This window comes from Arcobacter lacus (genome assembly GCF_003063295.1).
Taxonomy (GTDB): domain Bacteria; phylum Campylobacterota; class Campylobacteria; order Campylobacterales; family Arcobacteraceae; genus Aliarcobacter; species Aliarcobacter lacus.
Genome location: NZ_MUXF01000019.1, coordinates 181,919 through 412,604, shown reverse-complemented (window position 1 = coordinate 412,604; position 230,686 = coordinate 181,919). Strand labels below are relative to the sequence as shown.

Annotated in this window: 223 protein-coding genes, 4 tRNA genes, 1 other RNA gene and 2 pseudogenes (1 of these 230 only partly in view); 153 read left to right on the top strand and 77 right to left on the bottom strand. The window is 26.5% G+C overall.

The window, feature by feature from the left end:
* The 3 genes in view from B0175_RS10770 to B0175_RS10760 are tightly spaced (at most 7 nt apart) and all read left to right on the top strand, a layout consistent with a single transcriptional unit that may run on beyond the window.
* Nucleotides 1-33, top strand: the 3' end of a protein-coding gene (locus B0175_RS10770) for an imelysin family protein (protein ID WP_108528551.1). It extends 912 nt beyond the left edge of the window; only the last 33 of its 945 coding nucleotides appear in the window; its start codon lies beyond the left edge, outside the window; its stop codon occupies nucleotides 31-33.
* 7 nt (nucleotides 34-40) lie between these two features.
* A complete protein-coding gene (locus tag B0175_RS10765; protein ID WP_108528550.1) occupies nucleotides 41-976 on the top strand; it encodes a sterol desaturase family protein in 936 nt (311 codons plus the stop codon).
* Nucleotides 945-2,081, top strand: a complete 1,137-nt coding sequence (locus tag B0175_RS10760) for a cytochrome-c peroxidase (RefSeq protein ID WP_108528549.1) — start codon at nucleotides 945-947, stop codon at nucleotides 2,079-2,081. Before B0175_RS10765 ends, B0175_RS10760 begins: the two co-directional genes overlap by 32 nt.
* An 11-nt stretch (nucleotides 2,082-2,092) precedes the next feature.
* On the opposite strand, the gene nhaA is transcribed toward B0175_RS10760, so the two are convergent.
* Nucleotides 2,093-3,277: a Na+/H+ antiporter NhaA gene (nhaA, locus tag B0175_RS10755; RefSeq protein ID WP_108528548.1), complete on the bottom strand. Its 1,185-nt coding sequence runs from the start codon at nucleotides 3,275-3,277 to the stop codon at nucleotides 2,093-2,095.
* Nucleotides 3,267-3,641, bottom strand: coding sequence for a Fur family transcriptional regulator (locus B0175_RS10750; protein WP_108528547.1), 375 nt, complete (start codon nucleotides 3,639-3,641; stop codon nucleotides 3,267-3,269). The genes nhaA and B0175_RS10750 overlap by 11 nt, the downstream gene beginning before the upstream one ends.
* Before the next feature lie 122 nt (nucleotides 3,642-3,763).
* Here B0175_RS10750 and B0175_RS10745 point away from each other — a divergent pair, with 122 nt between their 5' ends.
* Together B0175_RS10745 and B0175_RS10740 are read left to right on the top strand one after the other, a co-directional pair.
* Nucleotides 3,764-4,681, top strand: coding sequence for a metal ABC transporter solute-binding protein, Zn/Mn family (locus tag B0175_RS10745; RefSeq protein WP_108528546.1), 918 nt, complete (start codon nucleotides 3,764-3,766; stop codon nucleotides 4,679-4,681).
* A 20-nt stretch (nucleotides 4,682-4,701) separates the two neighbouring features.
* Complete coding sequence (locus B0175_RS10740) at nucleotides 4,702-6,120, top strand: HoxN/HupN/NixA family nickel/cobalt transporter (protein WP_210004355.1); 1,419 nt, start codon at nucleotides 4,702-4,704, stop codon at nucleotides 6,118-6,120.
* On the opposite strand, the gene B0175_RS10735 is transcribed toward B0175_RS10740, so the two are convergent.
* On the bottom strand, nucleotides 6,117-6,671 hold the full coding sequence (locus B0175_RS10735; RefSeq protein ID WP_151951110.1) for a GNAT family N-acetyltransferase: 555 nt from the start codon (nucleotides 6,669-6,671) through the stop codon (nucleotides 6,117-6,119). The two genes, B0175_RS10740 and B0175_RS10735, sit on opposite strands and share 4 nt — an antisense overlap.
* Before the next feature lie 109 nt (nucleotides 6,672-6,780).
* On the opposite strand from B0175_RS10735, the gene B0175_RS10730 reads away from it, so the two are divergent.
* The 5 genes from B0175_RS10730 to B0175_RS10710 all read left to right on the top strand — a co-directional run bounded on the left by B0175_RS10730 (nucleotide 6,781) and on the right by B0175_RS10710 (nucleotide 11,571).
* Nucleotides 6,781-7,446 (top strand): winged helix-turn-helix domain-containing protein, encoded by a 666-nt coding sequence (locus B0175_RS10730; protein ID WP_012147707.1) that lies wholly within the window; start codon nucleotides 6,781-6,783, stop codon nucleotides 7,444-7,446.
* 87 nt (nucleotides 7,447-7,533) lie between these two features.
* Nucleotides 7,534-8,928 carry a c-type cytochrome gene (locus tag B0175_RS10725; protein WP_108528543.1) on the top strand — a complete coding sequence of 465 codons (1,395 nt, stop codon included), beginning with the start codon at nucleotides 7,534-7,536 and terminating at the stop codon, nucleotides 8,926-8,928.
* Nucleotides 8,925-10,250, top strand: coding sequence for a c-type cytochrome (locus B0175_RS10720; protein WP_108528542.1), 1,326 nt, complete (start codon nucleotides 8,925-8,927; stop codon nucleotides 10,248-10,250). Before B0175_RS10725 ends, B0175_RS10720 begins: the two co-directional genes overlap by 4 nt.
* A complete protein-coding gene (locus B0175_RS10715; protein ID WP_108528541.1) occupies nucleotides 10,250-10,723 on the top strand; it encodes a TlpA family protein disulfide reductase in 474 nt (157 codons plus the stop codon). The genes B0175_RS10720 and B0175_RS10715 overlap by 1 nt, the downstream gene beginning before the upstream one ends.
* On the top strand, nucleotides 10,702-11,571 hold the full coding sequence (locus B0175_RS10710; RefSeq protein ID WP_108528540.1) for a 4Fe-4S binding protein: 870 nt from the start codon (nucleotides 10,702-10,704) through the stop codon (nucleotides 11,569-11,571). The genes B0175_RS10715 and B0175_RS10710 overlap by 22 nt, the downstream gene beginning before the upstream one ends.
* A 156-nt stretch (nucleotides 11,572-11,727) precedes the next feature.
* On the opposite strand, the gene B0175_RS10705 is transcribed toward B0175_RS10710, so the two are convergent.
* The 4 genes from B0175_RS10705 to B0175_RS10690 form a co-directional block, all read right to left on the bottom strand.
* Nucleotides 11,728-14,577, bottom strand: coding sequence for an ABC transporter substrate-binding protein (locus B0175_RS10705; protein ID WP_108528539.1), 2,850 nt, complete (start codon nucleotides 14,575-14,577; stop codon nucleotides 11,728-11,730).
* 19 nt (nucleotides 14,578-14,596) lie between these two features.
* Nucleotides 14,597-16,261, bottom strand: a complete 1,665-nt coding sequence (locus tag B0175_RS10700) for a sensor domain-containing protein (protein WP_108528538.1) — start codon at nucleotides 16,259-16,261, stop codon at nucleotides 14,597-14,599.
* Between the two features lies 1 nt (nucleotide 16,262).
* Nucleotides 16,263-18,125, bottom strand: a complete 1,863-nt coding sequence (locus B0175_RS10695; protein WP_108528537.1) for a methyl-accepting chemotaxis protein — start codon at nucleotides 18,123-18,125, stop codon at nucleotides 16,263-16,265.
* A gap of 140 nt (nucleotides 18,126-18,265) precedes the next feature.
* Nucleotides 18,266-20,251, bottom strand: coding sequence for a HAMP domain-containing methyl-accepting chemotaxis protein (locus B0175_RS10690; protein WP_108528536.1), 1,986 nt, complete (start codon nucleotides 20,249-20,251; stop codon nucleotides 18,266-18,268).
* 86 nt (nucleotides 20,252-20,337) lie between these two features.
* Here B0175_RS10690 and B0175_RS10685 point away from each other — a divergent pair, with 86 nt between their 5' ends.
* Entirely contained in the window at nucleotides 20,338-21,003 is a 666-nt protein-coding gene (locus B0175_RS10685; RefSeq protein WP_108528535.1) for a response regulator transcription factor, read from the top strand.
* Nucleotides 21,004-21,015: 12 nt separating this feature from the next.
* Here B0175_RS10685 and B0175_RS10680 read toward each other — a convergent pair whose 3' ends face one another.
* Both B0175_RS10680 and B0175_RS10675 read right to left on the bottom strand, forming a co-directional pair.
* Complete coding sequence (locus B0175_RS10680) at nucleotides 21,016-22,512, bottom strand: PLP-dependent transferase (protein WP_108528534.1); 1,497 nt, start codon at nucleotides 22,510-22,512, stop codon at nucleotides 21,016-21,018.
* A 1-nt stretch (nucleotide 22,513) separates the two neighbouring features.
* On the bottom strand, nucleotides 22,514-23,665 hold the full coding sequence (locus B0175_RS10675) for a trans-sulfuration enzyme family protein (protein ID WP_108528533.1): 1,152 nt from the start codon (nucleotides 23,663-23,665) through the stop codon (nucleotides 22,514-22,516).
* A gap of 129 nt (nucleotides 23,666-23,794) precedes the next feature.
* On the opposite strand from B0175_RS10675, the gene B0175_RS11290 reads away from it, so the two are divergent.
* Genes B0175_RS11290 through B0175_RS11280 form a run of 3 tightly spaced genes read left to right on the top strand, consistent with a single transcriptional unit; the run spans nucleotide 23,795 to nucleotide 24,692 of the window.
* Entirely contained in the window at nucleotides 23,795-23,959 is a 165-nt protein-coding gene (locus B0175_RS11290; RefSeq protein WP_210004366.1) for a hypothetical protein, read from the top strand.
* Nucleotides 23,956-24,417 (top strand): hypothetical protein, encoded by a 462-nt coding sequence (locus tag B0175_RS11285; protein WP_210004352.1) that lies wholly within the window; start codon nucleotides 23,956-23,958, stop codon nucleotides 24,415-24,417. Before B0175_RS11290 ends, B0175_RS11285 begins: the two co-directional genes overlap by 4 nt.
* Nucleotides 24,414-24,692: a L,D-transpeptidase family protein gene (locus tag B0175_RS11280; RefSeq protein ID WP_323581841.1), complete on the top strand. Its 279-nt coding sequence runs from the start codon at nucleotides 24,414-24,416 to the stop codon at nucleotides 24,690-24,692. Before B0175_RS11285 ends, B0175_RS11280 begins: the two co-directional genes overlap by 4 nt.
* On the opposite strand, the gene B0175_RS10665 is transcribed toward B0175_RS11280, so the two are convergent.
* On the bottom strand, nucleotides 24,684-26,957 hold the full coding sequence (locus tag B0175_RS10665; RefSeq protein WP_108528532.1) for an EAL domain-containing protein: 2,274 nt from the start codon (nucleotides 26,955-26,957) through the stop codon (nucleotides 24,684-24,686). The two genes, B0175_RS11280 and B0175_RS10665, sit on opposite strands and share 9 nt — an antisense overlap.
* A 106-nt stretch (nucleotides 26,958-27,063) precedes the next feature.
* Between B0175_RS10665 and B0175_RS10660 the strand changes: the two genes are divergently transcribed.
* Genes B0175_RS10660 through B0175_RS10635 form a run of 6 tightly spaced genes read left to right on the top strand, consistent with a single transcriptional unit; the run spans nucleotide 27,064 to nucleotide 33,221 of the window.
* Nucleotides 27,064-27,429 (top strand): hypothetical protein, encoded by a 366-nt coding sequence (locus tag B0175_RS10660; RefSeq protein WP_108528531.1) that lies wholly within the window; start codon nucleotides 27,064-27,066, stop codon nucleotides 27,427-27,429.
* A gap of 36 nt (nucleotides 27,430-27,465) precedes the next feature.
* Nucleotides 27,466-27,963 (top strand): hypothetical protein, encoded by a 498-nt coding sequence (locus B0175_RS10655; protein ID WP_108528530.1) that lies wholly within the window; start codon nucleotides 27,466-27,468, stop codon nucleotides 27,961-27,963.
* A 15-nt stretch (nucleotides 27,964-27,978) separates the two neighbouring features.
* A complete protein-coding gene (locus B0175_RS10650) occupies nucleotides 27,979-28,515 on the top strand; it encodes a hypothetical protein (protein WP_108528529.1) in 537 nt (178 codons plus the stop codon).
* A 40-nt stretch (nucleotides 28,516-28,555) separates the two neighbouring features.
* Entirely contained in the window at nucleotides 28,556-29,395 is an 840-nt protein-coding gene (locus tag B0175_RS10645; protein ID WP_108528528.1) for a glycosyltransferase family 2 protein, read from the top strand.
* The gene (locus B0175_RS10640; protein WP_210004347.1) at nucleotides 29,388-30,242 is read left to right on the top strand and encodes a radical SAM protein; all 855 of its coding nucleotides are present in this window, start codon (nucleotides 29,388-29,390) and stop codon (nucleotides 30,240-30,242) included. The genes B0175_RS10645 and B0175_RS10640 overlap by 8 nt, the downstream gene beginning before the upstream one ends.
* A 3-nt stretch (nucleotides 30,243-30,245) precedes the next feature.
* Nucleotides 30,246-33,221, top strand: a complete 2,976-nt coding sequence (locus B0175_RS10635) for a glycosyltransferase family 2 protein (RefSeq protein ID WP_108528526.1) — start codon at nucleotides 30,246-30,248, stop codon at nucleotides 33,219-33,221.
* A gap of 426 nt (nucleotides 33,222-33,647) precedes the next feature.
* Here the strand turns inward: B0175_RS10635 and B0175_RS10630 are convergent, their stop codons facing one another.
* The 3 genes from B0175_RS10630 to B0175_RS10620 are packed head-to-tail and all read right to left on the bottom strand — an operon-like array spanning nucleotide 33,648 to nucleotide 35,307.
* Nucleotides 33,648-34,352, bottom strand: coding sequence for a carboxymuconolactone decarboxylase family protein (locus B0175_RS10630; protein ID WP_108528525.1), 705 nt, complete (start codon nucleotides 34,350-34,352; stop codon nucleotides 33,648-33,650).
* 10 nt (nucleotides 34,353-34,362) lie between these two features.
* A complete protein-coding gene (locus B0175_RS10625; RefSeq protein WP_108528524.1) occupies nucleotides 34,363-34,857 on the bottom strand; it encodes a (R)-mandelonitrile lyase in 495 nt (164 codons plus the stop codon).
* Nucleotides 34,858-34,869: 12 nt separating this feature from the next.
* Nucleotides 34,870-35,307: a cupin domain-containing protein gene (locus tag B0175_RS10620; RefSeq protein WP_108528523.1), complete on the bottom strand. Its 438-nt coding sequence runs from the start codon at nucleotides 35,305-35,307 to the stop codon at nucleotides 34,870-34,872.
* Nucleotides 35,308-35,532: 225 nt separating this feature from the next.
* Between B0175_RS10620 and B0175_RS10615 the strand changes: the two genes are divergently transcribed.
* Complete coding sequence (locus B0175_RS10615; protein ID WP_108528522.1) at nucleotides 35,533-36,450, top strand: AraC family transcriptional regulator; 918 nt, start codon at nucleotides 35,533-35,535, stop codon at nucleotides 36,448-36,450.
* On the opposite strand, the gene B0175_RS10610 is transcribed toward B0175_RS10615, so the two are convergent.
* The 3 genes from B0175_RS10610 to B0175_RS10600 all read right to left on the bottom strand — a co-directional run bounded on the left by B0175_RS10610 (nucleotide 36,451) and on the right by B0175_RS10600 (nucleotide 39,085).
* Nucleotides 36,451-37,614, bottom strand: coding sequence for a MalY/PatB family protein (locus B0175_RS10610; protein ID WP_108528521.1), 1,164 nt, complete (start codon nucleotides 37,612-37,614; stop codon nucleotides 36,451-36,453).
* Between the two features lie 9 nt (nucleotides 37,615-37,623).
* On the bottom strand, nucleotides 37,624-38,484 hold the full coding sequence (locus B0175_RS10605; protein WP_210004345.1) for a DUF3737 family protein: 861 nt from the start codon (nucleotides 38,482-38,484) through the stop codon (nucleotides 37,624-37,626).
* Between the two features lie 163 nt (nucleotides 38,485-38,647).
* The gene (locus tag B0175_RS10600; protein WP_108528520.1) at nucleotides 38,648-39,085 is read right to left on the bottom strand and encodes a MarR family winged helix-turn-helix transcriptional regulator; all 438 of its coding nucleotides are present in this window, start codon (nucleotides 39,083-39,085) and stop codon (nucleotides 38,648-38,650) included.
* 103 nt (nucleotides 39,086-39,188) lie between these two features.
* On the opposite strand from B0175_RS10600, the gene B0175_RS10595 reads away from it, so the two are divergent.
* From B0175_RS10595 to B0175_RS10580, 4 genes are all read left to right on the top strand, one after another.
* A complete protein-coding gene (locus B0175_RS10595) occupies nucleotides 39,189-39,788 on the top strand; it encodes an FAD-dependent oxidoreductase (protein ID WP_108528519.1) in 600 nt (199 codons plus the stop codon).
* A 15-nt stretch (nucleotides 39,789-39,803) separates the two neighbouring features.
* The gene (locus B0175_RS10590) at nucleotides 39,804-40,547 is read left to right on the top strand and encodes an SDR family NAD(P)-dependent oxidoreductase (protein ID WP_108528518.1); all 744 of its coding nucleotides are present in this window, start codon (nucleotides 39,804-39,806) and stop codon (nucleotides 40,545-40,547) included.
* A 149-nt stretch (nucleotides 40,548-40,696) separates the two neighbouring features.
* Nucleotides 40,697-41,782 (top strand): Gfo/Idh/MocA family protein, encoded by a 1,086-nt coding sequence (locus B0175_RS10585; RefSeq protein WP_108528517.1) that lies wholly within the window; start codon nucleotides 40,697-40,699, stop codon nucleotides 41,780-41,782.
* A 50-nt stretch (nucleotides 41,783-41,832) separates the two neighbouring features.
* Nucleotides 41,833-42,699, top strand: coding sequence for an AraC family transcriptional regulator (locus B0175_RS10580; protein WP_108528516.1), 867 nt, complete (start codon nucleotides 41,833-41,835; stop codon nucleotides 42,697-42,699).
* 22 nt (nucleotides 42,700-42,721) lie between these two features.
* Here B0175_RS10580 and B0175_RS10575 read toward each other — a convergent pair whose 3' ends face one another.
* Entirely contained in the window at nucleotides 42,722-43,861 is a 1,140-nt protein-coding gene (locus tag B0175_RS10575; protein ID WP_108528515.1) for an iron-containing alcohol dehydrogenase, read from the bottom strand.
* 206 nt (nucleotides 43,862-44,067) lie between these two features.
* Here B0175_RS10575 and B0175_RS10570 point away from each other — a divergent pair, with 206 nt between their 5' ends.
* From B0175_RS10570 to B0175_RS10525, 10 genes are all read left to right on the top strand, one after another.
* Complete coding sequence (locus B0175_RS10570) at nucleotides 44,068-45,258, top strand: MFS transporter (RefSeq protein ID WP_108528514.1); 1,191 nt, start codon at nucleotides 44,068-44,070, stop codon at nucleotides 45,256-45,258.
* 93 nt (nucleotides 45,259-45,351) lie between these two features.
* A complete protein-coding gene (locus tag B0175_RS10565; protein ID WP_210004343.1) occupies nucleotides 45,352-45,777 on the top strand; it encodes a cyclophilin-like fold protein in 426 nt (141 codons plus the stop codon).
* A gap of 3 nt (nucleotides 45,778-45,780) precedes the next feature.
* Nucleotides 45,781-46,941, top strand: a complete 1,161-nt coding sequence (locus B0175_RS10560; RefSeq protein ID WP_108528513.1) for an NAD(P)-dependent alcohol dehydrogenase — start codon at nucleotides 45,781-45,783, stop codon at nucleotides 46,939-46,941.
* Between the two features lie 2 nt (nucleotides 46,942-46,943).
* The gene (locus B0175_RS10555) at nucleotides 46,944-47,657 is read left to right on the top strand and encodes an SDR family NAD(P)-dependent oxidoreductase (protein ID WP_108528512.1); all 714 of its coding nucleotides are present in this window, start codon (nucleotides 46,944-46,946) and stop codon (nucleotides 47,655-47,657) included.
* Between the two features lie 35 nt (nucleotides 47,658-47,692).
* Nucleotides 47,693-48,883: an MFS transporter gene (locus B0175_RS10550; RefSeq protein ID WP_146175193.1), complete on the top strand. Its 1,191-nt coding sequence runs from the start codon at nucleotides 47,693-47,695 to the stop codon at nucleotides 48,881-48,883.
* 95 nt (nucleotides 48,884-48,978) lie between these two features.
* Nucleotides 48,979-49,980: an MBL fold metallo-hydrolase gene (locus tag B0175_RS10545; RefSeq protein WP_108528511.1), complete on the top strand. Its 1,002-nt coding sequence runs from the start codon at nucleotides 48,979-48,981 to the stop codon at nucleotides 49,978-49,980.
* Nucleotides 49,981-50,022: 42 nt separating this feature from the next.
* Nucleotides 50,023-50,547, top strand: a complete 525-nt coding sequence (locus B0175_RS10540; protein WP_108528510.1) for a YkgJ family cysteine cluster protein — start codon at nucleotides 50,023-50,025, stop codon at nucleotides 50,545-50,547.
* Nucleotides 50,548-51,201: 654 nt separating this feature from the next.
* Nucleotides 51,202-51,414 (top strand): helix-turn-helix domain-containing protein, encoded by a 213-nt coding sequence (locus tag B0175_RS10535; protein WP_050071656.1) that lies wholly within the window; start codon nucleotides 51,202-51,204, stop codon nucleotides 51,412-51,414.
* Entirely contained in the window at nucleotides 51,414-51,740 is a 327-nt protein-coding gene (locus tag B0175_RS10530; protein WP_108528508.1) for a HipA N-terminal domain-containing protein, read from the top strand. The genes B0175_RS10535 and B0175_RS10530 overlap by 1 nt, the downstream gene beginning before the upstream one ends.
* A 2-nt stretch (nucleotides 51,741-51,742) precedes the next feature.
* On the top strand, nucleotides 51,743-52,756 hold the full coding sequence (locus B0175_RS10525) for a type II toxin-antitoxin system HipA family toxin (protein ID WP_108528507.1): 1,014 nt from the start codon (nucleotides 51,743-51,745) through the stop codon (nucleotides 52,754-52,756).
* A gap of 74 nt (nucleotides 52,757-52,830) precedes the next feature.
* Here B0175_RS10525 and ssrA read toward each other — a convergent pair.
* Nucleotides 52,831-53,228: a transfer-messenger RNA gene (gene ssrA / locus B0175_RS10520) on the bottom strand.
* Nucleotides 53,229-53,380: 152 nt separating this feature from the next.
* Between ssrA and B0175_RS10515 the strand changes: the two genes are divergently transcribed.
* The 7 genes from B0175_RS10515 (at nucleotide 53,381) to def (ending at nucleotide 60,430) form a co-directional block, all read left to right on the top strand.
* On the top strand, nucleotides 53,381-54,583 hold the full coding sequence (locus B0175_RS10515; RefSeq protein ID WP_012147679.1) for a saccharopine dehydrogenase family protein: 1,203 nt from the start codon (nucleotides 53,381-53,383) through the stop codon (nucleotides 54,581-54,583).
* Between the two features lie 3 nt (nucleotides 54,584-54,586).
* Nucleotides 54,587-55,735 carry a carboxynorspermidine decarboxylase gene (nspC, locus tag B0175_RS10510; protein ID WP_108528506.1) on the top strand — a complete coding sequence of 383 codons (1,149 nt, stop codon included), beginning with the start codon at nucleotides 54,587-54,589 and terminating at the stop codon, nucleotides 55,733-55,735.
* A 129-nt stretch (nucleotides 55,736-55,864) separates the two neighbouring features.
* A complete protein-coding gene (gene ppk2 / locus B0175_RS10505) occupies nucleotides 55,865-56,716 on the top strand; it encodes a polyphosphate kinase 2 (RefSeq protein WP_210004363.1) in 852 nt (283 codons plus the stop codon).
* Nucleotides 56,717-57,853: a polyphosphate kinase 2 gene (gene ppk2 / locus B0175_RS10500; RefSeq protein WP_108528504.1), complete on the top strand. Its 1,137-nt coding sequence runs from the start codon at nucleotides 56,717-56,719 to the stop codon at nucleotides 57,851-57,853.
* Between the two features lie 152 nt (nucleotides 57,854-58,005).
* Nucleotides 58,006-59,307 (top strand): trigger factor, encoded by a 1,302-nt coding sequence (gene tig, locus B0175_RS10495; protein WP_108528503.1) that lies wholly within the window; start codon nucleotides 58,006-58,008, stop codon nucleotides 59,305-59,307.
* 14 nt (nucleotides 59,308-59,321) lie between these two features.
* Entirely contained in the window at nucleotides 59,322-59,906 is a 585-nt protein-coding gene (gene clpP, locus B0175_RS10490; protein WP_108528502.1) for an ATP-dependent Clp endopeptidase proteolytic subunit ClpP, read from the top strand.
* An 8-nt stretch (nucleotides 59,907-59,914) separates the two neighbouring features.
* Entirely contained in the window at nucleotides 59,915-60,430 is a 516-nt protein-coding gene (def, locus tag B0175_RS10485; RefSeq protein ID WP_108528501.1) for a peptide deformylase, read from the top strand.
* A gap of 4 nt (nucleotides 60,431-60,434) precedes the next feature.
* Here the strand turns inward: def and B0175_RS10480 are convergent, their stop codons facing one another.
* The 3 genes from B0175_RS10480 to B0175_RS10470 all read right to left on the bottom strand — a co-directional run bounded on the left by B0175_RS10480 (nucleotide 60,435) and on the right by B0175_RS10470 (nucleotide 63,086).
* Nucleotides 60,435-60,809, bottom strand: a complete 375-nt coding sequence (locus tag B0175_RS10480; RefSeq protein ID WP_108528500.1) for a hypothetical protein — start codon at nucleotides 60,807-60,809, stop codon at nucleotides 60,435-60,437.
* A gap of 71 nt (nucleotides 60,810-60,880) precedes the next feature.
* A complete protein-coding gene (locus B0175_RS10475) occupies nucleotides 60,881-61,282 on the bottom strand; it encodes a PAS domain-containing protein (protein ID WP_108528499.1) in 402 nt (133 codons plus the stop codon).
* Between the two features lie 16 nt (nucleotides 61,283-61,298).
* Nucleotides 61,299-63,086 (bottom strand): methyl-accepting chemotaxis protein, encoded by a 1,788-nt coding sequence (locus B0175_RS10470; protein ID WP_108528498.1) that lies wholly within the window; start codon nucleotides 63,084-63,086, stop codon nucleotides 61,299-61,301.
* Between the two features lie 117 nt (nucleotides 63,087-63,203).
* On the opposite strand from B0175_RS10470, the gene B0175_RS10465 reads away from it, so the two are divergent.
* The 8 genes from B0175_RS10465 (at nucleotide 63,204) to folE (ending at nucleotide 71,379) form a co-directional block, all read left to right on the top strand.
* The gene (locus tag B0175_RS10465) at nucleotides 63,204-64,709 is read left to right on the top strand and encodes a YifB family Mg chelatase-like AAA ATPase (protein WP_108528497.1); all 1,506 of its coding nucleotides are present in this window, start codon (nucleotides 63,204-63,206) and stop codon (nucleotides 64,707-64,709) included.
* Nucleotides 64,710-64,764: 55 nt separating this feature from the next.
* The gene (gene era / locus B0175_RS10460) at nucleotides 64,765-65,649 is read left to right on the top strand and encodes a GTPase Era (RefSeq protein ID WP_108528496.1); all 885 of its coding nucleotides are present in this window, start codon (nucleotides 64,765-64,767) and stop codon (nucleotides 65,647-65,649) included.
* 72 nt (nucleotides 65,650-65,721) lie between these two features.
* Entirely contained in the window at nucleotides 65,722-66,600 is an 879-nt protein-coding gene (locus tag B0175_RS10455) for a hypothetical protein (RefSeq protein WP_108528495.1), read from the top strand.
* Entirely contained in the window at nucleotides 66,581-67,291 is a 711-nt protein-coding gene (locus B0175_RS10450) for a hypothetical protein (protein WP_108528494.1), read from the top strand. The genes B0175_RS10455 and B0175_RS10450 overlap by 20 nt, the downstream gene beginning before the upstream one ends.
* Nucleotides 67,263-68,624, top strand: a complete 1,362-nt coding sequence (locus B0175_RS10445) for a GspE/PulE family protein (protein ID WP_108528493.1) — start codon at nucleotides 67,263-67,265, stop codon at nucleotides 68,622-68,624. The genes B0175_RS10450 and B0175_RS10445 overlap by 29 nt, the downstream gene beginning before the upstream one ends.
* Nucleotide 68,625: 1 nt before the next feature.
* On the top strand, nucleotides 68,626-69,813 hold the full coding sequence (locus B0175_RS10440) for a type II secretion system F family protein (protein ID WP_108528492.1): 1,188 nt from the start codon (nucleotides 68,626-68,628) through the stop codon (nucleotides 69,811-69,813).
* A gap of 15 nt (nucleotides 69,814-69,828) precedes the next feature.
* Complete coding sequence (gene corA / locus B0175_RS10435; protein WP_108528491.1) at nucleotides 69,829-70,782, top strand: magnesium/cobalt transporter CorA; 954 nt, start codon at nucleotides 69,829-69,831, stop codon at nucleotides 70,780-70,782.
* Nucleotides 70,783-70,806: 24 nt separating this feature from the next.
* Nucleotides 70,807-71,379 carry a GTP cyclohydrolase I FolE gene (gene folE / locus B0175_RS10430; RefSeq protein ID WP_108528490.1) on the top strand — a complete coding sequence of 191 codons (573 nt, stop codon included), beginning with the start codon at nucleotides 70,807-70,809 and terminating at the stop codon, nucleotides 71,377-71,379.
* A 40-nt stretch (nucleotides 71,380-71,419) separates the two neighbouring features.
* Here the strand turns inward: folE and B0175_RS10425 are convergent, their stop codons facing one another.
* The gene (locus tag B0175_RS10425) at nucleotides 71,420-72,610 is read right to left on the bottom strand and encodes a peptidoglycan DD-metalloendopeptidase family protein (RefSeq protein ID WP_108528489.1); all 1,191 of its coding nucleotides are present in this window, start codon (nucleotides 72,608-72,610) and stop codon (nucleotides 71,420-71,422) included.
* An 82-nt stretch (nucleotides 72,611-72,692) separates the two neighbouring features.
* On the opposite strand from B0175_RS10425, the gene B0175_RS10420 reads away from it, so the two are divergent.
* Both B0175_RS10420 and purL read left to right on the top strand, forming a co-directional pair.
* Nucleotides 72,693-73,652, top strand: coding sequence for a L,D-transpeptidase family protein (locus B0175_RS10420; RefSeq protein ID WP_228156101.1), 960 nt, complete (start codon nucleotides 72,693-72,695; stop codon nucleotides 73,650-73,652).
* A 64-nt stretch (nucleotides 73,653-73,716) separates the two neighbouring features.
* Entirely contained in the window at nucleotides 73,717-75,930 is a 2,214-nt protein-coding gene (gene purL, locus B0175_RS10415; RefSeq protein ID WP_108528487.1) for a phosphoribosylformylglycinamidine synthase subunit PurL, read from the top strand.
* 22 nt (nucleotides 75,931-75,952) lie between these two features.
* On the opposite strand, the gene amt is transcribed toward purL, so the two are convergent.
* Entirely contained in the window at nucleotides 75,953-77,770 is a 1,818-nt protein-coding gene (gene amt, locus B0175_RS10410; RefSeq protein WP_108528486.1) for an ammonium transporter, read from the bottom strand.
* Between the two features lie 147 nt (nucleotides 77,771-77,917).
* Here amt and purH point away from each other — a divergent pair, with 147 nt between their 5' ends.
* The 4 genes from purH to B0175_RS10390 all read left to right on the top strand — a co-directional run bounded on the left by purH (nucleotide 77,918) and on the right by B0175_RS10390 (nucleotide 84,133).
* Entirely contained in the window at nucleotides 77,918-79,450 is a 1,533-nt protein-coding gene (gene purH, locus B0175_RS10405; protein ID WP_108528585.1) for a bifunctional phosphoribosylaminoimidazolecarboxamide formyltransferase/IMP cyclohydrolase, read from the top strand.
* A 115-nt stretch (nucleotides 79,451-79,565) separates the two neighbouring features.
* Entirely contained in the window at nucleotides 79,566-82,163 is a 2,598-nt protein-coding gene (locus B0175_RS10400; protein ID WP_108528485.1) for an ABC transporter substrate-binding protein, read from the top strand.
* Nucleotides 82,164-82,207: 44 nt separating this feature from the next.
* Complete coding sequence (gene bioA / locus B0175_RS10395; RefSeq protein ID WP_108528484.1) at nucleotides 82,208-83,476, top strand: adenosylmethionine--8-amino-7-oxononanoate transaminase; 1,269 nt, start codon at nucleotides 82,208-82,210, stop codon at nucleotides 83,474-83,476.
* A complete protein-coding gene (locus tag B0175_RS10390) occupies nucleotides 83,477-84,133 on the top strand; it encodes an NUDIX hydrolase (protein WP_108528483.1) in 657 nt (218 codons plus the stop codon).
* A 22-nt stretch (nucleotides 84,134-84,155) separates the two neighbouring features.
* On the opposite strand, the gene B0175_RS10385 is transcribed toward B0175_RS10390, so the two are convergent.
* Together B0175_RS10385 and B0175_RS11395 are read right to left on the bottom strand one after the other, a co-directional pair.
* Nucleotides 84,156-84,464 carry a DUF3817 domain-containing protein gene (locus tag B0175_RS10385; protein WP_108528482.1) on the bottom strand — a complete coding sequence of 103 codons (309 nt, stop codon included), beginning with the start codon at nucleotides 84,462-84,464 and terminating at the stop codon, nucleotides 84,156-84,158.
* 8 nt (nucleotides 84,465-84,472) lie between these two features.
* Nucleotides 84,473-84,892 carry a CopD family protein gene (locus B0175_RS11395; protein WP_108528481.1) on the bottom strand — a complete coding sequence of 140 codons (420 nt, stop codon included), beginning with the start codon at nucleotides 84,890-84,892 and terminating at the stop codon, nucleotides 84,473-84,475.
* An 84-nt stretch (nucleotides 84,893-84,976) separates the two neighbouring features.
* Here B0175_RS11395 and B0175_RS10375 point away from each other — a divergent pair, with 84 nt between their 5' ends.
* Nucleotides 84,977-86,035, top strand: coding sequence for an AraC family transcriptional regulator (locus tag B0175_RS10375; RefSeq protein WP_108528480.1), 1,059 nt, complete (start codon nucleotides 84,977-84,979; stop codon nucleotides 86,033-86,035).
* On the opposite strand, the gene B0175_RS10370 is transcribed toward B0175_RS10375, so the two are convergent.
* The gene (locus tag B0175_RS10370) at nucleotides 86,032-86,373 is read right to left on the bottom strand and encodes a DsrE family protein (protein WP_108528479.1); all 342 of its coding nucleotides are present in this window, start codon (nucleotides 86,371-86,373) and stop codon (nucleotides 86,032-86,034) included. The genes B0175_RS10375 and B0175_RS10370 overlap by 4 nt on opposite strands.
* Before the next feature lie 62 nt (nucleotides 86,374-86,435).
* Between B0175_RS10370 and B0175_RS10365 the strand changes: the two genes are divergently transcribed.
* The 3 genes from B0175_RS10365 to B0175_RS10350 all read left to right on the top strand — a co-directional run bounded on the left by B0175_RS10365 (nucleotide 86,436) and on the right by B0175_RS10350 (nucleotide 89,619).
* Nucleotides 86,436-87,050: a fumarylacetoacetate hydrolase family protein gene (locus B0175_RS10365; protein ID WP_108528478.1), complete on the top strand. Its 615-nt coding sequence runs from the start codon at nucleotides 86,436-86,438 to the stop codon at nucleotides 87,048-87,050.
* Between the two features lie 11 nt (nucleotides 87,051-87,061).
* The gene (locus B0175_RS10360) at nucleotides 87,062-87,421 is read left to right on the top strand and encodes a methionine-R-sulfoxide reductase (RefSeq protein WP_108528477.1); all 360 of its coding nucleotides are present in this window, start codon (nucleotides 87,062-87,064) and stop codon (nucleotides 87,419-87,421) included.
* Between the two features lie 443 nt (nucleotides 87,422-87,864).
* Nucleotides 87,865-89,619, top strand: a complete 1,755-nt coding sequence (locus B0175_RS10350) for a site-specific integrase (protein ID WP_108528476.1) — start codon at nucleotides 87,865-87,867, stop codon at nucleotides 89,617-89,619.
* An 85-nt stretch (nucleotides 89,620-89,704) separates the two neighbouring features.
* Here the strand turns inward: B0175_RS10350 and B0175_RS10345 are convergent, their stop codons facing one another.
* Nucleotides 89,705-89,959 carry a helix-turn-helix domain-containing protein gene (locus B0175_RS10345; protein ID WP_066386543.1) on the bottom strand — a complete coding sequence of 85 codons (255 nt, stop codon included), beginning with the start codon at nucleotides 89,957-89,959 and terminating at the stop codon, nucleotides 89,705-89,707.
* 97 nt (nucleotides 89,960-90,056) lie between these two features.
* On the opposite strand from B0175_RS10345, the gene B0175_RS10340 reads away from it, so the two are divergent.
* From B0175_RS10340 to B0175_RS10315, 6 genes are all read left to right on the top strand, one after another.
* Entirely contained in the window at nucleotides 90,057-90,251 is a 195-nt protein-coding gene (locus tag B0175_RS10340) for a hypothetical protein (RefSeq protein ID WP_108528475.1), read from the top strand.
* Between the two features lie 15 nt (nucleotides 90,252-90,266).
* Complete coding sequence (locus B0175_RS10335; protein ID WP_108528474.1) at nucleotides 90,267-90,632, top strand: hypothetical protein; 366 nt, start codon at nucleotides 90,267-90,269, stop codon at nucleotides 90,630-90,632.
* Nucleotides 90,633-90,662: 30 nt separating this feature from the next.
* Nucleotides 90,663-91,256, top strand: a complete 594-nt coding sequence (locus B0175_RS10330; protein WP_108528473.1) for a hypothetical protein — start codon at nucleotides 90,663-90,665, stop codon at nucleotides 91,254-91,256.
* A 17-nt stretch (nucleotides 91,257-91,273) separates the two neighbouring features.
* Nucleotides 91,274-91,495 carry a hypothetical protein gene (locus B0175_RS10325; RefSeq protein WP_108528472.1) on the top strand — a complete coding sequence of 74 codons (222 nt, stop codon included), beginning with the start codon at nucleotides 91,274-91,276 and terminating at the stop codon, nucleotides 91,493-91,495.
* 641 nt (nucleotides 91,496-92,136) lie between these two features.
* Nucleotides 92,137-92,502 (top strand): hypothetical protein, encoded by a 366-nt coding sequence (locus tag B0175_RS10320; protein WP_108528471.1) that lies wholly within the window; start codon nucleotides 92,137-92,139, stop codon nucleotides 92,500-92,502.
* Between the two features lie 11 nt (nucleotides 92,503-92,513).
* Nucleotides 92,514-93,377 carry a hypothetical protein gene (locus B0175_RS10315; RefSeq protein WP_108528470.1) on the top strand — a complete coding sequence of 288 codons (864 nt, stop codon included), beginning with the start codon at nucleotides 92,514-92,516 and terminating at the stop codon, nucleotides 93,375-93,377.
* A gap of 21 nt (nucleotides 93,378-93,398) precedes the next feature.
* On the opposite strand, the gene B0175_RS10310 is transcribed toward B0175_RS10315, so the two are convergent.
* Complete coding sequence (locus B0175_RS10310) at nucleotides 93,399-93,863, bottom strand: hypothetical protein (protein WP_108528469.1); 465 nt, start codon at nucleotides 93,861-93,863, stop codon at nucleotides 93,399-93,401.
* A 749-nt stretch (nucleotides 93,864-94,612) separates the two neighbouring features.
* Here B0175_RS10310 and B0175_RS10305 point away from each other — a divergent pair.
* On the top strand, nucleotides 94,613-95,752 hold the full coding sequence (locus B0175_RS10305) for a replication initiation protein (protein ID WP_108528468.1): 1,140 nt from the start codon (nucleotides 94,613-94,615) through the stop codon (nucleotides 95,750-95,752).
* A gap of 163 nt (nucleotides 95,753-95,915) precedes the next feature.
* Here the strand turns inward: B0175_RS10305 and B0175_RS10300 are convergent, their stop codons facing one another.
* Entirely contained in the window at nucleotides 95,916-96,320 is a 405-nt protein-coding gene (locus tag B0175_RS10300) for a PBECR3 domain-containing polyvalent protein (protein WP_108528467.1), read from the bottom strand.
* Nucleotides 96,321-96,525: 205 nt separating this feature from the next.
* Between B0175_RS10300 and msrA the strand changes: the two genes are divergently transcribed.
* Nucleotides 96,526-97,011 (top strand): peptide-methionine (S)-S-oxide reductase MsrA, encoded by a 486-nt coding sequence (msrA, locus tag B0175_RS10295; RefSeq protein WP_108528466.1) that lies wholly within the window; start codon nucleotides 96,526-96,528, stop codon nucleotides 97,009-97,011.
* On the opposite strand, the gene B0175_RS10290 is transcribed toward msrA, so the two are convergent.
* Complete coding sequence (locus B0175_RS10290) at nucleotides 97,008-97,349, bottom strand: hypothetical protein (protein WP_108528465.1); 342 nt, start codon at nucleotides 97,347-97,349, stop codon at nucleotides 97,008-97,010. The genes msrA and B0175_RS10290 overlap by 4 nt on opposite strands.
* A gap of 119 nt (nucleotides 97,350-97,468) precedes the next feature.
* Between B0175_RS10290 and ppk2 (B0175_RS10285) the strand changes: the two genes are divergently transcribed.
* Entirely contained in the window at nucleotides 97,469-98,362 is an 894-nt protein-coding gene (gene ppk2, locus B0175_RS10285; RefSeq protein ID WP_034226666.1) for a polyphosphate kinase 2, read from the top strand.
* A gap of 9 nt (nucleotides 98,363-98,371) precedes the next feature.
* Entirely contained in the window at nucleotides 98,372-98,686 is a 315-nt protein-coding gene (locus B0175_RS10280) for an MTH1187 family thiamine-binding protein (RefSeq protein WP_004509860.1), read from the top strand.
* A gap of 1 nt (nucleotide 98,687) precedes the next feature.
* Here the strand turns inward: B0175_RS10280 and B0175_RS10275 are convergent, their stop codons facing one another.
* Nucleotides 98,688-99,266: a ribonuclease HII gene (locus B0175_RS10275; protein ID WP_046997765.1), complete on the bottom strand. Its 579-nt coding sequence runs from the start codon at nucleotides 99,264-99,266 to the stop codon at nucleotides 98,688-98,690.
* 118 nt (nucleotides 99,267-99,384) lie between these two features.
* Here B0175_RS10275 and B0175_RS10270 point away from each other — a divergent pair, with 118 nt between their 5' ends.
* The 8 genes from B0175_RS10270 (at nucleotide 99,385) to B0175_RS10235 (ending at nucleotide 107,074) form a co-directional block, all read left to right on the top strand.
* Nucleotides 99,385-101,964 carry an ATP-dependent Clp protease ATP-binding subunit gene (locus tag B0175_RS10270; protein ID WP_108528464.1) on the top strand — a complete coding sequence of 860 codons (2,580 nt, stop codon included), beginning with the start codon at nucleotides 99,385-99,387 and terminating at the stop codon, nucleotides 101,962-101,964.
* A 74-nt stretch (nucleotides 101,965-102,038) separates the two neighbouring features.
* Entirely contained in the window at nucleotides 102,039-102,173 is a 135-nt protein-coding gene (rpmH, locus tag B0175_RS10265; protein ID WP_004509857.1) for a 50S ribosomal protein L34, read from the top strand.
* Nucleotides 102,161-102,496 (top strand): ribonuclease P protein component, encoded by a 336-nt coding sequence (gene rnpA / locus B0175_RS10260; RefSeq protein WP_146175192.1) that lies wholly within the window; start codon nucleotides 102,161-102,163, stop codon nucleotides 102,494-102,496. Before rpmH ends, rnpA begins: the two co-directional genes overlap by 13 nt.
* Nucleotides 102,493-102,825, top strand: coding sequence for a membrane protein insertion efficiency factor YidD (gene yidD, locus B0175_RS10255; RefSeq protein ID WP_004509855.1), 333 nt, complete (start codon nucleotides 102,493-102,495; stop codon nucleotides 102,823-102,825). The genes rnpA and yidD overlap by 4 nt, the downstream gene beginning before the upstream one ends.
* The gene (gene yidC, locus B0175_RS10250) at nucleotides 102,818-104,419 is read left to right on the top strand and encodes a membrane protein insertase YidC (protein ID WP_108528462.1); all 1,602 of its coding nucleotides are present in this window, start codon (nucleotides 102,818-102,820) and stop codon (nucleotides 104,417-104,419) included. The genes yidD and yidC overlap by 8 nt, the downstream gene beginning before the upstream one ends.
* Before the next feature lie 21 nt (nucleotides 104,420-104,440).
* Complete coding sequence (locus tag B0175_RS10245; RefSeq protein ID WP_108528461.1) at nucleotides 104,441-105,316, top strand: Jag N-terminal domain-containing protein; 876 nt, start codon at nucleotides 104,441-104,443, stop codon at nucleotides 105,314-105,316.
* A 2-nt stretch (nucleotides 105,317-105,318) separates the two neighbouring features.
* Entirely contained in the window at nucleotides 105,319-106,659 is a 1,341-nt protein-coding gene (gene mnmE, locus B0175_RS10240) for a tRNA uridine-5-carboxymethylaminomethyl(34) synthesis GTPase MnmE (protein WP_108528460.1), read from the top strand.
* 1 nt (nucleotide 106,660) lies between these two features.
* Nucleotides 106,661-107,074, top strand: a complete 414-nt coding sequence (locus tag B0175_RS10235; protein ID WP_108528459.1) for a hypothetical protein — start codon at nucleotides 106,661-106,663, stop codon at nucleotides 107,072-107,074.
* Between the two features lie 15 nt (nucleotides 107,075-107,089).
* Here the strand turns inward: B0175_RS10235 and B0175_RS10230 are convergent, their stop codons facing one another.
* A complete protein-coding gene (locus B0175_RS10230) occupies nucleotides 107,090-107,569 on the bottom strand; it encodes a SixA phosphatase family protein (protein WP_004509849.1) in 480 nt (159 codons plus the stop codon).
* Nucleotides 107,570-107,665: 96 nt separating this feature from the next.
* On the opposite strand from B0175_RS10230, the gene B0175_RS10225 reads away from it, so the two are divergent.
* On the top strand, nucleotides 107,666-108,352 hold the full coding sequence (locus B0175_RS10225) for a TIGR02117 family protein (RefSeq protein WP_108528458.1): 687 nt from the start codon (nucleotides 107,666-107,668) through the stop codon (nucleotides 108,350-108,352).
* Between the two features lie 53 nt (nucleotides 108,353-108,405).
* The gene (htpX, locus tag B0175_RS10220) at nucleotides 108,406-109,257 is read left to right on the top strand and encodes a zinc metalloprotease HtpX (protein ID WP_108528457.1); all 852 of its coding nucleotides are present in this window, start codon (nucleotides 108,406-108,408) and stop codon (nucleotides 109,255-109,257) included.
* 74 nt (nucleotides 109,258-109,331) lie between these two features.
* Here htpX and B0175_RS10215 read toward each other — a convergent pair whose 3' ends face one another.
* From B0175_RS10215 to B0175_RS10200, 4 genes are read right to left on the bottom strand one after another with little or no spacing between them, the layout of a single operon-like run.
* The gene (locus B0175_RS10215; protein WP_108528456.1) at nucleotides 109,332-110,084 is read right to left on the bottom strand and encodes a M15 family metallopeptidase; all 753 of its coding nucleotides are present in this window, start codon (nucleotides 110,082-110,084) and stop codon (nucleotides 109,332-109,334) included.
* Entirely contained in the window at nucleotides 110,074-111,150 is a 1,077-nt protein-coding gene (aroC, locus tag B0175_RS10210) for a chorismate synthase (protein ID WP_108528455.1), read from the bottom strand. The genes B0175_RS10215 and aroC overlap by 11 nt, the downstream gene beginning before the upstream one ends.
* 3 nt (nucleotides 111,151-111,153) lie before the next feature.
* The gene (gene rnc, locus B0175_RS10205; protein ID WP_108528454.1) at nucleotides 111,154-111,828 is read right to left on the bottom strand and encodes a ribonuclease III; all 675 of its coding nucleotides are present in this window, start codon (nucleotides 111,826-111,828) and stop codon (nucleotides 111,154-111,156) included.
* A gap of 47 nt (nucleotides 111,829-111,875) precedes the next feature.
* Nucleotides 111,876-112,925 (bottom strand): tetratricopeptide repeat protein, encoded by a 1,050-nt coding sequence (locus B0175_RS10200; protein WP_108528453.1) that lies wholly within the window; start codon nucleotides 112,923-112,925, stop codon nucleotides 111,876-111,878.
* Between the two features lie 81 nt (nucleotides 112,926-113,006).
* Here B0175_RS10200 and dnaG point away from each other — a divergent pair, with 81 nt between their 5' ends.
* From dnaG to fmt, 6 genes are all read left to right on the top strand, one after another.
* Nucleotides 113,007-114,641, top strand: coding sequence for a DNA primase (dnaG, locus tag B0175_RS10195; protein WP_108528452.1), 1,635 nt, complete (start codon nucleotides 113,007-113,009; stop codon nucleotides 114,639-114,641).
* A 133-nt stretch (nucleotides 114,642-114,774) separates the two neighbouring features.
* On the top strand, nucleotides 114,775-115,092 hold the full coding sequence (rplU, locus tag B0175_RS10190) for a 50S ribosomal protein L21 (protein ID WP_004509841.1): 318 nt from the start codon (nucleotides 114,775-114,777) through the stop codon (nucleotides 115,090-115,092).
* A gap of 24 nt (nucleotides 115,093-115,116) precedes the next feature.
* Nucleotides 115,117-115,374 carry a 50S ribosomal protein L27 gene (rpmA, locus tag B0175_RS10185; protein ID WP_004509840.1) on the top strand — a complete coding sequence of 86 codons (258 nt, stop codon included), beginning with the start codon at nucleotides 115,117-115,119 and terminating at the stop codon, nucleotides 115,372-115,374.
* Nucleotides 115,375-115,503: 129 nt separating this feature from the next.
* The gene (gene obgE / locus B0175_RS10180; RefSeq protein ID WP_004509839.1) at nucleotides 115,504-116,595 is read left to right on the top strand and encodes a GTPase ObgE; all 1,092 of its coding nucleotides are present in this window, start codon (nucleotides 115,504-115,506) and stop codon (nucleotides 116,593-116,595) included.
* Nucleotides 116,592-117,356 (top strand): glutamate 5-kinase, encoded by a 765-nt coding sequence (gene proB / locus B0175_RS10175; protein WP_012147595.1) that lies wholly within the window; start codon nucleotides 116,592-116,594, stop codon nucleotides 117,354-117,356. The genes obgE and proB overlap by 4 nt, the downstream gene beginning before the upstream one ends.
* A gap of 30 nt (nucleotides 117,357-117,386) precedes the next feature.
* A complete protein-coding gene (fmt, locus tag B0175_RS10170; protein ID WP_210004361.1) occupies nucleotides 117,387-118,286 on the top strand; it encodes a methionyl-tRNA formyltransferase in 900 nt (299 codons plus the stop codon).
* A 4-nt stretch (nucleotides 118,287-118,290) separates the two neighbouring features.
* Here fmt and B0175_RS10165 read toward each other — a convergent pair whose 3' ends face one another.
* The gene (locus B0175_RS10165) at nucleotides 118,291-119,184 is read right to left on the bottom strand and encodes an AEC family transporter (RefSeq protein WP_004509836.1); all 894 of its coding nucleotides are present in this window, start codon (nucleotides 119,182-119,184) and stop codon (nucleotides 118,291-118,293) included.
* Nucleotides 119,185-119,267: 83 nt separating this feature from the next.
* On the opposite strand from B0175_RS10165, the gene B0175_RS10160 reads away from it, so the two are divergent.
* From B0175_RS10160 to B0175_RS10020, 28 genes are all read left to right on the top strand, one after another.
* Nucleotides 119,268-119,903: a biotin--[acetyl-CoA-carboxylase] ligase gene (locus tag B0175_RS10160; protein ID WP_108528450.1), complete on the top strand. Its 636-nt coding sequence runs from the start codon at nucleotides 119,268-119,270 to the stop codon at nucleotides 119,901-119,903.
* Nucleotides 119,900-120,676, top strand: coding sequence for a ParA family protein (locus tag B0175_RS10155; protein WP_108528449.1), 777 nt, complete (start codon nucleotides 119,900-119,902; stop codon nucleotides 120,674-120,676). Before B0175_RS10160 ends, B0175_RS10155 begins: the two co-directional genes overlap by 4 nt.
* Before the next feature lie 20 nt (nucleotides 120,677-120,696).
* Nucleotides 120,697-121,551 (top strand): ParB/RepB/Spo0J family partition protein, encoded by an 855-nt coding sequence (locus B0175_RS10150; RefSeq protein ID WP_108528448.1) that lies wholly within the window; start codon nucleotides 120,697-120,699, stop codon nucleotides 121,549-121,551.
* A gap of 117 nt (nucleotides 121,552-121,668) precedes the next feature.
* Nucleotides 121,669-122,091: a F0F1 ATP synthase subunit B family protein gene (locus B0175_RS10145; protein ID WP_108528447.1), complete on the top strand. Its 423-nt coding sequence runs from the start codon at nucleotides 121,669-121,671 to the stop codon at nucleotides 122,089-122,091.
* Nucleotides 122,092-122,107: 16 nt separating this feature from the next.
* On the top strand, nucleotides 122,108-122,620 hold the full coding sequence (locus B0175_RS10140) for a F0F1 ATP synthase subunit B (RefSeq protein WP_108528446.1): 513 nt from the start codon (nucleotides 122,108-122,110) through the stop codon (nucleotides 122,618-122,620).
* Nucleotides 122,620-123,150: a F0F1 ATP synthase subunit delta gene (locus B0175_RS10135; RefSeq protein WP_108528445.1), complete on the top strand. Its 531-nt coding sequence runs from the start codon at nucleotides 122,620-122,622 to the stop codon at nucleotides 123,148-123,150. The genes B0175_RS10140 and B0175_RS10135 overlap by 1 nt, the downstream gene beginning before the upstream one ends.
* Nucleotides 123,151-123,171: 21 nt before the next feature.
* Complete coding sequence (gene atpA, locus B0175_RS10130) at nucleotides 123,172-124,689, top strand: F0F1 ATP synthase subunit alpha (protein WP_046992045.1); 1,518 nt, start codon at nucleotides 123,172-123,174, stop codon at nucleotides 124,687-124,689.
* 10 nt (nucleotides 124,690-124,699) lie between these two features.
* Nucleotides 124,700-125,587 carry an ATP synthase F1 subunit gamma gene (gene atpG, locus B0175_RS10125; protein ID WP_108528444.1) on the top strand — a complete coding sequence of 296 codons (888 nt, stop codon included), beginning with the start codon at nucleotides 124,700-124,702 and terminating at the stop codon, nucleotides 125,585-125,587.
* Nucleotides 125,588-125,606: 19 nt separating this feature from the next.
* The gene (gene atpD / locus B0175_RS10120; protein WP_004509827.1) at nucleotides 125,607-127,001 is read left to right on the top strand and encodes a F0F1 ATP synthase subunit beta; all 1,395 of its coding nucleotides are present in this window, start codon (nucleotides 125,607-125,609) and stop codon (nucleotides 126,999-127,001) included.
* Nucleotides 127,002-127,024: 23 nt separating this feature from the next.
* Nucleotides 127,025-127,402, top strand: coding sequence for an ATP synthase F1 subunit epsilon (gene atpC / locus B0175_RS10115; protein WP_004509826.1), 378 nt, complete (start codon nucleotides 127,025-127,027; stop codon nucleotides 127,400-127,402).
* 6 nt (nucleotides 127,403-127,408) lie between these two features.
* Entirely contained in the window at nucleotides 127,409-127,969 is a 561-nt protein-coding gene (locus B0175_RS10110; protein ID WP_108528443.1) for a MotA/TolQ/ExbB proton channel family protein, read from the top strand.
* A gap of 4 nt (nucleotides 127,970-127,973) precedes the next feature.
* Nucleotides 127,974-128,363 (top strand): biopolymer transporter ExbD, encoded by a 390-nt coding sequence (locus B0175_RS10105; protein WP_004509824.1) that lies wholly within the window; start codon nucleotides 127,974-127,976, stop codon nucleotides 128,361-128,363.
* Between the two features lie 5 nt (nucleotides 128,364-128,368).
* Complete coding sequence (locus B0175_RS10100; RefSeq protein WP_108528442.1) at nucleotides 128,369-129,100, top strand: energy transducer TonB; 732 nt, start codon at nucleotides 128,369-128,371, stop codon at nucleotides 129,098-129,100.
* A 4-nt stretch (nucleotides 129,101-129,104) separates the two neighbouring features.
* The gene (tolB, locus tag B0175_RS10095) at nucleotides 129,105-130,397 is read left to right on the top strand and encodes a Tol-Pal system protein TolB (protein WP_108528441.1); all 1,293 of its coding nucleotides are present in this window, start codon (nucleotides 129,105-129,107) and stop codon (nucleotides 130,395-130,397) included.
* A gap of 160 nt (nucleotides 130,398-130,557) precedes the next feature.
* Nucleotides 130,558-131,082: an OmpA family protein gene (locus B0175_RS10090; RefSeq protein ID WP_108528440.1), complete on the top strand. Its 525-nt coding sequence runs from the start codon at nucleotides 130,558-130,560 to the stop codon at nucleotides 131,080-131,082.
* Nucleotides 131,083-131,086: 4 nt separating this feature from the next.
* Nucleotides 131,087-132,028: a tetratricopeptide repeat protein gene (locus B0175_RS10085; RefSeq protein ID WP_108528439.1), complete on the top strand. Its 942-nt coding sequence runs from the start codon at nucleotides 131,087-131,089 to the stop codon at nucleotides 132,026-132,028.
* A gap of 22 nt (nucleotides 132,029-132,050) precedes the next feature.
* Nucleotides 132,051-132,638 carry an FKBP-type peptidyl-prolyl cis-trans isomerase gene (locus B0175_RS10080; RefSeq protein ID WP_108528438.1) on the top strand — a complete coding sequence of 196 codons (588 nt, stop codon included), beginning with the start codon at nucleotides 132,051-132,053 and terminating at the stop codon, nucleotides 132,636-132,638.
* Nucleotides 132,639-132,772: 134 nt separating this feature from the next.
* On the top strand, nucleotides 132,773-133,702 hold the full coding sequence (gene fabD / locus B0175_RS10075; RefSeq protein WP_004509817.1) for an ACP S-malonyltransferase: 930 nt from the start codon (nucleotides 132,773-132,775) through the stop codon (nucleotides 133,700-133,702).
* Nucleotides 133,695-134,390: a 5'-methylthioadenosine/adenosylhomocysteine nucleosidase gene (locus B0175_RS10070; protein WP_108528437.1), complete on the top strand. Its 696-nt coding sequence runs from the start codon at nucleotides 133,695-133,697 to the stop codon at nucleotides 134,388-134,390. The genes fabD and B0175_RS10070 overlap by 8 nt, the downstream gene beginning before the upstream one ends.
* Nucleotides 134,391-134,502: 112 nt before the next feature.
* Nucleotides 134,503-135,909, top strand: a complete 1,407-nt coding sequence (gene aspA, locus B0175_RS10065; RefSeq protein WP_108528436.1) for an aspartate ammonia-lyase — start codon at nucleotides 134,503-134,505, stop codon at nucleotides 135,907-135,909.
* Entirely contained in the window at nucleotides 135,896-136,399 is a 504-nt protein-coding gene (locus B0175_RS10060; RefSeq protein ID WP_108528435.1) for an asparaginase domain-containing protein, read from the top strand. The genes aspA and B0175_RS10060 overlap by 14 nt, the downstream gene beginning before the upstream one ends.
* Nucleotides 136,400-136,404: 5 nt before the next feature.
* A complete protein-coding gene (locus B0175_RS10055; RefSeq protein ID WP_108528434.1) occupies nucleotides 136,405-137,004 on the top strand; it encodes a lactate utilization protein in 600 nt (199 codons plus the stop codon).
* 119 nt (nucleotides 137,005-137,123) lie between these two features.
* Nucleotides 137,124-138,044: a manganese-dependent inorganic pyrophosphatase gene (locus tag B0175_RS10050; RefSeq protein WP_108528433.1), complete on the top strand. Its 921-nt coding sequence runs from the start codon at nucleotides 137,124-137,126 to the stop codon at nucleotides 138,042-138,044.
* Nucleotides 138,045-138,114: 70 nt separating this feature from the next.
* Nucleotides 138,115-139,323: a mechanosensitive ion channel family protein gene (locus B0175_RS10045; protein ID WP_108528432.1), complete on the top strand. Its 1,209-nt coding sequence runs from the start codon at nucleotides 138,115-138,117 to the stop codon at nucleotides 139,321-139,323.
* Between the two features lie 77 nt (nucleotides 139,324-139,400).
* Nucleotides 139,401-139,976 carry a superoxide dismutase gene (locus B0175_RS10040; RefSeq protein ID WP_004509807.1) on the top strand — a complete coding sequence of 192 codons (576 nt, stop codon included), beginning with the start codon at nucleotides 139,401-139,403 and terminating at the stop codon, nucleotides 139,974-139,976.
* 260 nt (nucleotides 139,977-140,236) lie between these two features.
* Entirely contained in the window at nucleotides 140,237-140,671 is a 435-nt protein-coding gene (locus tag B0175_RS10030; RefSeq protein WP_108528431.1) for a GNAT family N-acetyltransferase, read from the top strand.
* Complete coding sequence (locus B0175_RS10025) at nucleotides 140,668-141,453, top strand: helix-turn-helix domain-containing protein (RefSeq protein WP_108528430.1); 786 nt, start codon at nucleotides 140,668-140,670, stop codon at nucleotides 141,451-141,453. The genes B0175_RS10030 and B0175_RS10025 overlap by 4 nt, the downstream gene beginning before the upstream one ends.
* A gap of 180 nt (nucleotides 141,454-141,633) precedes the next feature.
* On the top strand, nucleotides 141,634-142,935 hold the full coding sequence (locus B0175_RS10020) for a 2-isopropylmalate synthase (RefSeq protein WP_108528429.1): 1,302 nt from the start codon (nucleotides 141,634-141,636) through the stop codon (nucleotides 142,933-142,935).
* A 28-nt stretch (nucleotides 142,936-142,963) separates the two neighbouring features.
* On the opposite strand, the gene B0175_RS10015 is transcribed toward B0175_RS10020, so the two are convergent.
* On the bottom strand, nucleotides 142,964-144,025 hold the full coding sequence (locus B0175_RS10015; RefSeq protein WP_108528428.1) for an agmatinase family protein: 1,062 nt from the start codon (nucleotides 144,023-144,025) through the stop codon (nucleotides 142,964-142,966).
* 166 nt (nucleotides 144,026-144,191) lie between these two features.
* On the opposite strand from B0175_RS10015, the gene B0175_RS10010 reads away from it, so the two are divergent.
* The 3 genes from B0175_RS10010 to B0175_RS10000 all read left to right on the top strand — a co-directional run bounded on the left by B0175_RS10010 (nucleotide 144,192) and on the right by B0175_RS10000 (nucleotide 148,094).
* On the top strand, nucleotides 144,192-144,665 hold the full coding sequence (locus tag B0175_RS10010; RefSeq protein WP_108528427.1) for an RNA polymerase sigma factor: 474 nt from the start codon (nucleotides 144,192-144,194) through the stop codon (nucleotides 144,663-144,665).
* Nucleotides 144,666-145,643, top strand: a complete 978-nt coding sequence (locus B0175_RS10005; RefSeq protein ID WP_108528426.1) for a FecR family protein — start codon at nucleotides 144,666-144,668, stop codon at nucleotides 145,641-145,643. It abuts the gene before it with no gap.
* 99 nt (nucleotides 145,644-145,742) lie between these two features.
* The gene (locus B0175_RS10000; RefSeq protein ID WP_108528425.1) at nucleotides 145,743-148,094 is read left to right on the top strand and encodes a TonB-dependent siderophore receptor; all 2,352 of its coding nucleotides are present in this window, start codon (nucleotides 145,743-145,745) and stop codon (nucleotides 148,092-148,094) included.
* A 275-nt stretch (nucleotides 148,095-148,369) separates the two neighbouring features.
* Here B0175_RS10000 and B0175_RS09995 read toward each other — a convergent pair whose 3' ends face one another.
* Entirely contained in the window at nucleotides 148,370-149,029 is a 660-nt protein-coding gene (locus B0175_RS09995; protein ID WP_046997739.1) for a class I SAM-dependent methyltransferase, read from the bottom strand.
* A 197-nt stretch (nucleotides 149,030-149,226) separates the two neighbouring features.
* On the opposite strand from B0175_RS09995, the gene B0175_RS09990 reads away from it, so the two are divergent.
* The 3 genes from B0175_RS09990 (at nucleotide 149,227) to B0175_RS09980 (ending at nucleotide 151,500) form a co-directional block, all read left to right on the top strand.
* A complete protein-coding gene (locus tag B0175_RS09990; protein WP_108528424.1) occupies nucleotides 149,227-149,850 on the top strand; it encodes a DJ-1/PfpI family protein in 624 nt (207 codons plus the stop codon).
* An 81-nt stretch (nucleotides 149,851-149,931) separates the two neighbouring features.
* On the top strand, nucleotides 149,932-150,393 hold the full coding sequence (locus B0175_RS09985) for a virulence RhuM family protein (RefSeq protein ID WP_108528423.1): 462 nt from the start codon (nucleotides 149,932-149,934) through the stop codon (nucleotides 150,391-150,393).
* A gap of 33 nt (nucleotides 150,394-150,426) precedes the next feature.
* Complete coding sequence (locus B0175_RS09980) at nucleotides 150,427-151,500, top strand: DNA alkylation repair protein (protein ID WP_108528422.1); 1,074 nt, start codon at nucleotides 150,427-150,429, stop codon at nucleotides 151,498-151,500.
* 1 nt (nucleotide 151,501) lies between these two features.
* On the opposite strand, the gene B0175_RS09975 is transcribed toward B0175_RS09980, so the two are convergent.
* A complete protein-coding gene (locus B0175_RS09975) occupies nucleotides 151,502-152,089 on the bottom strand; it encodes a YceI family protein (RefSeq protein ID WP_108528421.1) in 588 nt (195 codons plus the stop codon).
* Between the two features lie 128 nt (nucleotides 152,090-152,217).
* Here B0175_RS09975 and ybaK point away from each other — a divergent pair, with 128 nt between their 5' ends.
* Entirely contained in the window at nucleotides 152,218-152,685 is a 468-nt protein-coding gene (gene ybaK, locus B0175_RS09970) for a Cys-tRNA(Pro) deacylase (protein WP_004509789.1), read from the top strand.
* Nucleotides 152,686-152,710: 25 nt separating this feature from the next.
* The gene (locus B0175_RS09965) at nucleotides 152,711-152,908 is read left to right on the top strand and encodes a hypothetical protein (protein WP_108528420.1); all 198 of its coding nucleotides are present in this window, start codon (nucleotides 152,711-152,713) and stop codon (nucleotides 152,906-152,908) included.
* Here the strand turns inward: B0175_RS09965 and B0175_RS09960 are convergent, their stop codons facing one another.
* Nucleotides 152,909-153,850 (bottom strand): DMT family transporter, encoded by a 942-nt coding sequence (locus tag B0175_RS09960; protein ID WP_108528419.1) that lies wholly within the window; start codon nucleotides 153,848-153,850, stop codon nucleotides 152,909-152,911.
* Nucleotides 153,851-153,954: 104 nt separating this feature from the next.
* Between B0175_RS09960 and B0175_RS09955 the strand changes: the two genes are divergently transcribed.
* Entirely contained in the window at nucleotides 153,955-154,437 is a 483-nt protein-coding gene (locus B0175_RS09955; RefSeq protein ID WP_108528418.1) for an outer membrane beta-barrel protein, read from the top strand.
* Between the two features lie 9 nt (nucleotides 154,438-154,446).
* Here B0175_RS09955 and B0175_RS09950 read toward each other — a convergent pair whose 3' ends face one another.
* Nucleotides 154,447-157,005, bottom strand: coding sequence for a putative bifunctional diguanylate cyclase/phosphodiesterase (locus B0175_RS09950; protein ID WP_108528417.1), 2,559 nt, complete (start codon nucleotides 157,003-157,005; stop codon nucleotides 154,447-154,449).
* Nucleotides 157,006-157,077: 72 nt separating this feature from the next.
* The gene (locus B0175_RS09945; RefSeq protein ID WP_108528416.1) at nucleotides 157,078-157,512 is read right to left on the bottom strand and encodes a globin domain-containing protein; all 435 of its coding nucleotides are present in this window, start codon (nucleotides 157,510-157,512) and stop codon (nucleotides 157,078-157,080) included.
* A 106-nt stretch (nucleotides 157,513-157,618) separates the two neighbouring features.
* On the opposite strand from B0175_RS09945, the gene B0175_RS09940 reads away from it, so the two are divergent.
* From B0175_RS09940 to B0175_RS09925, 4 genes are read left to right on the top strand one after another with little or no spacing between them, the layout of a single operon-like run.
* The gene (locus tag B0175_RS09940) at nucleotides 157,619-158,215 is read left to right on the top strand and encodes a paraquat-inducible protein A (RefSeq protein ID WP_108528415.1); all 597 of its coding nucleotides are present in this window, start codon (nucleotides 157,619-157,621) and stop codon (nucleotides 158,213-158,215) included.
* Complete coding sequence (locus B0175_RS09935; RefSeq protein WP_108528414.1) at nucleotides 158,216-158,800, top strand: paraquat-inducible protein A; 585 nt, start codon at nucleotides 158,216-158,218, stop codon at nucleotides 158,798-158,800.
* A complete protein-coding gene (locus B0175_RS09930; RefSeq protein WP_108528413.1) occupies nucleotides 158,790-161,444 on the top strand; it encodes an MlaD family protein in 2,655 nt (884 codons plus the stop codon). The genes B0175_RS09935 and B0175_RS09930 overlap by 11 nt, the downstream gene beginning before the upstream one ends.
* A gap of 21 nt (nucleotides 161,445-161,465) precedes the next feature.
* Nucleotides 161,466-161,936 carry an ankyrin repeat domain-containing protein gene (locus B0175_RS09925; protein ID WP_108528412.1) on the top strand — a complete coding sequence of 157 codons (471 nt, stop codon included), beginning with the start codon at nucleotides 161,466-161,468 and terminating at the stop codon, nucleotides 161,934-161,936.
* A gap of 12 nt (nucleotides 161,937-161,948) precedes the next feature.
* Here the strand turns inward: B0175_RS09925 and ciaB are convergent, their stop codons facing one another.
* From ciaB to katG, 4 genes are all read right to left on the bottom strand, one after another.
* A complete protein-coding gene (gene ciaB, locus B0175_RS09920) occupies nucleotides 161,949-163,835 on the bottom strand; it encodes an invasion protein CiaB (RefSeq protein WP_228156100.1) in 1,887 nt (628 codons plus the stop codon).
* A gap of 51 nt (nucleotides 163,836-163,886) precedes the next feature.
* A complete protein-coding gene (locus B0175_RS09915; protein ID WP_108528411.1) occupies nucleotides 163,887-167,366 on the bottom strand; it encodes a response regulator in 3,480 nt (1,159 codons plus the stop codon).
* A 4-nt stretch (nucleotides 167,367-167,370) separates the two neighbouring features.
* Entirely contained in the window at nucleotides 167,371-168,282 is a 912-nt protein-coding gene (locus B0175_RS09910) for a GGDEF domain-containing response regulator (RefSeq protein ID WP_228134915.1), read from the bottom strand.
* 194 nt (nucleotides 168,283-168,476) lie between these two features.
* Entirely contained in the window at nucleotides 168,477-170,660 is a 2,184-nt protein-coding gene (katG, locus tag B0175_RS09905) for a catalase/peroxidase HPI (protein WP_108528410.1), read from the bottom strand.
* Between the two features lie 221 nt (nucleotides 170,661-170,881).
* On the opposite strand from katG, the gene htpG reads away from it, so the two are divergent.
* Both htpG and B0175_RS09895 read left to right on the top strand, forming a co-directional pair.
* Nucleotides 170,882-172,792 (top strand): molecular chaperone HtpG, encoded by a 1,911-nt coding sequence (gene htpG, locus B0175_RS09900; protein WP_108528409.1) that lies wholly within the window; start codon nucleotides 170,882-170,884, stop codon nucleotides 172,790-172,792.
* 132 nt (nucleotides 172,793-172,924) lie between these two features.
* A complete protein-coding gene (locus B0175_RS09895) occupies nucleotides 172,925-173,509 on the top strand; it encodes a hypothetical protein (RefSeq protein WP_108528408.1) in 585 nt (194 codons plus the stop codon).
* Nucleotides 173,510-173,529: 20 nt separating this feature from the next.
* Here B0175_RS09895 and B0175_RS09890 read toward each other — a convergent pair whose 3' ends face one another.
* Nucleotides 173,530-174,348, bottom strand: coding sequence for a DUF4197 domain-containing protein (locus tag B0175_RS09890; RefSeq protein WP_108528407.1), 819 nt, complete (start codon nucleotides 174,346-174,348; stop codon nucleotides 173,530-173,532).
* 133 nt (nucleotides 174,349-174,481) lie between these two features.
* On the opposite strand from B0175_RS09890, the gene B0175_RS09885 reads away from it, so the two are divergent.
* The 3 genes from B0175_RS09885 to B0175_RS09875 are packed head-to-tail and all read left to right on the top strand — an operon-like array spanning nucleotide 174,482 to nucleotide 178,530.
* Entirely contained in the window at nucleotides 174,482-175,015 is a 534-nt protein-coding gene (locus B0175_RS09885) for a DedA family protein (RefSeq protein ID WP_108528406.1), read from the top strand.
* Nucleotides 175,016-175,017: 2 nt separating this feature from the next.
* Complete coding sequence (dbpA, locus tag B0175_RS09880; RefSeq protein ID WP_108528405.1) at nucleotides 175,018-176,382, top strand: ATP-dependent RNA helicase DbpA; 1,365 nt, start codon at nucleotides 175,018-175,020, stop codon at nucleotides 176,380-176,382.
* A 33-nt stretch (nucleotides 176,383-176,415) separates the two neighbouring features.
* Nucleotides 176,416-178,530, top strand: coding sequence for a sensor domain-containing diguanylate cyclase (locus B0175_RS09875; protein ID WP_108528404.1), 2,115 nt, complete (start codon nucleotides 176,416-176,418; stop codon nucleotides 178,528-178,530).
* A gap of 5 nt (nucleotides 178,531-178,535) precedes the next feature.
* On the opposite strand, the gene pdxH is transcribed toward B0175_RS09875, so the two are convergent.
* Nucleotides 178,536-179,174, bottom strand: a complete 639-nt coding sequence (gene pdxH / locus B0175_RS09870) for a pyridoxamine 5'-phosphate oxidase (RefSeq protein ID WP_108528403.1) — start codon at nucleotides 179,172-179,174, stop codon at nucleotides 178,536-178,538.
* Between the two features lie 104 nt (nucleotides 179,175-179,278).
* Here pdxH and B0175_RS09865 point away from each other — a divergent pair, with 104 nt between their 5' ends.
* Complete coding sequence (locus B0175_RS09865) at nucleotides 179,279-180,997, top strand: EAL domain-containing protein (RefSeq protein ID WP_108528402.1); 1,719 nt, start codon at nucleotides 179,279-179,281, stop codon at nucleotides 180,995-180,997.
* A gap of 8 nt (nucleotides 180,998-181,005) precedes the next feature.
* Here the strand turns inward: B0175_RS09865 and B0175_RS09860 are convergent, their stop codons facing one another.
* The 3 genes from B0175_RS09860 to pyrC all read right to left on the bottom strand — a co-directional run bounded on the left by B0175_RS09860 (nucleotide 181,006) and on the right by pyrC (nucleotide 184,171).
* The gene (locus tag B0175_RS09860) at nucleotides 181,006-182,616 is read right to left on the bottom strand and encodes an HD domain-containing protein (RefSeq protein WP_108528401.1); all 1,611 of its coding nucleotides are present in this window, start codon (nucleotides 182,614-182,616) and stop codon (nucleotides 181,006-181,008) included.
* 123 nt (nucleotides 182,617-182,739) lie between these two features.
* Nucleotides 182,740-183,126, bottom strand: coding sequence for a DUF4440 domain-containing protein (locus B0175_RS09855; RefSeq protein ID WP_108528400.1), 387 nt, complete (start codon nucleotides 183,124-183,126; stop codon nucleotides 182,740-182,742).
* 31 nt (nucleotides 183,127-183,157) lie between these two features.
* Nucleotides 183,158-184,171, bottom strand: a complete 1,014-nt coding sequence (gene pyrC / locus B0175_RS09850) for a dihydroorotase (protein ID WP_108528399.1) — start codon at nucleotides 184,169-184,171, stop codon at nucleotides 183,158-183,160.
* Between the two features lie 127 nt (nucleotides 184,172-184,298).
* Here pyrC and hisI point away from each other — a divergent pair.
* The 3 genes and pseudogenes from hisI to B0175_RS09840 all read left to right on the top strand — a co-directional run.
* Nucleotides 184,299-184,622: pseudogene (gene hisI, locus B0175_RS11375) on the top strand (phosphoribosyl-AMP cyclohydrolase); the annotation flags it as partial.
* Between the two features lie 9 nt (nucleotides 184,623-184,631).
* Nucleotides 184,632-185,201, top strand: a complete 570-nt coding sequence (gene ribA, locus B0175_RS11370) for a GTP cyclohydrolase II (protein WP_265735071.1) — start codon at nucleotides 184,632-184,634, stop codon at nucleotides 185,199-185,201.
* 143 nt (nucleotides 185,202-185,344) lie between these two features.
* Nucleotides 185,345-185,617 (top strand): DNA repair protein Rad50, encoded by a 273-nt coding sequence (locus B0175_RS09840; RefSeq protein ID WP_108528397.1) that lies wholly within the window; start codon nucleotides 185,345-185,347, stop codon nucleotides 185,615-185,617.
* Nucleotides 185,618-185,647: 30 nt separating this feature from the next.
* On the opposite strand, the gene B0175_RS09835 is transcribed toward B0175_RS09840, so the two are convergent.
* Nucleotides 185,648-187,024, bottom strand: a complete 1,377-nt coding sequence (locus B0175_RS09835) for a PhoH family protein (protein WP_108528396.1) — start codon at nucleotides 187,022-187,024, stop codon at nucleotides 185,648-185,650.
* 56 nt (nucleotides 187,025-187,080) lie between these two features.
* A complete protein-coding gene (locus B0175_RS09830) occupies nucleotides 187,081-187,590 on the bottom strand; it encodes an NADPH-dependent FMN reductase (RefSeq protein ID WP_108528395.1) in 510 nt (169 codons plus the stop codon).
* 141 nt (nucleotides 187,591-187,731) lie between these two features.
* Here B0175_RS09830 and B0175_RS09825 point away from each other — a divergent pair, with 141 nt between their 5' ends.
* A complete protein-coding gene (locus B0175_RS09825) occupies nucleotides 187,732-189,630 on the top strand; it encodes a sensor histidine kinase (RefSeq protein ID WP_108528394.1) in 1,899 nt (632 codons plus the stop codon).
* A 15-nt stretch (nucleotides 189,631-189,645) separates the two neighbouring features.
* Here the strand turns inward: B0175_RS09825 and B0175_RS09820 are convergent.
* The 8 genes from B0175_RS09820 to B0175_RS09785 form a co-directional block, all read right to left on the bottom strand.
* Nucleotides 189,646-189,732 (bottom strand) — tRNA-Leu (locus B0175_RS09820).
* 24 nt (nucleotides 189,733-189,756) lie between these two features.
* Nucleotides 189,757-189,832, bottom strand: a tRNA-Phe gene (locus B0175_RS09815).
* Nucleotides 189,833-189,849: 17 nt separating this feature from the next.
* A tRNA-Tyr gene (locus B0175_RS09810) sits at nucleotides 189,850-189,934 on the bottom strand.
* Nucleotides 189,935-189,954: 20 nt separating this feature from the next.
* Nucleotides 189,955-190,029, bottom strand: a tRNA-Gln gene (locus tag B0175_RS09805).
* A gap of 85 nt (nucleotides 190,030-190,114) precedes the next feature.
* Nucleotides 190,115-190,861: a hypothetical protein gene (locus B0175_RS09800; RefSeq protein ID WP_108528393.1), complete on the bottom strand. Its 747-nt coding sequence runs from the start codon at nucleotides 190,859-190,861 to the stop codon at nucleotides 190,115-190,117.
* Entirely contained in the window at nucleotides 190,862-192,925 is a 2,064-nt protein-coding gene (locus B0175_RS09795; RefSeq protein WP_108528392.1) for a hypothetical protein, read from the bottom strand.
* On the bottom strand, nucleotides 192,922-193,860 hold the full coding sequence (locus tag B0175_RS09790) for a hypothetical protein (protein WP_108528391.1): 939 nt from the start codon (nucleotides 193,858-193,860) through the stop codon (nucleotides 192,922-192,924). The genes B0175_RS09795 and B0175_RS09790 overlap by 4 nt, the downstream gene beginning before the upstream one ends.
* The gene (locus B0175_RS09785; RefSeq protein ID WP_108528390.1) at nucleotides 193,857-195,371 is read right to left on the bottom strand and encodes a UvrD-helicase domain-containing protein; all 1,515 of its coding nucleotides are present in this window, start codon (nucleotides 195,369-195,371) and stop codon (nucleotides 193,857-193,859) included. The genes B0175_RS09790 and B0175_RS09785 overlap by 4 nt, the downstream gene beginning before the upstream one ends.
* A gap of 87 nt (nucleotides 195,372-195,458) precedes the next feature.
* Between B0175_RS09785 and B0175_RS09780 the strand changes: the two genes are divergently transcribed.
* On the top strand, nucleotides 195,459-195,866 hold the full coding sequence (locus B0175_RS09780) for a tetratricopeptide repeat protein (protein WP_108528389.1): 408 nt from the start codon (nucleotides 195,459-195,461) through the stop codon (nucleotides 195,864-195,866).
* 45 nt (nucleotides 195,867-195,911) lie between these two features.
* On the opposite strand, the gene B0175_RS09775 is transcribed toward B0175_RS09780, so the two are convergent.
* Nucleotides 195,912-197,165 carry an NRAMP family divalent metal transporter gene (locus B0175_RS09775; protein WP_108528388.1) on the bottom strand — a complete coding sequence of 418 codons (1,254 nt, stop codon included), beginning with the start codon at nucleotides 197,163-197,165 and terminating at the stop codon, nucleotides 195,912-195,914.
* A gap of 208 nt (nucleotides 197,166-197,373) precedes the next feature.
* Between B0175_RS09775 and B0175_RS09770 the strand changes: the two genes are divergently transcribed.
* Nucleotides 197,374-198,639 (top strand): Y-family DNA polymerase, encoded by a 1,266-nt coding sequence (locus tag B0175_RS09770; RefSeq protein ID WP_108528387.1) that lies wholly within the window; start codon nucleotides 197,374-197,376, stop codon nucleotides 198,637-198,639.
* Between the two features lie 124 nt (nucleotides 198,640-198,763).
* A complete protein-coding gene (locus tag B0175_RS09765) occupies nucleotides 198,764-199,174 on the top strand; it encodes a DoxX family membrane protein (RefSeq protein WP_020848184.1) in 411 nt (136 codons plus the stop codon).
* 76 nt (nucleotides 199,175-199,250) lie between these two features.
* Here the strand turns inward: B0175_RS09765 and B0175_RS09760 are convergent, their stop codons facing one another.
* Both B0175_RS09760 and B0175_RS09755 read right to left on the bottom strand, forming a co-directional pair.
* Nucleotides 199,251-200,219, bottom strand: coding sequence for an aldolase catalytic domain-containing protein (locus tag B0175_RS09760; protein ID WP_108528386.1), 969 nt, complete (start codon nucleotides 200,217-200,219; stop codon nucleotides 199,251-199,253).
* 50 nt (nucleotides 200,220-200,269) lie between these two features.
* Entirely contained in the window at nucleotides 200,270-201,076 is an 807-nt protein-coding gene (locus tag B0175_RS09755) for a ribonuclease H family protein (RefSeq protein WP_108528385.1), read from the bottom strand.
* Between the two features lie 146 nt (nucleotides 201,077-201,222).
* On the opposite strand from B0175_RS09755, the gene B0175_RS09750 reads away from it, so the two are divergent.
* Complete coding sequence (locus tag B0175_RS09750) at nucleotides 201,223-203,460, top strand: methyl-accepting chemotaxis protein (protein ID WP_108528384.1); 2,238 nt, start codon at nucleotides 201,223-201,225, stop codon at nucleotides 203,458-203,460.
* A gap of 25 nt (nucleotides 203,461-203,485) precedes the next feature.
* Here the strand turns inward: B0175_RS09750 and B0175_RS09745 are convergent, their stop codons facing one another.
* The 3 genes from B0175_RS09745 to B0175_RS09735 all read right to left on the bottom strand — a co-directional run bounded on the left by B0175_RS09745 (nucleotide 203,486) and on the right by B0175_RS09735 (nucleotide 206,120).
* A complete protein-coding gene (locus B0175_RS09745) occupies nucleotides 203,486-203,959 on the bottom strand; it encodes a DUF2721 domain-containing protein (RefSeq protein WP_108528383.1) in 474 nt (157 codons plus the stop codon).
* Nucleotides 203,960-204,082: 123 nt separating this feature from the next.
* Nucleotides 204,083-204,460: a DUF302 domain-containing protein gene (locus B0175_RS09740; protein ID WP_108528382.1), complete on the bottom strand. Its 378-nt coding sequence runs from the start codon at nucleotides 204,458-204,460 to the stop codon at nucleotides 204,083-204,085.
* A 34-nt stretch (nucleotides 204,461-204,494) separates the two neighbouring features.
* A complete protein-coding gene (locus B0175_RS09735; RefSeq protein WP_108528381.1) occupies nucleotides 204,495-206,120 on the bottom strand; it encodes a YcaO-like family protein in 1,626 nt (541 codons plus the stop codon).
* A 149-nt stretch (nucleotides 206,121-206,269) separates the two neighbouring features.
* Here B0175_RS09735 and B0175_RS09730 point away from each other — a divergent pair, with 149 nt between their 5' ends.
* Both B0175_RS09730 and B0175_RS09725 read left to right on the top strand, forming a co-directional pair.
* The gene (locus B0175_RS09730; protein ID WP_108528380.1) at nucleotides 206,270-206,578 is read left to right on the top strand and encodes a helix-turn-helix domain-containing protein; all 309 of its coding nucleotides are present in this window, start codon (nucleotides 206,270-206,272) and stop codon (nucleotides 206,576-206,578) included.
* Nucleotides 206,575-207,798, top strand: a complete 1,224-nt coding sequence (locus tag B0175_RS09725) for a type II toxin-antitoxin system HipA family toxin (protein ID WP_108528379.1) — start codon at nucleotides 206,575-206,577, stop codon at nucleotides 207,796-207,798. Before B0175_RS09730 ends, B0175_RS09725 begins: the two co-directional genes overlap by 4 nt.
* 10 nt (nucleotides 207,799-207,808) lie before the next feature.
* Here the strand turns inward: B0175_RS09725 and B0175_RS09720 are convergent, their stop codons facing one another.
* Nucleotides 207,809-208,801 carry a hypothetical protein gene (locus tag B0175_RS09720; RefSeq protein WP_108528378.1) on the bottom strand — a complete coding sequence of 331 codons (993 nt, stop codon included), beginning with the start codon at nucleotides 208,799-208,801 and terminating at the stop codon, nucleotides 207,809-207,811.
* Complete coding sequence (locus B0175_RS11205; RefSeq protein ID WP_146175191.1) at nucleotides 208,788-210,878, bottom strand: AAA family ATPase; 2,091 nt, start codon at nucleotides 210,876-210,878, stop codon at nucleotides 208,788-208,790. The genes B0175_RS09720 and B0175_RS11205 overlap by 14 nt, the downstream gene beginning before the upstream one ends.
* A gap of 262 nt (nucleotides 210,879-211,140) precedes the next feature.
* Here B0175_RS11205 and B0175_RS09710 point away from each other — a divergent pair, with 262 nt between their 5' ends.
* From B0175_RS09710 to B0175_RS09690, 5 genes are all read left to right on the top strand, one after another.
* Nucleotides 211,141-212,448, top strand: coding sequence for a DEAD/DEAH box helicase (locus tag B0175_RS09710; RefSeq protein WP_108528377.1), 1,308 nt, complete (start codon nucleotides 211,141-211,143; stop codon nucleotides 212,446-212,448).
* Between the two features lie 50 nt (nucleotides 212,449-212,498).
* The gene (gene blaOXA, locus B0175_RS09705) at nucleotides 212,499-213,260 is read left to right on the top strand and encodes a class D beta-lactamase (RefSeq protein ID WP_108528376.1); all 762 of its coding nucleotides are present in this window, start codon (nucleotides 212,499-212,501) and stop codon (nucleotides 213,258-213,260) included.
* Nucleotides 213,257-214,105 (top strand): aldose 1-epimerase family protein, encoded by an 849-nt coding sequence (locus B0175_RS09700; RefSeq protein ID WP_108528375.1) that lies wholly within the window; start codon nucleotides 213,257-213,259, stop codon nucleotides 214,103-214,105. The genes blaOXA and B0175_RS09700 overlap by 4 nt, the downstream gene beginning before the upstream one ends.
* A 269-nt stretch (nucleotides 214,106-214,374) precedes the next feature.
* Nucleotides 214,375-216,687 (top strand): TonB-dependent siderophore receptor, encoded by a 2,313-nt coding sequence (locus B0175_RS09695; protein ID WP_108528374.1) that lies wholly within the window; start codon nucleotides 214,375-214,377, stop codon nucleotides 216,685-216,687.
* A gap of 286 nt (nucleotides 216,688-216,973) precedes the next feature.
* The gene (locus tag B0175_RS09690) at nucleotides 216,974-217,738 is read left to right on the top strand and encodes a virulence RhuM family protein (protein WP_228156098.1); all 765 of its coding nucleotides are present in this window, start codon (nucleotides 216,974-216,976) and stop codon (nucleotides 217,736-217,738) included.
* 111 nt (nucleotides 217,739-217,849) lie between these two features.
* On the opposite strand, the gene B0175_RS09685 is transcribed toward B0175_RS09690, so the two are convergent.
* From B0175_RS09685 to aceE, 4 genes are all read right to left on the bottom strand, one after another.
* The gene (locus B0175_RS09685) at nucleotides 217,850-218,515 is read right to left on the bottom strand and encodes a type 1 glutamine amidotransferase (protein WP_108528373.1); all 666 of its coding nucleotides are present in this window, start codon (nucleotides 218,513-218,515) and stop codon (nucleotides 217,850-217,852) included.
* 101 nt (nucleotides 218,516-218,616) lie between these two features.
* Nucleotides 218,617-220,050, bottom strand: coding sequence for a dihydrolipoyl dehydrogenase (lpdA, locus tag B0175_RS09680; RefSeq protein WP_108528372.1), 1,434 nt, complete (start codon nucleotides 220,048-220,050; stop codon nucleotides 218,617-218,619).
* Nucleotides 220,051-220,059: 9 nt separating this feature from the next.
* Nucleotides 220,060-221,715 (bottom strand): dihydrolipoyllysine-residue acetyltransferase, encoded by a 1,656-nt coding sequence (locus B0175_RS09675; RefSeq protein ID WP_108528371.1) that lies wholly within the window; start codon nucleotides 221,713-221,715, stop codon nucleotides 220,060-220,062.
* Between the two features lie 10 nt (nucleotides 221,716-221,725).
* Nucleotides 221,726-224,398 (bottom strand): pyruvate dehydrogenase (acetyl-transferring), homodimeric type, encoded by a 2,673-nt coding sequence (aceE, locus tag B0175_RS09670; RefSeq protein ID WP_108528370.1) that lies wholly within the window; start codon nucleotides 224,396-224,398, stop codon nucleotides 221,726-221,728.
* A gap of 157 nt (nucleotides 224,399-224,555) precedes the next feature.
* Here aceE and B0175_RS09665 point away from each other — a divergent pair, with 157 nt between their 5' ends.
* The 5 genes from B0175_RS09665 (at nucleotide 224,556) to B0175_RS09645 (ending at nucleotide 228,556) form a co-directional block, all read left to right on the top strand.
* Entirely contained in the window at nucleotides 224,556-225,269 is a 714-nt protein-coding gene (locus tag B0175_RS09665) for a lipoate--protein ligase family protein (RefSeq protein ID WP_108528369.1), read from the top strand.
* A 2-nt stretch (nucleotides 225,270-225,271) separates the two neighbouring features.
* Entirely contained in the window at nucleotides 225,272-226,147 is an 876-nt protein-coding gene (lipA, locus tag B0175_RS09660) for a lipoyl synthase (protein WP_108528368.1), read from the top strand.
* 166 nt (nucleotides 226,148-226,313) lie between these two features.
* On the top strand, nucleotides 226,314-227,489 hold the full coding sequence (locus B0175_RS09655; protein ID WP_108528367.1) for an acetylornithine transaminase: 1,176 nt from the start codon (nucleotides 226,314-226,316) through the stop codon (nucleotides 227,487-227,489).
* A gap of 72 nt (nucleotides 227,490-227,561) precedes the next feature.
* Nucleotides 227,562-228,035 (top strand): pyridoxamine 5'-phosphate oxidase family protein, encoded by a 474-nt coding sequence (locus B0175_RS09650; RefSeq protein ID WP_108528366.1) that lies wholly within the window; start codon nucleotides 227,562-227,564, stop codon nucleotides 228,033-228,035.
* A 41-nt stretch (nucleotides 228,036-228,076) separates the two neighbouring features.
* Nucleotides 228,077-228,556 (top strand): ribonuclease HI, encoded by a 480-nt coding sequence (locus B0175_RS09645; protein WP_108528365.1) that lies wholly within the window; start codon nucleotides 228,077-228,079, stop codon nucleotides 228,554-228,556.
* Here B0175_RS09645 and B0175_RS09640 read toward each other — a convergent pair.
* The 3 genes and pseudogenes from B0175_RS09640 to glyA all read right to left on the bottom strand — a co-directional run.
* Complete coding sequence (locus B0175_RS09640) at nucleotides 228,536-229,249, bottom strand: endonuclease III domain-containing protein (protein ID WP_108528364.1); 714 nt, start codon at nucleotides 229,247-229,249, stop codon at nucleotides 228,536-228,538. The genes B0175_RS09645 and B0175_RS09640 overlap by 21 nt on opposite strands.
* Nucleotides 229,250-230,077 carry a bifunctional helix-turn-helix domain-containing protein/methylated-DNA--[protein]-cysteine S-methyltransferase gene (locus B0175_RS09635; RefSeq protein ID WP_108528363.1) on the bottom strand — a complete coding sequence of 276 codons (828 nt, stop codon included), beginning with the start codon at nucleotides 230,075-230,077 and terminating at the stop codon, nucleotides 229,250-229,252.
* A gap of 26 nt (nucleotides 230,078-230,103) precedes the next feature.
* Nucleotides 230,104-230,686: pseudogene (gene glyA / locus B0175_RS11335) on the bottom strand (serine hydroxymethyltransferase); the annotation flags it as partial.

Below are 230,686 nucleotides of genomic sequence, written 5' to 3'. Positions count from 1 at the left end.
AAAGCAAATGTTTTAGATGCCGATGGAGATTAATTAAAAAATGAATGATTTTTTTGCACTTGAATATGTAATAAATCCAAGTAAAAGAATATTTTGGATTTATATAATTAGTTCTATATTTTTGGCAATTGTATATTTTTATGTTACTAAAAAAAATAGTAGATTAATCACCTCTTCAAAATTGTGGTTACATCCAAGTGCAAAATTAGATTATTACTACTTTTTTTTATCTTATTTTATAAATATATTTTTACTGGTACCTTTTATTATAAGTGCAAAAACTGTTGCTTTATATATAAATAAAGAGTTATATTTTTATTTTGATTATTATGATAATACTTTTTTTAGTTATAAACAGATAGTTCTAATGTACACAATTTCTATATTTGTTATAAGTGATTTTACAAGATATTGGCTTCATAGATTTTTGCATACAATACCATTTTTATGGGAGTTTCACAAAGTTCACCATAGTGCAAAAGTTTTAACACCAATAACATTTTATAGAGTTCATCCTGTTGAGAATTTTCTTTTTGGACTTAGATATTCTTTAAGTGTTGGATTTGTAACTGGTATATTTATATATTTATTTGGTGCAAAAGTTGATATTTATATGGTTTTTGGAGTAAATATTTTTTTATTTATTTTTTCATTATTAGGTTCAAATCTTAGACATTCTCATATCCCATTGTCTTATGGAAGAATTGTAGAAAAATGGTTACTTTCACCTAAACAACATCAGATTCATCATGATAAAAAGCATTTTAATAAAAATTATGGTGGTTATATTGCGATTTGGGATAGAATTTTTGGAAGTTTAACTCTATCAAAAGATGTTAAAATTTTAAAGTTTGGTTTAAGACGTGAACAAATGAAGGACTATTTGTCTTTAAAGTATTTGATAATTAGACCTTTTATGAATTTATTAAAAAAGAGGGGATTTAATGAAAAATTTAAAACTATTTTTAATAGTTAGTTTGATGTTTTCATCTTTGTTAGCAGAAGATTTGAAAAAAGAGGATTTAGGAAGAATTTTATTTTTTGATGTAAATTTATCTAAAAATAGAACTCAAAGTTGTGCTACATGTCACAATCCTGATGTAGCATTTACTGATAATAGAGATAATGGTGTAAAAAAAATGGCTTCACTTGGTGATGATGGAAAATCATTAGGTGATAGACAAGCTCCAACAGCATCTTATGCAAAATTTTCTCCAAAGTTTCATTTTGATGAAAAAACAAAAAAACATGTTGGTGGACAATTTTGGGATGGAAGAGAAGCAACTTTAGAAGGGCAAGCAGGTGGTCCACCACTAAATCCAATTGAGATGGGAATGCCAAATAAAAAATCAGTTGTTGATAGACTAAAAGAGAATACTCTATATGTTGATTCGTTTAAAAAAATCTTTGGAGCTGATATTTTTAAAAATGATGATAAAGCTTATGAAGCTATGACTATTGCTATTGCTTCTTTTGAAAGAACTGACGAATTCTCACCATTTGATTCAAAATATGATAGATATTTAAGAGGTGAATATGATTTAACACCACTTGAAGATTTAGGAAAATCTATATTTTTCTCTAATAATAACAATTCTTGTGCAAATTGTCACGTTTTAAAAGGTGAAGATAAAGAGGGTGAAACTTTTACAAACTATCAGTACCACAATATTGGAACTCCTGAAAACCATCATTTAAGAGCAAAAAATGGTGTAAAAGCAATAGATGAAGGGCTTTTAGCAAATTCAAATGTGTCAGATGTTACTCAAAAAGGAAAACACAAAGTTCCAACTTTAAGAAATGTTGCAGTTACAGGTCCATATATGCATAATGGAGTGTTTAAAGATTTAAAAACAGTTGTAGAGTTTTATGATAAATATAACAATAAAGATAGAACTATTGATCAAGAAACTGGAAAAACTTGGGCTGAACCAGAAGTTAAAGAGAATATTTCTTTAGAAGAGTTAAAAGCAAATAAATTAACTGATAGAAAAGTTGAAGCTCTTGTAGCATTTATGAAACTTTTAACAGATAAAAAATATGAATATCTTTTAGAGGAACAAGAGAAAAAAGAGAAGTAAAATTCTCTTTTTTAATTTTTCTTTGCTTTTAAAATTAGAAGAACTGAACCAATAAATGCAGCTATAACTGAACTTGCAAATATTCCAAGTTTTACTGCACCTACTATATTTTCATCACTGAATGCAAGATGAGAGATAAAAATAGACATTGTAAATCCAATTCCACCTAAGAATCCAACAGCAAATATATCATTCCAAGTTACGTTTTCTGGTTTCACACTGAGTTTTAATTTTGTAGCTAAATATGTAAAACTAAAAATACCAATTGGTTTTCCTACAACTAAACCTAATGCAACACCTAAAACTATTAATTGATGTTCCATAACATTTGAAAAATCTATTATTACTCCTGCATTTGCAAATGCAAATAAAGGCATTATAATAAAAGCTGAGAAGTTATGTAAAGCATGTTCTAATTTTACTAAAGGATTATCTACACTTAAATGTTCAACTGATTCTTCCAAATCGGCTTTTTTATTTAAAGGAATTGCAAAAGCTAATAAAACACCAGCAATTGTAGAGTGAATACCTGTTTTATGGATAAATATCCATAAAAAAACTCCTAAAATTATATATGGAGTTAATTTTTGTACATTTTTGTAGTTCAAAACCCAAATTATAAAATAAACTGCAAAAGCATATAAGAAATATTCAAAGTGAAGTTCATTTGTGTAAAAAATAGCAACAACTACAATTGCTCCTAAATCATCAACAACAGCAAGAGTTACCAAAAATAGTTTAATTGCAGGATTAACTTTATTTCCTAAAAGCATCAAAATACCTAAAGCAAAAGCAATATCTGTTGCCATTGGTACCCCAAAACCTGTTATATGATCAGGATTTAGACTTATATAAAGTATTGCAGGAACTATCATTCCTCCAATGGCAGCAATTATAGGAAAAGATGCTTTTTTTACACTAGATAATTCTCCTATTAACATTTCTCTTTTTATTTCTAATCCAACAACAAGAAAGAATATTGCCATTAAAACATCATTTATCCAATGAAGTAAACTCATAGATGCATTTAATTGTCCGAAATTAATTCCAAGTTGTGTAGAAAAAAGTTCAAAATAATATGGACCAAAATCTGAATTTGCGATTGTTACAGCAAGTACAGTTACTACAAAAAGTATTAATCCACTTAAAGTCTCTTTTGATATAAAGTCTTTAATTAAAAATAGGCTATTTTTCATTTTTTTCCTTTTTTAAACACTCTTTACAAATACCTTTAATAATAATATTTTCGATTTTGTATTCTGGAAGTGTTAAATTTAATTTTTCATGAATACATTCAATTTTTGAACAGTTTGTACAGATAAAATGTGAATGTTGATTTTTTTTGATTTCAAAATATCTTTTTTTATCATTTGATTCAAAAGAATTTATAAGATTTTCCTCTTCAAAAATAGCTATGTTTCTATAAAAAGTTGCTTTGTCCATAGATATAAAATCTTTTATATCTTCATAAGATAAGGGTTTATTAGAGTCTATTAATATCTCTAATATTGCTTTCCTTGCATTTGTAAGTTTTATGTGAGTAAAGTCTATTATATTCATGAAAAATATTGTATCAAAATTCTTTTTAAAATCATTTTACAACTAAGTTGCATTAAAGATTAAAAAGATTAAACTTTCAACTTAATTGCAACTAAGTTGCATAAAAATAATAAAGGATAATAATGAAAAAAGTTTTAGTTTTATTTTTGGTTTTTGCTTCATTTTTATATGCAAATAAACCACAATTAACAGTAAATATTTTGCCACAAAAATATTTTGTAGAAAAAATAGTAAAAGATAAATTTGACATAAATGTTATGGTAAAGCCAGGAAGTTCTCCTCATAACTTTGAACCAAAACCTTCTCAGATGAAATCTTTAGCTTCTTCAAAAGTTTATTTTTTAGTTGGTGATCCAAGTGAACAAGCGTGGATAGAGAAATTTAAACAAAATGCAAAAGATACTTTATTTGTAGATACTACTGTTGGAATAGAAAGAATTCCTATGGTTGCACATAAACATCATGATGAAGAGGATGAAGATGAACATGAAGGTCATGCACATCATGAACATCATGAACATGAGCATGAAGAACATGCTGATCATGATGAATCAGGTTTAGATCCACATACTTGGTTAGATCCAATTTCTGTAAAAGTTCAAGCAAAAAATATTTATGAAGCTATGTTAAAAATTGATGAAAAAAATAGTGATTTTTATAAAGCTAATTATGAAGAATTTGTAAAAGAACTTGATAGTTTAGATACTGAAATAAAAAATATTTTAGCACCTTATAAAGATAAAGCTTTTATGGTATTTCATCCATCTTGGGGATATTTTGCTAAAAGATATGATTTAGAACAAATATCTATTGAAATGGAAGGAAAAGAGCCAAAACCAAATGAGTTAGTAAAACTTGTTGAAGAGGCAAAAAAACATGATATAAAAATAGTGTTTGTTGCTCCTCAATTTTCACAAAAAAGTGCAAAAACTATTTCTCAAAGTATTGGTGCAAATGTAGTTTCTATTGATCCTTTGAGTGGTAATTGGAAAAATGACCTTTTAAAAACAGCAAAAGAGATTGCAAATAGTTATAAATGATAAGATTTTTTATACTATTTATGATTTTTAAGAGTATCCTTTTTGGATGCTCTTTATGTTCAGTTTATACTCCAAGAACTCATGTTTCTACACATATAAAAACAGATAATCAAAATATTAAAACATTAAGCATAAATTGGAGTTTTGCAAAACAATTTTCTGATGAATTATTACAAATATATGATTTAAATTTAGATGGAACTTTTGATAAAAAAGAGTTAAAATTTATTGAAGATGCTTTATTAAACTATTTAGAACCAAGGAATTTTCTAACAACTATATCTTATGATAATAAAATTGATGGACAAAGTATTCCTTTTGAAGTTCAAGATTATAAAATGAGTTTTAAAAATGGAATTTTGAATTTTGATTACAATATTACTTTAGACTACAAACTTTATGATAAAAATATTTTAAATATTAGAGTATTTGATAAAGAAGGTTATTTTTTTATAATCTTTCAAGATGAAAAACAAAAATTTGATACTCCTTACGAAGTTAAAAAAAGTACAAATATAAGTGAAGTAACTTATACTATAAATGCACCAAGTTTAACAATTCAAGAGATACAAAACGAAGTCATTGTTCCAAAAATAGAAAAAGTTGAAGAGAAAGAGAAAATCTATGAAGAGCCTAAAAAAGAGAATTTTTTAGATGTTTTTACAAATAATATAAAAAAATATTTAGTAGATATTGAAAATGGAGATAAAATTGCTTTAGTTTTTTTACTTATGGCATCTTTTATTTATGGAGTTGTTCACGCTCTTGGTCCTGGACATGGAAAGGCTTTGGCATTTTCATATTTTTCTTCACAAAAAAGTTCTTATTTTGAAGCTTTTATTATCTCTTTATTTACCGCTTTTGTTCATATAATTGGGGCTTTAATTATAGTGCTTATTTCAGTTTTAATACTTCAAAGTGTCTTAAATAATTTTATAGAAAATAGTGTTACTTATATTACAGCTTTAAGTGCAGTTATTATTATGTTTTTAGCTTTATACATTTTATATAGAAAAGTAAAGAAAAAGTCTTGTTCTTGTGTCTCTTGTAGTGTAGAGTTAAAAAGTACAAAATTTGATATAAAACCACAAAATCAAAATTTTGTGAAATTGACTCAAAATAAACCTATTTTACTTCAAAAAAGAAGTAAAAAACAGGATTTGATTTTTGTTTTAACAGCAGGAATAGTTCCTTGTCCAGGAACAGTTTTACTTTTTGTTTATGCTTTTTTATTAAAAACTTATTTTGCAGTATTTTTAGCAAGTATTAGTATAAGTCTTGGAATGGCTGTTGTGATTTTTGCTTCATCATTTTTAGGAGTAAGTATTCATAAAATGTCTTCAAAATCTTCAAAAATTATAAATATTTTAGAGATACTTGCACCTATTTTTATGTTTATTTTGGCTTTATTATTACTTTTGAGTTCGAAGATTTTTTAAATCTCTTTTATCATATGATAGAAGTTGCTTCCTGAAACTTTTAGGATTTCATTATCTTGAAATCCTAATCTTTCATACAAAGCTTTTGCTTTTGGATTTTCAAAATCAACTAAAAGTGAGAGTTTCTCAAAATCTAACTCTTTTGCTTTTTGTTCGGCAAAACTAAACAACTCTTTTGCTATTCCTCTTCCTTGAAAGCTAGGACTTACACTAACTGTATCTATATAAAATTCATCTTCAAAACACTCTTTTTCAAATGAATCTAAAAAAATATTTTTTCTTTTTAAATGTTCAATCATAGGCGAGTCTAGTTTTTCTACATCATTTGAATTGTATGCTAATAAAAGTCCAACTATTTGGTTATTTGTTTCATAAGTATAAATATTGTTATAACTAAGCCTACAAACATCCATTTTTATATAATAATCCAAAGTTTCTAAAATTTTTTTATCTTCATTTTCACCAGTTAAAGTATTTGCAATATCATGAATTGCATCATAAATAAGGGTTGAAATATTTGTAATACTATTTTTATTTGCTTGTTTTATCATAATTTTTCCAAAATGCATTTTTTGTGGATTCTACTAAACCTTAACTAACAGATAATTAATAGATTTATTTTAAAATGCTAGTGGTTATGTAAAATTTTGGAGAAAATTATTGAAAGCAATAAGAATTTTAGTTTTAGAAAGTAATGATAAATCCATTTCTCAAATTATAGAGATTTTAAAAAATAATGACTTTTTGGTAGATATTTGTAGTAATAATGATGAATTTTTAGAATCTATTTATTATAACTTATATGATTTATATTTATTGAATATAAATGAAGAAAAAGCAATTCCACGATTTCAATTAATAAAATTATTAAATGAGTGCCATGATATGACTATGAAAATGGTCATAGCCTCAATTTCAAGTATGATAAAACCATCTTTTATATCAGGTTGCGATGAGTGTGTTATAAGAAATGTAGATGAAGATGAAATAATTTTAAGAATAAAAGCACTTATTAGAAGACAGTTTAAAGTTCATTCTGATTTTATAACTTTAAAGAAAAATATAAAATATGGGATATTTAATAAAAAAATTTTAGTAGATAATGATGAAATTATTTTAGGAGAAAAACCTTTATTGATTTTAGATTATTTACTTAAATTTAGAGATATTTTTGTCTCTTCTGAAGATTTAGAAAAAGAAGTATATCCAGCCTGTAGTGATAGTAAAAATGGAGTAATTCGTTTTCATATTCATAAAATTAGACAGCTTTTAGGAAATGATATTATTTTATCAAATCGAGTAAGTGGCTACAAAATCAACATATAATTTATCAAATACTACAAACGAATAATTAACACTGTATATCTAAAATACCGTTTGCATTAAGCAAATAAATATACAGGAGGATTGGGTATGTTCGATTACCCCATATTTGAAATGCCTTTTATAGGGCAAAGAATGTTGATGGCAATAAATGCAATTATCCATGTCTTTGTATCTCATGGAGGTGCAGTTGGAGGTTCGGTTGTTCTTGCTGCTATGGCTTGGTGGGCAAATAAGAAAAACGATATGCAAGCTTATAATTTAACTTATAAAGTTATTATGGTATTTTTTATTGTTTCTACTTCAGTTGGTGCATTAACAGGTGTTGGTATGTGGATACATGCAAATATTTTAAGTCCAAATGCAATTGGTGGATTAATTAGAGTATTCTTTTGGAAATGGTTTATTGAGTGGATAGTATTTAACTTTGAAGTTGTACTTCTTTTACTATTGTTTATGACTTGGAAGAAAAATCAAACAAGTGATGAAGGAAGAAAAAAGACTATAAGATTAGGTGTTTATTATGCTATTTCTTCATGGTTAACAATGGTTATTATCACTGCAATTTTAGCATTTATGTTAACTCCAAATTTTGATGGACAACCTTGGGTAGATCCTGAAGTTTATCCGGGAAATGTAGATTACAATAATGCTTTATTTAATCCAACTTGGTGGCCTTCTTTAGCATTTAGAACATTTACATCTATCGCATTTGCAGCAGCACTTGCTATTATGTGGACTTGGATAATTGCAACTTTTTCAAAAAATGAAGAAGATAAAGAAGCAAAAGCTAGACTTATTAAGTTTTTAGCGGCAATTATGTTAATAACTGTTCCAATAAGTGCTATTTTTGGTTATTGGTATTATACAGAAATTCCAGCTGCTGCACTTTCTATGATTCCAACTGCTGTTATGACAAGAGCTTTTGAAGATAGATTTGATTTAATGTATCTAATGGCTATTGGTGTTGGTGCTTCAATCATAATTACAACAATAATCGCTTATTTTTCACCAAAAAGAATGCCATATTTAGCAGCAAGTTTAATGGTTGCTGGATTTTTAGTTCTTTGGGGATATGAAGAAAGAGTAAGAGAATTTATACGAAAACCTTTTTTAATTTATAACTATATGTATTCAAATGGTATTAGAACAACAGATGTTCCATACTTAAATAAAGTGGGAATTTTAAAACATGCTGTTTTCTTAGATGAAAGTAAAAAAGTTGTAAATGAAGATAAATCAAATATTTTAGAAGTTGGTAAATCAATTTATCAAATAGAGTGTCGTATCTGTCATACCCAAAATGGTATTAATGGATTAAAAGGTTTAACAACTGGTTGGTCACATGATGCTATTAGAAATAGATTAAATAATCTTCCAGGTGGTGGGACTCCATATATGCCTCCATTTGTAGGAACTGAAGCTGAAAAAGATGCGTTAGCAGCTTATATTAAATCTTTAAACACTAAAGGAGTTATAAAATGAATTGGAAATTACCATTTGATATTCCATTAATTACACCAACTTTAGGTTTACCTTTAGAGTTTTTTAGTATTTTAGGAATTATAGTTTTTGTTGTACATATTTGTTTTATTTATATGTTAATTGGAGCTTCAACTGCTTCTGTTATTTATAATATTATGGGTGTATTTAAAAAAGATTCAAACTATGATAAGTTTGCTTATAGAATGACAAACTATACAACAGTTTCAGAAAATATGGGTGCTTTATGGGGAGTTGCTCCATTACTTGTAATTTCTGTACTTTTTACTGGATTTTTTTATACAGCAATTTTAAAAATTAGTCCGCATATTTTACATATTATTTATGGAAATATTATTGCATTCTTATTATCTTATGCTTATAAATTTTCTTGGCATGCTTTAGAAAATCATAAAGGTTTTCATATAGCAATTGGATTATCAGCTGTATTAGCATTTTTTACATTGCCATTTGTATTTATGTCAATGACAAATCTTTATATGCAGCCAGAACTTTTTGCAAGTATAAATAATATTTGGGAAATTATGTTTACTCCAGTTACTGGATTTAGACTTTTAAATTTCTTTTTAACGGCATTTATGGCAACTGGTATTGTTATGATATTTATTGGAGCTAGATGGGTAAAAAGAGGTGATACTGAAATAGGGAAAATTTCTATCAGCCAAGGTAAAAAATGGTTTTTACTTGCAACTCCTTTAAATATAGTTGTAATGCCACTATTACCTTTTGTATTTACTGCAAGAATTAGTGAAGCTTTAATGCACACAGGATTTATTTATTTACCTTTTATTGCTTCATTATTATTGATTGTTGCATTTTTATATGTATTAAGTAAATTTAAAGATGAGGTTGTAAGTTCTCAATCAGCATTTAGAGTAGTAGCACTTGTATTGTTATCGATTTTTTTAATGGCAACAACAAGAGAAGGTGTTAGAGTTGTTTCTTTTGCTGAACCACTTGCTCTTCAAGCTCAAGCAACTGAAGATTTTATGAATGCTTCTTTAACTGAATACAAAAAATATAAGGAAGAAATGGCAAATAAACCAGCACTTGACTTAAATGATCCAGCTGTTTTAGCCGAATCAAAAGGGTGTTTTTCTTGTCATAATGTAGATGTTAAATTAGTAGGTCCTTCATTTAAAGAGGTATCAACTAAAAATAGCGAAGTAGCTGTTTTAGTAAAAAGTATGATGAATGGAAGTGAGAATAAATACGATGTTATTCCTATGCCACCTCAAGATGTAAGTGAAGATGAAGCTAAAAAATTAGCAACTTGGATTTTAGAATTGAAAGAGGCTAAATAATGAAAGTCTTTAGGCTTTTATTTTTAGTAATAGTTTTAAAAGGAGTGGCATTTGCTGCTCCTTTTTTAGAAGATATTTTAAAAAAAGATAAAATAAATATAGTTGCGTTTGTAACTTCTTGGTGTCCTGTTTGTCAAAAAACAAATGATTATTTAGAGTCTTTTTCAAAAAAGAATAGTGATGTTTTTGTTACTTTATTTTTTGTTGATGAAGAAGTGCCAAAAATATTATCTCAAACTTCAAATTTCAAAACAAATTCTATTTCTTTTGAAGATTCTAAAAAATTTGGCGTAGATAAAAGCATTCCTTATATTTTAGTTTTTGATAAAGAGTTAAAAGTAATAAAAAAATATAACTCTTTTAATGAACTACTTTTGACAAAACTTGTCAAAAATTTACAACAAGGTTTATATGAAAATGGTACTTTACCACCAGAACAAAGGATAGATTTATGGCAAAAAAACAAGTTCTAGCACCAACTTTATTTATAACATTTTGTTTATATATTTTAACTCCTTGTCTTAGTTTTAATAATATTCATTTTTTGATGTTTAATTTTGAATTTCATAGATTTGAGTTTTTGTTTATGGCTTTTGAGGCTTCAACTCATCAACTTATTTATATTGTTATCTCTTTATTTATTGGATTGTTAGTAGGATTAAATTTTACTATTTCTAGGTTTTTTTGTGGATATTTTTGTCCTTCTTCTATTGCTACATTTATAACTACATCTATAAAAAATCCTTTTATTCTTTTTTTTACAATTTTGTTATTTGCTTTTGTTTTAGCATTTTCAACGATTTCATATTTTACATCAGCTTCTAATTTAGTTTTAAATTTTACAAAATTTGATACAGCTTCAATTTTTGTAGGAATTTTAACAACTCTATTTACAAGTATCTTTTTAGTATTTCGTGGTTGGTATTGTTCTATTTTGTGTCCTTACTTTTTTGTAAGTGCGATTCTTCCTCAAAAAGATAAACAAACTTTTGAGTTTTTTGATAAAGAAAGTTGTATAGACTGTAATAAATGTGTAAAAATCTGTCCTATTGATGAGCTTGATATAAAAGCTGGTTTTGATATAAGATGTGTTCAATGTGGACTTTGTGAAGTTGCTTGTGAAAAAGTGATGTTAAAATTTAATAAACCATCTTTAATAAAGAAAAAATTTGAAGATAGAAATATTTTTAGAAGTTTTTCAAAAAATGGTTATATTTTTGGAATAGTAGTCTTTTTATTGATGATATTTGTGATTTTTTATATTTTAGATAGCTCTTTTTTAGATAACTGCTATTTTACAAATAAAGAGTTGTATAAATAAAAAATGGTCTAGACTTTTTTAACTTGTATATTACACTCAGAAAATTAGTAGGATGAGATTGTTTTAAAAGTTATTTAATCTAGATTAACCATTTGCAAAATTTTACAAAGAGAGTGTTAATTTATTGTTTGAATACCACTTTTCCCAAAAAATTTTTTATTGATTTTTTGGAAAAATTATGTTTATTTCAAGCCCATTATTTATATTTAAAGCTTTTATTTCACCTTTAAAATGCCGATTTATAATCGTTTTACTTATATAAAGTCCTAAACCTGTACCATTTTTTTTAGTTTTTGTAGAAAAATATAAATCAAATATTTTTTCTAAAAGTTCCTCATTTACTCCACCTGCATTATCTTTTATTTTAATTATTAAAGTATTTTCATTTTCTTCTAAAATAACATCAATCATTTTATTTGAAAAGTTATTCTCTTTAAATGCATCAATTGAATTATTAAAAATAGTTAATATAACTTGATGTAGTTCATTTTTATAACCATAATAACTAATAGTTTTATCTGAATGAAAATTAAATTTAATGTGATTACTTTCAAATATAGGTTGTATTAAACTATAAGTAGAGAGAATAGTCTCTTTTAAAGAAAAAGACTCTTTATCTTTTTTAGGTTTAAAGAAATTTTGGAAATCATCTATTGTACTTGATAAATAATCTATTTGGTGTTTAAAATTATTTTTTAGATTATCTAAAGTTTCAGTTGATAAATTCTCTTTTTTATGTTTTATGATTATTGTATTTACAATTAATGATATATTATTTAGAGGTTGTCTCCATTGATGTGCAATCATATTCATCATTGAACCCATTTCAGCGAGTTTTGCTTGTTGGAACATAATTGCTCTTTGTTCATGATTTTTTTGTAATTCCTCTTTTATTCGCTCTTCTAAATTTAAATTTAATTCAGCTAATTTTCTTTGAGTATTCTTTAATTCACTAATATCTATAATCGTACTAATTCTTTTGTTTGAGCCTTTTATGTTATGACCTTTTACTAATCCATCGATAAATGAACCATCTTTTTTTACAAATGTTAATTCGTAAGGTTCTTGGTCATCACTTAATTTTTGTTTTAAGATATGATAATCTTTTGGTGCAACAAAATCAAAATAAGTTTTGTTTTGTATCTCTTTAAAATTGTCATAACCTAATATTTTTAAAAGCTGGTTATTTGCTTTTAAAAGTTTTCCATTTTCAAATAAACTAATACCTTCTATTGCAGAATCAAGCCATTCATTTAATTCATCATTTTTTATTTTTAAAAAAACAACAAAAAATAGAATAGTAATTAAAATAAATAAAAATGTATAAAATATTTTCCAAATTAAATCTTCATCAATAATTTCGGCATATCTTGTAACTTTGTATTTTTCTTCAATTGATTTTATATCTTCTTGTGAAAAATCACTTAGTCCAAGATTTATAATCTCTTTTAATTCAGGTTCACTTTTTTTAATAGCAAAAGCACCTTTTATTTGGTCTATATGATTTAAAAATCCTGATATCTTAAATTCTCCATATCCAAACTTTTGTATCAATCTATCAACTGTTATATTATCTGTTACAAAACCATCAATTTCATCATTTTTTAGCATTGAAATAATCTTTTTTAAATCATTCTCAACTAATACATTTGCTCCTAAATAGTGAGAAGTTAAATAATCTTTGAATACACTATATCTTGTAACAAATTTTTTATTTTCAAGGATATTGTTTTCAATAAAAGGTTTATCTATTTTTGTAATAATTACTAAGTTTGATTTTAAATAAAAATTGCTTCTATCCATGATTTTATAATATTTATAAGAGTCTTCAGCAGTGATAGTTACAATATCACATTTACCATCTAAAATATTTTGAATATTTTCTTGATAATCATCAATTTTTATTGGTTTTAGTGTAAATTGAAATTTTTGAGCAATAGTATTTAAAATTTCTCCGGATATTCCTATTAAATTATTGTTATTGTCTATTCCATCTATTGGAAAGGAGTTATCTTGAACACAAACCGTAAACTCTTTATTTTCTATTAAATAGTGATTTTTATAAAAATCACTCAAGGCTTTTTTTTCATTCCAAATAAAATCATCCAAATTTATATTTTTAAATTTTTGTGGATAGATTAAAGATATTGTATTTGCCATCTCTTTGATTTTTGATTTATCAATAGTTCCAAAATCTTTTTCTAAATAACTGCTAAAATGTTTTAAAATATTTGCTTCATAAATTAAAGCCTCTTTTGATTTTTTTTGAGAGTTATATTTAGTATAGATTAAATCAACACTAAAAGGAATATTATTAAAAGCGTATATCCAACCTTCTTTTGTGGCTTTAATAAAATCTTTTACGATTTTAGGATTTTGTTTTGCAAATTGTGTTGAAGTATAAATCATGTCACCATAAAAATCAAATCCATAATCTTTTGGAAGAAAAGTATTATATTTGATGTTGGCTTTTTCTAAAAGGTAGGCTTGATTAGATAGATATCCAACAATTGCATCAGATTCTTTATTTATAAAACTTTTTGAATATAAAGAGTGTTCTTTTGCATTTATATGAATATCTTGACTTTTTAAAACGGCATTTATTGACATATTTGAAATTTCATTTTTAGCAAACTCTATGTTTTTATTATTTAAAGAGTTTAATGTATCTAACTCTTTTTGGCTAAATAAAGCAATAGGCGAAGATTTGAAAATTGAAAAAAGAGCTACAATATCAGCACCATTTAGTTTATGATAGATTAAAGATGAATCATCTACTCCAAAATTATTTTCATTGTTTAATACTTTGTTTAAAGGATCAAATTTTCCATCAAACTCTTTGAAATTTACATCTAAACCATATTTTTCATAAATTCCTAACTCTTTAGCTACATAAAATCCTGCAAATTGAAATTGATGTTTCCATTTCAATTGAACTGAAACAGGAGTTAATTCATTTGAATATAAAAAAGAAATCAATAGTAAAAACAGAGATATTTTTTTCAAGATATTCCTTTAAATTATGTTATAAGAGATTTGCATTAACAGGTTTTTTAAATAAAAAACCTTGAAAATGTTTACATCCCATAGATAATAGTTTCTCATATTGCTCTTGTGTTTCTACACCTTCTGCAACGACATTTAAATTAAATTTATTTCCTATTGATAATATTGTTTCTACAATAATTGAATCATTCAAATTATTTGGCAAATCTTTTATAAAGGATTTATCAATTTTTAATTCATTGATTGATAATTGTTTTAAATAAGCCAAAGATGAATAACCTGTACCAAAATCATCAATTGATAGATTTATTCCTAAATTATTTAATTGTTTTATTTTATCCAAAATTTCTTGGGTATTTTTTATCAATAAATTTTCTGTTAATTCTAACTTTATTTTATTTGGTTCAATTTCATATTTTTCTATTTGTGATTTTAAAAAATTATAAAAAGATTTTTCTTGAAATTGTTTATAACTTATATTTATAGATATTTTCCAATCTTTTTTTATAGGGTCATTTTGCCATTGTTTTAGTTGTATTAATACTTCTTCGAAAACTAGTTCACCTAAAGGTACAATCAAATTTGTTTCATCAGCAAGTGAAATAAATTTTTCAGGGAATAGTAAACCTTTTTTTGCATCTTTCCATCTAACTAAAGCTTCAACACTAACTATTTTATTTTGATTATTTTCATATGAAATTTGAGGTTGATAATGTATTATCATCTCTTTATTTTCTATTGCATTTCTTAATTTTTGAGTTAAATCAGCTTTTTGTTCTATTATTTGTTGTAACTTTGGATTAAAATAACTAAATCTATCTCTTCCTTTTTCTTTTGAATTGTACATAGCTGTATCAGCAAATTTCATCAATTCATCTATACTGTAAGAGTCATTTCTAAATAAAACAATTCCAACACTAGCAGATAATCTAAAATCAAAATCATGAATAAGATATGGTTTTCTAATCTCTTTGAGAAGTTTAGTAGAAATCTCATTTATATAATTTACAACTAAATTTTCATCATTATTAGGAAACTTCATAGCAACAATAAATTCATCTCCTCCTAATCTAGCTACAATATCATTCTCTCTTAAAATACTTTTAATTCTTTTTGTTGTTTCTATTAGAACAATATCTCCAATATTATGTCCTTTAGTATCATTTATGATTTTGAAATAGTCTAAATCAATAAACAAAAGTGCACCATAAGAGTTTAATCTTTTTATCTCTTTTATCATTTGAATAAGTAATTCTCTTAACAATAGTCTATTAGGAATACCTGTTAAACTATCATAATAAGCTAATTGTGAAATCTCTTTTTCTAACTCTTTTTGTTTAGTTATATCTATTCCTATTTGTACTTTGACTTTTCTTCCATCTGACCATTCTATTATTTTATCAGTAAACAAATAATGTTTATGATTTATAGAGTTTTTATTCTCCCACTCATAAGTTGTTCCAATAGGAATATCAATCAAATTTATTTTTTGTTGTTGAAGTGGACAGAAAGGACAAGGACTTTTTAAATCTTTTTCCAAAACCTCATAACAAGTTTTACCAATAATTTCTCCAAATTCTTCTTTTGATTTTTTATTTGCGTAAATTATTTTATAGTTTGATAAATCAATAACATAAATTAAAGCACCAGTACTTTCTATAATAGTTTCCATTTCATTGAACATGTTATGCCCTTTTTCTTATCTCCCTAGCTTTAACGTCATTTTTACCATTAAACTCTTTTTCATTTGCATTATTTACGACAAGTTTTGCTATTTCATCTGTTATTTTTGCCACATCATGTGTTTGTCCTGCTACCATCGCATTTTGTTGAGTTTGTTGATCCAATTGGGTTACAGCATCATTTATTTGTTCTATTCCTAATAATTGCTCTTTTGACGCATTTTGAATATCACCTATTAACTCTATTGTATGCTGAATATTTTCATTTAGTAATATGTAACCTTTTATCATATCATCTGCTATTTGTTTTCCATGGTTTGCTTTTGAAGTTGCATTTTCTACTATTGTTTTTATCTCTTTTGCAGCTTCTGCACTTCTAGATGCTAGGTTTCTCACTTCTGCTGCAACTACTGCAAATCCTTTTCCTGCTTCTCCTGCCGTTGCTGCTTCCACAGCAGCATTAAGTGAAAGAATATTTGTTTGAAATGCTATTTGATCAATTACACTTATTGCTTGATTGATTAGGTTTACTTGATTATTTATTTCATCCATCGCGTTTGTTGTTTGATTTGCTAACTCTTCACCATCATTTGCAGATTTTGTTACTTCATTAGATAGTTTTGCCATTTTTGCAATATTTTCTGTATTATTTCTAACATTTGAAGTAATCTCTTCGATTGCAGCAGCTGTTTCTTCCAAGCTTACTGCTGCTTCATTTGAACTTTGGTTTAATTTGTCTACATTTATAAGCAATATATCTGAACTTGCATCTAAAGTTAATCCATTTGTTTTATTATCAATTAACATTTGAGTAATAGAATCTTGTAAAGTATTTATTCCTACTACTAACCTTTCAAATACTCCACCTTTTTCATCATTTTGATGCATTTTTAAAACTTTTCTATAATCAAGTTTCGAGTACTCTTCTAAGATTTTATCTACTTCTTCAAATCTATTTTTTGTGCTTTCAATCATTTCATTTACATTATTTCTAAACTCTTCTAAAGAGGCATTTGAAGTTGATTTTTCTATAAATTGACCATACCAACCATTATTTACTCTAGTCATTACAACTTTTGCATCTTCTATTAGTGCACTATCTTGATTTATAGTTTTTTCGATTTGTTTAATATTATCATTAACAAATTTTGCCATTTCACCAAATTCATCTTTAGAAGTATCATCTAATAAAGAGATTTCTTTTGAACTTCTATTTAGATATGAAAAGAATGATATTAATCCTTTTTTAAAATTATCTAAAGATTGAATGATTATTTTAGATATAAATAATGAAATTAAAATAAAAAAGATAATTGAACAAACAATAATTGAAGTTAAAATTGTATTGAATAAATTTTTTGCTTCTTGTTTTAATTCTAAAGCACTTTTATTTATTTCATTGATTTTATCTTCTAATAAAATACCAACATCAACCATTTTTTTTATGATTGATTTAACTTCTTGTGATTCTGATTGATTATTTTTAAAATCATTTATCAATTTATTTGAAAATAGGTCAAAATTGGCAATATATTCTTTTGAATAAGTAACTATTTCATCGCATAGAATTTTATTTTGTTCCATTGTAACTTGCTCTTTTAAATTTAATACATTATCTATCAATACTTTAAAGTTATCCCTAACTTTTTGTGCATTCTCAATATTTGGAGCTCTTAAAAATTGATATACAGAGATTCGTCCTCTTAGTAATTGTTGAATAAATTCTTCTGTTTCTAAAGATATTTTACTTCTAGAGTTTTCCAAGTTGCTAAAATGATTATATGCAATACCTGAAATTAACATAATCAAAATAAACATGACTGGGAAAATAAATAACTTTTTTTTGGTGTTGATTCTTTTTAACATTTTGTACCCTTCAATTTAAATTATTCCTAATGAAATTGTAATATTAGAATGTAAGTTAACTCATAGTGAAATCTGAGGAATCAGAGGAAAAATTAAAAATTAATATTAAAAAGAGTTTTAAGAAAGTGAAAAGAGAAAGCCTAAAAGCTTTCCCACTCATTATCATTAGATTTAGAAGAAGTTATATTTGTCTCTTTTTTTGTTGCTGTTACTTTTTTCTTCTCTACTTCATGTATTTGTCTATTATTTGTTCCTACGTTTATATCTTTCGCTTTTACTTCATTTTTACCTTCAAACTCTTTTGAATCTGCATCACTTACTATTAGTTTTGATATCTCATCTGTTATCAATGCTACATCATGTGTTTGACTTGCTATCATTGCATTTTGTTGTGTTTGTCTATCTAATAATGTTACTGCATCATTTATTTGTTCAATTCCTAGCAATTGTTCTTTACTTGCGTTTTGTATATCACTTATCAAGCTTATTGTTTGAGAGATATTTTGATTTAACTCTTTATATCCTTCTATCATATTTGTTGCGATACTTTTTCCTTGATTTGCTTTACTTGTTGCGTTTTCTACTATTGTTTTTATTTCTCTTGCTGCTTCTGCACTTCTTGATGCTAGGTTTCGCACTTCTCCTGCAACTACTGCAAATCCTTTCCCTGCTTCACCTGCTGTTGCTGCTTCAACTGCAGCATTTAAAGAAAGGATATTTGTTTGGAATGCTATATTATCTATTACACCTATTGCTTCATTTATTAAATTAACTTGATTATTTATTTCATCCATAGCAACTGTTGTTTCATTTGCTAATTTTTCACCTTGGTTAGCTGAAGCTGTTACTTCACTTGACAGTTTTGCCATTTGTGCTATATTTTGTGTATTATTTCTTACATTTGAAGTTACTTCTTCTAATGCTGCTGCAGTTTCTTCTAAAGATGCTGCTGCTTCATTCGAGCTTAGGTTTAATTTATCTACATTTGAAAGCAACACATTTGAGCTTTTATCTAATGTTAATCCATTAGCTTTATTCTCTTTTAGCATTTCAGCTATAGAATCACCCAAAGTATTTACACCATTTGCTAGTTTTAACAAATGTTCTTTTAAATCTTTTTTATCTATTTTATTTAGGTAGTTATAGTTAGAGTATTGTTCTAATATTTTTAATACACTATCTATATTATTTTCTAGATTAGAAGCCATTTTATTTAAAACTTCTTTTAACTGCATTAATGCTGGGTTTGAAACATTTAGGTTTAATCTTTGGCACAAGTCTCCTTGTTCAAATTCACTTAATACTGATATTGTTTCATCTATTAATTTTCTATCTTCTTCAATACCTTTTTGTGTTTTTACAATATTCTCATTTACTACTTTTGCCATTTCTCCAAACTCATCTTTTGAGTTTAGGTTTATCAATTCTACTTTTGAAGTTTCTCTATTTAAGTATCCAAAGAAGCTAAATAGTCCTTGTTGTAAATCTTTAAGTGAATTAACGATTGAGTTTGTAATAAAGAAAGCAACAAATATTGAAAGCAAGATAACAAGAGAAATAATAGTTATAAGTAAAATTTTTGCACTTGAGTATATTTCATCTCCTTGTTTACTAGCATTTTTCCCACCTTCTACATTTAGGTTTACTAATTTTAATAGTATTGAAGAAAAGTTATCATAAACAACACCACTTTCTCTGATTAGTTTTATTGCTTCATCTGTTCTATTTTCTCTTGATACAGCTATTAAATTCTCATCCATTTTCAAATATTTATTAAACTCTTTTTGGAAATCTTCATACATAGCTTTTTCATTATCTGAAGAGATTAATTTCTCATATATTTCAAAATCTTTTTTTATAACATCCAACAACTCTTTCATCTTTTGTTCATTACTTCTCATCTCTTCATCTGTTTTTGATAAAATATGATCATATTCTACAATCCTAAAATCTGACGTTGCTGTATTTATTTTATTTGTTATTACTATACTTGGCATCCAATTATCTGCCATTATTGTTGATTGTTCATTTACTGTTGACATCTTTTGTGTTGATACTACACCTAGAACAATAACTAACATTACTATTATTCCAAATCCTGCAAATAACTTCTTTGATACTTTCATATCTTCTCCTAAATAAATAATCTAATTCTAATATTAAAATGTAAGTAAACTAATAGTAAAATCTGAGGAATCAGAGGGAAATAAAAATGGAATATAAAATTTTATTAGTAGAAGATGATGATAATAGTGCTTTGTTAATCAGAGATTTTTTACAAGAATTTGACTTTAATGTCGATATTGTGAACACAGTTACTGATGCTATTTCTAGCATAAATTTTAATAAATACTCTATTATATTATTAGATATAAACTTACCAGATTTTAATGGTTTTGAAGTATTAAAATTTGTAAATAAAAATAAAAAGAATATTCCTATTTTAGTTTTAAGTGCTTATTCAGATAAAAATACAAAACTTCAAGCTTTTAAATTGGGTGCAAGTGATTATATGGTTAAACCAATTGATCCTGAAGAGTTAGAAGCTCGAATTTGGGTTCAACTAAAAAATAGTTCCAATTTTATATCAAATACTACAAAAAAATCATCATTTGAAATAAATGATAATGTAATTTCATTTAATGAAGAACCTCTAAAATTGACAAAAACAGAGTTTGAGATTTTGTCTTTTTTAATAAAACATAAAAATCAAATAGTAAAAAGAGAAAACTTATTAGACTTTTTATCTTCGATTATTCAAAGTGATAGAAGTTTAGACTATCACATTAAAAATATTAGAATAAAACTAGCAGACAATGCATCAAATCCCAAATATCTTCTAACAGAGTATGGAGTAGGGTATAAGTTAGTTTTTTAGAAGATAAATAAATTAGATTTGATTTATCTTTTCAAACTCTTTTATTATCTCTTCTATTGGTTCTATTCCTACTGAAATTCTTAAAAGTTCTATTGGAAGATTTATCTGTTTTAAAAACTCTTTGCCATTTTCACTTGAGATTAAATCATAGTGTGCAAGATAAGTATATGGCATCAGAAGTGTAAATTCAGTTCCCAAACTTGGACCTTTTGGAAAGTTTAAACTATCATAAACTTTTTGAAAATCTTTTTTAAATGTGATTGAGATAATTCCACATAAACTATTATCATCAATCATAAGTTTTTTGTAATTATCTTTATAATCTGGACTTAAACAATAAAAAACTTTGTCTATAAATGGAGCATTTTCTAAATAAAAAGCTAATTGTTTTGTATTTTGACTTATTTTTTTAACTCTTTTTTCATAATCTTTTATTTGAAAAGCAATTCTTTGAATATCTTTTATATACGGTTCATCAGCATGTTTGAAAAATTCATAAGAGATATGTGAAATTTTTGAATTTTGATTCAAAATGACTGCACCCATTAAAACATCAGCATTTCCACAGGCAAATTTTGTCAAAGATTCTACATAAATATCAGCATATGGATTTAAATCAAGGTTATATGGAGTTGCAAAAGTAGAATCAATAACTAAAGGAATATTATAAGTATCACAAAGAGTTTTCAGTTTTTCTAAATCAACAGTTTGTACTAATGGATTTGTAGGAATTTCTGTAACTATTGCAGATACACTTAAACCATCTTTTTTTAAAAACTCTTCAAGTAAATCTAATTTTGTAATATCATAGAAAATTTTACTCTCTTCAAAATAGTGATTTACTATATTCATAGTATCAAGATATAACCAACCTAGTTGTACTAAAACAGTTCTTCCATTTCTCGCTTGGATATTTTTGATTCCTTTTAAAACGCAATACATTGCATTCATTCCAGATGGATTTAAACATATATTTTTTTCTGGTTGTTTATATGCTTTTGATAGACTCGAAACTAGAATTTCTTTCGCTTTTGATTCACTTTCTAGTTCTTCTTCGTGAAGTTTTGAAATAACTCCAACTTTATATAAATAATCTTGTGCCAATCTCGAAGATAAGTTATATCCAAGATGTTGAATAAACTTTAAAACCTTTTGATATTGTCTTCCTTTTAAAACTTTTATAACTCCAAAAGGTTCATCAAATTCAAATTTATTATGTATAAAATATCTGCAACTTACAGCTTTTACAGCTTTTTGTGAACTTAAAAGGATTAATTCATAGTTGTCACAAACTTCGTACTTTTCTTTTAAATAATTAGCTAAAAGTTTTAAATAAGGATGAATGATAAATCTAGGATATGCCGTTGTGATTTTTTCTAAAATTTCAGGCGTTTGTTCTTCATAATCAATCACATCTTGTAAGTTTGGCATACTAACCGAAACTGCGTGAATATTGTTTAAAGGTAAAGTTTGCCCACAAGGAATGGGATTAAAAATTGTTTTATTCATCTTATCTTACTGCTTGTTCTATATCTTTTATTAAATCTTGTACATTTTCTAAACCAATAGAAAATCTAACTGTACTATCACTTATTCCAATAGCTTTTAACTCTTCTTTTGAAAAACTTGCATGAGAAATTTTTGCAGGAATTTCAACTCTACTATCAGGGCTTCCAAAAGAGCATTTTTCACCAAAAAGTTTTGTTTTTTCTATGAACTTTTCTGCTAATTCAACACTTTTAAAATCTACACAAAAAACTCCAGGAATAAATGCCATTTGTTTTTTTGCTAACTCATATTGTGGATGGCTTGGAAGTGCAGGGTGCGTAACTTTTATTATATATTCTTGTTTTTCTAAAAATTTTGCAATTTCTATAGAGTTTTCTTGATGTTCTTTCATTCTAACTTTTAGTGTTGGAATACCAAGGCTTATTAAAAATACATCAAATGGATTTTGACTTCTTCCTAAAGCATTTGCATAATAGTGAATTTGTTGACTTAACTCTTTTGTTTTAGCAACTATTGCTCCTGCAACTACGCTACCGTGACCACTTATATATTTTGTAGTAGAAAATAGTGAAAAATCAGCTCCAAGTTCAAGTGGTTTTTGGCTTATAAAAGTTGCAAGTGAATTATCAACAGCAAATAAAGAGTTATATTTATGTGATATTGTTGCAATTTTTTCTAAATCAATGATTTTTAATCCAGGATTTGTAGGACTTTCACATAAAACTAAGTCTATATTATGAGTTTTTAAAATATGTTCAACCATATCTTCATCACAAAAATTTGCAAAATGAACTTGAATATTATACTTTTCTTTAAAAACTTTAAGAAGTCTAAATGTTCCACCATAACAATCAGCTTCTACTAAAACAGAAGCATTTGCTTTTAGAACAGTTTCAAATAGAAGTGAAACAGCTGCAATTCCTGTATGTGTACAAACGCAACCAGCACCTTTTTCAACATAAGTAAAAAGATTTTCTAAAGTTTCTCTTGTAGGATTGTCACTTCTTGTATAATCATAGATTTTTTCACCTTTTTGTTTTTTTAAATCAAAAGTTCCAGTATTATAGATAGGAAAATGTGATGCTCCATAAACATCCTCAAAAGGTGCAAATTTTGAAATATGGCTCAATGTTGTTTCTATTTGTTCACTCATAATAATCCTAATTTTTTTGGCAATTGTACCAAAAACCAATTAATGAAATGCCTAAAATTCTTAATTTTATTTAATATTAAAAAATGGTATAACTATAAATATAAATTTATTTTTCAGGAGAGTTAAGTAATGATAAAATATATATTATTAACTATTCTTATAGTTTTTTTTCAAGGTTGTGCGACTTGGACAGGAATAAAACAAGATAGTAACAAAGCTTGGGAAACTACAAAAGATACTTCAAGTGATGTTTATCATTCTGTAAAAAAATCGATTCACGAAGCAACTGAATGATAAAAAATATTTTTTTATTTTTTATCATTTTTTCTAGCTATTTATATGCAAATAGTGAAAAAGATTCTATCTTTGAAGTAAAAGAGTTTTTGATAAAAACTTCAAATTATTTAAAGGAACAGATAAACATAAAAAAAATCTCTTTTGATGAAGAAAAATTTTTTGAAGACTTTTCAGTTATTGGAACAAAAGATATAACTAGATACACTCCAAAACTTTCTACTTTTAAAAAAGTTGATAATTTGTTATCGCCTATGGGAGCTTATGATAGTTTGATTATTGAAGTTGATTCTTCAAAAAATTTGATGAAAGTAAACGCAAAATATGATAAAAAAATTAAAAATCTAAAAACATATAAAGTTTCAACAGCAAAAAAAGATATTAAAAAACCTTTAGGAGTTGGACAGATAACTTCAATCACACTAAACCTGTTTGGTATCCAACTGTTGATACAATAGAAAGTTTCAAAAAAAGAGGTATTGATTTACCAAAAGTTGTAAAAGCAGGTGATAAATTAAACTATATGGGAAGCGCAAAAATAAATTTAACTCATAAAGTTGATGGAAAAGAGACTTTTAGAATACATGGAACAATCAATGAAAAAACAATTGGAAGTTATGAATCAAGTGGTTGTATAAGAATGAAAAATAGTGAAGTTGTTGAACTCGTGGGGTTATTAAACGAGTTCATAGATTTTAAGAGTATGGATGATATAAAAGTTGTATTAAAGTAGCTCTTTTAATTTATCTAAAGGTACGGCTTTGCTAAATAAATAACCTTGTCCATAGTCGCAGTTATGTTTTTTTAACCATTCATATTGTTCTGATGTTTCTATACCTTCTGCAATTACTTGAATTCCCAATTTCTTAGAAAAAGATATCATAGAATCAACTAAAACTTGTTGTTTCAAATCATTATTTAGATTACTTATAAAAGATTTGTCAATTTTTAATTTATTTAAAGATAATTTGTGTAGATAAGAAAAAGATGAATATCCTGTACCAAAATCATCTAAAGCAATTGAAATTCCTTGTGATTTCATTTTTTCAATTATTTTTGAAGTTCTATCAAGATTTTCTATAAATATACCTTCTGTTATTTCAATTTCAATAAAATTTATTAAACCACTATGTAAAATACTTTTTAAGATAGAATCCAAAAATTTTTTATCTGAAAGTGTTTTTGCAGATATATTTAAAGCAATTATAAAAGTAGGGTGACCACAAGAGTGCAAATCTTTTAAATAATCTAAGCTTTTATTTACAACCCATTCATCAATTTCTTTTATTAAGTTACTCTCTTCGGCAATAGGAATGAAAATACTAGGTGATATATTTTCTCCATTATTATTCCATCTAAGAAGTGCTTCTGCACTATTTGTTTTTTCTGTATGAAAGTTCTTTTTTGCTTGTAAACATAACTCTAATTTATTATTTTTTAGTGCTTCTTTTAAATCTTTTTCTAATAATAGTTTTGTTTGAAATTTTGATTCTAACTCTTTATTATAGTAGATAACTTTATTTTTTCCATTCTCTTTTGATTTATACATTGCAAGATCTACTTTTCTTAGTAAATTTTGTAAAGAAGAGTCGTCACTATTATCATTAGGATAAAAAACTACACCAATACTTGCACTTACATCAAACTCTTTACCTTCTATGACAATTGGTTTAGAAAAAATATCTTTTAGTTTTTCTATAATAGAATTTTCATCACCTATTTTTTCTAAATTTTCCAACAATATGATAAATTCATCACCACCAAGTCTGGCTAATGTATCCTTTTTTTGTAAAATAGAAGAGAGTTTTGTTGATAAATCTATTAAAAATTTATCTCCCATTACATGTCCCATTGTGTCATTTATTTTTTTGAAATCATCTAAATCAATAAAAATTAAAGCTAATAAATTTTTATTTTTTTCAACTTGATTTATAGAAGAATCAATTTTAGATAAAATTTCATTTCTATTTAAAAGTCCTGTTAAACTGTCATGAGTTGCTAAATATTCAAGCATTTGCTGATTTAAAAATTTTTCAGAAATATCTGTAAATATACTTACATAATAGATGGTTTTTTTAACATATAACTTCATAATTGTTAAAAATTCAGTTATATTTTTACCATCTTTTCTTTTATTAATAATTTCACCTTGCCAAATTCCTTTTGAGTGAATATCTTTCCACATTTTTTTGTAAAATTCTCTATTTTGTTTTTTAGAGTTTAAAATAAAAGGCGTTTTTCCTATCGTTTCTTCCTTTGAAAATCCAGTGATATTAACAAATGCATCATTGACATTTAAAATAGTTTTTCTTGCATCAGTTATTATTATTCCTTCTTTTGAATTTTCAAAGATTTTTGCAAAAATTTGAATATCTTTTGTTCTTTTTATTATTTCATCTTCAAGTTTTTCTATATAAGAAGTGTGTGAACGAATCATTGGAAAAATTATAAAAATTGCTTCTAAAATTAAAGTTAAGATTGTTCCTATATAAATATATGATTCTCTATTTTTTAAATTTTTTACAATATCTTGATTTTCTTTTTCAAACATAAAAACTGCATCATGTAAAGGTTTTAGTAATTCAAAACTAAATTCAGTGATTTTTTTTGAATCATCAAAATTTGGTTTATTTATAAAATCTTCAACTAATCTAAAAAAAAGTTCTACTTGTTCATCTAAGCCATTTTGTTTAAAATAAAAATCATCTAAATCTGTAGAAGTTAAATTGTTTTTTATAAAATCATAATCATTTTTCATAGATTCAAGCAAAAATACTAATCTTTTTATGTCAGATTGATGTTCTATTATCAAATGTGTTTGTAAAGCAATTTTTTGAGAAAACATTCTTTGTTTTCCACTTAAATTTATAAGTTTTCCATAAATTTCTTGAGAAGATATAAGTGTATGCATAGTGAAAAATGCAAAAGTTGACCAAATTATCAAAATTGATAAAGCTATGATATAGCTAGTCGTTAAGGAAATTTTTTTTAAAAGCATTTTTTTTCCTTGTTAGAGCCTTTCTATAATTATATGATAATAAATATAAGTTTTCTAGAATTAATTGCTATTGATATAGTATAATTCCAATAAAAAAAGGATTTTTTTGAATAAATTAGTATTAAAACTTGAAAATATAGGAAATTTTAGTTTATATTGCCCATTTACAAATGAGAAATTAGATAATGACAATAATTCTTTTGAAATATATGAAGGTGCTGGAAATTATCTTTTTTCTATGTGTGAAGATTGTATGTTTTTTGATGCAGGAAATAATAGTGAAATTGAAAAGTACTGGAAAAATTCTGCATTTGAAGCAATAGAAAAGTTTGTAGAAAATCATAAAGACGATAACATTTTGGTAATTGAAGTTTTATATAAAGATGAAAAATATTTCTTTGGATTTATAAATGAAGATAATTCAAACTTAAATGATTTAGAGATTGAAAAAAAGTTTATTAAAAGAATTTGATAAAATAAAAATATATTTAGTAAAGAGGGGAAAAGTATGTTAAAAAAATCATTTATAGGTATATCATTGGTGGCAAATTGTTTATTTGCAAATGAAATACAAGTTTTTTCTGCAAAAACACTAGATTTGAAATTGTCTAAAAATACTCAAACAAAAGAAATTTTTTGTGGAACAACAGAAGAATTTAGTAAAAAATATAATGAAATTTTTAGAAGCAAATTGATGGGAGAAACATTTAATTTTACTCTAGATGCAACAACTGAAATTGCAAAAGCTTCTGCTGGGACATTTAGCAATAGTGCTGGAAATTTAGATGGAGGTTTGGTTACTGCTGGTTTAGGAATATTAACAGCGGTTGGTATAGGAGCTTATAATAAAGCTGTTGAAGATAATGAATATATCTATTTAGTTATGGCTGAAAATGAAGATAAAAAAGCTACATTAATTGGTTCATTAGTCGTTTCAAATGATAAAATAACTAGTGATGAAGTAAAACAAATTGCTTCAGATGATCAAAAAAAGTTATTTAAGTAGAAGAGGAAAATATTCATGAAAAAAATTATAAATATAGTAAGTATATCTTTGATAACAATGTTATTTACAGCTTGTGCACCAAATGAAATACCAATGAAAGCATATCCAAATAAGAACACTAATAAAGTTGATTATATTTCATTTGATGGTAGTGTTGAAACAAGTTCAGGAGATGAAATCATTGAAGTTCAAAATATAGCTTTAATGATTAATAAAGCAGCTCAAACTTTTGATAAAGAGGGAATAAAATATTTTTATTTGACAAAAACTGCAGGGGTTCCTCCAATGATTAATAACTTTGAAAATCTTGTAAATTATTGTTATCCAGAATATTATAAAAAATCTTCTTTAGAAGATAAATGCAATTTAACTCCTACTGTAAATAATAGTAATGTAAAAATAGGATTTGTTGGTTTAGAAGAATCAGCTTTAACTTATGATAAGTTTGTTTGGTCGGTTAAAGATGTATTAAATGATAAGAATATTCAAAAAGTAATTTCAGAAGCTTTAAAAGAATATGATGTAAATGAAATAATATTTAAAGAGAAATAACCAATATAAATACCTATAAATAACTGAATAAGGACTAAAGATAAATATATCTGTAATTATCACAACTCAAAATTTACGAGAAACTTTATACTCAAGATGTTTTGTAAGTATTTGTAATCAAATTTTAAAACCTGATATACTAATTTTAGTTAATGATGGAAAAATATTTACTAAAATAGATATAAAAAGAATTGATTATTATTTTAAAAATATAAATTATATTATTTTAAATAATAAATATGAAAAAGGTCTTGCAGGTAGCTTAAATACAGGACTTTTTTATTTATCTAAAGTCAATTTTATTGGTTATGTATCAATATTAGATGATGATGATACTTGGGATACTGAACATTTAAAAGTTAATTATGATATAGCAATTCAAAATAATAACGCAGATGTAGTTATATCAGGTTTGAGAATGATTAAAAAAGGTATTGTCTCTAAAAGAAAAATTCCTACAAATTTACTTTCTTCTGATTTTTTAGTTGGAAATCCTGGATGGCAAGGTTCTAATACTTTTGTTTCTTTTGAAATTTTGAAAAAAGTTAAAGGGTTTAGAAATGGATTATTAAGTACAAATGATAGAGATTTAGCTTTTAGAATTTTAAGTATTCCTGGACTTAATGTTGCATATACTAACAAATGGACTTCTACTTGGTTTCATGAATCAGATCCAAATTCATTATCAATTCCTCGTTCTTATCCTAAAATATTGGGACTTCAATGGTTTTGGTATATTTATAAAGAATTTTTTAATAAGGAACTTGAAAAAGCTTTTTTTGAAAGAGCAGATAAATGTTTTGGAATAAAAGAAATAGAAATAAAAAATATTAAATATATACCTATAAATAAAACATTAGTAGGAGATTTTAGTGTCTAATAGTTTTAATAATCCTACTAGATATTCAGAAAAAAAGATTTTAATAGGAAAATTAAAATATAAATTTTTTTCTCTTTTTAGATTTTTAAGAATACAAAAATTTATAACTAAATATTGGGGACCACAATATACAAGAAGTAGAGAATATATAGAAATAGATATTACATATCATTGTAATTTATATTGTAATAATTGTAATCGTTCTTCTGCTCAGGCTCCCGAAAAACTTCATATAAAAGTTGAAAAAATAATAAATTTTGTTGATGAATCAATTAATCTTAATAAATTTTGGAAACGTATTCGAATATTAGGTGGAGAGCCTACATTACATCCAGATTTTTTTACAATAATAAATGAATTATTAAGATATAAAAATTTTTACCAAAAAGTTATAATAGAGGTTGTAACAAATGGAAATGGGAAAAAAGTAAATAATATAATAAGTCAAATACCAAAAGAGATATGGGTTGAAAATTCAAATAAAGAAAGCATAATACAACCAGAGTTTGGACCATTTAATTTAGCTCCAATTGATGAAAAGAAAAATATATTTGTTGATTATTCAAATGGTTGTGCTATTATGAAAGATTGTGGTATGGGGTTAACTCCTATGGGATATTATCCATGTGCTATTGCAGGAGGAATTGATAGGATAATTAAAAAAAATATAGGTTATAAGACTTTACCTGATAATTCAGATAATATGTTAGATTTAGCTAGAGAGTTTTGTCAATATTGTGGAAGATTTAGAGATGGTCACTATATTCCTAAAAATATAAGAAAACCTATCTTAGAACAAGAAACTTCAGAAACTTGGAAATTGTTTTATAGTAATTGGAAAAAATAGATAATGATGAATGAACCAATTCCCAAAGAAATATTAAGTTCTAAAGAACTGAAAATTGTATCAGAAAAAAATATCTATGAAATTTTAAAAAAAGAAATTATAGTTGGTGTAAGTTTACATAATAATTCAAAGACTATAAAAAAATGTATTAATAGTATAATTAATCAAGATATCTTTGATTTATGCGCTGTTGTGATTTTGGATGATTCATCAAATGATAATTGGATGATTTATGTAAAAGATGAGTTATTATTAAATAATATATTAGTATTAAGGGCTAATTGTGGTAGTCCAGCTAGATCAAGAAATGCAATTTTAGATTTTGTAGATAAAAATTTTAGTAGTCCTAAGTGGGTTGCTCGATTAGATGCTGATGATGTATTTAGTTCAACAAATTCTTTATCTAAAATGTGTCAAAGTGGAGAGTATAAAAATATTCATTTTATTTTAGGTGGAAATAGGTTAAAAATAGAAGATAAATTTATCTCAAAAGTTAATTTTGCATCAAAAGAGTTAAGCAATAAAAATGTTTTAATTAAAATATTAAAAAATATGGCTTTAAATAATGCATATAATGAATTGCCTTCTTGTAATTTAATTCTTAGAGCAAATACAGGATTTAGATATCCTGATATTAAAAGTGCTGAAGATCATTGGTTAGTATCTCAACTTCTTTTTTTTCATTCTGATAATGGTGTAATTGTAGAAAATTTTAGTTATTGTGATTATTCATTAAGTGGTAAAAGTTCTATTAAAAATAAACAAAATAGTATTCATCAAAAAAATAGAGAAAGATTATATCAAACTTTTTTATTAGTTAAAAGCTTAGATTTTGAGAAGAATGAATTTTTAGGCTATGGAATGGAGGGAATAGTTTTTAAAAATAAAAATTTAGTTAAAAAATATTTTTATCCTGATACTATTGATTTAAACCAAATAGAGAAAATAAATAATATTGTAAATGAAAATGATAAATTTATTCCTAAAGTAAATTGGATAAAAACAAAATCATCATGGATTTGTAGTTATAAATATTTTCCTTCAGAAGATTGTAAAACAATTACAATAGAACAAGCGAAAGATTTTTTGTTATATTGTTTAAATAAGAAAATAGTATGTGTTAATATAAAACGTTCAAATTTTAGAATATATAATAAAAAACTTATTTATATAGATATTGGAAATTCAATAAGTTCTATGAATATTAAATATTTTATAGATTCAGCTGCTCGATTATATTGTATTTCTGCATTAAATTATGATGACCATGAATTTCAAAGAAGAAAAAATATAAATTATATAAGACAAGAAGATGTTTTTAATAATATCGCAGGATTCTTTGAGTTTTATAATGATTTATTAAAGAGTTATTATAATTCAAATTTAAAACCTTTTTTAATAAATGAAAAGCTGTTTGAAAACAAAAAAACAGATAAATGCACATTAATGATAAAAACGTGCGCAATGGATTATGAGATATTAGAACAACAAGTAAAACACATAGTTTTTAATTTAGAAATACCAAGAAGTTTTTTTGAAAAAATTCTATTAATTGATTCTCGTGAAAACAATTTTTTAAGACAATATCAAAAACCTAATTTAAATAGAATAGTTTTATTGGCTGAAAAATTGAAGAAAAAAAATATTATTGACAGAATATTAATTTCTCCAAATGATAAAAATGAAATAATTAAAATTAATAATAAATGGTTTGGATTAGAATGTTTTGAAACACATACTAATAAAAATGCACCAGTTTTTCCCCAAATTTGGGCTTTTGAACAAGTTAAGACACAATATTTATTACAATGCGATATTGATATATTAATTGGTAAAAAGAATTTATCTCATGACTATTTAAAAGATATGTTAACTGCAATAAAACAGAAAGATACTATATCTGTAGCATTTAATATACCTTTTGAAAAAGGTTTTAGAAAATATGATGCACCAATTGGAGAGTATGTCCCGGAAGTGAGATGTGGTTTATTGGATTTAGATTTAATAAAAGGATTATTACCTTTAGAAAACGAAGTTAAAAATGAAAAATTAGAATTATCATGGTTTAGAGCTTTACATATTAAACAAAGAAAAAACAATAAAAAAACATTAAGAGGAGGTAACTCTGATACATTTTATATACATCCCCATAATCATTGGAAAAAAGATATTAATAAGTTTTTTGAAATACAAGATTTAGTTAATCAAGTAAAAATACCTAACTTTCAATTCCAAAATTGGGATTTAATGGGATTACCTGAATTATGGAATTATCAACATAGAAATGAAGAAATTATATTTTTGATAAAAGGACGTAATACATCAAAAGAAAAAATAAATAGATGTTTTGCAAGTCTAAAAATGCAAACAAATCAAGATTTTGGAATAATTGTAATTGATGATGCTTCAAATGATTTAGGAATAAAAATTCCTTCAATATTAGATAATCTAAATTATAGAACTACTCTTGTCAGAAACTATGAAAATAAGGGGCGCATTCCAAATTTTATAAAAGCAATAAGTGATATATGTACTAATAAAGAATCATTAATTGTGATTTTAGATTTGGATGATGCTTTAATAGATAGGGATATTATATTGGAATTAAAAGAGTTACTTAATAAAGGTTATGACTTAATTCAAGGTGGAATGTTTAGACCAAATAAAGCACTTAAATTATATATACCTGATTATTTAGATTGTAGAAAAAAGTTTGGTTCAAATGTTTGGACACATTTAAGAGCTTTTAAAAAAAGATTATTTGATGAAATAGATAAAGAAAAATATTTTAAGATTGATAATGAGTGGATTAGTGAATGTACAGATTATGGAACAATGATACCTTTAGTTGAATTATCTAAAAAACCTATATTTATATATGAATATTGGTATTTACATGAAAATAGTACTAAAAGAAGTTCAAAAATTAAATTAAAAAAAGAAAAATTAATAATGGAAATTTTAAATAAAAGTGTCTAGATTATCTATAAAATAAGATTTTTTTGGAGGAAACTCCCAAAAAAATCAAAAAGAGTAAAATAAAAGTCATTAGGTATGTTTTTGAGTAATTGGTGGAGATGTGCACCATTAAAAGTTATTCTAAAAAGCCTATTTAAGGGCCTAAAATTTTATAAAATTTCTCGATACCGTAATCAATACCGTAAAAACTACTTACTACAATTGTTTAATTAAATTCCAAATATTGGAATTTAATCAGAATCTCATATATTATTAACAATCATTTGTTTTCCAACACAACAAATATTTAATATACTACTTAAATAGAATTTTTATACGATAAATAAGAAATAGGTTTTCCGCTTATAAACGAAAAAGGTATATGAAGTTTTCATATAGAGATTTACTTAGATTTGGAAACTTTAGTTTTTCAAATCTAATTACTTACTAAATCAATTTTAAAACAGATTCAACTTCTAAAGCTTTTTGTTCATCTAAAGAATTTTCAATAACTTTAACAAACTCTTTTAATTGTTCTTTTGTCCATCCTGTATTTATTGAAGCTTGAAGATGAAACTTTAATGGTCCATGTACATTTCCTAGTGTTGCTAAAACTGAAATAGTTGAAAGTTCTCTTTGTTTATGAGTTAAAATATCTCTAGCAAAAATATCTGCAAACAGATGTTCTTTCAAAAAAGTGTCAATAATTGGTGAAAATAGTTGATATCCACTAGGATTTGGAATAGTATCTTGACCTGCAAGTGCTGCTCTTACTTTTGCACCATATTCATCTTTATTTAAATCATTTGGAATAGGTGATGCTTCTTTACCAATTTCATCTTTTATTCCTTTATTTGTTCTTTCTTCTACAACTTTCATAAAAGTTCCAATTCCACCTAAACTTCTTGGAAATCCTGCATATGCATAAGTTTGAACTAATATTTCTTTTATTTCATTTTTTGTTAAGCCATAATTTAAACCTTTATTTAAGGCTATTTCTAATTTTTTAGTATCTCCTATTGTTGTTAAAGCAGAGATTTCTATAATACTTTCATCTTTTTTATCTAATAATTCCAAATTTAACTCCTTTGCATTTGATATATTTAAAAAAGTAAATAAACTACAAATTAAAGTTAATAAAATTTTTTTCATTTTTCATCCTTTAATTTGAATTATATTGTTCATCACTAACTGGTTCCATCCATTGTACATTTTTACCATTTTCATCAGCTTCTGTGATAACTAAATGAGTCATTGCAATATCTTTTGAAGCTCCATGCCAATGTTTAACATCATCTGGGCACCAAACAACATCGCCAGCTTTAATTATCTGTTTTTTACCATCCCATGTTTGAGTATAACCAACACCAGAAGTTACAATTATATGTTGACCTTTTGGATGTGTATGCCAATTTGAACGTGCTCCTGGTTCAAATGTTACATAAGCTCCTGAATGTGTATTTGTATCTTTTTGAGGATAAAGAGGATCAATTCTAACTTCTCCACCAGTGAAATATTTTTTAAAATCTGTTTTATTTACAACTATAGATTTTCTATCTTCAACTTTTGAGATATTTTGTATTTGTTTAACTTCATCTGCTTGAATTTGTGTTAATAAAACAATAGTTGCAAAGCTAAATAACTTAATTACTTTCATATTTAATCCTTTTTATTTAAGTGAATTGTAGTATTCATCAGATACTGGTTCTAACCATTTATTACTTGTTTCAGTTCCTGGAACTTCCACAGAAATATGACTAAACCAACTATCTTTTTTTGCACCATGCCAATGTTTTGCTCCTGTTGAAATATAAACAACTGAGCCTTCTTTTAAACTTACAGCTTCTTCGCCATCTTTTTGATACCAGCCTTCACCTGCTGTACATATAAGTATTTGTCCACCACCTGTTTTTGCATGATGAATATGCCAATTATTTCTACATCCAGGTTCAAATGTAACATTTGCCATAAAAATTGGTGTTTCACCTGGTTTTACTAAAAAATTTAGAAAAGAATCTCCTATAAAATATTGTGCATAATTAACATTAGGATTACCAGTTCCAAACATGTTTACTTTTTCAAATTCATTTTTATCAAGGTATTTCATAATACTTTCCTTTTAAATATCTTATTTTTTAGTATATAAAAAACTCAAATTTCTCAATAGCACAATTTTATAAATCGGTTGCCTATTTCTACAAATCTATAAATTTTTTATAGTTAATCATTTTCATTTTGTAGAATTAGGCAATTGAAATAGAGAATACTTATATTGGAATTTGAAAAGTTAATATATAATATTAGATTATATACAATAAGTTAGGATGTAATTATGGAAGATATTATAGAAAATTATCGAGTTAATACTCTTAAATTAATAGAAGAAAAATTTACATTGGATATTGAAGGTGGATTACAAACTGAAATTCCTAATTTAGATTTTTACTTTACATCTGAACCTACAGAGTTTAATGCAATTATTTATGAACCATCTTTATGTATTATTTTACAAGGTAATAAAGCAGTTGGATTTGGAAATGAACTTTATAGTTATGGTCCAAAAGATTATTTGTTATCTTCTACTCATGTTCCAGCAAAAGTAAAAATATCGGAAGTAAATAAAGAAAATCCTTATGTATCTTTTAGAATTAAATTCAATTTAGAAGATATTTATGAAGTAATTAAAAATATTAGTTCTGAAAAATTGCAAAAGATTGCAAAATCGGAAAAAGGACTATTTTTTGATGAATTAAATGAAAAACTTTATGATCCTGTTTATAGATTAATAAAACTTCTAAATCAATCAAAAGAAGAGATAGAATATCTTTATCCTTTAGTATTAAAAGAGATTTTATTTATTTTGATAAATGATAAAAGCGGATATTTTCTAAATAAATTTGCAATGGAAGGTACTGTTTCAAATAAAATAGTACATGTAATTTCAGAAATAAAAGATAATTTCAATGAAAAACTAAATATAAAAGAATTAGCAAAAATGATTGATATGAGTGAATCATCTTTATATCAAAATTTTAAAACTATAACTTCAATGTCTCCTATTCAATTTCAAAAAAAGATTCGACTTGAAGAAGCAAAATTAATGCTTTTAAATCAAAATATAGAAGCCAGCGAAGTGGCATATGCCGTTGGATATGAGTCCCCTTCACAATTTAGTAGAGAATATTCAAGAATGTTTGGAATGTCTCCAAAAGCTCATGCAGAATTTTTAAGAGAAAAATCAAATACCTAATTAATCTAGGTATTTGATTGTTTTATGAAGTCTTTCTAATCCATCTTTTACTACCTCTAAAGGGCATGCAATATTTATTCGTATAAAATCGTTTGCATTTTTTCCATAAGTGATACCTGATGCGATACGCAATTTTCCAATTTCTAAAATTTTATCAACTAAAGTTTGTGAATTTATACCAAGTTTAGAACAATCAATCCATAAAAGATAAGTTGCTTCTGGTTTTATAACTTCTAATTTGGGAATATTTTTATTTATATATTCTATGACAAAATCTCTATTTTTTTCTAAATAAATTAAAAGTTCATCTAACCAACTATCTGATAAAGTATATGCACTTATTAAGGCTTCAATACCAAAAACATTTGGCTCAATAGTTTCATTTATATTTAAAGAACGATTGATTTTTGCTTTAAACTCCTGATTTGCAACTATTATGTTAGAAGTTTTTAATCCTGCAAGATTAAATGTTTTACTTGGAGCCGTACAAGTAATACTTTGGTTTAAAATTTCTTTACTAATTGATGCAATAGGAGTATATTTGTAATCACTATAAACTAAATCTCTATGAATTTCATCACTAAGAATAATTACATTGTTCTCTACACATAAATTTCCCATTAAAGTAAGTTCTTCTTTTGTCCAAACTCGACCAACTGGATTATGAGGATTACATAAAATAAAAAGTTTTACTTTTTCATCTTTAACTTTTTCTTCAAAATCTTTAAAATCAATACTATATTTTTTGTTATCATAGAGTAAATTATTTACTACAATTTCACATTTGTTGTTTGTAATTGAAGAATTAAAATAGTTATATACAGGAGATTGAATAAGTACTTTATCTCCTTCTTTGCAAAATGCTTGAACAACTGCACTTAACGAAGGAATTACTCCAACAGTTGGTTCAATCCATTCCTCTTTTATTTTAAAATTATGACGTTTTTCCCACCATAAAATTTCTGAATCATAATAACTTTTAGGAATCATTGTATATCCAAAAACTCCATGTTGTGCTCTTTTTAATATAGAATCAATAATAGGAGTTGCAACTTTAAAATCCATATCAGCAACCCACATTGGAAGTACTCCATCTTCTGTTGTATCCCATTTTGAACTATTGGTATTATTTCTATTAATAATTTCATCAAAATTGTATTTCATTATTGACCTTTATTCTGTAATTATTTTAAGTTCTTGATGAATAACTTTTTCATCATCTAAAATTAATTCTTCTATATTTTTTGCTTTTATAAATCCACTTATTGGGTTTTTTACACTTTGTATAGATGTAGTAATATCTGCAGTTAATGTAGAATACTCAAATGCTAAATCAGTATCAATCATCTCACAATTTTCTAAAATTAGATTATCAATATAACAAAGAGGTTGAGTTCCAATAATTTTACAATTTACGAATTTTAAATTTTTTGAATACCAACCTAAATATTCTCCTTCAATTATAGAATCATAAACAGTAACATTTTCACTATTCCAAAATGCATCTTTTGAATTTATATTTGCATTTTTTACAGTCATGTTGTTTGTATGTTGAAATGAATAGTTTCCATCTAAAAAGAAATCATCAAGTAGAATATCACTACTATGAAGAAGTAGATAATCTCCAGTAAATTTTGAGTTTTTAATAGTTATATTTTTACAATCCCATAAAGTTTCATTTGTATTTAAAAGAGAATTTTTGATTATAATATTTTTGGCATCTCTAAATATTTTTGGAGCATCAACTTTTGAATCTTCTAATAAAATTTCATTTGAATACCAAATACTTGCTCTTCCACCTTCAAAAAATTGAGATTTTTGAATATTTATATTTGTGTCATGCCAAAAAAGATATTTGCTTGAGAATTCACAATCTATTGCATTAACTTCTTTTGCAAACTTTAATGCAGATTCTCCTTTTGTAAATTTGCAATTGATTAAATTTGTAAATGAAGATTTAAAAAGTGGTCTTTCACCTTCAAAAACTTCATCTTTTATAATATTTATATTTTTGTTGTTAGTACAATTCTTCATTTTTAATTTATACCTTCTTTTAAAACTTATTTTTTATTTGTTTATATAAAGCTATAAAATAGCCATTAAATCTATTATTAGTATATAAGAATTATAAAAATGAGAGTAGAACAATAATACAAAATGATTGCCTAAAAATATAAAAGTAAATATTTATTTTTATTTAATCATCATAAGTTATATTTACTTTTTGAAGTAAATTAAGAAGTTGTTTTGCTTCTTCATTATCCATATCTTTAACAAGTTCTGCATTAACTTCTCTTGCACAAGAGATAACTTCTTCAGCTAAATTAATCCCACTTTGGGTTAGTTTTAGTTCTTTTTTTCTTTTATCATTTTCGCAAGCAATACGTTGTAAATAACCTTTTACCTCTAATCTATCAATTAATCTTGTAATGCTCGTTTCATCACCATAGGTATATTTTAATAACTCTTTTTGCGTAGTTACATTGTTTTTATAAATATTAATAAGAATACTAAATTGTAAATGAGTAATGTTGTATGGCTTTAACTTCAGTTCCATAGATTTTTTTATATTTATAAATATGATACTAAAGTGATAGCCAAAAGAGCTTTGTAAATTAAAATTTTCTTTTTCCATAAACAAATTATATCATATTAAAATAATACTTGTCTTTAACAAGTATTTAAGTTTCAAAAAAATATACTTGCATTTGACAAGTATATTATTGTAAAGGAATAAAATAAATAAGTATGATGTAATAATTATTGGTGGTGGTGTTTCTGGATTATCTTGTGCAATAACTTTAAGATCAGCAAAATTAAAAATAGAAGAATTATCAAATAAAAATATTTTAGTAATAGATGCTGGTTCTTCTCATTTAAATATGGCAGAACTACATAATGTAGCAGGTATAAAAGAGGGTACAAAAGGATCTGAATTATTAAAATCAATGGTTTCAAAAACTCTTTCTTATGGAATAACTTTACAAAGTGATAATGTTATTTCAGTATCTGGAAATGTTGGCGAGTTTATTGTAAATACTGAAAATCAAAAATTTGAAGCAAGTTTAATTATATTTGCTAATGGAATGCAAAAAATTGATGTTGAAGGAATAGGTGCATCAGTTATAGGACATATTAGAGCACCAAGACCTGGAATGGTTATGATTGAAAATACTGATGGAATAATTAGTGAAGGTAAATATGTAACAGGTTGTGCAGCAGGTGCAACTTCAATGTTTAGTTCAGCTGCAGGATATGGTGCTCAAACTGCAACAGATATTATAAGTTTATGGTTAGGAAAATATACAGTTATACATGATGTATTAAAAAAAGACTAATAAAAAGGATATAAAATGACAAAAAGAAATGTTTTAATTACAGGTGGAGCAAGAGGAATTGGTGCTGCAACTGCAAAATTGTTAGCTAAAGATGGATATAGAGTATTTATCAATTATGTTAATAGTACTCAAATAGCTCAAGATTTAGTAAATGAGATTACTTCAAATGGTGGAGAAGCTTATAGTATCAAAGCTGATGTTAGAAATGATAATGAAATTAAAACTATGTTTGATGAAATAAATATTAAACATGGTGGTGTAGATATTCTTGTTTCTAATGCAAATATGAATTTTACTCCAAAACCTTTTGTAGAGCAAACTTGGGAAGAGTTTTCTCAAAAATTAAATGATGAAATGCATGCTTCTTATGTATGTGCAAAATTTGCTGTAGATTCTATGAAAGAGAAAAAATTTGGTAGATTAGTATTTATTTCAAGTACTCTTTCAGAAGACCCTTTACCAAGATTTATCGCTCATGGATGTGCAAAAGGTTCACTTGATTCATTTAATAAATATTTAGCACAGGAGTTAGGTGCATATGGAATTACTTCAAATGTTGTAGCTCCAGGACTTGTATTAACAGATGCAACTTCAGAAGCACCAGAAGAATTTATTAATTTCTTAAAATCAACAACACCAATGGGTAGAGTTGCAATTCCTCAAGATATTGCAAATGCAATCTCATTTTTTGTAAAAGATGAAAGTTCTCATATTACAGGAACTTATCTTCCTGTGTGTGGTGGAGCTTATTTGGCATAATCTATTAAATACTTTATATTCAAGTTTGGATATAAAGTATTTTTTAATATAAAATTTAGAGAATTAGACAATCAAATTGGATTATCTTTCTATTTGAAATTTTTAAACTATTTTATAATTTAACTAAAAATAAATTTTTTAGGACAATTATGATGAAAAAACTTATTAGAATTGGATTTATTGGATTAAATCCAGATAGTCACTGGGCTTCTATTGCTCATATTCCAGCCTTAGCATCATTAAATGATAAATTTGAAGTAATAGGTGTTGCAAATTCAACATATGAGAGTGCTAAAAAAACTGCTGAAGCATATAACTTAAAATATGCCTTTAAAACACCTCAAGATTTAGTTGTTTGTGATGAAATTGATTTAGTTGTTGTAACAGTAAAAGTGCCTTATCATTTTGAGTTAGTTTCTGCTGCTTTAAATGCAGGTAAAAATGTGTATTGTGAATGGCCATTGGGAAATGGTTTAGAAGAGGCTAAAAAATTAGCTATATTGGCTAAAGAAAAAGGTGTATTAGCAACAGTTGGTACACAAATGAGAACATCTGTTGAAGTTGGATATCTAAAAGAAATGATTAAAAATGGATATGTTGGAGATGTACTTTCTACTACATTAATAGCTGATGCTGGACAATGGGGAGAACAAACTGTTGCAGAATTGACATATTTAAGTGATAAAACTAAAGGTGCTACAATGTTAACAATACCTTTTGGACATACATTAGCTGGTATTCAAGAAGTATTAGGTGATTTTTCAGATATTTCAGGTCGATTAATTACAAGACGAAAAGAAGTTTTAGTAACAGATTTAAATAAAACTATTGAACAAACAGCAGCAGATCAGATTATGGCAAATGGTGTATTAGGTGATGGAATAGCATTTAGTGCACATTATAGAGGTGGATTATCTAAAGGAACTAACTTTTTGTGGGAAATTAATGGAACTAAAGGTGATATCCAAGTTAAAGGAAATATTGGTCATGGGCAATTTGCAGAATTTAGAATTTATGGAACATCAGATAAAGAAAAAGAATTAAAAATTATTGAAATTCCAAAAGAGTTATATAATCAAAAACTAGAATATGTTATTCCAAGAAATGTAGCTGGTATTTATGAATTAATTGCAAATGATATTGAAAATGGCACTAAAACTGCTCCAAGTTTTGAAGATGCTGTTCAATTACATGAATTACTTGATAGAATAGAAAAAACATCTTTAAAGAATTAGAATATAAAAATATATTAAAATTACAAAAAAATTAGTATATAAAGATAAAAATGAAAAAAAGCATTATAGAAAATAGAGAAATATTATCGATTGAAAATGGTATTCATGATACAAATTTAAAAAGTGTAAAAATATTTAAAACAAAAAATTATGAACCTAAAAGTCCTTTAATTTATGATGTTTGTTTAATTCTTGTACTTCAAGGTAAAAAGATTGCAAATCTTGCAAGCAATCGATTTACCTTTGACTGTGATAATTATTTAGTAGTTCCCACAACCCTTCCTTTGGAGTGTGAAACTTATGCAACACAAGAAGAACCATTTATTTGTCTAATCATTTCATTAGATAGAGAAATGATGGTTGATATTATTGAAGAGTTAAAAGAAAAAACTTTTGATAATAAAAGTCTAAATAATATGGGTATTTTTTCTGATAAAGTTACTGTTAAAATTGAACAAACAACTGAAAAATTATTGGATATTTTAGAATCAAAAGAAGAATCTATGATATTAGGTGATGGCGTTTTAAAAGAGTTATTTTATAGAATTGCTATTGGTCAAAATGCACAAATGCTTCATAAAATGTTTTTAGAAGAGAATAATGAATCTAAAATTGCAAAAGCTTTGAAACATATCCATGATAATTATAATAAAAGTTTAGATATGGATTCACTAGCTCGTATTTGTGATATGAGTGTCTCTTCATTTCATAATCATTTTAAAATAATCACATCACATACTCCTTTACAGTATATAAAAAAAATACGATTAACGAAAGCAAAAGATTTATTAATAAAATATGATTATAAAGCTGTTGATGTTGCAAATGAGTTAGGATACGATAATCCTTCACATTTTAGTAGAGATTTTAAAAGTTATTTTGGATATTCGCCTAAAGAGGCAAAAGCCTCTTTATAAGTATTCAGGAGAACAAATACTATTAAGCTACCATTGATCTATTTAAAATGTTAGCTACTTTATCTAAAGTAACTGTTCCATTTTCACCAATTTCTAAATAACCATGAGATTTAAATGCATTATGAACATTTTCAATAACTTTATTGTCAATTTCATATTCAGTTAATTTTGTTGGTAAACCAACACTTTCAAATATATTTTCCATTTTTTGAATTACTGCTTCGTTATCATTTTCGATTCCGAATACATTTTTACCAAATTGTGCTAGTTTTTCTTGTTTTTCATCTATCATTTCTCTTAATAAATGTGGAAGAACAACTGCTAATGATCTAGCATGATCAAGTCCATAGAATGCTGTTAATTCGTGTCCAATAATGTGTGTTGACCAATCTTGGCAAACACCATTTGCAAGTTGGAAGTTAAGTGCTTGATTACAAATGTGCATTAAATTTTCTTGCCACCATAATGATCTTCTCTCTTCCCATTTATCTGCAAGAGTTACTAAACCTTTATATAAAGTTTCTGCATAACCATCATTTACTAATAAATCATTTGTTTTAGTTAAATATTGCTCAGAAATATGAACAAAAGCATCAACTAAACCATTTCCAAGTTGTCTATCACTTAATGTTCCCATAAATGATGGATCAAGTACTGCAAATCTTGGGTATGAATGATCTGAAAAATACATTCTTTTTTCATCTGTAGTTTTTCTTGAAACAACAGTTAAATTGTTTGATTCTGAACCCGTTGCAGCTAAAGTTAATATAACTCCAATTGGAAGAGCTTTTTCAACTATTGCAGTTCCATCTAAGAAATCCCATCCATCACCATCATATAATGATGCAGCAGCAAGATATTTTGAACCATCAATAACAGAACCACCACCAACAGCTAAAATAAATTCTACACCTTCAGCTTTTACAAGTTCAACAGCTTTGTTCATAGTTTCTACTGTTGGATTTACTTCAACTCCACCAAATTCTACCCATTTGTGATTTTCTAAAGCTTTTACAACTTGCTCATATGCACCATTTTTCTTAATTGAACCACCACCATAAACTACTAATACTTTTTTATCTTTTGGAATAAGATTAGCTATTTCTTTAATTTTTCCTTTTCCAAATTCTATTCCCGTTGGGTTATGATAAGAAAATTCCATATTTTAAATCCTTCAAATAATTTTGTAAGGGAATTATAAAAGTTATACTAAAAGATTTAAAGACCAAATTCTACAAATCACATACCAAATTCTACAAATGAAAAATTATGAATTTAGAGAATTAGGTTATTCATCTGGACTATCTTTCTATTCTAATATTTTAAACTAATTTATAATAGTAAATATATTTGAATAAGGAAAAGAAATTGAAAAAAGATAATACGATGCTAGTTTTTTTTGCATCAACATTTTCATTTTTGATGGTTTTTGCAGCTTCTGCTACTCCAATACCTTTATATGATATTTATAGGCAATCTGATGGTTTAACATATTATGATTTGGCACTTACTGCTGTTGTTTATTTTGTTGGAGCAATTACAGCTCTTTTAATGTTTGGGCGAATTTCAAATCATTTGGGACGAAAACCTGTTGCTTTATTAATATTTTTACTTACTTTTATTGCAACTGTAATTTTGTTAGATGTAAATAGTGCAACACCTTTAATCATTGGACGATTGATTTTAGGATTTGCTTGTGGATTGGCTTCAAGTGCCCTTACATCATATATTGCTGATAGTGGAGCAAGTTTAGCCCATTGGGTTCCCTCAGCTGTTATAAGTAATTCTCCAATGGTTGGACTTACTATTGGTGCAATTGTTTCAGGTTCTTTAGTTGAATTTGCTCCATATCCTAGAGTATTGTGCTATGTTGTAATTCTTATTATTTTATGTGTTTGTACTTTATTAATAATATTAAGTAAAGAAACTGTTGAAAAAAGTTCAGGTGTAATTGCTTCTTTTAAACCTAAATTTTCTTTACCCCATGTAGATAAAAGATTATTTCCAATTGCTGCAATTACATTTGTTTCAACTTGGGCAATGGGAGCATTTTATCAAGCTTTTGGTCCTTCAATTGCAGTTGATAAATTAGGAACACATAGTACCTTGATGATAGGAATTTTATTTTCATCATATTTATTGCCAAGTGCAATTGGAGGTCCATTAACTGCAAAATTTACTCCAGCTAATATTCAACGATTAGGAATGATTGTATTTACTTTAGCTGTATTTGGAATTATCTCTTCTTTGAAATTTTCAAATATTACAATTTTTATTATTTGTAGTGTAATTGCAGGGGCATCTCAAGGAGCAGTTTTAACGGGAAGTATTCGTTCACTACTTGCAGATATAAAATTGAAAGAAAGAGCAGGAGTGTTATCTTTGATATATGCAGTATCTTATACAGGAGCTGCAATTCCTAGTTTTATAGCTGGTCAACTCTCTCATTATATGGATTTATATCATGTATCTTTGTTTTATGGTTTTTTAGCTTTATTAGCATGTTTTTTTACACTTTTATTTGCACGAAATTCAAAACATTTAAAAGTAGAAATTTAGTTATTTATAGAATTAGGCAATTTAATTAGAGTATTTTTCTATTCGTAAATTAGAAAATAATCTATAATAAAATCATATATAAAGGAGAATGTTATGAAACAAAAATTAAATATTTTAATTTCTATTTTATTTGTTTTTATTACATCAGTTTATGCAAAAGAAGGAGAAACAATGAAAATTAGTGTTAATTCTAATGGTAATACAACTGTTTATGAATTAAATAATTCATCTGCATCACAAGAGTTATATGCTCAATTACCTCTTAGTATTAAAGTTGAAAATTATAGTAATGATGAAAAGATATTTTATCCACCAAATAAATTGACAACAAGTAATACTTCTTTAGCAAAAAATGCTAAAGCTGGAACTTTGGCTTACTATGCACCTTGGGGAGATGTAGTAATGTTTTACAAAGATTTTGGAAGTGCTAGTGGATTATATGAATTAGGGAAAGTTTTATGGGGTGCTGAATATATTGAAGATATGTCAGGGACAATTACTATTGATAAAATGGAGTAGATTATGAATGAACAAGATTTAACAAGAAGAGAGTTTATCAAAAATACAGCAATCGTTGGTGCAGGTTTAGTCTTTTTTAAACCTACAGATATTTTAGCAAATGAAAATAAAGGATATATTATGAATAAAACAGTTTTAACAAAAGGTTATGCAGCATTTGATGAATCAGGAGTGTTAAAACCTTGGACTTTTGAAAGAAGAGCAGTTGGTGATGATGATATTTTAATTGAGATTAAAGCAGCGAGTATTTGTCACTCAGATATTCATCAAGAAAAAGGTCATTGGGGTAAACAACAATATCCACAAGTTCCAGGTCATGAGATAGCTGGAATCGTAACACAAGTAGGTAAAAATGTAACTAAATTTAAAGTTGGTGATAGAGCAGGAGTTGGTTGTATGGTAAATGGTTGTACAACTTGTGAAGAGGAACAATATCATCCAGAAACAAAATTCACATATGGTTATCCAGAAAGTAAAGAACCAACAGGAATTACTCAAGGTGGTTATTCAACACATTTAGTTGTAAGAGACCATTTTGCTGTGCATATTCCTGAAAATGTAAGTTTTGAAAAAGCTGCACCATTATTATGTGCAGGAATTACAACTTATTCTCCATTAATGAAAGCTAAAATTAAAAAAGGTGATAAAGTTGGAGTTGCTGGAATTGGTGGATTAGGGCATATGGCTGTTAAAATTGCAGTTTCAAAAGGTGCTGAAGTTTATGCATTTACAACAAGTGCCGATAAAGTAGAAGATATTAAAGGGTTTGGTGTAAAAGAAGTAATTGTAGTTGATGATGAGTTAAAAGCTCTTTACGCATATGCTGGTCAATTAGATTATATGATTTGTACAATTCCATACCAATTTGATGTTGCAGCATATGCAAGTGTTGTAAAACCTTATGGATTTTTTACTATGGTTGGTATGCCTGTAGATTTTCAAATCACATTAAGTAATATTGGATTAGCTTCAAGCAGAGTAAATTTCAATGCATCTTTAATTGGTGGAATGAAAGAGACACAAGAGATGGTTGATTATTGTGTAGCTAACAATGTATTACCTGAAATTGAAATAATCAAAGCTAGTGAAATTACTGAAGCTTGGAAAAAAGTTGTAGATAAAAAAGCTAGATATAGATATGTTATTGATACAGCAACAATATAATTATGTTAAAAGTGTTTATAACTGGTTCTAGTGATGGATTAGGATTATTTACAGCACAAAAGTTAATAAACCTAGGGCATGAAGTTACTCTTCATGCCAAAACTTTTAAAAGAGCAGAAGAACTAAGCTCAAAAATTCCTAAGAAAACAAAAATATTAGTTGCAGATTTATCAAAATTTGAAGAGCTAAAACAATTAGCACATGAAGTAAATGATTTAGGTAGATTTGATGTAATAATTCATAATGCAGGGATATATGATGCTTCAAATGAAGAGATATTAAAAGTTAATGTTTTAGCACCATATATTTTAACAGCATTAATTAATAAACCAAAAAAATTAATATACATTGGTTCTAATATGCATCCACAAGGAAAAATTGATTTGGAAAAATTACATTTAGGTGTGGATTATTCAACTTCAAAGCTTTTAATTTTAATGTTAAGTTTTAGTATCTCAAAACTTTGGAGTGATGTGTATGTTAATACAGTAGATCCGGGTTGGGTGAAAACTAAAATGGCAAATTATAATGCACCTGATAGTTTAGAAGAGAGAATTAGTACACAACTTTGGCTAACAAGTGATGAAAACCTAAAAGTTACAGGAAAATATTTTCACCATCTAAAAGAGATAGATTGTTCTACAAAAGCTTTAGATAAAGAACTTCAAGAAAAATTATTAAATATTTATAAAAATATCACAACTATACATATCTAAAAAATAGATAATTAAAAAAAGGAATAAAACTTTAAATGAAAAATAACGATAATAATGAATTAAGTACTTCTTCATGGAGTTCTATATGGGCAATGGCACTTTGTGCTTTTGTATTAGTTGCATCAGAATTTATGCCAGTTAGTTTATTAACTCCAATTGCAAGTGATTTAAATATCACAGAGGGGCAAGCAGGACAATCAATAACAGCGTCAGGTTTATTTGGACTTTTAACAAGTCTATTTTTAACTACAATAATTGGAAAAACTGATAGAAAAAAAGTGATGTTATTTTTCACATTTTTTATGGGTGTATCAGGATTAATGGTTGCATTTGCTCCTAATACTACAATATTTATGTTAGGGCGTGTTCTTTTAGGTATTTGTATTGGTGGATTTTGGGGAATGTCAGCAGCAACTGCTATGAGACTTGTGCCTAAAAACTCTGTTCCAAAAGCACTTGCTATTATAAATGGTGGAAATGCCTTAGCAACAACAGTTGCAGCTCCTCTTGGAAGTTTTTTAGGTGGAATTATTGGATGGAGAGGAGCATTTTTTTGTATTGTACCAATTGCAATAGTTGCATTTCTTTGGCAATATAAAACATTACCTGAACTTCCATCAAGACATACATATGGTCATAGACCAAAACTTAGTAGTGTATTTAATCTTTTTAAAAATTGGAAAGTAACTTTAGGTATGGTGTCAACTATGCTATTTTTTATGGGTGTGTTTTCACTTTTTACTTATCTAAGACCATTTTTAGAAAGAGAGACAGGTTTAGATGTTGAGATGTTATCATTAGCATTATTAACACTTGGAGTTACAGGTTTGATTGGTACATTTATTATTGGACACTTGTTAAAAACAAAATTATATAGTTTACTTATTGTAATACCTTTTTTAATGATGTTTTTAGCAATAGGATTTATAGTATTTGGACATAATATAGTTTTTGTATTTATTCTTATGGGATTATGGGGATTACTAGCAACTTCAGCTCCTGTTGCATGGTGGACTTGGCTTAGTAAAACATTACCAAATGATGCTGAAGCTGGTGGAGGTTTAATGGTTGCAGTAGTTCAATTAGCTATAACATTAGGTGCTGCATTAGGTGGATTATTATTTGATTCATATGGATATGAAATTACATTTGTATTTAGTGCAATTATATTAGCAATTGCTGCTATGATGTCAACTATTACAGCATTTTATACATTGAAAAAATAAATTTTATTTATATAAATAGGCAATCATTTTAGATAATTATTCTATCAATGAAACAAAAAAATATTTTATAATAAATAAAAATAATAGGTAATTTAATGAATGAATGTAAAAAAAATGATATAAAATTAGAACATTATAAAAATGGGAAATTTAGAAATTCAGAACTTGAATATAAATCAAATTTTTCAGATTTTGTTTCAAATGTTTGGGCATTATTTTCAGATAAAACTGAAAATAAAGTACCTTCTAAAGATACTATTCCTATTATAAAATTAACTAAAGAAGATATTTTAGATATGCCTAACAATTCAGTTGTTAGGTTAGTTCATTCAACACTATTATTTAAATTAGATAATCAATTAATATTAACTGATCCAGTTTTTTCACAAAAAATTACTCCATTTCCTTTTGTTGCACCAAAAAGATTTCATGAATTACCAATAGAAATTGAAGATTTGCCATTTATTGATTTAGTAATTATTTCTCATAATCACTATGACCATTTGGATGAACCAAGTATAATTAAATTAAAAGATAAAGTTGGACATTTTTTTACAACAATTGGAGTAAAACGAAAACTTCTTGATTTAGGTTTAGATACATTTAAAGTTTGTGAACTTGATTGGTGGCAATCATGTACAATAAACTCTATAAAAATTTCAGCAACTCCAGCTCAACATTTTTCAGGAAGAAGTCTATTTGATAGAAACAAAACTTTATGGGCTTCTTGGGTAATAACTTCATCAACAATAAATATTTTTTTTAGTGGAGATAGTGGATATTTTAATACCTTTAAAAAAATTGGTGAAAAATATGGACCTTTTGCTATGACATTTTTAGAAGCAGGAGCTTATAACAAAAGATGGAAAGAAATTCATATGATGCCAGATGAAACAGTTCAAGCTCATTTGGATTTAAAAGGGAAAATACTTTTTCCCATTCATAATAGTAGTTTCAAACTTTCACTTCACTCATGGAATGAACCATTAAATAAAGTAGTTGATGAAGCTAAGAAAAAAGAAGTTCAAATAACTCATCCCAAAATGGGAGAAATAATACCAATTTTGGAATTTAAACAAATGTCAAAATGGTGGTAATTAAATTAAATAATAAAATTTTTAAGGAAAATAGTTTAAATAATGTTTGTAAATATAAAAGAAGTAGGAAAAACCTACTTTAGTTCGTGTGATAATTGTATTAAAGATTGTTGTAGTGCACCAATGGTTACTTTAGCACCTTTGGTTATTGATGATTTTGAATATGTATATAAAAGATTTCTTATTCAATTTGCTTTTATAAATGATGAATTAAAAGTATTAATGGTTATAAATAGAGGAAAAGGAAGCTGTATCTATTATGAAAATAAAAAATGTATAATATATGATGAAAGACCACCAGCTTGTAAAATGTATCCAATTTCACCATACTTTGATGAATTTTATATTAGTAGTGATTGCTCAGCTCTGTCTTCAAATGAAAATTTTGGTGAATTAATCCGTGATACAAAAAATGTAAATGATGAATTTCTTCATCCAAGAGTAAATAACTTTGTAAAAAAATTAGAATCAACAAAAAAGTTTTTGGAAAAAATTGAAAAAGATTTAATTTCAAGTATAAAAGTTACAGGGATACAACTTTTTAATTATGGTGGAAAAAATAGGTGATGATGAATATATAAGAATGTATAGAGAATCATTGAAATATTTGTAAATAAGTTTTATAAAAACATTATTTGTTGAATTTAAATACTTAGAAAAATTATTTTTAACTTCTGTTTTCTGACACCCTAGCATTAAATCAAAAAAAGTACAAAAAAGGCATAAAAACCATAAAAAGGATATACGATAAATACTATCGGATTGTGATTTTATACGAAAATTATATCAAAGAGGTTTTTCTTATGTAATTGATTTATCAACTCTAAAATATACTTAGGAATTTAAAAGATTTAATTAAAAAAATAGTTTTAAGAATGAATAATAGTTAATTTAAAATTCAGCATTTCAAACTTTTAAAAGTAAGTTTTTTAGTTTTAAACAGCTTGGATAGCTATAAAATAGGACTTCAATTTGCAGTCTTAAAATGCATATCGTAAAAACCTATCCATTATTTATTAAAGCAATTATATTATTAATAAATTATACATTAGTATGTATTTAAGTCATATACTAAATAATAAGTATTTATTTATTTATTCTCTATTTCCTATATAGTATTTAGTATATATTTTAAATATTAAGATATATTTAATTATAAACATATATAATTAGCTGTATTTAACTTATATACTAAATATGAGTATTTATTTAAGGTATAAAATGGAACTAACTAATATTAAAATAGGAAAAATTATCAAAAAAAGAAGACGAGAATTAAAGTTGGAATTAAAAGATTTACAAGATTATTCAGGTATAAGTTATGTTTCTATTTCAGATATTGAAAATGGAAAAGCAAATCCAACTATAAAAACACTCGAGAAGCTTTTAGATGCTTTGGGTATGCAAATAAATATTGAAGTGGTAACTAAATAATGCAAAGAGCAAAAGTTTTTAGAAACAATATATTTGCAGGATTACTTACAAAACTAAATGAAAAAGAGTACGTTTTTGTTTATGATAAAGAGTATTTGAAACTACCAAATAAAAAACCTATTAGTTTAACTTTACCATTACAAGAAGAAGAGTTTAAATCATCTTATTTATTTCCTTTTTTTTATAACTTACTAGCAGAAGGAAAACTAAAAGATATACAATGCAAAAAGTTAAGAATAGATAAAGATGATGATTTTTCAAGACTTATACTAACAACAAAAGAGAATACAATAGGCTCTATAACTATAGAAAAAGATGAGATATAAATATGGAAAATAATACTTGTTTAGGTTGTTTAGCGACAAATAAAACACTTAAAAATAATTATTGTTCAAAATGTATAAAAGAACTTTTTAATGGGATAGTGCCAAATCCTTTAAATTTTGATAGAGTTGAATTTACTAAAAAAAGAGCTGAATTATCTTCTAGAATGTCAATCTCTGGAGTTCAAGATAAAATCTCTTTGACTTTTGAAAAAAAAGATTTAGTTCCAACTGCAATTAATGGGAAATATATCCTAAAACCAATTTCTAGTGGTGATGGACATATTCAAAATGAAAAAGATGTTGTTGCAAATGAACATTTATCAATGTTGATATCAAAAAATATTTTTAATATTCCAACAGCAAATTGTGGATTAATACAGCTTAGTGATAAAGAACTTGCATATATTACTAAAAGATTTGATTATGATGATATTTCAGGATTAAAATACGATCAAGAAGATTTTGCTGGAATTATGGGGATAACACCATCTTCTCATGGAGAAAACTATAAATATGATGCTTGTAGTTATCTTGATTGTGCAAGAATGATAAAAAAATATGTAGCTTCAAGCATAGTTTCAATAGAAGATTTTTTTAAAAGAGTTATTTTAAACTATTTAATATGTAATGGTGATGCTCATTTAAAAAACTTTTCCTTGTATAGTAAATCTGATTCTAGTGAATATTTTTTAACACCAAATTATGATTTATTAAATACCAGGTTTCATATAAATGAAAAATATGGAGATATGGCATTAGAACTGTTAGATGAATATACTCCTACTTATCGAAAATACGGATATTATACTTATGACGATTTTAAAATATTTGCTAACTACATTGATTTAAAAGAAGTTAGATTCAATAAAATTATGAAGTTTATAGAAGAAAGTTATCCTAAAGTTCAAGAGTTGATTGATAAATCATTTTTAAGTGAAAGTGCAAAAGAGTTTTATAGATCATCTTATAAAGATAGAGTGAAAAGATTGAGTTTTAGTAAAACTTTGGGAAAATGAATCGGATAAATTTATAAAAAATTTTTTCTAGATTAAAGTATAAAATTTAATATATAAGTATTACTTATAATTTTTGGTGGAGATGTGCGGGATCGAACCGCAGTCTTAAAACAGCTCATAAAAGCGTCTACATGCTTAGCAAAGTTGAAAAATTTCACTTCATGACAGCTCAACTTCCAAAAGCAATCATAAAGCTAAGATTTAGAATTTCTTTTTGAAGTTCAATCAATCCCTCAAAAATAATCTATCTAGGGTGAACCAGCAATTATCTACATAGATAGAATCTGTAGTGCCAGCCTCCGAAGACTCAAGCCGTTAGGCGAGTCAGTAAGTTGTTAAACTTACGCAGCTTTTGCGTAAGCTGGAGCGTAATTTGTATTGTTTGCGTCTAAAAAAAATGAACCGCGTAACGGCATGTTCAGGCCGACATGCAACTAATACTCACTGCTCTAATCGATACCAAGTCATCCCCAATTAAAATCGAATTTTACATAAATAATATTAAAACTATGTTAATCTTGTAATCAAATGGTTATCAAACAATAAATTGCTCTCGTATTCATCGATTCTTTTAATATAAACATAGTATAATCTTTACTATAAAAACAATTTGGAGTGAATAAAATGAGTAAAAAAGGTATTTTAATTATCGGTGCAGGCGGTGTTAGTAGAGTAGCCACTGTTAAATGTGCAATGAATATTGACACTTTTGAAAAAATAACATTAGCTTCTAGAACAGTTTCAAAATGTGAAGCAATTGCCGCTGATATTTTAAAAAATCAAGGTGTACAAATTGATGTAGCTAGCGTTAATGCCGATAGTGTTGATGAATTAGTAAAATTAATTGAAAAAGTAAATCCAAAATTAGTATTAAACGTAGCATTACCTTATCAAGATTTAACAATTATGGATGCTTGTACGAAATGTAAAGTTGATTATGTAGATACTGCAAATTATGAACATCCAGATGAAGCAAAATTTGAATATAAACTTCAATGGGCAAGAGATAATCAATTTAAAGAAGCTGGAATCATGGGACTTTTAGGTTCTGGTTTTGACCCAGGTGTTACAGGAGTATTTTGTGCATATGCTCAACAAAATTTATTTGATGAGATTCATTATATAGATATTATGGATTGTAATGCAGGTGACCATGGTTATAAATTTGCAACAAACTTTAACCCAGAAATCAACTTAAGAGAAGTATCTGCAAATGGTAGATATTGGGAAAATGGTCAATGGATTGAAACAACTCCTTTAGAAATTAGAGTTGACCATGATTATCCAGAAGTTGGTGTAAAACCATCTTATTTACTATATCATGAAGAGTTAGAATCTTTATCAAAAAATATTAAAGGTTTAAAAAGAATTAGATTTTTTATGACTTTTGGAGATAGTTATATTCAACACATGAATTGTTTACAAAATGTGGGAATGTTAGGTATTGAACCAGTTGAACACAAAGGTATGATGATTACTCCTATTGAATTTTTGACTACATTATTGCCTGATCCTGCAAGCTTGGGACCAAGAACAGTTGGTAAAACAAATATTGGTTGTATCATTGAAGGTATTAAAGATGGAAAACCAAGAAAAGTTTATATTTATAATGTTTGTGACCACCAAGAGTGTTATAAAGAAACTGGAGCACAGGCTGTTAGTTATACAACTGGAGTTCCAGCAATGATTGGTTCTAAATTACTTTACAAAGGTATTTGGAAAAATACTGGAGTATTTAATATAGAAGAATTTGATGCAAAACCATTTATGGATGAGTTAATGACACAAGGCTTACCTTGGAAAATTTTAGAGTTAGATGCGAAATAAATTATGAATAAAAATTATGAAGTAGTTGATAGTTTTGAAAAACTTCCAAGTCCAGCATATGTATGCGAAGAAGAGTTACTTGAAAAGAATTTAAAACTTTTAAAAAGAGTTCAAGATGAAGCTGATATTAGCATTCTTTTAGCTTTAAAAGGTTTTGCTATGCATTCAACTTTTGATTTATGTAAAAAATATCTTAAAGGTTGTTGTGCATCTGGACTTCATGAAGCTATTTTAGCAAAAGAGGAGTTTGGTAAAGAAGTTCACACTTATAGTCCAGCTTTTAAAGATGAAGAAATAGACGAAATAGTTGCCATTTCAAATCATCTTGTTTTTAACTCTTTTAGTCAATTAAAAAGATTTAAAGATAAAGCTTATGGAAAAGTTTCTTTAGGTATTAGATTAAATCCTGAATACTCATCAGTTGAAGTTGATTTATATAATCCTTGTGCACCATATTCAAGAATGGGAACTACAAAAGCAAATTTTGATGAATCTTTGCTTGAATTTTTAGATGGTTTTCATTTTCATGCACTTTGTGAACAAAATGTTGATGCTCTTGAAGGTGCGTTAAAAGCTTTTGAAAAAAACTTTAGTCAATATTTTGATAGATTAAAATGGGTAAATTTTGGTGGTGGACATCACATAACAAGAGCTGATTATGATGTAGAAGGTCTAATCAAACTTTTAAAAGATTTTAAATCAAGATATCCACATCTAAAAGTTTATATGGAGCCAGGTGAAGCTGTTGGTTGGCAAACTGGATATTTAGTTGCAACTGTTTTAGATGTAATTCGCAATGGTATGGATTTGGCGATTTTAGATACAAGTGCAGAGGCTCACATGCCTGATACTTTAGCAATGCCATATAGAGCTATGATTAGAAATAGTGGAAATGCTGGAGAAAAAGCTTATACATATAGACTTGGTGGAAATACTTGTTTGTCTGGTGATATTATTGGTGATTACTCTTTTGATAAGCCATTAGAAGTAGGAGATAAAATCATTTTAGAAGATATGATTCACTATACAATGGTAAAAACAACAACATTTAATGGTATAAAACTACCATCAATAGTTATAAAAAATAAAGAAGGTTCTTATAAAATTATAAAAAACTTTGGATATAATGATTACAAGATGAGACTTTCTTAGAATAAATTTGTGATATAGGAGATTTGCATAATGGGGCAAGATAGAAGTATTATAAAAAATGAATTTTCAGATATGGATGTAATTGACACAGAAGAAGCAGTAAAACATGACTATAAAGATAGAACACGAATAAGAAAAGAATTAAAAGAAAAAGAAGAAGAAGGTATAAAAAAAGTTCAGATTTGGGTTAAAAAGGATACTTTAGAATACGAAAAGCAGTTAACAAAACTTCAAATAGAATTATTAAAACTTCAAAATTATGTAAAAACAAAGGGCTTAAAAATTTTGATGATTTTTGAAGGAAGAGATGCTGCTGGAAAAGGTGGAACTATAAAAAGAATCACTGAACATTTAAATCCAAGAGGTGCAAGAATAGTTGCTTTGGAAAAACCAACTGAACAAGAAAGAACTCAATGGTATTTTCAAAGATATACAAAACATTTACCAAGTGCAGGAGAAATTGTACTTTTCGATAGAAGCTGGTATAACAGAGCAGGTGTTGAACCTGTTATGGGATTTTGTACTCACGAAGAACATCATGAATTTTTAAGAGAAGTTCCAGAATTTGAGCAAATGCTTGTAAAATCTGGAATAATTTTATTCAAGTTTTATTTTTCTGTTTCAAAAAAAGAGCAATTAAAAAGATTCAAAAAAAGAGAAATTGATCCATTAAAACAGTATAAACTTTCTCCTGTGGATAAAGAATCACAAAATTTATGGGAAAAATATACAATTGCAAAATTCTCTATGCTTATGGCTTCAAATACTGAAATTGCCCCATGGATAGTAATTAGAAGTGATAATAAGAAAAAAGCTAGATTAAACTGTATCAGACATATTCTTTCAAATCTTACTTATACAAATAAATCAAAAGATAAAGATATTTTTAAAATAGATACAAATATTTTGATTAATGGAAAAGAAGAGATTGCAAATATGGAACAAGATAATAAATTTTCAAAAAGAAAAGAGGGTAATTAGATGAACTTAAATGAATTTGAAAGAACAAATCATAGTGGTTTGTATGTTTCAAAGGAAGAACATCCAGACTTTGGTAAAAAATATATTGCTCGATTTCAATATGATAAAAAAAGATATGTAAAAGTTTTAGGATTTACAAAAAAAGATAAATTAACTTTAAAAATAGCTTCTTCTTTACTTGAAGATTTTAAAAATTCAGTTATGAAAAATGTTCAAGAAAAATCAGTTGTAAAAATAAAAGATGAAAAAGTTATCCCTAAAAAAGATACTAAAGATAATGATATTATCAAAAAGTTACAAGAAGAAAATAGATATTTAAAATCAATTTTAGGTGATTATAAAAGCTTAGACTCACATACTTTAGGTGAAGGTATTCAAAAAATTTATGATTTGCAATCTTTGAAACCATATCAAATTGAATTAATCAAACTTCAAGATTGGCTCGAAAAAGTGAATAAAAGAATGATTATTATCTTTGAAGGAAGAGATGCTTCTGGAAAAGGTGGAGCAATAAGAAGAATAACAAGATATATGAATAATAAACACTATAGAGTTGTTGCTCTTGGTAAACCAACGGAAACTCAAAAAAATCAATGGTTCTTACAAAGATACATTACTCATTTTCCAACAGGTGGAGAAATAGTTTTATTTGATAGAAGCTGGTATAACCGTGCTATGGTTGAACCAATTTTCGGATTTTGTACTCCTGAAGAACATGAAATTTTTATGGAAGATATTGTAAATTTTGAACAAGATTTAGTAAGACAAGGAATGATTTTAATTAAACTTTATTTTTCAGTTTCAAAAGAAGAACAAAAAAGAAGATTTGATAGAAGAATTCATGATCCATTAAGACATTGGAAATTTTCAGAAGTTGATATGCAAGCTCAAGATTTATGGGATGAATTTTCTGAAAAAAAATATGAAATGCTTAGAAGAACTACTTCAAGAAGTGCACCTTGGCATATTGTAAGAAGCGATGATAAACATTTAGCAAGGCTTGAAGCTATGAAAATTATTTTAAATTCTGTTGATTATGATGGAAGAAACTATTCTTTGAATTTTGAAGCAAATGAAGATATAAATATTTCTGTACAAAGAGAACTTTTACAAATGAGAAAAACTAAAGATTACTAATTTTTATAGTTTTTTATTAAAATTTTAAAATGGAACTTTATTTTAAGTTCCATTTTTTTTTGCTAAAAAATTCCTTAATTTAGCTTTTAGTTAAGCCTTAGCAAATTTTAGATATTATATTGTCTAAAATTATTAAAATCGGAGTAAATTTAATGGAATTTAACGCAAACAGAGTTGATGAAGCAAATGCAGTTATAACAGCTACGCTTACAAAAGAAAGTATTGAAAATAATTTAGAAAAAGTAGCAAAACAAGCTGCTAAAACTATGAATGTTCAAGGATTTAGAAAAGGTAAAGTTCCTGTTGCAGTTGTTAAACAAAGATATGCTGATAAATTAAGAGAAGATGCTGAAGCTGATGGAATTAGAAAAGTTTTAGCTGATGGTTTAAAACTATTAGATATTAAAAATTCAGATTTAATTGGTGAACCAAGTGTTACAAAATTTGATAAAAAAGACAACGGAGATATCGAAGTTGAATTATCAGTTGCTTGCAAACCAAATATTGATTTAGGAGATTATAAATCATTAGTTCCTGCAGTTAAAGCTATTGAAATTGATCTTAAAAAAATTGATGAAAGATTAACTGAAATTGCTCAATCATCTGCACCATTAGAAAAAATTGCTAGAAAAAGAGCTGTAAAAGATGGTGATTTTGCTGTAATTGATTTTGAAGGTTTTGTTGACGGTATTGCATTTGATGGTGGAAAAGCTGAAAAATATCCATTACAAATTGGTTCAGGTTCATTCATCCCAGGATTTGAAGAACAAGTTATTGGAATGAAATATGAAGAGCAAAAAGATATTACAGTTCAATTCCCAGAAAGTTATCAAGCAAAAGATTTAGCTGGAAAAGAAGCAGTATTTAAAGTAACTTTACATGAAATTCAAGAGAGAGCAAAACCTGAGTTAAATGATGAATTTGCTCAAAAAATGTTACCAGGTCAAAAAGATGTAACAATTGATACTTTAAGAGATAGATTAAAAGAACAAATGGTGGCTGAAGATAAAGCTAAATATTATAGAGATGAATTAAAACCAGTTCTTTTAGAAGCATTAGTTGAAAAAATCAACTTTGCATTACCAACTTCAGTAGTTGAACAAGAAATCAATTATGCTTTAAATAATAAAATTAGAGTAATGACTGAAGAAGAAATTAACGAATTAAAAGAGAATGCTTCAAAAGTAGAAGAAATTAGAAATGAGTTAAAAGATGATGCTGTAAATTCTGTAAAAGCTACATTTATTATTGATGCTTTAGCTAAAGCTGAAAATGTACAAGTAACAGATCAAGAAGTTACTCAAGTATTATATTTTGAAGCAATGCAAATGGGACAAAATCCACAAGATGTTATAAAACAATATCAACAAGCTGGATATTTACCTGCAATTAAAATGTCTATGATTGAAGAGAAAGTTATCTCTAAATTATTAGATGAAAAATTAGGAAAATAATTATAGGATTTTTTATGAGTTATATACCATATGTAGTTGAAAAAACGGGTCGAGGTGAAAGAAGTTATGATATTTATTCAAGACTTCTTAAAGATAGAATTATTATGTTAAGTGGAGAGATAAATGATGCTGTTGCTTCAACAGTTGTAGCTCAGTTACTTTTCCTTGAAGCTGAAGATCCAGATAAAGATATCTATTTATATATCAACTCTCCAGGTGGTGTGGTTACTAGTGGTATGTCTATATTTGATACTATGAATTATATAAAACCAGATGTTTGTACTATTTGTATTGGACAAGCTGCATCTATGGGAGCATTTTTATTAAGTAGTGGAGCAAAAGGTAAAAGATACTCTTTACCAAATTCTAGAATTATGATTCACCAACCATTAGGTGGGGCTAGAGGACAAGCTACTGATATTCAAATTCAAGCAAAAGAGATTCAAAGATTAAAAGATACATTAAATGGTATTTTAGCTTCACAAACTGGTCAAGATTTTGCAACAATTGAAAAAGATACAGATAGAGATAACTTTATGAGTGCAGAAGAAGCTTGCACTTATGGGTTAATTGATGAAGTTATAACAAAACACAAATAAGAAATATTATGGTTAGAGAAGTTATAACTTATCCAAATAAATTACTTCGATTAAAATCAAAAGATGTGGAAAAGTTCGATAGTGAACTTCACACTCTTTTAGATGATATGTATGAAACTATGATAGCTCAAAATGGAGTTGGTTTAGCAGCTATTCAAGTAGCAATTCCTTTAAATGTTTTAGTAATAAATCTTCCAAATGAAGAAGATATACAAGATAAAAATGATTTAATAGAAGCCATAAATCCAGTTATTACACATAAAGATGGAACTCAAGTATTTACAGAAGGTTGTTTGAGTGTACCAGGATTTAGTGAAGATGTTACAAGAGCAGAACATATTATAGTTGAATATTTTAATAGATTTGGTGAAAAACAAACTATGGAAAGTGAAGGTTTTTTAGCTGTTGCTTGGCAACATGAAATGGAACACTTATCTGGACATTTGTTTATTGAAAATCTATCTATTATAAAAAGAAAAAAATTTGAAAAAGAGTGGAAAAAGAGATTAAAAGATAAAAAATAATCTCTTAAAACCCTTTTCTTAAAATATTAAAAATAAGAGTAAATATTAAACTATTTACTAAAATCCAAACAAACCAAAAAAATATTTTTTCAAATTTTGTTAAAAAAATATCTTTAAATAAAATTGGACAAGATTTTATTGCTAAATAAAAAAAGACCGCAATTCCTACTATCATACTGTATTTGTTTATTTGAGTAAATAGTATTGTTACAAAAGATATAAATGGAGAAAAAACAGTTAAAGCAAAAAATTTACCATACTTTTTTCTTTTTGGAGTTCCATTAAAATAACCAACAGTGTAACCACAATTTGGACAAATTGTTCCTAATCTTGATAAAATTTTATGATTACATTCTGGGCAATTCATAAGTGATGACATAAAATAGTTCCTAAAATTTTTGAGTATTATAGCTTTTAAAGTTTAAAAAAGAAGTAGAGGAAATAAAAGTTTTATTGCTTTTCTTCTTCTTTCCATGTTTTGTATAATTTTTCAGCTTTTTCAATTTCTTCAATTGAAGCTTTTCTTCTACAAGATAAATAACTATTTGAACCGTCACAAGAAGCAAAAGGATAAACAGTAGCAAATACCCAATAGTATCCACCTGTTTTTGTAGCATTTTTTACATATCCCGTCCAAATATTACCTTTTTTTATAGTATCCCATAATGATTTAAATGCAGTTTTAGGCATATCAGGATGTCTTATTATATTATGAGGTTTTCCAATCATTTCATCTAAAGAGTATTCACACATTTTGCAAAAATGGCTATTAGCAAAAACTATATTACCTTTTTCATCAGTTTCGCTAACTAAAAATGCATAATCGTCTAATACTATCTCTTTTTCACTCATTATTTGAATCCTTTTATCAAAATTGTTTATTTTTTGCATCTTCTACAACTTCATAAGCCATTGCTGAAACTTCGGTTGCGATAGAGGTAACTTGAATAGTTTCATTTTCATTTTCTTTAGTTATTTTATTTAAAGTTACAATTATGTCACTAACTTGTTCTATTCCTCTCATTTGTTCTTTTGCTGCAATGCTTACATCTTCGATAATAGTTAATGTTTCAGTAATATGAGTATGAAGACTTTTATATCCATTTTGCATTTCTTGTGCTATATCTTTCCCTTCATTTGCTTTTAAAGTTGCAGATTCAACCAATACTTTAATTTCATTTGCTGCTTCAGAACTTTTATTTGCAAGATTTCTTACCTCTTGTGCAACAACTGCAAATCCTTTTCCAGCTTCTCCTGCTGTTGCTGCTTCAACAGCAGCATTAAGTGAAAGAATATTTGTTTGAAATGCTATTTGGTCAATTATACTTATAGCTTCATTTATGGCTGATACTTTTTGATTTATTTCGTCCATTGATAAAGTAGTTTTATCAGCCAAACCATAACCAGTTTGAGCAGCCGATTTTACAGTTTCACCTAAAGATGACATTTTTTGAGCATTTTGAGTATTATTTCTTGTAATAGATGATATCTGTTCTACAGCAGTTGCTGTTTGCTCTAAGCTAGTAGATTGTTCATTTGCTTTTTGTGCAAGTTTTTGCATAGAAGATTTCATAATAGTTGAATTGTTTTCTAGTTGTTCACCATTTGATAAATTTTGTTTAGCCGCATTACCTAAAGCTTCACCTAAAGTATTTACACTTTCCATAACTTTTAATAATCTTGATGGATTTGCTATCTCTTTTGAGATATTTATTCTATTTTTATAATCATTACTTGTGTATGAAACTAATACTTTTTCTATTTCTCTCATATATGTTTCTAAGTAATCAATAGTTTCATTTATAGTAACTTTTAAAGTATTTATCATTGGATTTGTTGTATTTGATCTTATTCTACAATTATAAATACCTTTTTTTAATTTATCAAATATTAAAACACTTTCTCCAATAACTTTCATATCATCTTTGAATCTACCATCAAATTTATCAATAACTAAGTTTATTTGATGAGTCATTTGAGAGAACTCATTATTTCCATTAGTTTCGACTTTTTCTATTTGATTTTGCTTGTATGTTATAAAGTCTAAAAATTCTTTAAAATAAGTGATAAATTTATCTATATTTTTTGTTATTCCTCTTGCAATAATAAAGTAAAGAATAATTTGTATAAATACTAATAAAACTCCCAAAAGAACAATATTATAAAAAAATTCAGAATATATACTTTCTAAATAGTCAGCTTTATTTATTCCAGGAACTAACCACATATTCCATTTTGGAATATACTTATAAAAAATTATTTTATCCTGTTTTGTAACATCTGTATAATATTCGATTATTCCACTAGATTTGTCTGAAACAATTTTTTGTATAAAATCTTCATTTCCTAGATTTTTGCCTTCAACTGTTGGATGAATTGTTAGAGTTCCTTTGTCATCAACAAAGTATATATATCCACTTTTTCCAATTTTTATTTTTTTAATTGCTTCTTTAAACTTATTATCTTGCCAACCTTTTGAATCATTTTCTGCAAAAATGGAGATTAGACTATCTATTGATAATGCAACATTTTCTAAATCTTTTTTTATCAAAAGATTTATATTTTTATTTGCAATATAAAAAGAAATAAATATAATAAGAATCAAACTTATTACATTAAAAAATAGATTTATGAGTAATTTTTTACTTGTTGACATATTTATTTCCTTATGTATAAAAAATGAGTTTGCAAAGCAAATAAATTATATCATAAATTTTTAAATTATTTGCCCAAAATAAAAACTTTATAATATTATTTATGAAAGAGGAACAAAATGAAGATTATAAAATCTGCTTCCATGGATACAATTGATGCTATTAGCATTGATGTTGAATCAACTTTTACAAGAGGACTTCCAAGCTTTACAATTGTAGGCATGATAAGTACAAGTATTAGCGAATCAAGAGATAGAGTTAAATCAGCTTTATTGGTAAATGATTTTAAATTTCCACCTATGAAAATTACTATAAATTTATCACCAACTGAGTTAAATAAAAAAGGTTCACATTTTGATTTAGCTATTGCTTTGCAAATAGCTTTTTATGATGACAAAAAAGTAAACTTTGATGATTTTTATTTTTTTGGAGAGTTATCTCTTGATGGAAAGATAAAAGATACAAATCTTATTTTTCCAATGGTACTATCTTTAGCAAAACAAAAACTAATTAATAAAGTTGTAGTTTGTGAAAATAGTGCAAAAAAACTTGCCAATATTCCAAATATAGATATATATGTAGTGAAAGATTTGAATAATGCAATAGAATTTCTAAAATCAAATTTAAAAGATGAATATTTATATAAAAAAGAGTTTTCTTTATATAAAACTTTAGAAATAAATGGTGAAAAGTACTTTTATGACACAAAGTATGTAGAAGATTTTAGTGATGTTTTAGGACAAGATATGGCTAAATATGCAGCTATGATTTGTGCAGCTGGAAACCATAATTTTATTATGGAAGGAAGCCCTGGTTGTGGGAAGTCTATGATATCAAAAAGATTACAATATATTTTATCTCCTATGAGTCTTGAAGAAATCTTAGAAAAAGCAAAGCTTCAAGCACTTGATTTTAAAGATATAGATTTTTCACCAATAAGAGCTTTTAGAAATCCTCATCATACAGCAACAAAATCATCAATATTGGGTGGAACAAACTCAAAAATGGGCGAAGTTGCACTTAGTAACAATGGCGTTTTATTTTTCGATGAGTTGCCACATTTTCCAAATAATATTTTAGAAGCACTTAGAGAACCTCTTGAAGATAATAAAATATTAATCTCAAGAGTAAATAGTAAAGTGCTTTATGAAACAAAATTTATTTTTGTTGCAGCTTTAAATCCTTGTCCTTGCGGTAATCTTCTTTCAAGTGTAAAAGAGTGTAGATGTAGTGAAGTAGAAATACAAAGATATAAAAATCGTCTTAGTGAACCATTTTTAGATAGAATCGACTTGTATTTAGTGATGAACGATAGTTTTAATGATAATAAAAATATCGTAAGTTCGACTGAACTTCATCAAAATGTAATAAAAGCTTTTATCAAACAAAAAAGTAGGGGACAAAAAGAGTTAAATGGAAAACTAAGTGATGAGGATATAAAAAAATATTGTCTTTTAGATAATGAAAGTAGTGAAATTTTAGAAAAAGCAAGGCTAAATTATAGTTTGTCATTTAGAAGTATAAATAAAGTTTTAAAAGTAGCACGAACTATTGCTGATTTAAATGATAATGATATTATCACTAAAAGTGATTTATTAAAGAGTTTGAATTTTAGAAGAAGATAAAGCCTTATAAAAATTATGTTACTATTACGGTCATTTATTATATAAAAGGCAAATAATGACAAAATGCGGATATGTTTCAGTTGTAGGACGACCAAATGCAGGTAAAAGTTCTCTTCTAAATTGGCTTGTTGGTGAAAAAATAGCAATGGTTTCACACAAGGCAAATGCTACAAGAAAAAGATCAAACATAATAGTTATGCATGAAGATGACCAAGTTATCTTTATAGACACACCAGGAATTCATGAAACAGAAAAACTTTTAAATCAGTTTATGTTAGATGAAGCATTAAAAGCTATGGGTGATTGTGATTTGATTTTATATCTTGCACCAGTTACTGATAAAATAAGTTATTATGAAGACTTTTTAGAAAAAAACAAAAAAAATGTAAAACATATCTTACTTCTTACAAAAATAGACTTTATAAATAATAATGAACTTATGGAAAAGTTAAAAGAGTATGAAAAATATAATGATAAATATGAGGCTATTATTCCTGTATCTATTAAAAAAGCTACAAAAAAAGCTGATATTTTAGGTGAAGTTGTAAAATACTTACCAGAACATCCATATTTATATGACCCAGAGATTATGACAACTGAACATTTAAGAGATATTTTCAAAGAGTTTATACGAGAATCAATTTTTGAAAATATTAGTGATGAAATTCCTTATGAAGCAGATGTTATAGTAAATAAAGTTGAAGAAAAACCAAATGTAGATGTGATAAAAGCTACGATAATTGTACAAAAAGATACTCAAAAAGGTATGATTATAGGGAAAGGTGCAACTGCAATTAAGAGAATTGGAAGAGATGCCAGAATGAAAATAGAAAAGCTTACTGGTAAAAAATGCTTTTTAGAACTTTTTGTTTCAATCAAAAAAGGCTGGACAAAAGACAAAGAGGGCTTAAAAGCTCTAGGATATGACGTAAACTTATAATAAAATTTCAAAATTAAGCCACATTTTTATATACTTTGATAATAATTATTAAAGTTAAAAATGAGGCTTTAAATGAAGAATATTCTCCTACAAGAAAAATTAACTTTACTTGAGATTGAAGTCTCTGAGAAAATTGATAACAAAAACCTAAAAAACTTTATTTATACTAACTTTAAACTAAAAAATATAACTACAAATAAAAATGATAAAATTTTTCTAATTTATATAAAAGAACTAAAAAAATACCAAATCTTTATCTTAAATGAAAAGTATGATTTTTTTGAATTTCAAGTTTTTGAACAATTTTATGAAAATAAAGAAGAGTTTGGAAAAGTCGATTTATACTTGAGTGAAGATTTTTTTTGTTTATATAAAAATTCTAAAATCTACTATTATCAAAAGCTAAACCAAATTATACAAAAAGATGAACTCATCGAGTTTTTAAATAAAAAATTTCAAATAAATATAGATAATTTTAAACAAATTGATAAAAATGAAATTGAAAAACTAAAAAATAGTTATTTAGAAAAAAATATAAAACAAAATTTATCTTTTCTAAATTTGAATCAAGATTATGGTTTTGTCTTTTTTGTTTTTTATCTATTTATCATATTGATTTTTTCATTTTTTATCTTTTCAAATGAAGAAAAGATTGAACAAATAGAAAACAAAGAAGAGATAAATATTGATATTTTAAAACATAAATATAAATTTCAAAGTTTTCAAGAAAAACTTGATTTGATTATTCAAGATATAAATACAAATAGTTTAGATTTACAATCTTTAGAGTTTAAACAAAATAGATTGAAGCTTATTTTAACTTCAAGCAAAAAAGAGGATTTATATCAATTTTTAGAAAAAAACAATAAAAATATAACTTTTTCATCTATAAATCTTTTGGAAAATTCAAATCTTTATGAGGCTGTTATTGATGCTAAAATTTTTGAATGATAAATTTATAAATAGCCAAACAAAAACAAAAATCGAGCTTTATTTACTTCCTTTATTACTATTATTGCTTATTTCTTTTTATACTTTTGAAGAGAAACAAGAAGAGATGATTTCTACAAAAAATAGTTTTTATGAAATTTCAAATAAAAAATTTGAAGGTTCATATCTTGAAGTTTTAAGTTCTTTAGAGAATTTAGCAAATAAAAATCAAATAACTATTTTAACAAATGAAAAAGATAAAGAATCGATTCTTTTAAAAGGAAAATCAAAAATAATTGTTTTAGAAAACTATTTAAAACAAATAGAAAATTTAAATAATTTTTCTAAAGTGCAAAGTCTGCTTTTATATAAAAAAGATGAAAATGGTTACTATTTCTTTGATTTAAAAATTAGTTTTGAGAAGTTCTATTTCAAGCAATTAAAAAATGAAAATGAACTGGAGTTAAAAGTTGAAGATGATGCTCTAAACAAAATTTCTAAAGAAAAAGAAATAATAGAAAATAAAAAGTTTGAAATAAATGCAATTATTGATAAATATGCTTTAATAAATGGAAATTGGATTGAACAAAATGAAGAGATAGATGGTTATAAACTGGTCGAATTAGAAATGTATTTTGTAATTTTAGAAAGCGAAACTGAAAAAATAAAATTGGAAGTAGATCATGGAGAATATTTTAAAAATTTTAATTGATTTTTCTTTATTTGAAAAGTATGACAAAGAGTATTTTATCAATAACAAAATCGTGCCTATTTGTGAAGATAGTATCTCTTTAAAAGTGGCTGTTTGTAAAAATTCAGATTTATCTAATATAAAAGAAAAGTTTTCAAAACTTATCAGTTTTGTTGAAGCTGATGAACTTGATATTTTATTTTTATTAAGTAATTTAGATAAAAAAATATATCTTTATAAAATAGCTTCAAAATCCATTTTCCAAAAAACTGATGAAAAATATATTGAAGAGTTTTTAAATGAATTAACTTTATTTTCAATATATTTAAGAACGAGTGATATTCATATTGAAATGTATAAAAACTTAGTTTTATTTAAATTTAGAGTTGATGGTCGATTAAAGATATTTTTTACTTTTGAAAAAGAGTTTTTTAAATCTATCTCTTCATATATTAAATTAATTTCAAATTTAGATATGACACAAATAAGGCTTCCACAAGATGGACGTTATTCTTTAAATATAGAAGATAAAAAGTATGATTTTAGAGTTTCAACGATGCCAACACTTGAAGCTGAATCAATAGTTTTACGAATTTTAGATAATAAAAATATAGATAAAAATCTTTTAACTTTAGGTTTAACTCAAAGTTTATTACATAAATTAAAAGAAAGCTTAAAATTAACTCAAGGTTTGATTTTAATAAGTGGTCCAACAGGAAGTGGAAAAACTACAACTTTATATTCAATTTTAAAAGAGTTAAATTGTGAAGATAAGAAGATAATTACTGTTGAAGACCCAGTTGAATATAAAATAGAAAGTATAAATCAAGTTCCAATCAATCCAAAAATTGGGCTTAGTTTTGAAGTTGTTTTAAAAAATATATTAAGACAAGACCCAGATATAATATTTATTGGAGAAATAAGAGATAGATTTTCGCTTGATATTGCTTTACAAGCTTCATTAACTGGACATTTAGTATTAGCAAGTATTCACAGTAATAGTGCAGTTGAAACTATAACTAGACTTATTGATTTACAAGCAGATCCATTTTTGATTTCAACTACTTTAAAACTTATAATGGCTCAAAGATTAGTTTTAAATTATTGTAAATTTTGTAGTGCAAATGGTTGTGAAAAATGTAATTATACAAAATATTATGATAGGTCAAGTATTGCAGAGATTTTAAAAGTTGATGAGAAGATTTCATCTTTAATATTCAAAAAAGCTGATATAAATGAATTTAAAGAGTATTTAAAAAGTATAAATTATCAAACTTTATTGGATGATGGAAAATTAAAAGTAAATAAAAATTTAACTTCAATCGAAGAAATTTATAAAGTGGTTACTTACTAAAATGAAAAAATACAAAATAAAATATCAAAAAGATGAAAAAGTAGAAGAGATGATTTTAAAAACTTCAGATTTGACAAATGAGAATTTGCCTCAAAATATTTTAGAGATAAAAGAACAAGAAAGTTTGAAGATAAATTTTAAAAGAAAAATCAAAATTGATAATAAAAAAATAAATTTGCTTTTTTATGAATTAAATTTAATGCTTCAGGCAAATATAAACTTTTCTGATGCTCTTGATATTTTGATAAAAAATAAAAATGATAAAAGTATAGTAAAACTATTACAAATAATAAAAGATTCATTTTCAAGTGGAAAAGCAATCGATGAAAATTTAAAAGAGTTTAATATAAACCATTTAGTGATAAGTTTTCTAAAAAATTCTCAAGATAGTGGAAATATAGTTTTAAATATAAATGCTTTAAGTAGACTTCTAATAGAAAATTCTGAACTGGAAAAGAATTTTTATAAAGCTATTTCTTATCCAATTTTTCTATTTATTACATTTTTTTTCTCAATTATTACAATATTTACTTTTGTTATTCCGAAATTTAAAACTATATTTTTTCAAGTAAAAGATGAGTTACCACTTGCCACAAAAGTTTTATTAGTATTTGAAAATTTTTTTGTAAATTACTCTTTTTATTTCTTTTGTTTTTTTAGTTTTATTTTAATTTTCATAATTCATTTTTATAAACAAAACCCTAAATTTGAATATTTTATTGATAAATTTATGGTTAGAAAGATTATTTTAATTAAAGATATTTATTTAAATATGCAACTTTATAGACTTTTTTTATTGATTGGAATAATGCTAAAATCAAACTATGAATTTCATAAAGCTTTTATTTCTTCTAAACTTTTATTAAAAAATAAATACCTATTGGATAAAATATACACTATTGACAATTTATTACAAAATGGAAAAAGTATTAATAACTCTTTTTCAAAAACGAAACTTTTTGATGATATTGTTTTAAATCTGATAAATACTGGGGAGATTTCAAACTCTTTAGTTATTACAGTAGATGAAATAAAAAAGATTTATAAAAATAGATTTGATGACAAAATGAGTTTTTTAATATCGCTGATACAACCAATTTTTTTAGTTACTATTATGGGATTGATTTTATGGATAGTGTTAGCAATATTTATGCCAATTTGGAATATGGGAAATATGATAAACATTTAATAAAAAGGAGCAACTTTGATTAATTGTTATGTAAAAAAAGGAAATAGATTAACTGTTGTTGAAGGTGTAGAATTTATTGATAATGGCGAAGATAAAAATAGTGTTATTTGGATTGATATGCTTCTTCCTACAATAGATGAAATACGAGCTGTTGAAAATCTATTTGATATGAAATTTCCAACAAAACAAGAGAGTGAAGAAATTGAGCTGAGTTCTCGATATTGGGAAGAAGATAATAGAATAGAAATAAACAGTTATTTCTTAATAAACGAAACAAAAGAAGCATTCAATGAAACAGTATCTTTTATTTTACAAGGTGAATTATTAATCTCTGTTAGATATAAAAAATTACAAAGTTTTAATACTTTTACAAAAAAATTATTGACAAGTCCAAGAGAGTTTAAAAATGGTTACTCAATCTTTTGTCAAATTATAGATATTAGAATTGATGCAGATGCAGATATTATTGAGAATTTAAGTAAAGAGATTACAAAAATTAGAAAACATGTTTTTACAGATTATTCAAATGATGATGAAGATATCTTAGAAAAAATTTCTATTTTTGAAGATTTAAATATGAAAATTAGAGAAAACTTAACAGATAAACAAAGAATTCTAAATTCTCTATTAAAGTCTCAAAAATTTGTGGATGATAAGAATGAATTACCAATTATGTTAAAAGATATTAGGTCTTTGATTGATCATACGAATTTTAACTTTGAAAGATTAGATTATTTACAAAATATTTTTATAGGATTATTGAGTATTGAACAAAATAAAGTTATAAAAATTTTTACAATTGTAAATGTTATTTTTTTACCACCAACATTAATAGCAAGTATTTATGGTATGAATTTTGATTTTATGCCAGAACTTCACTTTGAATATGGATATCTATATTCAATAGCATTTATGATTTTAGCAGCAGTTACTCCACTTATTATATTTAAGAAAAAAGGGTGGATATGATTATTTTGAAAGGAAAGAATTTTAATGAATAAAGAAATAGATTTTGAAAATGCAATAAAAAATATTTTAACTTATATAGGAGAAGATATAAATAGAGAAGGTTTACTTGATACTCCAAAAAGAGTTAGAAAAGCTTTCGAATTTATGTGTAGTGGTTACAAACAAGATCCAAAAGAGATTATTCAAAAAGCACTATTTACATCAACAAATGATGAAATGGTTGTTGTAAAAGATATAGAGTTTTACTCTTTTTGTGAACATCATATGTTACCTATTATTGGAAAAGCTCATGTTGCTTATATTCCAAATGGAAAAGTTGTTGGACTTTCTAAAATTCCAAGAGTTGTTGATGTTTTTGCAAGAAGACTTCAAATACAAGAACAAATGACAGAACAAATTTGTGAAGCTTTAAATGAGCATTTAAAACCAAAAGGTGTTGCTGTTATGATAGATGCAAGACACATGTGTATGGAAATGAGAGGAGTTGAAAAAATCTGCTCAACTACAGTTACTTCATCTTTAAGAGGGCTTTTCAAATCTGATAAAAAAACGAAAGATGAGTTTTTATCAATTGTAGCTTCATCTTTTCATAAATAGACTAAATAGAAGATAAATACTTCTTCTATTAGTTTATTTTCTAGAATATATTTACATCACTTCTATCTGTTAATCTATCTAGCCTAGTTGGAATAGTTCTATTTTCACTACTCATTTCTTTATCGAATATATTTATAATATTTTTTGAATTTGCTATAAATGTAACTTTATCTTTTCCTTCTAAGCCTTCAATTTTTGGCTTTTTAAGTACAGTCATAGGATCAATAGCAGTTCCATTTTTATACATACCAAAATGCAAATGAGGACCAGAACTAAGTCCTGTTGAACCAACATATCCAATATGTTCACCTTTTTTTATACTCATTCCTTGTTTTAAACCTCTTGCAAAGCTACTTTGATGTGCATAAAGAGTTTTATAACCATTTCCATGATTTATAATAACAGTTTTTCCATAACCAGTTTTTACTCCTACAAATTCAACTCTTCCATCAGAAGATGCATATATATTTCTTCCTGTAGGTGCTGCAAAATCAGTTCCTAAATGTGCTCTATACCTATTTAAAACTGGATGCCAACGTTTATTTGTAAAAGGACTAGAAATTCTTGTAAAAGTTAGAGGAATTTGGAATAAAAAAGTTTGAGTAAAACCAACACCATTTTCATCATAATATTTGTCATCTTTTTCATTTTTAAATCTATAAAAAGATTTTCCATTTATTTGAACCATTGCTGCTTTTATATTTGGCATACCAAGTTGTTTTCCTAAATATGATCTTTGAGTATATTGTAAAGCAATAAAATCGCCTTTTTTCATCTTTCTAAAATCAACATCTTTACTATTAAATAATGAATTTAGAATTGCAGCGAGTGTTACATCTCCAGTTGCATTTAAAATATCTTGAGATACTGATTCATTTATTTGTATAGCTATTGTTTCTGAATATTCATTGTAGTTTATAGGAAGGGTTTGAAATTTATATACGTTGTTGTGATCTTTGTAGATGTGGATTTGAATATCTTCTGAGATTGGTATTAAAACTTGATTTAAGGCGCCATTGTCATCGGTATATAAATAAAACCTATTATTGGTTTGAATTTCGGAGCACAACTCTTGATCTTCTCCATCCAAGTCATAATATAATTTTAATGGTACAGAATGTTTTTCTAAAAAGGTTAGAAAACTTTCTCCTTTTGGCCATAAAAGTTCTTCAACTTGTGCTGAATATAAAAAATTAAAAAATAATATTGTAGCTAAGATGATTTTTTTCATATTTTTGTCACTTTTTTAATCGAATAATTTAGGGATAATATTGTACAATGATTTAACTTAAAAAATTGAAATGGAGCATAAATTGGTTAAACTTGTAGTCTTAGTTTTTCTATCTTTAAATCTTTTTGCTAAAGATTTAGTAGATGTATATAGAAAAGATGGAATCATTGCAGTAGAAAAAGAGCTAGAAAAAGGCTTAAGAGATGTTGACTTTTGGAAAAAATATCTTGAAAATAAGAATACAGATTATGGTTTTTATGAAACTAAAGAATATGTAATTGTTGCAGAAAAAGAGAATAAAAAAATGACTCTATTTGCTAAAAATGGTGATGATTATAAACAAATCTCAAAAGAAAGTATGATTGTTGGAGAAAAAGCAGGAGACAAATTTTTAGAAGGTGATAAAAAAACTCCAGAAGGTGCTTATGAATTAGTTCAAAAAAGAACAGGATTAGACCAATTTTATGGACCATTTGCTTTAGTTACAGAGTATCCTAATACTTATGATAAAAGTTTAGATAAAAAAGGACATGGTATTTGGATACATGGGATGCCTTTTAGCGGAGATAGAGAAAAATATACTCAAGGTTGTTTAGCTTTAGATAATGAAAAGTTAGAAGCTTTAGCTAAAAATATTGATTATAAAAAAACAATTCTATTAACAACTGGAGACGAATTTAAAAAAGCAAGTAAAAATGATATTGCTTTAATTTTAAGTTCTATTTATAAATGGAAAGATGCTTGGAAATATTCAAATATAGAAGAATATTTATCTTTTTATTCAAAAGATTTTAAAAGAGCTGATCAATCTGACTTTAAAAAATTTGAAACACAAAAAAGACAAGTTTTTGCAAAAAATGAAAATAAAACTATAAATTTATTTAATATGGATATTTCTCCTTATCCAAATTCATCAAAGAAAAAAATATATAAAGCTGTAATGGATGAAGAATATGTAAGTCCTAGCGTAAAATTTGTTGGAAAAAAAGAGTTATATTTTGAAATAGATAATAACAAATTAAAAATTCTATCAGAAGATTAACAAAAAATTTAATACTTTTTAGATACAATCGCCTTAATTTATACAAGATATTTTAAGGCGAAAAATGCAAAAAAAAGAGATGAATATTCAAGAGATAGCACTTGCACACTCATTAACTCTTGAAGAATTTGAAAATATAAAAGAGATTTTAGGAAGAGAGCCAAATTACGTAGAAATTGGTATCTTCTCTGCTATGTGGTCTGAGCATTGCTCATATAAATCAAGTAAAAAATATTTAAGTGGATTTCCAACAAAAGCTCCTTGGGTTATTCAAGGTCCAGGTGAAAATGCTGGTGTTATTGATATTGGCGATGGATATGCTGCTGTATTTAAGATGGAATCACACAATCATCCAAGTTTTATTGAACCGTATCAAGGCGCTGCAACTGGAGTTGGGGGAATTTTAAGAGATGTATTTACAATGGGAGCAAGACCTATTGCAAATATGAATTCAATTAGATTTGCTTCAATAGAAGGAGATAGTGCTACTGCTCAAAAACATAGATTTCTTTTAAGAGGTGTAGTTGCAGGTATTGGTGGATATGGTAACTGTATGGGAGTTCCAACAATTGGTGGAGAAACTACTTTTGAAGAGTGTTATGCTGGAAATAATCTTGTAAATGCATTTACTTTAGGGTTAGCAAAAGCTGATGAAATTTTTTATGGAAAAGCTGAAGGTATTGGAAATCCAGTAATGTATGTTGGTTCTAAAACAGGGCGAGATGGTCTAGGAGGTGCAGTAATGTCAAGTGCTGCATTTGATGAAGATTCTGAATCAAAAAGACCAACAGTTCAAGTTGGAGATCCATTTACTGAAAAGCTATTACTTGAAGCTTGTTTAGAACTATTTAAAGCAGATTTAATTGTTGGTATTCAAGATATGGGAGCAGCTGGTCTTACTTCATCTTCATTTGAAATGGCTGGACGAAGTGGTTCTGGAATGATTATGCATTTAGATAAAGTTCCTGCAAGAGAAGAAGGAATGACACCTTATGACTTTATGTTAAGTGAATCTCAAGAAAGAATGCTAATTTGTGCAAAAAAAGGTTGTGAACAAGCAATTATTGATATTTTCCAAAAATGGGAATTAGATGTTGCTGTTATTGGTGAAGTAACTGCAACTGGAAATATGGAATTATTCTGGCATGGTGAAAAATGTGCAGAAGTTCCTGTTCAACCAGTTTCAGAACAAGCTCCTATTTTAGATAGACCGGTTAAAAAACCAGTTTATTTAGATGGAATTGAGAATATTTCTTTAGATAAAAAGATTTCAAATCAAGTAGCTTTTGATGAACTGTTTTCAGATATGGAAGTTGTTGATAAATCTTGGGTTTATGATCAATATGATTCAAAAGTTCAAACAAATACAATCAAAGGACCAGGAAGTTTAGATGGTTCTAGTATTAGAATTAAAGAGACTGGAAAAGCATTAGCTATGAGTGCTGATTGTAACACTAGACTTTGTTATATTAACCCAGAGTTAGGAGCAGCAGCAGCTGTTATGGAATCTGGAAGAAATGTAGCAATGACAGGGGCAGTTCCAAAAGCAATTACAGATTGTTTAAATTTTGGTAATCCTACAAATCCAGAAGTTATGTGGCAGTTTGCTGCTTCTTGTGAAGGTATTAAAAAAGCTTGTAAAGAGTTAAATACTCCTGTTATTGGTGGAAATGTATCTTTATATAATGAAACAAATGGAGTAGGAGTTTTCCCAACACCTTCAATTGCAATGGTTGGAGTAAATGAAGATGCAAATAAAGTATTACCATCAAGTGTACAAGAAAATGGAAATATTTTATACATTTTAGGTGAAACAAAAGGTGAATTTGGTGCATCTTTATATATGAAAAAAATGTATGGAAAAGTTGCTGGAATTCACCCTGAAGTAAATTTTGAAAAAGAGTTAGCTCTATGGAATACTGTAATTGAAGCAAATAAACAAGGTTTATTAAAATCTGCAAAAGATGTAAACGTTGGTGGTATTGCAATTAGTTCAGCAAAAATGGCAGTTGTTGGAAACAAAGGTATAGAAGTAAATATCTCTTTAAATGATTCAAAAGATATTTTTGCTGAATCTTTAAGTAGAGCTATCGTTGAAGTAGTTCCTTCAAATTGTGAAGCATTTGAAAAAATTGCAAAATCATTTAATATTGAGTGTAGCAAAATAGGTCAAACTGGTGGAGATAAAATCTCAATCAATGATATAGAAAAAGATCTTGATAAAGCTAGCTATATCTATTTTAATAAATTTAGACAAGTAATAGAACAAGATTTATAAAAATATATTAAGGAAATTTTCCTTAATATACATAAACTTTATTCCTTCCAGTTTCTTTTGCTTGGTATAATGCTTTATCTGCTCTTTTAAATACTTCATTAAAAGTTTCAACTTCGTTTTTAAACTCACTTATTCCCATAGAAATAGTAACCTTTCCAACAATTTGAAATTTAAAATTTTCTATTCCTATTCTTAATTTATCAGAGATATTTTGTGCTTGATATAAATCTGTTGTATCTAAAATTAAAATAAATTCTTCTCCTCCCCATCTTGCAATTATGTCAGTGGATCTGATATTACTTGATATAAATGTTGATAAATCTTTTAAAACAATATCTCCTATATCATGACCATACGTATCATTTATTATTTTAAATTTATCTATATCCATAATTACTAAAATATATTTATTATTTCGTTCGGACAATCTTTTTAATAAGCCATTTCTATTTAATATTTTTGTTAAATTATCATGATATGCTTTTACACTTAAATTTGTATTTGATTTTTTAAGTTCTGCATTTTTTTCTCTTAGAATGCTTAACAAATAGTTGAAAAATCTCGAAACTATTCCTATTTCTGTATCTCTTTCTTCATATATCTTTTTTTCAATATTTCCTGTTTTCATTATATGTGTAATACTTTGTATTGTATCAACCCAAGGAAGTTTTGCATTATGTTCACTTCTATTTAATCCTAAAATCTCATGTTTTTTTCTCACTCTTAAAAGATTTATTTTTTTTAAAAATAAAAATATCAATATTCCTAAAGTAAATGCAAAAATAAAAGCTACAACTGTTCCTAAAGTTTGAATATATATAAAATATAATCTTGTAAAGTTTTCAGGCAAATTTGCAAATATTCCAACAGCAATTGTTCCCCAAACTCCAACAAATCCATGAATACTCACTGCACTAACAGGATCATCTATTTTTAATTTTTTTGTTAAAAGAATATCTGAATAATACATTATAAAGGAAGATATAAAACCGACAAAAGCTGACTGTATGGCATTAAATTCAAAACAACCAGCTGTAATTCCTACAAGTCCAGCTATTACTCCAAAGCTAACTATTTCAACGCCAACTTTTTCTTTGTTAAATAAAGTTATTAATCCAGCACTTAATCCTCCAAAAGCTCCAGCTAATAAAGTATTTAATAATATAGAAGTGACTTCTGCTTTAAAAGATAATAAACTTCCGGCATTAAATCCAAACCATGCAAAAAAAAGTACAAATACACCAAATACTATAAAGTTATGATTGCTTGGAGAAAAATATGTAATTTTTCCTTTCTTAAATTTACCAAGTCTTGGACCTAAAACTATAGTTCCTGCCAGTCCAACCCAAGCACCAATAGAGTGAACAACAGTTGAACCTGCAAAATCAACAAATCCTAAATTATTCAACCAACCTTCTTCATTCCAAGCCCAATGTCCAAAAATTGGATAGACTAATGAACTTACAATGATAGATACAATTATATAGCCATTAAATTTTATTCTTTCAGCAACAGCTCCTGAAACTATTGTAATTGCAGTTGCAGCAAACATTGCTTGAAAAAAGAAAAATCCATTTAAATTTAAATCTTTTCCATCAATTAGAAAATTTGTTGTTCCAAATAATCCAAATTTATCTACTCCAAACATTATTCCAAAACCAAAAATCCAAAAAAAGATGATTCCAAAAACAGTATCAATTAAATTTTTCATTGCTACATTTATGGTGTTTTTACTTCTAACAACACCAGTTTCAACTAAAGAAAAACCTAATTGCATCATATAAACTAAAAATGCACTGACTAATATCCATAAAAGGTTTATATCTCCAAAATTTTCCAATTCAAGCTCCTTTTATAAGATTATAAGCTAAATTGTAACATAGAAAATTATTATTAAATGAAGAAAAAATATACAGTTTTTAATGAAGCAATACATAAATGCTTTTTTTGTATAATAATAAAAATTTATAAAATTTGGGGAAAAATTTTGAGAGCATTAATTAGTGTAAGTGATAAAAGCGGTGTTGTAAATTTTGCAAAAGAACTTGTAAAATTAGGTTATGAAATTATTTCAACAGGTGGGACTTATAAAACTTTAAAAGATGAAGGAATAGCTGTAATTGAAGCAAATGAAGTTACAAAATTTCCAGAATGTTTTGAAGGAAGAGTAAAGACTTTAAATCCATATATTCATGGTGGAATTTTACATAGACGTGATAAACAATCACATTTGGACCAAGCCAAAGAGCTTGGAGTTGAAGGTATAGATTTAGTATGTGTAAATTTATATCCATTTAAAGCAACAATTGAAAAAACTGATGATTTTGAAGAAATTATTGAAAACATTGATATCGGTGGACCAGCAATGGTAAGAAGTGCAGCTAAAAACTTCGATTCAGTTATTATTGTTACAGATGTTACTGATTATGATTTAGTGTTAAATAATCTAAAAAACAATACAAATACAGTTGAGTTTAGAAGAGATTTAATGATAAAAGCATATGAGCACACAGCAGCTTATGATTCGATGATTGCAAATTATATGAACAAAAGATTTAATGGTGGATTTGGAGATAAACAATTTATCGTTGGATCTAAAGTTTTTGATACAAGATATGGTGAAAATCCTCATCAAAAAGGTGCTTTATACGAATTTGATGCACAATTTACAAATAAATTTAAAACAATAAAAGGTGAAGCAAGTTTCAATAATATGGGTGATATTTCTGGAGCTGCTAGAATTGCATCAGCTTTTGGAAAAGATAAAGCTATTTGTATTGTAAAACATGGAAATCCTTGTGGATTTGCAATAAAAGATACACTTTTAGAATCTTATGTTGAAGCTTTAAAATGTGATCCAGTTTCAGCTTTTGGTGGAGTTGTTGCTGTAAATGGTTGTGTGGATAAAAAATTAGCAGAAAAAATGAATGAAATCTTCTTAGAAGTAATTTTTGCTGCAAGTTTTACTCCTGAAGCAGTTGCCGTATTTGAAGCTAAAAAAAGAATCAAATTATTTGAACAAGGAACTGAGTTTTTAGAACTTGCAAATGATAAAATTGATTTTAAAAGAGTTGATGGTGGATTTGTATTCCAAGATGCTGATAAAGTGCAAGAAGATGAAGTTAGAAATAGTGAATTAAAATCAAAAAGAGTTGCAACAGAACAAGAAGTAAAAGATATGGAAATTGCTTATAAAATTGCTTCTTTAACAAAATCAAATTGTGTTGTTTATGTTAAAAATTCTGCAATGATTGCTGTTGGTATGGGTATGACTTCAAGAGTTGATGCTTCTAAAGCAGCTTTAAGAAAAGCTAGTGATATGGGACTTGATGTAACTGGTGCAGTTTTAGCATCTGAAGCATTTTTCCCATTTAGAGATAGTATTGATGCAGCTGCAGAAGCTGGTGTTAAATGTGTAATTGAACCAGGTGGAAGTATCAGAGATGATGAAATTATTGAAGCAGCTGATGAATATGGTATGGCTTTATATTTCTCTGGAATTAGACACTTCTTACATTAATATTCTTTATAGCAAAAATTTTTTAATTTTTGCTATAAATCTACAATTTCTTTTAGTATTTTTACTATTTTTTTGATAAACTATTTGATTATTATTTTAATCTAAAAGATAATTTATGAAAAAATTAAAGTTATTTATTATTCTATTCATTTTTGTTAATTCATTTTCTTATGCAAAAGATTTAAAAAAAGTTAAATTACAATTATCTTGGTTTGATCAATTTCAGTTTGCTGGTTATTATATGGCAAAAGAAAAAGGTTTTTATAAAGAAGTGGGACTTGATGTCGAGATAGTTCCTTTTAATTTCGATACGGATATTCCTAAAGAAGTAAGTGATGGCAAAATTGATTTTGCTATAGGAAGAGAAACTTTAATTTTAGAAAAAGCAAGAGGCAGAAATATTGTTGCTTTATATGCACTTTTTCAAGCTACACCACTTATTTTACTTACAACAAAAGATTCTAAAATAAATTCAATAAAAGATTTTGAAAATAAAAGAGTTATGACAACATTAGATGATTCAAGTGAAGTTTCTTTAAGAGCTATGATGATTTCTAATAATGTAGAACTTAATTCTTTAACTTTTCTTGAACATACTCATAATATTGATGATTTAATAGATAAAAAAACAGATATTATTTCTGCCTATACATCAAAATCACCCTATATACTAGAAAAAAAAGGCATAGAGTATAATGTCTTTGCTCCAAAAGATTATGGTTTTGATATGTATAGTGACTTTTTATATACAAATGAAAATTTAATAAATAATGATTTAGATACAGTATTATTGTTTAAAGCAGCTTCTTTAAAAGGTTGGGAATATGCTTATTCAAATATTGAAGAGAGTGCAGAATTAATACATAAAAAATATAATTCTCAAAATTTATCAAAAAGCGAACTTATTTTTGAAGGAAAAGAGTTAAGAAAATTATCTTATTTTAATACTGTAAATTTAGGTGAAATAAAAGAAGATAAACTTCAAAGAATAAGTGATATTTACAATTTAATGGGTTTATTAAAAGCACCTGTTGATTTAAAAAAGTTTATTTTTAATTTAAATTACATAAAAAGCTTAACTCTAACTCAAGAAGAGCAAGAGTACTTGCAAAATAAAGATTCTATTAAAATGTGTGTTATTCCTAATTATATGCCATATAGTGATATAAAAGGTGATAAATATATTGGTTTTATTGCTGATTATATGGCTATAATAGAAAATAGAATAAAAAAACCAATTACCCTTGTTCCTGCTTCAACTTGGACTCAATCTTTAGATCTAGCAATAAATAAAAAATGTGATATTTTAACTGGAGCATCTTGGTCAAAAGAGAGAGAAAAATATTTTAAATTTACAAAATCTTTTTTAAATGTTCCAGTTGTTCTTTTAACAAAAAATAATGTCCCTCTCATAAATAACTTAAATTTAGTTGGTAAGAAAAAAATTGCAGTTGTTGAAAATTATGAAATATATGAAGAGTTAAAAAAGAAATATAAAAATATAGATTTTGTAACTGTAAAAGATTCTGATGATGGTATAAAAAAAGTTTTAAGTGGCGAAATCTTTGGCTTTATAGATTCTTTATCTACAAATTGGTACAAAATTCAAACAGAGTATTTAGAAAAAATTTCAATAAATACAAAATTAGATTTGAATATGGATTTTTGTATAGCTGTAAATAATGAAGATGAAATTTTGTATGAAATATTTCAAAAAGCTGTTGTAACTATGGATGATATTGTAAAAAATGAAATACTCAATAAATGGATATTTACAGAATATGAAAAAAGTTTTAATTATTATGTTTTTGTTCAAATATTTGTTGGTATTTTATTAGTATTTATTGCTATTTTATATAGACAAAGATTATTAAAAAAAATTAATACTTCTTTGAAAAATCTTGTTGATGAAAAAACAAAAGAGTTAAAAGATATAAACAATGAATTGGAAGATAGAATAAAAAAAGAGATAGAAGAAAATTTAAAAAAAGATAGACTTCTTTCTCAACAACAAAAGATGGTTTCTATGGGACAAATGATAGAAAATATTGCCCATCAATGGAGGCAACCTTTATCTTTGATTACAACAAGTGCAAGTGGAATAAAAATAAAAAAAGAGTTAGATGTTTTAGATGATAAATATTTATTTGAAACTTTAGATTTTATATTAAATACATCTGCGTATTTATCAGATACGATAGATGATTTTAGATACTTTTTTAAACCACAAAAAGATAAAGAAATTTTTTATTTAAAAAATTGTTGTAAAAGAACAATTGATTTGATAAAACCTAATTTTATAGAAAATAATATAACTATTATAGAAAATATAGAAGATTTAAAAATAAATGGTTATGAATCAGAGTTAATTCAAGTTCTAATAAATATTTTAAATAATGCAAAAGATGCTCTTTTATCAACAAAAAATGAAAAATTTATTTTTATTGATGTTATAAAAGAGAATAAAAAAGCAGTTATAAATATAAAAGACAATGCAGGTGGAATAGATGCAAATATTATTGCAAAAGTATTTGAACCATATTTTACAACTAAACATAAACATTTTGGAACTGGAATAGGTCTTTACATGTGCCAAGAAATTGTGAGTAAACACATGAATGGTGAGATTGATATTACAAATATAAAATTTGAATATAAAGATAAAGAATACAATGGAACTTTAGTTCAAATTATTTTAGATATTGAAGAGTGATTTTGATATAATCCAAATTATTTTAAAGAATATTAGGAATTTTTTTGAACTGGTTAGATATAGATAAAAATCATACTTGGCATCCTTATAATTCACTTCCATCTAAAACAAAAATTCTTCCAGTTAAAAGTACAAATAAAACTTCTATTTTTTTGGAAGATGGTACACAATTAATTGATGGAATGAGTTCTTGGTGGAGTGCAATTCATGGATATAATAATCCCATTTTAAATGAAGCATTAAAAAAACAAGTTGATATTATGCCTCATATCATGTTTGGTGGATTAGCTCATGAACAAGCTGCTATTTTAACTAAAAAATTGGTTGAATTAACTGGTTTAAATTCTGTTTTTTTGTGCGATAGTGGTTCTGTATCAGTTGAAGTTGCCCTTAAAACAGCAATTTTATATCAAAAAGCAAAAGGTTTAAATAAATATAAAATTTTAGCTTTAGAACACTCTTATCATGGTGATACTTTAGGAGCTATGAGTGTTTGTGATCCACAAAATTCAATGCATTCTATTTATGGTTCATATTTAAGTCAAAATATTTTTGTAAAAGCACCAGCTTTAGGCTTTGATAGTGATTTTTCTTTAGCAATTGAAGATTTAGAAAAAACTTTAGAAAAATATCATAATGAAATTGCTGCTTTTATTCTTGAACCTCTTGTTCAAGGTGCTGGCGGAATGAGAATATATAATCCAAAATATCTTGAAATTGCAAAAAAACTTTGTGAAAAATATGATATTTTATTTATTTTTGATGAAATTGCTACAGGATTTGGTCATACTGGACGTATGTTTGCATACGAATGGACAAATATAAAACCTGATATTATAACTCTTGGAAAAGGTTTAACAGGTGGTTATATGACCATGGCAGCAATGATTACTTCAAAAGATATTAGTGATGTTATCTCAAGCAGTGAAATTGGTGTTTTAATGCATGGTCCGACATTTATGGCAAATCCTTTGGCATGTAGTGTTGCAAATGCAAGTATCGATTTGCTTTTGAGTTCTCCTTGGAATGAAAGAGTTAAAAAGATTGAAGAGATTTTTTCTAAAGAGTTAGAACAATTGAAAAATCACTCTTTAGTAAAAGATGTAAGAAATATTGGTGCAATTGGAGTAATTGAATTAAAAGAAGAGGGTTATTCTCAGCAAATACAAGATTATTGTGTAGAAAATGGAGTATGGATTAGACCTTTTGGAAAACTTGTATATTCGATAGTTGCTTATATAATAGAAGAAAAAGATTTAATAAAAATAGCTAAAACAATGGTTGAAGCTATAAACTCTATAAAGAAAAAATAGATGAAAAAAAGTAATTTAAAAAAACTGATTTCAAATTTACCAAAATATCCAAATGTTTTAGGAAGAAATAGATTTTTTAATAGTGCAGTTTTGATTCCAATTATAAAAATAGATGGTGTTTATCATTTACTTTTTCAAAAAAGGGCAGCTCATATAAGACAAGGTGGAGATATATGTTTTCCTGGTGGTGGCTTTGAGTCAAAATTTGATAAAAACTTTCAAGATACAGCATTAAGAGAGACTTTTGAAGAGTTGGGAATTGTAAAAAAAGATATAAAAATTTTAGGGCAACTTGATACTTATGTTACTCCAATTGGTGCAGTAATTGAATCTTTTGTTGCAAAAGTTAAGAAAAAAGCTTATAAAAATATGAAAGTTGACTATAATGAAGTTGAAAAAACAATAGTTATTCCAATCTCTTTTTTTAAGAAAAATGAACCAAAAGAGTACACTTTATCAAATAAAATTTTACCTTATGAAATAGATGAATATGGAAATAAAGAAGTTCTTTTCCCTGTTGAAGAGTTAGGAATACCAGAAGCATATAAAGAACCTTGGGGAAATAAAAAACATAAAATCTGGGTTTATGAATATGAGGGTGAAGTAATTTGGGGAATTACTTCTGTTTTAATAAAAGAGTTTATAGAAAAGTATTAGATAAAATATTTATATTTTAATATCATAATAAATTTAAATTAAATTTTTCTTTTATATTATTTTCTATTAACAAATAACCAAATGGACTTAATGAATAGATAAAGTAGTCTTTAAAAACTTCTTTACTAATTTCATATTTTTTCTTAAATAAAAATATTGAGAAACAAAATAATATAAATAAGATTCCATGCCCCATTCCAAGAATTTTCATTAAAAATATATTATTTTCTAAATACTTTAATGGCATTGCCAAAAATACTAAAAATAAATATGATAATCCTTCTATGTATGAAATTATTCTAAATAAATAGAATTGATAACTCGTTTTCATTATCTCTCCTAAAAAGGTTTTGTTATTGTTAATAAAATGATTAATGACATTAAAATTAATGGAAAAAAACTCATATATTTTATATACTTTTTATCTTTTGTAAATATATTTTTATCAATTTTATTTAAATAAATTTTACTTAAATGATGAATCAATATGATTATAGATACTAAAAAGAATTTTATATATATCCAAATACCTGTTTCTAAAATTGATTTGTTTAAAAAGATTAGGATTAAACCAAAGCAAATTGTAAATAAAAAAGAAAAAGATGATATTTGATTATATATCATAAAACCTTCTTTTAATAAAAACTCATTTTTTTTATCTATTTGCAATAATATTAATCGAAAAATGTAAACGGTTGATGTAATCCATACTATTAATGAAATGAGATGAAAAGCTACAAAAAAATTATAGTAAGCCATTAGATTCCTTTAAATAAATTTTGAAAATGGTACTATAAGAAAAAAAATCAATTATGGTATATTACGAATAAAGAGTAACAATTTATGAATACAATAAAAAATGAAGCACAATTACCGATAAAATCTGCATTAATGATTTTAGGTTTTTTGGAAAAACAATCAAAGTTTAATACTCAACAATTTTTAAAAGAAAAAAATATTACACCAAAAAATATTGCACAAGAAAATTTTACAGTGGGAATGTCATTTTTAAAAGAGCCTTTATTAAAAGTAATGAATGAAGAAAAAAATTATGATATTTTGTATAACTTATCAAAATGTATTACCCCAAATAGTTTAGGAATATTAGGTTATTTGATGATTCATTCAAAAACTGTTTATGAATCATTAGATAATTTTTGCAAATTTTATCCTTTAATTGGGGAAAAAATGAAATTGATTTTTACTAGTGATGATGAAGGTTATAAAATTGTTTTGCATTTTTATGATGAAAATGGAATTTTGATAGATTTAGATAATTACCTAGTTATATTACATTTGTTCAATATAATACATTTGATAAGTCAAATTATTTCAAAAAATATAAAACCAAAACAAATGAACTTTATTGAAAAAACTCCTTTATTACCATTAGAAAACAATAAAATATTAGGAATAAAATCATATTTTGCACAAAATGAAAATTCAATTTATTTTAGTAAAAGTATTATAAATACAGAAACAACTCTTTCTAATGAATATCTATTTAAAATATTTGAAAAAGAAGCACAAAATATTTTAAACATAAAATTAAGTGAAAATGGAATCAAAGAAAGAGTTTATAAACAAATTTTAGTATCAACAAACCAATTAGATATTTCTTTAGAAAGCATCTCTTATAAAATTGGTTTGAGTTCAAGAGTATTGCAAAAAAGATTAAAAGAAGAAAATACTACATTTTCAGAAATCTTATTAGAGGTTAGAAAAAAGTTAGCAATTTACTACTTATCTAAAGATATTGATATAGAAACAATATCTTTAAATATGGGATACTTTGATTTAAGTACATTTTATAGAGCATTTAAAAAATGGTATGGAATAACTCCTACAAAATGGAAAGAAAAAAATAGTAAAACTAATACAAAAAATTTCGAAAAGTATTAAATCGTTAATACTGCAAAACTTTCATCTTTTAAAGCTTTTGTTAAAAACTCTCCTGTGTGAGTGATTTCGATATTTAATTTTTTTAAAGTTGAAGTCGCTTCATAATCTTCTACACAAACTACACAAGCACTCATTTTAACACCCGTTTCTTGTATTTTTTTTAGTTGTTTTCTTACTTTTTTACTTTTTTTTACAAGCTTTATAGATGGTCCCCAAAGCATCAAATGTGCTGTTTTCCAATACTCTCTTTCTAAAATTACACTTCCATATAAAAGTGGAAATTTATTTGCAACTTCTTTATCTCCATTTGTCCAAACTATAAGTAGATTTTCTTTCATTTAAAAAGCCTTTGGTTATAATTTTTTAAGATTATATAATAAAAATTTCAAGAGAGTATAAAATGAATAAAATATTACTAAATGATAAAGAGATGATACCATCAAAAGTTGTATGTATTGGACGAAACTATGTTGATCATATAAAAGAATTAAACAATGAAATACCAGAAAATATGGTTTTTTTTATAAAACCAAATTCAGCAATTTCACAAAAACTAATTTTCCCTCAAAATCAAACTTCTTGCCATTATGAAGCTGAAATTTCTTTTTTAATCAAAGAAGATAAAATAGTTGCAGTTGGTTTTGGTCTTGATTTAACTTTAAGAGAAATTCAAAGTAAACTAAAAGAAAAAGGTCTTCCTTGGGAAAGAGCAAAAGCTTTTAATAATTCAGCAGTTTTTTCTAAATTTGTAGAGTTTAAACAAGATATTTCGAAACTTGAAATAGAACTTTTTATAAATGATGAATTAAAACAAAAAGGTGATTATTCATTGATGATAAATAAACCAGATGAAATTATAAAAGAAGCTAAAACATTTTTGAGTTTTGAAGATGGAGATATTTTGATGAGTGGAACTCCAAAAGGAGTAGGTGAGTTTAAAAAAGGTGATATTTTTGTAGGTAAAATTTTATATGATAAAAAAGTGATTATCGAAGAAAGATTTGAAGTTTTATAAAAGGATTTTAGATGAAATACAATGAATTAACGCAAAATGAAAAGTATGTAATAGAACAAAAAGGAACAGAATATCCTTTTAGTGGAATTTATAATGATTTTTATGAAAAAGGAACTTATATTTGTAAAAAATGTAATGCTCCTTTGTACAAAAGTGATGATAAATTTAAATCAGGTTGTGGTTGGCCAAGTTTTGATGATGAAATAGAAGGTGCAATCAAAAAAGTTGTAGATAAAGATGGAAGAAGAATAGAGATTTTATGCGCAAAATGTGGTGCTCATTTGGGACATGTTTTTGAAGGCGAAGGTTTTACACAAAAAAATACAAGACATTGTGTAAACTCAATATCTTTAAATTTTATAAAGGAATAAAATTGAATTTAGAAAATATTAAAAAAGCATATTTTGCAGCTGGGTGTTTCTGGGGAGTGTTCAGCAAAAAATGAGAAATAACCTATAAAATCGAACTTTTAGCCATATTTGTAAACACCCATCTCTGATTTGGGATACCAAAAAGGGATACTTTGTTTTAAAAATGGCTTAAATTGGGGATACTAATTTTTCAATCTTTAATTAAAAAAAAGGATTAAAAATTGAAAACTAACTCTTGCTTTCAAAAAAATGGAATATGGTATTTTAGAAAAAAGATACCATATAATCTAAATAAAAAAACTCCAATATTCAGAATTTCACTTATGAAATTATTATCAAAAAAAGGTTATTATAAGCACCTATTCAATAGTTCACTATTTTTTATAATATCATATATAGATAATAAGATAGAACTGTTATTTTTATCTAGGGAGAACTTAACCTTGAAAGAGTTAAATGAGTATGTAATAGGTCTATTACAAAGATATGAAAATGAAGCTTTAAATCAAGATAACCATTATATCAAGGATATGGGAAGCCGTAGAGCAGATATTGAAAATAAAAGATATAAAGCTTTGGTTCATTATGATGAGTTCGGGGTTGAGTTTGGTGGACATACTGAAATAGCTTTAAAAAAAGAATTATCAGAATTAGAAGAAGCTTTTAATAAAGACAATATAGGGCTTTATAGAAAAAAAGCTAATGATATTTTAAAAAGACAAGATATTATAAAACCTGATGAAATCGAAAAAATCACTGATGATATGTTGCCTCTTTTTGCCGAAAATTTAGTTAAAAAAGAGATAGAAGTAATAAGAGCAGATATTAAAAAATACCAAAAATTAATGGGTAAAAAAGAGAGTTCAGCAAATCTTGGAAGTATAGAAGATTTTATCACTCAATATCCACAACTTAGAAATATTATATATCCAAAAAATGATGAAGATAACTGGGATTTTTTAATAGAAAAATTTTTATCTTACAAAAATCAAAAAACACAAGTAAACAGCATTCGTGGAAATAGAACAGATTTACAGCAGTTTTGCTCTTTGATGTTAGGCGATGAAAAGTTTGGAGTTCCAAAAAGAAAAATTATGGATTGTAGATTAGAAGATATAGAAGCTTTAAAAAGATTATATACACAAATTCCAGTTGTTCAACATCAAGATTTAACAGATTGGCGAGAAAAGGGAATGGTATATATTATAAATTTTACAAAAAATGATGTTGAAAAATACAAAAAACCAGTTTTATCAGGATTACAAGGAAAGATAAAAACAATAAAAAGGTTTTTAAAAGATATAAAACTTTACGACCCTGAAAAATATGAAAAATTAAACTTAGAGTTATGGGATAAATTAAATGTTGAATATAAAGATTTAACAATAGAAGCCCAAATTTTAACAGATAAAAATAAAAAAACATATCTATCATCTCAAATTTTAAATAACTTTTTAAAAGATAGATATAAAAAAGAAGAAAATGATAGAGGACAATGTGAACGAAATTTCACAAGACATACTAAAGCTTCTCCCCACATCTTTTGGAGTGTTATTTTAGCAATTTTTACTGGTGCTAGAGGTGGAGAACTAGCACAAATTAGGGTTAAAGATTTTAAAAAGAGCATTGTAAATGATGAAGTTATACACTCATTAACTCTTAGAATTACAGATAAAGAGAAACAAAGCTTAAAAAATGAACACTCAAGCCGAACCATTCCCATAACTAATTTTTTGATAGATTTGGGATTTTTAAATTTCATTCAAGAAAGAATAGACAATAAAGCAGATTTTGTATTTGACCTAAAAGTAAATAAAGATGGAGATAGAAAAGATTTCCCACTCTCTTTTAATCAAGAGATAAAAGTATATGTAAAAGATAATTATTCTGATATATATGAAGATTATAAACTCCCAGCATTTCACGATTTAAGAGCATATTTTGTAGGTAAATTTTTGAATGGAGAAAATGATAATACAAATAAGCTTTTACAATTAAAACAGTTAATAGGACATACAACCAAAGACCTACATAAGGATATAACTATTCATCACTATTACAGAGAACCCATTGAAATTCTAAAAGCCAAAGAGTTAATTGAAAACTTAGATTTTGGAATAGAAGAGGGATATGCTATTTTAAAAGAAAGAATGAATATAAAATATAACTTTGAAATTTTGAGAGAACTTAATATATAAATATAAAACCCATTGTCTATATAATAAAGTATAGGCAATGGAAAATTACAGTTGAAGAATTATATTATCAAGATATAAAGTAATATTAATTTTTAAAAAATTCTTCTATTTCTACACCTAAAACATCAGAAATTAAAAATAAATGTTCAAGGTTAAAATGCTCTTTGTTTTTATAATTTTCACAGTTTGAGTAAAAAGAAGTGCTTTTCTGCCCAATCATAATTGCGAGTTCCAATTGGCTCAAGCCTTTTTCTTTTCGAATTTTCTTTACATTTTGCCCTATTTTAATATAAAAATCATCTAGTTTACTTTTGTCAATATCAGGGAAAATACTTTTCATAATTAAAACTCCATATTGTAGATAATAATTATTTAAGCAGTTTTTATCAATCAGTTATATATAATTCATATATAACTGATTGATAAAAAGGATAAAAATGGATGAATTAGCACAAGCTATAAATGAGTATTTGACAGAAAGAGGTTTTTTTACTAATGAATATAATCATATATATTTAGCAGAAATAATAGAAGATTTTTATGGTTGGATGAGTGGAGCAAACTTAGACATGGATTTTCAGAGTAAAGCAGAATTAAAGAGAAGTTTGAGAAATTTTATTGAAAATATATGATAAAGAAGGGGAAAAATGATAAAGAAATTATTAATAGGCTTACCAATTTTAGCTGTTTTAGTATTTGGAATTTATATATATACATATAATCCAGTTCCTAAATGTTCTGATGAAGCAGTGATTGATGTATTAGAAAAAAGATTCTTGGGTAAACCTGATAAAGAATCTATAAAATCAGTAGATGAAGCTATGAAAGCATTTAATAACTATAAAGGTAAGTTAGATAAAGAATCAATAACAACAATAAATGAAGATTCTGAAACAGGAGCTTATACTTGTCAAGCTTCAATGAGAATTTATTTTAATGGACCTGAAATACCATTTATTTATCATGTATCGTTATCAGATGATGGTGAAGAATTTTATGTGAGAATAAGATAATGAAAATCTTTTATTAAAAAAAGGGGAGAAATGAAGAAAATATTATTAATAGTATTATTAATGTTAGGAGTTGCTTTTTCTGGTTGTGCTTCAAAAAGTGAAACAGGTGTAAATCAAGAAAATTCTATGTCATTTGGAGCAGATTTAATGCAATCTGGAAATCCAATTGGTATGGCAATAGGTGGATTAGTAATGTTGGTAACAGTTGATGGATTAGAACAAACTGATATGAAAGAACAATATAATAGTTTATCTCAAGAACAAAAATTAGAATATATAGAATTAATGAAACCTTGCATGTTATCTCTACACAGAATAGAAATGGATAAAATATTTGAAGGGAAAAAACTATCTGAAGAAGATTATAACTTTTATTATAACAATGAATTTATACTTAAATTACGATTAGAAACTTTAGAAAAGCCTTTTAGATGGCAAAAAGGAATAAAAAACTATTCTATTCATAGAGATAAATGCCACCCAAAAGCTATACAAGAAATTCTAGGAACTACAGAACAAGTAGCAACTACCGTTTCGGAAGAAAAAGAAACAACTCAAAACCAAACTTCTACTTTAAACGATAATGATGAAAAAGTAGAAGAAAAACAAGAAATAAAAAATTAATTCTAAAAAGGGTTTAAATGGAAAATAAAGAAGAATTATTAAAACTAGAAATAGAAAAACTAAAATTAGAAAATGAGAATCTTAAATTAAAAAATACAAATTTAACTGTTTTCCCTATATATGAGAATAAAGTTATTAAAAGTAATTCTTATTCATATAAAGAAGAAGTTGAAACTCCTTCTAATGGATTAAATAATTATGAAATAGCTCTTATTTCATATTTAATACTTACTTCATAAAATAAGAAGTTCATTTTAAAAGAACTTCTTATTAGCTTTTTTATTCCTACTTCATCGCATTTTTGAAAACAATCAACTTTTAACTAAAAAATATCTTATAACAATATAAGCCCTTAAAAAGGGCATTATATTTTTATAGGATACATTTATGTATAAATATATAATCAAAAATTAAAAAGAACTTTTTTATTGTTAAGCTAAAAGCAATAAAAAAAGTAAGTATGGGTGGCACCATATTTTTTAATTTTTGATTTTCAACTCGTGGGAGCTTCCTTATCTCTGTTTAAAAAATTAAACAGAGATAGGAAGCGATACAGAAAATTCACATTGTGAAAAGATATATCGATAAAATGGGCATTTAGCAATGCCTATTTTTGTTATATTTTGTATAAAAATACCCTAAAATCTGACAAATACTCAAACATTTAACAACTAGCCAAAAACTTACTGCCCCGTTGAATTTGAGTTTCTTTTATTTCTACTTTTTACTTGCCTTTTAACTTCTTAAGTTATTGCTTTTTGGCATTTCGTAATATTGCCTTTAAATAAATTACATGTCTAAACCACAGTTAAGAAATAAACTTATATTTAAACATCTTTTAGGTGTTCAGTTTTTATAAAAATATATAGGAGTTATAAATATGTTTACTCAAAAGAAAAAACAATACTACAGTAATATATTAGGATTTAAAAATTCAGATGATTTTGAAAATTTTGCTAAGAGATATATAAACTTTTTAAAAGGTGGAGAACTTACAAAAAATAGAATAATGAGTGGTTTTTTTATATTGTTAGAAATTCAAAAAGAAACCCTATCTAAGAATAAATCATTAATTAATTTAGACAATATAAAAAATCAATATATTAAAAAATACTCAAATACTATTTTAGAACTACGAAAAAATGGAATGGGTAGCCAATCAATAGAAAAATATTTATATGAAAATCATAGAGCAAAAGTAAGCCGTGGAACAATAGAAAAATTTTATAAACAAAATAATCTTTAGGTTTTTTAGCAATGGCAAATCTTAAAGGTGGAAATTTTGAAAAACAGATGAAAGATGCTTTTCATAGATTGGAAAGTTTTGGAGTTGGAAGAGTTGGAAAAAATGACAACCTAACACATAGTGATAAACTTGCAGAAAAAAGAGAAATGTATCTAAGAAATATAACATCTTTTTTTAAATCTCAAAATCTAAATAACAAATTAAACACACTATTCACAAAAGAAAATCTTGATAATTTTTTTAATGAAAGATTAAAAAATCTATCTAGCAAAACCAAAGAAAATTATCTTCGTGGTTTTTCTTCTATGCTTCAAGGTTTAGAACAACAAAATATTTATATCCCACTACATTTGGAAGATAAAAGTTTTTTTGATGATAGAGTAAAAATTGTAAAAAGTGGAGCAGATATTATAATCGAAAATAGATATATAAATAATGTAGATAATGTAATAAAAAATCTTTATGAGGATAGATATATAAGTGGCTTAATTGCCCAAACTCAATATGAATTGAGTATAAGACAAAGTGAAGCCTTTGAACTGGTAAAAAATCCATTAAAATATCTTGATAATGGATATATTATTGATTTGATAGGTAAAGGAAATCATAAATATAATTCTAAAGAAATATCTTTTGAACTGGAACAAAAACTTTTAAATAATAGTTATGATTTAATAGATAAATCAACATATTATAAGGATTTACAAAAATATGATATATCTTCCCACGATTTCCGTTTTTCTTCGGCTCGTGATAAGTTTGAAGATATGTTAAAAAATGGAATAAGCGAAAAAGAAGCAAAATTAAAAGTGAGTGAAGAGTTAAACCACAAACGAGAAGCCATTACGGATTACTATTTGAAAAGAACGAGATAAAAAGTTTATAAATAGCTAGAATTAACTAGCTATTTTTTTCTTTTCATTACTTTTTAAAGTTTCACTTCCATATTTTGTTTTTATCTCTTCCATAGATTTTGGATTAGGATTTTTAGCTTTCATCTCTCCATAATACCACATTTTCTTTTTTGAAGCCCATTTAAAACCTATCTCTTTCAATTTTTCTTTTATCTCTTTCGTATCCCCACTAACCCAAATCCAAGAACCTATCAACTCAATAGTAATATTTTCAAAATGTAAAATTAAGCTTATGATTTTTTCTAATTCAATATCAATTTTTGAAGAGTTAGAAAAATATATTTTATGCTCTATTAAATTGTTATATATTTCATTTAGTATTTTAAAATCTTCTTCACTTCCCCCAATATCAGGGTGTAGCTTTTTTGCTAAAGTTTTATATATTTTTTTAGCTTCATTTATACCCTCTACACCTTGGAACTCTTTTAAAATCTCTTCTCTTATCATTTTGTATCCTTTAAATTTTGGTTTTCATTTTTGAAGATTTGAGGGTTTGTTTTTTCTCTTCTTTTTTAATTTTTAAGAAGATTAAAATTAAATCCTTTTTTCTTTCAAAAATTTTTCACTTTCGTTAGTTTTCGGGCTTTGTTAAGTGTGAAATATATATTTTTTCTTAGGTTAAAACTTAAAATTTTGAAAAAGGAGGGATAACGGAATGAAGTGAGTATATGCTCATTTGAAAAATTTTCAGTTTTGAGTAATAAAACAATATATCACACTTAAAACTTATAAAGCCAAAAACTAATGATTAGTGATTAATGAATAGAAAAAAGAATTTAAGTATTTCTTCTGTTGCATTGCAAAAAATTAAAATAAAAGAAGAGTTATTAATCATTCATACAAATAAAAACCCTTATAAAGCCCGATAAATACGGGCTTAAATCGTGTATAGAACAAAATATTATTTATTAGTGTATTCAGTATTATCTATAGTATTTGATATATAAAATATATATTTATTTTCTCTCCTCTCTTCTCTTATTAATTGTTCTCTTCACTTATCTTTTATTTCTCACTTGGTGTTGATTTTAAATAATACAGTAAGACCATCTACAATGAACATTTTTTTTAAAGAATTTTGCATTTTTTTTACTAAATCTAACTTTTATAAAAAATCACTCTTATAACAATAAAAATATGAATTAAATTTTCTTCTAATCCTTTGAGGGTTGCTCCAAAAAAAAGGAGTAACTCAAATGACAATAGTTAATAAATACAAAGATGAAGATGAACAATTAAAAGAACTTTTATTAAAAAATCTTCCTAAAAAAATAAAATCAGGTAATGAAAAACATTTATCAAATATTTATCAATACCCAACTATAAAATCATTAAATGAACATCTGTTTATTAATTTTAATAGTAAAGAACAAATAAGCTTTTTAGTATTTGATATAGATAAATATGAAGATAAAACAGCATTAGAATATTTTAAAAATATATATAATTTTTTAGAGTATATAATAGATAATATAGGATTAGAACCTACTTTTGTAACAGAAACAAATAAGGGCTTCCATTTTGCTTATCATTTAAAAAATCATATATTTACACACCAAAGAAAAGCCCTTAAGTATGCTATGGATATAAAAGTAGCAATAACTAGATTACTCAAATGTGATGAAATTGCTTCTCATAGGCTTTATGGAGTATGGAGAAATCCACTTTTACATAATTTTTATTTTTCGCAAAAAATTAACTATGAATTAGATGATTTTAAAAAATATATCCCAAAATCTGAATTTACAAATACACCTTTGAAGTTAAAAGTAAAAATTGATGAAAATGAACTAATAGAAGGACAAAGAAATAAAACACTTTTTAAATATGCCATGAAATATGCTAAAGGTAAAAAAGTATTAAATAAAGATGATATTTTTAATTTTTTAATAAATATAAATAATTCCAAAAGTGTAGGATTAGGAAATACAGAATTAAATCAAATTTCAAACTCCGTTTTCAAATATTGGCAAAGTGGAAAAATATTGTATGGAACAATAAAAAATGAAAATATAAAAGTTATAAATGAGGGAGTTATGGAATTTGAAAAGATGAAAAACCTAAACTATGATGAATATTTACAAGAAACAAAACAAAGACAACAAAAAGCAGCAACTAGAACTTTAAAAATTAGAGATAAAGAGAAAAATAAAAAGCAACTTTTAGAAGCAAAACAAGATTATATTTATAAATTACAAGAAAAAAAAGAAACTTTAGTAATAAATGCTATTTTACAACTACAAGAGCAAAAACTAAAAGTAAATATTGCTTCAATTTCAAGAGTTGCTAATATAGATAGAAGAACTGCTAAAAAATATTTTTTGAATTATATATAAATATTGACATATAAATTATAATTTGATAAAATTGTTCTCGATGTCATAAAGACATATTTAAAGCCAACGGATTTCGTTTTGGACGTTAAGCTAAGGGACATTTGGGCATTTAGCAAATAACCGTAAAATCTTGAGTAAAAGTAGGTGGTCTTTTACTCACTTTCTATTTTTTAGGTATAAATAAAGTTTTCAATCTTAATATTTTCTCTTTTCTTAAGTGTATTTTTACTGCTTTTACTGTTTTGTCGTTATATTTTTTATAAAACTCAATAGCATAAATAGGTTTTTTTGTTTTTTTATCTTCAACAAAACTTTTTTTAATTTCTGAAAAGTTTTCTATTATATCAGGAATTTTTGTAATGAATTTTAAATCTTTTGAATGGTTTTTATTTGTATGCCTTATATCATGGCTATTTATTTCACATTTGTATTCATCAAAGTTTTTGAATAAAATTTTCTTTAGTTCAATTTGTGTATTTAGTGGTAAATCAAAAAAAACACTATCTACGAATTGTTTGTTTTCTAATGATTTTTTTATTAACTCTTCAATCTCTTTTTCTAAATCCAAATAATAGCCCCTTTAAAATTTCAAAACTATATCCAATTTTAAATAATGAATATATAAGAATAAATCAACTAAAATGCTCTAAAGATTGAAAAATTTGGGATACTAAAAAGGGATACTAAAGTTAAAAAGTATCCCAAAAGTGGGATACTTTTGCCCTTTTTGTAAACACCTATTTCTGAAAAAACAGTAAGTAAAGGACGATTTTATGGGGGTTTCTAAAGCATATTTCGCAGCTGGTTGTTTCTGGGGAGTAGAGTATTATTTTCAAAAAGTAGCTGGTGTAAAAAGTGTAATTTCAGGATATATGGGTGGATTTATAGAAAATCCAACTTATGAAATAGTTTGTAGTGGGTTTAGTGGTCATTTAGAAACTATTGAAGTTGAATTTGATGAGACAATTGTAAGTTTTGAAAAATTAGCAAAACTATTTTTTGAAATACATGACTTTACACAAACAAACGGGCAAGGTCCAGATATAGGAAGTCAATATTTATCAGCTATATTTTATAGTGACATTGAACAAAAAACTATAAGTGAGAATTTGATAAAAGAGCTTGAAAATAAGGGCTTTAAAGTTGCTACAACTTTATATGAAAAAGGCATTTTTTATAAAGCAGAAGAGTATCATCAAAATTACTATGAAAGACATCAAAAGATGCCTTATTGTCATAGTTATAGAAAAATATTTTAGTTTTGTGTTCCTAAAATATAGTAAATTGGTTTATTAGGCAATTTTTCTAAATTTACATTATATTTACTTGCCCAATGTGAAACTGTGTCATGAAATTCTTCTAAAATTTCTTTAGATTCACTCTCTTCACATTTTATTTTTAGATAGTTTGTAGTATTTGACAATGCAACATAAGCATTCATTTTTTTAAGATGATCATTTAAAGATAAAATGTGTTTTGCGAATTTGTCAAAACCTTGTGTAACTTCTATCATTTTTTCAGCTTGTTTCAAAGAAGCTTCATTTTGTGAATAACCTAATTGTGATAATATAACTTCAGCAGATACTTCTAATTGCATTTCAATCCTTTATTATATATTTAATATATACTATCAAAAAGTTTTTTAATTACAATTAAAACTAAAATGTAATTCTTCTTATGTATAATATAAGAAAAGAAACAAAAAAAGGGAACGAGATGTCATTTGATAAGTATTATGATAAAGATAGAATAAATAATGCAACTATGAATTTAGATAATTTTATAGATAAATTAAAAGATGAAAATGGAAGTTTTATTAGCGAGTTGCATTCAAAATTTTTATACAGAACACAAGAAGAAGTTTTACGACCATATCAAGTAGAGTTGATAAAACTTCAAAATCATCTTGAAAAAAAGAATGAAAAAATGATTATTCTAATGGAAGGAAGAGATGCTTCAGGAAAAGGTGGAGCAATAAGAAGAATAACTAGATATATGAATGAAAAACATTATCGTGTGGTTGCACTTGGAAAGCCATCAGATGTTCAAAAAACTCAATGGTACTATCAAAGATATGTTGAACAATTTCCAAAAGGTGGAGAGATAGTAATATTTGATAGAAGTTGGTATAACCGTGCAATGGTTGAACCAGTTTTTGGATTTTGTACACAAAAAGAGTATGAAGTATTTATGAAAAGTGTTCCTGGATTTGAAGAAGACTTGATAGACCATGGAATACATTTTTTGAAAATTTATTTATCAGTTACAAAAGATGAACAAGCAAAAAGATTTGCTGAGCGTGAAGAAAATCCCCTAAAACAATGGAAACTAAGTGAAATTGATTTACAAATGCAAAGTCGTTGGGATGAATTTACTCAAAAAAAATATGATATGTTAAAATATACAAATACAGAAAAATCTCCTTGGATAATTATAAGAAGCGATAGTAAATTTTTAGCAAGATTAAATTCAATAAAAGTTATTTTGAATTCAGTTGATTATGAAGGTAAAGATGAAAGACTTGATTTTAGTGTAGATAAAGATATTGTTACTACTGCTGAAAAAGAGTTAGAAATTATGGATATGAAAAGAAAAGAGAGTGAATCATAAGGAGTTTAGATGTCTGTATTACTTCAAATGGCAATGTTTCCTACTGATAAAAGTGAAAGTAAAAGTAAAGAAGTTTCTGAAGTTATAAAAATAATCAAAGATAGTGGCATGAATTATCAACTTACTTCAATGGCAACTATTATTGAAACTTCTACTATGAAAGAAGCTTTAGCTTTGGTAGAAAAATGTTATTCAAGATTAGAAGAATTAGGGTGTAGTAGAGTTTATGCAACACTAAATTTTGATATTAGAATAGGGCATGAAAATAGGTTAAAAACAAAAATAGAATCTGTTGAAAAACATATTGGAGAAGTTTCAAAATAGTCTAAAATAGACTTTTTTGAACTCCTATTTCATTTTCTCCTAAAGCTTTTAATTTAAAAGTGTGTCTATGAATATCACTTCTTCCAAACTCTTTTATAGCTTCAATATGTGCTTTTGTTCCATAACCTTTGTGTTTGTGAAAATCATATTTAGGATAAAGTGATGAAATTTCATCCATAAATCTATCTCGGCTAACTTTTGCTAAGATTGAAGCAGCACTAACTTGTGCATATTTTGCATCTGCTTTTATCTCTTTTTGTAAAATTTGTATTCCAAAATTTGTATTTCCATCCATCAAAAATGAGTTTGAAAACTCTTTTAAATTTTCTATAATTTCTAAAATAGAGCTTTTTAAACAAAAACTTATACCTTTTTCATCTATTAATTTTGCATCACTAAAAACAATATGGTATTTTGATTTTTCTTTTATTTCATCAAATAGTTTTTCTCTTTTTTTTTCACTTAAAACTTTTGAATCATTCAATCCTACAATATCTTCTAAAAGAATAACTCCAGCAACAACTAATGGACCAGCAAGTGGACCACGACCTGCTTCATCAATACCGCATAAATTTTTCATAAAAGCCTTTAAATATTTTTTAAAAAGTATTATAATAAAAAATATATTTTTACTAAGACTTGACAAAGAAAGACTAAAGTTATATAATTCTTTAGCAGTTAAATATAAGGAGTGCTAAATGAGTAATAATATTTTTGAGAAAATGACAAATCAAATGCAAGAGACAATAGATTCAAGTGTTGCCCTTGCTTTACATAATAAAAATCAAGAAGTAGAAGTTGTTCATCTTCTTTGGGCTTTATTGACAAACACAAATTCAGTATTAAATCAGTTATTAAATAAAATGAATGTTAATAAAGCAGCAATTGAACTTGAAGCAAAATCAAATGCTAGCAAACTTTCAAGTGTAAGTAGTGTTACAAAAGAGAATATAAAATTATCAAGAAATTTACTTTCAAGCTTACAAAAAGCAGAAGGTCAAATGACAAGTAATGGAGATAAATTTATAGCCATTGATACTTGGCTTGTTTCAAACTTTGATAATCAAACAGTAAAAGATGTTTTAGGAAAATATATAGATTTGAAAGAAGCAAAAAAAGAGCTTGAAGCTATGCGTGCTGGAAAAACTATTGATAGCAATAGTGGTGATGATAACTTAGAAGCTTTAAGTAAATATGGAATAGATTTAAACAAAAAAGCAATTGATGGTGAACTTGACCCAGTTATTGGAAGAGATGAACAAATCACTAGAATGATGCAAATACTAATAAGAAAAACAAAAAATAATCCAATTTTGTTAGGAGAACCAGGAACTGGAAAAACTGCAATTGCTGAGGGACTTGCTCAAAGAATAGTAAATAAAGATGTTCCAACAAGTTTACTAAATAAAAGAGTTGTAAGTCTTGATATGAGTGCTTTAATTGCAGGTGCAAAATATCGAGGAGAGTTTGAAGATAGACTAAAATCTGTTATTGATGAGGTTAAAAAAGCTGGAAATATAATTTTATTTATTGATGAAATTCATACAATTATTGGAGCAGGTGCAAGTGAAGGAAGTATGGATGCAGCAAACATCTTAAAACCTAGTCTTGCTCGTGGTGAACTTCATACTATTGGTGCAACAACTTTAAAAGAGTATAGAAAATATTTTGAAAAAGATGCAGCGATGCAAAGAAGGTTTCAACCAGTTAAAGTTGATGAACCAACAGTAAATGAAGCTTTACAAATTTTAAGAGGTATAAAAGAGAGACTTGAAACACATCATAATGTAACTATAAATGATAGTGCATTAGTTGCAGCGGCAAAACTATCAAATAGATATATAACAGATAGATTTTTACCTGACAAAGCAATAGATTTAATAGATGAAGCAGCAGCAGAACTTAAAATGCAAATTGAGAGTGAACCAACAGCTTTATCACATATAAAAAGAGAGATTCAAACTTTAAATGTTGAAAAAGAAGCTCTTAAAATGGAAAAAAATAAAAAGAACGAAGAGAGACTTATTCAAATAGAAAAAGAGTTAGCAAATAAAAATGAAGAGAAACAAAATTTAGAAGCTAGATTTGAAAATGAAAAACAAACTTTTAATGCAGTAAGTGAATTAAAAGCAAAAATTGAAGAGTTAAAAACAAAAGCAAATATTGCTAAACGAGAATCAAAATTTGAAGAAGCTGCAAAAATAGAGTATGGAGAAATCCCTGCACTTGAAGCAAAAATAAAAGAAAATGCTCAAAAATGGGAGCAAATGCAAAAAGAGGGAACACTTTTAAGAAATAGTGTTGATGAAGAAGCAATAGCAAGTATAGTTTCAAGATGGACTGGAATTCCAGTTAATAAAATGATGGATAGTGAAAAACAAAAAGTTTTAAAAGTTGAAGAGGTTTTAAAACAAGATGTTATTGGTCAAGATGAAGCTATAAAAGCAATAAGTCGAGCAATAAAAAGAAATAAAGCAGGGCTTAGTGAAACTTCTCGACCAATAGGAAGTTTTTTATTCCTTGGACCAACAGGAGTTGGAAAAACAGAGAGTGCAAAAACTTTAGCAAAATTTTTATTTGATGATCCAAAATCATTGATTCGTTTTGATATGAGTGAATATATGGAAAAACACGCAGTTTCTAGACTTGTTGGAGCGGCTCCTGGTTATGTTGGATATGAAGAAGGTGGTCAATTAACTGAAGCAGTAAGAAGAAAACCTTATAGTGTAATTTTATTTGATGAGGTAGAAAAAGCGCATCCTGATGTATTTAATATACTTTTACAAGTTCTTGATGATGGAAGATTAACTGATAATAAAGGTGTTACAGTTGATTTTAAAAATACAATTATTATTTTAACTTCAAATATAGGAAGTGCAAGAATAATTGAAATTAGCGATAAAGAAGAGAGACGAAAAGCTGTTTTAGATGAGTTGAAATCTCATTTTAGACCTGAATTTTTAAATAGACTTGATGATATTGTTATTTTTGAACAATTAAATTTAAGTGCTATTACAAATATTGTAAATATTTTATTTAATAACATTAAGAAAAAAGTAGAAGAAAAAGATATAAAAATTTCTTTAACACAAAATGCAAAAGAGTATATTGCAAAAATTGGATTTGACCCAGTTTATGGTGCAAGACCATTAAAACGAGCTATTTATGAAATAGTTGAAGATAAACTTGCTGATTTAATTTTAGAAGATAAAATAGGTGAAGGAAGTAGTGTAGAGTTTGATGTTCAAAATGATGAAGTAATTACAAAGATTTCTTAAATATATAAAGAGATTTTAAGTAAATCTTAAATATAATCCTCAACTTATTTAGTGAATATAGAGGAAAGACTAAGATGAAAAGAACATATCAACCACATAATACTCCTAGAAAAAGAACTCACGGGTTCAGAGTAAGAATGGCTACTAAAAATGGTAGAAGAGTAATTAATGCAAGAAGAGCTAAAGGTAGAAAAAGATTAGCTGTTTAAGTAAAGATCATAGGATAAATAATCCTAAAGAGTTTAATAAACTATATAAAAGCGGCAAAAGTTGGCATACTACCAGCTTTGTCGCTTTTTTTAGTTCTAATACTATACTTAGAGCTGCATTTGTTACTTCAAAAAAAGTTGGAAATGCAGTAAATAGAAATAAAGCCCGACGAAGAATGAGGGCTTTATTCGCTTCTTATGAAAATCAACTAGTAGTTGGTAACTATATATTTGTCGCAAAAATTGCTATTCATGATAGAAATTTTTTAGAATTAAAAAAAGATTTTGATTTTGCTTTAAAGAGATTAGAACTCCTAAAATGAAGTGGCTTTTTAAATATTTAATAAGATTTTATCAAAAATATTTAACAATTTTATCTTTTGGTTCGTGTAGATATTATCCAACTTGTTCTCAATATGCATTATGGCAGTTAGATAATAATACTTTTTTTAAGGCGATTTATTTTACAATATTGCGCATATTAAAGTGTAATCAACTTTTTGATGGTGGATTTGATTATCCTATAATCAAATTAAAAAAAAATCAAAATATCAACTATAATAAAATCAAAATAGTATATTGGTATGTGCCATTAAAAAATGGGAAGTATTTAGTAGTAAAAAATCGGGAGTGGAAAAAGAATAATGAATAACTTAAATCAGAACAATGGTATGCAAAAACGAATGATAATTATGACAATAGTCGTTTTTGTATTTTTTATAGCTTATGAGTTTTTAGTTTTAAAGCCTCAGCAAGAAGCAAAAATGGCTCAAGCTAAAATTGAACAAGAGCAAAAACAAAATTCAGCACCGGAAGTTAGTACATCTCAAGTAGTAGCTGAAAATTCTGTAAATACACCAAATGTTGATACGATATCTTCAAAAAATGTATCAAATTCTCAAATCGTTTCTGTTATTAAAACGGCAAAAAATATTATCGAAATAGATAATTTAGGGAGAGTTGCTCAAGTAACTTTAACAGAAGAGAAATATAAAGATGAAAATGGTGCTCAAATAAAATTATTTGAAGCAAATCAGTTAAAACCTTTAGAAGTAAGATTTGCTGATATTAATGTAAATGAAGAAGCTTTTAAAATAAATGTGCTTCCAAGTTCTTCAAGTATTGATGCAACGCAAGAAAAACAAGAGTTAGTTTTAACTCAAACTCTTACAAATACAGTTCTAACAAAAAAATTCACAATTTATCCTGATGGACATTATGACTTAACTGTAAGTTCAACAAATGATAAGGCATTCTTTATTTCAAATGGATTTAGACCAAATGTATTAGTAGATATGTATGCAGTTCATGGATTTATTACTAAATTAAATGATGATAGCTTAACAACAATAGAAGATGGTGGTTCAAAGAAAAATGAAAATTTTGTAGGTTCAAAATTTATATCTAATTTTGATAGATACTATGCAACAGTTATTTATAACTTTGAAAAATCATTACAAGTTACAGTAATGCCTGATGATTCTAATAATCCACAAGCATTTATTCATTCTTCTGGAAATACTACATTTTCAGGATATATTGGACCAAAAAATCATAGAGTTTTAGAAAGCTTAAATCCTGAACTAATCGATGTTATAGATTATGGATGGTTTACATTTATAGCTAAACCTATGTTTGTTCTTTTACAATTTTTACAAAGTTATATTGGAAACTGGGGTTGGACAATAGTTGCTCTTACAATTTTAGTAAAACTTGTTTTATATCCTTTATCATATAAAGGTATGGTATCTATGCAAAAGCTAAAAGATTTAGCTCCAAAAATGAAAGAGATACAATTAAAATATAAAGATGATAAACAAAAACAATCTATGCATATGATGGAACTTTATAAAAAACATGGTGCAAATCCAATGGGTGGATGTTTACCATTACTTTTACAAATTCCAATTTTCTTTGCAATATATAGAGTTCTAATTAATGCTATTGAGTTAAAAGGTGCTGAGTGGATTTTCTGGATTCATGATTTAGCAGCAATGGATCCATTTTTTGTTTTACCAATTTTAATGGGTGCTACAATGTATATCCAACAAAAAATTACACCAACAACAGTTCAAGATGAGTTACAAAAGAAAATATTCCAACTTTTACCAATTATTTTCACATTCTTCTTCCTATGGTTCCCAGCAGGTTTAACACTTTATTGGTTTGTAAATAACTTATTTACAATAGGGCAACAATATGTTATAAATAAAACATTTGAAAGAAAAAGAGCCGAACATAAGTAAGGGAACAAAAAAGGGAAACTCATGAAAAAATTTGAAGCAGATAGTTTAGAAAAAGTTTATGAACTAGCACGTGCAGAATTTAGCTGCTCTGTTACTGAATTAGAAATAGAGATTATTCAACAACCTACAAAAGGTTTTTTAGGTTTTGGAAAAAAGAGTGCAATTATTTGTGCTTATTGTAAAAATAGTTCTAAATCAGATATTCAAGAGTCTAAAAATTATAAAAATAAAGATGTTAAAATAGAAGAATTTTCTGAAAGAATTGAAAATGCAGCTAGAGTTGAAGAAAAAAGTTGTTCAACACAAAATGAGAAAAAAGATAATTTATCAAAAGTTCCAAAAGTAGAAGGAAAAGAAAAAATATTTGATAACTTTTATAATGAAGAAGATTCAAATATGGAAATTTCAAAACTTGTGATTAAAAAAACAAGAGATGAAATTTTAAATGAAGTAAAAGATGGAATACATCTTTTATTTGGATCTACTTGTTATAAAATTGGGCAAGTTAATGTCTCTTTTTATGATGATGAAACTTTGTATATAGAGTTTTTAGGGGAAGATTCAGCTTTATTAATTGGTAAAGAAGGATATAGATATAAAGCATTATCATATATTTTATTTAACTGGATAAATGAAAAATATGGTTTAATGTTAAGACTTGAAGTTGCTGAATTTTTAAAAAATCAAGAAGAAGCAATTCATGCTTATTTAGAGCCAATAATAGAACAAATAAGAGAAAAAGGAAGTTTTAAAACTAAACCTCTTGATGGAATTTTAGTTCATATTGCTTTAAAAAGATTAAGAGATGAATTCCCTGATAAATATGTTGCAGTAAAAACAAATATTAGAGGTGAAAAATATGTACTTGTAAATGAGTACAGAGCAAGAGAAATTTAATCTTGTTTGAAAATGATACTATTGTTGCTATTGCAACAGCAAATGGAATTGGCTCAATTTCAATAGTTAGAGTTTCAGGAGCAAAAGCTCTTGAAATAGCTACAAAAATCTCAAAAAAAAATAACTTCCAAGCAAGACTTGCAACTTTATCAACAATTTATGATTCAAAAAATGAGATTATTGATGAAGCTTTAGTGATATATTTCAAAGCACCATTTTCTTTTACAGGTGAAGATGTAGTCGAGTTTCAATGTCATGGTGGAGTTGCAATTGCAAATATGATAGTTGATGAAGTTCTAAAATATAGTGCAAGATTAGCAAATCCTGGAGAATTTTCAAAACGAGCTTTTTTTAATAATAAAATAGATTTAACAAAAGCAGAAGCTATATCAAAAATTATTGAAGCAAGAAGCGCAGATGCAGTAAAACTTTTAGCACGGCAATTAAAAGGTGAATTAACAAATTTTGTAAATGAAATAAGAGAAGACTTACTTTTTATGTTAGCTTATACTGAAGTTTCTATTGATTATGCAGAAGAGGATTTGCCAACTGATATTTATGAGCAAATTGAAAATAAAATACAAAAAATTACTTTAAAGTTATCAAATACTTTGGAAGCTAGTCGAAGACGAGAAGGAATGATAGAAGGTTTTAAAGTCGCAATTATTGGAAAACCAAACGTTGGTAAGTCTTCACTTTTAAATAAACTTTTAAATTTTGATAGAGCAATTATAAGTGATATTGCAGGAACAACTAGAGATACTATTGAAGAGAGTGTTCGTATAGGAACACATATTATAAAAATAGTTGATACAGCTGGTATTCGAGATGCTAGTGATGTAATAGAAAAAATTGGAATAGAAAAATCAATCCAAGCTATAAATGAAGCTGATATCGTAATAGCTTTGTTTGATAATAGTAAAATTTGTGATGATGAAGATAAAAAAATATTAGATTTGATAAAAGAAAATTCAAATAAAAAAGTAATAGTAGTTTTAAATAAGTCAGATTTACAAAATCAATTTGATAAAAATGTACTGGAGTCTTTTATAGAACTTTCAACAAAAGAAGATATAAATCCACTTATAAAAGAGGTTGAAACTATTTTAGATTCAAATACTTTTGGTGATGACATAACTTTGGTTTCAAAAAGACAAGTTAATTCAGTTGAAGATACTTTATATAATATAAATATAGCTAAAGAACCACTAAAAAGTGGTGAATTAGAGTTTTTTGCACACTTTATAACACAAGCCTTAGAAGATATTTCATCAATCACAAGACCTTATGACAACGACGAAATGTTAGATGTTATGTTTGGTGAATTTTGTTTAGGTAAATAAAATGAAAAAGAATCTTATTTTAGTTTTTTTATTATTTAGTTTTTCAAATGTTCTAGCAGATCAATGGGATGGTTTTTTTAAAGAGACAGGTTTTCCAAGAAAAGTAATAGATGATGGAAGTGTTGTAAAAGGTAAAATTTATCAAGCAAAAGTAACTTATCAGATAAAAAATAATGATGGTATAAAAGGTAATTTTGAAAATAGTGATAGTGCAAAAGTAACAGTTACAAATACAAAGGGTACCGTTTTATCAACAAATAAATTTATGACAGCAACAGAACTTAGAACTTGGGCTAGAAGTAACTTTACAGAGATTTTTTCATATATTATTGGTGATGCAAAATTGGATAAAAAAACTCTGATGGAACTTACAAATTTAGCTTCAGTAGTACTTTTAGATAAAAACTTAGATTAAACTATGTTTTTATCTTTATAAAGGTTTTTCATAACTTATTAATTTTGCATTATTTTTTGAAATATCAATCCAACTATTACAATCAAATTCTATTTCCATAATTGCACCTTCTTCAAATTTTTCTTTAAATCCTACAAGAGTAACACCCAAAGCTGTTAAAGATGGATTATGTCCAACTAATAACATAGAATCAACTGTATCATAAGTGTAAGTGATAGTTTCAAGTAATTCATTTAAAAATGCCATATATAAGACTTCATTTAACATAACAGTTTTATTGTAATTTAACTCTTGTGCAAAAATCTCAGCAGTTTGTCTTGTTCTTATCGCTGGACTTGCAACTATTAAATCTATATTTGGATTCTTTTTAGCAAAATTTTGAGCCATAATTTTTGCTTTTTCTTTTCCATCTTCACTTAATTCTATGTCATAATCGTAATTGTTTGATTTTTCATCATCTTTTGTTGTGTGTCGTACAAGATAAAGTTTTTTCATAATAACTCTCAAAAAATAATTTTATAATGGCTGGATTTTAGCTATTTTTGTATAAATAAAGTATAAAATGCGACTATAAAGCCTTAAAGGAGATATATGAAAGTTTTAAAAAGCTTTATAAAGATTACTATTTATATTCTAATATCTATTTTTTCTTTTATAATAATTTATTTATCAAGTGAATATTTTTTATCAAGATGGAGTGTTGCTGAAGTTTCTTCATTGGATAAAAAATATCAAATTTTTATAAAATCAAATGGTGTTCATACAGATATAGTTTTACCTATAAAAAGTGATATTATAAATTGGTCTGAACTTTTTCCTTTTGAAAATACTTTGAGTAAATCAACTGATTTTTCTTATGTTGGAATAGGTTGGGGAGATAAAGGTTTTTATTTAGATACTCCAACTTGGAGTGAACTAAAAGTATCAACAGCACTTATTGCAGGAACTGGACTTGGAAATGCAGCTTTGCATATAACTTATTATAAAGATATTTTAGAAGATGACTTAACTTATTCTATGAAAATAGATGAAAATCAATATAAATCTATTATTTTATCAGTAAAAAAAAGTTTACAATGGTTAAATGAAAAACCAATTTATATAAATACGACTGCTCAATATGGGCAAAATGATGCTTTTTATGAAGCAATTGGGAGTTATAGCATATTTCACACTTGTAATACTTGGACAAATAATGTTTTAAAAAATGCAAATTTACTTTCAAGTAAATGGGTTGCTTTTGATGATGGAATATTATATCAATACAAAAATAGATAAAATTTTCATTAACAAATATTTGTTAAAATTAGAAAAAATTTTAGGAGAGGATTATGGAACAAACTAAAACTATATTTTTACTTACATTTTTAACTGTTATATTTGTATTTGTTGGTTACTCTTTTGGAGGAACAAATGGTATGTTAATAGCATTTTTAATTGCCTGTGGAATGAACTTTTATGCTTATTATTACTCAGACCAGCAAGTTTTAAAACACTATAATGCTATACCTTTAGATGATGCTAAACATCCAGTTTATAGAATAACTCAGAAATTAACTCAAAAAGCAAATCTTCCTATGCCAAAAGTTTATTTGATACCTGATCATACACCAAATGCTTTTGCAACAGGAAGAAATCATGAACACGCAGCCGTTGCAGTTACGATGGGACTTTATGAAATGTTAAATGAAGAAGAACTTGAAGGAGTAATAGCTCATGAGTTATCTCATATAAAACATTATGATATTTTAATAGGAACTATTGCAGCAGTTTTTGCAGGTGCTATTGCTATGATTGCGAATATGATGCAATTTAGTGGAATGATGGGAAATAATAGACAAAATTCAAATCCGATAGTTATGATAATTATGGCTATATTACTTCCTATTGCTGCTTCAATTATTCAAATGACAGTTAGTAGAAGTAGGGAATATATGGCAGATGAAGGAGCAGCAAGGCTTACAGGAAATCCAGCTGGTTTACAAAGTGCTTTAGGTAAACTTGAAAATTATGCTAGAAGTGGACACCAAATAAATAATGCAACAGAACAAACTGCTCATATGTTTATAATAAATCCATTTTCAGGATTAAAATCAACATTAGGAACACTTTTTAGAACACATCCTACAACTGCTGATAGAATTGCACGTCTTGAAGAGTTAAAAAGCGAATTAAGAAAATAGGCATAAAAAAAGCAACCCTTGACCAAAGAGTTGCTTTATGTTGAAATTATAATCAAAAATTTTTAAACCAAAGCTTAATCTACTAAAAGTTCTGGTCGATATTCAAAATGCATAGTATCAAAGTGGTACCATCTTCCACCCCAAATAAATCCATATTTTTCAAAAATCTCGACTATTTCTAATGGTATTTTATTTTTATATTCTATTTTTCCATCTTTTTCATCCCATTGCCAATAGTTTGAAAAGTCCAAATTTATATCAATTGCAATACCAAAACTATGAACACTAAGTCTATTTGTACGACTAATTTTTCGATAGTTATAAACTCCACTTGGATTTAAAACAAATTTTTTTAAATCTAATGGTAGATTTTCTAATTCATTTGAAATAGCTTCAAGTTTTTTATCAACATCATTTATTTTTGTAACAGCTAAAGTCTTATTCTGACTTTTTGGTAACCATTTTATTTTTACTAGATTTTTTTCAACTTCTTTTTGAGTTTTTCCATACATTTTTTGAAAAAATGGTTCAAATCTTGCTCTTCCTGCATCTTCATTAAAGTTTGGAATATAGTTTTTATTTTCTTTTACTTTTATGTATTTTGTTGTTAATTGTTCTTTTAAAGAGGCATTATTTAGTCTATCTTCGTAAGATTTATACTCTTTTTTTTCATCAAAAATCATTTTAGTATCATCATTCCAAATGATTTGATTATTTGAATACTCTTTTAAAAAATCAGGATATGCTTTGATTAGTTTTTGCGCTAGATTTTCATCTGCAAATAGATTTATTGATAAGAAAATGAGAAAAAAAAGTCTATTTTTCATAGACTTTTTTGATATTCTCCATTTTTGAAGATAGATTTAGTAATACCATATCAGCAAGAACCAATGCCATCATAGATTCAGCAACAACACTTCCTCGTACTGCTACACAAGGATCATGTCTTCCTTTTAGATTACAATTAACTTCGTTGTTATAAATATCGATAGTTTCTTGTTCAATAAAAATAGATGGAGTTGCTTTAAAATAAACTTTTACATTTATTTCATCACCATTTGATATTCCACCAAGTATTCCACCACTATGATTTGTTTTAAATCCAGTTTTTCTTATTTGGTCATTATTATCATAGCCTTTTACTTTTGAAGCTAATATTCCATCACCAATTTCAACAGCTTTTACTGCATTTATACTCATCATTGCATTTGCTATTTGAGAATCTAGTTTAAAATATAATGGTTCACCTAATCCAATAGGGCAATTTTTTACATTTACAAGAGCAACTCCACCAACACTATTGTGAGAGTTTCTAGCCTCTAAAATAGCATTTTTTTGCTCTTCTTCTACGTTTTTATCTAAAGCATAAATTTCAGAATCTTTTACATTTTCAAAATCAAAGTTTGAGGCTTTTATTCCATTTATTTCACAAATACCACTTCTAATGTCGATATTTAGTTCTTTTAAAAGTAGTTTTGCTATTGCACCAGCAGCAACTCTTGCAGCAGTTTCTCTAGCACTACTTCTTCCTCCACCTCTATAATCTCTTATTCCATATTTATTAAAATATGTAAAATCAGCATGACCAGGACGGAATAAATCTTTTATATTTGAATAATCACCAGATTTTTGATTTTCATTAAAAATTATCATTGAAATAGAAGTTCCAGTAGTGATTCCTTCAAAAACTCCACTTAAAATTTCTACAACATCACCTTCTTTTCTTTGAGTTGCAAATTTATTTTGCCCAGGTTTTCTTCTATCCATTTCACTTTGGATGAACTCTTCATCAATTTTTATACCAGCAGGAACTCCATCAACTATACAACCAAGAGCTTTTCCATGAGATTCACCAAAAGTAGTAAATCTAAATCTATGTCCAAAAGTATTCAAATATTACTCCTCTTTTAGTTTATCTATTGCAATTTTTGCTACAGCTTGCTGAGCTAATTTTTTACTTTTCCCACTTGCTTTTCCATAATTTTTTCCATCAATCCAAATAGAAACTTCAAACTCTTTTTTATGGTCAGGTCCATATGAACCTTCTATTTTATATTCTGGAATTGAAGCAAATCTAGCTTGAGTTATCTCTTGAAGAGCTGTTTTATAATCACTAAATAAAACATCAAGATTTATTTTGTCATAAGATTCTTCTAAAATTCTAAGGATAATTGGTTTTAAAGTATTAAGTCCTGATTCAAGATAAATTGCACCCATTATAGCTTCAAAGGCATCAGATAATATAGAAGCTTTAGTTCTTCCTTTATTTCTCTCTTCTGCAGTTGAAATAAAGATATATTCACCTAGTTTTATCTCATTTGCAAGTCTTGTAAATCCTGTTTCATTTACTAAACTTGCTCTTATTTTTGATAATTCACCTTCATTTGATTTTGGGAATTTTAAATATAAATATTCTCCAACAATCAAATTTAAAACAGCATCACCTAAAAACTCTAATCTTTCATTGTTATAGGGTTTTTTATAGCTTTTATGAGTAAGTGCTTCGATTATCAGATTTTTATTTTTAAACTGATAATCCAAGCACTTCTCTAACTTAGAGTAGTCGCTCATATATAGTTCCTTTTATTAAATTTTGCGAAAGTATAACACATCTTTTATTATTGTAAAGATTGATTTGGTTCATAAAAAGATTTAGTTAAATTATGTTTTACATTAAAAGTCAAAATACTATGGCATTGTGGACATCTCGTATCAAAAAATGGATGAGAGTGTTTACATGAAGTACAAATAAATTCAAAATCTAAAGAAGCATTTACTTTATGTTCATGTTTATTTATAAGTATTAGGATATCTAAATCAAAATCATTACTATGGTCTAAACTATTTATATATCCTTTTGCATTATATAACTCTTCTAAAAAAGAGTTTTTTTCTATTTTGTCAAAGTTTATATCATCATAATTTAAATACCACATAATATCAATAAATTTTGAACAATCAAATTCATTTATATGTTCCCAAAAAAACGGTTTATTAAAGTGGATTAAAAAAGTTGCAAATATTCTTTCTATTATTTTATTTTCTTTAAAGATTTCATATAAAATTTCAGTTCTTTTTTCATAAGATAAAATTGAATCATTTAATACTATTAAAGTATCTAAATAAATTTTATCAATTTTCATATCTGTATTTAGTTCTTCCAAACATAGTGCAACTTCTTTTGCTTTTTCATAATCTTTTAGTTTTTCATATACTAAAAGCAAATATTTTAAAGCAGTTTTATTATGAGCAGAGAATTTTAAAATTTTTAAAAAAACATCTTTTGATCTTTGTAAAAAACCACCTTTAAAATAAGTAGTTCCTAAAAGTTCAAGTAATTCTTCTTTTTTTACTCTTTCATTTATATGTTCAAGTAATGCTAAATATACAGAAATAGCTTTATTGTAATCACCTTTGTATAAAAAAGATGATGCTAATAGCAAAATTGAATCAAAAGGAAGATTGTAAGTTTTATATAAATGTACGTAGTCTTCTTCTTTTAGTTTACCAAGTTCAAATCTAAGTGATAATTTTCGATAATCTTTTCTTGCATTTCTCTCTTTATAAATACCAAAAGAGTAGGTAAAAAATGATATTAAAAAGATTAGGGCTACAACTATTATTATTCCAAAAAGTGGGTCTCTATATTCTAAAACTAAATTATCCAAATAAAAACCTTTATTAAATGTTATTAGCTATTATCCTAACATAAAAGTTCATATAAAAAAATAAAAGTGTATAATTCCGCCATGATAAAAAAAGAGTCAATAGAAAATTTAAAAAACCACCTTGATGTTGTTGATGTAATTTCACAATTTATAGAGATAAAAAAAGCTGGTGCAAATTTTAAGGCTTGTTGCCCTTTTCATGGAGAAAATACTCCTTCTTTTGTAATCAGTCCAGCAAAACAAATTTATCATTGTTTTGGATGTGGTGTTGGAGGTGATTCTATAAAATTTGTTATGGAATATGAAAAATTATCATATCCAGAAACAATAGAAAAATTAGCTTCAATGTATAATTTTACTTTGGACTATGATAGCTCAACAGAAAAAAAACAAGATATAAAAATACTAGAAGATGTAAATAAGTTTTATCAAAAACTTTATATAAATAATGAACAAGTTAAAAACTATATAAAAGATAGAGGAATTTCTGATTTTAGTGTTCAAAAGTTTGAAGTAGGTTATGCTCCAGCTTCTATTGATACAATAAATTTTTTAAAATCAAACCATTTTAATTTAAGTGAAGCAATAGACTTAGGAGTTATTGATACAGGAGCAAATGGGCTTTATTCTCGATTTATAGAAAGAATTACTTTTCCAATCTATTCAATAAATGGAAAACTTGTAGGTTTTGGTGGACGAACTATAAGTGGACATAATGCAAAATATGTAAACTCTCCTCAAACAAAACTTTTTAATAAATCAAAGCTTTTATATGGTTATAACTTAGCAAAAGAAAAAATTTATAAAACAAAACAAATCATTATTTGTGAAGGATATTTAGATGTAATTATGCTTCATCAAGCTGGATTTGATATTGCAGTTGCAACACTTGGAACAGCTCTTACAGCTGAACATTTGCCACTTTTAAGAAGAGGTGAACCAAAAGTAATTTTGGCTTATGATGGTGATAAAGCTGGGCTAACTGCTGCTTTTAAAGCTTCAGTGATGCTAAGTCAAAGTCAGTTTGAAGGTGGAGTTGTAATATTTAGTGATAATCAAGACCCAGCAGATATGGTAAAAGCTGGAAAAATTGAAGAATTAAATAAAATCTTTTTAAATCCTCAAAGTTTTATACCGTATGCAATAGATTATATAATTTCAAAATATGAAATAAATGATCCAATACAAAAACAAAAAGCACTTACAGAAGCAAATGATTATTTAAAATCTTTAAGTTTATTAAACCAAGACGAATACAAAAGATATATAGCTCAAAAATTAAATATTAGAGAAAATCTAGTTAAAATTAGTTCCGATAAACAAAGAACAAATCAAGTTAGCTTGTCAAAAATAGATATTGCTGAACTTTGTATAATAAAATCGATTTTAGAAAAACCTCAAAGATTAGATTCTGTTTTAGATATAGTAGATATTTCTATGTTTGAATATCATAAAACTGAATTTGAACTTCTTTTAAATGATATAAAAGATAGTTCTTTAAATGCTATTGTTTTAAATGAAAAGCTCGAAAATTACGATGATGAAAGACTAAATCAAGAGCTTTTAGTTCTTTTGCACAAGTTTTATACAAATAAATTAATGGCTATTTCTTATGATAAAGAACTAGAATTTAAGCAAAAAGCAAATATGATTAGGAAAATTAAAGATAATATATATCAGCTAAAACAAGGTAAACTTGTAAGCTATAATTTATAAAATAATTTTAGAAATGGGTGTTAGACTTAAAGAAAGTTTAATCTAATTTAAGATAATATTCCCGTTCGAAAAAATAGAAATTGTATGAAAAGTATCAACTTTATCCATATAGAATTGAATTAGAGGAAGACAGATGTACGCAATTATCAAATGTGGTGGAAAACAGTATAAAGTTTCAGAAGGTGATATCCTAGATATAGACTATACTGGTAAAGCTGCAAAAGAAACTTTAGAAATCACTGATGTTTTAGCTATAAACAATGGTGAATTAAAAACTGGTGCTGCTGTTGCAAATGCAAAAGTAGAAGCAGTTGTTGTTTTAGATGGTACGGGTGTAAATAGAGCGAAAAAAGTTATCATTTACAAAAAAAGAAGAAGAAAAGATTCTAAATTAAAAAGAGGTTTCAGAAGAAGCTTCACAAAAGTTAGAATTACAAAAATTGCTGCATAAGCATAAAAGTTAAGGAGAAGAATTATGGCTCACAAAAAAGGTCAAGGTAGTACACAGAATAATAGAGATTCAGCTGGTAGAAGACTTGGGGTTAAAAAATATGGTGGTGAAGTTGTAAGAGCTGGAAATATCATTATTAGACAAAGAGGTACAAGAGTACACTTAGGTCAAAATGTTGGTATGGGAAAAGATCATACAATCTACTCTTTAATTGATGGTGTTGTAAAGTTTGAACAAAAAGATAAGAATAGAAAAAAAGTTTCAGTTTACGCTGCTTCTTAATTCTAAAATTATCTAGTTTTTTTAAAGGGTGTATGCTTTAGCATTCACCCTTTTTTTATTTAAAATTACATAAATAGTTAAAAGTTAAATAGAATTTTAGTTTTTAATTATTTATTTTAGGAAATTAATATGTTTATAGATAGTGCTAAATTTACTGTTATATCTGGAAAAGGTGGACAAGGTTGTGCATCATTTAGAAGAGAAAAGTTTGTTGTTCAAGGAGGTCCTGATGGTGGGGATGGTGGAAAAGGTGGAAATGTCTATTTTTTAGTAGATAATAACACAGATACATTATCAAGCTATAAAGGGCGAAAGCTTTTCAAAGCGGAAAATGGTAAACAAGGAATGGGTGGGAATATGACTGGAAAATCTGGTGATTCCTTAGTTTTAGTGGTACCTCCTGGTACTCAAGTAATAGATGATGAAACAAATGAAGTTTTATTTGATTTACTTGAAAATGGAGAGAAAATTTTATTCTTAGAAGGTGGAAAAGGTGGACTTGGAAATGTTCACTTTAAAAATTCTAGAAATCAAAGACCGACATATTTTCAACCAGGACTTCCAGGTTCTACAAAAAATATAAGATTAGAGTTAAAACTAATCGCAGATGTTGGACTTGTAGGTTATCCAAATGTTGGTAAATCTACTTTGATATCTGTAACATCAAATGCAACTCCTGAAATTGCAAACTATGAATTTACAACACTTACTCCAAAATTAGGAGTTGTTGAAGTTGGAAATTATAACTCTTTTGTTATGGCTGATATTCCAGGAATTATTGATGGTGCAAGTGATGGAAAAGGTCTTGGTTTAGAGTTTTTAAAACATATAGAAAGAACAAAAACTTTACTTTTTGTAATTGATGTTGCAAATTATAGAACAATGATTGATCAATATCAAGTTTTAAAAGAGGAAGTTGCTAAATTTTCAAATGAATTATCAAAAAGAAATTATGCAATTGCTTTAAGTAAAATTGATGGATATTATGGTGAAAATTTAGAAGAAGATATAAAAAATTTTATAAAAGAAATAGGCTTAGAACAAAGTAACTCAAATGAATTTAAATTTGAAACTGAATACCCATATTTTGTTCAAGATACAATCTATTCTAGATTTGATAAAAGTAAACCTTATTTTGTTTTACCTATTTCATCTTTAACTAAATATAATATAAAACAACTTGAATTTGCACTTTATGAGTTGCTAGGACAAGATAAATGAAAAGATTGGTTATAAAAGTTGGAACAGCAGTTTTAACAGAAGATAATAAAAAACTAGCATTGGATAGAATTCAAAATCTTGTAAAATTGATTGCAAAATTAAAAAATGAAAAAAATCTAGAAGTTATTTTAGTATCTTCTGGTGCTGTTGGTGCTGGATATACTGTCTTACAACTTGATAAAAAAATTCTTGCAAATAAACAAGCTCTTGCAGCAATTGGTCAGCCAAAATTGATGAAAACATATCAAGAAATGTTTGAAGAATATGGTATAACAGCTGCACAAATGCTTTTTATAGCAGATGATTTTGATTCAAGAAAAAGATCTAAAAATGCTAAAAATGTTATGGAAAATCTACTTAAAAATAAGATATTGCCTATTATAAACGAAAATGATGTTATTGCAACTGAAGAACTTATTGGTGACAATGATCAACTTGCAGCTTATATAACACACTATTTTAAAGCAGATATGTTAGCAATTTTAACGGATATTGATGGATATTATGACAAAAATCCAAGAGAATTTAGTGATGCAAAACTTCAAAAGATTGTAAATGAAATTTCTCAAGAAGAGTTAGAAAAAGTTCCTAGTGCAAATTCGAAATTTGCAACAGGTGGAATAGTAACAAAACTAAAAGCTGCTGATTTTTTAATGCAAAAGAATATTCCTATGTATCTAAGCAGTGGATTTGATTTGACAAATGCTTATGATTTTTTAGTTGAAAATAATCATAATAGTGGAACAATTTTTAAAAAATAAGGATAAATTTTGGAAAAAAAAGTTCTATTTATGGGAACACCTTCTTATGCAACTGAGATTTTTAAAAAGTTATTAAGTAGTAATTATGAAGTTATAGGATTATTTACTCAACCTGATAAACCAGTTGGAAGAAAACAAGTTTTAACGCCTCCTGATATAAAACAATTTTGTATTGATAATAGTATAAATATTCCTATTTTTCAGCCTGAAAAATTAAGAGATAATTTAGCTGCTTATCTAGTTATAAAAGAGTTAAAACCTGATTTTATAATTGTTGCAGCTTATGGGCAAATATTACCAAAAGAGATTCTAAAACTTGCTCCTTGCATAAACTTACATGCTTCTCTTTTACCTAAGTATAGAGGAGCAAGTCCTATTCAAGAATCACTTTTAAATGATGATAACTTTACTGGTGTTACTTCTATGTTTATGGAAGAAGGGCTTGATAGTGGAGATATTTTAGCTTTACAATATCTAAAAATAACTCCTACGATGGAAGTTTCTGAAGCTTTTTCTAAATTATCTTTAATTGCAGCAGACCTTACGATAACAACTTTAGATAATTTTGATAGATTAAATCCAATAAAACAAAATGAAAGCGAAGTAAGCTTTTGTAAAAAAATAAAAAAAGAGAATGGTTTAGTTGATTTTAGTGATGCAAAAAATCTTTTTCTAAAATATAAAGCTTACTCTTTTTGGCCAGGAATTTTTTTAGAATCAGAACTGAAATTAAAAGATATTGAATTGATAGAAGAAACTTCACAAAATGAAGCTGGAAAAATTTTAGATATTTGTAAAGATTATATAATTGTTGGATGTAAAAAAGGCAGTTTAAAAATAAAAACTTTACAAGCTCCATCTAAAAAAGCTATAAATTCTGTTGATTTTGTAAGAGGACAAAGAGTAGAAATTGGCGATATTTTAGCGTAAAAAATTACGCTAAATATGTAGTAAACATAGTAATTGTAATAAGGCTTAATAAAACTCCCAAAACAAGGGAATTTATAGCAATTTTTTCATCCAATCCACCTTTTATTGCTAAAACTGTTGCCATAGTCATCGGTGGCATCGCAACTTCTATGATAGTAACTTTTACCCAAGTTTGATCAATTCCATAAAAATATTTGAATCCAATTAAAATAATTATCGGAAATACAATCATTTTTAAAATCATTGCAACAGAAACTATATGTAATCGTGCAAAAATATTTTTTAGTTCCAATTTCATACCAATTGCAATCATAGCAAGAGGAACTAAAGTTGAACCAAGAGTTTTTGATGTTAGCATTAAAAAGTTTGGTATTTCAAAATTTTTTAATATCAAAGTAACAAAAAACATAATTGCTGGCGGAAATAAAAAAATTGATTTAGAAATCAATTTTAGGCTATTTTTTTTACCATTTCCCCATGTAATTATAAACATTCCAATTGATATTAAAAGTAAAAAAGAACCAAAAATATCATATATCAAACCATAAACTATGTAGTCTTGACCGTAAAATGCGTCTATATAAGAAAAACCTATAAAAGAGGTATTCCCAAATGTTGCCATAATCATAAATGTAGCAAAATAAGTTCTATTTAATCTCATTAATTTACCAATTAAATAAGCAAGAAAGAGATTAACTAAAATGAAACACATAAACATTAAGACTAATCCAACGATTCTTTGGTCAAGAATTAGAGGATAAATTTTAGAAAAAACAATAGCTGGAAGTGAAAAATATATAACAAAATCAATAAGTTGTTTAGAATTATCCTGATAAATAACTTTAAATAAATATCCTAAAACTAAATAAATAGCTATTGGTAAAACTGGGTCTAACACTTCTTAACCTTTTTTGAAATTTTGAAATAAAAGCTTGATTATAATTAATATAATCTTCCAATTTAATTATATATAATCTCCAAATGAAAATAGTAAGACTAGATGAAGTTGATTCAACACATAAATATTTAAAAGAGTATATTTCAAAAAATGAATATACAAATCCTTTGTGTATAGTTACAGATTTGCAAACACAAGGAATTGGAAGTAGAGGAAATTCTTGGATAGGGAAGAAAGGAAATTTATTTTTTTCTTTTGTAATAGATATAAATTCTTTACCAAATGATTTACCTCTTCAAAGTACTTCTATATATTTTACATTTATATTAAAAATTATTTTAAAAAATTTAGGTTCAAAAGTTTGGATAAAGTGGCCAAATGATTTTTATATGAAAGATAAAAAGATTGGAGGAACTATAACATCTATGTCCAAAAATTTGATTTTTTGTGGAATAGGGTTAAATCTTGTAGATGTTGAAAAAGAGTATGATAAGCTTGATATAAAAATAAATATAGATGAAGTTTTACAAAAGTATTTTTTTGAAATTGAAAAAAATATTTCATGGAAGCAAATATTTAGTGATTTTAAGATAGAATTTGAAAAAAGTAAGAAATTCCGAACAACCATTGATAATCAAAAAATCTCTTTAGAAAATGCAATTTTAAATGATGATGGTTCCATAGAAATAAATAATGAAAAGGTGTTTAGTCTAAGATGACAGAAATTATTTCAATAGCTAATCAAAAAGGTGGAGTTGGTAAAACTACTACTGCTGTAAACTTAAGTGCTGCTCTTGCACTTGAGGGAAAAAAAGTTCTATTAATAGATGCTGATCCTCAAGCAAATGCAACTACATCTTTAGGGTTTCATAGAGATACTTATGAATACAATATTTATCATGTAATGTTAGGTACAAAAGAATTAAATGAAATTATTTTAGATTCGGAAATAGAAAATTTAAAAGTTGCACCTTCAAATATTGGTCTTGTTGGAATTGAAAAAGAGTTTTATAAAAATACTAAAGAGAGAGAACTTGTATTAAAAAGAAAAATTGATACAGTTAAAAGTGATTATGATTATATAATTATAGATTCTCCTCCTGCACTTGGACCAATAACAATTAATACTCTAAGTGCATCTACTTCTGTTTTAATTCCTATTCAATGTGAGTTTTTTGCATTAGAAGGACTTGCACAATTATTGAATACAATAAAATTGGTAAAACAAACAATAAATCAGTCTTTACAAATAAGAGGATTTTTACCAACTATGTATAGTTCTCAAAATAATTTATCAAAACAAGTTTTTGCTGATTTAGCACAGCATTTTGAGAATAAATTATTTAAAATTGATGATGACTCTTATGTTGTTATTCCAAGAAATATTAAACTTGCAGAGAGTCCAAGTTTTGGTAAACCAATTATGCTTTATGATACAAATTCTATTGGAACAAAAGCTTATGTTAATTTAGCAAAAGCAATCACAGGATAATTTTATTTATAGGAAACAATATGGCTTTAGGTAGAGGATTAGGAGAATTGTTAGGTGAAGTTGAATCTGCTTATGAGAATTCAACAGGCAATGTTAAATCTGGGATAAGAAAAATCAATGTTTCATTGATTAAAGCCAATCCAAATCAACCAAGAAAAATATTTGATGAAGAAAAATTACAAGAATTAAGTGAATCAATAAAAGAACATGGATTATTACAACCAATAGTAGTTGTTGAAAATGATGATGGAACTTTTACTTTAATTGCAGGTGAAAGAAGATTAAGAGCTCATAAGTTAGCTCAAATTGAAGAAATAAAAGCAATTGTTGTAGATGCTGAAGAATTAAAATTAAGAGAATTAGCATTAATTGAAAATATTCAAAGAGATGATTTAAATGTTATTGAATTGGCATTTTGTTATGCACAATTATTAAATGAACATAATATTACTCATGAAGAATTATCAAAAAAAGTATTTAAAAGTAGAACTTCTATAACTAATACTTTAAGATTATTACAATTAAATTCTTATGTTCAACAATTTCTTGCAACAGATAAAATTAGTGCTGGTCATGCAAAAATAATGTTAGGACTTGATAATGATGAACAAAAAATGATTTGTGATTCTATCATTGGACAAAAACTTTCTGTTAGAGAAACTGAAAAATTAGTTAAAGAAATAAAAGAAAAAAAAGAAGATAAACCAAAAAAAGTAAAACCTGCATCTGAATATAATTTTACTTCTTTAGATAATATAGTACAAAAATTACAAGAAAATAATTTAAAAGTAAAAACTGAAAAAAATTACTTTAAGATTGAATTCAACTCACAAGAAGATATAGATAAAATATCTAGTTACTTTAATATACAATAGTAAAACTTTTTAAAAAAACTAGACTCTTATTCACTCCTTTAATATTTTTTTATATTTTATTTTGTTAGAATATTAGCGTTTTAGTTAAACTAAACTGTAAAAAATATGGAGGAATGAATGTTAGACATAAGTCCTGTATTATTGCTTAGCTCTGGTATCATCTTTCTTTTAGTTGTTGCTAGACTAAACAGTTGTCTTTTCAAACCACTATTAAAACACATGGATGAAAGAACATCTTCTATAAAAAAAGATTTAGAAGATGCAAAATCAAACGGTGCTGATGTAGAAGGGATGTTAGCTGAAGCAAATGAAATCATTTCTAAAGCTAAAAAAGAAGCAGCTGTAATTAGAGAACAAGCGTATAAGGAAGCAAAAGAGAGTGCTGATGCGAAACTTGTAAGTGCTAAATTGAATTTAGAAGCAAAATCTGCTGAATTTGCTAAAAACTTACAAGATGAAACTAAAGCATTAAAGGATTCTTTAATATCATCAATGCCTCAATTTAACGAGAGCTTAAAAGCTAAGCTTAGCTCGATTTAATAAGGGGATTGAAAATATGAAAAGAATGTTATTACTTGGGTTAGCTTTAGCTCCTGTTGCATTATTTGCAAGCGAAGGTGCGGTAGAAACTGATATAGTACAAAGAACCGTTAACTTTATTATATTTGCTGCGATTTTATGGTATTTAATTGCTGATAAAATTAAAGCATTTTTTGCTAATAGAACTTTATCTATTCAAGCAGAACTTGATAAAGTTCAAGAAACTTTAAAAGCTTCTCAAGATAAAGTTACAGATGCACAAAAAAAGTTAGAAGAAGCAAGAAAACTTGCTGCTGAAATCATTGAAGGTGCAAAAGCTGATATTGATTCAGTTAAACAAAAAGTTACAACTGCTGTTGATGCAGATATTACTAATCTAAATAAAAATTTAGAAGAGATGATAAAAATTGAAACATCAAAAGCTAAAAAACAAGTTGTTGCTGAAGTTCTTGAAGAGCTATTAAGTTCTGAAAATATTAAATTAACTCAACAAGAGTTAGTAGATGTTGTTCTTAAGAAGGTAGCGTAATGAAAGATTTAGTAGCAAAAAGATATGTAAAAGCATTAATTGATGGTAGAAATGGTGAATCAATTAACACTATCAGTAGTAAATTAAATCAAATATCTTCAGCTTTTGCTGATGAAAAATTTAATTCTATTATATCTTCACCAGAAATTTCTGATAAATCAAAAATTGATTTAATAATTTCTTTTATTGATGGTACTGATAATTCATTAAATAATTTTATTAAATTGCTTGGTGAAAAGAGAAGATTAGATTTATTACCATTTATTGCAAAAGATTTAAACATCGAACTTGCAAAAATGAATAACAATTATGTAGGTGTTGTTTATACTAATCAACAATTATCAAGTGATTATATATCATCAATTGAAAAACAATTTAGTAAAAAATTTGATGTTAAATTATCTTTATCACAAAATGTTTGTGATTATGATGGTATTAAAGTTGATATTGATGGACTTGGGGTTGAAATATCTTTTTCTAAAGATAGATTAAAATCTCAGTTAATTGATCATATTTTAAAAGCAGTTTAGAACTTATAAAGGAGAAATTGAATGGGTGCAAAAATTCAAGCTGATGAAATCAGTTCTATAATTAAAGAAAGAATTGATAACTTTGAATTAAATGTAGATGTAAATGAAACTGGTAAAATCATCTCTTATGCGGATGGTATTGCTCAAGTTTACGGTCTAAAAAATGTAATGGCTGGAGAAATTGTTGAGTTTGAAAATGGTGAGAAAGGTCTTGCTTCAAACTTAGAAGAATCTTCTGTTGGGGTTGTTATACTTGGAAAAGGTGAAGGTTTAAGAGAAGGTACTTCTTGTAAAAGAGTTGGAAAACTTTTAGAAACACCAGTTGGAGAAGCTTTAGTTGGAAGAGTTGTAAATGCTTTAGGTGAGCCAATTGATGGTAAAGGTGCTATTGCTGCTACTGAAACAAGATTTGTTGAAGAAAAAGCTCCTGGAATTATGGCTAGAAAATCAGTTCATGAGCCATTACAAACAGGTATTAAAGCTATTGATGCGTTAGTTCCAATCGGAAGAGGGCAAAGAGAGCTTATTATTGGTGATAGACAAACTGGTAAAACTACAGTTGCGATTGATACAATTCTTAACCAAAAAGGTGAAAATGTAATTTGTATTTATGTTGCAATTGGACAAAAATCATCTTCTATTGCTTCTGTTGTTAGAACATTAGAAGAATCAGGTGCTATGGATTATACAATTGTTGTAAATGCAAGTGCTGCTGATTCATCTGCTTTACAATTTTTAGCTCCATACACTGGTGTTACAATTGGTGAATACTTCAGAGATAATGGAAAACATGCATTAATTATTTATGATGATTTATCTAAACATGCTGTTGCATATAGAGAAATGTCATTAATTTTAAGAAGACCTCCAGGAAGAGAAGCATATCCAGGAGATGTATTCTATCTACACTCAAGATTATTAGAAAGAGCTGCTAAAATGTCAGATGAAAAAGGTGCTGGATCAATGACAGCTTTACCAATCATCGAAACACAAGCTGGAGACGTTGCTGCATATATTCCAACAAACGTAATTTCTATTACTGATGGACAAATTTTCTTAGAAACTAACCTATTTAACTCAGGTATTAGACCTGCAATTAACGTTGGTTTATCAGTATCAAGAGTTGGTGGAGCTGCACAAATTAAAGCTACAAAACAAGTTGCTGGTACTTTAAAATTATCTTTAGCACAATATAGAGAGCTTGAAGCGTTTGCTCAATTTGCATCAGATTTAGATGAAGCAACAAGAAGAGAGTTAGAACTTGGACAAAGAATGGTTGAAGTTTTAAAACAAGGTGTTAATAAACCATTAGTTATTGAAAAACAAATTGTAATTATTTATGCAGGTACTAAAGGGTACTTAAATGATATTGCAGTTAAAGATGTTGTTAGATTTGAAGCTGAATTACATGCATTTATTGAGCAAAAATATTCAAATATTTTAGAAGCAATTAAAGCAAGTCAAAAAATCGATGACAATACAGAGACACAATTAAAAGCTGCATTAGAAGAGTTTAAAACTGTATTCAATGCAAACTAAGGATTAGTCAATGGCTAACTTAAAAGAGATAAAATTAAAAATAGGTAGTGTTAAAAATACTCAGAAAACAACTAAAGCTATGAAGCTTGTGTCTTCTGCAAAACTTACTCGTACAAGACAATTGTCTGAACAAGCAAGAAGTTATGCACATAAGATAAATGATGTTCTTTCTGATATTGCTGCTAGAGTTAGCAAAGTTCAAGATGATGGAAATATTGGTAGATCATTTTTACAAAATGATAATCCAAAAACAGTAGATATTGTTTTTGTAACTGCTGATAAAGGGCTTTGCGGTGGTTTTAATATGGCAACAATTAAGACTGTTAGTAGATTAATTTCTGAATATGAAGCAAAAGGTACAAAAGTTAGATTAAGAGCTGCTGGAAGAAAAGGTGTTGACTTTTTCTCATTCCAAGGAATGACAATAGAGCAAAAAGCTACTGATTTATCATCTGCACCTGATTATGATAGAGCTGCTGATTTTATTCATAACGTTGTTGAAGATTTCAAAAATGAAGTTACTGATAAAGTGGTAATTGTTTATAATGGGTTTTTAAATATGCTATCTCAAGAAATTAGAGTTAGAGATTTATTACCAATTAGCTTAGATGATGTTAAAATTCAAGATAATGCTTCTATGTTAAATATTGAACCAGAAGAAGATGAAGATGAAGTTTTAGACGAATTAACTGATAAATATATTGATTTCAATATGTATTATGCTTTAATTGATTCTTTAGCTGCAGAGCATAGTGCTAGAATGCAAGCTATGGAAGCTGCAAGTAAAAATGCAAAAGAAAAAGTTAATAGTTTAACAGTTGAGTACAATAAAGCAAGACAAGCTGCAATTACAACAGAGCTGATAGAGATTATCAGTGGTGTTGAAGCATTAAAATAATTTATAAGGAGCTGCCCGTATGAAAGGTAAAGTTATTCAGGTAATGGGTCCTGTTGTAGACGTAGAGTTTGACGGATATTTACCAGAAATCAATGAAGCTATTGATGTTACATTAGCTGATGCTAGTAAAGATAGATTAGTACTAGAAGTTGCTGCGCATATTGGTGATAGTAGAGTTAGAACTATTGCAATGGATATGACAGAAGGTTTAGTTAGAGGTCAAGAGTGTATAGCTACTGGTGGACCAATTAAAGTTCCAGTTGGTGAAGCTGTATTAGGAAGAATTTTCAATGTTATTGGTGATCCAGTTGATGAGGGTTCTGCAATTCCTGCTGATACTGAAAGATGGTCTATTCATAGATCTGCTCCAACTTTTGAAGAGCAATCAACAAAAACTGAAATGTTTGAAACAGGTATCAAAGTTGTTGACCTTTTAGCTCCTTATTCAAAAGGAGGAAAAGTTGGACTATTCGGTGGTGCTGGAGTTGGAAAAACAGTTATTATTATGGAATTAATCCATAACGTTGCATTTAAACACTCAGGATACTCTGTATTTGCAGGTGTTGGAGAAAGAACAAGAGAAGGAAATGACCTTTACCATGAGATGAAAGACTCAAACGTTCTTGATAAAGTTGCACTGTGCTATGGTCAAATGAGTGAACCACCAGGTGCAAGAAATAGAATTGCATTAACAGGTCTTACAATGGCTGAGTACTTTAGAGATGAAAAAGGACTAGATGTTCTTATGTTTATTGATAACATCTTTAGATTTGCTCAATCTGGATCTGAAATGTCAGCTTTATTAGGAAGAATTCCTTCAGCGGTTGGATACCAACCAACACTTGCTTCAGAAATGGGTAAATTACAAGAAAGAATTACTTCTACATCTAAAGGTTCTATTACTTCAGTTCAAGCTGTTTACGTACCAGCGGATGACTTAACTGACCCTGCACCAGCTTCTGTTTTTGCTCACTTAGATGCAACTACAGTTTTAAATAGAAAAATTGCTGAAAAAGGTATTTATCCAGCGGTTGATCCACTAGATTCTACTTCAAGAATTTTAAGTGCTGATATCATCGGACAAGAACACTATAATACAGCAAGAGGTGTTCAATCTGTATTACAAAAATACAAAGATTTACAAGATATTATTGCAATTCTTGGTATGGATGAGTTATCAGAATCTGATAAACTTGTTGTTGCAAGAGCTAGAAAAATTGAAAGATTTTTATCTCAACCATTCTTCGTTGCAGAAGTATTTACAGGAAGCCCAGGTAAATATGTTGAATTAAAAGATACTATTGCAGGATTCCAAGGAATTTTAGATGGTAAATATGACAACATTCCTGAAATGGCATTCTATATGGTTGGTGGAATCGACGAGGTTCTAGCAAAAGCTGAGAAAATGAAATAACAAAAAACCATTAAGGCATAACTATGGATACAATTAAACTATCAATCGTTACACCTAATGGAGAAATATTTAATGATGATGTGAAAACTGTAACTCTTCCTGGTAAAGAGGGAGAGTTCGGTGTTCTACCAGGACACTCATCATTAGTTTCTTCATTAACTGTAGGTGTTATCGTTATTGAAAAAGTGGATTCTACAGAAGCTGTTGCTATTAATTGGGGACATGTTAAAGTAGATGAGAAATCAGTTGATGTTTTAGCAGATGGAGCTATTGCATTAACAGCTGGAAAAGATTCTGAAATTGCTAAAAATATTGAAGCAGCAAAAGAGTTAGTTAATTCTGTAAAAGATTCTAACATTTCAGTTGCGGCAGTTGAAGCTAAAATCAATTCATTTGCATAAAAATACATGATTACTACATTACTAAATTATTTGGCAAATAGTAGTGCTATAACTTATATAGTTTTAGCACTATTGTCAGTTTATATCGTACTTACTTTTTGGATTTTTTTGCATAGAAATAATGTTCTAAATTCACTTCTTAACAATGAAAAAAGATCTTTAGAATCTTTAACTTCAAGAGAGACTAGATTTTCACCATTATCTGCACTTAATAAATGTTCAAATAATATAGCTTCAAAAGAGTTACTACATGCATGTGAAATTAATATAATTAAAGATGCAAGTTCTGGACTTTCTTGGTTAGCAATAATATCTTCGACATCACCATTTATTGGACTTTTTGGTACAGTTATTGGTATATTAGAATCATTTGCAAAATTTGCAAATCAATCAAAAGTAGCATTTTCAATTATTGCACCAGCAATTAGTGAAGCATTAGTTGCTACAGCTGCAGGTATTTTAGTGGCAATTTTCGCTTACACATTCCATCAGATTCTTTCAAGAAAAGTTTATGAATTAAGCATTTTTCTTAAGGCTCAATCACAAATTTTAATAGCTAAAGGATAATCTAGTGTATGATTTTAATCAAAAACCAGATTTAAATATCACTCCTTTAGTTGATATCATGCTAGTTTTGTTAGCAATATTAATGGTAACAGCACCTGTTATTGAGTTTGAAGAACCAATTAATCTTCCAACAGGAAGTAGAAGTCAACAAACTCAAGATGTTCAAAAAATTGATATTATAATTACAAAAGATAGAATAGTTACATTAAATAAAAATAAAGTAGAAATTGCAAATTTTGCAGATAGTTTTTTACTATTTTCAAATGGAAAAGATCAAAATACTCCAGTTCATATAAGAGCTGATAAAAGTTTAAAATATGATGATATTGTTTATGTTTTAAAATCAGTAAAAGAAGCTGGATTTTTTAAAGTAGCATTAGTTACAGATGGGTAATATAGATGCAAAATAAAACTTCATTTATAATTTCAGGAATAATTGCATTTACAATATATTTTTCTTTTTGCATTTTAGTTATGCTCTATATCTTTTCTCCAAGTAGAGAACAAGTTAATATAACACCAAGTTCTACTACTATTGAACTTGATATGATAGAAGAAATAGCTGAGAAAAAAATGGTTCAAAAAAAAGTAGAAAAAATAATTGAAAAAGAAGAAGTAGTTGAAAAAGCAACTTCCGCTTCAAATGAAAAAAGACCTGATTTAAAATCATTGTTTGCTAATGTAAAAGAGACAGCACAAAAAGTTGTAAAAGAAGAAGTTAATAATGTTGAAAAATCTATTGATCCAAAAAGATTTAAATCAAAATTTGAGAAAGAAAAGAAATCTACAAATATTAAAATAGATAGATTGTTAGAAGATGAAAAAACTGCAACAGATTCAAAAGTAAAAAGCTCTTCAAAGGGTGAAAAAAATGATGATTATGCAAGTAAAATATATGAAATATTACAATCAGGTGCACCGATTTCTCAAGATACTAACTTGGTAGCAAAAGTAGTTATATCGATTGATGAAAATGGAAAATTTGATTATAAATTTCAAAAAGAATCCGGTGATGCTTCTTATGATGCATCTTTAAGAGCATATTTAGATGGACAAAGAAATGTTACTTATCCAACTCCTCCTAATGGAAAAGTTGTTAAGTATTCTGTTGATTTCAAATTTGAAGGATAAAATTATGTTTAGAATATTTTTATTTATATCTTTAATGTTCGGTTCTGTTTTTGCAGAAGTTGATGGGCATTTAGATATTGTTAAAAAAGGAATGGTACTTCCAAAAATTGTAGTTGCTATTGCAACTGATAGTCCTGAAAAAGGAACTTTAAGTAAAATTAGAAAAAGCTTATCTGATGATTTAGGTATTAGTGGACATTTTGATGTTGCTACTTCTAATAGTCAATTCTCATATAATGGAATGCCTGATTTAAGTTTAAGAAATCAAGGTATTAGTTTATTTGTAAATTTATCAGCTGAAAGAGAAGCAAATGGTAATTATACATTGAAAACAAAATTGTATGACTTAAATGCAGTAAATGCATTAGGAGGAAATGCTTCAGGTCTTGTTTTAGAAAAAAACTTTACAACTTCATTAGAAGAGAGATTTGTTTTTTTAGCACATAAATCAGCAATTTCAATTAATGATTATTTTAAAGCACCAAGTATTGCTTGGATGGATAAATTTGTTGTTTTTGCAGTATATGATGGACCAAGAAAATCAGATATTATGATTGGAGATTATTCTTTAACTTATAAAAAGAAAGTTGTAACTGGTGGTCTTAATATTTTCCCAAAATGGGCAGATAAAGAGCAAAAAACTATTTATTATACTTCTTATAACTATGATAAACCAACTTTAGTTAAATTAAATATTTATAATAGAAGTAAAGAGGTTATAATGGATTCAGATGGGATGTTAGCTTGTTCTGATGTAAGTAAAGATGGTTCTAAATTATTAATTACTGCTTCTCCTACTGGACAACCAGATATATTTTTATATGATGTAAATACAAAAACTAAAAAACAGGTTGCTGGTGGACCTACATGGATTGATGTTGGTGGACAATTTGTGGAAGATGATAAAGAAATAGTTTTTGTTTCTGATAGATTAGGAAATCCAAATATTTTTAAACAAAGAATTGGTTCAAGTTCTGTTGAAAGAATGGTTTTTCATAGTAAGAATAACTCTTCAGTTACATCAAATGGAAATAATATAATTTTTAGTAGTAAAGATTCAGATAATGAGATGGGTAAAAGTTTCAATTTATATCTAATTTCTACTAGAACTGATAGCTTACAAAGATTAACATCTCAAGGTGTAAATCAATTTCCTAAGTTTTCTCAAGATGGACAGAGTGTTTTATTTATAAAAACAGTTGGTGATGCAAGTGCGGTTGGTATTATTAGATTAGAATATAATAAATCGTTCCTATTCCCATTAACTGGTAAAAGAATACAATCTATAGACTGGTAAAATATACAATACAATTAATGTAATTTTACATTAATTGTATTACTTTCTTATAATCTTTTTTTATTTTTTAATTTATCTATAATAATCTACAAAATATAAACAATAATTAAGTTTCACTTTAGTAATATTTCTTGAAAATTTTAATTTCAAGGAAAAAACAATGAAAAAGTTAGGTCTTTATTCTGTATTAGTTTCAGCTTTATTATTTACTACAGGTTGTAGTGAAAAAAATGCTGATGTAGATAACGTAGTTGGTGCAAATGATGCAGCATCTGTTGAGGCTCCAATCCAAGATGGAACTTTATTAGAAAAAGCTTCAAATGGTAACTATTACATGATCAATGGACAAAGAGTTTTAATTGAGCACGTTTATTTTGGTTTTGATAAATACAATTTAACTGCAGACAATAAAGAAAAAGCAGTTTCAAATGCTTCTAAATTATCAGCTGTAAGTTCTGACACTACTGTTAAAGTATTAGGAAATACTGACGAATGGGGTTCAGATGAGTACAACTATGCATTAGGTTTAAAAAGAGCTAATGCTGTTAAAGATGTTTTAGTTGCTAATGGTGTAACTGCTAACATTTCTTTAGTTTCTTTAGGTGAAAGTAACCCAGTTTGTACTGAAAAAACAAAAGATTGTTGGGCACAAAACAGAAGAGTTGAGCACGAATTAGAAAAATAATTTGATGAAAAAATATCTTCCTTTACTACTAGTAGTAACTTCATTAACCGTAGCCGAAGAGGTTTCGGTTTATGGAGATTCAAGTGCTTCTTATAACCTTACTTCTACTGAAAAACATATTTTAAAGACACAAACAAGTGTTAGTAATTTATCATCTAAATTAGATGAAATGAATAACTTGGTTAATTCAATAAATAGTAGATTAAATGGCTTAGAGTCTACATATGAAGGTGATTCTGCAAGATTAAATTCAAAATTGAATGAATTACAGAAAAACGGTGTATCTTCAGATTTAGGTTCTAATAGTGATTCAACAGCTAATCAATCAGATTTAAATGCTTTAAAAGCCGCAATTACAAAATTAACTGCTCTAGTAAATAAAATAAATTCAGAATATGTTTCTTCTACGGAATTAGAAAAAAATATGCAACAATTTGTTACAAGAGAAGAATTTGAAGCAGTAAAAAAAGCTATGGGTGTGAAAACATCTTCAGTAACTCCTACAAAAACTACAGAAACAAAATCAGCAGCATTAGATGATAATTCTTCTTCTGCAACAAACATCGGAGAAGTTAAAACAGCTGAAGACAAGGCTAAGTTAATGGCTGAAGCAAAAAAAGATTATGATGCAAAAGCATATACTAATGCGATTCCAAAATATGAAAAACTTGTTGAAGTTAATTATAAACCAGCGGAAAATAATTTCTATTTGGGTGAAATGTGGTATAAAAGAAAAAAATATGATACTGCAATAAGTCATTTTAAAAAATCTGCAATGTTAAATGACAAAGCAGCTTATATGCCAACATTATTATTGCATAGTGCTATTTCGTTTGAGAATGTAAAAGATAAAGAAAATGCAAAAAGTTTTTATGGTACTTTAATTGAGCTTTATCCAAACTCTTCTGAAGCAAAAGAAGCAAAAACTAAATTATCTAAATTATAAAATATAAAAAGGAAAAAATATTATGTCAAATAAAGTTATAGGTATTGAATATACATTAAAAGATGCAAAAACTGGTGAACAATTAGATACAAATGTAGGTCAAGCACCATTAGAATTTGTTTCTGGAAAAGGACAAATTATTCCAGGTTTAGAATCAAAATTAGTAGATATGTCTACAAATGAAGAAGCAGATGTATTAGTTGAAGCAAAAGATGCTTATGGTGAGTATAATGAAGAAGCAATTCAAACTTTACCAAAAGAACAATTTGCAGGTATTGAGTTAGTTGAAGGTATGTCTTTATATGGTACTGGTGAACATGGTGAAACTGTACAAGTAGTTGTAAAATCTTTTACAGATTCAGATGTTACAATTGATTATAATCATCCAATGGCTGGAAGAACTTTAATGTTCTCAGTAGCAATTTTAAGTTTAAGAGATGCAACTGAAGAAGAAGTTCAAACTGGTGTTGTTGGTGGAATGGCTGCTATGGGTGGTGGTTGTTGTGGAGGTGGCGGACATAGTCACTCTCACGGTGGTGGTTGTTGTAGTTCAAATGATGACCATGGTCATGACCACGGACACTCTCATGGTGGTTGTGGTTGTCACTAATCTTTTAGTACAAAAAACTTTTTCTTTGCCCAAGTGTATTTATACATTTGGGCAAAACTATTTTTTAGAGTTAAGTTTTTTAGCTTTAAAAAATAGTTTTAAATAAATTTAACAATATAAAGAGGTATTTATTAATGAAAAAAGTTGCTTTTATATTCCCAGGACAAGGAAGTCAAACTGTTGGGATGGGAAAAGATTTTTTTGAAAATAGTCAAATAGCAAAAGATATGATTTCAAATGCAAGTAAAAGATTAAATATTAATTTTGAGAAATTACTATTTGAAGAGAATGAAAATTTAGGAAAAACAGAATTTACTCAACCAGCAATTTTACTTGTTAGTTCAATTGCAAATGCTATTTTTAAAGAAAAATTTGATATTCAACCTGAGTTTGTTTTAGGACATTCATTAGGAGAATTTTCAGCTTTAGTATCTGCTGGAGCAATTGATTATTTAGATGCTATTGAATTAGTTCATAAAAGAGGTTTATTCATGACTGAGGCTTGTAGTGGTGGAAGCGCAGGAATGATGGCATTAGTAGGAATAGATGATGAAACAGTTGAAAAAATTTGTAAAGAACAAAGAGCAGAAGGAAAACAAGTTTGGCCAGCAAACTATAATATGGATGGACAACTTGTTCTTGCAGGAGTTAAAGCTGATTTAGAATCTTTAGTTGATACATTTAAAAGTGCAGGAGCAAAAAGAGCAATCGTTTTAGATATGAGTGTTGCATCACATTGTGAATTACTAAGAAGTGCTGTTGAAAATTTAAAACCATATTTACAAGAGTATTTAAATGATGAATTTTTACCAGTTATTTCAAATGTTAGTACAGAAGTTTATACAACAAAAGATGAAGCAATCGAATTATTATCTTCTCAACTTGTAAGTCCTGTAAAATATAAACAATCAGTAAAAGCACATGATAACAAAGTTGATTTATTTATTGAATTTGGAAATGGTGCAGTTTTAAAAGGTTTAAATAAAAAAATTACAGAAAAACCAACTTTAAATGTTTCTGATATGGCAACACTTGAAGCAGTAATTGGTGAATTAAATGACTAAATTAGCAATAATGGGAGCTATGGAAGAGGAAATTGAGCCTCTTTTATCTTATTTTGACAAAATAAATGTTGTAGAGTTTGCAAATAATAAATATTATGAAGTAAATTACAAAGGTCTTAATATTGTAATAGCTTATTCAAAAATTGGAAAAGTACATGCAAGTTTAACCGCTGCTATTATGATTGAAAAGTTTTCTTGTGATACTTTACTTTTTTCAGGAGTTGCTGGAGCTGTTAATCCAAAGCTACAAATTGGTGATTTAATAATTGCTGATAAACTTTGCCAACATGATTTAGACATTACTGCATTTGGACATCCTAATGGTTATGTTCCTGGAGGAAAAGTTTTTGTTGAAACTACAAAATCTTTAAGAGACATAGCAAAAAAAGTTGCAACAAAAAGTAATCTAAAAGTTATTGAAGGAACTATTGCAACTGGTGATCAGTTTGTTCATTCAAGTGAAAGAAAAGAGTTTATTCAAAATACTTTTAATGCTGATGCTTTAGAAATGGAAGGTGCAAGTGTTGCAGTTGTTTGTGATGCCTTAAATGTGCCATTTTTTATTTTAAGAGCAATTTCTGATAGTGCAGATATGGATGCTGGATTTGATTTTGATGAATTTTTAAAATCAAGTGCGAAAAACTCTGCAGATTATTTAATCAAGATTGTAGAAGAATTAATCAAATAATTTGTATATTTTTTATATAGAAAAAAGAAAGCTCAACTAATTTCTTTTCTATATAAAGCTATTTTATGTAGTTTTATCCTATACTAGTTCAAAATAAATTTTGAGGTTAATTATGGAAAAATTACATAGAATTGAAAAAGATTTTTTAGGTGAAAAAGAGATTGAACTGGATAAATATTATGGTGTTCAAACTTTAAGAGCAAAAGAAAATTTTAATATAACTACTCTTGGAATATCTATATTCCCAACTTTTATAATAGCTTTAGCAAAAGTAAAAAAAGCTTGTGCTTTAACAAACTATGAACTAGGTGACTTAACTGATATTCAAAAAAATGCTATAGTTCAAGCTTGTGATAGGATTATTGCAGGTGAGTTTCATGATCAATTTATAGTTGATCCTATTCAAGGTGGAGCGGGAACTTCTACAAATATGAATGCAAATGAAGTAATAGCAAATGTTGCTTTAGAGATTTTGGGTTATCCAAAAAGTTCTTATGACATTATCCATCCAAATAATCATATAAATATGAGCCAATCGACAAATGATGTTTATCCAACAGCAATAAAAATTGCTTTATATGAATTAATTTTTAAACTTCAAGATAGTCTTAAAATCTTAAGAGATTCTTTTCACAATAAAGCAGTGGAATTTAAAGATATTTTAAAAATGGGAAGAACTCAACTTCAAGATGCCGTTCCTATGACTTTAGGTCAAGAGTTTAAAACTTATGCAACAATGATAGATGATGATATTTTTAGACTGTCAAGAGCACAAGATATGCTAAAAGAGGTAAATCTAGGAGCAACAGCTATTGGAACTGGTATCAATACAAAACCAGAATATCAAGAATTGGTTATAAAAAATTTAAGAATAGTTACAGGAACTGAATACTATAAAGCAAATGATATGATAGAAGCTACTCAAGATACTGGTTCTTTTGTACAAATTTCTGGAAGATTTAAATCTATTGCAATAAAAGTTTCAAAAATTTGTAATGATTTAAGACTTTTAAGTTCAGGTCCAAGAGCTGGATTAAATGAGATAAATCTTCCTCCAATGCAACCAGGAAGTTCAATAATGCCAGGAAAAGTAAATCCAGTTATGCCAGAAGTTGTAAATCAAGTTGCTTTTGAAGTAATTGGTGCAGATACAACTATCGCAATAGCTAGTGAACACGGACAACTTCAACTAAATGTTTTTGAACCAATAATTGCATATAAATTATTTATTTCTATAAACATGATGAGAAGAGCATTTGAGAGTTTAGCTGAAAAGTGTATCAAAGGAATTACTGCAAATCCTGAAATTTGTATGAATAATGTTTTAAACTCTGCAACTTTAGTAACTTCGTTAAATCCAATTATTGGATATGAAAAAAGTTCAGCAATTGCAAAAGAAGCATTAAGAACTGGAAAAAGAGTTTATGATATTTTATTAGAACAAAATCTTTTTACAAAAGAAGAATTAGACGAACTTTTACAACCAAAAAATATGGTTCAAAACTATGATAAAATCTAAAATAACAGTTTTAAATACTGGTGGAACTTTTAATAAAAGATACAATCCAATAAGTGGTGAACTCGAAGTTCCAAAAGATAATATTGCTTTAGATGAAATAATAAAAAATTGTTTTAATGTAGATTTTGAAATTATAAATATCATTTCAAAAGATAGCTTAGAAATAATAGATGAAGATAGAAATATTTTGGTAGAAACTATAAAAAAGCTTGAAAATGAAAATATTATTATTGTTCATGGAACAGATACTATTGATAAAACAGCAAAATATTTGAGAGATAGGATAGATAATAAAAAAATAGTATTAACTGGTGCAATGATTCCTATGAGTATAAAAAAAGTTGAAGCAACTTTAAATTTTAGTATGGCAGTTGGATTTTTAAATGTTTCAGTACCAAATGATGTATATATTTCTATGCATGGAGCTGTAAAAAGTTATGATAAACTTTTAAAAAACAAACAATTAGGACAATTTTTGATAAAGGAATAAACAAAATGAAAGAGTTTTTAGCAGTTTTAAAATCTTGCGGTTATGATGCTTATTTTGTAAAGGATAAAGCAGAAGCTTTATCTTTAGCAAAAAGTTATATTAAGCCAAATATGAGTGTTGGACTTGGTGGAAGTGAAAGTGTAAAAGAGATAGGTTTACTTGACTTTTTATTGGACAATAAAGAGATTACTTTACATAATCAATATGAAGCTGGTATTTCTATGGAAGAGAACATCAAACGAAGAAAACAAGGATTAATTAGTGATATTTTTGTAACAAGTACAAATGCAATTACAAAAGACGGAAAACTTGTAAATGCTGATGGAAGTGGAAATAGAGTAGCTGCACTTTCTTATGGTCCAACAAATGTTTTATTAATCGTTGGAATTAATAAAATAGTTGATTCTTTAGAAGATGGTTTTAAACGAGTTATGGATGTTGCTGCAACAAAAAATATAGACAGAATGAATAAAAAAGCTATCTCTTTTGGAAAAGAACCAAAATATAACTTAGACAATATTGCACGTAAATTTTCTTGGATAAAAGCTGATGATGAAAAAGGAAGAATAATCATCATTTTAGTTGATGAAGAGTTGGGATATTAATACTAATTTTTTTATTTAAAAGTAACATAACTTCTTTTTAGATAAAATGCCCGAAAATTTAACAAACAAAATTTATGGTTTCCCTTTTTTATCGGAAACCAAAAAAAAGGATACAATTTATGGCATTATATACATGTGGACATATTATTCCCGATTCTGATTCAATCTGTTCAGCAATCTCTTTAGCTTACCTTTTAAATAAAATTGGACGTCCTGCAATTCCAGCAAGACAAGGTGAACCAAATCCAGAAACAAAATTTATTTTAGAAAAATTTGGATTTGAAGCTCCACTACTTAAAACATCTTTTGCAGGTGATGAACTATTTATCACTGATTATTCAGATGTTGCTCAAGCTCCACAAGAACTTGATAAAACTACAATTGTTGGAATAGTTGACCATCATAAACTTGGTGATATCACAACTTCTGCTCCTTTAGAGTGTTGGATTAGACCAGTTGGTTGTACAAATACAATCGTAAAAGAGATGTATGATTTTCATAAAGTTGAAATTCCTGCAAATATCGCTGGAATTATGATGTGTGCGATTTTATCTGATACAGTTATTTTCAAATCACCAACATGTACAGAAACAGATATCAAAGCTGTTAGAGAGTTAGCAAAAATCTGTGGAATAGAAGATTTTGGTGCACTTGGAATGGAAATGTTTAGAGTAAAATCAGCAGTTGCAGGAACTCCAATTAGAGAGCTTGTAATGAGAGATTATAAAAATTTCGATATGCACGGCTCTAAAGTAGGTATTGGACAACTTGAAGTTGTTGATGGAAGTGTTTTTGATGCAATCAAAGATGAATTAATGGCTGATATCAAAAAAGTAAAAGAAGAGCAAGGTTTACATACTGTTGCTTTACTTTTAACTGACATTATGAAAGAAGGAAGTGAAATTTTAGTAACTTCTGATGATACATCAATTTTTGAAAAAGCATTTAACTGTAAACTTGTAGATAATAAAGTTTGGTTAGATGGTTGTTTATCAAGAAAAAAACAAATTATTCCTTTCTTAGAACCTGCCTTCGCTTAAAATTTTACAAAGCCTTTAAGGCTTTGTAAGCAAATAAAAATTTCTCAATAAAAAACTTTTAGGAGAAAAAATGAAAAAACACTTAATTGAATTTTTAAAAGATATAGGTATAGAACCTACATTTATTACTATGAGTTTTATAATTATTGGTATTATTATTTTAACTGCCATTATTGTTCATATAATACTTCATAAAATTATTTTAAAATCTATAAAAAAAGTTGATAAAAAAAGACATAATTTTATAACTCAAAGCTTATTAGAATATAACCTTTTTCAAAGATTAGCACTTGTATTTCAAGGTTTGGTTGTATATTGGCAAACATCAATTTGGGTAGATAAACAAAGTGTAGTTTATGAAATATTTCAAACATTTTCACTTATTTGGATATCTATTTTTGGGCTTTTATCTTTTTATTCGATAGTTGATAAAAGTTTTAAAACACTTCATAATAAAACAAAAACACCATTTTTTGCTATGCAAAGTGTTATCCAAAGTATAAAACTCATCTTTGGAATAATATGTCTTATATATGTAATTTCTATACTATTAGATAAATCACCAGTTGCAATTTTAAGTGGACTTGGAGCAATGTCTGCTGTTTTAATGTTGGTATTTAAAGATACTATTTTAGGATTTACAGCAGGACTTCAACTTTCAACTAACAAAATGGTTCAAGTTGGAGATTGGATTGAAATGCCAAAATATGGTGCTGATGGAGATATTATAGATATTGGTTTAAATGTTGTAAAAGTAAGAAACTTTGATAAAACGATAACAACAATACCAACTTACGCTTTAGTATCAGATTCTTTTAAAAACTGGCAAGGAATGAGAGAATCAGGTGGAAGAAGAATAAAAAGAGCAGTTTTAATAGATATTAATTCAATATCTTTTTTAAATGAAGAAGATATAAAAAAATTAGAAAAAGCAAATCTTTTAACACCATATTTGCACACTAAACAATCAGAAATAAAAAACTATAACGAATCACACAATTTTGATTTAAGTGTAGCAATGAATGGTAGAAGACTTACAAATATTGGTACATTAAGAGCATATTTGGTTACATATTTAAAAAATCATCCAAATATAAACAAAGATATGACAATTATGGTAAGACAATTAGCTCCTAATGAATATGGAATACCTTTAGAAATATATTGTTTTACAGCTACAACAGTTTGGATTGATTATGAAAATATTCAATCAGATATTTTTGATCATATTTATTCAGTACTAAAAGAGTTTGGAATAAAACCATATCAATATGGCTAAGAAAAATTATTAAGTGAAAAAATATATAAAAAAGAGTATTCTTATGTTCAATTAATTTTTTTTAAAAGGATAATAATATGAAACACGAATTAATGAAATTACCTTATGCAATAGATGCATTAGCACCATGTATGTCACAAGAAACTTTAGAGTTTCACCATGGTAAACACCACCAAACTTATGTAAACAATTTAAATAATTTGATTCCAGGAACTGAGTTTGAAAACTTATCTTTAGAAGATATCGTAAAAAAATCAAGTGGTGGTGTTTTTAATAATGCTGCTCAAGTATTTAACCATGATTTTTTCTTTAGTGGTTTAACTCCAAATCAAGGTGCTATTCCAGCTTCTGTTGAAGCAGCTTTAACAAAAGCTTTTGGTTCAGTTGAAAAATTTAAAGAAGAGTTTACAGCTAAAGCTATCGGACAATTTGGTTCAGGTTGGGCTTGGTTAGTAAAAGATGCAAGTGGTGATTTAAAAATCGTTACAACTTCAAATGCAGGCTGTCCTATAACTGAAGGTTTAACTCCAGTTTTAACATGTGATGTTTGGGAACACGCTTACTATATTGATGTTAGAAATGCAAGACCTAAATTCTTAGAAAACTTCTGGCAATTAGTAAACTGGGATTTTGTAGCTAAAAACCTAGGATAAAAATAAAAGTATGGATTTTCCATACTTTTTTATAGATGAAATCAGATATCTTTAAAAATCCAAAACTAGACTTTATAGAGTTACGATATGTAGAAGATATCGAAGATTGTATAAAGATAGATTTACACGAAAAACTTATAATCACTGCAATAAAAAAATAAACATTTATTATTTCTTCGTTACAATTTACGAAAATTTAAAATATTAGAAAAATAATATATAAAAGCAAAGAATTTGATTTTAGGATAGAGTTAAGAATTATGATTATAGAAGCAAAAGAAAATGAATATAAAATTCTTACTGAAATCTGGGAAGATTCAGTAAGAGCTACACACACTTTTTTAGAAGAAACAGATATAAACTTCTTTCGACCAAAAATTTTAAATGAATATTTATATGCAGTTAAATTATATGTTTATAAAGATGAGTTTGGAAATATTTTAGGTTTTATTGGAATTGATGAAAATAAAGTTGAGATGCTTTTTATAAAATCAAAATATTTTAAAAAAGGTATTGGTAAAAAACTTTTAGAATATGTTATAAAAAATCATAATATAAATGAAATAGATGTAAATGAACAAAATCCAAATGCAGTAAATTTTTATAAATATTTAGGCTTTGAAGTTATAAATCGAAGTGAAAAAGATGGTTTTGGAAAACCTTTTCCCCTTTTACATATGAAACTAAATATATGAAATCAGATATCTTTAAAAATCAAAAATTAGACTTTATCGAGTTACGATATGTAGAAGATATTGAAGATTGTGTAAAGATGCATTTACACGAAGAACTTACAATCACTGCAATAAAAAAAGGTTCATTAAATCTTATTTTTAATGATACTTCAATAACAGTAAAAGCAAATGAAATTGCTATTATAAATAGTCAAATTCCTCATAGTGCAACAACAAATGAAAAGTCAAAAGATGGATATGTTTTATACTTGAAAAAAGATTATTTAATGAATTTAGATTTTAATTTTTCATCAGCTTTTGAGTTAATCAAAAATAGAAACATCTATAAAAGTTTTATAAAATTATGTGATTGTTTACTTGATATTAAAATCTCTTTGATAGAAAAAGAAGAAAATCTTTATCTATTTTGTCTTGCATTTTTTTCTTTTGAACAAACAGAACAAAACTATAAAGAAGAATCAACTTTAGCAATGAATATAAAAAAATATTTAGATGAAAATTATCTTGAAGAGTTTATTTTAGATGAGTTAGCTTTGAAGTTTGATTTAACAGTTGTTCATCTAATACGAGTATTTAAAAAAGAGTTTGGACTTCCAATTCATTCATATATTTTAAATAAAAAAGTTCATCTTGCAAAAGAGTTATTGACTTCAAATATTTCTATTTCTCAAATAGCACAAAATAGTGGTTTTTTTGACCAAAGCCACTTAAATAGAAGCTTTAAAAGAATCTTTCAAATTACACCAAAAGAGTATCAAAAAAATATTTTTTCAAAATGTTAATTTTGTACAAGATTTTATTTTTTGTAAAAGTTATAATTTGCAAAATTTAAAAAGGAGTTTATCGTGAGTGTAAATATTATAAAACAAATCATCTCTTTTTCTCTCCTCTGCCTCAAAACTTTCTAATACTTAAAATATAAAAAAACAAATCAAAAAATAAAAATTATAACGGAGTAAACCATGAGTTTCAAAAAATATCAACAATATCCTATTGTGCAAAATTTTAAAAGAGAGTGGGCAGATAAAACTATAACACACGCACCAATTTATTGTAGTGTAGATTTAAGAGATGGAAATCAAGCTTTGATAAATCCTTTAACGGTTGAGCAAAAATTGGAGTATTTTAAAGCTTTAGTAAAAATGGGCTTTAAACAAATAGAGGTTAGTTATCCAAGTGCTAGTGATACAGATTTTAACTTTACTAGAAAATTAATCGAAGAAGATTTAGTGCCAGATGATGTGGCTATTCAGATTTTAATTCCTGCAAAAAAAGAGTGGATTAAAAAAAGTGTAGAAGCTATGAGTGAAGTAAAAAATGGAATTTTTCACTTATATAATCCAACAAATGAGTTTCAAAGAAGAGTTGTTTTTCAAAAAAGTGATGATGAGATAATTCAAATGGCTGTTGAAGCTATGCAATATTTAGTTGAACTTACAAAAGATTTTAAAGGAAAAGTAACTTATCAATATTCACCAGAAAGCTTTTCTCAAACAGATTTAGAGTTTGCTGCAAAAATATGTAATGAAGTTATAAATGTGGTAAAACCAACAAAAGAAAATAAGATGATAATAAACTTACCAAATACTCTTGAAGCTTGTACAGCGAATGTTTATGCAGATAGAATAGAGTGGATGTGTAAGAATTTAGACAATCGAGAAGCTTTGATTATTAGTGTTCATCCTCATAATGATAGAGGAACTTCTGTGGCAAGTGCTGAGTTAGCTGTACTTGCAGGAGCAGACAAGATTGAGGGAACATTGTTTGGAAATGGTGAAAGAGCAGGGAACTTAGACATAATAAATTTTGCTTTTAATATCTATTCACAAGGAATTGACCCAAAACTTGATTTATCAATAATTGATGAGGTAAAAGCTATGTATGAAGAAAAAACACAACTTTTTGTACATCCAAGACATCCATTTGTTGGTGATATGATATTTACTGCTTTTAGTGGTGGACATCAAGATGCTATCAAAAAAGGAATAGATTTTTATAGACAAACAAATAGCCAAAGTTGGAATGTGCCATATTTACCAATTGACCCAAAAGATATAAAAAGAGGATATGAAAAAGTAATACGTGTAAACTCTCAATCAGGAAAAGGTGGAGCAAGTTTTATAATAAGTGAATTTTTAGGTGTAAACATGAACAAAGATGAAGCTATAAAATTTGGTTTAGTTATAAAAGAAGAATCTGATAAATTAAAAAGAGAGTTAGAAAAAGAAGAAATAATCGAACTATATAAAAAGTTAAATAGTTAAAAGTAAGTTTTAAAACTTACTTTTAATTTTATCTATATTCGATTTTTCCTTGACTTGCAAGTAATGCGCCACATAATTGGTATAAAACTCTTGAGCCAACATTTGCATCCCAACCATCAGCACTATCGCCAACTTCACAAAGGTCAAATCCTATGATATTTTTACCAGCTTTTACAATCATAAAAATAAGATGTTCAAGTTCTCCATATCTCAATCCTCCAGGAACTGGAGTTCCTGTATTTGGGCAGTTTAATGGCTCTAAACCATCAATGTCTATTGATAAATAAACATTTTGTGGAAGTTGATTTATATAAGGAGCAAAAACATCTTCAAGTGATTTTCCGCTAGCAAGTTCTGATTGCATTAAAGTATCATATAAACAGGCACCTTTTACCCCATAATTAATCATTCTAGTTGCTTCTTCTTTACTATAATCACGAATACCAACTTGAACTAGATTTGAAACTTTTTCACACTCTTTCATAACGTTATAAAAAATTGAAGCGTGAGAGTAAGTAAAACCTTCATAAGCTTCTCTTAAATCGTGGTGAGCATCAACGTGTAAGATACCAAATGATTCAGTTTGAGTATCACTTAAAGCTTTGATAAGTCCAAGAGGACAAGAGTGATCACCTCCAACAACTGCTACAAATTTCCCTTTTTTTATCTGTTCAAGAGATTTTTCATAAACCGAAGAGTTTAAAGTAACCGAAGCTTCATTTACAAATTTTAAAGCTTTTTTATTTGTTTTCCCATCTTCAAGAGCTTCAATAACTTTTAAAGCTTTTTTTCTTGCTTTGTTACTAAGCTTATGTAAACTTTTATCAGTTTCAAGCATAGCAATACCAGCAGTATATGGTTTGATATAGTGGTAGTTTTCTACATCTAATTGGTGGCTTGAAGTTCGTATAGCATCAGGTGCATTTGCAGTTCCTTGTCCAAATGAAACAGTAGCTTCCCAAGGAATTGGAACTAAAACTAAACTAGCTTCCTCTGGGTCTAATCTTCCACCGATAAATCCATCACCCTCAACAGGAGGAAGTCCAAGTTCTAATACTTTTATCTCTTCTTCTAAAGTTCTATAAGACATAATATTTCCTAATATTTTTTTGAATTATAAAATAATTATGGAAATAATAACGTTAATTTAGTGTTTTTATTCTATTTTTTGTAAGTTTACTTGTCATGATAGCAATTTTACAAAAATATTTTTAAGATAATTTATGATAACCTTTATCAAAAAAATAGGTAAATAAATGTTGAGATACTATGATGAACTTTTGTATTATGCTCAAAAGTTAGTAGGTGATAAAGAAAAAGCTAAAGATATTATTCAAGAAACATATATTAGAGTTCTTGAGTCAAAAGAGAAATATGATATTGAAAATGAAAGAGCATATTTATATAAAATAGCAAAAAATATAGTTGTTAAAGAAGCTTTGGAAAATCAAAAACTACAAACTACACTATTTGAAGAAAACTTACATTTTGGACCACCGTGTGAACAACCAGAAGAGATACTATTTCAAGAAGACCAAGAAAAGATTTTTATGCAGATTATAGAAGAACTACCACAAAGAGCAAAAGAAGCTTATCTTTTATATACTATTGAAGGATATAGTAGAAAAGAGATAGGAAATATGCTTGATATAACTTCAAATGCAGTGGAAAAACTTATAAAAAGAGCATCTTTAAAAGTAGAAGAAGAATTAGCAAAGAGAGGATTTTAAGTGAATATTGAAACTAAAATCAAAGAAGAAGCAACATATTGGCTAATACTTGAAAAAGAGGGCTTAAATAATGAACAAAAAGAGAAATTAAATCTTTGGTTAGAAGATGAGAATAATAAAAAAGCATATAATCGAATAAAATTTGTACATCAAATGTCAAAATCTTTATCAAAAGAAAATAGCCAAATTCTAACAAAAGAAATACACAATAAAATAAGCAAAAAAAAGCTTTCAAATAGAATAAAACATTTTTCAAGTGCAGCTGCAATTTTACTAATATTCTGTTTTTCAGCTTTTAAAGTTTATGAATATAACTTTAAAGTGCAGTTTTCACAAAATTTGATGACAGATAAAAGTAGCTTAAGTAAAGAACTTCCTGATGGTTCGCTTATCTTTGTAGATGCAAAAACAAATCTAAATATAGAGTATTTTAATGGAAAAAGAGAAATAAATCTAATAAATGGACGAGCTATGTTTGAAGTAGCAAAAGATGAAAATAGACTATTTATCATAAAAAGTAAAGACATAAATATAGAAGTAGTTGGAACAAAGTTTGAAGTTATCCATAAAGAAGATACAACTACAATAAATGTAGAAAATGGTGTAGTAAAAACTTACTTCTCTAAATATTTTTTTGATAAACAAAATCAAGCTATTCTGACAAAAGCTCAAAGTTTGACTTACTCAAATGAAATAGGTGCTATAAGTCAAATAAAAATTATAGAACCAGAAAAGATAGCTCTTTGGAGAGAAAATAAAATCTTATTTGATAAAACAACGCTAAAAGAGGCTTTGGAAGAGTTTTCAAAATATAGTGATATTTCAGTTTTATTTTTATCAAAAGAGTTAGAAAACTACTCTATAACTGGTGAATTTTCATCAACTCAACTTGATATATTTATAAAAACTATCTTAAAAATATATCCAATAAAAATAGAAAAAAATGAAAAAAGTTTAAGAATTTCAAAGAAATTTTGAAATTCTTAAAAATCTGTGTCCGTTTTTTGTAAATTTTTCACTCTTATATAACTGAAAACAATTATTATAATTGTTAAAATATATTTTGGAGAAAATTAAATGAATTTATTTAAGAAAAGTTTACTTAGTCCTACTGTTGCTTTACTTATTTGCTCAAGTGTTTATGCAGATAATATAAGCTATTCAATAGAAAAACAATCTTTAAAAGATGCTATAGAAAAGATATCTAAAAAAGCAAATAAACCATATATTGCAAGTGGTGAAATCTTTGATGGAAAAACTTCAAACGCTATCAAAGATATAACAGGTACACAAAATGCTTTAGATGAGGTATTAAAAAATAGTGGCTTAGAAGCTGTACTTGAAGATGGTGCTATTATCATAAAAAAATTGCTTGTTATTGGCAAAGGTACAGTTTTAGAGCCAATTTCAGTTAATGATAGTTATTTAGGAAGTACAACAGAAGGAACTAACTCATATACAACAGGAAGTATGAGAACAGCTACAAAACTTGATTTATCACTTAGAGAAACACCACAATCAGTTTCAGTTATAACACAACAAATGATTGAAGATAAAAAAATAGATGATTTTGATACCTTGATGAAAAATGTTACTGGTGTAAGAATTGATAAAGGAATCCAAGATAGTAGAGCTACTTACTATTTAAGAGGTTTTACTCTTGATTATTATCAAATGGATGGAATACCAATGCCTACTAATATGTATTCTATGAATAATTATAATATGGATAAATTTGATAGAGTTGAAATAGTAAAAGGAGCAAATGGACTTACATCAGGTGCAGGAAATCCAGCTGGTGCTATAAATATGATAAGAAAACATGCAAATAGCAAAGAGTTTACAGGTAGTGTAGATGCAAGTGCTGGAACTTGGGATACATATAAACTAAAAACAGATATTTCAACTCCATTAAATGATGATGGAAGTATAAGAGGAAGATTAGTAGCAAGTCATAAAGAAACAGATACTTTTAAAGATAGAGTACATAATGAAAATGATTTAGTTTATGCTGTAGTTGATGCAGATATTACAGATACTACTACAATTTCAGTAGGTGCAAGTTATGAAAAAGAAAAACTAGATGGAGATTCTTCAAATTTACCAGCTTTTTATAGTGATGGAACAAAAACAAACTTTGATAGATCAAAAAACTATTCATCTGATTGGTCATATTGGGATACGGAGCGAAAATCATATTTTTTAGATGTTAAACAGTATTTACCAAATGATATATTGTTAAATGCAGTTTATACTCATAATGACATAAATAATAACAATTTATATGGATATATAGATGTTTGGACTGGAAAATTAAATAAAGATGGTTCAGGATTAATATATCAAGAATTTGGAAATAATGTACAAGACATAAAAGAAGATAATATAGATGTTTATGCTTCAGTACCATTTAAACTTGGAAGTAGAGAACATGAAATAATCGCAGGATTTCAATACAATAGACAAAAAATTGATTTGGATATTAAAACTAATGGTACAGCACATACTATTGATAATTTCTTTACTCAAAATGGAAGTGGAGTTCCTTTAATGGGTACTCCTAATCCTCAACCAAAGTATGAAGATATAGATATAAAACAAACAGCTTTTTATATTAATGGAAAATTTGAGATAGTTGATGATTTAAAACTTATTCTTGGTGGAAGATTAACTAATTATGAAGATGAAACGTGGAATAAATACAGTGGCAATTCAAATTATAAGTTTGATAATGAATTTACACCTTTTGTAGGTTTAGTTTATGATATAGATGAAAATCATTCAGCATATGCAAGTTATACAGATATTTTTAAACCACAAAATGCAAGAGATAAAGATAATAAATTATTAGACCCAATTTTAGGGAAAAACTATGAAGTTGGAGTAAAAGGAGAGTATTTTGATAAAAAACTAAATGCTGGATTAACTTTATTTAGAATAGAACAAGATAATGTAGCTGAAGGTACGGGACAAAAGAATCAAGTAGGAAATCCTATTTCTGAAGCAAAAGATGGTGTAACTTCAAAAGGAGTTGAACTTGAAATAGGTGGAAAACTAACTGATAATTGGGATTTAAGTGCAGGATTTACACATTTTTCAGCTGAAGAGGCAAATGGAGAAAAATTTAATACAAGAGCACCAAGAAGTAATATAAATATTTTTACAAAATATAGTATCAATGACTTTAGTGTAGGTGCAGGAGTGAACTGGAAAAGTGATACTTATATAGGTTCAGGAGCAAGTAAAGTATCACAAGATGCTTATGCAACTGTTGATTTGATGGCTTCATATGATTTTTCTAAAAATCTAATAGGACAGTTAAATATTAATAACCTATTTGATAAAACTTATTATTCTGGATACTCAAGAAGTGAATATGCTTATGGTGATCCAATAAATGGAATGTTGAGTTTAAAATATAAATTCTAAAAAATATAAAGGAAGAAATCTTCCTTTATAAATTTAAGTGTAGAAATTTATTAATTTACAGTTAATTTAATATTAATTATTATGATTTATAATTTCTTTACTTAAGTTTATAACTTGTTTTGTAAACTTAATTCATAGGTGTATGGGTTTAGACTCTTTGTACGTTCGTTTCCTTGACTACAAAGTTTTATATTTAATTATGAGAATTTTGAGAATTGTTTCTTTCACCCCCCCCACTAAATCCCATCACCTATGATTTTCTCTAAGGCTTTGCCTTAAAGATTTCTAGTATATTTAAAAATTTTTCCTTTATATGGTTCATCTAAATAGTCTGTATTTATAGGCTCAAAAGATATACAAGAAAAACCATATTCTTCCATTTTGCTTGTAAATTTTCCTTGATGTCCTCTATTTGGATTAACTAAAATAACTTTACATTTTGGATTTGCATGAGCATTTATGAAAGCTGATAATAGTTCAGCATGATTTCTTTCATATAGTAAATCACTACCTATTATAAGGTCAAACTTTCCTAATTCTTCTGTAAATTCATCACTCCAACTAGTTCTTACAAAGGGTATTTCATCATCTTGATTTAATTGAGTATTTATATCTAAAAAGTTTTCTGCTTCAGGATGATAATCTGTTGCAGTTATATCAGCATTTAGTCGATTTAGAACCAAACTTGAAAGTCCTATTCCACAACCAACTTCTAAAATTCTTTTATTTTCAAAGTCATAGTCATATATAAAATTTGCCAAAACTTCGCTAGAAGGCCAAACAATTCCAAACAAAGGCCAAGTCGCACTTGAAATTCCTAGTTTTTCAGCTTTCTTTTCTTCATCACTAAATTGTTGTTTATCTCTTAGTGTCCTTAGATGTATATCATCTTCCCCAAACTCTATGGTTTGATATTTAAATCTAATATCTTTCATGACTCTGGTAAAGCTCTAATATTTTTTCTAAATTTAACCATTTAGTAGGTGTTATATTTTGTTTTTTCATCGCAATTCCTTATATCTCGCATTTTGATTCATTCTATCCAAAATATAGTATTAAAGCAAATTTGTAAGCTAAAATACTCAATTATACTCGACCAATAGGATATAATAGTGTTAAAAAAAGGAGATTTATGCAAAAAGTAGTTGGAATTTTTGTTTTTGATGATATAGAAGTTTTAGATTTTTGTGGACCATTTGAGGTTTTAAGTGTAACAAGACTTGATGAATCAAAGAGGTTAGAATCTCTTTCTCCTTTTGATGTAAAACTTGTAGCTATGACAAAAGAGGTTATTTTTACAAAAGGAAATATGAAAATAATACCAGACTTTGATTTTAAAACTTGTCCAAAACTTGATATTTTGATAGTTCCAGGTGGAATGGGAACAAGAAAGCTTATGTATGATGAAAGAGTTTTAGATTTTATAAGCCAAAAAGCAAAAGAGGTAGAATTATTGACTTCTGTTTGTACGGGTTCTCTTATTTTAGCAAGTGCAAAACTACTTGATGGTGTAAATGCTACAACACACTGGAAAAGTCTTCAAAGAATGGAAGATGAATTTAAAAATGTAAAAGTGTGTAAAGATAAACACTTTGTAGAAGATGGAAATATCATCTCAAGTGCAGGAATCTCAGCAGGAATTGATATGGCACTTTATATTGTAAAAAGATATTTTGGAGAAAATGTTTCAAGAGCAACTGCAAAACATATGGAATATCCATATTTAGAAGAGAATAAAAGAAGAATAGAAATATAAAAATCTTTCAAAATGCAATATTTTAGAAGTTAAATTTATTTTTACGTTAGAATTTATTTGATTCTACATAAAGGTAATATAATGAGTGATATATCAAATCTAGTAGTTTATAATGATGGAGAGTTAGAACTCAAAGTTTCGGTAAATGGTGAAAATATTTGGCTTACTCAATTGCAAATGTCAGAGTTGTTTGATACTAGTAGTGATAATATAGGATTACATCTAAAAAATATTTATAAAGAAAAAGAACTAGATGAAAATTTAACTACCGAGAATTACTCGGTAGTTCGACAAGAAGGAACTAGAAAAGTAACAAGAGTAATAAAACACTATAATTTAGATGCAATTATTTGTGTTGGATATAGAGTGAGTTCAAATAAGGCTACAAAATTTCGTCAATGGGCAACTTCTATTTTGAAAAATTATATTCAAAATGGATACGTAATAAATCATTATAAAATAACAGAACAAAGATTACTATTATTAGAAAATGATGTAAATGTTATAAAATCTAAAATAAAAGAAAATAAACTTAAGTGTTAAAGAAATTTTAGAAAAATTAAATTAGGAAAGAATATGGCAGAACTTTTAAAAGATTTATATTCAAAAGAGTTTATTGAAAAATTAGGTGAAAAACTTTTTATGGTTTATCCTAATTTTCAAAAAAAAGAGTTTATAGAAAATGTATTTTGTTCTATTTGGCAAGAGTTGGAATTAAAACCTAGAATGAGACATATTTCTATGATTTTGCACAAACATTTGCCTTTTTCATATAAAGAACAACTTGATATATTAAAAAAAGTAAAAGAAGATTTTGGTGGACTTGAAGCTATGATTTTTCAAGATTTTGTTGAGGTTTTTGGACTTGATGATTTAAAAGAGTCTTTAAAAGCTTTGGAAGTTTTTACCATAGATTCAAGTAGTGAATTTGCAATAAGACAATTTATACTTAAGTATGAAGAAGAGACTATGAATCAAATGAAACTTTGGGCAAAATCTTCAAATGAACATTTAAGAAGATTAGCTAGTGAAGGTTGCAGACCTAGACTTCCTTGGGCTATTGCATTACCAAAGTTTAAAGAAAATCCAAAAAAAGTGCTTGAAATAATAGAACTTCTAAAAAATGACAAATCAAAATATGTTCAAAAAAGTGTAGCGAATAATCTAAATGATATTTCAAAAGATAATCCTAATTTTGTAATAGAATTTGTAAAAGATAATTTAGGTTTTTCAAAAGAGCTTGATTTTATTTGTAAGCATGGAAGTAGAACTTTACTTAAAAGTGGAAATATAGAAGTTCTAAAGCTTTTTAGTTTTGAAAAAGTAAATCATATAAATATATCAGATTTTTATTGTGATGAGAGCGTAGAAATAGGGCAAGATTTGAACTTTTCTTTTCAACTTAAATCTGATGAAAAACTAGGAAGTATAAGAGTCGAATATATAATAAAATATTTAAAACAAAAAAATAAATATAGTCAAAAAATATTTATGATAACTCAAAGTGATTTTAAAGAGAAGTTAAAAAGATTTAATAAAAAGCAGAGTTTCAAAGATATGACTACACGAAAACATATAAGAGGAGAACATAGTTTAAGTATAGTCATAAATGGAGAAAAAATTATCGAAAAACCTTTTGTTGTAAATTAAATTATTTACAACTTGCAGGAACTTCAAAATTTATATCGATTTCACTCCAAGACTTACCGTGGTGGAAAGGTTTCGCAACTGCACTAAGTTGAGCCCAAGCTTTATCAACACCAAAAGCTAGAACATCAAGTTTTCCAGTTGCTTTGATAGTATCACCTTCAGTTTTATATGAAAATGGAATAACTTTTGTAACACCATTCATTTTAAATTCCACATCCATTGAATTTTCACCAACTTTTACGATTTTTACATCAACTTTACCTGCATCTTTTTCAAATATTTTAAAGAAACTATTTCTTATATTATTATCTCTAACTGTTGCCATAGCAGCAGGCCATTGTGCTTTAACATTACTCATATCAGCATGTGTATCAATAGACATGGCATCTATATTTAGTGTTGCATTTAATAATTTTTCACTTGGGAAATTGCTAATAGCAGTTTTGAAAGTATTTTTTGTAACCACATAAGATTTATCTTCAGCTCCATAAAATGTGAAGTCATATTTTAATTTGTCTGAACAAACACCAGCATATAAAGAACTTGTCATTAACGCAAGACCTAAAGTTGAAATAACTACTTTTTTCATATTTATCCTTTTTTAAAAATACAAAATTTTATCAGAAGTAAAATAATGATAATCTTAATCACTATCACTAAAATTTAATTTATTTATAATTTTGTATAATAATATTTAGATATGAAAAAAGGAATATTGTGACACCAGCAATTAATCTATTAAAAAAAAATAAATGTGATTTTAAAATACATAAATATGAGCACGATTCAGATTGTACAAATTTTGGAGATGAAGCAGTTGAAAAACTGGGATTAGATGCGAATCAAGTATATAAAACTTTACTTGTAGAATTAACTCCAAAAGAGTTAGTTGTTTGTGTTTTACCAGTTGCAAACCAACTAAGTCTTAAAGAAGTAGCAACTATTTTTGGTGTAAAAAAAGCTGAAATGGCTTCAAAAGATGAGGCACAAAAAGTAACTGGATATTTACTTGGAGGAATTTCTCCTTTAGGACAAAAAAAACTTCTTAGAACAGTTTTAGATGAGAGTACAAAAAGTTTTGAAACTATTTTTATAAGTGGTGGAAAAAGAGGACTTGATATAGAAGTGAAACCAAAAGATTTAGAAGTTCTTTTAAAAGCAAAAATAGGTAAGATTACGGCATAGGGAAAATTTATAAAAGGAGTATATCATGAGTAAAAATAAAGGTGAACCAACTTTAGAAAAAATTGATGATTATAATGGAAATGAATCAAAACAAAAAAGAAATATGGTAAGACTTGTAGTAGTTTTACTTTTAGTGTTTGGTGCAGTTCTTACATATCTTAATCAACCAACACAAAATGAATTAAAAAAAGTGGAAGAGAAAACAGCAATTCCTGCTAAATAACTACTTCCATCTCCAATATCTTAGAAAAGTATATTTTACTTTGTGAATAGTTGTAAATATCTTTTCTAAGCTCATACTTTTTCCAATTATTATCAATATAACTGAGATTAAAATCAAAGATATTCCAATTGATATTTGAAGAGTAAATTTTTCATCAAAAATTGTAACACCGATTAAAACAGCAGTAAGTGGTTCAAATGCCCCAACAATAGCAGTTGGAGTTGAACCAATAATTTGGATAGCTTTTGCTAAAAAAATCAAAGATAATATTGTAGGAACAATTGCTAACATCAAAGCATATAACCACATATTAGTTGTTGTTAAAAGTTGAATAGATTTTGAACTATCAAAAAGAGAGTAGATACATATCGTTAAAGTACAAAATATTGATACATAAAAAGTAAGTTTAATTGAAGACATAAATATCGAAGATTTGTTTGAAACTACGATATAAATGGCATAAAATAATGCTGAAAATAAAACTATCATTACACCAATAAAGTTTAGTTTTATATCTCCACCTTTATATAATAAAGCTATTCCTACAAGTGCTAAAAATATAGATATTGTAGTTATTAGTGATATTTTTTCTTTGAAAAAGATTGCTAAAATAATAGCAACAAATACAGGAAAAACAAAAAGAATCGTACAAGCAATTCCTGCATCCATATATAAAAAACTACTGTATAAAGCTAAAGCAGATATTCCAAATAGAACTCCCATTATAGCTAAGATAAAAATTTCTCTTTTTGTAACATAAAAAGATTTTTTTTGAAATATCATCAATAAACCAAGAAGAATTGAAGCTAAGAAAAATCGATAAAATATAACACTATTTGCGTTTAATCCTTCTTCATATAGAAATAAAGCACCTAAAGGATTTGTCCCATAACAAATTGCTGAGATAATACCAAATAAGATACCTTTTAATTTTTCATTCATTTTAATACTTTGTCTGAATTTTTGTGCAATTCTATAACAATATAGCTTATTTGAGTGTTTAAGTGGCTTTTTTATATACTTTTGCAAAAAATTAAGGATTTATTATGATGAAAAGAACTCTTTTAGCTTTTTCAGCTATTAGTTTATTATCTTCTATATATGCAAATGATTTCGATACAAGAGTTTATGTTGGTGCAACTTCAGGAAAACTTGATGGAGAAAGATATAATCAATTCGGAGTTGGTTATACAGCAAATACAAAATTAGATAATGACATTTTACTTGGATTTGGAAATAGTGTTTATTATGGAGAAGTAACAAGTAATAAAAGTGCTACAACTGTTGATTTAGATTTAAGAGTTGGTTATGAATTAGTAAGAGATTTAACAGCTTATGCAATAGGTACAGGTGTTTATCAATATTATGATGATACTTCAGCAACTGGACTTGGATATGGTGGTTCTTTAGAGTATAAATTTACAAGAAATTTTGCATTAGAAGGAACATATAAAACTGTTGAAATGGATCATAACTCACACAAATATGATTATGATACTACAAACTTAGCAGTTAAGTTCAGCTATTAAAAGCTGAACTTATTGTTTTAGATTTGTGAAATTTTGAGAAGGTTTTCCTATATGCCAACCTTGGTAGTAATCGATTTTTAAAGTATCTAAAACTTTTATAATATCTTCATTTTCTACAAACTCAGCAATTGTTTGAATATTTAACTCTTTTGCTAAAGTAATCATACTACTTACAAATGCTTTATCTTTTTCATCATTATTTATATTTATAATAAAATCACCATCAATTTTTAGATAATCAATAGGGAATTTTTTTACATAGTGGAATGATGAAAAACCAGCTCCAAAGTCATCTATTGCAAATTTGAAACCTTCTGATTTTAAATTATGCACAAATTTTTCTAATAGAGTAAAGTTTTTAACAGTTTCTCTTTCTGTTATTTCAAATACGATTTTTTGTTTATCAATATCATATTTTTTTGCAAATTCATTTATTTTATCTATAAAATTCCCAATAATAAGTGATTTTGGAGATAGATTGATAAATAAAAGACCTTTGTATAAACTATCTTGAATCTTTTGGAAAGCTTTTTCTATAACCATTAAATCCATTATGTTAATTAATCCTTTAGATTCAGCAATTTCTATAAATTCAAAAGCTGAAATGATTTTATCATCTTGATGGATTCTCATTAGAAGTTCATGAATAACAATATCACTATCTTTTGAAGATGGTTTTATTGGTTGGAAATATGGCTCTATTTTATTATTTTCAATAGCTTTTAAAAGAAGAGCAGTTTTTTCTTGTTTTAGTTTTAAAATATCTGAAATATCATTTTTTGTTGGTATTTTAATAGCGTTTTTACCTTCTTCTTTTGCTTGATACATCATAGAATCAGCGATAATAAACATATCTTTTTGAGAAGTTGTATGTGTTGGATAAACACAAATTCCAATCGAAATAGTAATTCCAATATTTGAACCATCTGGCGCAATTATTTTTTCTGTTGCCATTTTTTTTGAAATTCTATTTGCAACTATCAATGCTTCTTTTTCTGTACATTCTGGAAGTATTATTGTAAATTCATCTCCTCCATATCTAGCAACTATATCTTCATCTCTTTTCTCTTTTTTTAGAGTACTTGCAACAGTTTGAAGTAAAGTATCACCAAAAGAGTGACCAAAATTATCGTTTATAGGTTTAAAGTTATCACAATCTATAACCATTAAAGCAAATGAATAATTATGTCTTTGAGCTCTTTTTATTTCATATCTCATCATATCATTAAATACTCTTTGATTAAACAAATCAGTTAATGGATCTCTTGCTGCATAATATTCTAAATCTTGAGTATATTTGTTTATAGCTTTAACTGAACCAACTAAGTTTGCCATAGTTGTTAAAATAGATTCAACAATTATATGTCTTATTGGATCATCAGAGAATACTGATTGTAAACCAATACCTACTATTCCTCCAATTTTTGGAGTATCCAAAAATAGTGATTTTGTTTTATATTCAAAAGAATCTTCATTTAAAAAAGATAAATTTTCATTTTTATTTGCAATAATATGTTTAACTTTAAAGTCAGTTAGTCCCTCGAAATAATCAGACTCTTTTATAGTTTTATAAATATATTTATCAAACATATGAAGTTGTATTTCACTTGGAGTTGCAATCCAGAAAACATCTACTTCAAACTGGTCTTCTGAAACTCTAAATATAGTTACTAAAGTGTAAGTTTCCATAATTTTATTTATTTCAAGTAGTAAATCACTGATATATTCTCGCCAATCTTTTACTACATCAGAAGTTATTATAAATTTATCTAAAAGTTTTACTTCAAATTCTAATAATTCTTTATCAACAGCTATGTTTTTGAGCCTTTCTGCCATTAAATCAACATTTTTAATGATTCCATTAAATTCTTTGAAATATAAATCTAGATTTTTTGAATCAAATTCTTTAAAATCTTGTATTGAGTTTATACTTTCAACTTTACCATGGAATAACTCTAAATTGTCTGTAATTTTTTTAGTTGTATATCTTGAAGAGATAAAAGCTAAAATATAAAAAATTGGAATAATTACTAAGAAAAATGCAATAAATTGATATTTAGTTTCATCAAAAATAGAGTTTAGATTTTGTTTAACTTCTATTACCCCTAAAATATCACCTTCATTTACATTTGGATGACAAGCTTTGCAATCTGTTATCGCTTTTAAAGGTAAAATATTTCTTACGATATTGTTGTTAAAGCTATCGAGTTTATCAATTTTTCCATTTAAAACATCAACTAAAGTTATATCTTTTTCTTTTTCTTTTATTTCCCCATAAATCGCTTTTACTTTATCTGCTCTATAGATATTTACTTCATAATTACTTCCTTGAAAATTGTTTTCCAAAGAGTTTGTAAAAAGCATAACATCATCTCTACTCCAACCTTTTTTCATAACTTGATACATAGATGAGAAAAGTTGATTTGATATTGCTTGAGCTTGAACTAATGCCTCTTTTTTAGCTAAAGATGTATGTAAATATATACTAAAAATAAAAGATATTAGAAATACAATAGACACTAAAATTATTTGTCTTGAAAAGATATAATTTTTGAAAGTTTTTTTCATAAAGGACCTTGTGTGATTTGTAATTTATAATGATAACTTATTTAAGATTAAATAGATTAAAAGCTTTTGCTTTTAATCTTGAGGAGTGTTTATCATCCAGATTGAGAAAACATCTAAGTAGTTCCAAAAAGATTGTTTTAAGTCATCTGGCATTTCAAGGTTTTCTAAAACTTTGATATATGATTCAAGCCAAACAAGTCTGGCTTTAGGAGTGATTTTAAATGGTTGATGTCGTGCTACCATCATTGGATTTCCTCTATTTTGGTTAAAATAGTCAACTCCTCCACAAATTTGTATAAAAAAATCTGCTGAATGTTGTTTTGCTAAAGCAAAAGCTTCATCACTTTTTGGAAATAAATCTTTGATTTCACTTGTTCTTAAAATATCATAGTGATTTGATATTAATTTTCTCATTCCATCTTCACCTAAAAATTCTAAAACTTTAGGATCAGGCTTTGTAACAGGAGGTCTTACTCCAAATTGTGCTTGTGTAATATTATAATTCATTTTATTAACCTTTTAAATATGTAAAAATTTGACCACTATCATACAATATTACAGTTAAAAAATGTTTAGTATGATAAAATACCAAGATTCAAATTTTAGGATTTTTATGTATCAAAAACTAGATAATATCGAAGAGTGTTATAGTTGTGGTTTATTTATTGAAAAAGATAAACGAACAAAATTATCTCAAAGATGTCCTAGATGTAATAGTAAATTATCAGTAGATAAAGAGTCTTCTTTTGACTCTTTGTATTATGCTATTTCAGCTCTTTTATTATTTGTTATTTTAAATATTTATCCAATAATTACTTTAAATATTTCAGATAATGAACTAAAAACAACTTTGATAGGAGCTGTTGTTGCTTTAATAGAACAAGAGTTTTTTTTAATAGGAGTTGTTGTATTTTTTACTATTTTATTTGCTCCTATTTTAAACTCTTTTGTTATTATTTTTGTATATATTCAAAAAAAACTGAAAATAAAAATTTTTTCAAAAACTTTACTTTATGATAGTTTCTATTTTTTTAAACATTGGGGATTCATAGAAGTTTTTATCATAAGTATTATTGTTACTTATATAAAACTAATAGGAATGGTATCAACAACAAAGTTTGATATAGGATTTTATGTGATGTTGATTTATATTTTTTGTTTTTATATGTCAAATAAAAAGTTTAATGCAAAAAGTATTTTTGGAGAATAGATGGTTTTAATCTCTTGTAAAAATTGTCATAAAGTTTATGAAAAGGAGGATTATAGTGAATTTATTTGTACAAGATGTAAACATAAAGTTACAAAAAGAGTAACAAACTCTTTTCAAACATCATTTGCTTTACTTATTTGTGCAATTTTACTTTATATTCCAGCAATGCTTTATCCAATTATGGAAATAACTCAATTTGGAGTTGATATTCAAAGTACTATTTTGCAAGGTGTTATTAGCTTTTTGGAGATGAAAAGTTATTTTATAGCAATTGTGATTTTTACTGCAAGTGTTGTAATTCCTTTCATAAAATTAGTTGGATTACTTTTTATTTTTATATCTTTAAAAACAGATGTAAAAATGGAAAATAAAACAAAGATTTTGATATATAAGTTTATTGAAGCTATTGGAAAATGGTCAATGATAGATATTTATGTAGTTGCAATTTTATCTTCAACCGTGCAACTTGATGAAATTTTTAATATAAAAGGTGGAATTGCTGCAACATCTTTTGGATTGATGGTTATTTTAACAATGATGGCAGCAAACAGATTTGATACAAGGATAATTTGGGATGGGAAATGATATAGAAAAAGCAGTAGTTTATAAACCAAAATTAGTAGAAAAAAATAAACTTTCATTTATTTGGATTTTACCTTTAATAATTCTAGGTGTTTTAGGCTGGATTGCTTACGAATCTTACGCAAAAAAAGGTACAAATATTACAGTTGTATTTAAAAGTGCAGAAGGATTAAAAGAGAATATTACACCTTTGGAATACAAAGGTTTACAACTTGGAAAAGTAACAAAAATCTCAATGCACGAAGATTTACAAAGTGTAAAAGTAAATATTTTAGTAAATAATGATGTAGCACGATATGTTGCAAATGAAGGCTCAAAATTTTGGATAAAAAAACCAACTATCTCTTTGACAAAAATTTCTGGACTAAATACTTTGATAAGTGGTTACAAAATTGAACTCTCACCTAGATTTAAAACTCAAGATGACTATAACAAAGGTGCTTATCAAGACTATTTTGAAGGATTGGATACTCAACCAAATGATGAATGGGAATTAAATGGTTACTATATAAATCTGATTGCTTCAAATGATAAAGATAACATAGAAGTAGGAACACCGATATTTTATAATAAGTTTCAAATTGGGGAGATTGTAGCAAAAGAGTTTAGATATGAAAAAGTATTTTTAAGCGCGTATATTTACGATAAATTTAACTATTTGGTAAATAAAAGTTCAAAATTTGTTATGAATGAAGCTTTAAAAGTAAACTATGGAGCAAGTGGACTAAATATAGAACTTGGTTCTTTATATTCTGCGCTTGTTGGTGGAATTACTGTAATAACTTCAAATAAAGATGATGCAAAAATAGAAAATAGCGATATATATGAAGTTTATGCAAGTAAAGATGACTTAAAAAATAAAGAAGAGTTTACTATTAAATTTACAGATGTAAGTGGAATAGAAGAAAATACACCTATTATCTTTAAAGGAATAGAAATAGGAAAAATAATACAAGTAAATTTAGATAAAGATGTTTTAACTACAAAAGCTTATGTTTATGATGAATATAAATATCTTTTGACAGATAAAACTAGATTTTTTGTCGAAGAACCTACTATTTCACTTGATGGAGTAAAAAATCTAGGAAATATTATAAAAGGAAATTTTATTTCACTTGATTATAAAAATGGTGAGTTTTCAAATACTTTTAATGCAATAAATAAAAAAGATTTAAGTAAAAGTTATAACACAATAAAACTAGAACTTCTAAGTGAAAACTTAAATTCTATCTCTTTAAACTCAAAAGTATTTTATAAAAATATTGTAATAGGGCGAGTTGATAATTATGCTTTAACTCCTGATTTAAAAAATGTAAAAATCACAGTTTTAATAGATAGCAAATATAAAGATTTATTAAATGACTACAATCTTTTTTATGATATGAGTTCAAAAATTGTTGAAATAAAAAGTATGAATCTGAATATAAATTATAGTGGAGTTGAACCACTTTTAAATGGAGCAATTGGTTTAATTGCAGATAAAAGAGGTGATGCAGAACTTACAAAAAAAGAGTTTAAATTATATAACTCTTATAAAGAAGTTGAAAGACTAAAAAGATTTTATAATACAGGATTTACTATTGAAGCCTCTTTTGATAATAGTTTTGAAATAAAACAAGATATGGCAATTGTTTATAAAAATCAAGAGATAGGTTTTGTAAAAGATATAAAATTTGATGATAAAAAATCAAAAGTAAATCTTTTTATCTATTCTCCATTTAAAAAATATATTACAGATAAAAGTAGATTTTATAAAAAAGGAGTTGTTGATTTTAAAGCTAGTCTTAGTGGAGTTTTATTTGAAGTTGATAACTTCACTTCATTAATAGATGGCTCAATTCATCTTGATACAACTTCAACTCAATCTTTTGAGAAATTTGAAATATATGGAAATGAAGATGAGATGAAAAACTCAACAAATAGCCTAACAATAGTTTTTGATGATGTTGAAGGTTTACAAGAAAATTTTTCACAATTAACTTATAAAGGTGTAAATGTTGGAAAAGTTAAAAAAATCTCTTTAAATTCTAAACAACAAATAGAAGTAAAAGCACTAATTTATGATGATTTTGCCTCTTTTGCTAAAGAAGGAACAGTTTTTTACTTGAAAAAACCACGAATCTCTTTACAAGAAGTTGCAAATGCAGGCTCAACAATAATGGCAGTAAATATTGGAGTTATAAAAAGTGAAAGTTCAAATATTCAGACAGTTTTTAAAGGAACGGAAAATCAACCATCAGTTGAAAAATCTCACTTAGGAACAGTTTATAAAATAGAAGATTTAACTGCATCAAGTGTAAATGTCGATGCACCAGTTTATTATAAAAATGTCCAAATAGGAAAAGTAAGTAAAATAGACTTAAGTGAAGATGGTTCTAAAGTTGTAGTTGATTGTTTGATTTATGATAAATATACAAAACTAATTAGAAAAAATTCAGAGTTTTATGACATAAGTGGATTTGAGATGAAATTCTCTATTTTTACAGGTTCAAAAATAGAATCAAATACTTTTACAAGTCTGTTAAAAGGTGGATTAGTGGTGGTTACTCCTTATGAATATGGGGAAATTGCAGATGCTGGAGAGAAGTTTACTTTGGTAAAAACTTTAAGAGATGATTGGAAAAGTATAAGTCCAAGTATTAAGTAAAAAATATAGGAAATAATTAAAATGAAAGCTAATGATTTAAATAGTTATGAAGAGTTAAATTTGATTGCTTTTGATTATGCAAGAACAGGGAAAACGCAAGATTTAAAACTATTATTAAATAATGGGATGTCTGTTGACCTTTGTGATTATAAAGGTAATACTTTATTGATGTTGGCTTCATATAATGGAAATATTGAAACTGTAAAACTTTTAATAGATAATAAAGCACAAGTCGATAAAAAAAATAATAAAGGACAAACTCCACTTGGTGGAGTTTGTTTTAAAGGTAATTTAGAAATAGTAAAACTATTAGTTGAAAATGGTGCAAATATCCATGAAAATAATGGCTTTGGATTTACTCCTTTTGCTTTTGCTGTAATATTTGGAAATACTGATATTGTAGAGTATTTTAATGAACAAGATAAAAATAAAAGCTTTAAATCTAAAATTTATTTAGTTTTTTCAAAGTTTATAAAAAGATTTAAAAAATAGGAGTTTTATATCCTATTTTATATAATTTTCTTTTTTATCAACTGTATCTAACTCTTGACCAATCTCTTGGTATCTTTTGAAGTAATATTTTACAAATGAGTTTATATTTTCATCATTTGGCATAAAATATTTCTCTTTTTTTGTTGCATAGTTATTTAAAAACTGCGTTGCATCTTTTTTATCAAGATAGTGTTTCGCAAGTGCAGTATAGTTTGTGATATACCAAGCTTTTAAAACTTCAAATTTTGCCTCACTTATATCTATATTTAACTTTTTATTTTCATCATCCCAAGATAAAACACCACTATCAAAAAGTCCATTTAAGTGAATCAAACCTTCACAATAGTATGGTTGAACTTCATCAACTTCCATCCAACCAATCAATCCTACACTTCGTTTTATAAGGTCAATTAAAACTTGCTCTTTTAGGTGAAGTTCGTCTGTATCAACATCAAGTAAATATGAGATTAATCCACCAGTTGTTGCTTTGAACTCTTCAATATTTTTGAAATTTCCAGTTTTATTCATAACTGATTCAGTTTCATCATCACACCATAAAATATGACCATATTCATGTCCAACTGTACTTATATCGTAAACTTGATGCCAAGATGTTGTTTCATTAAATAAAAACATTCTATCACGAGTAAGAAGTTTTTGCCCAAATATTTCTTGGCTTAGTTTTAAAAATGGTTTAGCCCTGCTAGTTTGTAAAATCTCATCACTAAATGCAAAGATTTTTTTACCTTCTTCTAAAGATACAACTTCATCATTTGGTACAACTTGTGCTGAAAATAGTCCATTGAACTCTGCACCAAAGAATAGGGCAGGTCGTCCCACATAAAGTTGCACTTTATCAAGTGATTTGAAGCTAAAATCATAGATTTTTTTATAATTTTCATTTGGCTCAAAACTTGAATATATTTTTGAAAACGCTGATTTGATTTTATTTACTCTATGGTCATTTTGTGCAAATTTTGGGTTAGTTAATCTAATATCCCATTCAAGTGCAACAGCTTTTCTAAAGTGGTCTTCATAGTATTCAAGTGGATGTCCGATTTGAATTGGAGTTTTTATTTTCATCCAAGCTCTATCTACATCTGCCCATTTTGAAACTAATTCATCTGTTCTATCTTCACTAAATGCTTTGATAAGTGCTTGAATATATAAAACATAATCCCATTTTTGATTGTAAATTTCATCTTCAAGTTCGATTAGTTTATCTGCAAACTCTTCAAGTGCATCTACAACTTCAGTTGTCTCTTTTTTGAAAGCTTTTATATATGCTTGAGATTTATATTTGTCACCATCTTTTACTAAAGCAGAGTAACATCTATCAGCAGTAATTCCCCCATGTCCTAAATCAAAAAGTTTTTCATCTTCAAGATATTTCATGATTTTTGCTTCATCACCTTCAAACTTGGCAACTAACTCTTTATTTATTCCATTTATAATATGTGCTGTCCAAGAAGTTTGCCATGCACTCATTTGAAGTCCTACATTGTAAACTCCAATAAATACTTCCCTATAAAAAGGTGTTAATAAAGAATTTTCCAAAATAAAATCAATAAATTTAGTATGAATTTCATGCCAATACTGTTTTACAAATTGGTATGCTTTTTCTTGTAAAGAGATAATCTCTTTCTCATTTTTTTCAAGTTTTTTTAGAACTTGAACTAAACTATCATCTCTTAAATTTACAAGTCTAGTAACAAGTGCAAATCTTAAATCATCTTTCATTTCAAGATTTAAAGATTTTGCAAAATCATCAATAAGAGTTAGTTTATCAAACTCTTTATTTTCTAAAAATTTTATTAGTTTATTTGTTTTTGTTTTTTGGTCATTTAAAAAATCATATATTTTTTGTAAGTCGTTTAAAAATTCTTCTTTTGTCATCATAAAAATCCTTATTTTTTGTAAGAGAGTATTTTATCAGAATAGAACTTTTACTTATGAATTTACTTTTTTCAAAATATTCAAAGCTTCACTATATTCAAAATCATCAATATTTTCTTTCAAATTTTTTATTTCTTGATTATTTAAAATATTTTTTAAATTTTCGTATAAAGTATTTAATTTTTCTTCTTCGATAATAGTTCCATCTTGCAAGTCTTGTTTGATAGAATTTAGTAATTTTTTGAAATCTTGATTAGCCAAAAAGTGCATATTTTTATCTTTTGACTTTTTAGATTTTTCATATATAGTTTTAAGTTCAGTTTTTATTTTTGCTATTTCTTCTTCTAAAGTTTCAACTTCCAATGAAGTAATTGCACTATTGTTTTTATATTTTGCATCAATTTTTTGGCATATTGTAAAAAGTGCAGTTGCTCCTAAATTTCCACTTACACCTTTTAATCCATGTATAATTGTAGGTGCTGTTTCATCATTTTGTTTAACTCTTTCAACAATATCGATAAACTCTTCATTTAATTGTTCAAAGAATTTTGTTAATAGTTTATTTATTAGCTCTCTACTACTTAGAGTTCTTTCTAAATGTTCCATATCTAAGGTTATGTTAGATGTATTTTTAGCTTTATTAAAGATGATATTTTCTTTTTTTGTTATTTTTTTTGCATATTTTATAATTGTATTATATAGTTCTTCACTATTTATAGGTTTTCCTAAGTGGTCATTCATACCTACTTCTAAAACTTTTTGTTTGTCTTCTATCATAGCAGCAGCCGTCAGAGCTACTATTGGGATATCTTTATCAAATTCACGAATTTGTTTTGTTGCATCATAACCACTTAAAATTGGCATTTGTAAATCCATTAAAATCAAGTCATACAATCCTTGATTTTTTTTCTGTTTTTTTACAGCTTCTTCTCCATTATTTGCAATATCTACTTCAATACCTGCCTTTTTTAAAAACATTGAAGCAACTTCTTGATTTATTTCATTGTCTTCAACAAGCAAAATTTTTAAACCAAAGAGATTTGGACACTCTTTACTAATATCAATTGTAGAGATTTTTTTTACAATTCCTTTTTTTGCTTTTGCTAAAGCATCAAATAGTGTTGAACTTGTGATGGGTTTTGATAAGAAACTATCAATAGGAATATCACCTAAATCTATTTCATCTTTTGAATAAGCTGATACCATCAAAATAGATGGAATAGCTTTTTGAATCTCTTTATTTTCATATAATCCATAAATTTTTTTTATAGCTTCTTTTCCATTTAATTTTGGCATATTCCAATCCATAAGAACAAAATCAAAAGGAATATTTTCAAAATCAGCTTTTTTTACCATTTCAACAGCTTCTATTCCATCTTTTGCTTCCAAAGTTATATATCCAAAATTTTTTAACATATCTTTTAAAATAACTCGTGAAATTTCTTGGTCATCAACTATTAAGATTTTAAATTTTTTATCATTTAAATTATAGTTTTCTTCCCATTTTAAAGATTCAACTTCTAATATAAAACTAAATTCTGTACCAATTCCTTTTTTACTTTCTACTTTTATTGTACTTCCCAAAGATTCTACAATCTTTTCAGATATTATAAGTCCTAAACCAGTTCCACCATATTTTCTTGTAGTTGAATTATCTGCTTGCACAAAAGCTTTAAATAAATTTGAAATTTCTTCATCGTTCATTCCAATTCCACTATCTTTTACACTAAATCTTATTTTGGCACGAGATGAAGATATCTTTTCATAAAGTTCAATTGTTAGAGTGATATTTCCTTCTTTTGTAAATTTTAAAGCATTACTTAAAAAATTTGTTAGAACCTGTAAAATTCGTAGTTCATCACTTATGATAACTTTTGGTGTTCCTGTTTTATTATATAAATATAGTTCTAAATTTTTATTTGTTGCACTTTGTGTAAAGATAGTTTTTAGTTGAGATAAGATGTTATCTAGTGAAAAAGTTTTCATCTCTAAATCAAAACTACCAGTTTCTATTTTAGAAAAATCTAAAATATCACTGATAATTCCTAAAAGCATTTTTGAAGAGTTGTTTATTTTTGAGATAATATCATATTGTTTTTCATCCAATTGAGTATCAAACATCAATTCACTTAAGCCAATTACAGCATTCATAGGAGTTCTCATCTCATGACTCATATTTGCTAAAAATTGATTTTTTGATTCATTTGCTTTTAGTAAAGCTTTTTCATTTTCAAGTTCGGTAGTTATATCTTCAAAAGTAGATACAAATTCATTTTCATTAAAAACTTTATCTTCTACTACATTTACAAAAACTTTAAATATATGAAATTTATCATCTTTTTTAATTTTTGCTAAGTGAGTTTTATTTGGATTATTTAAGATATATTCAACCCAAGTTATTTCTCCCATTTTTGTTTGTAAAAAACCATCTTCTTTTATAAAATGGTCACAAATACATCTATATTGTTTTTTAAATTCATTTATAGATTTAAATTCAAAGAAATTTAAAAAAGTATTATTTACTTGAATTAACTCTTTTCCACTATTTGTTACTATTACTATACTATTTGAAGAGTTTAGTATTTTTTCTGCTCTATTTTTTTGAAGAGAAATCTGTTTATAAAACATATTAAATATATAAAGAATTATCAAATATATTGCTAGAATTGTAGTTAAAGAGATTAAAAATAATTTTTTTAGGGTATTTTCAAAATCTGTATAATATTGTGTCAAATCATGAAAAAATATGAAATTTCCTAAATTTTGTCCATCAAGTGATGTCGTATTAAAAAACTGTAAAGTTAAATGTTTATTATCAAATATAATATCTTTATTTTCTTTTTCATATTCAAATTTTTTTAAATACTCTAAAAATTTAGGGTTAATAGAAGAGTCAGAAGTTATAAATTTGTCAAGATTTGTTTCATAAAAAACACCTTGAATATTATTGAAAAAGGTGATTGAATACATTATTTTTCTTACAGAAATACCAATTTCAAAAGCACCTACAAAGTCATTTTTTTCATCAAATAAAGGAAGTATAACTCTATATGATAAACCCGTTAGTCCTTTTTCAAAACCAAAAAAAGTCTCTTTTGTATCAAATACTTTTTTTAACATCGGTCTTGATTGTAAAATATTATCTCCTGATAAATCTAATTTTTGTAAACGAAGTAAGTTTGTACCATCTTTTGAAAAGAAGTTCATTTGAGTTATATATGGATCTTTAGTTAGAAGTATGCTATATTTTTCAATAGTTAATTGTTCTAATTTGTTTTTATTTTGTTCTTTTAGTGCTAAGATAATATCTGGATTATCTAATAGTTTGCTACTAAGTTCATAAGAATAATTTTTTAGATTTTTTTCAATTGTTTTGTGAAAAAAATTCTCTATTTTAGCTATTTGTTCTCTTTTTGCATTATTTAATTTTTGTTTTTGAAAATCATAAAAAACATAAAATAAAACACTAAATGAACAGATAAATAAAAATACTATTAATCCTAAAAATTTATATTTCAAATAAACGTTATTCATAGTTCTAAATATCTAATATAGAAAAGTTATTTCTACCACTATTTTTTACTTTATATAAAGTTTCATCAGATTTCATCAAAAGTTCTAATTTGGTAATATCTTTATTTGTATTGTAATAAGAAATACCAATACTAACAGTTATAAAATTTGCTACTTTTGAAAAATCATGAGTTATCTTTAAATCCCTTACTGCTTCTAAAAGATTTTTTGCAACAGTTTCTAAACCAGGTTTATCAATATCTTTTAAAAGTATTACGAACTCTTCTCCACCATAACGTGCGACTAAATCAGTAGGCCTTTTAATAGTTGATTGTAAAGCAAATGCTACTTTTTTTAAAGCTTCATCACCTTTTCCATGTCCATAATTATCATTATAAGGTTTGAAAAAGTCTATGTCTATCATCATAACAGCTAGATTTTTATTTTCTCTTTTTATTTCTAAAAAAGTTGTTTCAAAAGCTTCATCAAAAAATCTTCGATTTCTTATGTTTGTTAAACCATCATACATTGATAGTTGTTCTAGCAAATCAGTTTTTAGCTTGAGTTCAAGGTGATTTTTTAGTCTTAGTTTTAGAATAGCTTTACTAAAAGGTTTTGTAATATAATCAATTGCACCTAGATTTAATGCAAACTCTTCGTCTTCTTCACTATTTTTAGCTGTAATAAAAACTATAGGTAAATTTTTTGTTTTATTATTATTTTTTAATTCTTTACATACTTCATAACCATTTATATCTGGCATTTCTATGTCTAAAAGTACAAGATCTATATCATTTGGAGCATTTAATATTTCAAGTGCTTTTGTTCCACTTTTTGATATTTTGATATTACAATCATCCTTTAATAAATCTGATAATAATAATAAATTCGTTGTCATATCATCGACAATAAGAATCGTAGGTTTTTTATGTTCCAATATATTTCCCTTGCAAAATGAAGTTAAGATCTTATCTTATCTTATCTTTCTATTAATTATCCAAGGATAATTTTTTGACTATTAAAGTGTTTCTTTAAAAATTTTTTTTAATTTTTTAATATAGAGAAATTAAAAGATAGTGTAAGTTTTGAGGCTTGAAAATTACAAAATACAGCAGTAAAAACTGCTATATTTTATTTTTTGATATCAAATCTATCAAGATTCATAACTTTTGTCCAAGCATTTATAAAATCTTGTACAAATTTTTCTTTTGAATCTTCTTGTGCATAAATTTCTGCAACAGCTCTTAATTGCGAATTAGAACCAAATAATAAATCAACTCTACTAGCAGAGTATTTCATAGAACCACTTTGTCTATCTTTTCCTACAAAACTATCTTCTTCAGGAGTTGTTGGATACCAAGCAGTTTTCATATCAAGTAGATTTACAAAGAAATCATTACTTAAAACTCCAACATTTGAAGTAAATACTCCTAAATTTGTATTTGCATAGTTTGCACCTAAAACTCTCATTCCTCCAACTAATACAATCATTTCAGGAATTGTCAAAGATAGTAATTGTGCTTTATCAATCAACAACTCTTCTGTACTTAAAGTGTATTTTGCTTTTGAATAGTTTCTAAAACCATCTGCTATTGGCTCAAGATGTGAAAATGATTCTACATGTGTTTGCTCTTGAGTTGCATCAGTTCTTCCAGCGCTAAATGGAACCTTTTTACTAAATCCAGCATCTTTTACTGCTTTTTCAACTGCTGCACATCCACCTAAAACTATTAGGTCAGCTATTGAAACCTTTTTATTAAACTCTTTTTGAATCTCTTCAAGTTTTTTAATAACAATATCTGTTCCTTGATTAACTTCCCAATCTTTTTGAGGAGCTAGTCTTATTCTTGCACCATTTGCTCCACCTCTTTTATCCGAATTTCTATAAGTTGAAGCAGATGCCCATGCAGTTGTAACTAATTGAGAAATAGATAAACCAGAAGATAAAATAATCTCTTTTAATTTTTCTATATCATTTTCATTTATTAATTCATAATCAAGTGTTGGTACTACATCTTGCCAAATTAACTCCTCTTTTGGAACTTCTGGTCCAAGATATTTTGAACGAGGTCCAAGGTCACGATGTGTAAGTTTAAACCATGCTCTTGCAAAAGCATCCGCAAACTCTTCTGGATGTTCATGAAATCTTTTTGAAATTGGTCCATAAATTGGATCCATTCTTAATGCTAAATCTGTAGTGAACATTACAGTTTTTACTTTTTTACTAGCATCATGAGCAGAAGGTGCAAGATGTTCATCTTTTGGATTTATAGGTTCCCATTGCCAAGCTCCTGCTGGAGATTTTGTTAGATTCCATTCATAACCAAATAAAATATCAAAATATTCATTATCCCATCTAGTTGGATTTGCTGTCCAAGAACCTTCTAATCCACTAGTAATAGTATCATTTCCTTTTCCACTTAAAAATTTACTAAACCAACCTAAACCTTGTGCAACAAGTCCTTCTGCTTCTGGTTCAGCTCCTACATTTGAAGCATCACCAGCTCCGTGTGTTTTTCCAAATGTATGCCCACCAGCAATTAGTGCAACAGTCTCTTTATCTCCCATTGCCATTCTTGCAAATGTTTCTCTTATATCTATTGCAGAAGCTAAAACATTTGGTTGTCCATCTGGACCTTCTGGATTTACATATATAAGACCCATTTGAACAGCAGCAAGTGGATTATCTAAGTCTCTATCTCCACTATATCTACTATTTTCTTTATCACTTGTTGCCAACCATTCAGCCTCTTTCCCCCAATAAATATCTTCTTCAGGTTCCCAAATATCAACTCTACCACCTGCAAAACCAAAAGTTTTAAATCCCATTGATTCTAAGGCAACATTTCCTGCAAGTATCATTAAATCTGCCCAAGATATTTTATTTCCATATTTTTGTTTTATAGGCCAAAGTAAACGTCTAGCTTTATCTAAATTTACATTATCTGGCCAGCTATTTAATGGTGCAAAACGTTGATTTCCAGTAGATGAACCACCTCTACCATCTCCAGTTCTATATGTACCTGCACTATGCCAAGCCATTCTTATAAACAGTGGTCCATAATGTCCATAATCAGCAGGCCACCAATCTTGAGAATCAGTCATTAAAGCTGTTAAATCAGCTTTTAAAGCATAATAATCTAATTTTTCAAACTCTTTTGCATAATCAAAATCATTTCCAAGAGGATTCACTTTATTTGAATGTTGTGAAAGAATTTTTAAATTTAGTTGATTTGGCCACCAATCTTTATTTGAAGTACCACCATTTTTTACCATTGGATTTGTTCCAAATCCTAAAGGACATTTACCAGCCATTTTCTCTCCTTGCTATTTAATAAATTTAACGAGACAATATGACATTAAAAAGCTTAATAATATATAAATATAATTTATTATAGGATAAAAATTATCCTAATATATATTTTTAGCACTCATTATATAAAAGTGCTAAAAATATATAAAACTTTAGCTAACTTTTATAAAGTTGCGATAAAATTACCTTTCAAAATTAAATAAATTATAGGAGAAACTATAAGATGGCAAAACATCAATTTCAGACAGAAGTAGGACAACTATTACATTTAATGACACACTCTTTATATTCAAATAAAGAGATTTTTATAAGAGAACTTGTATCAAATGCAAGTGATGCAATCGATAAATTAAACTATTTAAGACTAACTGATGAAAATTTAAAAGAAAAATTTGCAGATTTTAAAGGTGAGATAAATATCTCTTTTGATGAAAAAGATAAATCTTTAAGTATTATAGATAATGGTATTGGTATGAATGAAGCTGATTTGATAGCTTCTATTGGTACTATTGCAAAATCTGGAACAAAATCATTTGTTGAAGCTTTAACAGGTGATGCAAAAAAAGATTCAAATCTTATTGGTCAATTTGGAGTAGGGTTTTATTCAGTATTTATGGTAGCAAATAAAGTAGATGTTATCTCTAAAAAAGCTGGAGAGGAACAAGCTTATAAGTGGAGTTCGGATGGAACAGGAGAGTTTGATTTAGCTCCTTGTACAAAAGAAACAAATGGTACAGTTATTTATATTCAATTAAAAGATGAAGAAGCAGAAGAATTTGCTTCAAAATATAGAATCAAAAATATTGTAGAAAAATATTCAAATCATATAGCTTATCCAATTTTCTTAAATTATGATGAAGAAGTAAGTGAACCTTTAAGTGAAGAAGATGAAAAAGCTGGTAAAAAAGCAGAGAAAAAAACTGAAAGAAAACATGAACAAATAAATGCTGCAACAGCACTTTGGATGCAACCAAAAGCAAAATTAAAAGAGCAAGATTATAATGATTTTTATAAATCAATTTCTCACGATAGTTCAGATCCGATGCTTACAATTCATACAAAAACAGAAGGTGTAAACGAATATACAACTCTATTTTATATCCCAAAAATTGCACCTATGGATATGTATAGAGCAGATTTCCAAAGTGGTGTTAAACTATATGTTAAAAGAGTATTTATTACTGATGATGAAAAAGAGTTATTACCAATATATTTAAGATTTGTTAGAGGTATTATTGATAGTGAAGATTTACCTTTAAATGTAAGTAGAGAGATTTTACAAGAAAATAGAATCTTAGCAAATATCAAACAATCAAGTGTTAAAAAGATTTTAAGTGAAATCAAAAAATTATCAAAAGATGAAGAAAAATATGCTGAATTTGTAGCTCAATATATAAGACCTTTAAAAGAGGGTGTTTACCAAGATTATACAAATAAAGAGGCGATTTTAGAACTTTTAAGATACAAATCAACAAAAACTGAAATTGGAAAAATGACTTCGTTAGAAGCATACAAAGAAAGAGCAAATAGTGAACAAAAAGCTATTTATTATATCGTTGGTGAAAATGAAAAAGTATTAAGAAACTCTCCTCTTTTAGAGTCATATAAGAAAAATGATATTGAAGTTTTAATCTTAGATGATAAAGAGATAGATGAGATTATCACTCCTGCAATTGGTGCGTTTAAAGAGTGGGAATTTAAAGATATTACAGCAATTGAACCTCCAAAAGTAGAACAAAGCGAAGAAGAAAAAAAAGAAGTTGAAGAAAAATTCCAAGATATTCTTTCAAAAATTAAAGATAAATTAGGTGATGCAGTAAAAGATGTAAAAGTTACTTCAAGATTAAGTGAATCTCCATCTTGCGTAGTAAAAGATGCAGCAGATGCTCAAATGGCAGCAATGGCTCATATGTTTAGACAAATGGGACAAGCTATGCCAGAAAGTGCTCCAATCTTAGAAATCAACCCAGAACATGAAATCGTAAAAAAACTAAATGGTTGTGTAGATGAAGCAACAATCGAAGATGTTTCTTGGATTTTACTAGACCAAGCAAAACTAAGTGAAGGTATAGAAATCACTGATACTGTAGCTTTTGCTCAAAGGTTATCAAGAATTACTGCTAAAGCTTTATAATATAAAAACTATTTGCACGCATTTTGCGTTGCAAATAGTTTCTTCTTATTAAAATTCCCTTGAATAAAAACTTATAATATGATAAAGTTATACTTAAATAAAATAACTAAAATATAATTTAAAGGTTAACAAATGGTTGGAGCTATATTTGAGGGCTTAAAGATGATTTTTAAAACAATTACAAAATTATCTCGACCTTATGTTAGCCTTGAAGAAAATGACTTAAAATTCAAGATAGATAGCGACAACACTTTTAAATATACACTTTCAAATATTGATACAAAAACACGACATGATCCTTATATAATAGATGCATACACTCTAAGTGCAAATGAAATATATTTAGAATATGTTCATACAGATATTGATGTATCTTGGAACGGACAAGCTTTGAGTTTTTTTATAAGTTTATTAAAGGACAATATAAAAGCAAAAAAATTTGACTTGCTAGAAAAAGAAGAGTTTTCTCATTATGAATTTTTGACATACAAAGTTGATGATAAATATTTTTTAAATGTAATATATGTATATGAAATTAGTAAAGAAGTTTTTATAGTAGATAAAAAATCCGAACTTTATGAAAAGTTATTAAAAAATTTTAAAAAAGATTATGTTTACCGTTTTGAAAAAAATGATAGTAATGTACCAAATATAGAAAATTTAAGTTTAGTAAAAAATAATGCAATGAATAGTTATTTTGCAATGTCTTCAAACTAAGAGTTTTCTCTTAGTTTAAACTATTTTCCAAATACTTCTTTTAGTATTGTTGATGTTTGTTCTAGTGGATTTTTTCTAATTGCTGCTTCTTTTTGTGCAATTATTGTAAATAATCCGTCTATTGCTTTAGATGTAACATAATCATCTAAACTCTGATTTGAATTTCCTGGAATATAAGAATCAACTCCAAAATTTTTAGCTAAGTTTGTGATTGAACTATTATCAACTAAACCTTTTGCACTTGATTGATAATAGTTGTTTAAAGTATCATAGTAACCTGCTACTTGATTTTCTTTCATTGTTTCTTGAATGATTGGTTTAATTGCTTCTTTTAAAGATGAAGTTGTATTTGTTTTAAAATATTCTGTTGCTGCTGTATCTCCACCATTTAATACTTTTTGAGCATCTGTTAAACTCATTTTATCAATAGCATCTACAAAAATTTCAGCCGTTTTTGGAGCTGCTTTTGTTGCTGCATTATTCATAGAGTTTATTAGATCATCAGCCATTTTGTCTCCACCAGCTTTTCTTATGATAGTTTCTGCTGCTTTTATATTATCAGGTAAAGGAATTTTTACATTTTTATTATTTAAGTAACCATTATCTTTTCCTAGTTCTGTTGTTGCATAAGATACTCCATTTTTTAAAGCTTCTTTTAATGCACTAGATATTGTTGTATTATCTAAATTAGAGTTTGTAGAAGAAGTTGTTGTATTTGAAGTAGTAGTTTTACTATCTGCAACATTTTCCATCACACTTTTTGCAATGCTTCCTAAATCTAAAGCAAAAGAAAAAGTTGTTCCTAAAACTAAAGCTGAAACAATAATCGATTTTTTCATAATTTTTCCTAATATTTTATTTGAAAATTCATTATACAAAAAATTGTAAAAATGCTTTCTTACGCTTTTAATTAACTTTTGGATAGAATAGAATCTATTTATTAAAAAAATCAAAAAAATTAGGAACAATTTTATGGAACAATTTATCCAAGACTGGGGATATTTAGCACTATTTTTATATACATTTGGTGGAGGATTTGTAGGACTTGCAATAGCAGGAGCATTGTCTTATGCAGGAGATTTAAATATTTATGTTTGTGTTGCAGTTGCATCTGTATCAAATTTTGTTGGTAGCCAGTTTTTATTTTTTTTAGCTAGAAAAAATAAAACTTATGCAAAAGATATAATGAAAAAATATGGAAGAAAAGTTGCTTTAACTCATATAATAATGAAAAAGTATGGTTCTTTTGTTATTTTTATACAAAAATTTATTTATGGAGTAAAAACTTTAGTTCCTTTAGCTATTGGTATTACAAAATATTCTGTTATCAAATTTACTATTTTTAATGCAATTGCATCTACTATTTGGGCTTGCGTTATAGGATATGTAAGTTTTACTGCTGGAAAGTTCCTTTTAAGTTTGAGTGAAGATTTTAAATATGTTGGACTTGTAGCTGTAACAGCTATTATTTTGATAGTTATATTTACAAATAAAAATAGAAAATAATTATGCAGTTTTCAGAACTAAACCTTTCTAAAGAGTTTTTACAAAATTTAGACTCTTTAGAATACAAAACTTTAACTCCAATTCAAGAAAAAACTATTCCAGATGCTTTACAAGATAAAGATTTAATAGCAAAAGCAAAAACTGGTTCAGGAAAAACGGTTGCATTTTGCTTACCAATAGTAAACAAATTAAAAGCAAAAGAGTTTAAAATTCAAGCATTGATTTTAGCTCCAACAAGAGAGTTAGCAAATCAAATAGCACAAAATTTAAGAAAATTATCTAGACATATTCATAATGTAAAAGTTTTAACCTTATGTGGTGGAGTTCCTTTCAAACCTCAAGTTGTCTCTTTGCAACATAGTGCTCATATTGTTGTGGCTACACCAGGAAGAGTTTTAAAACATATAAAAGAGAAAAATATAAATTTAGAAAATATTAATACTTTTGTTTTAGATGAAGCTGATAAGATGCTTGATATGGGATTTTATGATGATATTATGGAAATAATTGAGAATTTACCTAAAAATAGACAAACTATGCTTTTTTCAGCAACTTATGAAAAAAATATAGAAACTTTTGCTTCAAATATTTTAAAAAATCCAATTTATAAAGAAATTTCTGATGAAAAGGAGATTTTTATAAATCAAAAATTTTATGAAGTTACTCCGAGTGAAAAAGTATCACTTATTCCTGCACTTATATCTGAAAATCAAGCAAAAACAATTTTAATTTTTTGTAATATGAAAATCACTTGTGAAGATTTGGCTGATGATTTATATGATTTAGGGCTTGATATTTTAACTTTACATTCTGATTTAGAACAAAAACAAAGAGATGAAACAATGGTTTTATTTTCAAATAAATCATATCCAATACTTATAGCAACAGATGTTGCTTCAAGAGGACTTCATATTGATGATGTTGATTTAGTTATCAACTATGACTTAAGTTTGGATGAAAAAATACATACTCATAGAATAGGAAGAACAGCAAGAGCAGGCAAAGGTGGTTTAGCAATCTCTTTATTTACTAAAGAAGAAATAGATAAATTAGAAGTTATAAAAAATAAATTTAATAATATTATAATTGAAGATTCAAAAGAGATAAAAGATGATTTATCTTTCGAAATAAATTCTGATTTTAGAACAATTTTTATCAATGGTGGTAAGAAGCAGAAAGTAAGAAAAGGCGATATTTTAGGAGCACTCATTTCAGAAATGAATTTAAAAAGTGAAGATATAGGAAAAATCGATACAATGGATTTTTGTTCTTATGTTACAATAAAGAAAGATAAAATTAGTAATATTTTTTCAACATCAAAATCTATGAAAATTAAGGGAAAATATTATAGTATATTAGAAAAATAAATAAAAAAATAGAAATATTAAGGATAACTTAGATTGTTTAGAAACAAATTATTTCTAAAAATTGTAATGATTTTTACCTTACCTGTATTAGGTATATTATATTTTAGTTCAATTTTAGTTCTTGAAAAAATAGAAATGGCAAATGAAGTTGAATCAAATCATAATAATTTAAATTACATAAAAACGGTAGAGGAATTTGTTTCATCTTTGGAAAAAGAACAACAATTATCTTTTAAATATTTATCTACAAAAACTCTAAAAAATGAACTATTAGAACAACAAGAAATATCAAAAAAATCTCTATTATCTCTAGAAAAATATAGACAAACTAAAAATGAATTAAAAAAATATAAGTTGGAAATTGAAGATTTAGTTGCTTTAAGAGAAAAAATTAATTATTTAAAAGCAACTCCAGAAGAGATAGAAAAATGTTTTGAACAAACAACAAAAATGGCTGTTGATTCTATGTTTTTGATTAAATTTGCAAAATTATCTAATGATTTTAGAGTAGATTTATCAAAAATGAACCATTTTTTGAATACAAATCAAAGCATAGAGGGTATATCAAAAATTTTTACTGATATGTTAGGACAATTAGAAAAAGAAGTTGCTATCTTTGATAGAGATGTTATTATCGAAAGAAATTTAAGTTTCATTTATCTATTCTTTTGCTTTTTCACTTTAATATCTTTATTTTTTGTATTAAAAAATATTATTTATAATGAGCAAAAATCATTTGATAAAATTCAAAAACATAAACAAATTTATGAAATTTTAAATGCAACAAATAAATTTTTGATGAAAACATTTGATAAAGAGAGACTTTATTCGAATATATGTGAACTTTTAAGTGAAAACGAACATTTAAGATTTTGTTTTATATATGATTTCTCTTCGAAAATGATTGTTGCTAAAAATGGTGAATTAAAAGATATAGTTATCTCTCAAGCTGATAAATACGAAGATTTTTCTCAAGATAATTTAGTTTCAAAAACTATGAAGTATGAATCGAATATTATAGTAAATAATTTCAAAGAAAAAAATATTTCGGTATTTTATAAAGATGCTGAAAAATTAAATATTAATTCAATGGCAACATTTCCTATTAAAAAATTTAATGAAGTAGTTGGTGTTTTAATAATCTATTCAAAAGAATTGGAATTTTTCGATCAAGAAGTAGAAATTTTATTTGATAAACTTGTAAGTGATATTACTCATTGTTTAGAAAAAATAGAATACGAAGATATAAGATTAAAACAAGAAGCTGAATTAAGACTTTCTTCTTATGCTTTTGACTCTTCAGCACCTATGATTATTACAGATGTTTACAATAACATCGTAAAAGTAAACCAAGCATTTTGTAAAATAATGGGTTATTCAAAAGAAGAAATAGTTGGACAAAATCCAAGAATTTTTAAAACTGCACATCAAGATAAAGATTTTGTTGAAAATCTATGGAATAACCTAAAAATAAATGGTAGTTGGAGTGGAGATGTTTATAATAAAAAGTCTAATGACGAGATAATTGCTTTAAAAGCTACAATTACAGTAATAAAAAATCAAGATGACAAAATAACAAATTATTTGGGTCAGTATATGGATAATAGTGAGCAAAAAGATAAAGAAAAGATATTAGAATATCAAGCAACTCACGATAATCTTACTGGTTTACCAAATAGATTATTATTGACTGATAGAATAGAACACGCAATTACAAAAACAGTAAGACATAAAATTTTTGGTGGATTAATTTTTATTGATTTAGATAATTTTAAAGCAGTTAATGATACTTTAGGACATGATATTGGTGATATTTTATTGATTACTGTTGCTAAAAAAATAAAACAAGTAATTAGAGATGAAGATACTGTTTCAAGAATAGGTGGAGATGAATTTATCGTTTTACTAGATAATATTGGAAATAATAGTATTGATGCTAAAAAGAATATAACTAGTCTTGCTGAAAAAATAAAAGAGACACTAAATGCAATTACACATATCGAAGGACATGTAAATATATCAACACCAAGTATTGGAATAACTCTATTTAGTGATGCAAGTGTTAGTGTGAAAGATATTATAAAACAAGCTGATACAGCTATGTATTCGGCTAAAAAACAAGGGAAAAATGCAATAGAATTTTTCTAAAAGTTTTATGGAGCTAATCTTGATATTGACCAATCTCCATTTTCTTTAAGTTCATATAAAAATCTATCGTGAAGTCTATCTTGTCCACCTTGCCAAAACTCTATTTTTGTAGGTTTGATGATATATCCTCCCCAAAAATCAGGAAATGGAACTTCACCTTTTACAAACTTTCTTTTTATTTCATCAAACTTTTGTTCTAACAAACTTCTTGAACTTATAACTTGACTTTGATGAGAAACCCAAGCTCCAATTTGACTACCTTTTGGACGAGAAAGAAAATATTTTAACGATTCTGTTGTTGAGATTTTTTCAATATTTCCTTCTATTTTTACTTGTCTTTCTAAATCAAGCCAAGGAAAAAGTGCAGCAGCTTTAGGATTTTCTTCTATTTGTTTTGCTTTAGTACTTTTATAATTTGTAAAAAAAACAAATCCTTTTTCATCGAAAATTTTTAATAAAACAGTTCTAATACTTGGCATCATATCAGTTCCAACTGTAGATAAACTAAAAGCATTTGGTTCTGTTAATTTTGCTTGAATTGCTTCATTAAACCAAATTTCAAACTGTTTAAAAGGATTTTGATCTAAATCTTTTATATCTAAACCTTTTGTCGTATATTTTGCTCTTAAATTAGTTAAATCCAAAATTTATCCTTTAAAATTTAGTTATTTTTTTAATAACTATGAAAGATTTAAAAAAATTATTATATAATTGTATTCTATTATATAAAATATTAGGAGCAAATTATTTGAGTTTTACAAATATTGAATATTTATTATTATTTTTACTCCTCCTTCTTATTATTTTTCTTATTTTTAAACTAAAAGAGTTTAAAAATATAAAAAAAGAAAACCATATTTTAAAACAATATAATGAAGCTACAAAAGATAGTAACATTATTTCAACAGCTGATTTAAAAGGGAATATTACATACGTAAATGAAAGATTTTGCGATGTCTCTTTATATACAAAAGAAGAAGTTATAGGAAAACCTCATTCTATCGTAAGAGGAGAAGAGGAAGATGAAATTTTTAGAGAGTTATGGGAAACTATAAAAAGTAAAAAAGTTTGGTATGGTGTTTTAAAAAACAGAAAAAAGAATGGAGATTTTTACTGGGTAAATATCAATATTCGTCCTATATTAAATGAAAAAGATGAAGTTATCGAATATATCGCTATTCGTCATGAAATAACAGACTTAGTACTAAAAACTGAAGAATTAAAAAGAAATTTGAGATTTGACTCTTTAACACATATTGGAAATAGATACAAGTTAATAGAAGATGTTTCAAAATATATAAATCCTTGTATAGCTATGTTAGATATTGTTAGTTTTAGTGATGTAAATGATTTTTTTGGTTATAAAACAGGTGACAGCGTTTTAAAAATTGTAGCTAGAAAAATAGAAGAACTTTTAATAGATAAAGAAAATTATGCAATTTATAGAGATCATTCTGATGTTTTTTGTATTATTGCTGAAAATGAAGATAAAGATAAATTTTTAAAAAATATAGAATATATATCAAAAACAATAGGTAAAGTTTCTATTTCAATAAAAGGAAGAGAGTTATATATTCAACTTAGTTATGTTTTCTCTTTTGAACCCAAAGAAAATTTATTAGAAACTGTAAATATTATTAAAAGATATTCTAAAACAAATAAAAATACTATTATTTATGATAGAGATTTAGAGTTAGAAAAAGATTATGAAAAAAATATTTTTTGGACTTTAAAAATTAAAAAAGCATTAGATGAAGATAAAATAGTTCCATATTTTCAGGCAATTTACAATTTAAAAACAAATAAAATTGAAAAATACGAAGCTCTTGTAAGATTGATTGATGGAAATAATGTAATTTCTCCATATTATTTTTTAGATATATCAAAAAAATCAAAGCAATATTTACAACTTACAAAAACAATGATTGAAAAAACTTTTGAGTATTTTAAAGATAAAGATTTTGAGTTTTCTATAAATTTAACTTTTGAAGATATAAAAAGTGAGTATATTTCATCTTTTATAATTGAGTTACTAAAAAAATATAAAATAGGGCATAGAGTCGTATTTGAAATAGTGGAAAGTGAAGGTATAGATAGTTTTAGGAAAATAAATGAATTTTTCGTAATTATTAGAGAATATGGTTGTAAAATAGCAATTGATGACTTTGGTTCAGGATATTCAAATTTTGAGTATTTAGCAAAATTAAATGTTGATTATATAAAGATTGATGGTTCTTTGATAAAAGATATTTTAATAAATACAAGTAGTCAAAATATTGTCTCAATGCTTGTTAATTTTGCAAAAGGGCAAAAAGTAAAAACTATTGCAGAATTTGTATCAAATAAAGATATTTTAAATAAGGTTAGAGAATTAGGTATCGATTATGTTCAAGGTTATTATATAAAAGAGCCAATAGCTTCAATTGACGGTTTAAACGACAGTATAAGCCTAAGAGAATTCTCTTAAGTTTATAATTAATCTTCAAAAATATTAAATAACATAAGTTTTAAATCCATTTTCATTTTTGCTGATAAAACTTTTTTATTTGAATAAATATAAAAAGGAACAGTATTTCTCATAGAGTGTTTTAATCTTTTTCTTAAAGTTGAAATCTCATCTATATTTATAAGTTCATCTCCATCATATAAATAAAAATCTTTTGAAATACCCAAACTAAAAGAAACTATTTGATAAGCAAAAAAGAGATCTTCATCTTCATATTTTTTTATAAAGTCATCTAACGCATTTTGAAGTTTATTAAGTCTATTTTGCGTGATGTATCCAAAACTTTCTCTAAATTTATATCTTTCAACAGTAGAAAAATCTAATACTTTATAAAACTCATTTAGATTTTTCCAAGGACTTCTAAATCTTTGTTTTCCAAATAATACTTCTTCAAAGCAGTATAAATATTTCATATCTTCTTTTGTTAGTGTTTCTTTACTTTTTATGTCAAAATATCTATTTTTAAATAAAGATATGAGCCAATTTTCATCAAGCATAGAGATTGTATCAAGCTCTTTTTGTTTATTTTGATTTTTAAAATTCCAAAGCATAGAAATAGAGTTTGATAGTTTTTCTTCATCTTTTTCATCTTCAAAATATTTTGTTGCTAAATATTGAACAACGTTTTCAAGTAAAGAGTCAGTTTTTGCTATTCCATGATTAAAGATTACTTTTTTATAAAGATTAAATCTCATTTCTAACATATGCTCAATATCAATTAAACTCATATCAAAAAAACTCAAATAAAACTTATCTTCTTTTTGAACTAAAACAGCTTGTTTTGTAATACGAATATGGTCATTTGGTCCAGTTATATAACCACTTGCTAACATATCACGATTTATATAATCAAGCCTATCTGCATCAACTGTGCTATTTATAAACTCATGTAAAACTTTAAAATCAAAATCTTCATAAGTTATCTCTTCTAAAATCAAAAGTGATAATTTTTTGATTAATTTTAAATATTCTTTCTCTTGCGTTTTAAAAATTAGTTCATCCAATTCATAATCAAATAAAAGTTTTAAAAGATTCTCTCCAATAGCTTCATGTAATACATCTTTACAATTTTTAGTTATTTCTTCATAATTTTCTTTAAAAACAAGTTCTTTTTGCAAAAGAATTTCTTGCTTTTCTTCTTTTATTTTTATTTTGTCATAGACTTTTTTTAAAGCATATTCAACTTGATGTGAAAAAGGTAAATGCCCAACATCATGAAGTAAAGCAACTATTCTTATTGTTTGTAATAAAAGAGTGTAAGTTGCTCTTTGAGATTTTGATTTTGTTGGAATTGTAAATTGATATAAAGCTTTATTGTCAAAGTATTCTAACTCTTCGATATTAATATTTAGATTTTCTTCTTGTATTATTTTTAAAATAGCTTTTTTTGATATAGATAAAAAATTGTTTTTAGTTTTTTTATCTGCATTTAATAAAGCATTTTTAAACATAAATGAGCTTAAGTGCATAGTTCCTAAACTATGAATAAATCTTTTAGTTGTAATTGAGGGATATGAAAAATATGCTAAAGCATTTTGTGTTATGAATTGTAATCTATTTACAATTTTTGTTTGAAGCATTTTTTCTTCAAGTTTTGTATATTCTATATGATTGTAAATAGTATCATTTATTAATCTATTTTGTATTTTTAATCCTTTAATTTTATTAAACTCAATTATACTATGAATTAAATAGGATTAAAATTATAATGTACGTGGAATTTGTGATGAATGATGATGTAAAATTGGATTTGGTTTTGAAAGGTCTATTACATAACTAAATCTAGCTTCAAAATTTAATAATTCACCATCAACTGCAAAACGCCAATTGTAAATACCACTTAAAATAGAAATACTATTTTGCAGGTTTTGTATAATAAGAGTTTTTTCATGCAAGGCAATACTAAGCTCTTCTCGACTACCAAGTTTTTCAAAATAATTTTTTAACTTATCAGGTGTATTTAGTAATCTATTTGAAAATGTTGGAATTAAAACAGCATCTTTATCGTATAAACTAAGAAGTTTTTCAACATTACCATTATTAACCGATTGCATCCATTGTTCTAAAATATCTTTAGGGTTTTTTATCATTGTTTTTCCTTTATATTTAAATTAAAATTATTTATTCAATACTCCAAAGTAAAGTTTTACCAGCAAACATTGGAACTACTTGTTCAGTTTCATTACTATAAATCTCTGGAACTATAAAATCTTTTTTGATTAAGTTAACTTCTTTTTTTATAGGCATTAAATTATAAATTCTTTGTGCATTTAAACTTACAAAATTATTTAGATTATCTAATTTTTTATGCTTTTCAAATAATTCTGTTAAAACTTGCAGTGCTATTGCTGAAGAAAAAATACCTGCTGCACCATCTGCTGCTTCTTTATTATTTTTTGGATGTGGTGCAGAATCTGAACCAAACATTATTTTAGGATGAGTTTCTAATACAACTTTTAATAAAGCATCTCTATCTTCATATCTTTTAACTATTGGTTTACAAAATAAATGTGGATTTAATCTTCCACCAACAACATCATCAAGGGTTAAAAGAAGATGATGAATAGTAACTGTCGCATATAAGTTTTCATATTTATCTAGTAAAGATACAGCTTCTTTAGTTGAGATATGTTCCATAATTATTTTAAGATTTGGAAAATTTATTGCCAAAGATTCATAAATAGGTAAAAACTCTTTTTCTCTATCCATTACAAAACCTTTTGTTTCTCCATGAACACACAAAGGTATGCCTAATTTACTCATTGCTTCAAGAGTTGGTCTTAAAATTTCAACATCCATTGAAGATACACCAGTTTGGGAATTTGTTGTAACACCAAAAGGATAGAGTTTTACTGCAATTATCTCATCTTTTATATCTTCTAAAAATGAATATGTATAATCTACTTGAAAAAATATCGTAAGATAAGGATTAAAATCATCATCTTTACAAGCTTCTTTTATTCTTTTTTTATATGATAAAAGAGCTTCTTTTGTAGTAATTGGAGGAACAAGATTTGGCATTACAAGTGCTCCTGCAAAATCTTTTGATGTTTTAGGAGCTACAAGTTTTAACATCTCATCATCTCTTAAATGAAGATGCATATCTAAAGCAGAGTTTATAATAAATCTTTCCATAACAAATTCCTTTTTTATTTGAACATTTTAACTAAAGAGTTTTTAAATGCAACTAAGTTGCATTTAATTATTGTTTGCTAAGATTCCAAAAATACAATTAAATTATAAAAATAAAAAAGAGTAAATTATGAATATTAATTTTAAAAAATCAAATGGATTAGTTCCAGTTATTGCCCAAGAATATGGAACAAATGAAATATTAATGTTGGGCTATATGAATAAAGAATCTTTTGATTTGACTATTGAAACAAAAATTGTTCACTACTTTTCAAGAAGTAAAAATAGAATTTGGAAAAAAGGTGAAGAGAGTGGTCATATTCAAAAACTAATTGATTTAAGAGTTGATTGTGATGAAGATACACTTTTAGTAATTGTAGAACAAGTTGGCAAAACAGCTTGTCATACTGGAGCAAAATCTTGTTTTTTTAGATCATATTTAAACAAAAAAAATGAAAAAACAATTATTTCTTCTGAAATTGCGAATCTTCCTTCAAAATATGGAAAATTTTTAATAAAAGCTTATAAAGATGGTTGCCAAGAACATCTTGCAATTATGAGTAAAAATTTTAAAGATATTGAGATACCACTTGTTAGAGTTCATAGTGAGTGTTTGACAGGAGATAGTATTGGAAGTTTAAAATGTGATTGCAACAATCAGTTAAATTTAGCATTAGAACTTATTTCAAAAGAAGGTGGTTTAGTTATTTACCATAGACAAGAAGGAAGAAATATAGGTTTAGTAAATAAAGTAAATGCTTATAATCTTCAAGACCAAGGGTATAACACAGTTGAATCAAATCTAAAATTAGGTTTTAAAGAAGATGAGAGAGATTACAGTGCAGTTGAATATATCTTAAAAGATTTAGGACTAAAAAAAATGAAACTTATTACAAATAATCCAAGAAAAATTAACTTTTTTGAAAATAGTGGAATAGAGATTGTTGAAAGGATTCCTTCAATCACAAAAACAAATAAATTTAACGAAAATTATTTAAAAACAAAAAAAAATGAACTGGGACATTTACTTTAAATAAAGAATAATATTATGTTAAAAGAAGAACATATTTATGAAAAAGAACAAAAAGCCTAACATAGTCAAAATTTGTTTAACATAAAGAAAAAATTCGAAAAAAATATTAGTAATGATATTAATTAAAAAATAAGGGAAAAAAAATGGATAATATAAAATTAAAATTAGAAAGTATAATTTTTGAGGTGATGTTACCTGAATCTCAAGCTTTTTTAACTGAATTAAATGAAGAGATTGAAAATGGAAATGAATCAAATGAGATTATTGATGCAAAAAAAGATGTAGAAGCCTTTTTAGAAGAATTAAGTCAAATTCTAAAACTTATTGAAGAAGATAAAATCTCGAATGAAGATGCAGAAATAATGTATGAAAAAATTAGAGCTATGATAGATGAGCATGAAGAAAAAGATCATTAGCCTTATAAAAATAAGAATAAAAAAGATTAATTAATCCTTTCTATTCTCGAATATTCTTTCAGTAAACTGAGCAAATTTTCCTCGAACTGCTTTTTCAAGTTCTATTGCAAACATTTTAATTTCACTATGTGCTTCATTTGTTTGTTTTAATAAAGTTGTTAGTCCATTATTATATTTATTTAGGTATAAATTATCTATTTGCCTGTTTGAACCAATAACTATTGCCATACAACTTTCATCAAGTCTTGATAAGATTAGTTGTGTAGTTTTTTCACTACTATTTTGCCACTCATCCATAATAACAATCGCACCACTTAAAGTTCGTCCTCTTGCTTCTCCTGGCCAAAGTGTTTCTATAAAATATCTTGATTTTAGTTCATCTATTTTTGAGTTTATTGACTCTTGATTTTCTCTGTTTTCACTCTTTTTTAGATGTTTTTTTGCAATAAACTCTAAAGTATCATATAAAGCCATATTATAAATTCTAAATTTCTCTTCATTTCCTGCTAAAAAACCAACTTCTGCACCTTTATCAAGTGATTCTATTGAGTTTCTTACATAAACTATTTTGTCATAAATTCCTAAATCAATTAATCTCATAGAACAAACAATAGACATTAAAGTTTTTCCACTTCCAGCTTTTGCATCAATTACAAGTAAATCGTACATATTTGATAAAATCGCTTTTGCAAATAGTTTTTGTTTTATGTTTACTGGTTTTATATTTAATGCTTTAAAATCATTTTCTTTTAAAGTATCTATTTTGCCATTTGTTACTATTGCATATTCAATATTTCCATCACTACTTTCAAATGAATAAGAAAAATTTTGCATTTCATAATCTTCATCAATCAAAGTAATGTCTTTATTTTCTAAACTATTAAAAAGTGAAGAATCTAAATTTATATTTTTTACAAAATTAAATGTTGGAACTGTTGATTTATCATCGTGTAAGGTTTCAGCTTTTATATTTTTAAAAATAGCAAATGTTCTTGCATAAACATCTAAAGATAAAAAGATAGTTTGACAGCCTTTATAATACTCTTGAGCTATTGAAGCTACTTCAATTATTCTTTTATCATTTGATTCAGAAAGATGAACTTGTTCAATCTCAGTTTCATATTTATCTTTTGAGATAATATCAAGATTTAACTCATCATTATAAAGTTTTACAACTTTAAAGTCTGATTTATAATCAACTTCTTTGATTTTCATTTTAGCTAATAGTCTTGCAAACTCTCTTGAATAGTACCCTAGCTCATTACTTAACTTTTTTTTATCCTCTAATTCAAGAAGTACAGTTTCAGGGATAACAATATGGTTGGTTTTATTGTCTGATATTTTGTAGAGATTTTGAAGGTTTTGTAAAATGATATTTGTATCTAGTACATATACTTTTTCTTTCATAGAAAAATTTTAGCATAAATTTATAACAGTTGAGTTACAAAACTTAGGAAAAATTCCTAAGCTCTTGATAGTTTTACTAAAGAGTTTATCATAGCTATTGCTGACTCTTCATTTAGTGGTTTATCATAAGTAGTTAAAATTTCTCTTGCTAAGATATTTGCTCCTAAGTGTTGGAACATAATTCTCATTGCTTGAAGTCCTTTTACTCCACCACCACCACTGTGTGTTGCTAATCCTACAATTTTTTCATTAAAAGCATCTCTCCAGTTTTTTGTTGCTCTTGAAGTCCAAGACATAGCATTATTTAAAACTGGTGGCATAACTCCATTGTATTCTGGTGCAACTATAATAAAAGCTTTTAAATCAATAATTTTTGTAGCTAAATCCAAAGCAGATTCTGGGATACCATTTTTTTCTTCTTCAATAGTGCTATATAAAGGTAAGTTGTAATCTACTAAATTTATTACTTCAGCTTCACAATTTTGACTTTGTGCTAACTCTTTTAATTTAAGAGCTAATTTTTGATTATTATTTGAACTTGCTACTAATATTCCTATTTTTGACATAAATTTCCTTAAAATTTTTTTTCAGCGATTGATTATATCAAACTAATTTTTAATATTTATTTTTTGATAAAAAAATTTAATTAACAATAAAATTGATATAATAATTTTTAATATTTCACAATTGGTTTATAAAGTTACAAAATGAAAATGTCAAAAGAAGAACAGTTTTTAAAGATTATAAAGTTTATGCCCTCAGTTTTTGTTGTAGTTTTTTCTATATTTATAATTTTATTTTTGTATTTTGAAAATAAAAAAACTTTTACTAAAGAAAAAAAAGAGATAGAAGAAAAATATATTTTAAAAAATAAAGAAATAATAAAAGAAGAAGTAACAAAAGTATATGAATTTACAAAAAGACTTCAAAAAAATACAGAAGAAGAGTTAAAACAAAACGTAAAAAATAGGGTTTATGAAGCTCATGCAATTGCTTCAAGTATTTATGAAAATTATAAAGATACAAAAACTAAAAAAGAGATATTTGAACTTATAAAAGTCGCTTTTGATAAGATAAGATTTAATGATGGAAGAGGTTACTTTTTCATGGATGATACTTATGGAAATAAATTGTCTCATCCTGTTGATAAAAGTATTGAAGGTAAAAATTTTATAAATTATACAGATGCAAGAGGTTATAAACTTTTTCAAAGTATTGTAAATACAATAAAAGATAAAACAGAAAGATTTGATGAATATTATTGGTATAAACCAAATACAAATGGTGAAATAGGACGTAAAATATCTTTTTATAAATATTTTGAACCTTTAAATATAGCTATTGGAACTGGAGAATATTTTGATGATTTTGAAAAAACAATTCAAAAAAAAGCTTTAGAATATATAAGTATGATTAGATTTGGAAAAGCTGGATATATTTTTGTTATTAATTATGATGGAATATATTTAAGTCATATAAGAAAAGAGTATATAGGTAAAAGCTATACTGAAAATCTAGCCATAGGTAAAAATGAAAATATCGTTCCTGATATGATAGAAATTGCTAAAAATGGCAATGGTTTTTACTCTTATATCCAAAATAAACCTAACTCAGAATCTCAAATGGAAAAAATAAGTTTTGTTCAAGGTATGAATGATTGGAATTGGCTTATTGGAACTGGTTTTTATGAAGATGATTTAAAGCAAGAAATTCTTGAAGTTAAAGAAAAATTGGATAAAAGTTATGAAAAATATGTAGCAAATATCATTATTGTTGGAATAGTTTTAATTGTATTTTTATTGATAGTTTCAAGATATGTTTCAATTTTTTTAGAAAATAAATTAAAAGAATATAAAAAAGAGTTAGATAATAAACAAGCAATTTTATATCAACAATCAAAAATGGCAGCAATGGGAGAAATGATAGGAAATATTGCACACCAATGGAGACAACCTTTATCTATAATTACTACTGCAACAAGTGGTATGGTTTTACAAAAACAAATGGGTGTTTTAACTGATGAATTTTTCTTTGAAGCTTCAGATAGGATAAATCATTCAGCACAATATCTTTCAGAAACAATAGATGATTTTAGAAACTTTTTTATACCAAATAAAGAAAAATCAAAAGTAAATTTGCTAGAAGTATTTAAAAAGACTTTAGATTTAATATCAGCTCAATTTAATTCAAAAGAGATAAAAATCATAAAAAATATTGAAACAATTGAATTTGAAAGTTATGAAAATGAGCTTATTCAAGCTTTAATAAACATCTTAAATAACTCAAGAGATGAACTTATAAAAAAAGAAAATGAGAGATTTATTTTTGTAGATGCTTATAAAAATGATGATTATATAAACATAGTTATAAAAGATAATGCTGGTGGAGTAATAAAAGAAAATTTAAACAAAATCTTTGAACCATACTTTACAACAAAATATAAAAGTCAAGGAACAGGAATAGGGCTTTATATGACAGAAGAAATTATTACAAAACATCTAAATGGAACTATTGGTGTTGAAAATGTAGAATTTACTTACAATGATAAACAATACTTTGGTGCACAGTTTACGATAAAAATTGATTTGAATAGTAATTTGAAATAAGATTTATAAAAAAGATGGTGCGAATGGTGAGAATCGAACTCACACTCCGAAACCGGAACGGGATTTTAAGTCCCGCGCGTCTACCTATTCCGCCACACTCGCACAGTGTGTAATAAAAATCAAAAGTGGTGGTTCGAGACAGAATCGAACTGTCGACACAAGGATTTTCAATCCTTTGCTCTACCGACTGAGCTATCGAACCATTTACTTTTGAAAAAGTGGTGGTGAGAGAAGGATTCGAACCTTCGAAGCCGTAGGCGGCGGATTTACAGTCCGCAGGATTTGACCACTCTCCAACCTCACCATAAAAAAACTTAAACTAATTGGATGGGGTAGAAGGATTCGAACCTTCGAGTGACGGTACCAAAAACCGTTGCCTTACCGCTTGGCGATACCCCAATAATTTAAGTGGACGCAATTATATACTTAAAATAATTAAACTTAGCTAAAGAAATAACATAATTATGAATAAATTTTAAAAAATTTATTCATAAGGAGTTGGAATTGGAGGAAATTGTTCAAAAGATTTTTTTATAGCACTTGAAATAGAAGCTTTATACTTTTGATTTTGTGAAGGATTTGAGAACTGTAAGAACTCGATACTTCCTTGTTCTGTTTTCTCTTTTTTATAAACGTAAGCAACTTTTTTACCTAATTTTATAGCATTTTCATATAAAGCTTTTGCATATTCATTTATATAAGGGAACTCTTTTTCTTTTATTTTATCTCCCCAACAAAAAAATACAAATTTTCCAGCAGGTATAAAATTTGCAGCATCAAGATACATAATATCTCTATCAAACTCTGTATTTTGAGCTGAGTTATATCTTTCTAAATCTTCATTAAACTTTATGAGTAAAGTTGAAGCATCAATATTTCTTTCTATTAAGTTGAATAGATTTTTTATCTCTACTATTTTACCTTTACAAGACTCTCTCATAGCTTGTTTAAACACAGTTATATAGTTTTCAGCTTTTAGTTCTATTAGTTTATCAAAGTCTTCAAAATCTTGTTCTAATAGATATTTATTTGAATCAAATCCCATTGGAGTTACAACCGGATTGTATAAAAATACAGTTCCAATGATATTTTGTTTTCTGTCTTTTGTTGTTTTTATCAGATTTTTGAACTCTTTTACTGATATTTCTTCACCTTCTTCGTTGAAGTACATATAACTTTGAGTTAAAAATATCTCTTCATATTTAGTTTGTATCTCTCCAAAATACTGCATTTATTGTTTTCCTTTTTGATATATTTTAAAATCCCCACATTGTTGGATTAGTTCTTGATAATATTTTGTATTTCCAAAATCTTGTTTTAGAGTATCAAAATATTTTGCTCCATTTTTTTGTAAAAATGTTTCGTATATTGTTCCATAATTATATTTTGATTCACCGTAATATTGCCATCTATCTTTTTCATTACTTAAATCAGCAAGTGCAAGATAAACTTTTGAAATCATATAAGTCAATTTTGCTTGGAACTCTTTTTCTTTTGAATTTTCTAAAGCGATATTGTAGTGTTTTATTGCTTTTTCTAACTTTTCTTTTTGTAGAAGGGGTGAACCAATAGAGTAGTTACTTCTATAAACAGTAGTAATTCTATCTGAATTTCCAAAATAACTTAGGTTATATAAAGCATTTGCAAAAAGATAGTTATCCATTACACTTTTTGGATTTTTTTCAAGTTCTGTTTTTATAACAATCATTTTTGTTAAAAACTCTTTTATAGTTAAAACATCTTGTTTACCTGTTCTGTTGTTCCCTTTTATAAAAGTATTAAAAGGATTAAATTCGATTTTTTCATTTAAAAAAGCAGTATTTGTTTCTAAAGCTTCTTGAAATTTTAAGTTATTTATCAAAAGTCTAGTTTTTGTAGTATAACTATCATTTTTTGCTTGTTTAGAAAAACTTTTTTGCATATACTCTTTTAGTTTTGAATCTGGAGTTGATTTCATAAAAATTTCAAATTTTTCCATCAACTCTAAATCAAAAGCTGACATATCTAAATAGTTTATATATTTTGATAAAAAGGCATTAAATTTATCATTTTGTTTTTTATATAATTTTTCTAAAATTACAAAAGTATAATCATGAATTGATTGAGAAGTGTGATCTTTTTTTGTAAGTTCTGTCATTTTAGTATAAATTTCATTTTCTGTTTTTATATCGATTTTTTCTAGTTTTTCTAAGTATAAAATATATGCTAATGTTTGTGCTTCGTGTGAGTCTGGATATTTTTCTAATAACTCTTTACTGTATTTTGAAGCTTCTGCATAATTTTTTTGGAAGATATTAAAGTAAGAAAGACTAAGATTTACTAAATACATATCATCTCTTTTTATAGTTTTTAGAAATTCAATATATTTTTTTGGAAGTTCTATTACTGTTTCTTCATTTTGATTAAAAAATAGTTGATAATTTAAAAGTTCCCTAAAAAGGACAAAATCAAGCCATTTCGAGTTTACATCTACTTTTTTAATATTTTCTAACTCTTCTAAAATATTACTTTCAGGTTTTAAACTTCTAAGAGCATAAAATTTTGTTTTTTCTTCATTGTTTTGGGCTTTTGCTAAAAGTTCATTCCATTGTTCATTTGTTTTTATGTGAAAAAAGTTGTAATAGCTTAAATGTGAGTTTATTTTACTTTCATCAAGTAATTTTGAGAACTCATAAACACCTTTTACTGTTTGTCCATTTTTTATCAAAGCACCTGCATAAATACCTTGAATCCAGTCTTTTACGATAGTTTTTGTATCATTTTCAAGTAGATATTTATATTTTTCATAGATTTTTAAAGGCTCTTGTTGTTTAAAGTGAGCAAGTCTAAAAGCTAAATAAAAATATCTAAGTTTTAAATATTGAGAAGTTGTTTTATCAATATTATTTAAAGCTTCATCTATATAACCTTCGCATCCTGTTGGAACAGGTTTATAATAGTCATAAGTTACACAATTTTCTTGTTTTTCTACAAATTTTATATATTCTGAAACTTCATTATCTCTTAAAAGGTTTAGATTTTTTCTTTTATAAATAAAATCTTCTATATTTTCAATAGAGTATCTATTTTTTAACTCTTCTTTCCACTCTTTTAGATTTGCTTCTTTATTTTTTCGTTCATATTCATAAATAATTGTATTATAAACGGCTGCTTCATCTAAGTTTGAATAGTTTGCTAGTGGGGAATTTCTATCATCTAAAAATATAAACTCTTTTTCATAAGGATCAATCCAATATCCGCAAGAAAATAAGTTTATATTTAATATAAATATAAAAAATAGAGCTCTTAAAATCATAAATTTCCTTTTATTAAATTGTTTAAATCGTATTTGTTTTTATATTTTAAAGTGTAAAAAATAACTTCATCATATCTATTTTTTGATAAATCTAAAAAATCTTTTAGTGCTATTTTTATATCTTGTTCATTTGAGTTTTCAAGACGAAATATATCATCTTTGTATATATATCTTCCCTTAAAGTAGTGGCTATTTAGAACTTTATATCTGTTATTTTCTAGTTTTTCAAAATCATTATTGAAATCTTTTTCTTCAACTCCTTCAAATAAACTTATAGCTTTTTCTTCTCTAAATTGAATAGCTTGAGAATAAAGTGGAAGAGCAAGTTTTAATTTTAGAGGATAAACATCAAAATTGTAGTGATATTTTTTTGCAATTTCATTATCTAAAATAGAGTTTTTTGTATTAAAATCACCAATGCTTGACATATTGTAATACATCAAAACTCCATAATCAACTGGTGGAATACCTGTTTTTGTGTAGTATTTTATTTGATGAAGTCTTATAGTTGCACTTATTGTTTTATTTAATTTTTCTTTTAAATCTTCAAGTAAATTAAAGTAGTTTGATCTTGTGCTTAAACTCCAATCACAATCTATTTGAATTTCATCAAATTTGTAGTTTTTTAAAGTCTCTAAAATCACTTTGCTAACTAAAGAATAATCTACATTTTTCATAGTTTCATTTGTGATATAAATAACTGGAATAAAGTTTTTTGGAGTTTCTTTTATATTTGTTTTTAGTAGTTCTAATTTCGTAGAAAAATTTACATCTAAAACTTTTATATAAAGTTTTTCATTTATATTTTGTTCTTCAAAGCTATTTTCCCAAGAGTAAAATGAGATTTGAATATCTTTTGTTTGAGTTTTATTGTAACTAAAAACAATAAGAGCAAAAACTAAAATTAGGCTTATTAAAATTACTATTTTTTTCATATATTTTCACTTTCATTATATTTATAATCTAACTGTAAATTTGCTAGAGAAATTGCACTTTTTACTCTAGTACTTGCTACATAATAGATATTTAACTCTTCATTTATTCTTTGAAAAGAGAGTTTGTTTTTTGTATTTAAAATATCTTTTTTAGAGATGAAATCATCAGCCATTAAAACTTGTTCGTACTCTAAACCTTTTGATTTGTGAGCAGTTGTAAAGATAATATCTGCATCTTTTTTATCATTTACTAAATGCTCTTTTATCTTTTTATTTATCTCAAAAATATTATCACCATAGGCATTTATAAACTTTATTATATTTAGATAATCTTGATTTTTTGTATCTTTTGCAAAAGTTTCAAGTTCATTTATTGTTTCAAAATCTTTTATTTCATCTATTGTGATTTTGTCATTTTTTTTCTGTTTTAAATAAAAAATAGAATATACAGTTTGATTCATAAATGAATAAGAGTTATATCCACCTTCAAAATATATTTTTTTCTTTTGATGAATATAATAAACTAACTGTTGAATCAAACCAAAAGTTGTTCTAGCAATAATACAAAAAGGTTTAGAAAAATCTATAAATTCTTTTCCAATTTTTGTATTTTGTTCCATTCCAAAAATATTTAAAAGATTACTTGAGTTTAGCTCATAAAGATTGTTTAAACTTGATTGTAGAAATTTTGCATAGTTATTTCCAAATCTAAAACTCTTTGTTAGATGAAACGCTGGTAAATCAACTTTATTTAAAGCATTTGTAGCAAATCTAAAACTATAAATTTGTTGAAAACTGTCTCCAACATAAATTCGTCTACAATTTTGATTTTCAATAATTCCTATCATCACATCGCTTATATCTTGTGCTTCATCTACTAAAATTAAATCATAATTTAGATTTGTAGAAACCTTTTTATTTAGATAAAACATTTTTAGATAAAAATCATGTGTTGCATCAATAACTTTATTTTTCATACTTGAAAGTAGTATTTTTAGGTGAGCTAAAACTCTTTTTTCATTTTTACCTATAAGTTCTAAAATCTTTGCACTTAAATCACTTTGTTTTTTATAACTATCAAGAAGTTTTGAATCAAGATTTATCAAAGAAGAGTTGCAATAAAAAGTTATTAAATCTTTTACTAAAGCTGTATATTCCAAGCTTGGAAAATAGTTTTTTTGATTTGTTTGAAACTCATAAGTTGTGATAACTTTTTCAATAATGTAGTTTTTCAAATCATTTGTTAGATTGTAGTTATATGCTTGAATCCTATTATAAGCAAGTGAGTGAATAGTGCTAACGTGCAGATATGGAAGATTATAATTTTGTAGTTTTTCTTGAAGTGAAACTTGCAAAGATTTATTGTAAGCAAGGTATAAAATCTTTAAATTTGAGTTTTTTTTTGCATATTCAAGAAGTGTTGTAGTTTTTCCACTTCCTGCTACTGCATTTATTTTAAAAGATAATTCTTTACTGTTTATGATTTTTTCTTGCTCTTTTGTTAATTTCATTTTGGAATTTTAGCAATAAACTTTAAATAGTAGATAAATCTTTATAAATGAAAATGTATAATCATATCAAACAAAGGAGACATGATAATGAAAAAAATAGTTTTAGCTTTGCTAGTTTTGGTAATTTTAGTAATCACAATAGTATTTTTATATCCTTCTGAAAATAATAATGAACTAAATTCAAAAAATTATCAAGAAACAGCTACAAAAAAGAATGATCCAAAATTTCAAAATGATTTTGGAAATATGTATGCAAATGGAACTAATGTTCATCAATCGTATGAAGAAGCTGTAAAATGGTATGAGAAATCAGCAAATCAAGGTTATGCAGAAGCTCAATATAATCTTGGAACAATGTATCAAAATGCTATTGGAGTTGAACAAGACTTTAAAAAAGCTATAAAATACTATAAACAAGCTGCTGCACAAGGGCATGTTGAAGCAAAAGAAAATCTTGAAGCAATTTGCGAAGAAAATCCAGAACTTTGTAAATAAAAGTAAAACTTTGTTGGGTATAAATACCCAACAATTTTCTATAAATTACAATCCTAAAAGAGTAGGAAACCATCTATAAACGATAAATAAAAGTAAAAATCCAAATAAAAAGATAAGTCCTAAAATAGATAAAATTTCTAAGAATTTACCATTTTTTAAATCAGTAGGAAGTTTTGTACTTTTTACTAATTTATAATTTAAAAGTGCAAAAACTGGTGTTGTTGTAAAAGATAAAATCATCGCAAAATCAAGCATCGCTCTCATAGAACTTGTAAAATAGACAATTATTAAAAAACCTAAAATACTTATAACTATTGTCCATATAGCCACACTTTTGTTATTTGCTGATTTGTTGTGTTTTATTAATGAAAAAGCTTCTGCAATAGCTCTTCCATAACCATCAATAACAGTAATAGATGTTCCAAACATACAAGCAAAGGCAATAAAAGCTATCAAAGGTCTTGACCAATCACCTATTACAGATGTGTACATAGATACAAGTTGATGAGAAAATGCTATACCATCTTTAAATTCATAAGCACTTCCATGTAAAACTAAAGCACCAAGAGCTAAAAAGAATACAGCTAAAATTGCTGTTGATATATATCCTACGTTGAAGTCCATTAAAGCATTTTTAAAGTTGATACTCTCTTGTTTCATTTGGCTTTTTAACCAAAGAGAACCAATACTTGATATTTCTATTGGTGCTGGCATCCAACCTGTTAAAATAACTATAAATCCTAAACTAGCTAAAGTCCAAGGTGAGGGAGAGATAAAATCTTCAACAACACTAACTTCTTTTGTAGCTGCCATAATTACAGCCAATATTGTAGAAATACTTAGAGTTATCATAATAATCTTTGATACATTGTTTAAAAGATGATATTTCCCTGCAATAAGAATAAGTAAACATCCAAAAATAATAATAAAACTAAGCAGATTGATAGTAAGTTTTATAGGAATAAAATAGCCAAATAAACTTGCAGCAAACATTGATACAGCAGCAGTATTTACAACAGCTGCAATTATTGCTAAAACTGTAAATAGCCAAAGCCAACCATTTCCTAATGTTGCATATCCTTCTATTAAACTTTTTTTGGTTGCCATTGTATATTGAACATTTGATAAGAAAAATGGGTATTTAAAAAGATTTACTAAAAGTATAAAAATAGCCAAACTCCAACCATATAAAGCCCCTGATTGTGTCGAAGAAACTAAGTGCGAACCTCCAATAGCAGCAGTTGCCATTAAAATTCCTGGTCCAAATATTTTATAAATATTTTTTAACTTGTTAGTCATTTAAACTCTTTTCATTAAACTTGTAAGCGTAAGTTTTGTGTTAGATTTAAACAAGAATAGATATTTCTTGTAATTTTTTAAGAATAATATCACATAAACTTTTTAAAAGTTCTTCTATATTTGAAATAATGTTTGAAAAATAATATATTTTATATTACAAATTGAAATAAATTTTCATTCACTTTTTTAAAAACTATATAATATTTTTATGTTTATACATTTAGATATTGATTGTTTTTTTGTTTCTGCTGAGAGGACTTTGAATAAGAGTTTACTTGATATTCCCGTTGCTGTTGGAGGAAGAAGTAGCAACGATATATTTTCAAGTAAAAAAATACAAAGAACTATCGCTACAAATAGAGCAGCTTTTTCAAGTAAGATATTATCAAACGACACACACAAAAGTTTTAAACAGTATTTTGTAGATGAAAATGGTCGAATAAGAGGAATCATCACAACTTGTTCTTATGAAGCTAGAAAGTTTGGTGTAAAAACTGCAATGAGCGTAAATGAAGCTTTAAGACTTTGCCCAAAACTCAAAATGATACCGCCAAATTATTCTTTATACGATGAATTATCTAATAAATTAAAAGATTTATTAGAAAAAGAAGTACCTTTGATAGAACAATATTCAATAGATGAATTTTTTTGTGATGTTAGTGGATATATAAAAGAAGATGAGATTTTAGAGTTTGCACATTTTTTGAAGAAAAAAATATTAGATGAGTTGGATTTACCTATTTCAATTGGTATTGCTTCTACAAAATATCTATCTAAACTTATGACGGAGTATGCAAAACCAAATGGAATAAAATATGTAAGTAGTCAAGATATGCCAGAGTTTACAAAAGATATTCCAATAGAAAACTTTTCAGGAATTGGAAAAGCTCTTTGTGAAAAACTCAAAGGTTATAATATAAATACTTTAGGCGATATAAGAAAAAATCAAAAACTTTTTTACTCTTGGCAAAAAAGTGGTATAGATTTATATAATCGTGTTTGTGGAATAAGAGATAATAAATTAACTATTCAAAGAGAGAGAAAATCTTTAGGAATAGGGCGAAGTTTTGATGTTGTTTTTGATAGAAACGAAGTTAGAAGAAGAGTTATGATTTTAAGTAGATATTTATCTTTTATTATAAAAAAAGAAAAAGTAAATCCTCTTTCTTATTCGATACTTATAAGATATGAATATGGAATAAAAGTAAGAGATTATATAAATGTAAATAGACTGTTTAATGAAGTTGATTTTAAAGCTGAGATGATAAAACTTTTTGAAGTCGTTGATAGCCATAAAACTCATGGAGTAATCCAACTATATATTACAGTTTTTAATTTTACAAAATCAAATGATTTTACAGCCAATCTTTTTGACTATGAAGAAGAGATAAAAAAACAAGCTTTGACAAATCAGATGCAAAAACTAAGGCTTAAATACGGAGTTGATATAGTAAAAAGTGCTTTTGAAATCTAAAAATAAATAAAATATCTAATCGTTAAAATAGTCAAAAGAAAAATATTATCTTTTGTTGATAATCATTATTAATTTTATTTAAAGATTTATTGTTTTAAAATTCTTTTTTTATAAAGGAAACAATATGCAAAACACAATTAAACTAATGCGATTATCTTTAGGAATAATTTTTGTATGGTACGGAATGTTGAAGTTTTTTCCAACACTAAGTCCAGCAGAAGATTTGGCTATAAAAACTATCGATATTATGTTTTTTCATCTAATTGATGGAAGTTTATCTATCAAGCTTTTAGCTATTTTAGAAGTAGCAATAGGAATAGGATTTTTAAGTGGTTATTACACAAAACTTGTAACTATAATCTTTTTAGGTCATATGTTATGTACTTTTGCTCCACTATTTATACTTCCTGAATTGTCTTTTACACACGCACCTTATGCTTTTACTTTGGTTGGGCAATATATTGTAAAAAATATAGTATTTATTTTGGTTGGAGTTATGATTTATCAAAATGAAACAAAAAGAGGATACAAGTAGTTTTAGAGTAAATGCACCATTAAGCAAGATTACAAATGCAAATTTGTAATAAATAAAAAAGGTTATAAAACCTTTTTTATTCGATAGTTAAACTTTTATAAAACTCTCTATATTTAGTATCTTTTTCGTCTCTTGCTTTCATAGCAGCTCTTGGGTGTTCGTTTAATTGACCAGTTATCATATAAGGAATACTATATCCCCAATCAAGTTCTTTTTCAAGTGGTACGATATACTCTTCAATAAATTTTAAAACAGGCATTAGTTTATATTTTGGATTTTTCAAAAAGCCAATTAAAAGTTCAAGTGGACAGTTTCCTGCACCTCTTCCTAATCCTGAAATTGTAACATCAAGGAAACTTGTACCATAAATCATAGATTCTAAAGTATTTGCATAAGCTAATTGAAGATTGTTATGTGCATGAATACCTACTTTTTTACCAGATTTTTGTGCAAAACTTAGATATTTTTCAGTTAATTTTTTGATTTGTTCAGGATAAAAAGAACCAAAACTATCAGCTATATAAATAACATCAACATTTGTTTTAGATAGTTGTTCTAAAACTTCATCAAGTTCATCATCAAAAGATTTTGAAATAGCCATGATATTTACTGTTGTTTCATAACCTTTTGCATGAGCATCTTCTATTAGTTCAATAGCTGCAGGGATTTGGTGAATATAAGTTGCTATTCTTATCATATCAACTACACTTTCACTTTTTGGTCTAAGTTCTTCTTTTAAACTTCTTCCAATATCACTCATAACAGCGATTTTCATATTTGTTTTATTTTCACCAACAATTCTTCTTATATCTTCTTCTTTACAGAAATTCCAAGGACCATATTCAGCTTCACTCATAATAGTTGGAGATACATTTTTCCCAATTTCCATATAATCAACACCAGCTGCAAGACAAGTTTCATAATGTGCTTTTACAAATTCATCGCTAAAATGGTAGTTATTTACTAATCCACCATCTCTAATAGTACAATCAAAAACTTTTATATCTTCTCTAACCGATAGTATTGAACCTTTTTTTTCAATCATTACTGTTCCTTGATTATTTTATAATTGTTTATATATTATCTAAAAGCCACTTAATAAGATTTAAGTGATAGAACTTCTTCTATTTTATTGTAAGAGTAAAAAGCAAAATCTTCATTTTTCTCTTTTATAGCATTTACAGCCATTCTATCTGCTAGTTCATTTCCTTCTATTCCACTATGACCTTTTACATGGATTATCTCTATTTTATTTTTTATTTTCTCATATAAATAGTGTGCTTCTTGGATAAGTTCAAGGTTTTTTATTTCACCACCTTTTTTACTCCATCCATTTTTTTTCCAAGAGTATGCCCAAGTTGTAATACAATCTATTGCATATTTTGAATCTGTAAAAATAGAGATTATATTTTCACTTGTTGTTTGAGAAGCAATAGTTAAAGCCTGAAATAAAGCATTTAATTCAGCTATATTGTTTGTTCCATTTTCAACATAAGCACCATAAAGTAAAACAGGATTTTTTTTATTTGAATAAACAGCAAGTCCACTTCCAGCATTTCCAGGATTTCCACTACAAGCTCCATCGCAATATATTTTTATATGTTCTTCTTGTTCATCTATATTTTCAGTTTTTTCTTCAATTTTTGGAGTATAAACTTTGGCTTTTATGTTGTTGTGTTCTAAAACAGTATGATAGTTTTTTATGATTTGTTCTTGAATACTAGTAGAAAAATTACCTCTTAAAAGCATAAGCAAATTTATATCATTTTTTGATATATCTTGTTCTAAAGCGATTTTTTTCCAATCTTTTTCATCTGAATTGATTTTAAATATTTTAAATTGTTCTTCATTTAAAGAGTTGTTATATGTAATTAAATCCAAAAAGTTATTATCTATTTTCATTTTTATTCTTTATAAAATTTTTGAAAGTATACAAAAAAAATCTATAGGAGAAACTTTTTAAAATGTATAAAATAATATTACAACTAATATATAAAAATAATCTTTTTTTAGGTTATAATAATTTAAATCAAGAGAAGGAGTGTATGATGCTTTCAAAATTGTCGATAAAACAAAAACTAATTCTAATAATGTTGATCCCTTTAATAGTGGTGATATTATTAGACGCAAAATTAGCAGTTGATTCTTTTAGTGCTTCAAGAAATTTAAAAGCTTTAGATAATGTAGTTGAACTTTCTACAAAAATTGGAGCATTAGTACACGAAGCACAAAAAGAAAGGGGAATGACAGCGGGTTTTTTGGGAAGTAAAGGAGAAAAATTTAAAACAGAACTTCCAAATCAAAGAACAAAAACAGATGAAAAAATCTCTGAGTTTAAAACATTTTTATCAACATTTGATAAAAGTTCTTATAATCCTGATTTAATGGAAAACTTAGATAATGGAATAAAAAAGTTAGAAGAGTTATCAAATGTTAGAAATAGTGTAAATACTTTATCTATGACTGCTCCAGTAGCTATTGCTTATTATACAGAGACAAATAAGTTATTTTTAAATGTAATTGGAACAGTTATAAAGTTATCTACAAATGCAAATGTATCTCAAGAATTAGTTGCTTATATGAATTTTTTACTTTCAAAAGAGAGAGCTGGTATTGAAAGAGCAGTTGGAACAAATACTTTTGCAAAAAATGCTTTTGATTTAGAGTTAAAAACAAAGTTTTATACATTAGTTGCAGAACAAAATGCTTATTTAGATTCATTTATGAAAGTTAGTACAAAAGAGGCAATTGATTTTTATAAAACTACAATGCAAGATAATTCAGTAGAAGAAGTTGAAAAGATGAGAAAAATTGCATTGTATAGTGGTAAAGAATCAGATTTTAATGTAGATGCAAATTATTGGTTTAAAACAATCACTGAAAAAATAAACTTATTAAAAAAAGTTGAAGATCATTTATCAGAAAACTTAATTTCAACTATTAGAAAAGAGTTAAGTGAAGCTCAAAGAAATATGATAATTTTCAGTTTATTAAGTACTTTTGGGATTGCACTTACTATGATTTTAGCTAGAACTATTGCTTTTACTATTTTGATAGATGTTGATTCTGTAAAAAAAGGAGTTGAAAATTTCTTTGCTTTTATCAATTTTGAAAAAGATGATATAGAACTAATCAAAGTAAAATCAAATGATGAATTAGGAATTATGTCTAAAATAATAAATAAAAATATAGAAGAAACTAAAGTAAATGTCAAAAAAGATAGAGATTTGATAGCTGATACGATAAGAGTTGCAAACTTAATCAATAAAGGGCATTTAGATGCAAAAATCGAACAAGGTACTAATAATCCTTCTTTAAATGAGTTAAAAAATATTATAAATGAGATGTTAGAGACTTTAAATACAAATATTTCAAATATTTTAAAAGTTTTAACTTCTTATTCAAAACTTGATTTTAGACCAAAATTAGCAGAAAATGATCTTGGAGGAATTATTAAAGAGTTAGAAAAAGATGTAAATATTTTGGGAAATGTAATCACTGAAACTCTTATTGAAAATAAAAAATCGGGATTGATTTTAAGTAAAAATGCAACTATTTTAAGTACAAATATGAATAAAATTGCAACTGCTGCGAATTCTCAAGCAGCTTCATTGGAAGAAACAGCAGCTTCACTTGAAGAGATTACTTCAAATATTACAAACAACAATCAAACTACAATTAAAATGGCAGATTATGGAAATAAAGTAAAAGAATCTATTACTTTAGGACAAGATTTGGCAAATAAAACAGTTATATCAATGGATGAAATAAATACGCAAACATCAGCAATTAGTGAGGCAATTACAGTAATTGACCAAATAGCATTCCAAACAAATATTTTAAGTTTAAATGCAGCTGTTGAAGCAGCAACTGCAGGTGAAGCTGGAAAAGGATTTGCAGTTGTTGCAGGAGAAGTGCGAACACTAGCTAGTAGAAGTGCAGAAGCAGCAAGACAAATAAAAGCTTTGGTTGAAAATGCTCATAAAAAGACAGAAGAAGGTAAAGAAATAGCTTCTAATATGATAGAAGGATATAGTGAATTAAATGAAAATATTTCAATGACACTTGACTTAATAAGCAATGTTACAGTTGCAAGTAAAGAACAATCAACAGGAATGGTTCAAATAAATGATGCAGTTAATAATCTGGATCAAATAACTCAATTAAATGCACATAGCGCTTCAGAAGCAAATCAAGTAGCTCAAGAAACTTTCAGTATATCTAAAAGAATTATCGAACAAGCAGATGCAAAAGAGTTCGATGGGAAAGATACAATTAGGGTTTAATAACTCTAATTTGTATTTATATATTTTATGGAATAAAACTTTGTCTAGTTTTTATAAAAATAGTTGTGTAAAAAATCTCTCTTAAAAATAAAAATAAAGAGATAATCAAACAAGTCATTGCTAAGATAAATAAAATAGCTATAAATAAAGAGTCTTTAAACTCAAAAATTGCACTTAAAAACATAGTTAAGATTACTAAAGATATAAGTAATCCTGTACTTGTGCCAAATAAAATAGCTAAGTTTGTATTTCTCATTCTCATAGTTAAAAATTTTCTTCTTTGTTTTATTTTTTCAGCTAATATCACATCATCTTTTAAAGATTCAGTCTCTTTTTCAAATTTGTCTAATCTGTCGATTTTATCAATAATTCTTGAAAGTCTAGATGTAAAAACATTTAGAAGTCCAGCAAGTCCAGCAAGTAAAAAAACAGGAGCAACAGAAAGTTGAATAAGTTGTGAAACACTATTTACGCTATTTACATCAATTTGGTTTATCATATTATTTTCTCTATTTTAAATTACATTTTCCGAATTTACAACGAAAAACTTTAATAATCATATAAATAAAAAATAAAACAATACCAATTTCAAATATTTTATAAATTATTTCCATAATAAAACCTATTTTACTTCATCTATAATTTTTAAAAGTTCTTCTTGTGTTTCTTGTGCAACTTCTAGTAAATCAGGATTTATATCATCAACTAATTGAATTAAAGAATTCATTGTGATACATGTTTCTCCATCTTGAGTGTAAACAGCAATTTTACAAGGCATAATAGAAGAAAGAGATATATCTTCACTTAAAAACTTTTCTGCAACAACAGGATTACAGATATCAACAACTTGACAATCATTTTTTAAATCAATTCCTTTTGATTTTAATGTCTCTTTTATTGTATGAACATGTTGAACACCAAATTTATACTTTGGAGCTATTTCTTTTATTGAATCAACAATTTGTTGAACACTTTTTGTTGATGTTTCTATATATTGCATATTCTTCCTTTTTTATTTTGTTGATTATAGCAAATTAGTTTTTATAAAATGCAATTTTTTTAGTCTCCAATTTATCATACATATTTAGCATATTATGGTAATCTTGATGTAAAGTTCTATTGATAAAGAACTCTTTTCCTTCAATAATATTTAATGCTTTTTGAATTTTTTCTTCTCCATAAATATTATAAAGTGCTTCTTCATAATCTTCCCAAACTAAGTTTTCATTCTCCATTCTAATTAGTTGAGCTATTAAATGACCAAATTTATTATCTGAAAACTCTAATATTTCAAGAGCTTCATCAAACTCTTTTAAAAGTAATAAAAGTTGGACTCTAAAATCTTGCATTATAAAGTTTTCTTTGAAAATCACACCTAAAAAAAGTTGCATATTTAAAGAATCATCAAGACTATCAATCGAATCTAAAATATCATTTAAATCATAGTTTTCAAAATTTAAAACCATATCTCTTATTAGTTTACCTTGATTTTTATTATTATAAATCATGTCATCTATTGGATAAACTTCTGAAAAATCTGGAACTATCATTTGACAAGAATAAAAATCTAAATATGTATATTCTCTTAGATAAATATCTTTGTTTTGAAATTTTAAAATATCAAATAAAAACTCATACTCTTCTTCACTACTATTTCCTTCATATTTCCATGAAGAATATTCAAAATCTTTAATTTTATTTAAAAATTGGAATCCTAATTTTCCATTAGAATCAATAAAATGCGCTTCTAAATTAAAATTATTGCTAACCAATTCCATATCAAAAGTTGGTATCTCAAATCCATCAAGATTTGTTAAATCTCTTCCTTGCATAAGTTCTGTCATAGTTCGCTCTAAGCTAACTTCTAAAATAGGATGACTACCAAAAGAGACAAAAAGAGTTGAATTTTTTGGGTTTATTAAAGATATTGCAGTTACTGGAAAATTTCCACCTAAAGAAGCATCTAAAACTTCAACTATATAACCTAACTTTTTTAAACTTTGAACATCTTCATAAACTTTTGGAAAAGATTTAATAACTTCACTAGGAAAAGTTGGAAGAGAAAAACCATTTTTAATAATTTTAAATTTTACATATCTTTCTACTATTTCACTTAAAGCTTGAACTTTTGCTTCATTTGCTGTATTTCCTGTTGCTAAACCATTACTAGCAAAAAGATTACTCAAAATATTTATTGGAATATATGTTTTTTTACTATTTGTTTGATTTATAAAAGGAAGAGCAACTATTTTATCCATATAATCACTGTTAAAATCAACTAAATCTTTATCTTCCAAATCCTTATTTGGATTGTAAATCTTTTTTAATTCTTTATTTAAATAATCTCCTCCAAATTCAAAAGCAACTTCATCTGGATAATATTTTCTATTTGGAAGATGAAAATCTATAAAAAAGTTGTTCGTTTGTAATCTTTCGATGTATTCACCATAAGCACTTGCGATTGAAGCTTTTGAAATAACACCTTTTCCATTTGAATAGATATGATTTGGTGCTTCATTTGAAGCTAAGTTTACTGAAAAGCAGTTTTTTAAAGGATTTTTTTCTTGTGAAAATGAGGCTTCACAACCAACATCATTTAATACAGCTTTCATTTTTAAAATTGATTCTTCTACGGGGCTATTTTTTGATAATAGATTCATTGATTTTTTGTTCTTTCTTTGTAAGTTTTTGATTAGATAGTTTATAGTATAGCCAAAAAAAATATATTATAAGAATAAAGTTTTAGAATAAAAGTATTAATAGATAATATTTTAGCTATAATAAGTAAAATATCTATTTTAGGATTAATATGTTAGCTATTAATATCTCAACTCCAAAATCTATAATGCAAGATTTAAAAGATAAATTCAAACAAAAAAGATTATCTTTAAACCTAACACAAGAAGGACTTTCCAACAAAAGTGGAGTAAGTTTTGGAAGTATCAAAAGATTTGAATCAAGTGGAGAAATCTCTTTTGAATCTTTGCTAAAAGTTGCATTAGTTTTAAATTGTTTAGATGATTTTAAAAATATTGCAAATGAAAAAGATGAACAATACGAATCTATGGAAGATTTATTAAAAATAAAACCAATCAAAAAAAGAGGAGCTATAAAATGATAAAAACAGTAAATGTATTTTTAAATCATTTTGATAACAAACTTTTTGTTGGAAAATTAGCACTAAAAAATAGAAAAATATATTTTGAATATGATGAAAGTTTTATAAAAAAAGACATTGAAATTTCTCCTTATATTTTGCCATTAAAAAAAGAGTTGCAAGTTTGCAATGACAATATTTTTGATGGTTTATTTGGAGTTTTTGCAGATAGTTTGCCTGATGGTTGGGGAAAACTGCTTTTAGATAGACATCTTATGTCAAAAGGAATAAATTTTCACGATATTACACCACTTGATAGATTGTGTTATGTTGGTAAGTTTGGAATAGGGGCTTTAGGTTATGAGCCAATATATGAAGAGATTGAAACTAAAAATCAAGAGATTATTTTAGATGATTTAGCAAACTATTCAATCAATATTTTAAATGGTTCTAGTTATGAACTTCTTGATACATTATTGGCTATTGGTGGAAGTAGTGCAGGAGCTAGACCAAAAATAATGGCACAAATAAATGAACAAAATAACATAATTCATGGAAGCCAAAAATTAATAGAGGGTTTTGAACACTATATAATCAAATTTCCAAACTCAAACGATGGATTAAATATTGGAAAAATAGAATATATTTACTCTTTGATGGCAAAAAAAGCAAATATTGAAATACCTGAAACAAAGTTACTAAAAGGCAAAAAAAATAGCTATTTTGCGATAAAAAGATTTGATAGAATAAAAGATAATAGAGTGCATATTCATAGTGTGGCTGGATTAGTTCATAGTGATTTTAGAATTCCCTCACTTGATTACGATGATTTATTGACTTTATGTTTTCATCTAACAAAAGATATAAATGAAGTAAAAAAACTTTTTAGATTAGCCGTTTTTAATCTTTTTACACATAATCGTGACGATCACGCCAAAAACTTCTCTTTTATGTTAGATGAAAAAAACAGTTGGAAATTAACTCCCGCTTATGATTTAACTTTTTCTTATGGAGTGGGAACTGAACACAGCACTACATATTTAAATGAGGGAAAAAATCCAAATATAAATCATCTTGAAAAACTAGCATTAAAACATGGAATCAAAGAGTATAAACAAATAGTAGATGAAGTAAAAAGTGCAATTTTAGAGTTTCCAAATCTTGCAAAAGATGTGGAACTTCCAAAAAATGAAACTGTAAATTTGGGCAAAATATTTGGTCAGTTGATAGGAAAAAGATAGTTTAAAAAAACTATATAATCCCCAACTCTTTACTCATATCAACTATTAGTTTAGAAAATGGTTGTTTTGATAAATCTTCATTTTCATCTATGAGATTAAAAATATCTTTTTTGATTTGCTGAAATGGAATACCAGTTAAATTTTCTAACTCTTTGAGGCTACTTTGAGGATAAAGCTCTGCTTTTTGTATCATGTCGTAAACTATATCTTTGTGGGCTTTGTATCGTTCGTTTAGTTTAAAAATCTCGATATATTTGTCATATATATCAGTAAACTGTTCCTTTAAAGTTATATCTATATCATCTTTTGATTTTATATGTAAGTTTTTGCAAGAATCATCTAAAAGTAGTTTGAATTTTACTTTTTTGTGGAAGTCAAATTTCTCATCATTTGGTTTTAAACATTTTTCTATTTTAAATTTACCTACCTTTGAATCATGTTCAAAAGTATTTTTTGTTCCTTTTATTTTTGAAGAGTTACAAGTTGGACAAGATGGAATAAGATTATAAAAACTAAGTGCTAAATATGGATAAGTTCCTTTGTCATAAAAATGGTCAAGTTGAAAAGTAGATACTAAATCTTTTTTCTCCTTTTCAAAGTTTGTAATAAAATCTTTATTACAATAAAAACAAGTTCTAAAATTGAAATTTTCTGTAAAAAATGGGGTTAAACTAGCATTTTGATATTTATCTTTATATTTAAAAAGATTTTTTATTTTTTTGATAATGATTTCTTTATGTTTAACAGACAATTTATCAAGTCTATTTTCAATAGTGTTTATTAACTCTAATAAATCATTTTCTTTAGCTAATAAAATCTCATTTGTATTAATTTTCCAAAATACATATCTAAACAAACAATTTTGTTTTTTAAATCTCAAAAATCTTTGAGATAAATTTTCTTTAAGCTTATCAAAATTAGGTTTATTCAATTTTGTAATAAATTCATCATCAATATTGGTTTTTACATCTTTTAAATAATTTGAGTAATTAAGCTTTAGCATTTTTTTCATCCAAATATTTTTGTAATTCTTCTGCTTCAAATTGGTCTAAAAATTCTTTCATCTTGTTTTTTTTATAAGTTTCATTGTCAAAAATTTGTTCAAGTTCATCCAAATAATTTTTAATTATTGTTTGTAAAAATGGTTCACCAATGATAGATTGAATATGATTAAATTTTTTAATTTTATCTTCAAACTCTTTTTTATACTCTTCTTTTGGATTTTTACTTTTTTTTACTTTCTCATAAAACTCTTTAATCTCTTCAATTTTATTTTTCGCAAATTCACCCATAAGCCCATCACTCATAAAAAATCCATCTGAAAGTAAAGTATGAATATTTGCTCCAAAGGTTTTAATCTCAATATTATTACTTACATTTATACAATTTCCATTTTTCAAATCTTTGAGGTCTAATTTTGAATATTTTTCTTCTCTTCTTTTATTAACTTTATCCAAAAATATGATATTTTCTTTTGGTAAGTCAGATAATATAAAAGGAGAATGAGTTGTTAGTATTATATGTAAAGGTATAATTTCCCCTGTATATTTTTTATAAGTTTTAATCATATTTATAAAATTATAAATAATTTCTTGTTTCCATTTTGGATGTAAATGATTATCTATCTCATCCCCAATACAACTTATAGAAATGTTCAAATTCTTACGAGTTTCATAATAGTTAAATATTGAAATGAAATCTATTGAATATTTTATTAATTGCTTTTCACCATCAGATATTTCATTATATTGTATATCCGTATTACTATCATATAAATCTAAATCAAAAACTTGTAAATATCCATTTTTATGATTCATTATCATATTTTTATCAGTAAATATTTTTTGAAATATTACTATCTTTTTAATATTTTCTTTTAACTCTGAATTTATTGGAATATCAATGTATTGATTTTTATGAAAATTACTTTCATTAATCCAATTGAGATAATAAAATTTTAGAGTTTCCAAAATTTCATCTATTGAAAAATTACTATTTTCTAAATATGTTTGTAATTCATTAATTTTTTTAAGTTTTTCAAAAAAAGCACTTATATAACCTTTTGATTCATTCCATTTATTTATAAAAAATCTATTAACATTATCGGGTTTAACTTCATTGATTCCTTTCTCTATCTCATTTTTCTGATTTTCTAGTAACTGAAAAATTTTATTATTCATAGTATCGTATAACTGTAAATCATTACCACTATTTGTAGTATTAACAAGATAAAATTCTATAAATGCAATTAATAAACTTAAATCAAAACAACCAAAATCAGTTTTTTGATTGCTTGTAAATTGTGTTTGATGCAATTTTTCTATGTAAGAAAGAGTATCAATAATTTTATTTCTTATATTAGCAGTGTTATCAAAAAAATCATTTTTAGATATATTTTTAGGCATCCCTAATTCTTTGTTATATGCTTTTAATGAAGAGATAGATGAAGGTTTTAATATTAATCTTAAGTGATTAAATCTAAGAAATGAAGAAATATTATTTAAAATATAATCATTGTTAAGGACACTAGAAATATATCTTGGTACAAAAAAAATATTATTATGTAAGTTATATGTATAATTTGTATTATATACTCCTAAAGAAAAGGGTACTACTTTACCATCTAAATAAATAAAATCTAAATTATCTATATGTTTTGATTGATTATCTTTTGAAGAAGAAATGGGTAAAGAAATATAATTCAGATAATACTTATGATTATTGCTTGAATAATCAAAACTTGAAATTAAATGTATATCTAAATTTGTTGGTTTTAATAAAGTTGGTTTTTCTTTTTCATAAAAACAAAAATATTGAGTATCTTTTTGATATATTATAATTCCTCTTGGATTTATTCTATCTAAACTATTGATATAATTTAAAAGGCTACTCTTCCCACTCCCATTCTCTCCAACAATAGCAGTAATATTAATATTTTTAGGAAAAATACTTACATAATCTTTATCTTCAGTAATAGTTAAATTCTCACCATCATATTTACACTCAAACCTAGGCGAAAAATTAAACCCCTGATTCTTGATATTTTTATACTCTTCAACCCATAAATAAACTAATTCCATAAAAAACCTTGATTATTATTTGACTAAATTATATCAATAAAAGATAAGAAAATAATTATTCTTTAGTTCAAATTTTTCTTTTAAATTCTTTTACCACTTTTAACCCAATATTTATGCTATAATCACACAATTTCAGCATACATCGGTCTATGCCTGACTTCGTTTTTGTAGTCAAATTACAACTCAACTAAACTCAAATTATTCAACCTAGATCGGAACTTTAGTTCACAACTTCTGTAGGTTTATAAAAAACAAGGTACTTATGTCATTTTCAAACTTAGGTTTATGTAAAGAAATTCTTCGTGCAATTAAAGAAGAAGGTTATACAACACCAACTCCAATCCAATCAAAATCAATTCCCGTGGTTTTATCAAAAAAAGATGTTTTAGCAGCTGCCCAAACAGGAACTGGAAAAACAGCTGGATTTACACTTCCACTTTTACAAAGATTAAAAGATAGTAATTTAAAAGATAAAAAAACTCAAGTTAGAGCTTTGATTCTTACTCCAACAAGAGAACTTACAGCTCAAGTTGCACAAAGTGTTGAAACTTATGGAAAATATCTTCCTTTTAAATCAGCAGTTATTTTTGGAGGAGTTGGAATAAATCCACAAAAAGCTCTTTTAAAAAAAGGTGTTGACATCATCATCGCAACTCCTGGAAGATTGCTTGATTTAATCTCTCAAGATAGTCTTGATTTATCAAAAATAGAGTTTTTAGTGTTGGATGAAGCAGATAGAATGCTTGATATGGGATTTATAAATGATATTAAAAAGATTTTAGCAATTTTGCCAAAACAAAGACAAAATCTACTTTTTTCAGCAACTTTTTCAAATGAAATAAAAAAGTTGGCTGATAGCTTACTAAAATCGCCTGTTTTAGTAGAAGTTTCAAAAGCAAATAGTGCTTCTTTCAAAGTTGAGCAAGTTGTTCATCACGTTGATAAAGATAGAAAAAAAGAACTTTTATTGCATTTAGTAAATAAAAATAGTTGGCAACAAGTTTTGGTTTTTACAAGAACAAAACATGGAGCAAATAAACTAAGTGAAGCACTTCTAAAAGATAAAATTACATCAGCAGCAATTCATGGAAATAAATCGCAAGGTGCAAGAACAAAAGCATTAGATGATTTTAAAAATGGAAAGGTAAGAGTTTTAGTTGCAACTGATATTGCAGCGCGTGGAATTGATATCGAACAACTTCCTCATGTTGTAAATTTTGAATTACCAAATGTTGCAGAAGATTATGTTCATAGAATAGGAAGAACTGGACGAGCAGGAAATAATGGTATTGCGATATCTTTAGTTTGTGTAGATGAACATGAGTATTTATTTGGAATTGAAAAGTTAATTAAACAAAAAATCAAAAAAGTAGAGATAAATGGATTTAAAGTAAATCCAAATATTAAAGCAGAACCTATTGGAAATAGAAGTAATAGAGGAAATAAAGTTAATAATTTAAATCAAAATAGAAAAGTAAAACCAAAAAATGAAAATTCATCTTCAAGCACGAAACCAAGAAGGTTTGCTTCAAAAAACAGAAGAACAAATACAAGTTCTAAAAATATTTAGAAAGGTAAAATTTTATAAAATACCACAATTAAAAAATAAGGAAATATAAAATGAATAAAAAAATAAAACTAATTTTTATTTTAATTTTTTCAATAAATTTATTCGCAAATGATGTGGAACTTGAAAATTTATTTAAAAAATACCAAGTTGAAGGAACTTTAGTATTAGAGTCTTTAAATACAAAAAAAGTAGATATTTATAATGAAAAGAGAGCAAATACACCGTTTTCTCCTGCTTCAACATTTAAAATACCAAATACTTTGATAGCTTTAAATGAAGGTGTTGTAAACAAAGATTCTATAATAGTTTGGGATAAAAAAGTAAGAGAATTTGATGCTTGGAATAAAGACCAAACTTTACAATCAGCTTTCAAAAGTTCTTGTGTTTGGTGTTATAAAGAGTTCGCTTCAAAAATTGGAGTTGAAAAATATAAAAAGTATCTAAAAGAGCTTAATTATGGAAATAAAACAATAGGCAAAGATGTAACTGATTTTTGGTTGGATGAGAGTTTGAGAATTACAGCTTTTGAAGAGATAAGATTTTTAAAACAATTACAAGCAAATAATTTATCTTTTAAACAAGAAGATATAAATCTTTTAAAAGAGTTGATGATTGATGAAAAAAGCGAAAATTATGTAGTTAGAGCAAAAACAGGTTGGGAAGGAAAATATGGTTGGTATGTTGGTTATGTTGAAACAAAAAATGATGTTTGGTTTTTTGCTTTAAATATCGACACAAAAACAAAAGAAGATTTAGCAAAAAGAAAAGCTATAACTTTAGAAGCTTTAAAAACAAAAGGTATTATAGATTGAACTATGAAATAAAAAATAGTTTTATAAAAGCACAAATAAAATCTTTTGGAGCAGAACTAAATAGTCTAAAAAAATGTGATGAAAACTTCGAGTATATTTGGCAAGCAAATAGTAAATATTGGGCTAGACACTCTCCTGTTCTTTTCCCAATAGTTGGAAGACTAAAAGAAGATAGTTATTTTTATAAAAATAAAAAATATTCTCTTTCTCAACATGGAATTGCTAGAGATAAAGAGTTTGAGATTGTGCAAAATGAAGCTGATTTTATAGAGTTTAGACTAAAAAGTGATGAAAAAAGTTTGGAGTTTTATCCTTTCTTTTTTGAGTTAGATATTGGTTATAAACTAGATAAAAATAGTTTGATAGTTTCATATAAAGTAAAAAACAAAAGCGATGAAAAGATGTATTTTTCTATAGGTGCTCATCCTGCTTTTAATACTCAAATTGGTGACTTTTTAGAGTTTGAAAATATAAAAACTACAAAAAGGTACTTTTTAGATGATAAAGGTTTGATTTATAAAAATGAAGATTTGAACCTTGAAAATAGTAAGTTGTATTTAGATAAAGATTTATTTAAAGATGATGCTTTAGTTTTTAATGACTCTACTATCAAACAAATTGCTTTAAAAAATATAGAAAATAAAAGTAGGGTAAAAGTAAAATTTGATAATTTCCCTTATTTAGGTATTTGGTCAAAACCAAATGATGCTCCTTTTGTTTGTATTGAACCTTGGTTTGGAGTTGCTGATGAAGAAAATGCAAATCAAAAAATAGAGGATAAAAAAGGAATATTATCTTTAGAAAAAGAAGAAGAGTTTTTTTGCTTTTATACAATAGAAGTATAAAAACTCTTAAAAATCATCCCTTAATTAAAACTTAAATTTCTTAGATTAAGCTATTTATAAGCTAATAATTTAAAATCTCAAATAATTTTCAAAAAAATCTTATAAAATTTATCTTTTCTAAAAGTACTATAAAATGGTGCTTTATGAAAGAATTTTAATAAATTTCAAAATTTCTTGTAAAAAAGTGTCTGATTTTTTAATCTCAAACGTCTTATTGTCGAAAGAAACAATTTTAATAATTGTTCTTATAATAAATAAGGAGAATAAAAATGAAAAGAAAATCAATACTTGTTGCTCCAGTATTAGCAATACTTTTAAATACAAGTTTAAGTGCAGAACAATTTTCAGTTTCAAATTTGACATTGAAACAAGCAATAGAAGAGATAAGTAAAAAATCAAATATGCCATATATGGTAGATGGAAAATTACTTGATGGAAAAAAAGCACCAAATATAAAAAATATTGAAGGTGTAGAAAATGCTTTAGATGAAATACTAAAAGGTACAAATCTAAAAGCAACTATAGAAGATGGAACAATTTTAATAAAAGAAAAAGCAGTAGGGCAAGGTACAGTTTTAGAACCAATTTCAGTTAATGATAGTTATTTAGGAAGTACAACAGAGAACTCAAATTCATACACAACTGGAACTATGAATACTGCTACGAAATTAGATTTATCTATTCGTGAAACTCCTCAAACAGTTTTAGTTTATACAAGACAAAAGTTAGATGATCAAAATATTACATCAACTCAAGAATTTTTATCAAAAATTCCAGGTATTTCACTTAATAGATGGGATGAAAGGTTAGATGCAACAGCAAGGGGGTTTGATGTAAATTACTACTTATATGATGGAATACCAACTTCTATATATCCATCATCAGGAGGAGATGATCCTGATTTAATTGTTTATGATAGAGTTGAGATTGTAAAAGGTGCAAATGGACTTATGACAGGTGCAGGAAATCCTGCAATGGGAATGAACTTTATACGAAAACATGCAAATAGTAAAGTATTTAAAGGAAATATTGATGCTAGTGCTGGTTCTTGGGATAATTATACAATATCAACAGATATTCAAACACCACTTAATGCTGATGGAAATATAAGAGCAAGATTTCTAGCAAAACATCAAGATAGTAAATCCTTTTTAGATTTTTATGAAAAAACAAATGATGTTTTTTATGGTGTAGTTGATATAGATTTAACCGATACTACATATTTATCGTTTGGTGCAAGTTATGAAGATACTCAAAGAGATGGTGCTAGATGGGGTGGACTACCTGCTTTTTATACTGATGGTTCAAGAACAAATTTTAGTCGTTCTACAAATGTAGCTGCTGATTGGACATATTGGGATAATAAAACAACAACATATTTTACAGATTTTAAACAATATCTTTATAAGGATATTTCTTTAAATATAGCTTATACAAATAGACAAATGAACATGGATATGGTAGGTGCATATTTTGGAGGAAGTGGAGTTGATAAAGCAACAGGAATAGCAAATGGTTCAACAACTATTGGTGCTTGGGAATCAAAAGATAAAGAAAATAATTTAGATTTATATACTTCTATCCCTTTTGAACTAGGAAAATTAGACCATGAGATAATTACAGGTATTTCATATAATAAATCTAAGAATAAAGAGTATGGTTTTATAAGTGATGATACGACAAATCCTGCAATAGATTTTAATAATATTAGTTTAGTTAATCCTAACTTACAACTAGATAACTCTCCAAGGGGAGAAACTACACAAAAAGCCTATTATTTAGCAAGTAGAATCTCTTTAATGGAATATTTAAAATTAGTTGCTGGAGTTAGAGTTTCATCTTGGAAAAGTGATGTAAATAATTTAGATAGAGAATTTGATAATGAATTTGTGCCTTATGTAGGTTTAGTTTATGATTTAGATGAAAATCATTCTATTTATGCTAGTTATACAAGTATTTTTCAACCACAATTTGCTTGGGATTCAAATGATAAATTTTTAGACCCTATAGATGGAAAAAGCTATGAAACTGGAATCAAAGGTGAGTATTATGATGGACATCTAAATACTTATTTATCAGTTTTTAGAATAGAGCAAGATGGAGTAGGAGAAAGTACAGGTCAAACAAACTCTAATGGACATTATATCTCAGTAGCAAAAAAAGGAGTTGTGAGCAAAGGATTTGAAATAGGTGCATCTGGAAAAATCACAGATGATTTTAATTTAGATTTTGGACTTGTAAATTTTGAAGCTAAAGATGCAAATGGTGAGAAATTTACTACTACAAACTCAAGAACAACTGCAAATGTATGGGCTAAATATACTATTGATGATTATAGATTTGGTGCAGGATTGAATTATAAAAGTAAATTTTATTCAGGAAGTGGAACAACACAAATTACTCAAGATGCTTTTATAACTACTGATTTAATGGCAGGATATAAAGTAAATAAAAGTTTAGATTTTCAACTTAATGTAAATAATCTTTTTGATGAAAAATATTATGAGGGATTAGCTGATGCAAATAATCTACTTTATGCAAAACCTAGAAATTTTACTCTTGGTATGAAATATACTTTCTAATAAATATAAAGGAAGATTTTTCTTCCTTTATAGATTTAATTATGAGTTTTACTTAAAACTTATAATTAAGTTTATGAACTTTTATAAACTTAACTTCATAGGTTTTATGGATTTTTATGTGTTTCGTTTCCTTGTTCACATATTATTTATTATGATTAGTCTCATTTTCATAAAACCTATGATTTTATCTAATACTCTAAAATCAAAATATATCAATATGCAATACTTTCTATCCAAGATTTGTTTTTGTGTTAGAATTTTTTAAATTCTATTTTGAGGTTTTATTATGAATGATTTATCAAATTTAGTAGTTTATAATGATGGAGAGTTGGAACTCAAAGTTTCAGTAAATAGTGAAACTATTTGGCTTACACAAAAACAAATTTCAGAGCTTTTTGGAGTAAATATTCCTGCTATATCTAAACATATAAAGAATATTTATAAAGATGAAGAGTTAAATCAATTTTCAACTGTTTCCATTTTGGAAATAGTTCAAAAAGAAGGAAATAGAAATATTGTTAGAAATGTTGAGCATTATAATTTAGATATTATCCTTGCTGTTGGCTATAGAACAAGTTCATCAAAAGCTATCAAATTTCGTCAATGGGCAACTTCTATTTTGAAGAGTTATATCCAAAATGGTTATGTATTAAATGGTGAAAAAATTACAAATGAAAGATTTGTAAATCTTGAAAATGATGTAAATAGTTTAAAAAATCAAATTAATGAAGTAAAATCTAAAATAAAAGATAATAAACTAGAAACTAATCAAGGTATCTTTTTCGATGGACAAATATTTGATTCTTACTCTTTTATAAATGATTTACTAAAACTTGCACAAAAAGAAGTTATTTTGATAGATAATTATATTGATGATACAGTTTTTACACTTTTTTCAAAATATTCAAATATAAACTTTATAATCTACACAAACAATATTTCCAAACAACTAAAGCTAGATTTTGAAAAGTATCAAAAACAATATAAAAATCTCTCTCTAAAAACTTTTAAAGATTGTCATGATAGATTTTTGATACTTGATAAAAAATAGATGTATCATCTAGGAGCAAGTTTGAAAGATTTAGGCAAAAAGTGGTTTGCTTTTTCAAAAATGAATTTAAAAATAAATGAAATAATAAATAGATTGGAATAAATCTATATTTTATAGATTTTTCCAAACATCAAGCAAATCAAATAAAGCTGTATTTGTCTCTTTTATATATTTTTCACCTTCTTTTATCTCTTCAATATTTTGAATATATGGTGAATCAAAGTTAAGATACTCAGAATCTTCTTTTAGTATAGATTTTAAAGACTCTGCATTTGTCTCAAAGTGAAATTGTGTTCCTACTACAAAGCCATTTTTTGTAGCAAAAGCTTGATTTATAAAAGCATCATTTGAAGCAAGTCTTATTGTATCTTTTGGTAAGTCAAAAGTATCACCATGCCAATGAAATACCATCTGTTTTGGTTTTAGATTTGATGTCAAAATATGAGGAAAAACCTCGATTTCTCTCCAGCCAATTTCTCTAGTTTTTGAAGAATAAACTTCTGCTTTCAAAGCTTTTGCAATAAGTTGTGCACCTAAACAAATGCCAAAAACTTTTTTACCTTCTTTAATATGATTTTCCAAAAACTCTATCTCTTTTTTTATAAAATCAATATCATCATAAGCACTCATAGAACCACCCAAAACTATAAGTAAATCATCAGCATATAAAGGCTCATTTTCATAACATTTTATAACACTATATTTTATATTGTTTTTATTTGCCCATTCTTTTATTGCTGCTTCATCTTCAAAAGGTACGTTTTGCCAAATAGTCATGAGGTTTATCCTTTGTTTTTCTTATTTTAGCAATAAATAAAATAAAACTAGGGTAGATTTTTGTATAAAAAAAGGTAGATTTTAAAATTTGTAAAGAGAAATTATTTTCTCTTTACAGCTTTTGCGTTTGGTAAATCTGTGATTGTTCCATCGAAAATCTCAGCAGCCATACCAATAGACTCGTGAAGTGTAGGGTGAGCGTGAATTGTAAGAGCAATATCTTCTGCATCACAATCCATTTCAAGTGCTAAAGAAATTTCTCCAAGAAGTTCTCCAGCATTTTCTCCTACAAGTGCTCCACCAATTAGTTGATGTGTATCTTTATCAAAAATTAGTTTTGTCATACCTGTAGAAGAAACATCACTTGCTAATGCTCTACCACTTGCACTCCAAGGGAAAGTTGAAACTTCATAATTTATTCCTGCTTTTTTAGCTTCAGTTTCAGTCATACCAGCCCATGCAATTTCAGGGAATGTATATGCAATAGATGGAATTTGTTTTGGTTCAAAGAATACTTTATGACCTGCAATAACTTCAGCAGCAACATGACCTTCATGTACAGCTTTGTGTGCAAGCATAGGTTGTCCGATGATATCTCCAATTGCAAAAATATGATTTACTTTTGTTCTTAATTGATTATCAACTTTGATTAAACCTTGTTCATTTACTTCTACATTTGTATTTTCAAGTCCAAGTTTATTTCCATTTGCACTTCTTCCAAGAGCAACTAAAACAGCATCATATAAAATACCTTCTTTTGGTGCATTTTCACCTTTGAACTCTACATAAATTCCTTCATTTTTAGGAATAATACTTTGAGTTTGAGTTTTTGTCATGATGTTAAATCTGTTGCTATTTGCTTTTGTATAAAGTTTGATTATATCAGCATCAGTTCCAGTCATAAGTTGCTCTCCTCGAATTGCAACATCAACTTGACTTCCTAAAGTTGAGTAAACTGTACCCATTTCAAGTCCGATAATTCCACCACCAAGAATAAGAAGTTTTTTTGGTACTTCTTTTACTTCAAGTGCATCAGTTGAATCCCAAACTCTTGGGTCTTCATGTGGAATAAATGACATTTTTGAACTTTGGCTACCAGCTGCAATAATACAATAATCAAAAGTGATTTTTGTTTTTTCATCACTATTTGTTAAAGCAACTTCAACACTATATTCATCTAAAAATGTTGCATAACCTTGTACATGGTTTACTTTTCTCATTTTAGCCATTGCATCTAATCCACCAGTAAGTTTTTTTACAACTCCACTTTTGTATTCAGCAACTTTTTTTATGTCAATTTTTGGCTCTTCATAAAAGATACCAGCTTTTTCTATATGTTTTGCTTCTTCAACAACTTTTGCAACATGAAGTAAAGCTTTTGATGGAATACAACCAACATTTAAACAAACTCCACCTAAAGTTGAGTATCTCTCAACTATAGTTGTTTCTAGTCCTAAATCCGCACATCTAAAAGCAGCTGAATAACCTCCAGGACCTGCTCCGATTACTAAAACTTGAGTTTTTATTTCGTTCATAATAACTCCTTATAAGCTTAGTAATCTAATATCACTTAAAAGTTGTGATAAAGTAGTAGTAAATCTAGCACCATCTGCACCATCAATTACTTTGTGATCATAAGATAAACTTAGAGGTAAAATTAATTTTGGTTTAAATTCTTTACCATCAAATACAGGTTTAATAGAAGATTTTGAAACACCTAAAATTGCAACTTCTGGAGCATTTATAATTGGAGTGAAGTATGTTCCACCAATTCCACCAAGGCTAGAAATAGTGAAGCATCCACCACTCATATCTGCACTTGTTAATTTTCCATCTCTTGCTTTTTTAGAAAGTTCAGCTAATTCAATAGCAATATCTTTGAAACCTTTTTTATCAACATCTTTGATTACTGGAACTAATAAACCATTTGGTGTATCAACAGCAACTCCGATATTAAAGTATTTTTTCATAATTAACTCTTGTCCATCACTACTTAAACTTGAGTTGAATTTTGGATGAATTTGTAAAGCTTTTTGAACAGCTTTTATAATAAATACTAAAGGAGATAGTTTGAAATCTACCGCAATACTATTTTGTGCTTTTCTAAACTCTTCAAGTTCTGTAATATCAGCTTCATCAAATTGTGTAACGTGAGGCATAGATAAATAATTTTTATGTAAAAATGGTCCAGAAACTTTTTGAACACGACTTAGTTCAACTCTTTCAACGTTACCAAATACAGAGAAGTCTATCTCTTTTGATTCAGGTAAGTTAAATCCAAAACCAATATTTGAAGCACTAGCAGGTTTATTTAACTGCTCTTTTACATAAGCTTTAATATCATCTTTTAAGATTCTTCCTTTTTCACCACTTCCTTTTACAAATCCTAAATCAACACCAAATTCTCTTGCTATTTTTCTTACAGATGGTGAAGCATAAACTTTAGTAGCTTTTTTAGATAAAACTTTACTATCTTCTTTTTCAATACTAATAGCTGCTACTTCTTGGATTGTAGGAGTAGAACTTGCCACTTTTTCTACTTTTGTAGGAGTTGTATTTGCAGCAAATGTAGGAGTTGGAACTTTATCTTCAATAACAACACTTTTTATAACTTTTGCTATTAAATCTCCACTATTGATTTTTTGTCCTTTTTCTACAAAAATTTCAATAACTTCTCCACCAAATGGTGCAGGAACATCCATAGAAGCTTTTTCTGTTTCAAGTGTGATGATACTATAATCTTTTACTATAACATCACCAACATGAATCATAACATCGATTAAATCAACATCTTTTTCTGCTCCTAAATCAGGTACTCTTACTTCTTCAACAACAGATTTTATAGTTTGTTCTTTTACAAATTGTGTTGGAGTTTGAACAGCAACAACTTCTTCTTTTGGCTCTTCAACCTTTGCAGGTGTTGCAACTTCAACTTTTGGTTCTTCAACACTAGAGTCATCTTCTGCTTCAACTCTAGCGATTAAATCACCACTATTTGCTTTATCACCAACTTTTACTAAAATTTCTTTGATAATTCCAGCATGAGTTGTAGGAACATCCATAGAAGCTTTTTCAGTTTCTAAAGTTATAAGTCCATCTTCAACTTCTACTTTATCTCCAACTTTAACCATAATATCGATTAAGTCAACATCTTTATCAGCACCTAAATCAGGAATAAAAATATCATAAACTTTTGTCATTTTTTACTCCTTATGCGTTTCTTGGATTGATTCTATTTGAATCAATTTCATATTTTTTCATAGCTTCAAGAGCAACTTTTTTATCTAGTTTACCATTTCTTGCAAGTTCTGCTAAAGTTGTGTAAACGATAAAGTTTGTATCAACTTCAAAGAATTTTCTTAGGTTTGCTCTACTATCACTTCTTCCAAATCCATCAGTTCCTAAAGCTTTGAAACTTCCTTTTACATAAGGTCTTAGTTGTTCAGAATATGATTTCATATAATCTGTTGCACTAATAACAATATTATCACTATTGCTTCCTAAAACTTTTTCTATATAAGGAATTTTTGCTTCTTTATCTAAATTTAAAAGATTTTCTCTTTCAATATCTTGTGCTTCTCTTGTTAATTCATTGTATGAAGTAACTGAATAAATATCTATTTTAATATCATATTCACTTGATAAAATTTCTGCTGCTCTGATTGCTTCTTGGAAGATAGAACCTGAACCTAAAAGTTTAACTTTGAAATCATTTTTTGCTTCAAAAGTTTTTACTTTGTAAATACCTTTGATGATTCCTTCTTCTGCACCTTCTGGCATTGCTGGTTGTACATAGTTTTGATTTAATGTAGTGATATAGTAGAAGACATCTTCTTGTTTTTCACCATACATTCTTTCAACACCATCTTTTACGATAACTGCAACTTCATAACCATAAGTTGGATCATATGTAATACAATTTGGTACAGTGTTTGCTAAAATGTGTGAGTGTCCATCTTCGTGTTGTAAACCTTCACCATTTAATGTTGTTCTTCCTGAAGTTCCACCAACTAAGAATCCTCTTGCTTTTTGGTCACCCGCTGCCCAACATAAATCTCCAGTTCTTTGGAATCCAAACATTGAATAGAAGATATAAAATGGAATCATAGGATAATCATTTACTGAATATGAAGTAGCTGCTGCCAACCATGAACTCATAGCTCCTAATTCATTAATTCCTTCTTGTAAAACTTGACCTTTGATATCTTCTTTATAGAATGCAACTTGATCTTTATCTTGTGGGATATATTTTTGTCCGGCACTTGAATAAATTCCAAATTGTCTAAACATACCTTCCATACCGAAAGTTCTAGCTTCATCAGGTACTATAGGAACGATATTTTTACCTATGTTTTTATCTTTTAATAAAACATTTAAAACTCTTACAAATGCCATAGTTGTTGAAATTTCTCTATCACCACTACCTGCAAGAATACTTTCAAAATCACTTAAAGCAGGAATTTCTAATTTATTAGTAAATTTCTCTAATCTTTGCGGTACAAATCCACCAAGTGCTGCTCTTTTTTCTTTTAGATATTTAACTTCTGGTGAGTTTTCATCTGGTTTATAATATGAATATGATTCAACTGCTTCATCACTAATTGGTAAATCAAATCTATCTCTAAACGCTTTTAAGTGATTTACATCTACTTTTTTTACTTGGTGAGCGATATTCATACCCTCAGCAGCGCTTCCCATTCCATAACCTTTTACCGTTTTTGCTAAGATTACAGTTGGTCTTCCTTTAGTTTCAGTTGCTCTTTTAAATGCAGCATAAACTTTAACAGGGTCATGTCCACCTCTGTTTAATTTCCAGATATCATTGTCACTTAAATTTTCAACTAATTTTGCAGTTTCAGGGAATTTATTAAAGAAATTTTCTCTTGTATATGCTCCACCTTTTTGTTTAAAGTTTTGGTATTCACCATCAACTGTTTGCTCCATTAGTTCAAGAAGTTTTCCTGATGTATCTTTTTCAAGTAAACTATCCCATAGTCCACCCCAGATAACTTTTAGAACTTCCCATCCAGCTCCTCTAAATTCACCTTCAAGTTCTTGAATGATTTTTCCATTTCCTCTTACTGGACCATCTAGTCTTTGTAAGTTACAGTTTATAACAAAGATTAAGTTATCTAAACCTTCACGTGCCGCCATTCCAATAGCTCCAAGTGATTCAGGCTCATCACACTCACCATCTCCCATAAAACAATAAACTTTTTGTGCACTACAATCTTTTATTCCTCTATTTGTAAGATATTTTAAAAATCTTGCTTGATAAATTGCTTGTAATGGTCCAAGTCCCATTGAAACAGTTGGGAACTGCCAATAAGAAGGCATTAATTTTGGGTGAGGATATGAAGATAATCCATCATTGAAAGCTTCTTGTCTGAAGTTATCCATTTGATCTTCAGTAAATCTTCCTTCTAAAAAACTTCTTGCATATATACCTGGAGAGATATGTCCTTGAAAAAATATTAAATCTCCACCGTCTTTTTCATTTGGTGCTCTAAAAAAGTGATTAAAAGCAACGTCATAAAGTGTTGCAGATGATTGAAATGATGCAATGTGACCACCAAGTTCTAAATGTTTGTTTGAAGCTCTTTGTACCATAATTTGAGCATTCCATCTAATAATTGATCTTATTTTTCTTTCTAAATCCATATCAGCTGGCATTTTAGGCTCTTCGCTAGTTGGAATAGTATTAATATAAGCTGTTGTTGCACTATATGGTAAGTGTGCGCCACTTCTTCTTGATTTATCAATTAATTTTTCTAATAAAAAGTGAGCTCTTTCAACTCCTTCTTCTTCAATAATTGCTTCTAAAGCTTCCATCCATTCTTGTGTCTCTAATGGATTGATATCTTCTAAATTTAACAGTGACATAAATCTCCTTTGAAATAATTCTTAATTCTTAAAATTAATTTAACAATTTTAATTAATTTTAAATTATAATAAACTTATATGTTTAGATATTTTTTAAATATTTCTTAAATAAAAATATTATATAAATATATAAATCAAAATATAAGTTAAGGCCAAAATGATTTTTAACAATAAATTCAGATTGATTATATCACATAATCTTAGCTCAAACGATAACACTAATATAGATAAATCATTATTTAAAGCTTTTAAAAATGATAGTTTACCAATATTACGGCTTTATTCGTGGGAAAAAAGTATTACTTTTGGTGCGGGACAAAGTCCAAGTGACTATGAAAATCTATTAAAAGAGTATAAAAACAATTTCTCAAAAAGAATTACAGGTGGTGGAGTTTTATTTCACGGTCATGATATTTCTTACTCTTTAGTACTTCCTTCTAGTTTTATAGATAATAGAAGTGTAAAAGAGACTTATGAGTTAATATGTTCATTTATACTTGAATTTTATAGTAATTTGGGACTAAAAGTATCTTTTGCAAAAGATATTGAAAGTATAGTTTTAAGTAAAAGTCCATTTTGTCAAGTAGGATTTGAAGCTTATGATATAATAGTAAACGGAAGAAAAATTGGTGGGAATGCACAAAAAAGAGCAAAAAATGTAATTTTCCAACATGGTTCTATTCCAATTAAGAGTATAAAAAATGATGAAAAATATGGTGCTAGTTTAGAAGATTTTTCTATAAATTTAGATTTTGATGAAGCAATAAATAAACTAAAAGAAGCATTTGAACGAACTTTTAATGCACAACTTTTAGAATCACAATTAAACGAAGATGAATTAAATATATATAATGAATTATGTAAGGCGTAAAAATGACTAAAGAGATAACATTCAAAAAACCAGAATGGTTAAGAAAAAAACTAACTCCACATACACAAGTAGAGATGGAAAATTTATTAAAAGATGTGGGTGGACTTCATACTATTTGCCAAGAGGCAAAATGTCCAAATATCAGTGAATGTTTTGCAAATAAAAATGCAACATTTTTGATTTTGGGAAATATCTGTACAAGAAGGTGTACATATTGTAATGTAACAACTGGAAAACCAACAGAAGTTGATTTAAGTGAAATTCAAAAAGTTACAACTTCTGTTTTAAAACTTGGACTTAAATTTGTAGTTATTACAAGTCCAGCAAGGGATGATTTACCTGATGGTGGAGCAGAACAGTTTTTTAGAGTAACACAAGATATTTTAGAAAAATCTCCTCAAACAAAAGTTGAGATATTAATTCCTGATTTTAAAGGTAAAGAAGAGAGTCTTAAAAGAGTTATAGCTTCAGGTGCTACAATCATAGGACATAATGTAGAAACAGTTCCAAGTTTATATAGAATTAGAAGAAATGGAACTTATGAAAGAAGTTTAGAAGTTTTAAAAAGATTAAAAGAGCTTGGTGGTGATAAAGTACAAACAAAAAGTGCTTTAATGGTAGGACTTGGAGAAACAGAAGAAGAAATGGTACAAGTATTTAAAGATTTGTTGGCTGTTGGTTGTAAGTTTTTAAGTATTGGTCAATATCTTGCTCCTAGTGGAGATTATGAAAAAGTTATAGAGTTTGTAAAACCTGAACAATTTGCAAGATATGAAAAACTAGCTTATGATTTAGGTTTTGAATTTGTAAAAGCAAGTCCATATGCAAGAAGTTCATATATGGCACATCATTATTTAAATATGGCATCTGCACTTTAATTTAAATTAGCAATTAACAGATTGTAAAAGCTCTTTCATTTTTCTATACTTTCAAGATATAAAATTGGGGTATAGAAAATAACTTCAAAATATAAATCCCTCAAATATAAAACTAACAATAAATAAAAATAAGCAACTTTTTGCTTATTTAACAAAAGGAAAAAATATGAAAATAAATGAGTTCATATTACCTTTATATAATCGATTAGATATTGCATTTATAAAAGGTAAAAAATCTGTATTATTTGATGAAAATAAAAAAGATTATATAGATTTTGCTTCAGGAGTTGGAGTAAATAGTTTAGGTTATGCAAATAAAAAAGTAGTAAAAACAATAGAAAAACAAGCAAAAAAAGTTTTGCATACTTCAAATGTATATCGTATAAAATCACAAGAAGAGTGTGCAAAAAAAATAGTTGAATTAAGCACTTATGATATGCAATGTTTTTTTTGTAATAGTGGAGCAGAAGCAAATGAAACTGCTATAAAACTTGCTAGAAAATATGGAAATGTGACATTTAAAACACCTAAATATAAGATTATTACTATTAAAAACTCTTTTCATGGAAGAACAATAGCAACTTTAAAAGCAACAGCACAAGAAGATAAACATAAATATTTTGCTCCATATCCTGATGGATTTGTTTATGCAAATGATATAAATGAAGCTATTTCGATGATTGATGATGCAACTGTTGGTGTTATGTTAGAGTTGATTCAAGGTGAGGGTGGTATTTTTATGCAAGATATTTTTCAAGTGCAAAGACTTGAAAAAATCTTAAAAGAGAAGAAGTTACTTTTAATAATAGATGAAGTTCAAACAGGAGTTTATAGAAGTGGGAATTTTCTAATTTCTCAATATTTTGGAATAAAACCTGATATTGTAACTTTAGCAAAAGGTTTAGCAAGTGGTATTCCAATAGGTGTTATGATGACAAGTTTGAAAGATATTTTTACTTTTGGTGATCACGGTTCAACTTTTGGTGGAAATCATCTTTCAACAACAGTTTGTAGTAAAGTTCTAAAGATTTTAGAGAAATATTCAAATAGTGGAAAACTTAGTGAAAATATAAAATATTTTAACAGTTGTTTACAATATTTTACAGATAAATATCCAGATATTTTTTTGCAAAAAAATGGTTGGGGATTTATGCAAGGACTTGTTTTAAAAAATGAAAATGATTTAAGTAATATAGTAAATCTTGCACTTAAAAATGGTGTTTTAGTTTTAAAATCAGGAAAAAATATTATCAGATTTTTACCTCCAATAATTATTTCAAAAAAAGAGATGAAAGAAGGTTTTAAAAGATTTGAAAAATCTTTACAAAAGCCCATAAATTAGCAATTTTTGGATTGTGGAATGTACTATTTTCTTTTATACTTAAGATGATTTTTACTAAAAAAGGAGATAGAAATGCGACATCGAACAAAAACACATTTATTGACAAATGAGCAAATAGATGAATTGCTTTTAAAAGCTGAGGTTGGAAGATTAGGAACTATTAGTGAAGATGGATTTCCTTATGTTTTACCTATGCATTTTGTATATTTTGATAATAAAATATATATGCATGGTCTTCCAAAAGGTAAAAAAATAGATAACATAAAGTTTAATTCAAATGTTTGTTTTGAACTCGATGAAATGATAGGTTTACTTTATGAAGGAGTTGAAAATCCTTGTGATGTAAATACTGAATTTAATAGTGTTATTGTAGAAGGTAAAGCTTCTTTAGTTAGTGAATTTGATGAGAAATATCAAGCTTTAAGTCAAATAGTAGCAAAATTCACTCCTCATTTTGTTGGTAAAGAATTACCAGAAAAGATGATAAAAGGAACTGCTGTAATAAGAATTGATATTTTAAATCGTGTAGGAAGATATTATAAATAAAAGATTTAAATCCCAGCAAATTAGTTAAGAAAGTTTAATATATGAAAAAAATAAAACTATTTGTTGATTCAAGTGTAAATCCACAAGCAAAAGTAGGGTTTGGAGCTTTTTTAGAAGTTTTTGATGATTTATCAGTTGATGATTTAAAAAAAAATATAAAAATAAAAAGATTTGATGATACTAGTTCTACAAAGTTGGAACTTCAATCCTTACTTTGGGCTTTAGATGAGATTGAGATATTAGCTGATACTAAAATAGAAGTTTATACTGATTGTCAAAATATAGTAGGTTTACAAAATAGAAAAGAAAAACTTGAAGCAAATGATTATAAAAGTTCAACTGGAAAAACTATAAACAATTATGAGTTATATAAACTATTTTTTGAAAAGATAGAAAAGTTAAATATAGATTTTATAAAGATAAAAGGACACAAAAAAAATAGTCTAAAAGATGAGTTAGATACTATTTTTAATTTAGTAGATAAAGCTTCAAGAAGTGCTTTAAGAAAGAACTTCATTTAAAAAACAACCATTTCCATAAGGTTGTTTTGAGTAGTAAAATTTTGAGTGATTTACTATCAAAGCATGATATTCTTGATAAGTTATGACTAACTGTTTTTCATCAAAAATCACTTTTTTTAGTTCATCTTCCATAAAATATTTTATATCATTGTACTTTGCTTTTTCATCTAAGAGTTTATTGTGTACTAAAAATCTTTTAGTATAAGCATCTACTTTAAGTTCTGGTTGATTATAAGCATAAAGTAGCATAGAATCAGCAGTTTCAAATCCTATTCCTTTTATAGATAAAAGTTCTTCTCTTGTTGGAATTTTGCCATTTAGTTTTTCAAAAAACTCTATAAAATTTAAAATATAGTTTGCTTTTTGATTGTTATATCCTGATGGTCTTATAAGTTCTTTTAGTTTTTCTATTGGTAAGTTTTTTATTTTTTTATAGTTTAGGCAATCTATTTCATTTAAGTTATTTAAAGATTTTACAACAGAAGTAAAAGTTGTATTTTGAGTCAAAATTGAGCCTAAACATACTTCAAAAACTTCATTTTCATCTCTTGGAAAACTATAATCTAAGATATGATAACCATCGTTGTTTCCTTTTTTTTCACTATTTTTACCTTCATAGTTTATAAAAGGCCACCAACCTTGAGCACCATAAGTTTGATAAAGTCTTTGATATATTGCAAAAACTTTATTCATTTAGTTATTTTCTCTTACTGATTCGTATGCTATTAATATTTTTTTTCTTTCAATGCCCCATCTATAACCACTCATTGCTCCACTTTTTGCAATAACTCTATGACAAGGAATCAAATAACCTATATGATTTTTTCCAATAGCACTTGCAATTGCTCGTACAGCTTTTGGTTTTTCTAAATAGTTTGCTATATCTTGATAAGTTGCTACTATTCCATTTGGAAGATTTAAAAGAGCTTTCCAAACATTTATTTGTAAATTTGTACCTTTTACCAAAAGTGGATATTTTTGGTTTTTTACAAAGATATTTTCCAAATATTCGTAAGCAAGTTTTTCATCAAAAACTAAATTTGCATTTTCCCAAAGTTCATTAAATCTTTGGAAAATCTCTTTTTTATTATTATCAATAAATCCTAAATAACAAATACCTTTATCAGTAAATCCTATCAAAGCTTCACCAAAAGGAGTTTGACCAAAACCATAAGTTATTTGAACATCTTTTCCTTTTTCTTTCCACTCTTTTGGTGTAACACCAATCAAGTTTACAAAAAGTTCATGAAGTCGGCTAGTGCTAGATAGTCCAATATCCAAACTACTATCAAGAATGGATTTGGACTCTTTTATATGCTCTTTTGCATAATTTAAAGTAACGCAGTGTAAAAACTGTTTAGGAGTAACACCTACATACTCTTTGAATACTCTTATAAAATGGTATTTGCTCATACCTATATTTTTTGCTATTTCATCAATTGATGGATGTTCTTTGAAGTTTTCATCAATATATCTTATAGCTTTTTCTATTTGTTTATAAGTTGTATCCAACGTTGTCATGTAAATACTCCTAATCTTGTATTTATTTAGTATGTACTGTTGTTGTAAATAACAAAATTGTTAGCTAATTCTTCTAACTCTTTGCTAATTTTAGCTTGTAAACTAGTGTTGTTTATATCATCTAATACATCACAAATTTTGTTTGCTATTAATTCAAACTCTTTTTCTTTCATCCCTCGTGCTGTTAATGCTGGAGATCCTATTCTAATCCCTGATGTTACAAATGGACTTCTTGTTTCTCCTGGTACTGTGTTTTTATTTACTGTAATCCCTGCATTTCCTAAAGCTGCATCTGCATCTTTCCCTGAAAATGGTTTATTTAAAAAACTTACTAATACTAAGTGATTATCTGTTCCACCACTTACTATATCATATCCTCTTTTTGTTAGAACTTCTCCTAACACTCTTGCATTTGCTTTTACTTGTTTTGCATAATCTTTCCATTTTGGATCAAGTATCTCTTTAAATGCTACTGCTTTTGCTGCTATTACATGAACAAGTGGTCCACCTTGAAGTCCTGGGAAAATAGCTGAGTTTATTTTTTTAGCAATCTCTTCATCATCAGTCATTATCATACCACCTCTTGGACCTCTTAAAGTCTTATGAGTA

Excerpts from the sequence above, each read along its gene's own strand:
- B0175_RS10765 (WP_108528550.1), top strand. The coding sequence starts at position 41 with ATGAATGATTTTTTTGCACTTGAATATGTAATAAATCCAAGTAAAAGA.
- B0175_RS10760 (WP_108528549.1), top strand. The coding sequence starts at position 945 with ATGAAAAATTTAAAACTATTTTTAATAGTTAGTTTGATGTTTTCATCT.
- nhaA (WP_108528548.1), bottom strand. The coding sequence starts at position 3,277 with ATGAAAAATAGCCTATTTTTAATTAAAGACTTTATATCAAAAGAGACT.
- B0175_RS10750 (WP_108528547.1), bottom strand. The coding sequence starts at position 3,641 with ATGAATATAATAGACTTTACTCACATAAAACTTACAAATGCAAGGAAA.
- B0175_RS10745 (WP_108528546.1), top strand. The coding sequence starts at position 3,764 with ATGAAAAAAGTTTTAGTTTTATTTTTGGTTTTTGCTTCATTTTTATAT.
- B0175_RS10740 (WP_210004355.1), top strand. The coding sequence starts at position 4,702 with ATGATTTTTAAGAGTATCCTTTTTGGATGCTCTTTATGTTCAGTTTAT.
- B0175_RS10735 (WP_151951110.1), bottom strand. The coding sequence starts at position 6,671 with ATGATAAAACAAGCAAATAAAAATAGTATTACAAATATTTCAACCCTT.
- B0175_RS10725 (WP_108528543.1), top strand. The coding sequence starts at position 7,534 with ATGTTCGATTACCCCATATTTGAAATGCCTTTTATAGGGCAAAGAATG.
- B0175_RS10720 (WP_108528542.1), top strand. The coding sequence starts at position 8,925 with ATGAATTGGAAATTACCATTTGATATTCCATTAATTACACCAACTTTA.
- B0175_RS10715 (WP_108528541.1), top strand. The coding sequence starts at position 10,250 with ATGAAAGTCTTTAGGCTTTTATTTTTAGTAATAGTTTTAAAAGGAGTG.
- B0175_RS10710 (WP_108528540.1), top strand. The coding sequence starts at position 10,702 with ATGGCAAAAAAACAAGTTCTAGCACCAACTTTATTTATAACATTTTGT.
- B0175_RS10700 (WP_108528538.1), bottom strand. The coding sequence starts at position 16,261 with ATGTTCAATGAAATGGAAACTATTATAGAAAGTACTGGTGCTTTAATT.
- B0175_RS10695 (WP_108528537.1), bottom strand. The coding sequence starts at position 18,125 with ATGTTAAAAAGAATCAACACCAAAAAAAAGTTATTTATTTTCCCAGTC.
- B0175_RS10690 (WP_108528536.1), bottom strand. The coding sequence starts at position 20,251 with ATGAAAGTATCAAAGAAGTTATTTGCAGGATTTGGAATAATAGTAATG.
- B0175_RS10685 (WP_108528535.1), top strand. The coding sequence starts at position 20,338 with ATGGAATATAAAATTTTATTAGTAGAAGATGATGATAATAGTGCTTTG.
- B0175_RS10680 (WP_108528534.1), bottom strand. The coding sequence starts at position 22,512 with ATGAATAAAACAATTTTTAATCCCATTCCTTGTGGGCAAACTTTACCT.
- B0175_RS10675 (WP_108528533.1), bottom strand. The coding sequence starts at position 23,665 with ATGAGTGAACAAATAGAAACAACATTGAGCCATATTTCAAAATTTGCA.
- B0175_RS11290 (WP_210004366.1), top strand. The coding sequence starts at position 23,795 with ATGATAAAATATATATTATTAACTATTCTTATAGTTTTTTTTCAAGGT.
- B0175_RS11285 (WP_210004352.1), top strand. The coding sequence starts at position 23,956 with ATGATAAAAAATATTTTTTTATTTTTTATCATTTTTTCTAGCTATTTA.
- B0175_RS10665 (WP_108528532.1), bottom strand. The coding sequence starts at position 26,957 with ATGCTTTTAAAAAAAATTTCCTTAACGACTAGCTATATCATAGCTTTA.
- B0175_RS10655 (WP_108528530.1), top strand. The coding sequence starts at position 27,466 with ATGTTAAAAAAATCATTTATAGGTATATCATTGGTGGCAAATTGTTTA.
- B0175_RS10650 (WP_108528529.1), top strand. The coding sequence starts at position 27,979 with ATGAAAAAAATTATAAATATAGTAAGTATATCTTTGATAACAATGTTA.
- B0175_RS10635 (WP_108528526.1), top strand. The coding sequence starts at position 30,246 with ATGATGAATGAACCAATTCCCAAAGAAATATTAAGTTCTAAAGAACTG.
- B0175_RS10630 (WP_108528525.1), bottom strand. The coding sequence starts at position 34,352 with ATGAAAAAAATTTTATTAACTTTAATTTGTAGTTTATTTACTTTTTTA.
- B0175_RS10625 (WP_108528524.1), bottom strand. The coding sequence starts at position 34,857 with ATGAAAGTAATTAAGTTATTTAGCTTTGCAACTATTGTTTTATTAACA.
- B0175_RS10620 (WP_108528523.1), bottom strand. The coding sequence starts at position 35,307 with ATGAAATACCTTGATAAAAATGAATTTGAAAAAGTAAACATGTTTGGA.
- B0175_RS10615 (WP_108528522.1), top strand. The coding sequence starts at position 35,533 with ATGGAAGATATTATAGAAAATTATCGAGTTAATACTCTTAAATTAATA.
- B0175_RS10610 (WP_108528521.1), bottom strand. The coding sequence starts at position 37,614 with ATGAAATACAATTTTGATGAAATTATTAATAGAAATAATACCAATAGT.
- B0175_RS10605 (WP_210004345.1), bottom strand. The coding sequence starts at position 38,484 with ATGAAGAATTGTACTAACAACAAAAATATAAATATTATAAAAGATGAA.
- B0175_RS10600 (WP_108528520.1), bottom strand. The coding sequence starts at position 39,085 with ATGGAAAAAGAAAATTTTAATTTACAAAGCTCTTTTGGCTATCACTTT.
- B0175_RS10590 (WP_108528518.1), top strand. The coding sequence starts at position 39,804 with ATGACAAAAAGAAATGTTTTAATTACAGGTGGAGCAAGAGGAATTGGT.
- B0175_RS10585 (WP_108528517.1), top strand. The coding sequence starts at position 40,697 with ATGATGAAAAAACTTATTAGAATTGGATTTATTGGATTAAATCCAGAT.
- B0175_RS10580 (WP_108528516.1), top strand. The coding sequence starts at position 41,833 with ATGAAAAAAAGCATTATAGAAAATAGAGAAATATTATCGATTGAAAAT.
- B0175_RS10575 (WP_108528515.1), bottom strand. The coding sequence starts at position 43,861 with ATGGAATTTTCTTATCATAACCCAACGGGAATAGAATTTGGAAAAGGA.
- B0175_RS10565 (WP_210004343.1), top strand. The coding sequence starts at position 45,352 with ATGAAACAAAAATTAAATATTTTAATTTCTATTTTATTTGTTTTTATT.
- B0175_RS10560 (WP_108528513.1), top strand. The coding sequence starts at position 45,781 with ATGAATGAACAAGATTTAACAAGAAGAGAGTTTATCAAAAATACAGCA.
- B0175_RS10555 (WP_108528512.1), top strand. The coding sequence starts at position 46,944 with ATGTTAAAAGTGTTTATAACTGGTTCTAGTGATGGATTAGGATTATTT.
- B0175_RS10550 (WP_146175193.1), top strand. The coding sequence starts at position 47,693 with ATGAAAAATAACGATAATAATGAATTAAGTACTTCTTCATGGAGTTCT.
- B0175_RS10545 (WP_108528511.1), top strand. The coding sequence starts at position 48,979 with ATGAATGAATGTAAAAAAAATGATATAAAATTAGAACATTATAAAAAT.
- B0175_RS10540 (WP_108528510.1), top strand. The coding sequence starts at position 50,023 with ATGTTTGTAAATATAAAAGAAGTAGGAAAAACCTACTTTAGTTCGTGT.
- B0175_RS10535 (WP_050071656.1), top strand. The coding sequence starts at position 51,202 with ATGGAACTAACTAATATTAAAATAGGAAAAATTATCAAAAAAAGAAGA.
- B0175_RS10530 (WP_108528508.1), top strand. The coding sequence starts at position 51,414 with ATGCAAAGAGCAAAAGTTTTTAGAAACAATATATTTGCAGGATTACTT.
- B0175_RS10525 (WP_108528507.1), top strand. The coding sequence starts at position 51,743 with ATGGAAAATAATACTTGTTTAGGTTGTTTAGCGACAAATAAAACACTT.
- B0175_RS10515 (WP_012147679.1), top strand. The coding sequence starts at position 53,381 with ATGAGTAAAAAAGGTATTTTAATTATCGGTGCAGGCGGTGTTAGTAGA.
- nspC (WP_108528506.1), top strand. The coding sequence starts at position 54,587 with ATGAATAAAAATTATGAAGTAGTTGATAGTTTTGAAAAACTTCCAAGT.
- ppk2 (WP_108528504.1), top strand. The coding sequence starts at position 56,717 with ATGAACTTAAATGAATTTGAAAGAACAAATCATAGTGGTTTGTATGTT.
- tig (WP_108528503.1), top strand. The coding sequence starts at position 58,006 with ATGGAATTTAACGCAAACAGAGTTGATGAAGCAAATGCAGTTATAACA.
- clpP (WP_108528502.1), top strand. The coding sequence starts at position 59,322 with ATGAGTTATATACCATATGTAGTTGAAAAAACGGGTCGAGGTGAAAGA.
- def (WP_108528501.1), top strand. The coding sequence starts at position 59,915 with ATGGTTAGAGAAGTTATAACTTATCCAAATAAATTACTTCGATTAAAA.
- B0175_RS10480 (WP_108528500.1), bottom strand. The coding sequence starts at position 60,809 with ATGTCATCACTTATGAATTGCCCAGAATGTAATCATAAAATTTTATCA.
- B0175_RS10475 (WP_108528499.1), bottom strand. The coding sequence starts at position 61,282 with ATGAGTGAAAAAGAGATAGTATTAGACGATTATGCATTTTTAGTTAGC.
- B0175_RS10470 (WP_108528498.1), bottom strand. The coding sequence starts at position 63,086 with ATGTCAACAAGTAAAAAATTACTCATAAATCTATTTTTTAATGTAATA.
- B0175_RS10465 (WP_108528497.1), top strand. The coding sequence starts at position 63,204 with ATGAAGATTATAAAATCTGCTTCCATGGATACAATTGATGCTATTAGC.
- era (WP_108528496.1), top strand. The coding sequence starts at position 64,765 with ATGACAAAATGCGGATATGTTTCAGTTGTAGGACGACCAAATGCAGGT.
- B0175_RS10455 (WP_108528495.1), top strand. The coding sequence starts at position 65,722 with ATGAAGAATATTCTCCTACAAGAAAAATTAACTTTACTTGAGATTGAA.
- B0175_RS10450 (WP_108528494.1), top strand. The coding sequence starts at position 66,581 with ATGCTAAAATTTTTGAATGATAAATTTATAAATAGCCAAACAAAAACA.
- B0175_RS10445 (WP_108528493.1), top strand. The coding sequence starts at position 67,263 with ATGGAGAATATTTTAAAAATTTTAATTGATTTTTCTTTATTTGAAAAG.
- B0175_RS10440 (WP_108528492.1), top strand. The coding sequence starts at position 68,626 with ATGAAAAAATACAAAATAAAATATCAAAAAGATGAAAAAGTAGAAGAG.
- folE (WP_108528490.1), top strand. The coding sequence starts at position 70,807 with ATGAATAAAGAAATAGATTTTGAAAATGCAATAAAAAATATTTTAACT.
- B0175_RS10425 (WP_108528489.1), bottom strand. The coding sequence starts at position 72,610 with ATGAAAAAAATCATCTTAGCTACAATATTATTTTTTAATTTTTTATAT.
- purL (WP_108528487.1), top strand. The coding sequence starts at position 73,717 with ATGCAAAAAAAAGAGATGAATATTCAAGAGATAGCACTTGCACACTCA.
- B0175_RS10400 (WP_108528485.1), top strand. The coding sequence starts at position 79,566 with ATGAAAAAATTAAAGTTATTTATTATTCTATTCATTTTTGTTAATTCA.
- B0175_RS10390 (WP_108528483.1), top strand. The coding sequence starts at position 83,477 with ATGAAAAAAAGTAATTTAAAAAAACTGATTTCAAATTTACCAAAATAT.
- B0175_RS10385 (WP_108528482.1), bottom strand. The coding sequence starts at position 84,464 with ATGAAAACGAGTTATCAATTCTATTTATTTAGAATAATTTCATACATA.
- B0175_RS11395 (WP_108528481.1), bottom strand. The coding sequence starts at position 84,892 with ATGGCTTACTATAATTTTTTTGTAGCTTTTCATCTCATTTCATTAATA.
- B0175_RS10375 (WP_108528480.1), top strand. The coding sequence starts at position 84,977 with ATGAATACAATAAAAAATGAAGCACAATTACCGATAAAATCTGCATTA.
- B0175_RS10370 (WP_108528479.1), bottom strand. The coding sequence starts at position 86,373 with ATGAAAGAAAATCTACTTATAGTTTGGACAAATGGAGATAAAGAAGTT.
- B0175_RS10365 (WP_108528478.1), top strand. The coding sequence starts at position 86,436 with ATGAATAAAATATTACTAAATGATAAAGAGATGATACCATCAAAAGTT.
- B0175_RS10360 (WP_108528477.1), top strand. The coding sequence starts at position 87,062 with ATGAAATACAATGAATTAACGCAAAATGAAAAGTATGTAATAGAACAA.
- B0175_RS10345 (WP_066386543.1), bottom strand. The coding sequence starts at position 89,959 with ATGAAAAGTATTTTCCCTGATATTGACAAAAGTAAACTAGATGATTTT.
- B0175_RS10340 (WP_108528475.1), top strand. The coding sequence starts at position 90,057 with ATGGATGAATTAGCACAAGCTATAAATGAGTATTTGACAGAAAGAGGT.
- B0175_RS10335 (WP_108528474.1), top strand. The coding sequence starts at position 90,267 with ATGATAAAGAAATTATTAATAGGCTTACCAATTTTAGCTGTTTTAGTA.
- B0175_RS10330 (WP_108528473.1), top strand. The coding sequence starts at position 90,663 with ATGAAGAAAATATTATTAATAGTATTATTAATGTTAGGAGTTGCTTTT.
- B0175_RS10325 (WP_108528472.1), top strand. The coding sequence starts at position 91,274 with ATGGAAAATAAAGAAGAATTATTAAAACTAGAAATAGAAAAACTAAAA.
- B0175_RS10320 (WP_108528471.1), top strand. The coding sequence starts at position 92,137 with ATGTTTACTCAAAAGAAAAAACAATACTACAGTAATATATTAGGATTT.
- B0175_RS10315 (WP_108528470.1), top strand. The coding sequence starts at position 92,514 with ATGGCAAATCTTAAAGGTGGAAATTTTGAAAAACAGATGAAAGATGCT.
- B0175_RS10310 (WP_108528469.1), bottom strand. The coding sequence starts at position 93,863 with ATGATAAGAGAAGAGATTTTAAAAGAGTTCCAAGGTGTAGAGGGTATA.
- B0175_RS10305 (WP_108528468.1), top strand. The coding sequence starts at position 94,613 with ATGACAATAGTTAATAAATACAAAGATGAAGATGAACAATTAAAAGAA.
- msrA (WP_108528466.1), top strand. The coding sequence starts at position 96,526 with ATGGGGGTTTCTAAAGCATATTTCGCAGCTGGTTGTTTCTGGGGAGTA.
- B0175_RS10290 (WP_108528465.1), bottom strand. The coding sequence starts at position 97,349 with ATGCAATTAGAAGTATCTGCTGAAGTTATATTATCACAATTAGGTTAT.
- ppk2 (WP_034226666.1), top strand. The coding sequence starts at position 97,469 with ATGTCATTTGATAAGTATTATGATAAAGATAGAATAAATAATGCAACT.
- B0175_RS10280 (WP_004509860.1), top strand. The coding sequence starts at position 98,372 with ATGTCTGTATTACTTCAAATGGCAATGTTTCCTACTGATAAAAGTGAA.
- B0175_RS10275 (WP_046997765.1), bottom strand. The coding sequence starts at position 99,266 with ATGAAAAATTTATGCGGTATTGATGAAGCAGGTCGTGGTCCACTTGCT.
- B0175_RS10270 (WP_108528464.1), top strand. The coding sequence starts at position 99,385 with ATGAGTAATAATATTTTTGAGAAAATGACAAATCAAATGCAAGAGACA.
- rpmH (WP_004509857.1), top strand. The coding sequence starts at position 102,039 with ATGAAAAGAACATATCAACCACATAATACTCCTAGAAAAAGAACTCAC.
- yidD (WP_004509855.1), top strand. The coding sequence starts at position 102,493 with ATGAAGTGGCTTTTTAAATATTTAATAAGATTTTATCAAAAATATTTA.
- yidC (WP_108528462.1), top strand. The coding sequence starts at position 102,818 with ATGAATAACTTAAATCAGAACAATGGTATGCAAAAACGAATGATAATT.
- B0175_RS10245 (WP_108528461.1), top strand. The coding sequence starts at position 104,441 with ATGAAAAAATTTGAAGCAGATAGTTTAGAAAAAGTTTATGAACTAGCA.
- B0175_RS10235 (WP_108528459.1), top strand. The coding sequence starts at position 106,661 with ATGAAAAAGAATCTTATTTTAGTTTTTTTATTATTTAGTTTTTCAAAT.
- B0175_RS10230 (WP_004509849.1), bottom strand. The coding sequence starts at position 107,569 with ATGAAAAAACTTTATCTTGTACGACACACAACAAAAGATGATGAAAAA.
- B0175_RS10225 (WP_108528458.1), top strand. The coding sequence starts at position 107,666 with ATGAAAGTTTTAAAAAGCTTTATAAAGATTACTATTTATATTCTAATA.
- htpX (WP_108528457.1), top strand. The coding sequence starts at position 108,406 with ATGGAACAAACTAAAACTATATTTTTACTTACATTTTTAACTGTTATA.
- B0175_RS10215 (WP_108528456.1), bottom strand. The coding sequence starts at position 110,084 with ATGAAAAATAGACTTTTTTTTCTCATTTTCTTATCAATAAATCTATTT.
- rnc (WP_108528454.1), bottom strand. The coding sequence starts at position 111,828 with ATGAGCGACTACTCTAAGTTAGAGAAGTGCTTGGATTATCAGTTTAAA.
- dnaG (WP_108528452.1), top strand. The coding sequence starts at position 113,007 with ATGATAAAAAAAGAGTCAATAGAAAATTTAAAAAACCACCTTGATGTT.
- rplU (WP_004509841.1), top strand. The coding sequence starts at position 114,775 with ATGTACGCAATTATCAAATGTGGTGGAAAACAGTATAAAGTTTCAGAA.
- rpmA (WP_004509840.1), top strand. The coding sequence starts at position 115,117 with ATGGCTCACAAAAAAGGTCAAGGTAGTACACAGAATAATAGAGATTCA.
- obgE (WP_004509839.1), top strand. The coding sequence starts at position 115,504 with ATGTTTATAGATAGTGCTAAATTTACTGTTATATCTGGAAAAGGTGGA.
- proB (WP_012147595.1), top strand. The coding sequence starts at position 116,592 with ATGAAAAGATTGGTTATAAAAGTTGGAACAGCAGTTTTAACAGAAGAT.
- fmt (WP_210004361.1), top strand. The coding sequence starts at position 117,387 with ATGGGAACACCTTCTTATGCAACTGAGATTTTTAAAAAGTTATTAAGT.
- B0175_RS10160 (WP_108528450.1), top strand. The coding sequence starts at position 119,268 with ATGAAAATAGTAAGACTAGATGAAGTTGATTCAACACATAAATATTTA.
- B0175_RS10155 (WP_108528449.1), top strand. The coding sequence starts at position 119,900 with ATGACAGAAATTATTTCAATAGCTAATCAAAAAGGTGGAGTTGGTAAA.
- B0175_RS10150 (WP_108528448.1), top strand. The coding sequence starts at position 120,697 with ATGGCTTTAGGTAGAGGATTAGGAGAATTGTTAGGTGAAGTTGAATCT.
- B0175_RS10145 (WP_108528447.1), top strand. The coding sequence starts at position 121,669 with ATGTTAGACATAAGTCCTGTATTATTGCTTAGCTCTGGTATCATCTTT.
- B0175_RS10140 (WP_108528446.1), top strand. The coding sequence starts at position 122,108 with ATGAAAAGAATGTTATTACTTGGGTTAGCTTTAGCTCCTGTTGCATTA.
- B0175_RS10135 (WP_108528445.1), top strand. The coding sequence starts at position 122,620 with ATGAAAGATTTAGTAGCAAAAAGATATGTAAAAGCATTAATTGATGGT.
- atpA (WP_046992045.1), top strand. The coding sequence starts at position 123,172 with ATGGGTGCAAAAATTCAAGCTGATGAAATCAGTTCTATAATTAAAGAA.
- atpG (WP_108528444.1), top strand. The coding sequence starts at position 124,700 with ATGGCTAACTTAAAAGAGATAAAATTAAAAATAGGTAGTGTTAAAAAT.
- atpD (WP_004509827.1), top strand. The coding sequence starts at position 125,607 with ATGAAAGGTAAAGTTATTCAGGTAATGGGTCCTGTTGTAGACGTAGAG.
- atpC (WP_004509826.1), top strand. The coding sequence starts at position 127,025 with ATGGATACAATTAAACTATCAATCGTTACACCTAATGGAGAAATATTT.
- B0175_RS10110 (WP_108528443.1), top strand. The coding sequence starts at position 127,409 with ATGATTACTACATTACTAAATTATTTGGCAAATAGTAGTGCTATAACT.
- B0175_RS10100 (WP_108528442.1), top strand. The coding sequence starts at position 128,369 with ATGCAAAATAAAACTTCATTTATAATTTCAGGAATAATTGCATTTACA.
- tolB (WP_108528441.1), top strand. The coding sequence starts at position 129,105 with ATGTTTAGAATATTTTTATTTATATCTTTAATGTTCGGTTCTGTTTTT.
- B0175_RS10090 (WP_108528440.1), top strand. The coding sequence starts at position 130,558 with ATGAAAAAGTTAGGTCTTTATTCTGTATTAGTTTCAGCTTTATTATTT.
- B0175_RS10085 (WP_108528439.1), top strand. The coding sequence starts at position 131,087 with ATGAAAAAATATCTTCCTTTACTACTAGTAGTAACTTCATTAACCGTA.
- B0175_RS10080 (WP_108528438.1), top strand. The coding sequence starts at position 132,051 with ATGTCAAATAAAGTTATAGGTATTGAATATACATTAAAAGATGCAAAA.
- fabD (WP_004509817.1), top strand. The coding sequence starts at position 132,773 with ATGAAAAAAGTTGCTTTTATATTCCCAGGACAAGGAAGTCAAACTGTT.
- B0175_RS10070 (WP_108528437.1), top strand. The coding sequence starts at position 133,695 with ATGACTAAATTAGCAATAATGGGAGCTATGGAAGAGGAAATTGAGCCT.
- aspA (WP_108528436.1), top strand. The coding sequence starts at position 134,503 with ATGGAAAAATTACATAGAATTGAAAAAGATTTTTTAGGTGAAAAAGAG.
- B0175_RS10060 (WP_108528435.1), top strand. The coding sequence starts at position 135,896 with ATGATAAAATCTAAAATAACAGTTTTAAATACTGGTGGAACTTTTAAT.
- B0175_RS10055 (WP_108528434.1), top strand. The coding sequence starts at position 136,405 with ATGAAAGAGTTTTTAGCAGTTTTAAAATCTTGCGGTTATGATGCTTAT.
- B0175_RS10050 (WP_108528433.1), top strand. The coding sequence starts at position 137,124 with ATGGCATTATATACATGTGGACATATTATTCCCGATTCTGATTCAATC.
- B0175_RS10045 (WP_108528432.1), top strand. The coding sequence starts at position 138,115 with ATGAAAAAACACTTAATTGAATTTTTAAAAGATATAGGTATAGAACCT.
- B0175_RS10040 (WP_004509807.1), top strand. The coding sequence starts at position 139,401 with ATGAAACACGAATTAATGAAATTACCTTATGCAATAGATGCATTAGCA.
- B0175_RS10030 (WP_108528431.1), top strand. The coding sequence starts at position 140,237 with ATGATTATAGAAGCAAAAGAAAATGAATATAAAATTCTTACTGAAATC.
- B0175_RS10025 (WP_108528430.1), top strand. The coding sequence starts at position 140,668 with ATGAAATCAGATATCTTTAAAAATCAAAAATTAGACTTTATCGAGTTA.
- B0175_RS10020 (WP_108528429.1), top strand. The coding sequence starts at position 141,634 with ATGAGTTTCAAAAAATATCAACAATATCCTATTGTGCAAAATTTTAAA.
- B0175_RS10015 (WP_108528428.1), bottom strand. The coding sequence starts at position 144,025 with ATGTCTTATAGAACTTTAGAAGAAGAGATAAAAGTATTAGAACTTGGA.
- B0175_RS10010 (WP_108528427.1), top strand. The coding sequence starts at position 144,192 with ATGTTGAGATACTATGATGAACTTTTGTATTATGCTCAAAAGTTAGTA.
- B0175_RS10000 (WP_108528425.1), top strand. The coding sequence starts at position 145,743 with ATGAATTTATTTAAGAAAAGTTTACTTAGTCCTACTGTTGCTTTACTT.
- B0175_RS09995 (WP_046997739.1), bottom strand. The coding sequence starts at position 149,029 with ATGAAAGATATTAGATTTAAATATCAAACCATAGAGTTTGGGGAAGAT.
- B0175_RS09990 (WP_108528424.1), top strand. The coding sequence starts at position 149,227 with ATGCAAAAAGTAGTTGGAATTTTTGTTTTTGATGATATAGAAGTTTTA.
- B0175_RS09985 (WP_108528423.1), top strand. The coding sequence starts at position 149,932 with ATGAGTGATATATCAAATCTAGTAGTTTATAATGATGGAGAGTTAGAA.
- B0175_RS09980 (WP_108528422.1), top strand. The coding sequence starts at position 150,427 with ATGGCAGAACTTTTAAAAGATTTATATTCAAAAGAGTTTATTGAAAAA.
- B0175_RS09975 (WP_108528421.1), bottom strand. The coding sequence starts at position 152,089 with ATGAAAAAAGTAGTTATTTCAACTTTAGGTCTTGCGTTAATGACAAGT.
- B0175_RS09965 (WP_108528420.1), top strand. The coding sequence starts at position 152,711 with ATGAGTAAAAATAAAGGTGAACCAACTTTAGAAAAAATTGATGATTAT.
- B0175_RS09960 (WP_108528419.1), bottom strand. The coding sequence starts at position 153,850 with ATGAATGAAAAATTAAAAGGTATCTTATTTGGTATTATCTCAGCAATT.
- B0175_RS09955 (WP_108528418.1), top strand. The coding sequence starts at position 153,955 with ATGATGAAAAGAACTCTTTTAGCTTTTTCAGCTATTAGTTTATTATCT.
- B0175_RS09950 (WP_108528417.1), bottom strand. The coding sequence starts at position 157,005 with ATGAAAAAAACTTTCAAAAATTATATCTTTTCAAGACAAATAATTTTA.
- B0175_RS09945 (WP_108528416.1), bottom strand. The coding sequence starts at position 157,512 with ATGAATTATAATATTACACAAGCACAATTTGGAGTAAGACCTCCTGTT.
- B0175_RS09940 (WP_108528415.1), top strand. The coding sequence starts at position 157,619 with ATGTATCAAAAACTAGATAATATCGAAGAGTGTTATAGTTGTGGTTTA.
- B0175_RS09935 (WP_108528414.1), top strand. The coding sequence starts at position 158,216 with ATGGTTTTAATCTCTTGTAAAAATTGTCATAAAGTTTATGAAAAGGAG.
- B0175_RS09930 (WP_108528413.1), top strand. The coding sequence starts at position 158,790 with ATGGGAAATGATATAGAAAAAGCAGTAGTTTATAAACCAAAATTAGTA.
- B0175_RS09925 (WP_108528412.1), top strand. The coding sequence starts at position 161,466 with ATGAAAGCTAATGATTTAAATAGTTATGAAGAGTTAAATTTGATTGCT.
- ciaB (WP_228156100.1), bottom strand. The coding sequence starts at position 163,835 with ATGATGACAAAAGAAGAATTTTTAAACGACTTACAAAAAATATATGAT.
- B0175_RS09915 (WP_108528411.1), bottom strand. The coding sequence starts at position 167,366 with ATGAATAACGTTTATTTGAAATATAAATTTTTAGGATTAATAGTATTT.
- katG (WP_108528410.1), bottom strand. The coding sequence starts at position 170,660 with ATGGCTGGTAAATGTCCTTTAGGATTTGGAACAAATCCAATGGTAAAA.
- htpG (WP_108528409.1), top strand. The coding sequence starts at position 170,882 with ATGGCAAAACATCAATTTCAGACAGAAGTAGGACAACTATTACATTTA.
- B0175_RS09895 (WP_108528408.1), top strand. The coding sequence starts at position 172,925 with ATGGTTGGAGCTATATTTGAGGGCTTAAAGATGATTTTTAAAACAATT.
- B0175_RS09890 (WP_108528407.1), bottom strand. The coding sequence starts at position 174,348 with ATGAAAAAATCGATTATTGTTTCAGCTTTAGTTTTAGGAACAACTTTT.
- B0175_RS09885 (WP_108528406.1), top strand. The coding sequence starts at position 174,482 with ATGGAACAATTTATCCAAGACTGGGGATATTTAGCACTATTTTTATAT.
- dbpA (WP_108528405.1), top strand. The coding sequence starts at position 175,018 with ATGCAGTTTTCAGAACTAAACCTTTCTAAAGAGTTTTTACAAAATTTA.
- B0175_RS09860 (WP_108528401.1), bottom strand. The coding sequence starts at position 182,616 with ATGCTTCAAACAAAAATTGTAAATAGATTACAATTCATAACACAAAAT.
- B0175_RS09855 (WP_108528400.1), bottom strand. The coding sequence starts at position 183,126 with ATGATAAAAAACCCTAAAGATATTTTAGAACAATGGATGCAATCGGTT.
- pyrC (WP_108528399.1), bottom strand. The coding sequence starts at position 184,171 with ATGGAAAGATTTATTATAAACTCTGCTTTAGATATGCATCTTCATTTA.
- B0175_RS09840 (WP_108528397.1), top strand. The coding sequence starts at position 185,345 with ATGGATAATATAAAATTAAAATTAGAAAGTATAATTTTTGAGGTGATG.
- B0175_RS09835 (WP_108528396.1), bottom strand. The coding sequence starts at position 187,024 with ATGAAAGAAAAAGTATATGTACTAGATACAAATATCATTTTACAAAAC.
- B0175_RS09830 (WP_108528395.1), bottom strand. The coding sequence starts at position 187,590 with ATGTCAAAAATAGGAATATTAGTAGCAAGTTCAAATAATAATCAAAAA.
- B0175_RS09825 (WP_108528394.1), top strand. The coding sequence starts at position 187,732 with ATGAAAATGTCAAAAGAAGAACAGTTTTTAAAGATTATAAAGTTTATG.
- B0175_RS09800 (WP_108528393.1), bottom strand. The coding sequence starts at position 190,861 with ATGCAGTATTTTGGAGAGATACAAACTAAATATGAAGAGATATTTTTA.
- B0175_RS09795 (WP_108528392.1), bottom strand. The coding sequence starts at position 192,925 with ATGATTTTAAGAGCTCTATTTTTTATATTTATATTAAATATAAACTTA.
- B0175_RS09790 (WP_108528391.1), bottom strand. The coding sequence starts at position 193,860 with ATGAAAAAAATAGTAATTTTAATAAGCCTAATTTTAGTTTTTGCTCTT.
- B0175_RS09785 (WP_108528390.1), bottom strand. The coding sequence starts at position 195,371 with ATGAAATTAACAAAAGAGCAAGAAAAAATCATAAACAGTAAAGAATTA.
- B0175_RS09780 (WP_108528389.1), top strand. The coding sequence starts at position 195,459 with ATGAAAAAAATAGTTTTAGCTTTGCTAGTTTTGGTAATTTTAGTAATC.
- B0175_RS09775 (WP_108528388.1), bottom strand. The coding sequence starts at position 197,165 with ATGACTAACAAGTTAAAAAATATTTATAAAATATTTGGACCAGGAATT.
- B0175_RS09770 (WP_108528387.1), top strand. The coding sequence starts at position 197,374 with ATGTTTATACATTTAGATATTGATTGTTTTTTTGTTTCTGCTGAGAGG.
- B0175_RS09765 (WP_020848184.1), top strand. The coding sequence starts at position 198,764 with ATGCAAAACACAATTAAACTAATGCGATTATCTTTAGGAATAATTTTT.
- B0175_RS09760 (WP_108528386.1), bottom strand. The coding sequence starts at position 200,219 with ATGATTGAAAAAAAAGGTTCAATACTATCGGTTAGAGAAGATATAAAA.
- B0175_RS09755 (WP_108528385.1), bottom strand. The coding sequence starts at position 201,076 with ATGAAAATAGATAATAACTTTTTGGATTTAATTACATATAACAACTCT.
- B0175_RS09750 (WP_108528384.1), top strand. The coding sequence starts at position 201,223 with ATGCTTTCAAAATTGTCGATAAAACAAAAACTAATTCTAATAATGTTG.
- B0175_RS09745 (WP_108528383.1), bottom strand. The coding sequence starts at position 203,959 with ATGATAAACCAAATTGATGTAAATAGCGTAAATAGTGTTTCACAACTT.
- B0175_RS09740 (WP_108528382.1), bottom strand. The coding sequence starts at position 204,460 with ATGCAATATATAGAAACATCAACAAAAAGTGTTCAACAAATTGTTGAT.
- B0175_RS09735 (WP_108528381.1), bottom strand. The coding sequence starts at position 206,120 with ATGAATCTATTATCAAAAAATAGCCCCGTAGAAGAATCAATTTTAAAA.
- B0175_RS09730 (WP_108528380.1), top strand. The coding sequence starts at position 206,270 with ATGTTAGCTATTAATATCTCAACTCCAAAATCTATAATGCAAGATTTA.
- B0175_RS09725 (WP_108528379.1), top strand. The coding sequence starts at position 206,575 with ATGATAAAAACAGTAAATGTATTTTTAAATCATTTTGATAACAAACTT.
- B0175_RS09720 (WP_108528378.1), bottom strand. The coding sequence starts at position 208,801 with ATGCTAAAGCTTAATTACTCAAATTATTTAAAAGATGTAAAAACCAAT.
- B0175_RS11205 (WP_146175191.1), bottom strand. The coding sequence starts at position 210,878 with ATGGAATTAGTTTATTTATGGGTTGAAGAGTATAAAAATATCAAGAAT.
- B0175_RS09710 (WP_108528377.1), top strand. The coding sequence starts at position 211,141 with ATGTCATTTTCAAACTTAGGTTTATGTAAAGAAATTCTTCGTGCAATT.
- blaOXA (WP_108528376.1), top strand. The coding sequence starts at position 212,499 with ATGAATAAAAAAATAAAACTAATTTTTATTTTAATTTTTTCAATAAAT.
- B0175_RS09695 (WP_108528374.1), top strand. The coding sequence starts at position 214,375 with ATGAAAAGAAAATCAATACTTGTTGCTCCAGTATTAGCAATACTTTTA.
- B0175_RS09690 (WP_228156098.1), top strand. The coding sequence starts at position 216,974 with ATGAATGATTTATCAAATTTAGTAGTTTATAATGATGGAGAGTTGGAA.
- B0175_RS09685 (WP_108528373.1), bottom strand. The coding sequence starts at position 218,515 with ATGACTATTTGGCAAAACGTACCTTTTGAAGATGAAGCAGCAATAAAA.
- lpdA (WP_108528372.1), bottom strand. The coding sequence starts at position 220,050 with ATGAACGAAATAAAAACTCAAGTTTTAGTAATCGGAGCAGGTCCTGGA.
- B0175_RS09675 (WP_108528371.1), bottom strand. The coding sequence starts at position 221,715 with ATGACAAAAGTTTATGATATTTTTATTCCTGATTTAGGTGCTGATAAA.
- aceE (WP_108528370.1), bottom strand. The coding sequence starts at position 224,398 with ATGTCACTGTTAAATTTAGAAGATATCAATCCATTAGAGACACAAGAA.
- B0175_RS09665 (WP_108528369.1), top strand. The coding sequence starts at position 224,556 with ATGATTTTTAACAATAAATTCAGATTGATTATATCACATAATCTTAGC.
- lipA (WP_108528368.1), top strand. The coding sequence starts at position 225,272 with ATGACTAAAGAGATAACATTCAAAAAACCAGAATGGTTAAGAAAAAAA.
- B0175_RS09655 (WP_108528367.1), top strand. The coding sequence starts at position 226,314 with ATGAAAATAAATGAGTTCATATTACCTTTATATAATCGATTAGATATT.
- B0175_RS09650 (WP_108528366.1), top strand. The coding sequence starts at position 227,562 with ATGCGACATCGAACAAAAACACATTTATTGACAAATGAGCAAATAGAT.
- B0175_RS09645 (WP_108528365.1), top strand. The coding sequence starts at position 228,077 with ATGAAAAAAATAAAACTATTTGTTGATTCAAGTGTAAATCCACAAGCA.
- B0175_RS09640 (WP_108528364.1), bottom strand. The coding sequence starts at position 229,249 with ATGAATAAAGTTTTTGCAATATATCAAAGACTTTATCAAACTTATGGT.
- B0175_RS09635 (WP_108528363.1), bottom strand. The coding sequence starts at position 230,077 with ATGACAACGTTGGATACAACTTATAAACAAATAGAAAAAGCTATAAGA.